Origin of the sequence: Rhodococcus cerastii, assembly GCF_033042195.1 — a bacterium.
In the GTDB taxonomy this organism is placed as follows: Bacteria; Actinomycetota; Actinomycetes; order Mycobacteriales; family Mycobacteriaceae; genus Rhodococcoides.
The window spans coordinates 1-230686 of record NZ_JAWLKF010000002.1 but is presented as its reverse complement, the minus strand read 5'-3'; the positions used below and the strand labels follow the sequence as shown (position 1 = coordinate 230686).

The window sequence follows — 230686 nt, the reverse complement described above, 5'->3', positions numbered from 1 at the left end:
GTCCTGACGGTGCACGTCACTCCCACCACCCACCTGAGCCCGGAAGGCAACGAACTCGCCGAGCGACTGCTGACCGACTTCCTGCTGATCCTGCTGCACCGATTCGCGGCGTGGCTCATCGGCAACCGGGTCAAGCTTCTGTCGGTGCAACTGCCCTACCCGCTACCGGGCCCCGAGGCGGGAAAGATGTACGACGCCATCTTCGGAACCCACGTGGAGTTCGGAACCGAGCTCGCCACACTGGAATTCGACAGCGCGGTGATGCGGGCACCGATCGTGCAGACCGAGGCGACTCTGGCGGAGTATCTCGCGGAGTCGCCCAATCTGCTGTTCTCGTCCCGAGATTACGACAGCACTGCGTCGAGCCAGGTTCGCCGTGCCCTGGAAACCGGATTCAAAGGTGGCGCACCGGGAACCGACGAAATCGCGGCGATGCTGAACATCAGCCCGCCACACCTGCGCCGAATTCTCCGACAGGAGGGCACCTCCATCAACCAACTGCGAGAAGAAGTGCTGCGCGATGCAGCGATTTCCGGTTTGAGCCGCGGAGACAGCGTCGACGACATCTCGACCAGGTTGGGGTTCTCCGAGCCCAGCGCCTTCCGTCGAGCCTTCAAGCGATGGACCGGCCAGACCCCCGGCTCGTACCGTCTCAGCTGACGCAGAACTCGTTGCCCTCGGGATCGGTCATGGTGATCCAGACACTGGGGCCCTGATGTCCTCGATGCAGTACCGACGCGCCCCGTGCTTCCAGTTGTGTGACCATCGATTCACGCTCGTCGCCGACGCGGATGTCGAGGTGCAGCCGATTCTTCACCGACTTCGGCTCGGCCACCGATTGGAACAGCACCCGCGGGCTGTCGGGCGACTCGGGATCGGTGATTCCCGCGCCCGCCTGCCACACGAGAACACCCTCGAAAGTGGTCGTGTCCTCCTCGCGCGCATGCCCCGCGGCGACCATCTCGCGAATGAAGTCCTCGTTGCTGGGTTCGGACTGCCAACCCAGCGTCTGCGCCCACCACTTCGCCAGTGCATGCGGGTTCGCACTGTCGACGACCACCTGAAATCGATATCCCATGACGGCACGGTACCGCCGCACACTGGAAATGGGAACACACGTTCGATACAGTGACGGTCATGTCGCTCGCCATGCAGGGCTCGTTGTTCGGTGACGCCGACGGTGGCGTCGGGTCGCTCGAGTCCGTCACCCGTCGCGAACTCACACGCGGGGCGTGGGTGGACGTTCGGCCGGGTTGGTTGTCCGATACCCACCTGTTCGATTCACTGGTGGACTCCGTCGAGTGGCGGGCCGAGCGCAGGCAGATGTACGACCGCGTGGTCGATGTCCCGCGCCTGGTTCGGTTCTACGCCGAGCGCGAGCGGTGGCCCGACGCCGCACTGTACGACGCGCGCGATGCCCTCGACGAGCACTACCGCGCCGAACTCGGAGAATCGTTCGCCACCGCCGGACTGTGCTACTACCGCGACGGATCCGACAGCGTCGCCTGGCACGGTGACAACATCGGTCGCAGCGCCACCGAGGACACCATGGTTGCGATCGTATCCCTCGGTGCCTCACGGCAACTCATGCTCCGACCGCGCGGCGGTGGAACGTCGTTGAAGTTCACGCTCGGTCACGGCGACCTGGTGGTGATGGGTGGCTCGTGTCAACGAACCTGGGAACATGCCGTACCCAAGTCCACCCGCGCGACCGGCCCACGCATCAGCGTGCAGTTCCGACCGCGCGGGGTCCGCTAGCGCGAGGCCCGGCGCTTCTCCACCGCGGACGCAAGTGTGTCCAATTGCGTTGCCGTGGTGGTCCAGTCGAGGCAGGCGTCGGTGATCGACTGCCCGTACACCAGATCGTCACGGTGGCCCAGCTCGAGATCCTGACGCCCCGCGACCAGGAAGCTCTCGAGCATCAGACCTACGATGCCGTGTTCGCCTGCCGCGACCCGTGCTGCCACGTCGGTGACCACGTCGACCTGCTTGTTGTGGTCCTTGCGGCTGTTGCCGTGGCTGGCGTCGATGACGACTCGCTCCGGTAGGCCCGACTTACGCAGGCGTGCAACGGTATCGGCGACCGATTCGGCATCGTAGTTCGGCCCGTCGACGCCGCCGCGCAGAATGACGTGACAGTCCGGGTTTCCTACGGTGCGGATCAGAGCCGCCTGGCCGTCGAGGTCGGTGCCGGGGAAGACGTGGCTCGCGGCGGCAGCGCGGGTACCGTCGACCGCGACCTGGATGTCGCCCTCGGTGGAGTTCTTGATCCCTACCGGCATCGACAACGCACTGCACAGCTGGCGATGCACCTGACTGGCCGCAGTCCGCGCACCGATTGCGCCGTAGCTGACCAGGTCTGCGATGTACTGCGGGGTGATCGGGTCGAGGAACTCGCACCCGACCGGCAGGCCGAGCGCGGAAATATCCAGCAGCAGTTGACGTCCCACGCGCAGGCCGGCATTGATGTCGAAGCTGCCGTCGAGGTGCGGATCGTTGATCAATCCTTTCCACCCGAGCGTCGTCCTCGGCTTCTCGAAGTAGACCCGCATGACGATGTGCAGGCGATCGCCCAGTTCGGACGCCTTGGCCGCGAGGCGTCGGGCGTAGTCGAGGGCAGCATCGGTGTCGTGCACCGAGCACGGGCCGACGACGACGATCAGTCGATCGTCACGGCCGTCCAGCACGTCGACCACGCCGGCGCGGCCGCTTCTGACGGTGGCAGAGATGGCGTCGTCCACTGCATGGTCGCGGCGCAGCACCGACGGAGCAACCAGCGGACTGATGCTGATGGTCCGCTGATCATCGAGAGGTGGGGTGTCGAGAGAGAGTGTCATGACGGGTCGTTCCTGTTCCCAGGCCGGCTCCTCATGCTCCACACGCACTTCGAGCCGGTCTGTATCCGGCTCGTGGGGTGGAGGGTCAGCGCATGGCGTCGCTGGCTGACCCACCCGGGGCCGGCCTGCTAAACCAGAAATACGTGCGCTGCATGAAAAGCACCGTAGCAGATGAACGAATCGCGGACCTCAGCCCGATCAGGATTAGGCTAGCGTTACCTGCTTACGCCCGCCCTGTGAAAGAGAACGAAGTGAAACGTCTACTCGTGGCCACCACGATCGCCGCGGTCACCGCACTGACCACCGTCGCCTGCGGGGGCACCGCCGAGCAGACGGCCGGTCCCTCCACCAGTACGGCCTCGGCCACCGCCGACGACAGTGCCACGGACGCACCCGGCCCCACCGGCATCCCCGACGGGATGGGTTCGGGTGCCGCGGACGGAGTGTTCCCCCGCACGGTCGGCCACTTCGGCGGCTCCACCGAAATCCCCGCCGAACCGAAGAAGATCGTCGTCATCGCCACCGGCCAACTCGACGCAGCCCTCACTCTGGGCGTCGTACCCACCGGAGTCGCCTACGGAGACGGTGCCGCTCTGGTCCCGGACTACATCAGCTTCTCGTTCCCGCAGTACGCGGACCGGATGGACCGGTTCGTCGACGTCGGCAACCGGCAAGAGGTCGACATCGAGGCCATCGCCGCCATCGAACCCGACCTCATCCTGGCGAACGAGGCCGGTTCCGAGGACATCTACTCGACGCTGTCGACCATCGCGCCGACCGTACTCACCGAGGGCACCGGAGTGAACTGGAAACAGGACTTCCTGCTTCTCGCCGACGCGTTGGGCCGTACCGAGCAGGCACAGAGCTTCGTCGACACCTTCACCTCCGATGCTGCGGCACTGGGTGATTCGTTCGCGAGCGGTGGCGCACCCACGGTCTCGTTCGTCCGCTTCACCGCCGACCGGGCACGCGTGTTCGGCGTCCCGTCGTTCGCCGGATACATCGCCTGGGACGCCGGACTGGCCCGACCGGAAAGCCAGCAGTTCGACAAGACCTCGCAGGACTTCAGCGAGGAAGAAATTCAACTGGCGAACGCGGACTGGGTGTTCGTCTCCAGCCAGGACGCCGAAGCCGATTCGAGCGCCGCGTCGTACACCACCAACCCGCTGTGGACCGGAATGAGCGCGGCCACCGAGAACCACATCGTCCGAGTAGACGACGATCCGTGGTACCTCAACGCAGGCCCGACGGCGGCAACCATCGTGCTCGACGGACTGAAGAACGCTCTGCAGAACTGACCCTCATGTGCACGGCATCTCGTAGCAGGCTACGAGATTCCGCTCACATCGGACAAGTAGGTTGCGCACAACTAAACCGTGCACTACTGTTCTTGACGTGACCAACGAACTCGCACTCGACCGTCAGGTGTGCTTCGCGTTGTATTCCGCTTCGCGGGCTACCACCGCGGTGTATCGCCCGATGCTCGACGAGCTCGGCGTCACCTACCCGCAGTACCTCGTGCTGCTGGTGCTGTGGGAACAGGACGGGCGCGGCGTCAAGGACATCTGCGCCGAGCTCGATCTCGACACCGGCACTCTGTCGCCGATGCTCAAGCGGCTCGAAGGCCTCGGATTCATCGAGCGCCGACGCCTGAGCACCGACGAACGTCGCGTCGAGATCCACCTGACCGAGGCCGGAAGTGCCATGCGCACGAAGGCACTCGACATTCCACGCAAGCTCGCCGAGAAGACCGGCATGAACGTCGACGATCTCGTCAAGCTCAAGGAGTCGCTCGACGCATTGACGAGCGCTCTGCATCACACCGATTCCGGCAAGACAGAAGGAGCATCATGAAGACGATCTACACCGCCGAGGCACTGGCCACCGGTGAAGGCCGAAACGGCCACGCCCGCACTTCCGACGGACGCCTCGATCTCGATCTCGCCATCCCCGAGGCCATGGGCGGCAGCGGCAACGGCACCAACCCCGAGCAGCTCTTCGCCGCCGGCTACGCCGCATGCTTCCACTCCGCACTGCAGATGGTGGCACGTCAGGACAAGGCCGACGTCACCGATTCGGCCGTCGGCGCTCGTGTCGACATCGGCCCCAACGACGCTGGCGGCTTCCAGCTCGCCGTCACCCTCGAGGTGACGCTGCCGAACCTGAGCCGCGAGAACGCACAGGCATTGGCCGACAAGGCCCACCAGGTGTGCCCGTACTCCAACGCCACCCGCGGCAACATCGACGTCACCGTCACCGTCACCGAAGACGAGTAAGGACTCATCACCATGAAGGCACACGAAATTCACCTCGCGTCCCGCCCACAAGGCTGGCCGACGGAGGACAACTTTCGCGCGGAGGTCGTCGATCTCCCCGAGCTCGCCGACGGGCAGATCCTCGTCCGCAACATCGTGATGTCGGTCGATCCGTACATGCGCGGCCGGATGAACGACGTCAAGTCGTACGTCCCACCGTTCCAGCTCGACGCTCCGCTCGACGGCGGCGCAGTCGGCGAGGTCGTGGAGTCCAAGGCCGAGGGCTTCGCTGTCGGCGACGCCGTTCTGCACGGCAAGGGGTGGCGCGATCTCGCCGTCGTCCCGGCGAAGGGCGCAAGCAAGGTCGACCTCGACGCCGCGAAGGCCTCGGCATACCTCAGCGCACTCGGAATGACCGGCACGACGGCGTATGCGGGCCTGACCGACGTCGCGTCGTTCAAGGAAGGCGACGTCGTGTTCGTGTCCGGCGCAGCCGGTGCCGTCGGATCGCTCGTCGGCCAGATCGCCAAGGCGCTCGGCGCATCTCGGGTCATCGGCAGTGCGGGCTCCCCCGCCAAGGTGGCTCGCTTGCTCGAGCTCGGTTTCGACGCGGCATTCGATTACCACGACGGCCCGGTCGCCGAGCAGCTCCGCAAGGCGGCACCCGACGGCATCGATGTGTACTTCGACAACGTCGGCGGCGAGCATCTCGAAGCTGCCATCGGTTCGATGAACAAGTACGGCCGAATTGCCATGTGCGGAGCCATCGCTCAGTACAACTCCACCGAGCCCACTCCCGCACCACGCAATCTCGCTCTGGCCATCGGCAAGGAGCTGACGCTCAAGGGATTCATCGTCGGTTCTTACGCGCACCTCACCGAGGAATTCCGCACGAAGATGACCCAGTGGTTGGACAGTGGCGCAATCGAATTCGACGAGACAGTCGTCGACGGTCTGGAGAATGCTCCGTCGGCGTTCATCGGACTGATGAAGGGTGAGAACACCGGCAAGATGGTCGTCACCATCTGAGTCGGACCCGAAAGGTTCTACCGCAGTCCACACTCCGGTCGGAATTTCCGACCGGGGTGTTTCCATGCTCGAGCGGTTAGAGTCGATACATGCCCGCCGCTCCCCTGCCGTTGCGCGACGGTCTCGACCCCACCCGGGTGCGAATGCCGGACAGTGCAACCGGGGTGACCGTGCTCGAGCATCTGCGCGCCCGGTTCCCCCAGGACGCAGCCAGGCTGACCGAGAAGGTCGCCGGCGGCGAGATCGTCGACGCGGCAGGCGTACCCATCGACTCGACGACGGTCGCGAGACCGCGATCGGACATCTATCTCTACCGCGATCCACCCGTGGAGCCGACGGTGCCGTTCTCCCTCGACGTTGTCCATCAGGACGAGAACCTGCTCGTCGTCGACAAGCCGCACTTCCTGGCCACCACCCCACGCGGCGCCTACGTCGCGCGATCTGCCCTCGTCCTGCTCCGACGCCGGTTCGACCTGCCCGAACTGAGTCCGGCGCATCGCCTGGACCGACTCACCGCCGGTGTTCTGGTGTTCACCGTCAGGCAGCAGGCTCGGCGGCCGTACCAGGAGTTGTTCGCTCAACGCGCGATCACCAAGCAGTACGACGCCATCGCCCCACTCGCCCAGGACCTGGACTTTCCGCTGACCGTACGCAGCCGAATCATCAAGGAACGCGGCGTCCTTCAGGCTCGTGAGGTACCCGGCGAGCCCAACGCGGACACTTTCGTGGAACTCGTCGACACGCTCGGAACCCACGGCCTGTACCGATTGCATCCGCGAACCGGAAAGACCCACCAACTTCGAGTTCACATGTGCTCGTTGGGAATTCCGATCGTCGGCGACAATTTCTACCCGGCGTTCCGCGATGTCGCCGACGACGATTACTCCGACCCCCTCCGCCTGTTGGCCCGTTCGATCGAGTTCGTCGATCCGCTCAGCGGCCTGGTTCGACGGTTCGAGAGCGATCGGAGTCTCGAACCACCTGCGATGCAGCAGATTCGGCCGTGACGTCGGCGATCTCGGCGGTACGGACCGTGATGCGATGCGAAATGACTGCGAGCGCGAACAATCCGATCGCAACGTTGAACAGCGCGGCAAATCCTTCCTGAGCGAAGTCCACGAGGGCGTTGAGCAGAGTGAATATCAACGCGGACACGCGGAGGATGCGCAGAGGCCAGAGCGGGCCTTCCGGGCGTAACCGCAGCATCGCCGGCAGCGCCGTGGCGAAGGTGAGACAGGCACTGACGAACAGGATCCCGCTGGCAATTCCCATGCCGTCGATGTCGATCGTCAGGTCGCGCCGATCGATGTCCAGGTCCCCGATCACGAGTTCGACGATTCCGAACACCACTCCGGCCCCGGAGAGCAGAACCAGTCCCCAGCCGACGAAGGGAATCCACCGGGGGCTGGTGAAGAAGGCGGGGATCAGCCGGGGAACGAAGTTCCACAGCGAGTGGGTCCGCGACGTCGACGAACGACAGCGACCGAGCAACAGTCCGATCCCGGCCACGGTGTCCGCGTCGGCCCCCTCGGCCTCGGCGCGCGCGAGCATTCGTAGCGCCCAGTCGCGCCGATGCTCGGGCAGTCCGTGCGCGACGCCATCGGCGGCGATCGCAGCCGCATTGGCCAGCGATTCGTCGACCGAGGGCCGGCGGAACTCCCGGACGATCCTGCTGAACACCAACAGCAGGACCACCAGGACGTACATGATCTCCGACGAGGGTCCGTAGAAATAGTCGTTGTCCTTGGTGACGAATTTGCCGACTTCGTCGAGGAACAACCCGAATCCGATCCCACCGAGCAGCACGGTGAACACCCGAACGCCGAACCCGATGAACATCCACCCGATCAGCAGCGCGAGCATCATCGCCGCTCCGCCGTACAGGGCATGAGCGATGTGCAGCGACTTTCCGCCTACCTGGGGATAGTGAGTCAACTCCAGGTATGCCCTGGTGATCAGAATGGTCGCGATGGCCACGACCATGAATGCCTCGGATGCGGGGCTGCCGTAGGCATCGCGAATCATGCCACTGCGGTATGTGGTCCCCGAACGACCCGTCATCGATCGATTATGTGCCGCCCGCTGCGCCCACGGGCGGTTTTCGGTCGCCTCTGTTTCCCAGGTTGACAAATTCGATTGCCGAAACTGCAATGGTGTCATGGACGACACGAACAAGGGTCTGGACGAGGTCATCGCAGGCCTCGGTCCCCGCCTCAAGCGCATCAGGATGGAGAAGAACACCACCCTGGCGTCGCTGTCGGACACCACGGGAATTTCGATCAGCACACTGTCACGGCTCGAGTCCGGTGACCGCAAGCCCAGCCTCGAGTTGCTGTGGCCCATCGCTCGGGCCCATCAGATGAAACTCGACGATCTGGTGACTGCGCCTCCCGTGGCGGACCCTCGGGTGCGCACCACGGCCACCGTTCGCGAGCATGTGACGATCCTTCCCTTGACGCTGCGTCCCGGCGGCCTGCAGGCGTACAAGCTTCTGATCCGCCCGGAGAGCTCGGAGCCGCGTCCCCGAACCCACGAGGGGTACGAGTGGTTCTACGTCCTCGACGGCACCCTGCGGCTGATTCTCGGCGAGCACGATCTGACGATGAAGGCCGGTGAGGCAGCCGAATTCGACACTCGTGTGCCGCACTGGTTCGGAGCCGTCGGAGACCGGCCGGTCGAGCTTCTGAGCTTGTTCGGACCCCAGGGCGAGCGGATGCACGTGCGGGCGAAACCGACGGTATGAAATGTCATGTCCGTGTGAGACAGTGAAGCCCGCTCGACCCCAGGAACCGCTTCGGTCATCCGCACCGACCACACCATCTCGAGGAAAATGATGACCGACAGACTGCCCGAATCGCCTGCATCCCGCACCCACGTGGACATCGCAACCGGCGTGCTCATCGGGATCCACGGCGGCTCCGTCGCCGACGCCATCGACGAGCTGTTCACGACCGCGAGAAATCACCGGGTCAGTCTGTTCGAGCTCTCTCGCACACTCATCACCGTCGCGGAGGGCCGCGACATCGAGCGATCCTCCGCAACCGATGCGGTGTACGAGGTGTGGGGCTCGGCACTCGGCCGTCGAGGCGCGGAGACGACCTTCGGTATGGTCACCGATTCCGCAGCTGTCTGATCGAACCCGGGAGTCAGCCGCGAACGGATGGATCGCTGCGTAGCTCGGGAAAGCGCGCCGTCATCGCATCGATGTGTCGGTACATTTCGTACAGCTCGGTGCGGAGCGCCGACGCCTCGGACTCGAATGCTCGGGCCTTGGATTCGGCGCGATCCGCGCGAGCTCGAAATGCCTTGGACTGCGCCAGTTCGATGGAGGCCGAACACGTCTCGATGTGTTCGGCCAGTCCTCTCGCGAACACCTTCGCCTGCTCGAGGTTGACGGCATAGTTGTCGTCTCGCGGAGCCGGTGACGCCGCGCCGTTCGCTGTGCCCATGGAACTCGTCACCCTCGATCGTCGGCCGGAAATTCTTTCGCGACTCTACGCTCGGCGTCGAACGCTTCGTTCGTGAACCGGGTCAGCCGAAGACGAGCGCCAGGACCACGGACGCCGAGGTGGCGGCGATAGCGATCACGATGGTCGCCGCTATGGCTCGCTGTCGCACCGTGCGGTAGCTCGCCCCCGCACGAGCGCCGGCGAAGTCGTCATCGTCGGCATCGAGATCGGAGTCGTAGAAGTCGTCCGAGTTCAGCCCGTCCTCGTCGAAATAGACGACGTCTCGCGGCGGCACCCACTGTTGTCCGTTGGCTTCGATCGCGGCCCCGAGCCGTTCGAGCCGAATCCGCGCACGGGTGGGGTACCAATCGGACGGCGCGTGGATGGGAAGGGCCCGCGCCATCATCAGAGGCGATCTGTACTGCTTCTCCAGTGCGGCGAACGCAGCGGACGCCGTCGGATCGTCGTCGGACTTGTCGGTGAGAAACCATGCCGCTCCGGCCGCCGCACGATCGCCGAGTACCAGATACGTGTACGCGAGCAATTCGAGAATGCCGGGCGATGTCGGGTTTCGGACCAATGCGCCGACCAGTCGATCCCTGGCAGCGATGCTGTCTCCGCGCGCCAGATCCTCCTGCGCTCGATCGATCACGTCCACGCGTCGACAATAACTCGTGGACGCGAAAAAGCCCCTGCCGGAGTACCGGAAGGGGCTTTCATCGTGCTTGTCGATACATGTGCTCGTCGATCCACACCGTGGTGGCCAGGGCCGGGATCGAACCGGCGACCTTCCGCTTTTCAGGCGGACGCTCGTACCAACTGAGCTACCTGGCCGGGCGGCACCGGTACTACAATGCCATCGCAATGCCGATACTCTCGTATCGATGTTGCGACCCTGACGGGACTCGAACCCGCGACCTCCGCCGTGACAGGGCGGCGCGCTAACCAACTGCGCCACAGGGCCTTGCTGTTGTTGCCGCGCTATTTCTAGCGTAGAAACTCTCCGAACTGCAAATCCGCACCTCGCGGAGAGCGAGACGAAGAATGCTGTACTGCCGACCGGGTTGTCAAACCGATCTCTTCCTACGTACCCCCTACGGGATTCGAACCCGCGCTACCGCCTTGAAAGGGCGGCGTCCTAGGCCGCTAGACGAAGGGGGCCCGCCGAACTGCTTCGACGTTACCCTCAACGGCGTTCCGTTGGGAGCTGGGATAGCTTAGGACACTTTCGCTGTAAATCTCAAACCGGCAGGTCAGAGGCGGTTTTTGCGCAGTTTTCACTGTAGTGATCCCACCCGTGCAGTTTGAACTCGGCGAGCCAACGCTCCGACGCCATCGCTAGCAGCACGACCTCGACGGATTCTTCGAACCGCTCGCGCAGATCTGCGTTGTCGGCCACCAGATCCGACATGTAGCGCTGACCCGCCATCGACGCTGCGAGCACTCGCACGAACTTGGTCGCGTCGAACTCCGGCTTCAGGTCACCCATCGCCAGAGCACGCTCGGCCTGCGCGAGCCCCTGAGCGCCCCAGACTCGACCGCCGCCCGAATGGACCTCCGCGTAGAACTCCGGCTCGACTATCAGCCGGAACTCCGCGCGCACGATCACGTCGTTCTGGAAGTTCTGTGCGATGTCGTCCACGATCCCGCGGATGACGTAGAACGGATGCGCAGTGGTGTCGGCCCACTTCTCCGTGATGGCGACGTACCGATCCAGTCCGGCAGCGAGCACAGCCCGGGCCAGATCTTCCTTGGACTGGAAATGGAAATACATCGCGCCCTTGGTGGCATTGGAGCCCTCCAAGATGGTGTTGACGGATGCAGCTGCGTATCCGCGTTTGGCGAATTCCGCCGCCGCCGCCTCCACGATGGCCGCCCGGGTCCGCCGTGCGCGCTCTTGTTGTGCCATGTATTCCGTGCCTCCGAGCCCCAAGCGCCCTGCGTATCCGCAGGTAGTACAGATAGAGAGTACTTCACCCGAACGACATACGAGTCGACTCACCTACGGTTCGCTTCGACACATACACCCGACAGAAAAATCGGTTAGGCAACCGAAACAAGCCGAATGGTATGATCTGCGCGGCTCGAGTGCGCTGCAGGGGGTGCGCACTCGAGCCGCACTTCTGCGCCCCTCCCCGCGCCGAACCACACGCCGACCCAGTCGCTTTCGGCGGTGCCCGCGACACCGCCCGTTCCCCACGAACCGAACGGTCGACGCGTCGCCCACGCCGCTCCGGGAGCACGGACAACTTTCGGTTGAAAACCGAATTACATTTCACGGTAACGGATCTCGAGCACGAACTGCTTCGCCTTGCTCGTTAGCATTTCAAATCTACTGCCCAACAAACGAATACGTCGTCGTAGCCGAACGCATTCGGTCAAATCAATTGCACGGTAATCGATATGAGAAAGACTGCTCGGTAACGTTTCCGACACGTTCACGGTCTTCGACCGAGCTGGCGCCTGCGCTGACTTACTGTGAAATACACCACAGGGGGAGATCGGCCGATTCGAGACGAGTGAATGCCATGAAGGTATCGATCTGCGCATTTCGTTCCATCACGACAGTGATGGCGGTGGCCGTACTCACGCTCTCGACGACCGGAACGACGACCGCAGACCCGCTGGGCAACTTCGTGGCACCCGTCGCCGATCCAGCTCTCTACCTACCCACCCCACTCGGCGAGCCCTGGTTCGATCCGCCCTCAGGCTACGAACAACGACCTCCCGGGTCGGTGCTGGCAACCCGACAGGTGACCGTCGGGCCGCTGTTCACGCCGGTCACGTCGACGCAGATCCTGTTTCGTACCAATGACTCCAAGGACCGGCCCGTTGCTGCGGCCACCACCGTGATCGTGCCGACCGCACCGTGGACCGGACCCGGAAGCCGGCCCGTCGTGGCGTACAACATGGCCATCAACTCACTCGGCAACACGTGCGCACCGTCCTGGCTGCTCCCGCGCGGGTTGGCCCGGGAGATCCCGGCAGTGCAGGCCTTCCTGGCCAAGAACTACGCCGTCGTCGTCACCGATCACGAGGGGCCACGGCAGGCGTACGCCGCCGGACGCATGGCCGCGCACGCGGTACTCGATGCCCTCCGAGCGATGGTCCGGCTACCCGAGCTCGGTTTGCCCGCGTCGTCTCCCATCGCTGTCACGGGGTATTCGGGTGGGGCGATCGCCACAGGATGGGCGGCGCAATTGGCCCCCTCGTACGCGCCCGACGTCAATCTGGTCGGCGCGGCGTTCGGTGGTCCGCCGACCGATTACCGGATTCTGCTGACGTCGATGAACGGAACTGCGGCGTCGACGCTCTTCCTGTCCGCAGCACTCGGAGTGGCCCGCGAGTACCCCGAACTGTTCTCGCTGATGAACGCCAACGGACTGCGCCTGGCCACCGTCGCCAAGGATATGTGCGTCAGCTTGCTCGCCCCCGGTGGACTGGTGGCCCCGATCCCCGCGCAGGCGCTCTCGGACATCCCCGACGTCGACCGCACCGAGATCGCCGAGAGCGTCATCGCCGCGACCCGCCTCGGCGGCGACCTCGCCCCCACCATCCCCACGATGATCTACCAGGGACAACAGGAGTTCTGGATTCCACGACAGGGAGCCGAGACCCTCTACGACGAATGGTGCGCGCAGGGTGCGAGCGTCAGACTCGAGGAGTATCTCGGCGAGCACCTGATCGTCGCTTTCAGCGGCATCCCGGGCGCGTACGCCTGGATCGACGACCGACTGGCCGGCATTCCGGTGCCGAGCGGATGCAGCAGCTTCGGACGCTGACCCCGGTCGACACCACTGCCGGGGGTACTGCCCGTCGGCACCGCGCGGCCCATTACACTTTCGAGCCGCGCCCCTATAGCTCAGTTGGTAGAGCTACGGACTTTTAATCCGCAGGTCGTAGGTTCGAGTCCTACTGGGGGCACCACACACCGTCCGGGTAACAGTGATCACACCTGTCCGGAACGTACACTCGGACGTAACGATCGGCCGAGGCCGAGCGACGTGCAGGGGGAACTGCAGCGGTCGTGAACTCGCGGAAGCCGGTCGGAGGATCGACGCTCCGGGGGCACATCGCGTCGATCGACACCGAACATCACGACCGCCGGAACAGCAAGTGAACAGGCTCGACACGGTTCACACCGAACCTACGGTGCCGTAAGCTGGACCGGTCGTACGCAATCTATGGAGGCGATCTAATGGCGAGGGATCTGACACAGCTCGAGCTTCTGCAAGAGCTGGTGCCCACTGCCGAGGACAATGTGAACCGTCACATCTCGATGGCGCGGGAGTGGCACCCTCACGACTACGTTCCGTGGGACGAAGGTCGCAACTTCGCCGCACTCGGCGGCCAGGACTACGACCCGGAGCAGTCCAAGCTCTCCGACGTCGCACAGGCCGCGATGATCACCAACCTGCTCACCGAGGACAACCTGCCGTCCTACCACCGTGAGATCGCCGAGAACTTCTCCCAGGACGGTGCCTGGGGAACCTGGGTCGGCCGCTGGACCGCCGAGGAGAACCGCCACGGCATCGTCATGCGCGACTACCTCGTCGTCACCCGCGGCGTCGATCCCGTCGCCCTCGAAGAAGCCCGCATGATCCACATGACCAACGGCTTCGCCTCACCGGCAGGATCGCAGACGGGTCTGCTGCACTCGGTCGCCTACGTGACCTTCCAGGAACTCGCCACCCGCGTCTCACACCGCAACACCGGCAAGGTCTGCGACGATCCGATCGCCGACCGGATGCTCCAGCGCATCGCCGCCGACGAGAACCTGCACATGATCTTCTACCGCAACATCACCGGCGCAGCGATGGACATCTCGCCCGATCAGACGTTGCAGGCTGTCTCGGACATCGTCATGAACTTCGTCATGCCCGGTGCCGGGATGCCGAACTTCCGCCGCAACGGTGTGCTGATGGCCAAGCACGGCATCTACGACCTGCGTCAGCACCTCGAGGACGTCGTCTGGCCGGTCCTGCGCAAGTGGAGCGTGTTCGAGCGCAACGACTTCACCGCACGCGGGGAGAACAAGCGCGAAGAACTCGCCGCATTCCTCGAAGACCTCGAGCGGCAGGCCACCAAGTTCGAGGAGATGCGCGATCGGTCCCTCGCCCGCGAACGCGCGAAGGCCGAAGCACGCGCGTCGTAAGCTCAGATCGGCTGGTGTGCCCGGTACCGACTTCGGTGCCGGGCACCACTGTTTTCCGGCATCTGTCGTCCGACCGCTGCCCCCGGCCCACCGATGTCACCATGATCACGTTCCCTCCGTTCCAAAGGCTTCCCTCATGACACTGCAGATCGGCTCGCTGGAGTTGCGCAGCCCCGTCGTCCTCGCACCGATGGCCGGCGTCACCAACGTGGCGTTCCGCACCCTGTGCCGGGAGCAGGAGTTGGAGCGGGCCGGTAGCACCTCGGGTCTGTACGTCTGCGAGATGGTCACAGCGCGAGCGCTCGTCGAACGGCAGCCGGCCACGATGCACATGACGACGTTCGGCCCCACCGAAACTCCACGGTCGCTGCAGCTCTACACCGTCGATCCGGACACCACGTACGCCGCCGCGAAGATGATCGTCGACGACGACCTGGCCGACCACATAGACATGAACTTCGGCTGCCCGGTTCCGAAGGTCACCCGAAAAGGCGGCGGTGCCGCACTGCCCTACAAGCGAAACCTGTTCGGCCGCATAGTCGCTGCTGCCGTCAAGGCGACCGAGGGCACCGACATTCCCGTCACCGTCAAGTTCCGCGTCGGCATCGACGAGAACCACCACACTCATCTCGATGCAGGACGAATCGCCGCAGGCGAGGGCGCAGCGGCGGTGGCTCTGCACGCCCGAACCGCCTCGCAGCGTTACTCCGGAACCGCCGACTGGAACGAGATCGCTCGACTCAAGGAACATGTCTCCGGCATCCCGGTCCTGGGCAACGGCGACATCTTCTCCGCGTCCGACGCGGTCCGCATGATGGCGGAGACCGGGTGCGACGGCGTCGTCGTCGGGCGGGGTTGCCTCGGTCGGCCCTGGCTGTTCGCCGAACTCAGCGCCCGCCTCAACGGTCGGCCCGAACCCACTCCACCCACCCTCGGCGAGGTGGCCACCATCATCGCTCGGCATGCCGAGTTGCTCGCCGAGCATCACGGCGAGAAGAAGGGCCTGCGAGAACTACGCAAGCACGTCTCCTGGTACCTGCGCGGATTCCCGGCCGGATCCGACCTCCGGGTCTCGATGGCATTGGTCTCGACCCTGACCGAGCTGGACGACCTACTGGCGCAACTCGATCCGACCGTTCCGTTTCCCAAGGACGCCGAAGGCCCCCGTGGTCGACAGGGCTCACCGGGCGCGGTGTCGCTGCCCGACGGTTGGCTCGACGATCCCGAGGACGTCTGCGTCCCCACCGGTGCCGACCTGATGCATTCCGGCGGCTGATTCGCACCTGACCAGCCGCCCACCTCGCTCGAGTGGACCATGCCGCTCGAGTCAGTACTATGGCTGGGATTGCCGAGCAGGCGGCGCGTGCGTGTGATGGAAGGCCAGGTTCGAATTCGTGGGAGACGATCGAGAGTCGGGCCCGTCGGTGCCCGAGGGTCGCGCCCCATGGGAGCGCCCGCTGTCCTCAATCAGACAAACCGGCGCAAGCGGACGGTCGGGGCAGCGTCCACCTCACTCCGAAGGCCCCGCAACACCGGACGAGGAGCAACCGCCTCAGCCCGAGGACAGCGGCAGGCTCGGCAAACGATCGCCGCGTAACGCCGACACCGTCTCGGTCGCCGAGTTGGTGGACAAGATGTCGCGCTCGGGATCGACTCGGCGGGCGCCGGACGACCGTCCCGAGGTCGAAGAGCCGACCGAGGTCATCGCCCCCATCACCGATTCCACTCCCCCACCTGCCCGAGCAGTGCCGCCGACTCCGCCGCCGCACGCGGCACCGGAACCGGTGGGTGCGCCCGCAACGGATCGCCCGGCCCTGACACGGTTGGCCATGAGCCGGGTGCGCCGACGCCGTCGAGTCCGGATGATCGGCCGAAGCCTGGTCTCCCTCGTCGCGATTCTGGCGGTGGCCTTGACCGGAGTGGTGTGGGGATACCTCCGCAACACCGATCAGGGATTTCTCCAGGTCGCCGCCCTCGATCCCGATTCGACCGACGTCGTCGACGCCGAAGGCCAATACGGCGACGAGACGTATCTGATCGTGGGCACCGACACCCGCACCGGGGCCAGCGGCGAGGTGGGTGCCGGCACCGTCGCCGACGCCGAGGGAGCCCGTTCGGACACGGTCATGCTCGTCAACATCCCGGCCGACCGCAGCCGCGTCGTCGCCGTCTCGTTTCCCCGTGATCTCGATGTGACGCGGCCGGAATGCGAGGCGTTCGACAACGACACCAATACCTACACCGGAGAGATGTTCCCCGAGGCATACGGCGACAAGCTCAACGCCACCTATGCTCTCGGCGGCCCCAAATGTCTGGTCAAGACCATCCAGAAGATCTCGGGCCTGCGTATCGGACACTTCGTCGGGATGGACTTCGCCGGATTCGAGTCCATGGTCGACGAGGTCGGTGGTGTCGAGGTCTGCACCGCGCAGCCGCTGATCGATTACGAATTGGGTGACGTCCTCCCCAACGTCGGAACACAGCGCATCGACGGCCGCACCGCACTGAACTACGTTCGAGCGCGCAACGTCGAGTCCGAGGGCAACGGCGACTACGGCCGCATCAAGCGACAGCAGCGTTTCCTGTCGTCGCTTCTGAGGTCCGCGCTCTCGAACAACGTGCTGCTCGATCCCGGCAAGCTCAACGGATTCGTCAACGCGTTCACCTCGGACACCTTCGTGGAGAACGTCAAGACTCAGGACCTGGTGACGCTGGGGCGCTCGCTGCAGAACGTGGACGCCGGTGCGGTGACCTTCCTGACCATTCCCACCACCGGCACCAACGACTACGGCAACGAGATCCCCAACGACGACGCGATCGGTGCGATCTTCCAGGCCATCATCGACGACGCTCCGTTGCCCGGTGAGGAACGCGCGGAGCCGGTGACACCCGAAGAGCCCGCACCTGCCGCCGTACCCGACGCGCCGCTGTTGGCCGTCGATCCAGCAACTGTCTCCCTGCAGGTGTCCAACGCATCCGACATCGCCGGGATGGCTCAGACGGCATCCGACGAACTCGCGGTCTACGGCTTCCAGATCCTGACGGTCGGCAACTTCTCGGGCACCGCGGCCCAGACCGTGGTGCGCTACTCCCAGGATCAGGAGGCTGCTGCGGCGACCGTCGCGTCGGCGATACCAGGCGCGGCCATCGAGCTGGCACCGAGCCTGAACAACGTCGTCGAGGTGGTGCTCGGCTCGAACTATCCCGGATACACCCAGTTTCCGACGGCATTCGGCACCCAAATCGATCCCACTCAGGTCGAGGGCACCACCCAGAGTGCGCCCCTTCCGGAGGATCTCTCGTACACCAACGCCGCCGACGACACGTGCGCCTGAGTTCATTCATGCTCCGTTAACCCTCGGGACAGGGAACTGGTCGGTGTGACCCACTAAACTTCGCTCATGCGCGTCGCCTACAACGAACAGATGAACGAGCTTGCCGATCTCCTCGGAGAGATGGCGAGCCTGGCTGGTGCGGCCATGGAAAAGGCCACGCAGTCCCTCCTTCAAGCAGACCTGGTGCTCGCCGAGCAGGTCATTTCCGAACACGACAGGATCACCGAGCTCAGTGCGGTGTGCGAGGAGAAGGCCTTCACCCTTCTCGCCCTGCAGGCTCCGGTCGCAGGCGACCTCCGTTCGGTGGTGGCCGGCATTCAGATCGTCGCCGACATCGATCGCATGGGCGCACTCGCACTGCACGTCGCCAAGATCACTCGTCGCAGGCACCCGAACCATGCTCTCCCCGAGGTCGTCAACGGGTACTTCGCCGAGATGGGTCGCCTCGCCGTTCAGATCGGCGCTTCGGCCCGTGAGGTCCTCGAGACCCGCGATCCCGAGCGCGCTGCGAAGCTGCAGGAGGAGGACGAGGCGATGGACGATCTGCACCGTCACCTCTTCACGGTGCTGATGGACCGCGAGTGGAGCCACGGCGTCGCTGCTGCGGTGGACGTGACTCTGCTGGGCCGCTTCTACGAGCGCTTCGCCGATCACGCTGTCGAGGTCGGCCGTCGAGTGATCTTCCTGGTGACCGGTGAGCTGCCGCTCGACCTGAGCCACAACAACATCCCCACTTCGTAGTACCCACCCTCGCCGAGACCGAGTGGCGCTGCGCTGCAGCGCTACTCGGCTTTCGTTGAGGAGTCACCAGCCGCATCGAATCACCGAGCGCAGACACGAACGAAAGAACCCCCGCCGAGCTTTCGCTCGACGGGGGTTCTCGCGATCGTGTGTGGTTATCCGAAGCGGCCGGAGATGTAGTCCTCGGTGGCCTTCTGCGTCGGATTGGAGAAGATCTTCTCGGTGTCGTCGATCTCGATGAGCTTGCCGGGCTTGCCGGTCGCCTCGAGGTTGAAGAAGCCGGTCTGATCGCTCACCCGTGCGGCCTGCTGCATGTTGTGCGTGACGATCACGATCGTGAAGTCCTGCTTGAGTTCCTGGATCAGGTCCTCGATGGCGAGAGTGGAGATGGGGTCGAGAGCCGAGCACGGCTCGTCCATCAGCAGAACGTCGGGCGAGACGGCGATAGCACGAGCGATGCACAGACGCTGCTGCTGTCCGCCGGAGAGGCCGCCACCGGGCTTGTCGAGGCGATCCTTGACCTCGTTCCAGAGGTTGGCACCCTTGAGCGAGCGCTCGGCGATCTCGTCGAGTTCCTTCTTGCCGCGGCCGCCCTGCAACTTCAGGCCGGCGACGACGTTGTCGCGGATCGACATCGTCGGGAAGGGGTTGGGGCGCTGGAAGACCATGCCGATGGTGCGGCGCACACCCACCGGGTCGACGCCACTGCCGTAGATGTCCTCGCCGTCGAGCAGCACCGAACCTTCGACGCGGGCACCGGGGGTCACCTCGTGCATGCGGTTGAGCGAACGCAGGACGGTCGACTTACCGCAGCCGGACGGTCCGATGAACGCGGTGACGCTGCGCGGCGGTACGGCCAGAGTGACGTCGGAGACGGCATGGAACTTGCCGTAGTAGATGTTGACGTCCTTGAGATCGAGACGCTTTGCCATGTTCTTCGTTCCTTAGGATTCGCTGGAGTCGGGTGGGTCAGAAGTTCTTGGGCGAGAAGAACTTCGAGACCAACTTCGCGCCGATGTTGAGTATTGCGACGATCAGGATCAGCGTCAGGGCTGCTCCCCACATGCGCTCAGCGGTGAGCACGCCGGTTCCTGCTTTCTGCAGGTCGACCATCATGAGCGGCAGAGACGTCTGCGGCCCCTCGAAAATGTTGAAGTTGATGGCGGTGGCAGATCCCACCAGGATCAGCACGGGTGCCGTCTCACCCATCACGCGGGCCAGGGCGAGCATGATGCCGGTGACGATGCCGGACAGCGCCGTGGGGATGACGATCTTGGCGATGGTCTTCCACTTCGGCACGCCGAGCGCGTAGGACGCCTCGCGCAGATCCTGAGGGACGATGCGCAGCATTTCCTCGGCCGAGCGCACGATCACAGGGATCATCAGCAACACGAGGGCGAAGGCAACGGCCAGGCCCGAGCGCTGGAACCCGAAGGTGGCGATCCACAGCGCGTAGATGAACAGGGCAGCGACGATGGACGGCACACCGGTGAGGATGTCGACCATGAAGGTGGTGACTCGGGCCAGTCGCGTGCCCACGCCGTACTCGACGAGGTAGATGGCTACGAAGATGCCGATCGGGATGGAGATGGCGGCGCAGAACAGTCCTTGCAGGAGCGTTCCGACGATGGCGTGGTACGCACCGCCGCCTGCGATGAACTGGGTGACGCCGGCCTGCGAGTTCTGCCACCACGTGGGTGAGACCACCGCGGACAGTCCACGAGAGATCACCGTGTAGAGCACCCAGATCAGTGGGACGAGTGCCACCAGCACCGAGAGGCTGACGAGGATCGTCGCCGAGAGGTTGGACGCCTTCCGGCGAGCGCTGACGCCCTGGAACGTGGGTTCCTTGACGGGCTTGTCCATGGTTGCGGTCATGGGTCAGTCCTTCTTTCCGGCGATGGCGGCGCGAGCACCGGCGTTGACGACGAACGTCAGGATGAAGAGCACCAGACCTGCGGCGATGTAGGCACCGGCTTGGAGCGGGTTGTTGAACTCGCCCGCGGCCAGCGCGATCTTGGTCGCGAATGTGGAACCGCCGTCGAACAAGGTTCCGCCGAACGTCGACTGGGTGCTGCGAATGATGATGTAGAGCGCGATGGTCTCACCGAGTGCGCGGCCGAGGCCGAGCATGGAGCCGCTGACGTAACCGGACTTTCCGAACGGAATGACCGTGGTGCGCACGACCTCCCAGCGGGTGGCCCCGAGTGCGAGAGCGGCTTCGATCTGACCCTTCGGCGTCTGCATGAACACCTCGCGGGTCACGGCAGCGATGATCGGCAGGATCATGACGGCGAGCACGATGCCGCCGGTGAAGATGGTGCCGCCGCCGGCGATGGAGACCGACCCGGTACCGAAGAGCGGGAACCAACCCAGGTTGGTGTTGAGCCACTCGGCGAAGGGGCTGATCACCGGCGCGAGGACGTACAGGCCCCACAGTCCGAAGACGATCGACGGGACTGCGGCCAGCAGATCGATGACGTAACCGAGCGGTCCCGCCACTCGCTTGGGCGCGTAGTTCGTCAGATAGATGGCGATGCCGAGTGCGACAGGCATCGCGAGGACCAGCGCGAACAGGGACACCGTGACGGTGACCAGGAACAGATCGAGAACACCGAACACCATGGCCGAGGTGTTGGACGTGTCCCAGGCACCGTTGTAGGTCAGAAAGTTGACCGTGTTGTTCGACAGTGAGGGGATCGCACGCCAGACCAGGAAGATACCCACGGCGGCGATCAGCGCGATGATGAAGATGCCCGAGCCCGTGGCGAGGCCGGAGAAGATCCTGTCACCGGGACGTGTGACGGTCCCCGATTTTTTCTTGTCTGACAATTGTGGTTCTTCCGGTTTGTGCGCGGCACCCGCGGAGGGCACAGAAGCCGCGGAGGGGACGCCGGTCATCGAGTGGGTGTCGCTCATACCGCTCACTGTCTCGTGTGGAGGTCGAGGACGGTCCTGCTTCGGCTCGCGATGCCGCGAGCCGAAGCAGGACTACGTCTCATTTAATCAGGCGATTGCTTCGATAGCGGTGATCAGACGCTCCTTGAAGCGGTCCGGCAGCGGCACGTAGCCGGCTTCCTCGAGGCCCTGCTGGCCCTCGTTCGCGGCGCTGAGCAGGAACGACTTGACTGCTGCCGAGGTGTCGGCGTCGTAGCCCGCCGAGCAGACGATCTCGTAGGTGGCGAGCACCAACGGGTAGGTGTCGGCCTCGTTGCTGGCGTACAGCGTGTCGAGGTCGAGCACCAGGTCGTTGCCCTCACCGGAGAAGGTCACGGCGTCGATGGCAGCCGCAGCACTCTCGGTGCTCAGCTCGACCGGGCCACTGCCGAAGTCGATGTTCGCGGCGCTGAGGCCTTCCTGCTCGACGAAGCCGAACTCGACGTACGTGATCGAGCCGGGAGTCCCGGACACGGCCTGGGCGACGCCCGAGGAGCCGTTGGCACCTTCGCCGACGCCGCCGGCCCAGTCGGAGCTGTGATCGAGGGTCCAGGCCTCCGGAGCAGCGTCGGACAGGAAGCGCTGGAAGTTGTCGCTGGTGCCCGAGGAATCGGAGCGGTAGACCGGGGTGACCGGGGTGGACGGCAGGTCGACGCCTTCGTTGAGGGCGGCGATCGCGGGATCGTTCCAGGTGGTGATCTGGCCGGTGAACATCCGTGCGGTGACATCGGGCGTGAGCACCAGGCTGTCGACGCCGTCGAGGTTGTAGGCCACTGCGACGGGCCCGAAGACCAGCGGCAGGTTCCATGCCGGGTTGCTGTCGCAGCGGGTGGCCGCCTCGGCTGCCTGCTCGTCCTTGATCGCGGAGTCGGAGCCGGCGAAGTCGACCAGACCGGCGACGAACTGCGTACGACCGTTGCCCGAGCCGCTGGTGGTGTACTCGACGGACTTGCCGGAGCAGACGCTCGAGTAGACCGAGGTGAAGTTGGACATCGCGTTCTGCTGAGCAGACGATCCTTCGCCCGTGAGCGGAGACTTGCCCTCGCACGAGGCGGAAGAATCGCCCGCGCCGACGGTCTCGACGTTCGCGTCGCTACCGCATGCGGTCAGCAACATGGCACTGATGGCCACTGCGCTCATGAGAGCACCGTTGCGCTTGAGGTTCACCTGTTTCCTCCGAGGAATCTTGGGCCGTGTCCACGGCTCGGACCTGATCGGCCGCGCTGTGACTGTGTGGGTGCCGGCTCCAGAAGAGAACCTCGCACCAGGCGGCGTAGGTTGCCACCCATGGAGAAAGGTAAGGGCAGGTGGTAGACGTTTACCCCCGCGTGGGTGAACGGAAGATGAACACCGCAGCCTGAAATGTCCGTTCAGACGCTGCGAGCGTATGCGGCATCCACGTGGTAGTTCTCGAAGCCCAGCTTGCTGTAGGTGTGCACGGCAGCGGTGTTGTCGGCCTCGACGTACAGCATGATCTGGCCGAGTTCTCTGCTACGCAGATAGTGCAGGCCGGCCAGCGTGAGCACTCGGCCGAGGCCGCGCCCCTGCGACTGGGGGTCGATTCCGACGACGTACACCTCACCGATGGCGGGTTCCGAGCCTTCGGCCGGATGAACCTTCGTCCAGTGGAAGCCGAGGAGGCGGTCGCTGCCCTCCTCGAAAGCCAGGAACAGTCCTGCCGGGTCGAACCACGATTCGTCTCGTCGTGCGGCGATGTCGCGATCGGTCCAGCCACCCTGTTCGGGGTGCCAGGAGAAGGCCGCATTGTTGACCCGCAGCAGCTCGGCATCGTCCTGATGCCCACGATACGTTCGAAGCGAAATACCTTCCGGCACAACCACATCCGGAAGATCGGGATGTGCGGACGCGCGACGCATCTGCAGCAGCTCGCGAACCACCTGCAACCCGAGCCGCGCCGCGACCGACTGCGCCGCCGGCAGGTTGCCGTGCGCCCAGATACGGGTACCGGAGCCGATTTCGAGTGCGCGAGAAACCAATTCGCGTCCCACTCCGTGACCGCGGAACGGAGGATCGACGACGGCCTCGGCCATCCCGTCGGCGATTCCGACGTAGCCGACGACACGATCACCCTCGGTGGAGACCAGACGAACGACGTCGTCACCTCGGTCGACAGCCTTCACGGCCTGCTCCGACAAGGGCGCGGTGCCGTCGACTTCCGTTGCACGGGAGAGGATCTGATGAATCTCGTAGGAAACGCGCGAAGACGGTGCGTCGCCGTCGATGGGGTGGACGTCGAACGCAGGATCCGAATTCATCTACGAGAGAGTACTCTCTTGCTCGAACTCGAAATCCGCATCGTCGGAATCTCCGCCGGCAGCGTCCGAGACCACCGGTCCGCCCTTGGCATTGCGTGCGGGTCGAACGGCCTTGTATCCCACGTTGCGTACCGTTCCGATGAGCGACTCGTACTCGGTGCCCAGCTTGGCGCGCAGGCGTCGAACATGGACGTCGACGGTGCGCGTGCCACCGAAGAAGTCGTAGCCCCACACCTCCTGCAGGAGCTGGGCGCGAGTGAAGACCCGCCCCGCGTGCTGAGCCAGGTACTTCAGCAGCTCGAATTCCTTGTACGTGAGGTCGAGCGGACGACCTCGCAGCCGAGCGGTGTAGGTACCTTCGTCGATGACCAGTTCGCCGAGCGTGATCTTGCCGGAGGTCTCCGGGCTGGCAACTCCTCCACTACGGCCGACCAGCAACCGCAGCCGGGCGTCGAGCTCTGCGGGGCCGGTACCGGGGAGCAGGATGTCGTCGAGACCCCAGTCGGAATTCACCGCGACGAGCCCACCCTCGGTGAGCACCGCGACGACGGGGATGGCCGATCCGGTACTTCCCAACAGGCGACACAGACCACGAGCGGCGGCCAGGTCCGTACGAGCGTCGACCAGCGCGATGTCCGCCGAGCCGGCTTCGAGAAGCGAGGACACCTCGGTGGGTACCGGGCGTACGTGATGCGCCAGGAGAGCGAGGGACGGCAGAACGCCCTCCGGATTGGGATCGGAGGTCAGTAGTAGGAGCTCCACTGCGTCTCCATTCTTACTGCTGGCCGGTCCAGTCCAGGCTGGACTTGAGTGATCGTCAAGGACACAGACTAGCTTGTCCGTACAACCGGCCGAAGAGGGCAGTGCGCGATTCGTCGGTCACAATGGACCCGTGCGCACACTTCTCATCGGACTCGCCAGCCTGCTGGCCCTCACCCTCGTGGTGGATTTCGGCGCTGCGGCCTACTCGGAGTATCGAGTCTCCCGCGCGATCCGCGCCGGCGGTGAGCTCACCTCGGACCCTCAGGTGATCGTGCACGGTTTCCCGTTCCTCACCCAGGCCGCGGACGGGCGCTACCAGAACATCGAGATCCGCGCGCAGGACGTGCCGACCGAGTACGTCGGCTCGACGACGATCGAGGCCAATCTCCGCGGCGTGCACATCGAGTTGTCCGACTTGATCGACAACAACGTGCGGGCGATTCCCGTGGACGAGCTCGACGGCCGCGCACGGATCGAGGCCACGGACCTCGGCCGGTTCCTCGGCATCGTCGACCTGCAGGTTTCCGCGCCGCCGGCCGACAAGTCGGACGGCACCGGCGGCTCCGGCGGATCGGGCATGACCACTACCGGGGGCGTCGTGCTGACCGGAACGGTTCCGGTCGGCCCGCTCGAGACGACGGTGAGCGTGCAGGCCGACCTGTTGCTCGAAGGTGACGGCGTCGCCATCGTGGCGTCGGACTTCTATTTCGGCCCGGAGGGTCAGGCTGATTTCTCGATCCCCGATTTCGCCAAGCCCACGGTTCTCGGACTGTTCACCAAGACCATCGAGCGTCAGAGCCTGCCCTTCGGGCTCGTCCCGACCGACGTCTATGCGGAGGGCTCGCAGATCGTCGTCGAAGGATCGGGCGAGAACGTGACCATCGACCTCAACGAAATCGAAAAGCCGTGACAGGGATCACAGTTCTCGTCGTCGTGGCGATCCTTGCCGTCGCTACCGGATTGTTCCTGCGCAGCCGATCGGGTGCCGTGCGGGCGGTGCGTGAGCCCGACACCGAGACCGACGACCTGTACCCGCTCCTGCTCGACGCGGGTGCCACGACCGACTCTGCGACCGTCCTGCACTTCTCGGCCGACTGGTGCGGACCGTGCGCAGCCGTACGACGTGTCGTCCAACAGGTGCTGGACGACCGGAGCGATGCCCGCGAACTCGAACTCGACATCGACGCCCATCCGATCCTCGCTCGCGAACTGGGCGTGCTGTCACTGCCCACCACTTTCGTACTCGACACCCGATTGCAACGGCGCTCCAGAATCGCGGGTGTGCCGTCCGCTGCGGCGCTGCGGTCGGCACTCGACGCTCTCTGACCTCGCTTCTTCGGACCGGCGGTAGGACGCGCCGCTGGTAGCGGGTACGATGCTCTTCGTGTTCTCCTGCCGCGAGCTGATGCTCACCAGTCGTCGCACAGTCGATCTGTGCCGACTGGGCGGTTGTTGCTGTCGCTGCTGCTGATTTCCTTCTGCCGCCACGCCCATGCGTGATGACGGCCCGATGATCGAAATCCATGTCCGAGCACTGCCGATCCGGCGTGCCCCGACCTCGCACAGGAGTACCTCTCGATGTCGACACCCGACACCCGGACCACCACCCCCACTGCCACGATCGACCAGGTGGACGTTCGTGGTCCACGCTTCGCGGCGTGGATCACCACCGCCGTTCTGGTCGTCGTTCTCCTCCTGACCACGTTCTCGGTCCCCGCGGCGGCAATCCTGCTCGGGCTACAGGCGATCGTGTTCGGAATCGGAGCCGTCCGCGGACCCAAGCGCAGTCCGTACGGCACGATCTACGCGACATTCGTCGCACCGCGGCTCTCCCCCACCAGCGAACGAGAGCCGGTGGCACCGTTGAAGTTCGCTCAACTGGTGGGCTTCGTGTTCGCCGCCGTCGGAGTCCTCGGCTTCGCGATCGGCGCTCCCGTCGTCGGAACCGTGGCGGCAGGCTTCGCGTTGTTCGCGGCCTTCCTCAACGCCGCGTTCGCGGTCTGCCTCGGCTGCATGATCTACCCCCTCGCCTCGCGGCTGCGCACCACCTCGCACACCGCATCCTGAACAGGGTCGCTTGAGCAGGCTGCAGTCCTGTCTCGACCTTCACCGATCCATAGAGAAAGACCGAAAGGAACACCATGGCTCGCTCCGACGTCCTGGTCTCTGCCGACTGGGCCGAGCAGAACCTGAACGCACCGAAGACCGTCTTCGTCGAGGTCGACGAAGACGCAAGCGCCTACGACGGCGGACACATCGAAGGTGCGGTCAAGCTCGACTGGCGCAAGGACCTGCAGGACCCGGTTCGCCGCGACTTCCTCAATCAGGAACAGTTCTCGGACCTGCTGTCGGCCAAGGGCATCAGCAACGACGACACCATCGTGCTGTACGGCGGAAACAACAACTGGTTCGCCGCCTACGCCTACTGGTACTTCAAGCTGTACGGCCACAAGGACGTCAAGCTCATCGACGGTGGACGCAAGAAGTGGGAACTCGACGGCCGCGCGCTGTCCAAGGACGTCGTCAGCCGTGAGACCACGCAGTACCGCGCCGAGGCACCCGACCTGTCGATCCGCGCGTTCCGCGACGAGGTCATCGATGCCATCGGCAACAAGAACCTGATCGACGTGCGTTCGCCCGACGAGTTCTCGGGCAAGATCCTCGCCCCGGCTCACCTTCCGCAGGAGCAGGCACAGCAGCGTGGCCACGTCCCGTCCGCGATCAACATCCCGTGGAGCACCACCGCCAACGAGGACGGCACGTTCAAGTCCGACGAAGCGCTCGAAGAGCTGTACAAGACCAAGGGCTACGACGACAGCAAGGCCACCATCGCCTACTGCCGCATCGGTGAGCGTTCGAGCCACACCTGGTTCGTCCTCAAGGAGCTCCTCGGCAAGGAAGACGTCAAGAACTACGACGGCAGCTGGGTCGAGTACGGCTCTCTCGTCGGAGCACCCATCGAGCTGGAGGTTCACTGATATGTGTGGAGCACCCGTACAGGGCCAGACCATCCCCGCAGGTGTCGACGTCGAGAAGGAAACGGTCATCACCGGCCGCGTCCTCGCCGGCGACGGTGAGCCCGTAGCAGGCGCATTCGTGCGGCTGCTCGACGGCAGCGGCGAATTCACCGCAGAGGTCGTCGCGTCGGGCACCGGAGACTTCCGGTTCTTCGCCGCTCCCGGACAGTGGACGCTGCGCGCCCTGTCGGCATCGGGCAACGGCGACACCGTGATCGCTCCCGAGGGCGCAGGCGTGCACTCGGCGAACGTCACCGTCGGAGTCTGATCCGACCCGCTCGCTTCGAACGAAAAAGAACCCCGCACCTGCTCGCAGGTGCGGGGTTCTTTCGGCTCGGTGGAGGCTTCTAGTTCGGGACGGGCACCGAAGCGGCGGGATCGGGAACCGTCGAATACTGCGGCGGGAACATCCCTTCCGGTACCGGAATGCCCTGCGATTCGAGGAACGCTCCGAGATCGCTCACCTGCGTGACCGTGCCGGGCTCCGGCAGCAGGCGGGGTTCGGGTGCGGTCTCCGGGGCGGGGGCTTCCGGTGTCGCCGTCTGCGGTGCGTTCTTCTTCTCGCGTTCGGTGCGCGCAAGGTCGGTTATCCAAGCGACCATCTTCTCGCTCTCCCACTCGTACCCGTCGTTGGGATCATTGTACCAGTACGACAGGTGCTGCAGGAAGCCGAGCGCCAGGTAGGGCCCGAGCACGACATCGGCGATGCCCTTGTTGTTCTCCTCGAATCCGGTGGCCTCGGCGCGGAGCTTGGCTTCCACGGTCTCGGCACCGGGCCCCATCGCCCAGTTGAGATCGGCGAGGAGCTGCTCCGGTGTCAGTGCGTCCACCGCCTGCTGATCGGCGACGGTGTAATCCACATCCGCCACCCTCACCAAGACCTGCAGCAGAGTCTCGTCGGAGGTGAACCATGATTTGTCGGTGGCGATATCGACGATCGCGCGCGAAGCAATGGTCGTCACTGCGCGCGCGAAGTCGGACACGGTCTGTACCGGGTTGAGGACGGTCAGCCGCATCTGCGAGATGACCTCGAGGGCGAGCTGCAGAAGTTCGATGTCGTCCGGAGCGTCGCACGCCAGATCCCACGGTCGGCACGACCAGGTGACCTTGTCGGTCAGCGTTCCGTAATCCCGCGGCGACTGGTCCATGAAGCCACCGAGCGATTCACCCGGCTCGTCACCGAAATTCGGCACACCGGCCGGGCGGTAAGGCGAACCGACCATGATCACGCCTGCGATGTCGTCGCCGTTGACCAGGGCACTCGAGTCACGCGCGCCGATCTCGGTGGACAAACGATCGAGTACCTCGCCGCCGACGCTGTATCCGAGGAGTACGAACTTGGTTCGGTCTCCACACTTGACCTTGTACTCGTCCATCAAGCGATCGGTCGTTGCGACACCTTCCACGATCGACTCGTGGTAGGTCGGCACGTCGTCCAGAACGTCGAAGCCGTACGTCGAGGCGTACGGGACGTAGAGCCAGCCGACGGTACCCGGGCTGTCGGCATTCGCCTCACCGACCGGGACCGTCACATTCCCGACCCAGTTCGACGCGACCGTGGACGCCTGCTCGGCCAGAGGATTGCGGTCCGACGCCGAGTCGGTGGCACCGGACACCGCCAGCACCAGCACATCGGGGCAGTCCTGCGCGTAGTTGTCGGGGTCGATGTTCGGGCCCTGCGACGACCCGAAGTCGGAGGAACCCGCGTCGGAGGAACCGGAGTCGGATGATCCCGACTCTGCCGAGCCCGACTCTGCCGATCCCGAGTCCGGAGCGGCGAATGCGGCTGCGGGAGCGGCAAGCGCCAACGCCAGGGTCACCACCGCCGACCTGATCAACAACGGACCGAACGACGATGTCAGAGCCCGTTTACGACGCAGCATTGTTGCGGAGACCTCCCCAGCCTTCGTGACAGAACACAGTGAACAACATCGGAAACTCACCCTCGAGCGCCCGACGCCCCCCGAAGAAGGTACCTGCTCGACAGGATTTCTCCACAGCTATGAGTGATCCAGCGCACTCGAGACCCCGAATTCGGTTAGATGTCACCAAGGACACAGGCGGTATTCGGGCCGCTGTCCTCGACGACGATCGCTGCGGGTTAAACTCGCACTCGTGGTCATCTTCTTCGAGCTACTTCTCGTTCTTGCGGCAGTAGCCATCATCGCGTTCTCGCTCTACGTCGTCTACCGACTGGTCAACGACGAGTCGTGACAGAACCGGTTGCGGGGCAACCCGGCAGTGCTGACGAGGGGCTCGGCACCCCCGTCACCAGTGCTGACGAAGCAATAGCGGCTGCCGAACAGAAGTTCGCCGACGCGTCGACGCGGAACGTTCCGGTCCTGCCGGACATCCCGCACCCCGACGACACGGCCAATCTTCGCCTCGGCCCCGATCTGCACCCGTCGATGCTCGCTCTGCTGCCGCTCGTCGGCGTGTGGCGTGGCGAGGGCGAGGGCCACGACCCCGAGTCGGGTACCGACTATCCCTTCGGTCAGCAGATCGTCGTCACTCACGACGGCGGTAGCTACCTGAGCTGGGAATCGCGTTCGTGGCGACTCGACTCCGACGGCAACTTCGCACATCCCGACCTCCGCGAAACCGGATTCTGGCGGATGAGCGGGGGCCAAGGGCTCAAGGGTTCCGACGACGAAGAGCTCGTCGAACTGCTGCTGACCCACAGCACCGGGGTCGTCGAACTGTATTACGGCCACGCCCTGACCAAGTCGTCCTGGGAACTGGCCACCGACGTCGTCATCCGTAGCACCTCGGGTGCGTTGGTCGGCGGGGCCAAGCGGCTCTACGGCATCGTCGAAGGCGGCGACCTCGCATACGTCGAGGAACGCGTCGTCGCCGACGGCCCACTGGCACCGCGGTTGTCCGCGCGCCTGTCTCGCTACATCGGCTGAGACACAACCACTTCGGTACCCACAGCGAACGGCCCCCGAGCCATACCTGATTTCAGGTCCCGACCGGACAGGTCGGGGGCTCGGGGGCCGGGTAGCTGCCAGGGATTCGCTTGCCGCTCGCGCGGTCTTCGCAGTGAATCCGTCAGCGATTGCGGCTAGCTGACAGCCACCTCACGCGTCCTAGAGTTCATCAACTTCAGACCACCTCCTCTCTCGTGTACTTCACAACGTACGCCCGAGTTTCCGAGTCGGCAAAGAGTTTTTTCCCACGATTCGAGCCGAGGTCGATCACCTGGTCGGCGTCTGTGTTCTCCGGCAGTTGATGAGTGACGACGACCACGATTCGATCGGCTCCGAACAAGCCGTCGTCGGTGGTGAGCAACTCTCGAAGTAGCTGTTCGCCGGAGATTCGGTCGAGATGTTCGGTCGGCTCGTCCAGCAGCACGATCGGGGCCGTACTGAGCACCGCGCGCGCCAACAGCAGTCTGCGCCGTTCTCCGCCCGACACGGCCTGCGCACCGCCGACCAGGGTGGTGTGGACCCCGAGGGGCTGCGCGTCCAACCATGGGCCAAGGCCCACGCGTCGCAGCGCATCCGATGCCTGTGCTTCGTCGACATCGCCGCGCACCACACGTAGGTTCTCCAGAACCGAGGTGTCGAACAGATGCGCGTCCTCGGCGAACAGCGCTGCGTCCGAACCACATTCCTCGGCGAACTCCCGCAGCATCGTGGACTTGCCCGATCCGCTGGGCCCGATGAGTGCGCTCCGCGCAGTGGTGCGGTTGAGTACCCCAGAGGGCACATAACCACGCCACTGCGGCGGAGCCGCATCCAGCATCGCCATGACTCGAGTGGCCGCGATTCGTCCACGCATCAGGGCGATTGCCGCCCCGGGGAGTGCCGCGGTCGCCTCGAAGGCAGCGAGCGGAACCAGCACGATGATCGCCAGAGCCATCGGAGTCATGCCGCCTGCGGTGCCTCCGGTCGGTCCGTACAGCCCGATGCCGACGAGAAAGGACCCGATCACCGATGCACCGATCGACAACGGAACGGCGGCATCGGCCAGCGCCGACGGTCGCGCCGCCCGGTCGCGGGCAGTGACCGAATCCTGCGCTGCGCCGCGGGCTTCGGCGAGCGTCGCGTCGAGCCGCCCGGCGACCCGCAGTTCCGCGGCGTGGTCGAGTGCTCGGACGGCGGTCTCGGCGAACCGCGCGTCGGCGTCGGCTCCGGCCTCCTCGGCGATCCGTGCCGACCGCGCCGCCAGAATCGGTGCACCCACCCCGGCGATCAGCAACGACACCGCCAGGATCGACGCGGCAGCAGGTGCGATACCGGCGAGCAGTCCAACGGCTGCGAGCATCATCACGACGCTGACACAGATGGGGACGATCGCGCGTATGACAACGTCGCCGAGTACGTCGACGTCTGCCCCGGTGCGAGCCAGTACGTCACCGCGCCGCAGAGCGAGCGCGCCGTGTCCGTTCGCCAATTGCTCGTAGATCCTCGTGCGCGCTGCCGTCGTACCGCGTAGGGCCGCGTCGTGCGTGGTCAATCGTTCGAGGTAGCGGAACACACCGCGCGAGATGCCCAGCGCCCGAACGGCTACCACTGCGACGGTCAGATCCATCACCGGAGGCATCTGCCAGGCTCGGGTGATCAACCATGCCGACAGTGCGGCGAGAGCCAGTGCGCTGCCGAGTGTTGCCACGCCGGCCGCCACCGCCAGTGCCACCCTGCGCGGGGAGAGCTCGAACAGGGCCAGTGCGCGTCGTAGGTCAGACATGATCGAACTCCCGTACCACCGGCGAACTGCTTCGCACCTCGACGACGCGATCGGCGGCGTGCAGCACCGCGCGCCGGTGACCGACCATCACCACGGTGACGCCTCGGTCGGCTGCATCTCGAATGGCTTGCAGCACAGTCTGTTCACTCGCCGCGTCCAGGTGCGCCGTCGGCTCGTCCAGTACCATCACCGTCGCGTCGGAGACGAAGGTTCGGGTCAGGGCCAGGCGTTGCAGTTCGCCGAGGGACAGACCCACTCCGCCCTGCCCGACGCGAGTGTTCCAGCCGTTCGGGTGCTCTCGCAGTACGGCGTCGAATCCCGAAGCGCGGCAGGCTGCGTCCAGTGCATCGGTGTCGGGCACACCGTGGAGGGTGACGTTCTCGTACAGCGTGCCGGGAAGCAGCACCGGCCGCTGCGGGAGCCAGGCGATCTGAGCCCACCACCGGTCGAGGTCGAGATCGACCACGGGCACCCCACCGACGAGTACCGCACCGCTCGTGGGTGACGTGAGCCCCAGAACGGCCTGCAGCGCAGTCGATTTACCCGAGCCGTTGGGGCCGGTCAGTACCGTGATGGTGCCCGTTCGGCACAGCGCACTCAGTCCGGCCGGAGCGTTACCGTCCCGGCTCGCGACGGTGAGTCCGACGAGTTCGATGTCCGCAGTCGTCGCGTTCACGGTCCGGCCACCGCTCGGCTGTGTCGTACGCCGGTCCAGGACCCGGAAGGCTCGCTCCGCGGCCTCGACGCCGTCTTCCGCTGCGTGGAACTGGGTCCCCACGGCGCGCAGCGGGAAGTACACCTCGGGGGCGAGGATCAACGCGATGATGCCCGCTTCGAGCGTCATTTCCCCGAAGACCAAGCGCAAGCCGATGCCGACGGCCACCAGCGCGACACACAGGGTCGCGAGCAACTCGAGCACCATCGACGAGAGGAAGGCAACCTTCAACGCGCGCATCGTGGTTCGTCGATGGGCGTCGCCCAGTGCGCGGATGCGAGCGGCCGGGCCGTGTTCGCGGCGCAGCGCGCGCAAGGTCGGCAGACCGGCCAGTAGATCGAGCAACTGCGCAGACAACCGGGTCATCGTGGTCAGCGTCGCCGCGGCTCGGCCCTTGGTCAGCAACCCGATCAGAATCATGAAGATCGGGATGAGCGGCAGGGTCACCGCGATGACCACAGCCGAGGTCACGTCCTGAGTGACGATGACGACCAGAACGAGCGGAGTGACGATGACCGCAGACACCAGCGCCGGCAGGTATCCGGTCAGGTACGCGCGCAGACCCCCGATGGCTCGGGTGACGACGACGGTCAGCTCTTCCCGTTCGCGGTCGAGCTCTCGGGGCTCGAAACGGGTTGCTGCCGTGAGTACCTCGACTTCGAGCTCGGCCACCACACGTGACGCCGACCGGTGCGCGTAGCGGGACTGGGCTCCGGTGGCGAGCACACGGACGGCCATTGCGCCCGCCAGCACGGCGAGTTCCGTCGTCCAGGCGGACAACGACCGTGCCGTCGGGTCGGTGATGACGCCGGCCAGTACGCGGCCGATCGCAAGCGCGCCGACGATGATGCACAGGGTGACGACGGTCGACAGAGCGACAGTGACGACCAGGTAGCCTCGCGCCGATCGAGAGTATTTCCACAGTCGCGGATCTACGGGCCCCTTCGCCCGTCCCCGCGGCGCAGCGGGCGCGGTCACGATTTCACCGTCAGTCCGATCGAATCCGGAATCTGGGCACTCGAAATGCGCTGGCGGAAGACCCAGTACGTCCAGGCCTGATATCCGAGAACGACAGGGGCGGCGAAGGCTGCAGCCCACGTCATGACCTTCAACGTGTACGGGCTCGACGACGCGTTCGTGATGGTGAGATCGAACGCGGCATCCGTACTGGACGGCATGACGTTGGGGAACAGGGAGGCGAACAACAGCACCACGACAGCAACGATGGCAACGCTGGTGAAGACGAATGCCCAGCCTTCGCGCACTTTCGCCGTCAGCGCGACGACGAGAAGCAGTGCGACAGCGGCCACCGCGACGAGTAGCCACGTCCAGGTCTTGCCGTGCGCGAGTTGGGTCCACAGGGCGAAGGTGCCGCCGACGAGAACTGCCGGAACCGACAGGCGCGCCGCAATTTTCACGGAATCCTCGTGCACGTCCCCGGAAGTCTTGAGCGCGATGAACACCGCGCCGTGCAGGGCGAACACCAACGCCATGGTGGCACCGCCGAGCAGAGCGTACGGGTTGAGCAGATCGAAGAAGCCTGCGGTGACCTTCTTGTTCTCGTCGATCGCGACGCCGCGCACGATGTTGGCGAACGCGACGCCCCACAGCACCGCCGGAACCCACGAGCCGATGCCGATGCCGATGTCGCAGCGCCGACGCCACACCGGGTCGTCGATCTTGCCGCGCCATTCGATGGCGCAGATACGCAGGATCAGGGCCACCAGGATGAGCAGCAGCGGCAGGTAGAAACCCGAGAACAATGTGGCGTACCACTCCGGGAAGGCCGCGAACAGTGCGCCACCTGCGGTGATGAGCCACACCTCGTTGCCGTCCCAGACCGGGCCGATCGTGTTCAGTACCGCACGCCTGCGCTTCTCCCCCGTGGCGGCGTCGGGATGCCTGCCCAGGATCGGCATGAGCATGCCGACGCCGAAGTCGAAACCTTCGAGCACGAAGTAGCCGACGAAGAAGAAGGCGATGACGAAGAACCAGAATTCGGGCAGTGACATGGTGTTCCCCTAGTACGCGAACGAGAGCTGTTTGGGCTCTTCGTCTTCCGATTCCGGTGGATCGACGTGCGGATGCGCGTCGTGGTCGAGAGGTCCTTCGATGACATAGCGACGAAGGAGGAAGAACCAGACACCACCGAGGGCGGCGTACAGCAGTGTGAACGTCACCAGCGAGGCGAGAACGAGGCCGACGGGATGGTCGGACACGCCCTGGTCCACGGTCAGCCGTATCTGATCGACTCCCGAGAGGTTCGGCGCGACAACCCATGGCTGACGGCCCATTTCGGTGAAGATCCAGCCCGCACTGTTGGCGAGGAACGGCGTCGGAATCGCCAGCAGCGACAACCACGAGAACCACTTCTGGTCGGGAATCCGGCCACCCCGGGTGACCCACAGACCCGCGATGGCGAGCAGGGCCGAGCCGGCGGCCAGTCCGATCATCATTCGGAACGCCCAGTAGGTGACGAACAGGTTCGGCTTGTAGTTTCCGGGGCCGAACTGCTGCTCGTACTGCTCCTGCAGTTGGTTGACGCCCTGCACGGTGGCACTGAAGTCGTTCTCCGCCAGGAACGAGGTGAGTCCGGGAATCGCGATGAGGTGAATCACGGATTCGCAGTTGTTGTGGGTGCCCACGGTCAGGAGCGAGAAGCTGGCCCCGGTCTCGGTGTCGCACAACGATTCTGCGGATGCCATCTTCATGGGCTGCTGCTCGAACATGAGCTTGCCCTGAATGTCTCCGGTGATGGCGAGCGCACCGCCCGCAACGATCATGACGATGAAGGACATTCGTGCTGCGGATCTGAACATCGAACGCGAGTCAGTAGCCGGGAGCGGAGCCTGGAGAGTGACCCCAGCGGCCGGGAGCGGAGCCTGTGGCGTGAGTCCGTTTTCGGACAGCGGAGTGAGCGCAGCCTGCTTCCTGCGAGCCTCACGCACCATCCACCAGCCGGAGATGCCGGCGACGAAGGTCGCGGCGGTGAGGAACGCTCCTGCGACGGCGTGCGGAAAGGCCGCCAGCGCAGTGTTGTTGGTGAGCAGCGCCCAGATGTCCGTGAGTTCGGCGCGGCCGGTCTCTTCGTTGTAGATCGCGCCGACGGGATGCTGCATCCAGGAGTTGGCTGCGATGATGAAGAAGGCGGAGGCGTTGACACCGATGGCAACGAGCCAAATGGTCGCCAGGTGAACGAGTTTCGGGAGCCGGCTCCAGCCGAATATCCACAGGCCGAGGAACGTGGACTCGAGGAAGAACGCGACCAATCCCTCGAGCGCGAGGGGTGCACCGAACACGTCACCGACGAACCGCGAGTATTCGCTCCAGTTCATGCCGAATTGGAATTCCTGGACGATTCCGGTCGCGACGCCGAGGGCGAAGTTGATGAGGAACAGTTTGCCGAAGAACTTGGTCAGCCGATACCAGGAGTCCTTCCCGGTGATCACCCACATGGTCTGCATGGCGGCCACCATCGGCGCGAGGCCGATCGTGAGAGGTACGAGAATGAAGTGGTAAACGGTGGTGATACCGAACTGCCACCGCGAGACATCCAACGCGTCCATCGATACTCCGAACTCTCACACCCGAGCTGTGACGGGCAACACCGCAGGTCAGGGCGTTGGCCCGCGACAAACTCGAATGTACTACTACAGTTAGTAGTAGGGAAGAGTCTTTCGGCAGGGTCGTTGGACTCCTATCGAGTTTCGACCGCCTCCACGGCCGTGTCGACCATCGTCGAAACGTCCCCGGCAAGCCTCCGAGTGCCCAGGGGAACGCCGTTCATCGCCGTGACCCGAGCCGCGAGAGTGACGCTCGAGACAAGCCAAACGCCATCTGCGGCAATGAGATCCGCGGGATACAGGTGCCCGTGTTCGCATGTCCAACCAGCGGACTCGGCCACGGCGAACAACCCGGCGACCGTGGTTCCGGCCAGGATGCCCTGTTCGACGGACGGTGTGACGAGAGTCTTACCGCGCGCGAGCACCACCGTCGAGCGCGGACCTTCGAGCACCCGCCCCTCGCTGCTGAGGTAGATCACGTCGTCGACACCCTGAGCCGCGGCATGCCGCAGCGCGGCCATGTTGGTCGCATACGACAACGTCTTGGCCCCCGCGAGCTGCCACGGCGCTCCCGACGAGAAATCCACCGAGTAGCCGCGATCGAGCGTGATCACCGACACCCCGTCGGTGCGCGCTGCCCGCACTCGCTCGGGCAGCGGCCCCACCGTCACGTACGCGGTGGGGTCACCACCGCCCTCGCGTCCGCGGCTGAGGACCACGCGAAGAACCGCCTCGTCCTCCGACTCCTGCGCCCACAGACCCACGGACTGTTCGACGACGGCGCGCCACTGTTCGAGATCGGGGACGGGTAGGTCCAGCGCCTTCGCCGACGCCACCAGCCGGGCCAGATGCAACTCGACCGCACAGGCCGCGCCGCCGCGCACGAGCAGCGTCTCGAAGACCCCGTCGCCGCGCACCGCGGCCAGGTCGTCGGCGAACAGCAACGGCCGATTCGCGTCGTGCACTCGGCCGTCCAACGTCACCACTACCGACTCCGACATGCCCGCCACCCTAGAGGGGAGCGGACGCGTTCGATCAATCCGCTCGGTCGGCCGTTGCCAGCGCGTCGGCGTACTCGTCGAGGTCGAGATCCTCGGCGACGACGACCTTGGTGCCGTTGTAGACCTCGCGGTCGATCTCGTCGTCGGCGTTGGCGACGAGCATCGCGACGAACGTGTCTCCGTTCACGTTGAGGAAGGTACGGAAGATCCCGGCGAACCAGTCCACGGCGATCAACAGGCCGACGGCCTCGAAGGGAAGGTCGAGCGAGGTCGCGAGGAACATCGCGACGACGGGGAATCCGCCGGGCACGGTGATGGTGCCCATGTTCAGCAGAACCGCCAGGCCCATGCCCAGCACGATCTGCCCGAAGCTCAGGTCGATGTTGCCTGCCTGCGCGAGGAACATCACCACGATCATGTAGTTGAGAACGGCACCGTAGGAGCCCATCGTCAACCCGATCGACAGCGTGAAGTTGGCGACCTTCTGACTGACGCCGACCTTCTCGACGGTGTTGCGCAGCACCGTCGGGAACGTGACGGCCGAACTCGTCGTCGTCACCGCGACGGCCGTCTGTTCGGTGAGCTTGCTGGGCAGCTTCCACGGGTTCAATCGGGTCCGCATCGTCACGACCACGACGAAGAGTGCGAACAGAATCAGCACCCCGAGCAGCGTCGTACCGAGGTAGCTCAGCGCGGTGGACACCACGGAGAATCCGACGTCGCCGGCGAGCGCGGCGAGCAGGCAGAACACACCTACCGGGGCGATGACCATGACGAGCCGGATCATCGTCAGGACGATCTGCTGAATCTGGTCCATGAACGAGAGCACCTGGGTGTTGCCGGTCTTGGTGATGTGGCTGCGCAGCGCGATACCGAAGAGCAGCGAGAAGACGATGATCGGCACCATCGTCGCCGTCGACATGGCGTCGAACACGTTGGTGCTGACGAAGTTCAGAAGGGTGTCCTGCCAGCCGAGCGCCTCGCTCGCCGACTCCTCGAGCGCCGGATCGAGCTGCTGGGTGAACACCATGCCAGCGCCCGGCCGAATGATGGTGCTCAGCACCCAGGCCAGCACAGCAGCGACGACCGAGAACCCGATCATCCACTTGAAGGTGCGAAACGCGATCTTGCCGGTTCCCGCCCCCGCCATCGACCCGGTGGCCACGATGACCGAAGCCATCACCAGCGGGACGATCGACATCTGGATCAGTCGGATGAACAGATCACCGATGAACTTCAGGTTCGCGGCCCACTCGCCGACCACCAACCCGAACACGATGCCGCCGATCGCGGCGAGGCCGATCTGCGCGGCCGGATGCGCCAGTTTCTTCATGGGTCGACACGCTAGGTCCGTGTCGTCGCGGTGCCGTGTCGTCGCCGTTTCGAGGGTGTAAAGGGACCGGTCACCGAGTTGCTGCGCCGACGGGCTCCTACTATGGGGGATGTGTCCGACACAGTCACGATCAGCCCGAGTCCACTCCTGACACTCCCCGGCGCAGTGCCCTCCCCCGACGACAGCGTCGATGCCGGGGTGGCCTGGCACTACGGCAATCCGTTCGGCGAGCAACGCGACGCGGTCAGCGGCGCTGCCGTCATCGACCGTTCCCATCGTTTCGTTCTGGCCATCGGCGGAGACGAACGTCTGAGTTGGTTGAACACGATCTCGAGCCAACTCGTCTCCAACCTGCCCGACGGCAGCTCGGCCGAGAATCTGAGCCTGGATGTCAACGGCCGCATCGAGCATCACTTCGTCCAGACCGACCTGGCCGGCGTCACGTACATCGACACCGAGCGCTCGGCCGGACCGGATCTGCTGTCGTTCCTGAAGAAGATGGTGTTCTGGGCCAAGGCCGAACCCCGTGAGGCCGACGAACTCGCCGTTCTCACCGTCCTCGGATCCGACGCGGCACCGGTGCTCGAGAAGGCCGGCCTGCCGGCTCCGAGCGAGGTCTACGGTGCGTCGCCGATCGACGGCGGCGGTTTCGTGCGGCGGATGCCCTGGCCGGGCGCGAATTCGTACGACGTGGTGATCCCCCGCGCGAGTCTGAGCGAGTGGTTCATCCGACTGCGCGACGCCGGGGCCGCCCCGGCCGGAACCTGGGCGTTCGACGCGTTGCGGGTGGAATCGTTGCGTCCGCGGGTGGGCGTGGACACCGACGAGAAGACCATTCCGCACGAGGTTCGCTGGATCGGCAGCGCAGCCGAGTTCGGCGCGGTGCATCTGGAGAAGGGCTGCTACCGCGGGCAGGAGACGGTCTCGCGCGTGCACAATCTCGGTCGCCCGCCCCGGCACCTGGTGCTGCTGCATCTCGACGGCTCTGCGGACGGTCGGCCCGGCACGGGCGATCCGGTGACCGCAGGCGGACGCTCGGTGGGCCGTCTGGGCACCGTCATCGACCACTTCGAGCTGGGGCCGATCGCATTGGCCCTTCTCAAACGAACGATTCCGGTCGACACTGCCCTCGAGGCGGGGCCGTGTGCCGCGTCGATCGATCCGGACTCGATCCCGTCGTACGACGACGTCCAGGCCGGCCGCGCTGCGGTCGACCGCCTGCGCGGCCGGTGACCGGGAGGGTCCTGGCGGTCTGCGTCGTGCACGCCGATGTTCCGTTCGGACGCCGAGCGGTGGTCGACAGTGGTATCGACAAGCGGCCCGTCGACGGGCAGGTGGACGTGCACGAGCTCGGCATCGGCGGTGATCACTGTCGGGACACGAAATTCCACGGCGGACTCGATCAGGCCGTGTACGCCTACGACGAGGTCGAGGCGCAGCACTGGGCCGACGAGCTGGGGGTGCCGGTTCCACCGGGTCGATTCGGGGAGAACCTCCGCACCGAGGGTGTACCGGTGACCGACGCGGTGATCGGGTCGCGGTGGCGCATCGGCACGGTGGCCTTGGAGGTGACGATCGCCCGCAAGCCCTGCGCGACGTTCGCACGGTGGATGGACCAGCCGAGATGGATCCGTCGCTTCGCGGACCGAGGTGATGTGGGTGCGTACTTCCGAGTTCTCGAACCCGGGGTCTTCGGCGGCGGTGACACGGTGACGGTGGAGTCGGTACCCCAACACGGGGTGACGGTTCGCGACCTGTTCCGAGGAACCGACGCGACCGCGATGTCCACTTTGCTCGATCAGCCCGATTTGGCTCCGAAGGTCTACCGCGATGCGGCTGCGGCACTGAAATCGTTGCGCAACTGACCCCTGAGTGCGTCGCTCCCCATGACGCGCAGCACGTAGTTCTCGTGTCGCGAAACGGAGATAGTTTGCCTGTGCACGGATTTCTGCAGGTACAGGCTGCGTCGACCCATTTTCCGGGCGTGTCGCGCCCGTTCGCCCGGCACCGACACGTGGTGCCGTCTGCGCATCGCGGCGATTCGCGCGCTAGAGTGTGTCCCAGGAAGAAATACCAACTCTAACGGGGCCGCCAAATTTCCCCAGGCCGCCCCGAAAGTCCGCGAGGGGGCACCGCCATGGGCCGAGGCAGGGCTAAGGCAAAGCAGACAAAGGTCGCTCGTGAGCTCAAGTACAGCTCGCCTATTACGGACTTGGAGAGACTGCAGCAAGAGCTCTCCGGTGGTTCGTCGAACTCGCATCGTGGCGGCGTCGACTCGGACGCGCCTTCCCGAGTCGAAGAAGACGAGTACGAGGACTGGCGACGCTAGTACTGAGCACGACAACGACTGAGGGGGAGCCGCGATGCGGCTCCCCCTCACTTGTTTGCCCGTCCTCGGGCGATCAGAACCTCGGGTGGTTACCCAGCAGCAGCGCACGCTCGTCGGCGACGTCCTTACCGGTCGCCTTCTTCACCGTACCCAGCGTCCAGCAGTCGATGTGGCGTGCGGTCAGCACGGCGAGTGCGCGGTCGACGTCCTCGGGTGCCACGATGGCGACCATGCCGACTCCCATGTTGAACGTCTGCTCCATCTCGGCCCGCTCGACGCGTCCGCGCTGAGCGATCAGCGAGAAGATCGGGGCAGGGCTCCACGTGGTGCGGTCGAGTTCGGCGACCAGGCCCTCGGGCATCACCCGTGAGAGGTTGTTCGCCAATCCGCCGCCGGTGACGTGGCAGAACGTGCGCACGTCGGTTTCGGCCGCGAGCGCGAGGCAGTCCTTGGCGTAGATCTTGGTCGGTTCGAGCAGCTCCTCGCCGAGGGTGCGGCCGAACTCCTCGACGTGTCCGCCGAGATCCATGTGGTTGATCTCCAGCAGCACCTTGCGCGCGAGGGAGTAGCCGTTGGAGTGCAGACCCGACGATCCCATGCCGATGACGACGTCACCGGGACGCACCCGCTCGGGTCCGAGGATCGAATCAGCCTCTACGACGCCGATGCCGGTGGCCGAGAGGTCGTAATCGCCGTCGGCCATCAGTCCCGGATGCTCGGCCGTCTCGCCGCCGAGCAGTGCGCAGCCGGCGATGATGCAGCCTTCTGCGATGCCCTTGACCAGTTCCGCGACCTGCTCGGGAACCACTCGGCCCACGGCGATGTAATCCTGCAGGAACAGTGGCTCGGCACCACAGACGACGAGGTCGTCGACGACCATTGCGACCAGGTCGAGGCCCAGGGTGTCGTGCTTGCCGAGCGCCTGCGCCACGGCCACCTTGGTGCCGACGCCGTCGGTCGAGGCGGCCAGGACGGGCTCGCGGTAGTCGCCCTTGAGCGCGAAGAGGCCGGCGAAACCGCCGAGACCGCCCATGACCTCGGGCCTGCTGGCCTTCTTGGCGAGCGGCGCGAACAGTTGCACTGCTCGATCTCCTGCGGCGATGTCGACCCCGGCCGCCGCGTAGGAGGCACCGCCCGAGTGAGTTGCGCTCGTGGGTTGGGATTCCTCGGTCATTCGGCTCCAGCCTGTGTACTCGATCATGTGAGCGCCCGTGACGGCACAGATAGCGCCCTAACGGTACCGGAGTGCCCGGTGGCGAGAAGAATTCACGTGTGCAGGCGCTTGCCCGGGATCGCCGCCAACAGCTTCTTGGTGTAGTCGGCCTCCGGCGATCGCAGGATCTTCCACGGTGTTCCCTCTTCCACGATCGCTCCGTTGCGCAGCACCACCACGCGATGCGCGACGCGGTCGACCACCGCGAGGTCGTGACTGATGAACAGGCAGGCGAAGCCGAATTCCTGCTGCAGTGCCTCGAACAGATCGAGCACGGCTGCCTGCACCGACACGTCCAGAGCGCTGGTCGGCTCGTCCGCGACCACCAGATCAGGTCCCAGCACCAGTGCCCGCGCCAGGCTGACGCGTTGCCGCTGCCCACCGGAGAGCTCGTGGGGGTAGCGCTTGTCGGTGCCCGACGGCAGTTGCACGGCGTCGAGCAACTCGGTCGTCCTCGCCGCGATCGCGTCCTTTGAGCCGTACTTGTGCACGATCATCGGTTCGGCGATGCATTGCCCGACGGTCAGTCGGGGGTTCAGTGATGCGGACGGGTCCTGGAAGACGAAGCCGAATCGCTTACGTAACGGCTTCAGCTTGCGTTCGCTCACGCCTGCGATGTTCTGTCCCATCACCGTCACGCTGCCGCTGGTCGGCTTCTGCAGTGCTGCAACACATCTGCCGATCGTGGACTTGCCCGAGCCGGATTCGCCCACCAGCCCCAGGGTTTCGCCGCGGTGGATGGTGAGCGAGACGTCGTCGACCGCCCGGAACGCAGGTGAGCCGACGCCGCCGGAGAACTGCACCACCAGACGCGAGACGTCGAGTACCGGTTCTCCCGAGGTGTCTACCGTCTTGTCGGACTCCACGGCGGCGAGGGTCGGCACCGCGGCCAGCAGCTTCTTGGTGTAGTCGTCGGCGGGTGCGTCGAAGAGTTGCGCCACCGGAGCTTCCTCGACGACGCGGCCGTTCTGCATGACGACGACGCGGTCGGCCAGGTCGGACACGACGCCCATGCTGTGGGTGATGAGCACGATGGCGCAGCCGAGCCGATCCTTGAGATCACGGAGCAGGTCCAGGATTTCGGCCTGCACCGTGACGTCGAGAGCGGTGGTCGGCTCGTCGGCGATGATGACCTTCGCCTCGCACGAGATGGCGATCGCGATCATGACGCGTTGCTTCTGCCCACCCGAGAGCTCGTGCGGGTAGTACGAGAAGCGCTGCTCGGGATTGGGCAGACCCACCATCGTCAACAGCTCGACGGCCCGAATCTTGGCATCCTTCGCCGACATTCGCTTACCGTCGTCACTTCGGGTCGTTCCGCCGGCTCCACTCCTGGCGCGTGTGTGCGCCCGCAACGCCTCGACGATCTGATAGCCGATGGTGAACAGCGGATCGAGGGCGCTGCCCGGTTCCTGGAACACCATCGAAATCTTGTTGCCGCGCAACTGCGCCCACGCCTTGTTGCTCAGCGTCGTCACGTCCTGGCCACCGAGTACCACGTGTCCTTCGACGCGTGCGGTGTCGGGGAGCAGGCCGATGGCGGATCGGACGCTGACGGACTTGCCCGATCCGGACTCCCCCACCACGGCGAGTACTTCGCCGGGGAACACCTCGAACGAGACCTCGGTGACGGCATCGACTTCGCCGGCGTCGGTGAGGAACGTGACGGACAACGACTTCACCGACAATGCGGACTCGCGTGGAGTTGCAACACTCGATGTCATACCTTCACCGCCTTCTTGAACTTCTTGCGGGTACGCAGCAGCGGATTGAGTGTCTCGCTTGCGCTTTCGCCCACCATGGTCAGGCCGAGCACCACCAACACGATGCCCAGGCCGGGGAACACCGACGTCCACCAGATGCCGTTGGAGATATCGGGCAGCGCCTTGTTGATGTCGTATCCCCACTCCGAGGCGGAGGTGGGCTCGATGCCGAATCCGAGGAATCCGAGTCCGGCGAGGGTCAGGATGGCCTCGGCACCGTTGAGGGTGATGATGACCGGCAGCGTCTGCACCACGTTGGCGAGGATGTGGCGGAACAGGATTCGCGGAGTGCCGGCACCGGTGACCCGGGCGGCGTCGACGTACGGTTCGGTCTTGACCGCCACCGTGGCGTTGCGCACGACGCGGAAGTACTGCGGGACGAAGATGGCCGTGATGGCGATGGCTGCGGATGCGATGCCACCGAAGCTCGACGACTGGCCGCCTGCGACGACGATCGAGATGACCACCGCGAGAAGCAGCGAGGGGAACGCGTACATCGCGTCCATGAACAGCACGAGCACGCGGTCGAACCAACGGCCGATGTAGCCCGAGGCCAGGCCGAGCGGAACACCGATGATGAGCGAGAGAATCAACGACGACGCGATCACCATCAATGCCGTTCGGGCACCGTAGATCACGCGCGAGAACACGTCCTCACCGCGAACCGAGGTGCCGAACCAGTGCTGCGCGGACGGGGCTGCTTGTCGGGCGAAATCCTGCCCGGCGTCGCTGGTCTGCGAGAACCCGTACGGCGCGAGAAGCGGGGCGAACACTGCGGCGATCACGAACGCCACCATCAGCGCCAACCCGACGATCAAGGTGACGCGTTGCAACCCCGACGTGGACTTGACGAATGCGACGCCGGGAAATCCTCGACGGTACGGACGGGTGGGAGGGACGTCGGACAGCACGACTTCGGTGCTCATCAGAACCTCACTCTCGGGTCGATGAGTGCGACGATCGCGTCGGTGACGAAGCTGACGACGGCGACCACGACGGCCAGGAACGTCACGATGCCCTGCACCGCAACGAAATCGCGTTGCTGGAGGTATCGGGCGAGTTCGTAGCCCAGGCCCTGCCACTCGAAGGTCGTCTCGGTCAGTACCGCACCGCCCAGGAGTACGGCGATCTGCAGGCCGATGACGGTGACGATGGGAATCATGGCGTTGCGGAACGCATGTCGTCGCGTCACCGTGCCCTCGCTCAATCCGCGAGCGCGCGCAGCGTCGACGAACGGTGCCTGCAACGTCTGAATCAGGTTGACGCGCACCAGCCTCAGGAACACTCCGGCCGTCAACAGACCCAGGGCGAGTGCGGGTAGCACGGCATGCTCGAGCACGTCCACGATGTAGCTCGGCTCGCCGTACAGGAACGAGTCGACGATCAGAATGTTGGTCTTGGGCGAGACGTTCTGCAGTGCCAGTTCCACATTGGTGCTGGCACGACCGGCGACGGGCAGCCAGCCGAGCTTGACTGCGAACAGCAGCTTGAGCAACATGCCGACGAAGAACACCGGAGCCGCGTACGCCAGGATCGCGAAGATCCGCAGTGAGGCGTCGCCGAATCGGTCCCGATGGGTGGCGGCGAAGAATCCGAGCGGGATGCCGACCGCGAAGGCGACCAACAGTGCCCAGAACGCCAATTCCAGTGTGGCAGCACCGTTGACGAGCAGGACGTCACTGATCGCGCGGTTGTCGGTGGCGGAGCGGCCGAAATCGCCGCGCAACAGTCCGGTCAGGTACTCCCAGTACTGCGTCAGAATGGGTCGGTCGTAGCCGGCCTCGGCCTTGCGCTGGGCGATCTGTTCGGCAGGTAGGCGACCACCGAGGGCCGCGGTGATCGGATCACCGATCACCCGCATCAGAAAGAACACGACGGTGACGAGAATCCAGGCAGTCGGAATGATCAGCAGAAATCTGACCCCGAGATAACGGGCGAGCGCGCCGTACCGTGACGGCGCGCTCACCTGCTGTGCTTGCTTCTCGCCCTCTACCGTCGTGCTGTCGGTAGTGGGCACGCCGGTCAGCCCTTGGCGAGAGTGACGAATCGGAACTTGAACGAGGCGTCGAGAGTCTCGTCCACGCCGCTGACCTCGTCGGTGGCGACGGCGATCTGCTTGCCCTCCAACAACGGAAGCGTCGGCAGGTAGTTCGTCGCGAGCTCGGTCTGAATCTGACCGATGATCTGCATCCGCGCATTCTCGTCGGCGGTCGTGCGCTCGAGATCGAGCAGTGACGTGATGGCCGGGCTCTCGAAGTGCGACTGCAGGAAGTTGTCCGGCCCGAAGAACGGCGTCAGGTAGTTGTCCGCATCGGGGTAGTCCGGGAACCAGCCCAGCTGGTACACCGGGTAGGCGTCGGCGACGCGTTCCTTGGTGTACGTGCTCCACTCGGTGGACTGCAGGTTCACGTTGAACAGGCCCGTCGCGTCGAGCTGGCTCTTGATCGCGGCGTATTCCTCGCTCGAGCTCGAACCGTAGTGGTCCGGGTTGTACTGCAAGTTGAGCTGCACCGGGGTGGCAACGCCTGCGGCAGAAAGGAATCCGGCTGCTTCGTCGCGGTTCGGGGTGGTGCCGTAGACGTCGCCGTACGCGGTGTTCGCACCGGCCAGGCCTGTGGGTACGACGGAGTACAGCGGGGTGTAGGTGCCCTTGTAGACGCCGTCGGACAGCGCCTGGCGATCCACCGAGGCCGCAATTGCCTTGCGCACGGCCAGCTTCTGATCAGGGGTGTCACCGGGCATCGTGTTCATGTTGAAGACCATGTAGCGCGATTCACCGCCGGGTCCCTCGTGCACCGTCAGACCGTCGACGCTGCCGAGCGATTCGACATCCGTCGGGGTCAGCGATCGCCATGCGACGTCGATGGCCTTGTTCTGCACGTCGAGCTTGAGGTTGTCGGAGCTGGTGTAGTACTTCGCGTTGATCGACGAGGTCTTCGGGGTTCCGAGGATGCCCTTGTAGTCGCCGTTCGCGGTGAAGCTGACGAGGGAGTTCTTGGCGTAGCTCGCGATGGAGTACGGGCCGGCGAACGGGGTGCCCGCCACGATGGCGTCGTCGTCGAGAATCGAATCTGCCGGGAACACGGTCTGGTCGACGATCGGGCCCGCCGGTGTCGCCAGAATCTGCGGGAACGTCTGATCGTTCGCGGCCTTGAGCGTGAACTCGACGGTCTTCTCGTCCGGAGTCGCGATGCTGTCGAGGTTCGTCAGCAACGACGCGGGTCCGTTGGGATCGTTGATGGCGACGATGCGATCGAAGGAGAACTTCACGCTCTCGCTCGTCAGCGGGTTGCCGTTCGCGAACGTCAGATCGTCCTTCAGCGTGCACGTGTAGACGGTCGGCTCGGCGAAATCGCAGCTCTCGGCGACATCGGGCTCGAGCTCGGAGCTACCGGGCGCGAAATTCATCAGGAAGGGATACGTCTGGTTCATGACCATGAACGAGCCGTTGTCGTACGAGCCCGCCGGGTCGAGTGACGTCACCTGGTCGGTGGTGCCGACGGTGATGGTGTCGCCACTGCCCTCACCGGAGCCACCGGCTTCGTCGGTGCGGCCCGAGCCGCAGGCTGCCGCAGTCAATGCGAGTACCGACAGTGCTGCCACTGCAGCAAATTTCTTGCCGTGTTTGCGTCCCGCTGTACCGGGTGCAGCGGTCTTCGATGCCGCGCTGTAGCGCTGCATGCGTCCGTCGTCGGGCGACAGGGTCATCTGAAAGCCTCTATCCAATCGGTGTGTCCTATGTAACTGAAAGGACAGTACCGACGGACTGTTTCCAATATGTGGCATTGAGAAAACCCTGCTGTTCCCTCGCAGGAACGCCCTGCTCAGGGACGACTCAGAGCACTCACGTTCGCGTCGTTGTCCACCGGCTGCCCGGCCGCCGAGGCCAGCAGACCCTCGAGAACGTGCTTGCCGAGTGCGTTGTCGGCCGGCAGATCGATCGGATACTTGCCGGTGAAACATGCTGCACACAACCGGGATTCAGGCTGCTCGGAGGCCGCGATCATGCCGTCGATGGAGATGTACCCCAACGAATCGGCACCGATCGCCTGCCGAACACCCTCGAGAATTCCGTCCTCGGAATCGACACCGTTGGCGATCAGCTCTGCGGGAGAAGCGAAGTCGATGCCGTAGAAGCAGGGCCAGCGCACCGGCGGCGACGCGATTCGCACGTGAATCTCCAGCGCACCGGCCTCGCGCAGCATCCTGATCAGGGCGCGCTGGGTATTGCCGCGAACGATCGAATCGTCCACCACCACCAGCCTTTTGCCCCGTATGACCTCTTTGAGAGGATTCAGCTTGAGCCGGATGCCGAGTTGACGAATGGTCTGCGACGGCTGAATGAACGTGCGGCCCACATAGGCGTTCTTCATCAAGCCCTGGCCGTAGGGGATGCCGGAGCCCTGCGCGAAACCGACCGCAGCGGGAGTTCCGCTCTCGGGCACCGGGATGACCAGGTCCCCCTCGGCAGGATGTTCCTTCGCGAGACGACGTCCGATCTCGACGCGCGTCGAGTGCACCGAACGACCACCGATGACGCTGTCGGGACGAGCGAGATACACGTACTCGAACACGCACCCCTTGGGCTCGGGAGCCGCGAAGCGTGAGGACCGAACACCGTCGGCATCGATCGCGAGCAGTTCACCGGGCTCGATGTCGCGGACGAACGCGGCACCGACGATGTCGAGTGCCGCAGTCTCGCTGGCAACCACCCAGCCGCGATCGAGGCGGCCGAGGCACAACGGTCGAACGCCGTGCGGGTCACGCGCGGCGTAGAGAGTGTGCTCGTCCATGAACGTCAGACAGAAGGCACCCTTGAGCAGAGGCAGCAGTTCCATCGCCGCCTGCTCGATGGTGCAGTCGGCTGCCTTGTGCGCCAGCAGCGCGGTCACCACGTCGGAATCCGACGTGCCGTTGCCCTGCAGTCGGTCGCTGATCAGCCCTGCGTCGCGCGCCTTGGTGGCGAGCTCGGCGAAGTTCACCAGGTTTCCGTTGTGGCCGAGTGCAATCCCGGTCCCGGCGGTGGTGGTACGGAAGATGGGCTGCGCATTCTCCCACGTGACCGAACCACTGGTGGAGTAGCGGCAGTGCCCGATTGCGACATGCCCGGGCATCGCACCGAGCGTCTGCTCGTCGAACACCTGGCTGACGAGACCGAGATCCTTGAACACCAGCACCTGGGAACCGTCGGACACTGCGATGCCGGCAGCCTCCTGGCCACGGTGCTGCAGCGCATAGAGGCCGTAGTACGAGAGCTTGGCCACATCCTCGCCCGGTGCCCACACTCCGAACACACCGCACTCCTCGCGCGGCTCGTTCTCCGGTTCGTCGAGGGGTTTGCCTAGCAGAAGATTCGGACTGTCGACCGACAAATCGGCGTTGGTCACGGGCATTGCTCCCTTGGGGGACGGGGCGGGGGGCCGTGCCTGAGTCTACGGGCACACGACCGGAGTCAACGCATCGTGTGGACGGGAGATTCCCAGTAGGTGAACGTGTGTCCGATTTCGAGCGAATCACCTGATGGACAACAGTGGCAGCCAGCGACCCACTTCGGCCGCTCTGCTGCCGGACGCATCGATCGAACCGTCGGCGAGAGCGTCGGCGAAATCCCGGATTCCGGTGACCACCTGCAGCCACGTCAGCGCGTCGGTTTCGACCACGTTCGGCGGTGTCCCCCGGGTGTGACGCGGCCCCACGATGCACTGCACCGCGACGAACGGCGGTACCCGCACCTCCACCGAGGATCCCGGCGCATTCTGGCCGAGAGTTCTGGCAGTGGTGCGTACCGCGGCGGCAATCTGCGCCCGCGCAGGCTTGTCCGCCTCACCCTTGATCCATTGCTCGACGGCCAGAACGGCGTCGCGTACCTCGGCGGGGCCGACTTCCTTGTGCGGTGGCACTGCGTCTAGCTCCTGTCGTCCGCTGCGAGATGCGCCAGCACAGCGCCGCTGGCGTTGAGAAAGTAGTGCAGCAGCGCCGGGGCGAGCACACTGCCGCTGCGGGCTCGAAGCCACGAGAACACCACACCGGCCGCTGGCGTTGCCACCACCGTTCCGACCACGGTGTCACCCGCCGCGCGGGCCGGGTGAATGTGCCAGAGCCCGAAGAAGATCGGCGACAGAGCGGGCGACGCGGCGTCGAGCACACCGCGGAAGAGCAGTTCCTCGGTCAGTACCGTTCCCACCGGGATGCGAAACAGGACCCACTCGGCCAGTTCGTCCTCGGACGGCCGGACGCGGCGTCGCAACGCGGGAATCGCGGCCACGACGGCAGAGCCGAGCACCGGCACCGCCGACGCCGCAGCGCCCCACTTCAGGCCGGCAGCGAAATTGCGCAGGCCCAGCTCTGCTGCGCTCGTTCGAGACAGTGCAGCCACACCGACGGCGAACGACGCGTTGGCCACTGCCCGTCCACGGGCATCGAGACCGAGCGCGGGAACGAGGTAGGTACTCCACGCCGTCGTCGCGATTCCGGCCGTCACTGCGGTTCTCACTTCTCGGGACCGTCTCGGCCGGCGAACTGCTCCATGACTCCGCGGACTCGTTCGGTGTCGCGGTCGGTCCACCCCTCGGGCGCGGCGACGGCCACCCAGCCGTCGAGCACGAGGGTTCCGTAGTTGTGGCCGTGTCCGTCGGGAACGCCCGCGGCGTTGGTCAGATCGGCGGCCACCTGCCAGAAGGTCACGACCGGGAACCATCGCATGCTCGGCAGCCGGTCCGGCCCCGGTGGCTCGGACAGCCAGTCGGGACGCTCGAACAGCAGGTCGGGTGACCACCAGACCACCGGATCCGACGCGTGCTGAACGTAGAGGATCCGCGGCTCGTACCAGGGCTGATCCTCTGGCGGGATACCCGACGAGTTGTCGGCGAATCGGACCGTCAGTCCCTCGGAGTAGACCGGCCGCACCTCCGGGCTTCCCGGGTCGCGTCGGCTGACGAACTGACTCCAGATGCGGTTGTTGTTCGGCGGTCCAACCCACAGGACGCCGTCGGTGGTGGCCCGGATGTCGGCCAGACCGTCGAACGCTCCTTCACCCGCCTGGGTACCGAGGCTCTCGCCGTAGACGTAGAACTTCGGGCGCGTGGCCTCCGGTTCCTGCAGCCAGCGGTCGTGCACCTTGTCGATCAGAGCTCTGCCTGCCTGCGCGGCCTTGTCTCCCTCCGCGATGAAGGAGATCCAACTCGGCAGGTACGAGTACTGGGATGCGACGGTGGCGACATCGCCGTCGAACATGAGCTCTTCGGCTTCGATGGCGGTGGGATTGACCCATCCGGTTCCGGTGGTCGGGACGACGACGAGAGCCGCGCGCTGGAATGCCCCGGTGCGTTCGAGCTCCGCGACCACGATGTTCAGTCGCTCGTCCTGGGTCTCTGCCGTTTCCAGGCCTGCGTATGCCCGGATCGGTTCGAGGCTGGGGCGGCCCGTGGCTCGCTCCATCTCGTCGGCGCGCAGTCCGCTGGAGACGAAGTTGCGACCCTCGAATCCGAGGGTGTCCCATGGCGCCAACGAGTTCGGGCTGCCGGAGCGTTCGTCGGCGACGGGTTGTTCTGCGCCGTCCCGGGTTTCGTCGTTCTGCAGACTGAACACGGAGTTGGTGACCTCGGAGACCGCGCGCAACAGGACACCCTGCACCAGGGCGACGGACAGCACGACGAGGACGACGACCCCGAGCGCATTGGCCACTTCGCGCGGCATCTTCACGACGCGGTTGATCTGACGGGCGAGCAGACGAACGAAGTCACGCAACACCCGCCACACCGAGATCAACAGGGCCGCAATGGCGATACTGAGCGCGCCGGTGCGGAAATACCCCGTCGTGGTGGTTCCCTCCGCGTCCATCAGAGCGGCCAGCTCACGCTGCCATTCCGCCGAGATCGCCAGCATGATCATCGACGCCGCGATCGCGAGGACAGGAACGGCAGCCTTGACGGCCAGCTCGACCTTGCGCGGCAACGGCCACCACGATCGGGACGAGAGCCACCACCGAGTGACGGCCCACCCCACCGCGACGCCGAATGCGTAGCCGATGGCCGCGTTGATACCGCCGATGATGCCCTGGAACAGCCATCCACGAGGGAGCAGAGACGGAGTCAACGACCAGCAGAAGAACAACGCGCTGAACGCAATTCCGGTGAAGTCCAGGCGCAGCAGGCCCCAGGCCCACATGACGAACGGATGCTTGGCGGGTGAGGGGACGACGAACTCGACCGAGGGCAGGTGGTACCGATGATGCTGGTCCTGCTCGAGTGTCGCGTCGACCTCGTCGTGGCGCTGCTCCGATGTGCGTCCCCCCACCTCGGTCAGCCGAAGAGTCTGGGAAGAGTGCTCTCGAACGTCTCGCGCAGCTCCGTCATCGGGACGGAGAACTGCCCTTGCACCTCGATCGAATCCGAACCCTCGTCGACGACGCCGATGCGTGCCCACGGCAGACCGCGGGCGGTGCACATGCCGGTGAAGCGAGTTTCTTCCGTGCGCGGTACCGCGACCAGTACGCGGCCCGAGGACTCGGAGAACAGTGTCACGAACGGATCGGCACCCTCTGGAAGGATGATGCGGCAACCGGTTTCACCGGCCAGAGCGGCTTCGACGACGGCCTGAGCGAGGCCGCCCTCGGACAGATCGTGTGCCGCAGAGACCAATCCGTCGCGCGAGGACGAGAGCAGAATGTCTGCCAGCAGTTGCTCGCGGGCGAGATCGACCTTGGGTGGCACGCCGCCGAGGTGATCGTGCTCGACCTGAGCCCAGATGGACCCGTCGAACTCGTCATAGGTCTCGCCGAGCAGGATCAGCGTCTCGCCGGGCTCGAGTCCGAGGCCGGTGGGGATGCGGCGATGCACGTCGTCGATGACGCCGAGTACACCGACGACGGGTGTCGGCAGGATCGGCTCGGCACCGGTCTGGTTGTAGAAGCTGACGTTGCCGCCGGTCACGGGAATGCCGAGGGTGACGCAGCCGTCCGCCAATCCGCGCACGGCCTGCTGGAACTGCCACATGACGCCCGGGTCCTCGGGTGAGCCGAAGTTCAGGCAGTTGGTGACGGCCTTCGGGGTCGCACCGGTGACGGCGACGTTACGGAACGCCTCGGCCAACGCCAGCTGCGCACCCCGATACGGATCGAGTGCGGTGTAACGACCCGACGCGTCGGTGGCCAAAGCGATTCCGCGACCGGTCTTCTCGTCGATGCGGATGACGCCTGCGTCGGCGTGCTCGGCGAGGACGGTGTTGCCGCGCACATAGCGGTCGTACTGCTCGGTGATGAATCGTCGGCTGCACAACTGCGGCGAGCCGATCATCTTCAGCAACGTCGCCTTCAGCTCGTCCCCGGTTTCCGGACGCTGCAGCGACGCAGTCGTGTTCGCGACCAGATCGTCCTGGGTAGCGGGTCGCTGCACAGGACGGTTGTACACCGGTCCCTCGTGCGCGACGGTCTTCGGCGGAACGTCGACGACCGTCTCGCCGTGCCAGGTGATCTGCAGATGTTCACCGTCGGTGACCTCACCGATGACCGTGGCCAGAACGTCCCACTTCTTGCAGACGGCCATGAACGCGTCGACGTTGTCGGGAGTCACCACCGCGCACATGCGCTCCTGGGATTCGCTCGACAGCACCTCGGCGGGCGTCATGCCGGTGGCGCGCATCGGCACCTTCTCCAGCTCGATGTGCATACCGCCACTGCCCGCTGACGCGAGTTCCGAAGTGGCACAGGACAACCCGGCACCACCGAGGTCCTGGATACCGACGACGAGCTTGTTGGAGTACAGCTCGAGGCAGGCTTCGATGAGCACCTTCTCGGTGAACGGGTCGCCGACCTGCACTGCCGGAAGCTTCTTCCTACCGCCTCCGGTTTCGTCGCCGTCGAAGGTCTCCGACGCCAGCACGGACACGCCGCCGATGCCGTCGAGACCGGTGCGTGCGCCGAACAGAATGATCTTGTTGCCCAGGCCCGACGCGAACGCGAGATGCATGTCCTCGACGCGCATGACACCGGCACACAGAGCGTTCAGCAGCGGGTTACCGGCGTAGGAGGCGTCGAACACCGTCTCGCCGCCGATGTTGGGGAGGCCGAGGGAGTTTCCGTAGCCACCGACGCCTGCGACGATGCCGCTCAGGACGCGGCGCGTATCGGGTGCATCGGCAGCACCGAATCGCAGCTGGTCCATGACGGCGATCGGGCGAGCGCCCATGGCCATGATGTCGCGGACGATGCCGCCGACGCCCGTCGCCGCACCCTGATAGGGCTCGACGTACGACGGGTGATTGTGGCTCTCGACCTTGAACGTGACGGCCCAGCCGTCGCCGACGTCGACGACGCCCGCGTTCTCACCGATACCGGCGAGCATGGGCTTGCGCATCTCGTCGGTGGTGGTCTCACCGAAGTACTTCAGGTGCACCTTCGAGGACTTGTACGAGCAGTGCTCGCTCCACATGACGGAATACATCGCCAACTCGGCGTCGGTGGGCCGACGGCCGAGGATTTCCTTGATGCGGACGTATTCGTCGTCCTTGAGTCCGAGTTCCTTGTACGGCTGCGCTACGTCGGGGGTGGCGACGGCGTTGGAGACAGTGTCTGTGGGTACAGAGCTAGCGGACACGAGGAATAGGTCCCTTCGATGGAGCGAAATGCCAGGGAGAGTCTATCGGGACCGTGCGACATGTACGGCATCGGTCGTGCAAGGCTGCGCTTCGGTCGTGCGAACATCACCTGATGGACATCGCGCTGACCGAGAACGATCTGGACGAAACGGGCGTCATCGACCCGTCGATGGTGGCCGAGGGAGTCGACGTACCACCCAAGGCCGTCGTCTGTTTCTTCTCCGAGGTGATCGAGAGCATCTGTGCGAAAGGCGACGCCCGAGTCGTCTCGGTCATGCGCTCCGAGCACGGCGAACACCCCGTCTACGAGATCGAACGGAACGGGGAGAAACTTGCTGTCTTCCACCCCGGCGTCGGAGCTCCACTGGCCGCGTTGTTCCTCGAAGAGGCCATCGCGATGGGCTGCACCCAGTTCGTGGCCGTCGGCGGCGCGGGCGCACTGTCCGACGACCTGGGCATGGGACACGTGATGGTGGTCGACAGCGCCCTGCGTGACGAGGGCACCTCGTTCCACTACCTACCGCCGGGACGGATCGTCGACGCCGACCCGGACGGAGTGGCCGTACTGCAATCTGTGCTGACCGACGCCGGAGTCGACTTCGTCACCGGCCGCTCCTGGACGACCGATGCGCTCTACCGCGAGACCCGTGCGCGCGTTTCCCGCCGCGTCGAAGAGGGCTGCCGAACCGTCGACATGGAAGCCTCGGCCTTCTGCGCCGTCGCCCGATTCCGCGGAGTGCGATTCGCGCAACTGCTGTACGCGGGTGACTCCCTCGCCGCCGACTGGGACCACCGCGGCTGGACCAAGGCCACGACAGTGCGCGAACAGTTGTTCTGGCTCGCAGCCGATGCATGCCTGCAACTGAGCCCGATCTAGCCGAGACGCGGGTTGCCGGTTCACTGGGTTGCTGATTCCTATTCACTGGGTTGCTGGTTCTGGTTCACCGGGTCGCAGACTCGCCTCCGCCGCCTACCCCCCCACACCCGACCCCCGCAAATGCGCGCGCGTTTGCCACACGCGCGCGAAATCGCCCCAGCACAGGTCACGAATCCGCGAGCACCTGACGAATGCGCGCGCATTTGCGACCGCCGAACGAGAAACGGGGAACGGGGAACGGGGAACGGGAAACGGGGAACGGGAAACGGTGTTGCGCCGCGGTATTCAGCCTCCGTCCACACCCTCCGCCCCGGACCCCCGCAAATGCGCGCGCGTTTGCCATACGCGCGCGAAATCGCCCCAGCTCAGGTCACGAATCCGCGAGCACCTGACGAATGCGCGCGCATTTGCGACCGCCGAACGGTCTCAGACTGGGGCCAGGAATGCCGCCAACGCGTCGGCGTAGGACTTCACGTCACTGGCTCCCATCAACTCTCGCGACGAGTGCATGGCCAGCTGCGCTGCGCCGACGTCCACCGTGGACAGGCCGGTGCGCGACGCAGTGATGGGTCCGATGGTCGAGCCGCAGGGCAGATCGGCTCGATGTACGTAGCGCTGCAGAGGAACTCCGGCCTGATCGCAGGCGAGCGCGAAGGCACCGGCACCCGCGGAATCCGTTGCATAACGCAGGTTCTGGTTGACCTTGAGCACCGGTCCCCCACCGAGTTCGATGCGATGCGCGGGCTCGTGCCGGTCCGGGTAGTTGGGATGCGTCGCGTGCGCCATATCGCCTGAGGCACAGATGGATCCGGCCATCGTGCGCAGGAATTCCTCACGGCCGCCGCCGCGTCCGAGCACGATGCGCTCGAGCACGGTGTTCAGCAGATCCGAGAACGCGCCGCGGTCGGACATACTGCCGACTTCCTCGTGGTCGAACAGGGCCAGCACCGGCGTGACAGCGGTCGGATTGTCCACTGCGGCAAGCAAAGCCTGAGTCCCGGCGTAGCAGGTGCCCTGATTGTCCAGACGTGGCGCGCTGACCAGTTCGGACTCGACACCCACGACGGCACTGGGCGCCAGATCGTGCGTCATCAACTCCCAACCCAGTACCGAATGCGGGTCGACGCCTTCTCGCTCGGCGACGTATGCGATGAACGATTGTGGCGAATTGCCCACGCCCCAAATGGCATTGACGTGTCGCTGCGGATCGAGGGTGACACCCTTGCGATCCTCGGAGAGGTGGATCGCAAGCTGCGGGACTCGCAGAATGGGCTCGTCGACCTTCACCAGAACCTCGCGCACCGCGTTTCCGTCGCGCACACTCAGCCGGCCGGAAATGCCCAGATCGCGATCGAGCCAGGAGTTGAGCCACGCACCGCCGTACGGCTCGAGGCCCACCATCTGCCAGCCCGCGGATTGCAGATCGGGATGTTGCTTCACGCGGAGGTTGGGGCTGTCGGTGTGTCCGCCGACGATACGGAACGGGCCATCAGGAGTGGAGCCTGCGGAACGACCCGAACTACTGCTCTCGGTGCTCCAGGCGACCAGTGATCCGCCGCGGATCAGGTAGTAGCGGCCTGCTTCCGTAGGCCAGGTATCGGTCTCGTCGAGCCGTACGAATCCTGCGTCGTCGAGTTGGACGGAGACTGTCCGGCACACGTGAAACGGTGACGGAGAGACGTCGACGAAGTTGCAGAGACCGGTTGCGGAGGCGTGAGTCGACATGGGAACCATTGTGGCAGCCGCCGCGTCGAACACCTCGAGAGCACACACCGACCGGGGGGACGACTTCATGAAATTTCATTCTCTGCCTGATTACGGCGCAGTTCATGCGACCACATTCGCCATCGTGCGAATGAAGACGATCGAAGCATTTCGCAAGCGTGGGGTGGTGGTTCACCGCGAGGATGCGACGACGTTGGCGGTGGGCTCGGGCGTTCGCATGTCACTGAACAACGTGTTCGCCCGATGCTCCGGGGTGAGTCGATCGGCGTGGGACGGCATCATTGCCGGCTATGTCGACCTGATGATCGAGATGATGCGCGAGGCGGATCCCACGTTCTTCACCGGATTGTCGGACGACGAGTTCTACTCGAGGCTGCGCGAGCGCGTCATCGCTCCGTCCGCCCTGGCGGCCATGGGTGAGTGCGAGTACGAGTATTCCGTCCCGCTACTCGACGTGCCGGGCGCACCGCGACGGGTGCTGAACCTGTCTTCTCCGAATCGCGCTGTGACACTGGCAGATCGGCATCTTGTCGGCCGAGACCTGGACGCCGCCTGGGCCGCAGGCCGAAGGAACACCGCAGCGCTGAAATTCGAGGACGGCCGAGTTCTCAGCAGAAACAGCGTCGACATCGAGGTCCTCAGCGGTGATTCGATCTACCTCGCGTCGAAGGTCGCCGATATGACCACGCTGATCTCCGCGCACCTCGGCGAATGTCTGTACGGCGTATTGTTCGTCGTTCCCAATGCCTACGAGTTCATTTTTCACCGGCCTCGCAACGCCGACGTGGCGCTCGCGGCAGCAGCCGAGCTCGCCGAGCTGGCAGATATGTTCACTCGTGACACGCCTAGCCCACTGTCACGCTCGGTGTTCTTCTGGCGGGACGGCGAGTACTGCGACGTATCGGGCGGGCCCACGGGAGTTTTCGCCGCTACCTTGGCTGAGCTGCCGGCGGCCGCGGCCTGACCGCGGTCACGTGCCGGTAGACCCGCTGTTCGGGCGGCGGGGTGGTGGGCCGTCCCGCAGCAGCATCGCAAAGACGTCCCAGCCGACCACGAGCGTCATCCAAGCTTGGGCGGGCATCCGCCGCTCAGTGCGAACCGGACACGCAGAACGAGTTGCCGTCGGGATCGGTCAGTGTCACCCAGCGAAAGTCGCCCATGGTGTGCTGCGCAATTTCGCTTGCACCCGCCTCGACGAGCCGCGTGACCTCAGCGTCGAGGTCACCGGTGGTCATGTCGAGGTGGACGCGATTCTTGCCTGGCGTCGGGTCGTCGATCTTCTGGAAGGCCATTCGATACGGTGCCGACGCGAGTTCGACGACGTAGAACCAGCCGTCGTTCTCCTCCACGATCGTTCCGTCCGCCTGCGCGGCCCACCAGCGGGCGAGCGGTCCCGGGTCGGTCGTGTCGAACGTGATCATCGCCAAGTTCAGTGTCATGGCGGCACAGTAACCGCGACCACCGACACGTTCGAGTCAGGCGTTGACGATCGTGTCCAGTGCCGAATAGAAGATGCCGAGGCCGTCGTCGCTCGGTCCGGTGAGCGGCTCGGTGGCGTGTTCGGGGTGCGGCATCAAACCGACGACTCGACCGTTGGCCGAGGAGATCCCGGCGATCCCGCGCTGTGATCCGTTCGGGTTGCTGCCGCTGTAACGGAAGACCACCCGGCCCTCACCCTCGAGCTCGTCGAGCACGTTCTGCGGTGCCTGGAATCGACCCTCGGCATTCTTGACCGGAATCAGAATCTCAGCACCGGGCTCGTAACGCGACGACCACGCGGTGTCGGTGTTCTCCACTGCCAGCCACTGATCGCGGCAGACGAAGTGCAGCCCTTCGTTGCGAGTCAGCGCGCCGGGGAGCAGGCCCACTTCGCACAGAACCTGGAATCCGTTGCAGATACCGAGAACCGGCATACCGCCCTCGGCGGCCTTGACGACGGACTCCATCACGGGGGCGAAGCGGGCGATCGCTCCGGCGCGGAGGTAGTCGCCGTAGGAGAATCCGCCGGGGACGACGATGGCGTCGACGTTCTTCAGATCGGCATCGGCATGCCACAGGCTGACGGCTTCTCCTCCGGCGAGGGTGACCGCACGAGAGGCGTCGACGTCGTCGAGAGTCCCGGGGAAGGTGATGACTCCTACGCGGGCGCTCATGCGGCGGGCTCTACCGACACGCGAGTGACTGTCCAGTCCTCGATGACGGTGTTGGCCAGCAGCGATTCCGCGATCTTCTCGAGCTCGGCGTCGTCGACCGTGTCGTCGACCTCGAGTTCGAAACGCTTGCCCTGGCGGACGTCGGACACACCGGAGATGCCAAGACGGCCCAGTGCACCGGCGATCGCCTGACCCTGCGGATCGAGAATCTCGGCCTTGGGCATGACATCGACAACGACTCGGGCCACGAAAGCGCTCCTTGAAATACGTACGGCTGGTTACCGGCAGGTGGGAGTCTACGCAGCCCTGGCGGGAGGCGCGAAACCGCGCTTACTGTGGGGACCATGCGGCTGACACACTTCGGACATTCCTGCGTTCTCGTCGAACTCAACGGCACCACCGTGCTGTTCGATCCCGGCACGTTCTCTCACGGGTTCGAGGGCATCACCGGACTCGACGCGATCCTCGTCACCCATCAGCACCCGGATCACGTCGATCTTCAGCGACTTCCCGCTCTGGTCGAGGCGAATCCGCGTGCGGCACTGCATGCCGATCCGATGACCGCAGGCCAACTCGGCGGCCATTGGACTCCGGCTCCCGCGGGTCAGGCCTTCACGGTCGGCGGCATCACGGTCACCGGCGTCGGCGGCACCCATGCCGTCATCCATCCCGAACTGCCGGAGATCGACAACACCGGTTACCTGCTCGGCACTCCGGAGAATCCGGGCCAGCTGTTCCACCCGGGCGACTCGCTGTTCGTCCCCGAGCAGCAGGTCGAGGTTCTCGCGCTCCCCGCTGCCGCGCCGTGGTCGAAGCTCTCCGAGACCGTCGAATTCCTGCGAGCAGTGAACCCCAGGATGGCATTCCCCATCCACCAGGCCATCGTCGCGGAGCAGGCCAGGGGCGTCTACTACGGCCGCTTCAAGGAGATGTCCGACGCCGAAATCCGCGAGCTTCCCGAGGAATCGTCCGTCTCGATCTAGCCGGTGACCTCGGGCGGGAGGGTGCCGATCATGGTGACCTGTGTCCCGTCCCAGCGGTAGTCGATCGTCACCGGGCCGCCGGTGGGGTTGGCGAACGCGTCGTCACCCACCGGCCAGCGGTAGTCGACCGTGACGGTGTCGGCAGTCTGACCGATCACCGAGGTGAACGAGGTGGGCTCGAGCGTCGCGGTGCCGAGGTAGTCGTAGTTGTGACCTGCGAAGAACAGAATGTGCGTCGGTGATGACGCGGTGCCACCGGCATCGGTACGCACCCAGGTGAAATCGGCGCACTGGTCGCCGATCTGAGTTGCGATCCAGGGCTCGCCTGGGAAGTAGTCCGGCAAGGACGCGACTGCGTCGACCACCCTGGTGGAGTCCAGCCCCAGGCAAATGGGGTACTCCGAACCCGGTGCATGCTGTTCGGCGTCGGGCAGGGAGTTGTTCTCGGGGAGTTCCTCGGTATTCCAGTCGATCGGACCGTCGGGCTCCACTGCCCCGGTGTCGACTGTCGGCCGGCTCGCCTCGGGCTGCGGCTGGGCGGCCTGGGGCTGGGTGCTCGCCGGGGGCGCTGTAGTAGGCGCGGTGGTGGCCGGCGCTGCGCCCGGTTCGTTCGAGTTCCCGCACGCGACGAGAGCGAACGCACTGATGATGACGAGGAGAAGTCGTTTCATGAAGACCACCTGGTTCGATTTGCCCGACGCCAGGTATGTCCGCTCGCAAACGTGTTCCGTTACATCACGTTTCGGTCAAGGTGCCGTTACATCCAGGCGGTCTGCAATTTTCGCACCACTACGCGCACATTTCGCGACATTCCCGCGAATACGGCAGCACAGTGGAGCACCGGTTGCAATCGTCAGACCGTGTCGAGCCGGACCAACTCGCGCAGCGCCGACTCGTCCACCGCGTCCAGGCCGTCGAGGAACGCGACGGCGAAGGACCCCGGCCGCGTAGTCGACCGCGCAGCGATCTCCGACGCCACCGCGACATGCGCGTGCGCCGCGACGGCACCGATCAACGCACTCGGTGACACCGCGCAGTAGGCAGCCGTCAGCGCACCGAGCGCACATCCGGTCGCGGTAACCCGCTGCAGCAGTGCACTTCCGCCGCCGACCTTCACCATGACATCCGGGCCGAGAATGTGATCGGTCTCCCCCGATGCCGCCACCACGTCCGCTCGATCCAACAAAGATCTCGCCGCATCGACCGAATCCGCCACCTGCGCAGACGAATCCACTCCTCGCGATCCGCCGTCCGCACCTGCCAGCCCCATGATCTCCGACGCATTGGCGCGAATGACGCTGGGCCGGTTGGCAAGTAGTTCGACGGCCACCTGGGTGCGCCACGGCAGACCACCTGCTCCCACCGGATCGAGAACCCACGGCTTCCCCGCTGCCCTCGCTGCGGCCGACGCCAGGTGAGCGCTTTCGACCTGCGCGGCCGTCGGAGTCCCGAGATTGACCAGGACCGCGTCGGCGATCTCGGCGAAGCCGGCCGCTTCCTCGGGGTTGTCCACCATCGCCGGAGCGGCACCCGCGGCCAACAGCGCGTTCGCGACGAACTGCACCGACACGGTGTTGGTCAGACACTGGACCAGCGGATTACGTTCGCGTAGAAGTCGATGTGCGTGGGCGACGTCGTCCAGGGTCACGCTAGAAGCACTCATCGATCCGAGTCTACGACCGCGGTCGACGGATACGATGCCCTGGTGGCCACACTCCTCAAGCCCGAGCGGCACTTCCGAATCCTCGAGCTACTGCGCACGACGGGCAAGATTCTGTCTTCCGAACTCGCCGTCACGTTCGACGTCTCCGAGGACACCATTCGCCGGGATCTGGACGAGCTCGGAGCGGAAGGAAAATTGAAGCGTGTGCACGGCGGAGCGCTGGTGGTGTCCACGTTGCGCCAGGACTACCGGGATCGGCGAGGCCAGGAGGCGTCGGCCAAGTCGCTCGTCGCCCGTGCTGCCGCAAGCCTGCTGCAGGACGGCCAGGTGATTCTCATCGACGGTGGTACGACGGCGATCGAGGTGACGAAACAGCTCGACCCCCAACTTCGCGCGACGTTCGTCACGCACAGCCCGTCCACCGCGGTGAACCTCGCGGAACATCCCCACTGCGAGGTCGTCGTGGTCGGGGGTCGCCTCCTGAAGAACGCCATGGTGACAGTGGGCGCGCAGACTCTCAAGACCTACGGGTCGATCAATGCCGATGTCGCGATCCTCGGCATTCTGGGCATCAACGTCGACTCCGGTATCACTCATTTCGAGTACGAGGAAGCGCAGATCAAACGGGCGATGATCGAGGGGGCTCACCGCTCGATCGTCCTGTGCACCAGCGACAAGCTGGGCTATTCCGGTGCATTCCAGGTTGCTCCGCTCGCGGCGATCACCACGCTTGCGGTCGAACCCGGCCTGGATCCCGCACTTCTACGGCAGTATCGCGACAGCGGCGTCGAGTGCATCTCCGTCGACGACATCGAACAGGGCGGTCAGGCATCCGCTGCGACGACGGACCGGGCGCAATAGCGATCGTCGACCGAATACCCTCTGCTCCAGACCGCAGCCAGTGCCGTGGTCGTTGCACGATGGCGCGCGTATCGAACAGCCATCACCGCCACCTGCTGCGGATCGGGTTCGTAGGATCGCAGCGTAGGCGTGAATGCCGATGCAGCGGAGACGAATTCCGGAAACATCCCGATTCCCACCGCAGCTGTGATCGCAGCGCCACGGACCCCGATTTCCCCTCGGTCGGCGACGTCCACGCGCAGTCCGAGAACGTCGGCGAATATCTGCGGCCAGATCGGGCTGAGCGAGGCACCCCCCGACATCCGGACGACGCCCGGCCGAGCTGCGTCCTCGCCCTCGAGGAGCGACTCGATATCCGCTCTGTGCGCGTAGGCGATTCCCTCGTACACAGCCAGCGCCGCCTCGTCGAACCCGTCCTCGGCAACCGCCCCGAGCAGACCGGCCGGCGCGCCCCCGGGTCCACCGAACAGATACGGGAAGAACATCATGTCGCCCAATCGATCTCGGGCATACGCGCGAGTCACGGCCTCGTCGCACATCCGATAGAGGTCTCCCCCTCGGTTCCTGGCGTCGTCTACCGGTCCGCCGAACAGCGAGCGACAACACCATTCGAGGTTGCTCGCCGACGTGATCCCGCCTTCGCTCGCGAGATACACCTCCCCCGTGACGTACCGGCACTGGAGCAACGGGGGCCTGCTGGTTCTGGGGCGTCGATGCAGCGTTTGATCGATTCCGAATGTTCCTGCGACAACGGACATGTGGCTCCTGTCGAGCACCCGTGAGGCGACAGCGCACGCGGCGACGTCGACCACTCCCCGAATTACAGGGGTGCCCACCGCGAATCCGGTCAGTTCGGCGGCCACGGCGGTGACCACGCCGACCTTCTCTGCGCCCGGCCCGATACTCGGCAACACGGCGCGCCACTGCGAGAGTCCGAGCAAGTCGAGTGCGTCCTCCGACCATGAATTTCGCTCGATGTCGCACAAGCCGGTCAGCCCGGCATCGGTGTGATCGGTGGACATGTCCCCGCACAATCGAGACCTGATGTAGTCCTTGCAGGCAAGGACGCGATGCACCCTGGGCAGCATCGACGGCTCGTGCTCGTCGAACCATCTCAACAACGCCGCGGTCTGTCCGCTCCACCCTCGCTGCGACACCATGTGCGCAACCCGTGCTGCCGTGACCTCGTCCAGTGCTGATGCGGGTTCGAGTTCGGTCCTGACATCGGTCGAGAGGATGCCGTTCCCGAGCGCCGCGCCGTGCTCGTCGACCAGCCACAACCCGCTGCCGTAGCCGGTGACCGATATCGCGGCGATGTGGCGCGGACCGATGCCCGACGAGCGGAGCAGGGCCTGCGCCGCGGAGCACACGGCACCGAACAGTGCATCGGGATCTTGTTCACGCCTGCCGCCGCTGGACGTCGAGTGCGGACTTCGTTCCTTCGATGCGGCCAATTCGTGCCCGTTCGCGTCGAACAGCCCTGCTTTGACGAAGGTTCCGCCGGCGTCGATGCCGACAGTGTATTGCTCCATGACCACCATCCCGGCTGCGGATTAATGCAGCTCTTGCGATCCCGTGCGGACGGCTACCGCCTCAGGACTAGATGGCAAGGATCACACAGATTCACCAATTTGCCTAGTGAAATGGGGTTTGAAGTCGCAGATATTACCGCCCGGTAGATGTTGACTGCCACTCCAGCGTGAGTTAACTTCGTCACTAAGCCGCACAAACCGGCATAAACACGAAGACAGTTCCTCTCAACCCGGCGCCGCTCGAACACGAGCTCCCTCGGTCACCGTCCCCGCCTGGTGCGGCCGATGGCTTTCGAAGAGGTTTCGCCCCGCATTCCCACCCGTCACCTCGGGCCAGGAGTGGACGGGCTCCACCACGAGGACCCGTGAACGGGCACCTCACCGTCTCGAACAAAGGACTCTTGCCGTGGATCTTCAACTGGTCGCGTACATCGCTGCATTCGGCGGTGGGTTGGTCGGCGCTGCCCTCGGCGGACTGTTCGTCTTCAGTCTCTGCGGCATCTTCTGCATCGTCGGCGTGGTGGCAGCGCTGGCCGGTTCCGACTACGACTTCCTGGGGCAGCTGGCATTCGGGCCCTTTCTCGGCCCCCAGGTGGCGTTCGTCGGGGCGGTTGCGGCGGCGGCATACGCCAAACGCACCGGCAAGCTGGACGACGGCAAGAACATTCTCTCGCCGCTGGTCGGCCTCGGTAGCAGCAGCGTGCTGCTCGTCGGCGGCGCGTTCGGAGTTCTCGGATTCGCGCTCGAAAAGGCTCTCAAATCCGCCGTGAGCATCGACTCGACGATTACCTCGGCGGTGGTGCTCACCGATACTGTCGCCCTCACGGTCGTGATTCTTGCTGCGGCAACGCGCCTTTCGTTCGGACGCACCGGACTGGTGGCATCGAACCGAGGTGGCCCGGGCGCACAGATCGCCACCCGGTGGCACCCGACCGCGACGCAGGCCTGGCTACCGTTCCAATCGCACCGGCTGCAGGTTGGCACCGTCGCTGTCGGCTTCGGACTGGCTGCGGGCTGGCTGATCGTCAGCCTTCCGGAGTCGGCCCGAGCACTGGGCCCCATCCTGCTCTTCGGATTCAGTGCCACGACACTCCTGCTGCTGCAGATCGGCCTGTCCGGTCCGGTATCGCATCACATCACGTTGCCCGCCGGCTTGGCCGCCGTCGCCGTTCTCTCCGCAGGTGCGCCCAGCACGATCGCACTGCTGGCGGCCGTCGGAGTGGGATTGTTCAGCGCTTTTCTCGCCGAGCTCAGCTCCCGCATCTTCCACACGCTCGGAGACAGCCACTTCGACCCTCCGGCGTGCGCCATCGCCGTCACGACATCGCTGATCGTCGGCACCCAACTGATATTCGGACAAATCTGAACCGGCCCATCGGCCCCACAGCGGTAACTCGATCTCACCCGAAACACCAACCCCATCTCGCCACGACACGACGGAAAGAGCGTCAGCCATGACTCAGTACATTCTCGGAATCGACGAAGGCACCACCAGCGCAAGAACTCTCATCTTCGACGAGAAGTGCGAGGTCCGCGCGGTAGCGCAACGCGAAATCACTCAGATCTATCCGAACTCGGGCTGGATCGAACACGATCCGCTCGAAATCCTCACCGCACAGCTGGAAACGATGCGCGAGGCACTGCGGAGCGCCGATCTCGAACCGACCGACATCACCGCGATCGCACTGACGAACCAACGGGAAACGGCCGTGGTGTGGGACAAGGAGACCGGGCGACCGATCCACAACGCGGTGGTCTGGGCGTCGCGCCAGAGCAACGGCGTGATCGAGCGGTGGCGGGAACGTGGACTGGACCCCGTCATTCGCGAGCGCACCGGCCTGAACTCGGACGCCTACTACTCCGCGTCCAAGATCGCCTGGATTCTCGAGACCGTGCCGGGAGCGTACGAGCGGGCGGAGAAGGGGGAACTGTTGGCCGGCACCATCGACACCTGGCTGATCTGGAACCTCACCGGACGGTGCGCCCATGTCACCGACTACTCCAACGCCTCGCGAACGATGATGTTCAACATCCACACCCGTGAATGGGATCAGGATCTGCTCGACGCCTACGGCATTCCGCGCTGCATGCTCGCGAAGGTCGTCTCCTCGGACACGATCGTCGGCGACGCCGGTGCCACGTTCGGGGCACCGATTCCCATCGCGTCCAACATGGGCGACCAGCAAGCCGGGCTCTTCGGGCAGGTCTGCTTCCGAGCCGGTCAGGCCAAGATGACGTACGGAACAGCAGGGGTCCTGACGATCAACTGCGGCGACACCCCGCAGATGGTCGAGGGCGCAACGACATCCGTCGCCTGGGGTGTCGGTGACGATGTCCGCTACGAGAACGAGGGCGTGCTGTTCAGCATGGGCAAGACCATGCAGTGGCTGCGCGACGACATGAAACTCATTCACGGAGCTGCGGATTGCGAATGGTACGGAGGTCAGGTGGCCAGCACCGACGGTGTGTACCTGGTTCCCGCCTTCACCGGACTCGCCGCACCGACCTGGGATCCCTACGCCCGTGCCTGCATCGTCGGAATGAGCAGCTCCACCAACAGATTGCACATCATCCGCGCAGCCGTCGAATCCATGGTCTTCCAAACCCGCGATGTCGTGGACGCGATCACCGCGAACGGTCAGGTCACGTTGCCCGAGCTGCGGGTCGACGGCGGCGCGGTGAACAACAACATGCTCTGCCAACTCCAGGCCGATATCCTCGGCATCCCCGTGATCCGGCCCGCCATCACCGAAGCCACTGCGCTGGGGGCGACGCTGATGGCCGGATTGAGCACCGGGGTATGGGAATCCCTCGACGAAATCGAGGCACTGTGGTCGGTGGACCGCACCTTCGAGCCCAAGATGGACCGCACCAAAGCCGAGGAGATGTACGCGGGCTGGATCGAGGCAGTCGAACTCTCCAAGGGTTGGGCCCGCAAGGTGACGACCCGATGACGCCGACTTCGACACTCACACAGTCGATTTTGCACAGACCGACACAGCTGTTCGAGTCCTACGTCTTCGACCTCGACGGCACGCTCTATCTCGGCGACGAACTGCTGCCCGGTGCAGCGCACCTGATCGAAGCGCTCCGCGACCATGGTCGTCGAGTCGTGTTCTGCAGCAACAACCCCACCCGTGCGCCACAGCAATACGCCGACAAGCTCATATCGCTCGGCATACCGGCGCAGGTGTCCGACGTGATCACCACGTCGATGACGACGGTGCGGTGGTTGGCCGAGAATGCCTCGAAAGGCAAGATCTTCGTCATCGGTGAACAGCCGCTGAAGGACTCGATCTCGGCGGCCGGTCTCGAACTGAGCGAGGATCCACGGGAGATCGACGTCGTGGTCGCGAGCTACGACCGCGGATTCGACTACCGCAAACTCAAGATCGCCTTCGAGGCACTCTCCGTCTACCGTCGCGCGATTCTCGTCTCCTCCAACCCCGACCGGTTCTGTCCTCTCCCAGGAGGATTCGGCGATCCGGACGCGGCGGCCGTCACGGCGGCCATCGAGGCGAGCACAGGACTCGTCGCCGTTGCGCAGATGGGCAAACCCAGCTCGTTCATGTTCGAGACCATCAGCGCGCTCACCGGGATCGATCCGGCCACCACGCTCGTCGTCGGCGACCGGCTCACCACCGACATCGCCATGGGGGTGAACGCCGGCACCTCGACGGCTCTCGTGCTCACCGGCGAATCGACTCTCGACGATGTCGACCGGGCAGAGCCAGAGGGTCGGCCCACGTACATCGTCGAATCGGTCGATGATCTGCTGCCTGTTCGATCGGCTCGGAGCGCAGGATGAGCCGGCCGCAGACCGTCGGCGCGACGACGGACACAGCGCGTTATCTCGCGCAGATCGGCATCGACCACGCCGCGTCGACGCTCCGCACGCTCGTCAGTGCTCCGGGGGCGTTGGCGGAGTTGAACTCTGTTCTGGCAGAACTCGATGCATCGGGTACGGCGGTGATCCTGCACGACGGCACACCGATCTCGGTGGGTTCACGCGACGTCCTCGCCGAGATCGAGAGCACTGTTTCCCGACACTTCACGGCCGAGGTGTCGGTCCCGAACCACCGGCACGGGACGGTGGTTCTCGACGAAACAACGGTGGACGGTTCCACCGCCGCCAGCGCGGGGTGTGCGGTCATCGTGGCCGTCGGCGGTGGCACCATCGTGGACCTCGGCAAGGTGCTCTCCCATCGGCATGGCGTTCCCCTCGTGGTGATCCAGACATGTGCATCGGTCAACGGTTTCTCCGATCCACTGTCGGTGCTGGTCCGCAGCGGCACCAAGACCACGGTTCCCACCGCCTGGCCCGTCGCGTTGATCATCGACCACGACGTGGTCGCCCACGCACCGGCCGCGCTGACCAGAGCGGGATTCGGAGATGCAGCCGCGATCTGGTGCGCGCCTGCCGACTGGTATCTGGCGTGCACTCTGGGCATGGACACCGAGTTCGACTCCGACGTTCTCGCCGTCATCGGTGCAGCGGCGGAGCGGCTTCGAGATGCACCGTCGCTGACGGAGCTGGATCTCGATGCCCTCCTCGATACCCTCACCTATGGGGGGCTCGGCATCGGCGTCACCGGTACGACGGCCGTGGTGTCGGGCTGCGAGCACCTGATCAGCCACCTGATCGACATGGCGGCAGTGGCCCGAGGTACCGACCACGACCTGCACGGCGCTCAGGTGGGTGTTGCCGCGGTGATATCAGCGGCGTTGTGGGAGAGTGCAATCGAATCCTTCGATGCTCTCGCCATCGACGTCGACGACGCGGTCGCACCGATTCCGGACCTCGAGTCCTCGGTCATCGGGGCATGGGAATCGATCGATCCCTCCGGCAGGGTCGGAGAGGCCTGTGCCCGCAATGTGGCGACCAAGATGGCCAGATGGTCGAGCGCGCGTAGTGAGCTCGACGATTTCGTGGCGAACTGGGCTGATCACCGCCGCGCGTTGGTTGCCCTTCTTCGACCCGCAGCGGACATCGCTGCCGATCTGGCCGCCATCGGCGCACCGACCAGGTTCTCGCAGCTGACACCGCCAGTCGACCGCGAGACTGTTCGGTGGATCATGCGCACACTTCCGCTCATGCGGGATCGGTTCACGCTCTGCGACGCGCTGCTCGTATCCGGCCGCTGGACAGACGAATTCATCGACCGCGTACTCGACCGCGCCGCCGAGTCCGGTGGCGGACTCTGAACCCGAAGACCATTCCCTCTACGCACCAACAACTCTCGACCCGACAACAAGGAGCGTGTCTCATGCCACACGGTGGCGATCTCGTCGCAGAAATTCTGCGTAAGCACGGAGTGACACAGGTGTTCGGACAGCCCGGCGGCCAGACGGCTGCGTTCTACCAGGGTCTGTCGAACAGGAAAGACATGTCCCATCTCGGCTGCCGTGACGAGCGTTCCGCGGCCTATGCCGCCGACGCCTATGCACGAGTGAGCGGTAAGCCGGGAATCGTGGACGTGACCGTCGGCCCCGGCACGACGAAGCTTCCCGACGGACTCATCGAGAGCATGAACGCCTCGGTGCCCATCGTTGCCATCGTCGGCGAACTCCCACGGTCCTGGGTTCCACTGCGCGACGGTGGAGTCGGTTCCCAGGGATTCGATCAGATGCCGTTCCTGCAGACCATGACCAAGCAGTCCTGGCTGGCACCGGACCTGGAGACGGTCCCCGATCTGGTGCGAGCCGCCTTTCGCACTGCCACCACCGGCAAGCCCGGCCCGACGGCCGTGGTGATTCCACACGATGTGCTGGACGAGGAGTGGGAAGAAACAGATCTCCAGGTAGAGGAAAGATTCAACTCCGCACCTGCGTACCGAAGCAGGCCCTCCGACGACGAACTGCGCACCGCCGCAGCTCTGATCGCGAAGGCCGAGCGTCCGTACATCATTGCCGGTGGCGGCGTTCTGGGTTCGGGAGCAACCGCGGAGCTCGCCGAGTTCGCCACTCGTGTCGGCGCCGCAGTGGGCACCAGCTTCACCGGCAAGGGCTCGGTCACCGAAACCGAAAGCTACTCGGTGGGCGTACTGAACCCTCTCGGATCACAGGCCGCGCGTGAGCTCGCCGGCGAGGCCGATCTCATCATCTGGTTGGGATCCAAAGTGGGACAGAACACGTCGCTGAACTGGGCCCTGCCCCGACCCGAACAGATGACCATCCAGGTCGACGTCGACGGCAGTCAGCTCGGCCGAACCTTCGGGCCCTCGTCCGGACTGCTGGGCGATGTCAAGGCCACCCTCGAGGCGCTCGTCCCGCTGGTGGAACCCAAGTCGGTTCCGGAGTGGCAGAGGCGAATTGCGGAGTCGAAGATCGCCGCATGGGCATCGACCGAACCACTGAGACTGAGTGAGGCGAGCCCGGTCATGCCGCCGAGGGCCATGACCGAACTGGCCAAGCATCTGCGGCCCCACGACATCGTCGTCTCCGACGCCAGCTTCAGCGCCGGCTGGATATCGAACTACCTGAAGAACCCGGTGCCGGGACGCAACTTCCTGTTCGCACGCGGACAGGGCGGGCTCGGTTACTCGACCCCGGCGTCGATGGGTGCCGCGAAAGCCCGCCCCGAAGCGCGCATCGTCACCGTCTCGGGCGACGGCGGATTCAGTTACTCGGTAGGCGAATTGGCCACCCAGGCCGCCCACGGCATGAACATCGTGCACGTCGTCCTCAACAACGGAACCTGGGGATGGCTCCGCATGTGGGAGCACCTGCACTACGAAGGCCTGCGCTACTCCGTGGACCTGGAGAGCGAGAAGGCCAGCACCTCGTACGCCGCGGCGGCGGCAGGTCTGGGAATGCAGGGAATTCTGGTCACCTCGGCCGACGAGCTGGCCAATGCATTCGACAAAGCCTTCAGCACCGAAGGACCCACCGTCGTCGAGATCAGAATCGATCCCGACGCGACGCCGATCGACAGCTACACCCGCCGATTGGCGTCGGGCAAATTCTATCCACGCCCGGGAACGGTCTACCAGGCTCGCCCGTGGCAGCAGTCTGCGGGCCGAAAGTAACTGCACAGCAACAGGTCAACAGACCGAGCGGAACGACGAGAAGGACAGACATGAGTAACACCACACGACTGGATCTCGACGAGGTGGCCCCTTACGAGTACGACCTCGTCGTGATCGGTGCGGGCATCAACGGGGCGGCGATCGCCCGCGAGGCCGCACTGCAGGGCACCCGAACCCTCCTGATCGACAAGGGAGATTTCGGGGGCGGCACGTCCAGTTGGTCGAGCAGGTTGATGCACGGCGGACTTCGCTACCTCGAATTCATGGAGTTCGCATTGGTGCACGAGTCACTGCGCGACCGGGAAGCACTGTTCGACATTGCTTCTCATCTGGTCAAGCCGTTGCCGTTCGTCGTTCCGCTCTACGGCCACAACCACAAACCGGGTTGGATGATGCGGGTGGGCATGGCGATGTACGACGCCTTGTCCTGGAACAAGTCGGTGCCCCGACACCGCAGATTGAACAAGAAAGCCATGGCCGTCGAACTCGGCGGTTTGGACACCTCGTCACTCGCGGGCGGTCTGCACTACTACGACGGCCAGGTCGAGTTCGCCGAACGATTGGTCGTCGAGAATGTGCTCGACGCGGCGCGGCACGGCGCGACGGTGCGTAACCACACCCAGGCAATTGCGTTGACCACACAGGGATCCACGGTCACCGGAGTCGAGCTCCTCGACGTCACGACCGGACGATCGGCCACGGTTCGGGCCACGGTCGTCGTCAACGCAGCCGGGCCGTGGGTCGATGACGTGTTGGTCGGCTCCGCACCCTCGATCTCACGATTGATCGGTGGTACCAAGGGAACTCACGCCGTCGTCGGACCGTTCCCCGGCGCTCCGACGTGCGCGGTGTACTACGAGGCCCGCTCGGACAACCGCGCCGTGCTCGTCATTCCGTGGCGCGGGCACTTCCTCATCGGAACCACCGACGACCGCTTCGACGGCGACCTGGACACCGTGGCGGCAACGCAGGACGAGATCGACTACATCCTGGCCGAGACCAACGAGCTGATCCCCGGTGCCGGATTGACGCGCGAGTCGGTGGTGATGACGTACGCGGGTGTTCGGCCCCTCCCCTTCCAAGCCGATGGGGACACTCGGGCCATCTCCCGCAGCCACGACATCGTCGATCACGACGAGCTGGAGGGGCTGATCTCGGTCGTCGGCGGCAAGCTGACGCCGCACCTGTCGCTGGCCGAGGAAACGCTGACGATGGTCTACCGGAAGATGAAGCGCCCGAAGCCGACGTTCTGTGCTCGCACCACGCCACTGCCCGGCGCAGGCCCTGATCCTGCTCGCGGATTACGCTCGGCTGCAGACGATCTGGGTCTCTCCGAACATCTCGTGGACCGATTGGTGGCCGTGTACGGCAGCCGCGTGGACGAACTGCTCGAGTTGACGCGCACCGAACCGGAACTGGCAGAGGTGGTCGGACACGGTCGCGGCGCGTTCCTGGCCGCCGAAGTCATGCTGGCAATCCGAGAGGAATACGCGGTCACCCTGGCCGACATCCTGCATCGGCGCATCATGATCGGCATCGAACCCGGCGCGCAGGACGGTGCCGCCGAGGCCGTGGGGCGAATCCTCGAACAGCACGCGGGATGGTCCACCGACCACGTCGCGCGGGATCTTCGAGAAAATCGGGAATACGTCAAACGCTTGACCTCCTGCACGCGCCACACCGTTGCGTCGGAACTCGAAGCCCAGGCGTCGTACTCGACGACCAGCAGCTGACCAACCCTCCCCCGGGGCCCCTATACCCCCACCCCGTTCGCGTCAATGGACCACTGCATACGTCTGAGCGCTGCAGAGTCACATTCACGCAACTTGTCGGTGTGCGTGAATGGGCACATTGCATACGTCTGAGGCGTGCAAGGGTCCATTGACGCGGGGCGGGGTGGAGCCGGGCGTGGGTCGGGCGGGGTGGAGGGCAGCGAACGGCTTGCTAGGCCACGCGAGAGTTGCTGCGCGGCAGCCATTCGTACACGCCGGCCTCGGCTCCGTGGTGCAGGGAGAGGTCGATGGCGTCGAGGATTGCCTGTCGCGGTCCCGGGCGTCCGAGTTGCTTGGCACTGATGGCCAGGCGTACCACTCCGTCACGTCGGGCGGTGCGGCCTGCGCCGATTACCAGTGCCTTGAACCACCACGGTTCGGCTTTGAAGCCTTCGCCGATTCCCCACACCCGAGCACGCACGATGCCGTCGCGTTCGAGGTCGTGGATACCGTTCAGCGCGGCCAACATTCGGAAGCCCGCGTCGGGGAGGGCTTCGACCGCACCGGGTGAGGCGATCCAGCGCGGAGCGGCGAAGATTCGAGTGCGCAGGCCCGTCTGTTCCATGACGCGGTCGGCGGCCATCAGACGCAGTCGTGCTTCGTGACGCGGCAGCGAGGAGAACTCGGATCGTCGACGCTTCGTCGCGGCCTGGTCGTAGCCGTGCAGAACGATCGCGTCGCCGCCGTCGCGTCGCGCCCGCAACCATTCCTGGGTCGGTACGTCGGCTGCGAGGCGGTATTTGTCCTTCAACCGAGGTGCGACGAGCAGCGACAGCGGAACGCCGCGACCGTCGAGGATCCGCGCGAACTCGGCGGCGTGCTCGTAGGTGTCGTTCTTGATTCCGCTCACCGACACGATCAGGCGTCCAGTCATGACTCGAGCCTCGCACACCAGCGTGAACGAGGCTCGACGTCGATGCAGACAGAAGCTAAACGGCCATCGTGTCCTTCGGCAGGATCTTGTCGATCGCTGCGAGCACCTCGGGTGCGTCCGGCTCGGTGCGCGGACGGAAACGATCGGTCACGACGCCGTCGGGCGAGATCAGGAACTTCTCGAAGTTCCACTGGACGTCTCCGGCCTTGCCGTCGGCGTCTTCGGTCTTGGTCAGTTCGGCGTACAACGGGTGCTGGTTGTCACCGTTGACGTCGACCTTCTCGGTCATCGCGAACGTGATGCCGTACGTGGTGGAGCAAAAGGTCTCGATCTCTTCTGCGGTGCCGGGTTCCTGGCCACCGAACTGATTGCAGGGCACTCCGACGACCGACAGGCCTCGCGCCGAGTATTCGTTGGCGAGCTTCTCGAGCTTTTCGTACTGCGGGGTCAGTCCGCACTTGGAGGCGACATTGACCACGAGGACCGCTCTTCCGGCGTACTCGTCGAGCGAGGTGGGCGCACCACCCAGCGTGTTGATGCCGATGTTCTGAACTTCAGTCATCATCCGAACTTACCTGTGAGTACCGACAGAATGGAACCGACGTACGAAAAACAAGAACGACCCCGCTGGTGGCGGGGTCGTTCTTGGTTCTTCCGAACCGGGCGACGGGGGGATGCGCGGCGCCCGGCAGGTATCACGCCTTGGCGGCGTGCTTTTCGATGATGACCTGCTTGTCGGCAGGTCGCTCGTCCTCGGGGAGGTGGTCGTCGACCATGGTCTCCTCGTCGAACGGCAGGCCGCCGTCGAGCACGGTGTTGACCCGATCCTTGTCGATCGTCTTGGTCCAGGTGCCGACCAGCAGGGTGGCGACGGCGTTACCCGAGAAGTTTGTCAGCGCGCGGGCCTCGGACATGAAGCGGTCGATTCCGACGATGAGGCCGACTCCGTCGAGCAGTTCGGGGCGGTGGCTCGACAGTCCGCCGGCGAGTGTGGCCAGGCCGGCTCCGGAGACTCCGGCCGCACCCTTCGAGGCGATGATCATGAACAGCAGCAGCGAGAACTGCTCGCCGATGGAGAGCGGCATGTTCATGGCGTCGGCGATGAAGATCGAAGCCATCGTCAGGTAGATCGCGGTGCCGTCGAGGTTGAACGAGTATCCGGTGGGGACGACGATGCCGACGGTGGTGCGCTCGACTCAGACGTGCTCCATCTTGGCGATCAGACGCGGCAGTGCCGACTCGGAGGAGCTGGTGGCGACGATGAGCAGGTACTCACGAGCCAGGTACTTGACCAGCTTGAAGATCGAGAAGCCGGAGACGAAGCGCAGGATGAGGCCGAGGAAGAAGAAGACGAAGATGAAGCAGGTGATGTAGAAGGCCAGCATCAAGGTGCCGAGCTGGATGACCGCGTCGAAACCGGTCTTGCCGACGACACCGGCGATGGCACCGAAAGCGCCGATCGGGGCGAGCCACAGGATCATGGTCAGGATGCGGAAGACAAGCTTCTGCGCTGCGCCGATGCCCTTGAGAATACCTTCACCCTGCTTGCCCATGGCCTGCAGCGCGAAGCCGACGAGGATGGCCACGAAGAGCGTCTGCAGTACGGATCCGGCGGTGAGCGACGACAGCAGGCTCTCCGGGATGATGCCGGCGATGAAGTCCATGGTGCCACCGGCACCCTCTGCGGTTTCGGCGTACTCATCGCCGCCGCCGGGAACGATGTTGAGTCCCTCGCCGGGCTGAATGAGGTTTCCGACGACCATGCCGATACCGAGTGCAATGGTCGACATCGTGATGAAGTACGCCAGGGCAAGGCCACCGACGCGGCCGACACTGGCTGCGGCGCGGACCGATCCGATACCGAGGACGATGGTGCAGAAGATGACCGGGCTGATCATCATCTTGATCAGGCTGACGAAGAGCGTGCCGAGGACCGCGAGCTCGACGGCGAAGTCCTTGGCGGTCAGTCCTACGATGACGCCGGCGATCACCGCGATGATCACGGCGATGTAGAGCCAGTGAGTCTTGTCGCGCTTCTTCTTGGGCTCGGCTGGCGGATTGTCGAACCGCTCGGCATCGATGGTTGTCATGAGTCTTCCTTCTGGTTCAAATGAAGCGCGAGTCGAACTGCGGACTTCGTGACTACGGGGAGTGGAGTGAGGTGCATCACCCCTGCTGAGAGATGATGTTGCTGCACGAGGTGACAGGAGTCACCTATACGTTCATTTCGTTCACACCGACTGTTCTTGCGCGAAAGGAATCCGTTGTCCACCAAACGTCCGCTGAGCGTCGCCGGCCAGGTGTTGGTGTTGCAGCTCGTCGTCATCGGGGTCGTCGTGTTCGCCGGCGGGATCCTGACGGTGCTCAACGAACGGTCCAACAGCGACGACGCGACCCGACGCGAAGTCACGGCGATCGCGGTCAGTATCGCCAACGAACCGTCGACGCCCATTGCGATCGAATCCGACGACCCGACGTCACGTCTGCAGCCGGAAACCGAGAAGATCCGCCAGGTCACGGGTGTCGATTTCATCGTCGTCATGGCCCCGGATCGCACGCGGTTCACGCACACCACCGTCGACCTGATCGGTAAACCGTTCAGCGGCAACATCGATCGCGCGCTACAAGGCGAGACGTTCACCGAGACGTACGTGGGATCGCTCGGGCCGTCGATCCGTTCGGTCACCCCGGTCACAGATACAGAAGGTGAGATCGTCGGCCTCGTTTCCGCCGGCGTCACCCGTCAGAAGATCAGTGATCAGTTCTTCCATGGACTCCCGCTGATCATCGGGGTCGTGCTCGCTGCGTTCGTCGTCGCCGCAGCGGGATCGACGCTACTCAGCCGCCGGCTCCGGCGTCAGACACTGGGGATGGCACCGGCGGAACTGCGCACGATGTACGAGCATCACGATGCCGTCCTGCACTCGATCGGTGAAGGCTTGTTGGTGTTCGGCCGCAGCGACGAGGCGGAGTTGGTCAACGACGAGGCCCGACGCCTGCTCGATCTGCCGGAGGGCCCGGTCTCGCTCGCGTCGCTGCCGGAGTCGATGCAGCAGATGGACACCGGCTTCGTGCGCGGTGAGTTGCATCTGACGAAGGATCGGGTGCTCGTCGTCAATCAGGATCCGGTGATGTGGGAGGGCCGACGCCTGGGCAATGTGCTGACCATCCGCGATCAGACCGAATTGCGTTCGTTGATGGGTGAATTGGACTCGGTGCGCAGTTTTGCGGAGTCGCTGCGTTCACAGGCGCACGAGTCGGCGAACAGGCTGCACACCGTCATCACCATGGTCGAGCTCGGCCGGCCGCAGGAGGCCGTCGAGTTCGCCACCGCCGATCTCGAACTCTCGCAGACGCTGATCGACCGCCTGATGAACTCCGTCGGCGAGCCTGCACTCGCGGCGCTGCTGTTGGGCAAGGTCAGTCAAGCTGCCGAGCAGGGTGTGGAGCTCACCATCACCGACGACACGGCGATGGAGGACGAAGGAGTGCTGACGGCCCGCGAATTGGTCACGCTGGTAGGCAATCTGATAGACAATGCCATCGATGCCTCGAAAGAATCCGATCAGCCGTGGGTCGAAGTGACCGTCCGTGACGCCGACGCCGAACTCGTCGTACGCGTTGCCGACAGTGGTCCCGGAATGCCGCCCGAGACGCTGAAAGCTGCTCTGCGGCGCGGCTACTCGACCAAGTCCGGCTCACGCGGTCTGGGGCTGGCGCTGGTGGCCCAGGTCATCAACCGCCATCGGGGCACTCTGACGTCGGAAGTGACGTACGGATCTGTCATGGTTGCCACCATCCCGGGCTCGACATCGTGATCCGGGTACTGATCGTCGACGACGAACCCTTGATCGCCGAGGCCCACAAGACGTACGTCGAGCGCACCCCGGGCTTCGAGGTGGCCGGGGTGGTGCACACCGGCGCTTCGGCCATGCGCTTCGCCAGTACCGAGGCCGTCGATCTGGTGTTGCTCGACATCGGGCTGCCCGATGCGAGCGGCATCGACGTCGCGGCCGCGCTCGGTGGCCTGCGGCCGAGTCCCGACGTCATCGCCATCACCTCCGAGCGGGATCTGTCGGTGGTGCGTTCGGCGGTGGCACACGGCATCGTGCTGTATCTGCTCAAGCCGTTCACGTTCGCCGCGTTCCGCGACAAGCTCGAGCGCTATCGCGAATTCCATGCCGCGTTGCCTGCCGGCGAGAACGCGTCGAGTCAACGCGACATCGACCGCGCCATGGCACATCTACGAACAGCCGACGAACGCGTTTCGACGCCCAAAGGCATTGCTCCACAAACCATGGACGGCATCACCGCCAGCGTCAGAGAAGCCGCTGACGGACTCAACGCATCCGAGGCCGCCAAGGTCGTCGGAGTTTCCCGCGTGACCGCGTGGCGGTACCTCGAGCGCCTCGCCGACGACGGCCTGGTCACCCGGCACACCGAATACGGCAGAGCCGGGCGACCTCAGGTCCGTTACGTGTGGCGTTAGAGCGGCTGGCGCCGCATGTGAGCGGAAACTCGTAGCAGGCTACGAGATTCTATGCACGTGCGCCGGAGGTGCTCACGATCCACGCGTACTCGAAGGCCGCTTCTTTCCATTTCTCGTATCGTCCGCTCACCCCGCCGTGGCCGGCGCTCATTTCGGTCTTGAGCAGCAGGTCGGAGTCACCCGTCTTCGTTGCTCGCAGGGCGGCAACCCATTTCGCGGGCTCGACGTACAGAACTCGGGTGTCGTTGATGGACGTGATCGCGAGGATCGACGGGTAGTCCTTGGCCTCGACGTTCTCGTAGGGGCTGTACGACTTCATGTAGTCGTACACCTCCTTGCTGGCCAACGGGTTTCCCCATTCGTCCCATTCGATGACCGTCAGCGGCAGCGACGGATCGAGGATGGAGGTGAGCGGATCGACGAACGGAACGTTGGCGAGAATGCCGTTGAACAGCTCCGGCGCGAGGTTGGCCACCGCACCCATCAGCAATCCGCCCGCGCTGCCGCCGTCGGCGACGAGATGCTTCGGCGAGGTGCGTCCGGTGTCGATGAGATGCTGTGCGGCAGCGATGAAGTCGGTGAAGGTGTTCTTCTTCTTCAGCGTCTTGCCGTTGTCGTACCAGTGCCTGCCCATCTCACCGCCGCCGCGTACGTGGGCGACGACGAAGACGATGCCGCGGTCGAGCAGCGAGAGCCGCGCCACCGAGAACGACGGGTCCATCGAGGCCTCGTACGATCCGTAGCCGTAGAGCAGCGTCGGTGCGGGGCCGTCGGGCACGTCCTTGCGTGCGATGACCGACAGCGGAATCTGCGTGCCGTCCGGCGCGGTGGCCCATTCGCGGTGCTGAACGTAGTCACCGGCGTCGAACTTGCCCAGAACCGGCTGCGATTTGCGGAGCAGCAGTTCACCACTGGCGATGTCGAGGTCGTAGACCTGGCCGGGGGTGATGAACGAGGTGTAGACCATTCGCAGCAGCGGCTGATCCCACTCCGGGTTGGAGCCGGCTCCGACGGAGTAGAGCTCCTCGTCGAATTCGAGCTCGCGGTACTCGCCGTATCCCTGATCGGTCAGCGGCCAGATCGCCATGCGGGTCAGGGCTTCTCGACGGTACGTGAAGATCAGGTGGCCGGCGAAGGCGTCGATGTCCTCGACGCGGACGTCGTCTCGATGCGGAACCAGAATGCGCTGATCGAGTGGGTCCGAGACCGGAGCTTCGGCGAGCAGGAAGTTCTCGGCCTTCTCCCCCTCGGTGCCCCAACCGTTGACCGAGCCGTTGTGGGTGATGAGGAATCGATCCTCACCGGCCACGACGGCATGTTCGATGCTGTATTCGACGCCGTCCGTGCGGGGCAGTACGACGCGGAACTCGCCCTCGGGATCGGTGGACTCCAGCACGAGGCATTCGGAGGTGATCTTCGAGCCGACCCAGATCATCAGGTACTTCTCGCTGCGGGTGGAACCGAAGCCCACCCAGTAGCTTTCGTCGGGTTCGTGGAAGACCTTGACGTCCCCGGACTTGCCGAGGGTGTGTCGCCAGACGGTGTCGGGACGCCAGGATTCGTCGACCGTCAGGTAGAACACATGCGTGGCGTCGGCAGTCCAGGTGGCCCCGGGCGCGACGTTCTCGATGGTGTCGGCGAGCAACTCGCCGGTCTCCAGGTTCTTGAAGCGCAGCGTGTAGCGCTCGTCGCCCTCGGTATCGGTCGAGTACGCCAGCAGCGTGCCGTCGAGGCTGATCGAGAACGCGCCGAGGGAGAAGAAGTCATGACCCTCCGCTTCGACATTCGCGTCGAGCAGGACCTGCTCACCGGGAACGTCCACGTCGGACGACAGCGTGGGCGGGGTCCAGTCGTCGGGAGAGTCGACGGGGCAACGGCATTGGAGACCGTACGACTTCCCCTCGACAGTGCGTGAGTAGTACCACCACTGCCCCATGCGCGTCGGCACGGACAGGTCGGTCTCCTGGGTTCGCGACTTGATCTCGTCGAAGATCTTGCCCCGCAACGATTCCAGGCCGGCGGTCTGCTGCTCGGTGTAGGCGTTCTCGGCTTCGAGGTAGGCGATCACCTCGGGATCTTCCTTGGCGCGCAACCATTCGTAGTTGTCGATGAAGGTGTCGCCGTGATGGGTGCGCTCGAGCGGCACCTTCTTGGCAATGGGTGGGGTGATCGTCATGGCGTGACCCAATCGTCGAAGTTCAGGCCCGAGATGCGCTCGTAGGCCTCGATGTAGCGGCTGCGGGTTGCGGCGACGATGTCGTCCGGCAACGGTGGCGGTGGAGTGTCGGAGTTGCGATCCCAACCGGACTCGCCGGTCAGCCAGTCTCGGACGAACTGCTTGTCGAAACTGGGCTGAACACGACCTTCCTCGTACGAATCGGCCGGCCAGTAGCGCGAGGAATCGGGCGTGAGTACCTCGTCGGCGAGGACGAGGTTGCCGTCGGCGTCGGTACCGAACTCGAACTTCGTGTCCGCAAGGATGATTCCGCGTTCCAGAGCGAAATTGGCTGCCCGCGTGTAGATCTCGATGGTGTCTTCACGCAACTTGAACGCAAGTTCGGCACCGACCTGCTCGACGGCCTGGTCGAAGGTGATGTTCTCGTCGTGGTCGCCCAGTTCCGCTTTGGACGCGGGGGTGAAGATCGCCTCGCTGAGCTTGCTGGATTCCACGAGCCCCGGCGGAAGTTCGACGCCGCACACCTTTCCCGTCGCGTTGTAATCCGCCAGCCCGGAACCGGTGAGGTACCCGCGCGCGACGCATTCGATCGGAACCATGTTCAGCTTCTTCACCACCAGGGCGCGGCCGACCAATTCGGCGGGGATGCGTTCGTCGAGCGGATCGCCTGCCAGATGGTTGACGCCGCCGAGCTCCTCGAAGAAGAACACGCTCATCGCCGTCAACACGCGTCCCTTGTCCGGGATCGGGGTGTCGAGGATGTGGTCGTAGGCCGAGATTCGGTCGCTCGCGACGAGCAACAGATGCGCGTCGTCGATCGTGTACAGATCGCGGACCTTGCCGCCGGCCAGATGCTCGTAGCTACTCAGTGATGGTCGCACGGTGTTCAACACTATCTGGGCCGGTGGCGGCGGGGGTGTCGGCAGGCATCAGACTGGTAGCCGTGGCAACGAACAACACGACATCGGAAGTCGGATTCCGCTCCGAACGCGGGCCGATACTGATTGCGTTGATGCTCAGCACGTCGCTGGTAGCCCTGGACGCGACCATCATCGCCACGGCGGTGCTGTCCATCGTCGACGACCTGGGCGGCTTCACGCAGTTTCCGTGGCTGTTCTCCATCTATCTTCTGGCACAGGCAGTATCGGTGCCGCTGTACGGAAAACTGGCCGACCTGTTCGGCCGCAAGAAGATCATGCTGTTCGGCATCGCGGTGTTTCTGCTCGGCTCGATACTCTGCGGCCTGGCCTGGAGCATGCCCGCCCTGATCGCCTTCCGAGCAGTTCAGGGTCTCGGCGCGGGCGCCGTGCAGCCCATGGGCATCACCATCGCCGGCGATATCTACACGCTGGCCGAGCGCGCCAAGGTGCAGGGCTACCTGGCCAGCGTATGGGCCATGTCCTCGGTGCTCGGGCCCGCGCTCGGCGGAATTTTCTCCGAATATCTGTCGTGGCGCTGGATCTTCTTCGTCAACATTCCGTTGTGCGCGCTGGCCGCGGGAATGCTGTGGCGCAAGTTCGACGAGGGAGCCGTGGAACGCACCAAGCCCAAGATCGACTACCTCGGTGCCGTGCTGCTGACGGTGGGCGCAGCCCTGGTGCTACTGGGACTGCTCGAGGGCGGCCAGTCCTGGGCGTGGAACTCCCCCGTCAGCATCGCCATCTTCGCCGCCGGAGTCTCCTTGCTCACCGCTTTCGCAGTGGTTCAGACCAGAGTCGAGGAGCCGATCCTGCCGCTGTGGGTGTTCACCCGTCGTGTCCTGGTGGTCAGCAGTTTCATCTCGCTGCTCGTCGGTGCATTGATCCTCGGCCTGACGTCCTACGTTCCGACGTTCGTGCAGGGCGTGCTCGGCACCGGCGCGATCGTCGCAGGCTTCGCGCTGTCGACCCTCACTCTCGGCTGGCCCATCGCGGCATCCCTCTCCGGGCGGGTGTACCTCCGGTTCGGTTTCCGCACCACAGCGCTGATCGGTGCCTCCATCGCGGTCGTCGGAGCGGCATTCGCCACCGGTCTCGGTGCCGGTTCACAGGTGTGGCAGGTGGGTGCGGTGTGCTTCGTCATCGGCCTCGGTATGGGCCTGATCGCCAGCCCCACCCTCATAGCAGCCCAGTCGAGCGTCGAATGGTCCGAGCGCGGCGTCGCCACCTCGACCAACATGTTCGCCCGCTCCATCGGCAGCGCAGTCGGGGTCGCAATCTTCGGTGCCATCGTCAACTCACGCATCTCCGACGACCCGAGCCCCGAACAATTGTCCGACGCCATCCATCCGGTCTTTCTGGGTGTCCTGGCGGCGGCAGCGGTGATGGCCGTCGCGGCACTGTTCATGCCCAAACGTGCGAAGGAACCGACGCGATAGCCCTCAACTCACCTGACGCGGAAACCAGTGCACCGGAGACGTCACGGAAACCTCGACGGCGGTACCGGGAGCGAATCGGTCGGCGGTTCGGGCGATGGCGCGAAGCCGCAGCCCGGTGTCGTAGTGCCGCAGAGTGACCGAGGATTCGGGGCCGGTGAAGAACTCGTGTTCGACGACGAATGCGCCGTCCTTGCGTTCCGAGACCACCAATTGCTCGGGCCTGAGCAACGCCTGCCCGTTTCCCGTTGCTCGGGTGGTGGACTCGAGACGGCCGAGGACGGTGTCGACGTGGCCACTCCGCGCTTCGGCGTCGACGAAGTAGGCGTCGCCGACGAACCGCGCGACGGCGGGTGTGGCGGGCCGCTCGTACACCTCCCGCGGTGTGTCGATCTGGGCGCAGCGACCACCCAGCAGCACGGCCACCCGATCGGCTGTTCCGAGCGCCTCGGCCCGGTCGTGGGTGACGAGGATCGACGCGGTCTTGCTGGACTGCAACAACTCTCGTACGTCCTGTCGAATGGAGGTACGCAGCCCCGCGTCGAGCGCGGCGAACGGCTCGTCCATCAACACCACCGACGGAGCCGGTGCCAGCGCACGCGCCAATGCGATACGCTGCTGCTGACCGCCCGAGAGTTCGCTGGGCTTCACCCCACCTGAATCTGGCAGTCCGACGAGCTCGAGCATCTCGTCGACGCGTCGTGCACGCTCGTCGCGACCGGACAGGTAGGGTCGCAGAAAGCCTGCACGCAAACCGAATTCGATGTTCCTTCGTACCGTCAGGTGTGGAAACAGTCCACCTTCCTGTGGCATCAGGCCTATGCCCCGCTTCTCCGGTGGCACCTGAATCTGCCCCGCCACCGAGATGTCCCGTCCGTCGGAGGTGATCCGGCCCGCGTCGATGCGGTGCAGTCCCGCGATCAATCGCAACAGGGTCGTCTTGCCGCAGCCGGAAGGGCCGAGGACGGCAAGCATTTCGCCGTCGCCGAGGTCGAGATCGATACCGTGCAGCACCTCCGTACTGCCGTACGAGGCGACGAGACCGGAAATCACCATGCTCATGGCAGTGCTACTCGCTTCCGCGTCGTGCGTCCCAACGCTCGTGTCAGAACGACCGTCGGGACCACCGAGATCAGGATCAGGGCCAGGGCGTAGGGAGCCGCCTCGCCGTATCGGAACGCCTCGGTGGTGGACCACAGCGTGGTCGCGAGCGTGTCGACTCCCCGAGGGCGCAGCATCAACGTCGCAGGCAGTTCCTTGGCGACGGTCAGAAAGACCAGAGCGGCCCCGGCGGCGATGCCGGGCAAGGCGATCGGAATCGTCACGCGAAGATCGGTACGCAGCCGGCCCGCGCCGAGGGTTCGTGAAACATCTTCGAGGACAACGGGAGTGGCGTCGACGACTGCTCTTGTGCTACCGACGGCCAACGGCAGGAACAGCACCACGTACGCCAGAACCAGCAGAACGGCCGTCTGGTAGAACGACGGCAGGAACCGGATTCCGAGAAAGACCGTGGCGAGTCCGACGGTGATACCCGGTAGTCCGTGCGCGATGTAGGTCGACAACTCGGCACCGCGAGCGGCCCTCGACGTGGATCGGGCCGCGAACAGTGCGACCGGCAACGCGAGCACGGCCACCACCACGGCGGCGGTCGCGGAGTACTGGACGGTCTTGGCTGTCACGGCCAACACGTCCACCCAGTCGACGGTGAAGCGCAGCGATCGACTCAACCACCGTGCCAAGGCAAGAATCGGTACCAGCACCGAAACACCGAGGGCAGCAACGACTACGGCCAGAGCGGGCACGCGCCACCGGCCCAGAACGACAGGCTCGGCCATCCGGTCGGTTCCCGATCCCACCCTCGCCGTGGCACCGCGTCGGGCACGCCGTTCGAGGAGGGTGAGCACCAACGCGCCCACCACGAGCACCAACCCGAGCACGGCGGCCGCGGTGCGATCGAGTCCCCCGCGGTAGGCACTGTAGATGCCGAGCGTGAAGGCGTCGTATCGCATCAGAGCCACCGCCCCGAAGTCACTGATGGTGTACAGCGCGACCAGCAGTGCGCCCGCCGCCGCGGCCGGAACGACGCGACGGCACTCGACGGTCAACGCCGTGCGCACTGCGCCTCGACCGAGGGTTCGCGAGACCTCGGCCAACGAGGGGTCCGCGGTGGCGAACGCCGCGGACACCGGCAGCATCACCAGCGGGAAGCAGGACAACGTGAGCACGAGAGCTGCACCGGAAAAGCCCGCCAGCGAGGGGAATTCGGCGATCCACAGGTACCCCGAGACGTAGGACGGGATGGCGAGTGGAGCTGCGAGGACCATGGCGAAGAAGCGTCGTCCCGGTAGATCGGTACGGACGGTCAGCCATGCCAGCAGCGTCCCGACCACGACCGACGCGAGGAGCACGGTGATCGTCAGTGTTGCCGTACGGATGGCGAGGTCGAGTGTGCGCTGCCGCAGGAGCAGTCGCAGAACCTTCTCGGTTCCGCCGTCGAACGCTCGAACGAACAGGTACAGCAGGGGTGTCAGCGTCAGCGCTCCCACGCACAACGCGGTCGTCCCGAGAACGGGACGACCGCCGAAGTGGCGCCGCCGAAGCGGCTGAAGTGCAGACGCGAGCACCCGACTAGATGATTCCGACGTCGGTGAGGAGTGTCTGCGTGGCCTCGAGGGACGAGAGCTGACCGAGATCGAGATCGGTCGAGCCCAGCTCGGACAGCGGCGGCAGGTCGTAGTCGGAGGTGACTCCGTCGATGACGGGGTATTCGGCGGTCTCGTTCGCGAAGTACGTCTGCGACTCGGTCGACAGCAACTCGCGCACGAAATCGAATGCCGCTTCCTGGTTGTCCGAGGCGGCCAGCACACCGGCACCGGCGACGTTGATCAGCGCACCGGGGTCACCGGGCTCGAAGTAGTGCAGTTCGACCGGGGCGTCGTCGCCGTTCTCTTCCTTGAAGGGGTACCAGTAGTAGTGGTTGAGCAGGCCGGTGGCCACCTGTCCGTCGTTGACGGCGGTCAGCAGCGGGCCGTTGCCCTCGAAGGCGACGGGCTCGTTGGCGACGAATCCTTCGAGCCAGGTGCGAGCACCGTCCTCGCCGCGCTGCACGCGCAGGGCGGTGACGAAGGCCTGGAACGACGCGTTGGTCGGTGCGTAGCCGATCTGTCCGCGCCAGCGCGGGTCGAGCAGTCCGTCGATACCGGTGGGCAGGTCTGCGGCCTGCACCGAATCGGAGTTGTAGGCCAGCACGCGGGCTCGCGCCGAGGTGGCGACCCACGTGCCGTCGGCACCGCGGTACTGCTCGGGAACGAGGGAGAGGATGTCCTCGGGCAGCGGCGCGAGAGCACCGGCCTCGTCGAGGGCACCGAGTGCGCCTGCGTCCTGACCGTAGAAGACGTCGGCCGGGGTGGCGTCGCCTTCCTCGAGGATCTTGGCGGCCTGGGCGTTGGTGTTACCCGAGTAGTCGACCTCGATACCGCCACCGATGCGCTCGATCAGTGGGTCGACGAGCTCTTCGCCGCGGCCGGAGTACACCACGAGTGAGGACTCTGCGGTGGCGGACTCGGAGGTGGACGTGCCTTCGTCGGAGGAGCCTTCCGAGCTGCATGCGACGAGACCGAGGGCGAGGGTTGCGCTGAACGAGAGCAGCGCCAGACGGCGAACGGTGAACACGGTTCTCCTGACGAAAACGGGTCATTCGGACAATTTGATGAAAGTACACCACAAAGGTGAGGCTCAGCTACTTTCCCTCCGGGATTGAACGGTCACAGGCCCGGGCACTCCCACTCCATGACCTCTCGTGTACTCGTCACCGGCGCCAGCATCGCCGGCCCCACCGTGGCGTTCTGGCTGGACCGAGCCGGCTTCGAGGTCACCGTCCTCGAACGCTCACCGCACCTGCGACTGGGCGGCCAGAACATCGACGTCCGCGGCTCCGGCCGCGAGGTGCTGCGACGCATGGGTCTGGACGCGACCCTCCTCGCGAACGGCACCACCGAGAAGGGCACCCGATTCGTCGACCACGCCGACGCCACCATCGCAGCCTTCCCGGCCGGCGACGGATCCCACGACGGCCCGACGGCGGAGTTGGAAATTCTGCGCGGCGAGTTCGCGCGGATTCTGGTCGAATCCGCCGGCCCTCGGACCGAGTATCGCTACGGCGATCGCGTCGTCGGGGTGACTCAGGATGCCGCCGGCGTCGATGTCACCTTCGCAACGGGCACAGCGGACAGGTTCGACCTCGTTCTCTTCGCCGATGGAATACGTTCCAGCAGCAGAGAACTGGTGTTCGCCGGCGAGGCCGAGACCACCCCGGTCGGCCTGTACACCGCCTACGGCGTACTGCCGAAGGGACCGAGCGACGACGGCTGGTGGCGCTGGTACAACGCCCCCGGATCCCGAGTGGCCAATCTACGACCGGACAACCTCGGCACGACGCGATTCAGCCTGTCCTGGGTGTCCGCAGACAGCGGCTACGAGGGCGCGTCCACCGAACGCGTGATCACCGCTCTACGTTCGACGTTCGCCGACGTCGGTTGGGAAGTGCCCCGAATCCTGGACTCACTGGGACCGGACTCGGAGCTGTACGTCGACTATCTGGCGCAGGTGAAGGCCCCGCGCTGGTCCGACGGCAGAATCGGCATGCTCGGCGATGCCGCCTGGTGCGCAACGCCGTTGAGCGGCATGGGCACCACGTTGTCGGTCACCGGCGCGTACGTTCTCGCCGGCGAGCTAGCGCGGGCGAGTGATCATCGCGCCGGGTTCGAGGCCTTCGAGGCGCGTATGCGTCCGTTCGTCGATCAGGCGCAGAAGCTACCGCCCGGCGTGCCTCGCGTCGCTCATCCGAAGACGTCGGTGGGAGTCGCCGCATTCCGCACCGCACTGCGGCTGGCCGGATCGAAGCCGGTACAGGCCGTGAGCAGCAAGTTCCTCGGTCCCGACGCGGCGACACTCGAGCTGCCGGACTACGAGTTCGACAACGCAGGTTAGAGCCCCACCCGCTCGAGCAGCGCATCGAATGCCTCGCTGGCTTCCTGTTCGGAGCGGCCGGACTCGATGACGCCGTTGTACACCGCGAGCGCCTCCTCCTGGTACTGCTTGTATTTCTCGAGCCACTTCTCGGAGTCGGCGCGCCAGTACCCGATGATGTCGAAATACGCGATGTCGTAGCCCAAGTCCTTGCGGAAGTACTTGCGCACCCGACGCGAGGACGACGCCTCGCCGGCGAACCACACGTAACCGCGTCCCTCGGGCAGCGGGTACGCCAACGCCGCGTCGTCGAGAACGCTTGCGCTGTCGCCGTTTCCGGATCCGATGCGCCAGTCGAACGTGACGTCGGCCTGGGTTTCGAAGGATTGGATGTCGCCGCGTTCGAGAACCTCGACGATCGCGTGCGCACGCATTCCGGCGGGCAACTGCTCGACGAGTCGGCCGAGTGCGGGCAGCCCGGTCATGTCCGCGACCAGCAGCAGCCATTCGACGTCGGCGGGCGGTGAATACCAGGAGCGCGGCCGGGTGAACAGCACCGTCTGCCCCGGGACGGCCTGCTGCGCCCAGGTGGATGCGACACCGCCCTCGTGGGCGAAGAAGTCGATGGTCAGCTCACCGCGCTCCTGATCGAGACGGCGGATGGTGTAGTTGCGCCCTTCGGGAGCGTCGTCGAGACCGTGGAACCACCAGAACCCGTCGACCTCGGTCATCGGCGGCGGGATCGCCTCGCCTGCCCTGGGGAAATAGACTCCGACGCATTCGTCGGGCACATCGAGCGTGCGGTAACCGGCGACGTGCTCGCCGCCGAACGTCACGCGCACCATGTGCACCGTGAGTCGTTCCACTGCAACGACGTCGGCGTAGTAGTAACCACGCGGTTGTTCGTTCATCTTCGCCCTCGATACATATCTCGACGTGGCTCTCGAGAGAACCCGCAGGCCGACTCGGCAGCCATTCCTCCTCGATTCTAAACTAAGCCTTGCCTAGCCTGCGACCGCCCGCCTTGGGAATCACCAACGGTGTGTGCGATTCCGGGTCGTCGATGATGCGGCACGGCAGCCCGAAGACCGCCTCCACCAGCTCGGCGGTGACGACGTCGGCGGGCGCACCCTCGGTGACCACTGCGCCGTCCTTCATCGCGATGATGTGGTCGGCGTACCGGCAGGCGTGATTGAGGTCGTGCAGCACTGCGACCAGAGTGCGACCGTTCTCGCGGTTCAGAGTGGCCAACAGGTCGAGAAGCTCGATCTGGTGGGCGATGTCGAGGAAGGTCGTCGGCTCGTCCAACAACAGCAGCGGCGTCTGCTGCGCGAGAACCATTGCCACCCAGACGCGTTGCTGCTGACCGCCGGACAGTTCGTCCACCGGACGAGCGGACAGTGACGTCACTCCGGTCGAGTTCATGGCCTCGATCACCGCGGCCTCGTCGGTCGTCGACCACTGCCGGATCAGCTTCTGATGCGGATAGCGGCCCCGCGCAACCAGATCGGCCACCGAAATGCCGTCGGGTGCGATGGAGGTCTGCGGAAGCAGGCCGAGGCGTCGGGCAACTTCCTTCGCCGGATACGTCGAAATCGCCTTCCCGTCCAGCAGAACGGTTCCACGAGAGGGCTTCAGCAGCCGCGAGAGTGCCCGCAGCAGAGTCGATTTACCGCAGGCGTTCGGTCCGACGATGACGGTGAACTTGCCGTCGGGAATCTCGACGGTCAGGTTCTCGCTGACCACGCTCTTGTCGTATCCGACCGTGATGTCGTCGGCGTGCAACCGAGGCTTCGTCACTGCTTCCTGCCTTCCCGCGCCAGCAACCACACGAAGTATGCGCCGCCGACCGATACGGTCACCACACCCACCGGGAGCTGCGTGGGAGCGAAGACGCGCTGTGCGACAACGTCGCTGACGACCAGCAGCAGCGCTCCCATGCACGCGGCGGGCACCATCGCCACTGACGAGGTGCCGGTGAGGCGGCGCGCCAACTGCGGAGCGGCGAGCGCGATGAACGAGATGGGCCCCGCGGCCGCGGTGACCATCGCGATCAGCGCAACTCCGAGGAACACCAGCATCAGACGGGTCGGCTCGGCGCGCACACCGAGCGCCCTCGCCGCATCGTCCCCCATCTCCAACATCGGCAGCCGACGCGAGAGCACCGCCAGGCACGACGCGATGACGATCGACACTGCCAGTACCGGTCCCACCTGCGACCACCCCAGCCCGTTGAGGGTGCCCGCACCCCAGACTGCGGCCGCGATCGCGTCGTCCAGGTCGGCCCTGATCACGAGCCAGGTGTTGACCGAGGCCAGGACGGCGCTGACGGCGATCCCGACGATGATCAGCCGAAAGCCCTGCACCCCGCGCCGGTACGCGAGCAGGTAGACCACCGCAGCCGTCGCGAGTCCGCCGACGAGCGCGCCCGCTCCGGTCCGGTAGTAGCCACCACCGAGAGCAAGGATGACGACAAGTGCGCCGGTGTAGGAACCGGTGGCGAATCCGATGATGTCCGGGCTGCCCAACGGATTTCGCGTCAAGGATTGAAAGACCGCACCCGATACGCCGAGGGCGGACCCGAACAGGAAAGCCAGCGCCACTCGGGGAAACCGCCACTCCATCACCACGATCTCGGTGAGGCGTGGCGCGTCGCCGAACACCGCGGCGAGCACCTCGTTCGGCGGAATGTAGAAGTCGCCGGTACCGACCGCGACGACGGAGACCACCACCGTCACGAGCAGCAAGGCCGCGCAGACGCCGACCGTTCGAACGTCGATGCGGCCGTCCACTCGATCCCGCACTCGCACGACCCGCAGCGTTCGGCCGAAATCGATGCCGCCGCCGCGTTGTTCACGGGTCACAGTCCGCTCGCCTTCTTCCGGCGAACCAGCAGGATCAGCACCGGTGCGCCGACGAACGCGGTCACGATGCCGACCTGCAATTCCCCCGGCCTGAGCACGACGCGTCCGACCACATCCGAGAGCAACAGCAAACCCGGTGCCGCGACCACCGTGTAGACCAGAATCCATCGTTGGTCCGGTCCGACGAACCACCGCACCATGTGCGGAATCATCAGTCCGACGAATCCGATGGGCCCGGCCGCGGCCGTCGCGGCACCGGCGAGCAGGGTGACTGCGACGACGCCGATGATTCGCGTACGAATCACGTTCGCCCCCAACGACTGTGCCAGATCGTCGCCGAGCGCGATCGCATTGAGAGGACGAGCGATCAGGGCGGACAGGAACACTCCGAGCGCGATGAACGGGGCGACTTCGGACGCGATGTCCATACCTCGACCGGCCAACGACCCGGCTCCCCAGAACCTCATCCTGTCGAACGCATCGGGATCGAGCAGCAGCATGCCCGAGGTGATGCCGCCCAGTACAGCTCCGAGCGCAATTCCGGACAGCGTCAACCGAATCGGAGTGGCTCCCGCTCGCCCCAGCGCCCCCAGCGCGTACACCGCGATCGTGGCGACCACCGCGCCGGCGAACGCGAACCAGATGTAGGACCCGATGCCGGTGACACCGAGCACGCCGACGGCGATCGCAACGAAGAACGCCGCCCCGGCGTTGACACCGAGAATTCCCGGGTCGGCCAGCGGATTTCGCGTCATAGCCTGAATCAGCGCACCAGCCACCCCGAGAGCGACTCCCACGAGCAACCCCAGAACGGTACGCGGAAGCCGCAGTTCACGAACGATCACCGATTCGGTGGATCCATCGGCGAAGAACAGACCGTGCCACACCTCGCCGATCGGGATGTACTCGGTTCCCACCGAGATGCTCACCAGGCACAGCGCCGCCAGCACACCGGTGACGAAGAACAACCCCGCGGCCCGACGGGCATCGGTGCGAGCGAGACCACCGACTTCGGCCGGAACGCCTCGCTGTTCCGGCTCGTCGCCCACGCTCGTCCTCACCCGATTCACACCACCGATCGCACCCTCGCGCCCACAGCGGACTTCACGATCTCACCGCTGCGAACAGCGATGTTGGACAGCAACGACGAGGTCAGACCATGCGTGTGCTCGGTGCCGCCCTGCAGATAGATCGAACCCGCACTCGGTTCACGCGTCACGAGTCGGTAGTCACGCGTCACGCGAGGCCCACGGGAGTCGTATTCGACGTCGTCGAACAGCGGACCGAGGATTTCGGGTAGGTCGAGGGACGTGAAGCCTGTGGCATAGACGACAGCGTCGCACAGTATGTCCTCGGTCAGCCCCGTCGGGCCGTGCTCGACGGACACACGAACGCCCGACGGCTCCTCGGTGGCTCGGATCAACCGGGATGCTCCGTGCACGAACAACCGGCGCTTCCCGCTGACTCGCTCGGAGTACTCGCGTGCGTACAACTCCTCGATCAACGGCAGGTCGACGGCGGAGTAGTTGGTGCCGCGGTGATAGTGCAGTAGTTGCTCGCGCAGTGTGTGCGACGACGAATAGAAGTCGTCGACGGCCGTCGGATCGAAGATGCGATTGGCGTAGGGGCTGTCGTCGGCCGGGCTGTATCCGTACTTGCGCAACACCGCGTGCACCGACGCGTCGCTGTACGTCGAGTGCAGGTAGTCCACCACCTCGGCGGCACTCTGCCCGGCACCGACGACGGCGAAGGTGCGATGCGTCCGCGACGGCAACCGATCGAGCTCGCCGAGAAGATCGTGGTTGTGGAACTGTCGCGCCGACGCCGTGACCCCGTCGGGCAGGGTGGCGGTCAGTCCTCCGGCGAGCACGATGTTGCGTCCTCGCACGGTCCCGGTTCGCCGCCCCTCGGTGCGGACGCCGTAGCCGTCGCCGGTGTCGACGACGTCCAACGCTCGGGTGCCGTAGTGCACGGTCGCGTCGACTTTGCCTGCGGCCCAAGCCAGGTAGTCGTGGAACTCGAGCCGGCTCGGGAAGAACGTCTGCAGGTTGATGAAGTGATTGAGCCGACCCCGTTCCGACAGATACGCCAGAAAGCTGTACTCACTGCTGGCATTGCGTTGGGTCGCCAGGTCTTTGAGGAACGAGATCTGCATGGACGTCCCTGGCAACAGCATGCCGGGGTGCCAAGCGAATTCATCCTTGGATTCGACGAAGCAGGCCGTCAATCGCTCTGCCGGCGAGCACATTCGATTGTGCTCTTCGATCGCGATGGCCAGGCCCAGATTCGAGGGCCCGAAGCCGACCCCGACGATGTCGTAGGTGCCGTCGGAAAAATCGTTGTGCGAGGTCATCGACGGCTCGCCCCCGCGGTTCGATCGGCGGGGCCGGCGAGGTGCGGATCGGCATGAACGAGGCCTACACGGTGGATCGCTCCACCGAGCTCGGTGCGGTGCATAGAGCGTCTCCTTCTACTTGCGGACGAGATTCGGGGTGACGCCGGCGAGGGTCCGTCGATGGCCGTCTCGGCAGTGCCCAGCGTCCTGGCTCGATGTCATGAGCAGCGCTACTTGCCTACCGTAGGCTAACCTAACATTTCCTGGTCTACAACGGCTCCGTCGTGCGCCGAGTGCGCCCGGACACGTGTGTGGCCCTCGATCTCGTCGGTTCACCGTCCATCATCGAACGCGAAAGTGAGCGCATGTCTTCGACAAGAATCCGCACCATGGGGCGATACACAACCGGCCCTCGCGCCCTCACTGGAGGTATCGCGGTGCTCGTGCTTCTCGTCGCTGCAGCGTGCAGCGGCGGCACCACCGACACCGAGGTCGTCGACCTGAACGCGAACCCCGCCGCGTGCGGCGAGAACGACCTCGTCGATGCAGTCGACCGAGCATCGGGACCGTTCACGTACACCGACGGTCGCGGACGCACGATTTCGCTCGATGCTCAGCCGACGAGAATCATCGCCGACGAGGAATCGGCAGCAGCGCTGATGTCTTACGGCATCAGACCCATCGCCATCTGGTCGACCACTCCGATGTCCACCAGCCCGATTCTGAGCTGCTCCGATCTCACGGGCATCGAATCGGTCGGCGAGAGCTGGGGGACATTCGATGTCGAGAAAGCCGCCAGCCTCGAACCGGATCTCGTCATCGGCGAGTACAACCCTCGATTCGGCCAGTTCGGCAAACTGACCACCACAGCCGACTCGTCCAAGGCCGACACGATCGATCAGCTCGCCCCCACTCTGGGGGTCACCTTGGATACGACCTCGACGGCACAGACCATCGAGAACTACGCCGGACTCGCATCCTCGCTCGGCGTCGACCTCGACACGCCACAACTGGCCGACATCAAGGCCGAATTCGACGCCGCTGTCGCGAACTTCGAGAAGGTTGCCTCCGAGAGTCAGGACCTCACCAGCGTCGGCGTCTGGCCACTCGACGTCGCTTACGTCCTCGATCCGTCGGCAGACCCGGACTTCAGCGACTACCAACGGTGGGGCCTGAAGATGTACACCCCCGACGGCACCGATGACGGGTACTGGAAGAAGGTGTCGTGGGAGAACGTGTCGACCGTCGACGCCGACGTCGCGTTCGTTTATCACGACGTCGCCAACGCCGCCGACGTGAAGCTCGCCGATATTCCGAGCCGCTACCCGGCCTTCGACACCATCGCTGCCGTCGACAAGCAGCAGATGGTGTTGTGGGACTACGGTGCCAACAAGAGCTACAGCCGCTACACGAACACAATCGACATCTATGCCGACGCGCTGTCCAAGGCGAAGAAGGTCACGCCCGAGTAATTCGGCGGACCATGAGCCACGGGGTCACCGGAAGGCATCTGCCGGTGGCCCCGAACTTCGTCGAGGCGGCCATCACAGCGCGGCTGCGATCTCTCCGGCCTGCCGGTCCAGTTCCGATCGTTGCGGCGACGACGGCCGAGCCCGCAGGCCGAAGCCGTCCCCGATCATGCGTGGGATGACGTGCAGATGCACGTGGAAGATTTCCTGACCGGCGACCGTGCCGTCGGCGAGAAAGAAGTTGACGCCGGCGACACGCGAATTGCTGGCACGCACAGCGGCGGCCACCTTCTGCCCCACCACGAACAGGTGCGCGCCGATCTCCGGCGGCAATTCCGCCAGCGTCCGATACTGCTCCTTGGGCACCACCAACACATGTCCGCTGGTGAGCGGCCTGATGTCCATGAACGCAATCGCTGTCTCGTCCTCGTGGACGCGAGAAGCCTCGGCCGTCCCGGCAATGATCTCGGCGAAAATCGTGTAGGGGTTCACACCTTCCGAGCGTAGGCGCTCGGGGCTCTGAAGCTGCGCGGCCCCGGCCCGGAGACTACTGTTTGCCGATGAGCATCGGCGGGGTTCTCTTCGACATCGACGGCGTTCTCGTCACGTCGTGGCAGGCGGTGCCAGGGGCAGCAGAGACTCTGAAGTACCTGGACAGCAAGGACATTGCTCGCGCCTTCCTGACGAATACGACGTCCAAAACCCGTGGACAGATCGCTACGGCGCTGCGCGAGGTGGGACTCGACGTGCATTCGGACGAGATCGTCACGGCCGCGTCGCTCACCGCGGATCATCTGCGTGAGAACTATCCGGACGCGCGGGTGGTGCTGATCAACAACGGTGAGATCGCAGGCGACATGCCTGGAATCGAATTCGTCGACGAGACGTCCGAGGATCCCGATGTCGTCGTCGTCGGCGGGGCAGGCCCGGAGTTCACCCACGAGCGGCTCAGCCGCGTCTACGACTGGCTGTGCCGGGGCATTCCCGTCGTCGCGATGCACCGTTCGTTGATGTGGAGCACCGGAGCCGGACTGCGCATCGACACCGGCATGTACCTCGGCGGTATGGAACAGGCGTCGGGACACACCGCGAAGGCCATCGGCAAGCCCGCTCCGCTGGGATTCCGGACGGCGTCCGAGCGGATGGGGGTCGACCCCGACGACGTCGTCATGGTCGGCGACGACCTCGACAACGACGTCCTCGCCGCCCAGGTCGTCGGGATGACCGGCGTGCTCGTTCGCACCGGAAAGTTCCGTCAGGACGTGCTCGACCGACGCATCACCGACGAATTCGCGATGGAACCCGACCACGTGATCGACTCCGTGGCCGACCTCCCCGGTGTCCTCTCCTGACTACAGAATCGGCGACGGGCTGTACGACGCCCCGGCGGGGAACTTCGCGATCAGACGCTCCACTGCCGAGACGACCGCACTGACCTGCGCGTCGGCGGCACCGACGAATGCCGTCTTGTCGGCCAGTGCAGCGTCGAGGGCAGCGCGGTCGAGTGGCAGCCGATCGTCGGCGGCCAGACGGTCGAGCAGGTCCGGTTCCAGTCCCTGCTCACGCATCGCCAGCGCAACCGCGACGGCGTGCTCCTTGATCGCCTCGTGCGCCGTCTCGCGTCCGACGCCTGCGCGCACGGCGGCCATGAGCACCTTGGTCGTCGCGAGGAACGGCAGGTAGCGGTCGAGTTCCTTCGCGATGACGGCCGGGTACGCACCGAATTCGTCGAGCACCGTCAGGAAGGTCTCGATGAGACCGTCGATGGCGAAGAAGGCGTCGGGCAGCGCGACGCGGCGCACCACGGAACAGAAGACGTCGCCCTCGTTCCACTGTGCACCGGCGAGCTCGGCGGCCATCGAGCCGTAGCCGCGCAGCACCACCTGCAGGCCGTTGACGCGCTCGCACGAGCGAGTGTTCATCTTGTGCGGCATTGCCGACGAGCCCACCTGGCCCGCCTGGAAGCCCTCGGTGACGAGTTCGTGGCCTGCCATCAGGCGCACGGTGTGCGCGAACGAGGACGGACCGGCACCCACCTGGACCAGTGCGGAGACGACCTCGTGGTCGAGTGAACGGGGATAGACCTGGCCGACGCTCGTCATCGTGTGCCGGAAACCGAGGTGATCGGCGACGATGCGCTCGAGCGCGACGAGCTTGGCGGAGTCGCCGCCGAACAGGTCGAGCATGTCCTGCGAGGTACCCATCGGACCCTTGATGCCGCGCAGCGGGTAGCGCGCGATCAGCTCCTGCACCCGGGACAGGGCCAACAGCAGCTCGTCGGCGGCCGACGCGAAACGCTTGCCCAGAGTGGTCGCCTGAGCTGCGACATTGTGACTGCGACCGGCCATGACCAGCGAGGAGTACTCGGCAGCACGCTCGGCCAGCCTCTTCGCGACGGCGACGCCGTGCGCGTGGACGTGCTCGAGTGAGCGCAGAATCTGCAGCTGCTCGACGTTCTCGGTGAGGTCGCGACTGGTGAGCCCCTTGTGGATGTGCTCGTGGCCGGCGAGGGCGTTGAACTCCTCGATGCGGGCCTTGACGTCGTGCCGGGTGACGCGCTCACGCTCGGCGATCGACGCGAGATCCACCTGATCGACGACGGCTTCGTAGTCCGCGATGGCCGCGTTGGGGACGTCGACTCCGAGCGAGGACTGCGCGCGCAACACGGCGATCCACAGTTGGCGTTCGAGGGCGATCTTGTGCTCCGGCGACCACAGCTCCACCAGTTCGGGACTCGCGTAACGGGTGGCCAGGACATTCGGGATGCTCACGAGCATCCAGCTTACGTGGCGCAGTTGTCGGTCTCGGAAGACGACTGCACTGTTTCGGAAAAGGACTCCAGTACCGGCCTCCCGCGATCCCTCTTCCTGGTGCCGGCGGCTTCGCCGCCGTGTGGAATAACCGACGCGCGCTCCGATGTTGGAGCCGTCGTGAGCCGAACAGTGAAGGTCGACATCTGGTCCGATATCGCGTGCCCGTGGTGCTTCGTCGGCAAGCGCCGTTTCGAGGCAGGCGCTGCGGAGTTCACCGCCGGGGGCGGGGCGCTCGAGGTGGAGTTCCACTCGTTCGAGCTGGCACCCGACACACCGGTCGACTTCGACGGCAGCGAGGTCGACTTTCTCGTCTCTCACAAAGGTATGCCGGCCGCCCAGGTCACGCAGATGTTGGCGCAGATGACCGAGCTGGCCGCAGGCGAGGGGCTCACCTACGACTTCGACGCCGTGCAGCACACCAACACCGTCAAGGCGCACGAGCTCCTGCACTTCGCCAAGTCGAAGGGCAAGCAGGTCGAGATGAAGGAACGGCTCCTGGCGGCCTACTTCGAGGAGGGCCGCCACGTCGGCCGCACCGATGACCTCGCCGACCTGGCCGCGGAGATCGGCCTCGACCGTGACGAGGCGGCCCGGGCGCTCAAGTCCGAGGAGTTCCTGCCGGCAGTGCACGCGGACAAGGAGCAGGCCATCGCCTACGGGATCAGCGGTGTGCCGTTCTTCGTGATCGACGGACGGCTCGGTGTGTCCGGCGCACAAGAACCGTCGGTGTTCGTCGACGTGCTGCAGAAAGCCGCTGCCGGGTCATGAGCGGTCCTTTGGAGATTTTCGGCGACGACGGCCCCGTCTGCGAGGACGGCGTGTGCGAGGTGCCGCCGATCCACGACGCAGACTCCGGCGAGACCGACCAGTAGTCAATCGGCCGACACCGGTTCCGCCGGTGCCACGATGTCGATGACGGCCAGCAGCATGCTCCGGGCCATGTGACGGGGGTCGGGGTCCACTTCGCTGAGCGCTCCGACGACGGCTCCGTCGACCACTGCCACGAGTCGTCGTAGCTGCTCTTCCTGCACGGTTCGGCCCGATCTGCGCAGTACGTCGGTGAGCAGGTCGTCGATCTGGGCGCGCAGCCGCAGCTGCACTTCTCGTAGTTCGGGATGCCGGGCCGAGGCGATGAAGCGCTCGTATCGCGCGATCAGCTGCTCGTGGCCGTCCTGTGGCCCGATCAGCAGGTCGACGATGAGGTCGACCGTCGATTCCATTTCGTTCGAGCACTTGCCCTCGTCCTCGATGCGGCCGCGCATGACGTCGATCTCACGGGTTCCGACGACGTCGACCGCCGCGGCCACCAGGTCCCCGAGGGACTCGAAATAGTAGGTGGTCGACGCAAGAGGAAGCCCGGCTCGCGCGGCCACCGATCGGTGCCGCACCGCGTCGAAGCCGCCCTCGACGAGAAGGTCCGCGGCCGCAGACGCCAGTGCCTGCCGGCGGCGCACCCCCTTCGGAGTCGCACCCGACACCTTGTGCTGCGACTCGGTCGGACCTGCGGACATTCAAGTCATCGTGCCAGCTCGAGGCCGTTCGTCGGACTGCTTTCGCGCTATGGAATTGTCGATGCTCGTGGCACATCGAACGATCGACCTTCGCTCCGACACCATCACCCGACCCGATTCGGTCATGCGAAAAGCCATGGCCGACGCCGAAGTGGGCGACGACGTCCTCGATCACGATCCGACGATGGCAGCGCTGGAAGAAGCGGTGGCAGGTCTGCTCGGGTTCGAGTCGGCACTGTGGGTTCCGTCGGGGTCGATGGGCAACATCATCGCGCTGATGCTGCATCTGCAGCGCGGCGATCGCTTCCTGGCACCGGAGCACGCGCACGTGCTGGGGTCCGAGCTCGGTACTGCCGCATGGTTGGCAGGCGGGATGCCCGACGCCCTCCCCCACGACGCTGGCCCCGGCCGCCCTCTCGCGTCGACGGTGCGTGCGAAAGCGGGCGGTGCCGGACCGTACTTCTCGCTACGGACGACGCTGCTGTCGCTCGAGAACACCCACAACTTCGCTGGCGGGACCGTGATCGGCCCTGACGAATGGGCGGAACTCGTTGCCGCCGGCCGTGATTGCGGGCTGAAGGTCCACCTGGACGGCGCGCGCCTGTGGAATGCCGCTGTCGCCCTCGATGTTCCGATCGTGTCGCTCGCTGCCGGTGCCGACACGGTGCAGGTGTGCCTGAGCAAGGGCCTCGGCGCACCGGTCGGCTCGATGCTCGTCTCGGATTCCGAACGTATCCACGAGGCACGACGCGTCCGAAAGATGTTGGGCGGCGGCGTCCGTCAGGGTGGCGTGCTGGCCGCTGCCGGTCTCGTCGCGTTGGATCGAATCGGTGATTTGGCCCAGGATCACGCCAACGCGGCGACACTCGCCCGCGGGCTTCGGGATCGGAACTGGGACGTCGCCGAGCCCGAGACCAACATCGTGCTCGCCACTGTTCCCGATCCCGTACAGACGGTCGCAGAGCTGGCCGAGCTGGGGATCGCCGCGGTGACCGTCGCGGGCAAGGTTCGCTTCGTGACCCATCGAGACGTCGACGCCGCCGATATCTCCGAGGTACTGGAGCGGCTGCGCCGCACGTGAGCAGAACCTCGTAGTGGGGGTCGAAGTTTCGCTCACATGCGACGTAGTCGCTCCAACGCTTCCTGAACATCGGCGGTCGTGCCCGCGAACGAGAATCGCACCGTGTGGTTCCCGCGGACGGTGTCGAAGTCGACACCCGGTGCCAGTGCGACGCCGGTCTCGGACAGCACTCGCGCGCACCAACTCCGTGCATCGTCGGTGAGGTGCGCGATGTCGGCGTAGACGTAGAAGGCACCGTCGGCCGGTGCGAGATCGGTGATGCCCAGGGCCGGCAAACCGTCGAGCAGTATTCGGCGATTGACGGCGTAGCGCTCGACGTGTGAATCCAGCTCGACGCGCGACTCCTCGGTGAACGCCGCGATGGCCGCCACCTGAGAGATCGCCGGTGGGCACACCGTCATGTTCGACGCCAATCGTTCGACGGCCCTGCGCAATCGGGTCGGCAGCAGCATCCAACCGAGTCGCCACCCGGTCATCGAGAAGTACTTCGACACCGATCCGATGGCGACCGATTCTTTCGATGTCTCCCATGCGCTCGACGTATGCGCATTGCCGTAGGAAATGCCGTGGTAGATCTCGTCCGAGATCAGCAGGGTTCCGTGCTCGTCGCACCAGCGCGCGATGGCGGCGAGTTCGTCCGCGTCGATGATCGTGCCGGTGGGATTGGCGGGGCTCGCGATGATCAGACCCGCGGGCGGCTCGGGCAGCTCCTCGAGCATCGCGACGGTCGGTTGGAATCGCGTGCTTTCGAGGCAGTCGAGCTCGACGACGCGGCAGCCCAACGCCGCCAACGTGTTTCGATACGCCGGATAGCCGGGCCTGGCCATCACGACGGTATCCCCCGCGTCGAACGCTGCGAGGAACAGCAACGTGAACGCGCCCGACGAGCCGGTGGTGATCACCACGTCCGCGGCGTCGACGGTGATGCCGTACCGCGCGCTGTGGTGCTCGGCGATAGCGCGACGCAGCGGCAGAATCCCCAGCGTCTCGGTGTACCCCAGCAGATGCGAATCCAGAGCCTCGCGGGTAGCGCGCAACACCGGCTCGGGCGCTCGGGTGGCGGGCTGACCTGCAGCAAGAGAGAGCACGTCGCCGTGAGTGCGCGCCCGCTCGGCCGCCGCGGCGAACACATCCATCACATGGAACGGCTCGACCTTCGATCGCTGCGATTCACTGTGCATTCGACCGACACTACTGATCCCGGTTCGCTCGGCGCAGGTGCGGTGAGTGTCCACTATTCGACCTCGCAGACGGGATCCCGCTCTCGGATGCTCATTGTGGACACTCAGCTCAGTGCTTTCCGACGACGTCGCACGGTGTCGATGATCTGCCGCACCACGTCGTCCAGGTTTGCCATCACCATCGCGGCCGAGTAACGCAAGACCAGCCACCCGTCGAGCTGCAGCGCGTTCTGCCGTACCCGGTCGTGAGTGAATACGTCCGGCGCACTGTGGAATTCACGCCCGTCTATTTCGACGATCACCCGTGCCCGGCGATCCATCAGATCCGCGTAGTACGGACCCACCTCGGCGTTGATCTCCAGAAAGTAGCCCGCCGCGGTCAGTGCCCGGGCCACCATGCGTTCCGGTTCGGACAGAGTCCGCGGGCAACACAGTCGCAGTTGCCTTCTCACTTCGGTGATGCCGGCCATCCCCGCCGACTTCTCGCATTGCACTGCAACTCCGCGCCAGCTCACCGATCGGCTCAGTGCAGAGTCGAAGAACTTCTCCAGAGCAGGTCGGGTCAGCGAGACAGCGACGTCGACCATGGTCTGCTCGATGGTCACCACCGGCAGACCGTCTGCGAAGCTCGACTCGGTGAGACTTCGCCGATACGCGCGCAGCCACTTCGGGCCGCGTGCTCGGGTGTCACGAGGCACGGTGATCTCCACCTGCTCGGGCTCGCGGTCGAGCAGGTTCCACCACCACGCTGCCGTGAGGTGACTGAGCACTGCGTGCGGTTGCCACAGCGTCGCGGCAACACAACGGTCGCGATACGTCGGTTCGCCGGTGCAGTAGATGCTCGGGAGCAGCCGGGTCAGTGTGCCGACCTTCGTTCGGTAGATGATTGCGCCCTCGCTGACGCCCGTGTCCAGCAGCTGTTGCCTCGTGTAAACCCCCATGAGTGACAGCCTGGCGTCGAATAGCTGCCCGTGGGCACGCGATTCGAGAAATGTGGATAACGCTGCTACCTGTGGACAACTGACCTGAGTGTCCACTTTTCGCGGCGTCGCGCGGGATCGCGTGTGCTATGCGAAATAGTGGACACTCACCGCACACAGCCGACCCAGCACACGCAGCCGGAGCAGCACCGACCTGACTGTCCACAATTGGCCATCAGAATCGCAATCCCGAACGCCGGCCGAAATAGTGGACGATCACCGCACCTACAGCGTGATGCGACCCTCCACCGCAGCCAGGCCGATGTCCGTCCGGAAGTGGCTGCCCGGCAATCGGATTCCCGCAATGCGTGAGTAGGCGTCGTCTCGGGCGGCGGTGAGGTCGAATCCGGTTCCGACCACGCTGAGCACGCGTCCGCCCGCGGAGACGACCGCGCCGTCCTTCACCGCGGTGCCGGCATGCAGCACGCCTTCGCCCTCGGAGCCAAGGATTTCGTCACCGGTGCGTGGTCGACCGGGGTAGTTCTCGGCGGCGATGACGACGGTGACGGCCGCGCCGTCCTTCCAGCGCAGCGGAGGAAGCGACGCAAGTGTGCCGGTTGCCGTCGCGTTCAACACTTCACCGAGAGGTGAGTCGAGCAGCGCGAGCACCGCCTGGGTCTCGGGATCGCCGAAGCGGCAGTTGAATTCGACGACCGCCGGACCGTCGGCACCCATGGCAAGACCCGCGTACAGCAGACCGGAGAACGGCACACCGCGCTCGACCATCTCGGCGGCAACGGGTTTCACCACATCACGGACGATCTCCTCGACCGCGCCCTCGGGCAACCACGGCAACGGGGTGTACGCACCCATGCCGCCGGTGTTGGGTCCTGTGTCTCCGTCGCCGACGCGTTTGTGGTCCTGAGCGGGCAGCAGCGGCACCACGGACTCGCCGTCGACGAGACAGAAGAGGGAGACCTCGGGTCCGTCGAGGAAGGATTCGAGCAGAACCGGGTGACCGTTCTCGAGGAGCTCGGCCGCGTGATCGCGAGCGATGAGGCGATCGGTGGTGACGACGACACCCTTGCCTGCGGCCAAGCCGTCGTCCTTGACCACCCAGTGGGGTCCGAAACGGTCGAGGGCTGCGTCGAGCAGGGCGGGTGAGTCGACGATTTCGCTGTGCGCGGTCCGCACACCGGCCGCTGCCATCACGTCCTTGGCGAAGGCCTTGGACCCTTCGATGCGTGCAGCCTCGGCGGAGGGACCGAACGCTGCGATGCCGGCCTGACGGAGGGCGTCGGCCACGCCGAGGACCAGCGGAACCTCCGGTCCGATGACGACGAGATCGGCTTCGACCTTCTTCGCCAGCGCGGTCACCGCCTCACCGGAGGCGACGTCGACCGCGTGTTGCTCGGCGAGCTTCGCGGTTCCTGCGTTGCCGGGAGCCACGAAGAGCTTCTCGACCGACGGATCGGCCTTCAACGCGAGGAGGAGGGCGTGCTCACGAGCACCGGAACCTATGACTAGTACGCGCACAGTGCATCAGACTATCTGCTCGACGCGAAAGCGCCCCGCACCTGTCACGGCGCGGGGCTCTTTCGTGGTGGTTCGGTGTTACTGCGTGAGGTCGTAGAACGTCACGTTGTCGACCGTGGTCGCGGTGAAGTTCTCGGTGACCCAGGCGGAGATTTCTGCCGAGGTCCCCGATTCCATGCCCGGCATGCCGCCGCCTCCGATGAAGTAGTGGATCTCTCCGTCGGCGACGTACTGCTGGAATTGCGCGAGGGTCGGCGAGGGGTCGGTGCCGTTGAATCCACCGACCGGCATGACGGGATCCTCGGTGGCCAGTTGGTAACCCGCAGCGGTGTTGGCCCCGATGGCCGCTGCCACCCAGGTGTACGAGTCGGCGTCCTGTTCGAGCATCTCGGTGATGGCCGCAGTCGGTGCACTGCCTTCGAGCAGACCACCCATACCGCCGCCCATACCCCGACCCGTCCCGCCCATGTCGGCCCCGCCGGCAGCCCCGGCCTGACCCGGGAAACCCGCAGGCGGTTGCATTCCAGCAGGTATCTGAACCCCGGCCGGCAACTGCATCCCGCGCTGTCCGCCCCGGCCTTCGCCCATACCGCCGAATCCGCGCATGCCGGTGTTCGGACCGGCCGAGACGATGGCTCCGGTATGCGGTGTGCCGATCGTGTCGACCGCGTAGGCAGTCGGTCCGGCGAGTCCGGCGAACATCACCGCCAGGATCGACGCCGCAGCCAGCCTGCCGCGAGTCAGTGCCGGGATCAGCAGCGCGACGGCCGCCCCGATTCCGACGACGAGAATCGCCCACTTCAGCCACGGCACGAAACTCTCACTGCGACCGAGCAACACCCACGCCATCGCGACGGTCGACGCCACTGCGACGGCCATCGCGATGCGCACCCAGTAGGTGTCGCGTCGACGCCACAGCACCACACTGCCGATGCCGACGAGAGCAGCGACGGCGGGCGAGAGCGCAACGGTGTAGTACGCGTGGAAGATTCCGGCCATGAAGCTGAACGTCAGACCGGTGACCAGCAACCACGATCCCCAGACGATCAGCGACGCGCGTTGCACGTCTGTCCGAGGGGCTCTGCCGCGCAACACGAGTCCGACGACGAGCAGGATCAACGCAGCCGGGATCAACCAGGCAATCTGGCCGCCCTGGGAGGCGTCGAACATGCGGAGGATGCCGGTCTCGCCCCAGATGCCACCGGGCATCCCACCCGCCATGCCCCCGGCCGTGTCGCCGCCCATACCGCCGCGGCCGGGGGTGACACTTCCGGTCTCGTCGCCACTGAGGCGACCGAATCCGTTGTATCCGAGCGTGAGTTCGAGGATCGAGTTGTTCTGCGAGCCACCGACCCACGGCCGTGAGGACGCCGGCCAGAATTCCACGATCAGAATCCACCATCCGGCCGAGACGATCATCGCGCCCAGCGCGCCGAACAGCTGCCACAGCCGGGTGAGGAACTTCGGCGGCCCGGCGATCAGATAGGTCAGAGCCAGCGGCGGTACGACGAGCATGACCTGGAGTTGCTTGGTGAGGAAGCCGAATCCGACGAACATACCGGTGATCAACAGCCACTTGGTCTTTCCGGTCTCGACGCCTCGCAGCAACGCCCACACCGCGGCGATCATCAGCAGCACCAACAACGCGTCGGGATTGTTGAACCGGAACATCAGTGCGGCAACCGGAGTTACGGCAAGTACCAGGCCCGCGAGCAGACCGGCCGCGCCACCGAAGCGTCGTTTGACGGTGGCGCGCAGCAGTGCCACGGAGGCGACGCCGAGAAGAGCCTGGGGCACGAGCATCGCCCAGGTGTTGAGCCCGAAGATGCGTACCGACAACGACATCAACCACAGCGACATCGGGGGCTTGTCCACGGTGATCGAATTGGCCGCGTCGGAGGATCCGAAGAAGAAGGCCTTCCACGACACCGAACCCGCCTGTATCGCAGCGGAATAGAAGGAGTTGGCCCAGCCCGACGCGCCGAGTCCCCAGATGTAGGCAATGCCGGTTCCGAAGAGCAGGGCCACCAGACCGATCAATTCCCAGCGCGGGGAGGTCACCGGTGCAGAATCGGCAGCCGCGGAGGGCCGCTCCATCGTCGTCGTCACAGGCTCTTCTCCGAACTCGCGGACTCCGAGCCTGCGTCCAGTGAACTACGGAAGACCCACCGCAGGGCGACGAATCGACACACGGTGGCAACGAGATTGGCGACGATGAGGACGGCGAGTTCGACGTGCCGGGACACATCGGGAACCCAGGCGTGCAGCACGGCGAGCGATCCACTGGTGACGAGAAGAGCGAAGCCGAAGATCGCCAGCCCCTGCAGTTGGTGTTTGCCCGCACCGTCGGGCCCCCGGACGCCGAAGGTGAAGGCACGGTTCGCCGCGGTGTTGAGCACAGCGGTGATCAGCAGCCCGAAGAAGTTCGCGGCCTGCGCGCCGATCAGGGAATGGAGCATCAGGTACAGCAGTGCGTAGGCGAGGGTGCTGGCGATGCCGATGATGCCGAATCGCACCATCTGGCTGATCATTCCGTGCGGTACTCCGGGCACGAGCGGCTCCCGTCCCAGGCTTCGGCGAAGTTCGGCGACCGGCAGTACACCGGTGGCGAGGGCACGCCCGACGCGCCAGCAGCCCTGCAGGTCCTTGACGGCGGTGTCGACGATGTTGACGCTGCTGTTCGGGTCGTCGACCCAGTCCACGGGCACCTCGTGGATGCGCAGGCCGACTTTCTCTGCGATGACGAGCAATTCGGTGTCGAAGAACCACCCGGTGTCTTCGACGAGCGGCAACAGCTGTCGGGCGACGTCGGTGCGCATGGCCTTGAAACCACACTGCGCATCGGAGAAGCGGGCGCGCAGCGAAGTACGCAGAATGAGATTGTAACTGCGCGAGATGAATTCACGTTTCGCACCGCGAACCACTCGGGACGATCGGTTGAGCCGCGAGCCGATGGCGAGGTCCGAATGACCGGACATCAACGGTGCGATCAGCGGCATCAGCGCATTGAGATCGGTGGACAGATCGACGTCCATGTAAGCCACCACATCGGCGTCCGACGCCAGCCACACTGCTTTGAGTGCCCGGCCCCGCCCTTTCTCGTCCAGATGATGAACCTGGACTCCATCGATCTCGTCGGCGAGTCGACGTGCGACAGCGAGTGTTCCGTCGGTACTGGCATTGTCGGCGATCGTGATCGAGGACCGGAACGGGATTCGGTCCTCCAGATGCTCGTGGAGACGACGAATGCACTGTTCGAGATCGGCCTCTTCGTTGTATACCGGAATGACCACCTCGAGAGTGGCCGTGGCGTTCGAGCCGGGCCGCTGGCCTGCTGCTCGTGCGAGGGAATTCGTTGTCATGACGACAACGATCGGGCCCGGACCTTGAATCGCCCTGCGACCGACCTGGCAATTACCTGGGAGCCGCGCCCACTGGTACGGCCCCGGTCGAGTCGGGTAGGGCATCCTGTTCCCATGGCTTCCATTTTCAGCAAGATCATCGCCGGTGAGATTCCGGGGCGTTTCGTGTGGCAGGACGACGACGTGGTTGCGTTTCTGACGATCGCGCCGCTCACTCCGGGCCACACGTTGGTGGTTCCGCGTGAGGAGATCGACCAGTGGCAGGACGTCGACGGTGCCGCGTTCGCCAAGATCACTGCCGTCGCGCAGATAATCGGTCAGGCCGTCAAGACCGCGTTCGATGCTCCCCGCGCCGGTCTGCTGATCGCCGGGCTCGAGGTCCCGCACCTGCACCTGCACGTGTTTCCGGCGTACGACATGGGCAACTTCGACATCTCCGGTGCCGATCCGAATCCGTCGGCGGAGTCGCAGGACGAGGCCGCAGCCAAGCTCCGAGCAGCGCTACGCCGGCTCGGCCACGAGGCTCACGTCCCGAACTGACGCATCTCGCTCAACGCAGCGGCGTCAACAGCCGCCGACGCGTCCGAAGCTGCATCGAGACCTCGTCGGATCGAGTGTCGGGGTCGTAGCCGGGGCCGATGTCGGTGTCGATGTCGTGCGGCCCCGGCGCGACGCCGCATTCGGGGCACAACCCCAGTGGCCCGAGGTCGGTTCCGCAGTCCGCGTGCAGGAATCGTCGACGCTTCCCCGCGGGTTTCGCGGTCTGTTCCTCACCCCAATAGCTCAGGGCGAACACCGCGGGCCACAGCCCTTCGAGGGCGGCGGTCGGGATGTAGTTCTCGCGCCCGCCCGCCGATGAGCGAGCGTGTCGTTCGAGTAGCCCGGCGTCGACCAGCGCGCCGAGTCGTTGCGCGAGGACGGCTTTGGAGATGTCGAGGTGGGCCTGGAAATCACCGAAGCGTCGGACGCCGAAGAAGCAGTCGCGCACGATGAGCAAGGTCCATCGCTCACCGACAAGTTCGAGGGCACGGGCCAGGGAGCAGTCCTGGCGGGCGTAGTCGATTCCAAGTGCCATGGGGCGATAGTACAGTCTGTTGACCGAACCAAGTTGGGCGTTTACAGTTCGATCACCAGACCACAAGGACGACGATGACCGATACTGCACCCTCGCCCACCGGCACCTCCAACAGCGCCCGTGCGCTCGCAATCGCAGCGCTCGGCACCCTGCTGACCCTGATGGCGTTCACCGCACCGCTCGCGACCATCAACAGCACCGCAGCCGATCTGATGTCCGACGCCGCAGGACGCACCTGGATTCTCAGCTCCATGAGCATCGGCCTCGCCGCGGCGTTGCTCACCACCGGTACGGTCGCCGACGACTTCGGACGTCGCCGCACGTTCGCACTCGGCGCTGTGGTCCTGGCCGTCGGCGCAATCGTCTGCGCGCTCGCCCCCAACACGCTGATCTTCGTTCTCGCCCGCATTCTGCAGGGCCTCGGCGGCGCAGCCGTCGTCGCGTCGAGCCTGGGCATCATCGCCCACACCCACGCGGCCGGTCCGGTGCGCGCGAAGGCCAGCGGGGTCTGGGGTGCGAGCGTGGGTGCAGGCATCGCTCTCGGCCCTCTGCTCGCCGCCGTACTGGATCGCTCGGCGAGTTGGCGTACGGCCTACGTGGTGCTCGCGATCGCCACGCTCGCACTCGCCGTCGCCGCGCATGTGCTCGTCGAAGAATCCAGGTCCGACGCCCCCCGCGGCCTCGATCCGGTCGGCGCGTTGCTGTTGGCGACGGGCATCGCCGCGTTGCTGGCCGCCTTGGTCGAGGGCAGGCAGGGCTGGACAGCCATGGCCCCGATCATCTTGTTCGTGCTGGCCGCCCTGTTGCTGGGCGCGTTCATGGTCCTCGAATTGCGCAGTGCCGCTGCGATGCTCGATCTCACCCTCTTCCGACACCCACCGTTTCTGGCCGCCACCGTCGCCGCGCTGGCCACCGGCGGCGGCATCATCGCCCTGATGTCGTACATGCCCGGATTCCTCGGAACCGTACTGGGAATCGACGCGCTCGGTGCCGCCCTGCTGCTGTTCGGTTGGTCGGCCACGTCCGTGGTCACCGCCTTACTGGCCCGCAGGCTGCCTGCGTCGCTGAGCGGTCGAACGCAACTCGCCGTCGGGCTGGTGGGCGTCGCGATCGGCATGCTGATGCTGACGGGGTTGTCCGAGAACGCATCCTGGCCACGGTTGCTTCCCGGCCTGCTCGTGGCCGGAGTCGCCAGCGGCGTACTCAACGCTGCGCTCGGCCGCGAGGCGGTGGCCAGCGTTCCCGCCGGACGAGGCGGCATGGGCAGCGGTGCCAACAACACTGCGCGCTACGTCGGGTCCGCTATCGGGGTCACCGTCGTTGCGGTGGTTGCCGTTCCGGCCGGGAGTGGAGCCGGCGGAATGACCCAAGCGATCAGCCAGAACGACGCCGGCGGACTGGTGCAGGGCTGGAACACCGCAGCTTTGGTCACCGCTGCGATATCGGTTCTCGGGGCCGTGGTGGTGTCGTTCTCACGCACCCGGCGGTAGCGAGTATTCCTGCTCCGGCCTCCCTGTCGATCCGTATCGCAGCTGCATGCGCAACCGGCCCTTGGACACCAAGGTTGCCAGATAACGCTGCGCTGTCGCGCGTGAAATGCCGATGGCTGCAGCAACTTCGCCCGCCGACATCGGGTCGGCCGTCGTGCGCACCGCATCGAGCACCAGGTCACGGGTCACGGACTGCGAGGACGGCAGCGGCGCGGCCGCGCGCGGGCGCAGCGCGTCGAGTCCGCCGTCGATGTCGGCCTGGGTCAGCTCCTCCGAACGGTCCAGAGCAGTCCGGTACGTCAGATACCCGGTGAGGCGGTCGATCAACGCCGATCGCGGAAACGGCTTGATCAGATATGTCCAGGCACCCGCGGTCATGGCCGCGCGCACCGTCTGTTGATCGGCTGCTGCCGAGAGCACCACTGCGTCGCAGGCGAGTTCGCGCACCAGGTCGATTCCCGATCCGTCGGGCAGATAGACGTCGACCAGCGCCAGATCGAACGACTGCGACGACGCCAACTCCCGAGCCTGAGCGACACTCGTCGCGACTGCGGCGACCTCGTAGTTGTCGAGTGAATTCACCAGTGCCGCATGCAGATCCGCAACCCGGAAATCGTCGTCCACGACCAGCACTCTCATTGCGAGACCTCATCTGCCTGTAGCGCATCCGGTATCGACGCGATGAACACCGCGCCTCCTCGTTCGTTCTCCTCGGTGATCTGCCCACCGGCATCGGCCAGCGTCACGTCGCCACCGCGGGTGCGCGCGATCTGCCGACTCAGCGCCAGGCCCACTCCCCGACCGCCCGGCGATTCTTCGGTCGACTTGGTCGAGACCCCCTCGACGAACACCTGCTCGGGTGCAAGGTCCACCCCGTCACCGGAATCGAGAACCACGATGTGCAACGTCGAACCGTCCTGTACCAGTTCCACTTCCACCTCGGCCGGCCGCCTCACTCCCAGCCTGGCAGCATCGATCGCATTGTCGACGAGATTGCCCAGCACCGTGGTCACGTCGACGGGGACGGCCACTTCGCCGCCGACCCAGGTGTTCTCCCCCAACACCAACCGCACTCCGCTCTCCCGCGCATGCGCGGCCTTCGCCGTCAGAAACGACCGCAGATAGGCGTCGGACACGGCGTCGATACCCTCGATGGATTCCGATCTCGGTCCGACACCGAGGATCTCGTCGATGTACTGCGACGCCCGATCCGGATGACCCTCGTGCAGCAGTCCACTGACCAGATGCATCCGATTCGCGAACTCGTGACGCTGCGCGCGCAGCACAGCGGACATCGACTGCACCGCGTCGAGCTGACGCGTCAGCGTCTCCACGTCGGTTCGGTCGCGCACGGTCAGCACCGTACCCAGATCACGATTGTCGCGCAGCACTTTTCGGGCGGCCGCAATGACCACGACCTCGTTCACGGCCGCGAGAACCGGCTCGGACGTCGGCGATTCGATGACCTCGAGCAGCCTCGGGGTCAGACCGATGTCCTCGATGCGCATCCCCGGTCTACCGTCGATCGAGAGCAGGGTGCGCGCCTCGTCGTTGACGACCGTGACGACTCCGTCGGGGTCGATGGCGACGACACCCTCACCGATTCCGTGCAACACCGCTTCTTGTTCCCGCACCAGCTCGGCGAGCTCCTCCGGCTCGAGCCCCAGAGTCAGCCGTTTCCATCTGCGCGCCAACAGAGTCGAGCCGATCAGCCCGAGCAGCAGTACGGCACCGGTCACCAACGCGCCGTTGATCAGATCTTTCACCAACTCGGTGCGCACGGCCGTCGTGGAGATGCCCACGCTCACTTCACCGATCACCACGTCGGTCGAACCGAGCGCCAGTACAGGCACTTTCGCGCGTACGGAGTCGCCGAGGGTGCCGCGCTCCTGCTCGACCACCTCGTTGCCCGCCAGCGCCCCCGAGGGATCGGTACTCACCCGCTGACCCAGAACTGTCGGATCGGGATGCGCCAACCGCAGACCCCGATCGTCGGTGATGACGACGAACAGTGCGTCGGTGCGCATTCGGGCACCCTCGGCCGCACGCTGCAGCGCTCCGCCTGCCAACACTCCCGCAGGCGCGGCGTCGGTGCCTGCGGTGTCCACGGCAGAGAACTGCTCGACGAGCGAACGCACCTCCGGGTCCGACGCCACCGTCCGCGCAACGGCCAGCGCACGTTCGCCGTATTCCTCGCTCGCCTGGCTGCCACTGCTGATGGCGAAGACCCCGAACGCCACCGCCAGAGCTACCGCCACCAGCGCTGCCTGCAACAACAGCACCTGAGTCCTCAATCGCACCCACCCAGGCTATGCGCCGAGCGGGCTCGAGCACAATGCGCAAAAGGCTCTTTTCGTTGCTTGCGCGGGTAGTGCGCACAACAGCGAACATGTGATGCCGGTTACGTAACTTCAGTCACACAACCGGTCCGACCGGACCCACCTCACACATTCGAGAAGGAGTGCACGATGTTGGTGATACTCGGCTTCCTCATGGTAGCCGCCTTCATGTTCTTGATCCTGACCAAGAGAGCCACGCCCGTCGTCGCACTCACCCTCGTACCCGTCATCTTCGGTCTGCTGGCCGGCGCCGGACTCGGCATCGGTGACATGATCACCGACGGCATCAAGTCCCTGGCCCCCACTGCAGCCCTGCTGTTCTTCGCCATCATCTTCTTCGGAATCATGATCGACGTCGGACTGTTCGACCCGCTGGTGCGCGGCATCCTGCGCCTCGTGCGAAACGACCCGATGAAACTCGTTGTCGGAACAGCCATTCTGGCCATGGTCGTCTCGCTCGACGGTGACGGCTCCACCACGTTCATCATCGTCACGTCCGCGCTGCTGCCGCTGTACCTCAAACTCGGTGTCAGCCCGGTCATTCTGACCGTCGTCGCCGGTCTCGCCAACGGCACGATGAACATCATCCCGTGGGGCGGCCCGACGGTGCGCGCCGCATCCGCTCTCGGCATCTCCCCGTCCGACGTCTTCGTTCCGATGGTCCCTTCGATGATCGTCGGCCTGATCATCGTGCTGCTCTTCGCCGTGCATCTGGGCATCATGGAGCGTCGCCGCATCGGCAAGTTGATCTACGAACCCGAACTGGTGGCCTCCGGTGGCGGCGGCAGTATCCGTAAGGGCGGCAAGGGAACCGGCGGATCAGGCACCGGCGGATCGGACGACTCCGGCGAATCGGGTCAGTTCTTCGACGGCCTGGACCCCAATCGCGACACGCTGCGCCCGAAGTTGCTGTGGTTCAACGCTGCTCTGACGGTCATCCTGCTTGTCATCCTCGTCATGGACATCCTGCCCATCCCGGTGCTGTTCATGATCGCTGCCTCGATCGCTCTGACGGTCAACTTCCCCAAGGTCAAGGAACAGGGCGACGCGATCGCACGGCACTCGTCCTCCATCGTCTCCGTGGTCGCCATGGTGCTCGCCGCAGCAATTCTCACCGGCGTCTTCCAGGGCACCGGCATGGTCGAGGCCATGGCCGAGTGGCTGCTCAACGTCATCCCGGCGGGCATGGGCCCGTACCTGGCCGTCATCACCGGCATCCTGAGCATCCCGCTGACGTTCTTCATGACCAACGACGCCTTCTACTTCGGCATCCTCCCGGTGTTGACCGAGACTGCGAGCAAGTACGGCATCGACCCCGTCGAGATGGCCCGTGCGTCGATCACCGGTCAGCCCGTCCACCTGCAGAGCCCGCTGGTTCCGGCCATCCTGCTGCTGGTCACCCTCGCCGGAGTGTCGCTGGCCGATCACCACAAGAAGGTGCTGTGGCGAGCTGTGGTCGTCTCCCTCGCGATGCTGGCCGTCGGCATCCTCCTCGGCCAGATCCCGTTCGGCTGATCCCCCACCCCACTCGTCGTAGGAGAAACTGTCATGACCGTTGGCGTACTGCACAACAATTCACCCGAGGGCCGCGCAGCACTGGCGGCCGCAGTGCGAGAAGCCCGCATTCGAGAGACGGACCTCGTCGTCCTGCACGCACTCTCCGGATCGGCCGAGCCCTCCGCCGAGGCGGCCGAGACGCAGGCAGTGTCCGCGTCGGTGGAGACCGCTCTGGCCGATATCGATCACGCCGACGCCGTCTCCTGGACCGTGGCGGTGGGCCGGCCCGATCCCGATGCCGTCAACACCCTGCTGACCTTGGCCGAAGAGCAGAAGTCCGAGATCCTGGTGGTCGGCTCCCGACACCGCTCGGCGGTCGGAAAGTTTCTGATGGGACAGACCATTCAGCGTCTGCTCCTCGAGATTCCGGTCCCGGTTCTTCTGGTCAAGTCCGGAGCGTGAGTGCTCCGAAACGGATGAGACGAATACTGGGGAACAGCCTCCGATGGATCGGCCTCGCGGCCGTATCCGTCGGGGGCTGGGCCCTTTTCGCGGCCCTGGGCCTGACGGCACCGTCGTTGTTCGCGGCCCTCGTCGTCGCCGTGGTGTTCGCTCTGACCGGCCTCGGCCCGGCTGCGGTACCGCGCCCGGCGTCGATGGCAGCGCAGGGCACGCTGGCCGTCACCATCGGCCTCATGCTCGACACCGACACTCTCGGCGCGTTGGGCGAGAACTGGATTCCCGCCGTTCTCGTCGGTGCCGGGACGCTGGTCGTCAGCGCCGGTTGCGGCGCACTGCTCGCCCTGCATCGCGATGTCGACCCCGTCACCGGAGCACTGTCCCTGATCGCCGGTGGCGCAACGGGTCTGGTGTCCATCGCCCGAGAACTCGGCGGGGACGAGCGAATCGTGGCCGTGGTGCAATACCTGCGCGTCGCGCTCGTGGTGGTCACCATGCCGCTGATCGTCACCTTCGCCTTCCACACCGACACCGGCGGCGGAGCAGGCGCGGACGATACGGCGACGACGCCCTGGTACATCGGCACGGCCTTTCTGATCGCCGCCGTCATCGCCGGAATCGTTCTGGCGCGGCTCATCCGACTGCCCGCGCCGGCGACACTCGGACCGCTGATCGTCGCCGGTGCCTGCGAACTGCTCGGATGGCCCGTCGACATCTCGGTGCCCACGGTGCTGCTGCCGGTGGCGTTCATCGTCATCGGATGGCAAGCGGGGCTCGCCTTCACCGTGTCGAGCCTGCGGGCCATCGGTCGTATCTTCCCGTGGGCCGCGCTGCTGGTGCTCTCGATCGGGTTGGTGTGCGCGCTGTTCGGCTGGGCGCTGTCTGCGATCACCGGGGTCAGCATGCTCACCGGGTACCTCGCGACCACACCCGGCGGCCTGGCCGCCGTGCTCGCCGTGTCTGCGACCACGGGGTCGGATGTCACCTTCGTCGCGTGTGTTCAGGTGATCCGACTGGTGTCGATGCTCGTGGCCGCGCCACTCGCCGCAGCCGCGTACACGAAACTGGCCGAGCGCAAGAAAGCCAGGACGGCGAGCGAATCAACCGTCGGCGTGGGGTAATTCGACCCGGAAGGTCGCACCCTGACCGGGGGCACTCTGCACCCGAACGGTGCCGTTGTGCGCCGCCACCAAGGCCGCGACGATCGAGAGCCCGAGCCCGCTGCCGCCGCTCTCGCGCGTCCGGGAGGAGTCGGCTCGATAGAAGCGCTCGAACACGTGCGCCGCCTCTTCCTCGCCCAGCCCGGGGCCGGTGTCCTGGACTTCGAGCAGTACCGAGGACTGGGTGGTCCCGACGCAGACGGTGATCGACGCCGATTCGGGTGTGTGCCGCACCGCGTTTCCGACGAGGTTCGCCAGTACCTGGCGCAGCCGAGCGTCGTCGCCGCTGACCTCGGGTATTCCCGGCCCTGCCAACACTTTCAGCGAGATGTCCCGCGCGGGTGAGACCGCCTTGGCGTCGTGCACGGCATCGGCGGCGATGGTCAGTAGGTCGACGCGACGCATGTCGAGCGGGCGTTGCGCGTCGAGTCGCGCGAGCATCAGCAGGTCTTCGACGAGCAGGCCCATCCGCGCCGATTCGCCCTCGATACGCGTCATCAGCAACGAGATGTCGCTCATCGCGCCCTGCCGATACAACTCGGCGAATCCGCGGATCGTCGTCAGCGGGGTACGCAGTTCGTGGCTGGCGTCGGCGACGAAGCGGCGCATCCGATCCTCGGACGCACGAGCCGCCTCCTCCGAGGCCGCAGTTGCCGCGAATGCCCGCTGAATCTGCGAAAGCATTCCGTTGAGGGCCAACGACAATCGGCCCACCTCGGTCTTCTCACTCCACTCGGGAACCCGTCGATGCAGATCTCCGGCAGCGATGGCCGCGGCCGTCGTCTCCACTTCACGCAACGGTCGCAGACTGCGTCGCACCACGAAGTAGGCGATCACGGCCAGGGCCAGCAACACGGCGGCGCCGATGTAGAACTGCAGCACCACGAGCCGGCTGACGGTCTGTTGGTTGGCGCTGAGCGACATGCCCACGGTGGTGGAACCCTCGCTGTTGGTCACCGTGATCACCCGCCACTCCTTCGACGGGTCGCCCTCGGAACCGACGGTCTTCGGAGTTGCCGACGGCGCACCGGACAGGTCCGGAACACTCTCGGCCACATCGTTGATCGGGCCCCGGACGGTACCGTCGTTGGCCACGGACCGAACGAAGAAGTTCGTCGGCGGGCGGTTCGGGTTGGGTTCGTCGATCGGAAAGGGCGGGCGTTCGCCACCCGGTTTCGCCCATCCCTGGGACGCTTCGACCAGTTGACTGTCCAGGCGACGCATCAGGGACGACTCGAGCGAGGACGTCACCGCCACCCCGGACGCCAGCAGGCCCAGCCCGACCAGGAGCAGCAACGCCGCGACCAAGGTGAAACGCAGCGGCAGGCTCCGAATCCGACCTCGAACGGCCGTCACCGTGGCTGGCGCATGACGTAGCCGACGCCTCGCAGTGTGTGAATCAAGCGAGTGTCTCCGGTATCGACCTTGCGACGTAGATACGACACATACGACTCCACCACTCCCACTTCACCACCGAAGTCGTAGTGCCACACGTGATCGAGGATTCGCGGCTTGCTCAGCACGGTTCCCGCGTTCACCATGAAGTACCGCAGCAGCGTGAACTCGGTGGGCGAGAGCGAGATCGGCTCACCTGCCTTCCACACCTCGTGGGTGTCGTCGTCGAGTTCGATGTCCGCGAACGCAACTCGCGACGGCTGCGCGTCCTCGCTCTTGCCGGACCGGCGCAGGATCACTCGGAGTCGGGCCACCACTTCCTCGAGCGAGAACGGCTTGGTGACGTAGTCGTCCGCACCGAGGGTCAGCCCGGTCACCTTGTCTTCCACCGAGTCACGCGCGGTCAGGAACAGGGCAGGCGCATCGATTCCGTCGGCCCGCAGTCGACGCAGCAGACCGAACCCGTCCATGCCGGGCATCATCACGTCGAGAATGAGAGCCTCGGGCCTGAAGTTGCGCACCTTGTCGAGAGCCTCGGGACCGGACGACGCAGTCGCCACCTCGAATCCCTGGTACCTCAGGCTGACCGACAGCAGTTCGACGATGGTCGGTTCGTCGTCGACGATCAGGACTCTGGCCTCGGGTGTCTCGCTCACGGTGTCCATCTTCGCGCGAGATGCTGCTCGTTCGCTGGACTCTCGCTGTGAGGTTGCTGTGAGCCACCCACAACGAAGTCGCCGCGAGCCACCCACAACGAAGTTGCCGCGAGCCACCGACAACGAGGTTGCCGCGAGCCACCGACGACACAGCCCAGCCACAGGGGGCATGATGGCAGCGATGCTCGACGCGAAGACCGACGGCCGAATCATGACTCGGTCTCCCGTGTCATCCATGCACGTATTCGCAACTCTGCTCGTATTGGGCATCGTCTTCGGTGCCGATATCGCGCGATGGGTCGACTCGTCCCCTGCGCTGAAGACCGGCGCGACGGTGTTCACCGGGATCTTCGTGCAGGCGACGCCGTTCCTGGTGCTCGGAGTACTCGTCAGTGGAAGTATCGCCGCGTTCGTCTCGCCGTCGGTGCTGCGACGAGTGGTCCCGAAGAACGAAACGGCTGCCGTCGGAGTGACGGGACTGGCCGGAATGGCGCTGCCCGGTTGTGAGTGCGGTGCCGTTCCCGTCTCGCGTCGGCTGATGGATCAGGGTGTTCCGGCATCGGCCGCCCTCGCGTTCCTGCTGTCGGCGCCGGCGATCAACCCGGTCGTCCTGGTCTCGACCGCGGTGGCTTTTCCCGGCGAACCCGGCATGGTTCTCGCGCGGTTCCTCGGCTCGCTCGCCACTGCACTGGTGATGGGTTGGCTGTGGACTCGATTCGGCAAGGCGGAGTGGATCACCGCGCGGCTGGCCGCTCGCGGACACGATCACGACCGCTCGAAGTGGGAGACGTTCCGCGAGTCGGCGCGTGCTGATCTGCTTCAGGCCGGGGCATTTCTCGTGTTCGGTGCCGCGGCCGCCGCCCTGCTGCATCTGGTGATTCCGGACTGGGTGTTCGCCCATCTCGCCGGGCAGTTGCTGCTGTCGATCCTGGTGATGGCCGTACTCGCGGTGATTCTGGCGCTGTGTTCGGAGGCCGATGCGTTCGTTGCCGCCAGCATGTCGATGCTGCCGCTGCTTCCGCGGTTGGTCTTCCTGGTGGTCGGACCTGCCGTCGACGTCAAGCTGATGGCGATGCAGGCGGGCAGTTTCGGACGCGGGTTCGTCGCACGTTTCGCCCCGCTGACGTTCGTCGTCGCGATCGCGTGTGCCTCGGTGTGCGGCTACCTCGTTCTGGGAGCGCGATGAAGCGCGAGGTGCAGAACCTTCTGCTGTTTCTCCTCGGCGGAGCCATGGTCAAGATTTCGTTGGACGGCAGCTTTGTGCGATACGTCAAACCGTCGCTGCATCCGTATCTGCTGACTGCCGGCGTGTTGATCGTGCTCCTGGCGGCCGCGTCGATCGTGGCCGACATCCGCCGCGGTGGGCCGGCCGACGACGGGCACGATCATGATTCGCGTCCGTACTGGCTGCTGTTGGTCCCGCTCGCGGTCATCCTGTTCGTCGCACCGCCCGCGCTGGGTGTCTCCGCGGTCGGCGATCGATCCGTCACCTCGGCTGCCGATCGTCAGCGGACAGCGTTTCCACCTCTCCCGGACGAGCGCGCGCCCGAGGTTCCGTTGCTCGATGTCGTACAACGCGCGGTCAGAGACACCGAAGGCAGCCTCGACGGACGGGAGATTCGCGTCACCGGATTCGCCGTCGCCACCGCGAACGGAGGCTCGCCGCGCGCCGACGGCACGACGGACGGCATCGATCTCGCTCGCATTCTCATCATCTGCTGCGCGGCCGACGCCAGGTCCGTTCGCATCCACCTCGACGCAGGTAGCGCGTCTCTCGACGACATTTCGGACGGCACCTGGCTGCGGATATCGGGGACCGTCGACGCGGCCACAGCGACGGAGAACACTGCGTTCACACCCACGATGACCGTCTCGACGGTCGAGCGAATCGACGCGCCCGCGAACACGTACGCGTACTGACAGCCCGAAACCCATGGCCACTACCGCCCCGAATTGGTACGATCGTACAAGTCACTTCCGACAATCGGACGAGCGCACCGTACCCGAACAGCGACAAGACGGTGCAAGGAGTGATTTTCGTGGCTTGGCTCATTCTCGTCGTCTCCGGCGTTCTCGAAGCGATCTGGGCGACCGCGCTCGGTAAGTCCGAGGGCTTCACCAAACTCGGACCGTCCGTCGTCTTCGGAGTCGCAGTGGTTCTCAGCATGATCGGTCTCGCGGTCGCGATGCGGTCGTTGCCCACCGGTACCGCCTACGCCGTCTGGGTGGGAATCGGTGCCACCCTCACCGTCGCGTACGCCATGATCACCGGCGAAGAAGCTGCGTCACTGCTCAAGGTGGCGCTTCTGGTCGGCATCGTCGGATGCGTCGTGGGACTGAAGGTTCTTCACTGATTTTCCGAGCTACGAGCAGTTACAGTAAAACGATGAATTGGGTGTCAGCGATCACACTGCCCGCGCGCGCCGGAATTGCCATCGCCGAGCAGGCGATCGGCGTCGCGGAGGTCGCGTTGGCCACCACCAGGATGGCCTTGGCCACCGGTGCATCCGGCACAGCAGGTGTCGCCTCGCTCGCCAATCCACGCGGCGGCACCATGCAACTGCTCGCCCAGCTCGGCCAACTCACCTCCGACGACCGCGCCCTGGGCAACGCACTCAAGGAAGGCGGACCCTTGGACCGCCTTCTCGCCCAGGGCGGCGTCGTCGACCGCCTCACTTCCGAGGACGGCACCCTCGAGCGGTTGCTCTCCCCGGGTGGCCCGGTAGAGCGAATTCTCGCTCCGGGCGGACCCTTGGACCGGCTGCTCGCCGAGGACGGACCGCTCGAACGACTGCTCGCCGAAGGCGGTCTGCTCGACCGCATCACCGCCACCAACGGACCGCTCGAACGACTGACGGCCAAGGACGGCCCGCTCGAGGTGCTCACGCGTCAGGACGGCCTGATCGAGCGTGCCATCGCCGAGGAGGGCATCCTCGAAACTCTGCTCGCCGAGGACGGTGCCATCGAGCGACTGACAGCCAAGGGCGGACCGCTCGATCAGCTGGTCAAGCTGTCGGAGACACTGACGTCGGTGGCCCCGAACATCGAGCGGATGAGCATCTCGATCGACATCCTGCAGGATTCCGTGGAGATCCTCTCGGCTGCGGTTCACCCACTGGGCGAGCTGGTCGGCCGACTCCCGAGTCGCTGGCTCAAGAGCGGGAAACAGTCGGTTCACGAGTTGCACTGACGCCCCGGCCCCTCCGGCGAAGATTCTCGACTCTCGGGGCTGCGGCGTCGACTCGTTGTTAGCGCTCACACTGGTGAGCGGGGGTACGGAAAATAAACTTTGACAATGCCGATGTTATCGCTCACACTTTCGTCTTGATGTGATGTGCGGCACAGACGAGGCCACTCTCCACCAACTTCGAGATCTGATTTCACCGAGCAGGGAGAAACGATGAAGTTTCGACATCTACCCATGGCCGCGGCCGCGGTGGCACTGGCCATCACGGTCACCGCATGCGGATCGAGCACCAAGACGGCGGACGTCCAGCCGGCCGACGGCGGAAGCACGGCGGGCGCGCTGATCGGCGTGACGATGCCGACCAAGTCCTCGGCTCGATGGATCGCCGACGGCGACAATCTCAAGAGCGCGCTCGAAGGACAGGGCTACAAGGTCGATCTGCAGTACGCGGAGAACGATATTCCCACCCAGGTGAATCAGATCGAGAACCAGATCACCCAGGGCGCAAAGCTTCTCATCGTGGCTTCGGTGGACGGCACCGCGATCACCACCCAGTTGCAGGAAGCCAAGGACAACGGCATCGGCGTCATCGCGTACGACCGCCTCATCCGCAACTCCCCCAACGTCGACTACTACGCGACGTTCGACAACTACAAGGTCGGCGTCGACCAGGCCACGTCTCTGCTCGTCGGCCTCGGATTGAAGAACGAGGACGGCACCGACAAGGCCGACGCCCCAGCGGGTCCGTTGAACATCGAGGTCTTCGCCGGTTCTCCCGACGACAACAACGCCACGTTCTTCTTCGACGGCGCGATGGAGACTCTGCAGCCGTACCTGGACGACGGAACACTGAAGATCGGCAGCGGCGAATCCGACTTCGAGACGGCCGCAACACTGCGCTGGGATCCGGCGACCGCGCAGAAGCGCATGGAGGATCTGCTCACCAAGACGTACTCCTCGGGCCAGAAGGTTCAAGGCGTGCTCTCGCCGTACGACGGACTGTCGATCGGAATCCTCTCCGCGCTCAAGAGCAACGGCTACGGCACAGCAGGGCAGCCCTACCCGATCGTCACCGGTCAGGATGCCGAGGTGCCGTCGGTGAAGTCGATCATCGCCGACGAGCAGTACTCCACGATCTACAAGGACACCCGGCAACTGGCCGAGGTCACGATCGCGATGGCTCAATCCATGCTCGACGGTCAGACGCCCGAGACGAACAACACGACGGACTACGACAACGGCGAGAAGGTCGTTCCGGCGTACCTGCTGCAGCCCGAGATCGTCAACAAGGGCAACTACGAGCAGCTGCTGGTCGAAGGCGGCTACTACACCGAGGATCAGTTGAAGTGAGTTCGGAGATGACGAGCCCGATCTTGGAGATGCGCGGCATCACCAAGACGTTTCCCGGCGTGAAGGCGCTGCAGGATGTCACTCTCTCGGTCAATCGCGGCGAGATCCACGCGATCTGCGGTGAGAACGGCGCCGGAAAGTCGACGCTCATGAAGGTGCTGTCGGGTGTGTATCCACACGACACATTCGACGGCGAGATCGTGTTCGACGGTCGCGCCTGCGAGTTCTCCGACATCCGGAGCAGCGAGGCCGAGGGCATCGTCATCATCCATCAGGAACTCGCGCTGAGTCCGTACCTGTCCATCGCCGAGAACATCTTTCTCGGCAACGAGCGGTCCAGGCGCGGGTTCATCGACTGGAACCGAACCAATTCCGAGGCCGCAGCCCTACTGAATCGGGTAGGGCTGCGGGAGAACCCGGTCACCGTGGTCAACGATCTCGGGGTCGGCAAGCAGCAACTCGTCGAGATCGCCAAGGCGTTGTCCAAGGACGTCACGCTGCTGATTCTCGACGAACCGACTGCAGCACTGAACGATTCGGACTCGGCTCACCTGCTCGACCTGCTTCGCGGTCTGCGAGACGAGGGAATCACGTGCGTGATCATCTCGCACAAGCTCAACGAGATCGCGGCCGTCGCCGACCGCACCACGATCATTCGTGACGGCCGAACCATCGAGACGTTGGACATGCGCAGCCCCGAGGTCACCGAGGATCGCATCATCTCGCTGATGGTCGGCCGCGATCTCGAGCACCGGTTCCCACCACACGAATCCACTGTGGGAGAGGAAGTTCTGCGTATCGAGGACTGGACCGTGCACAGCCCGACCCAGCACGGCCGAACCGTCGTCGACGGAGCGAATCTGACGCTGCGCCGGGGTGAGATCGTCGGCCTGGCCGGGCTGATGGGTGCCGGACGCACCGAATTGGCCATGAGTGTCTTCGGACGCAGTTACGGCATCGACATCTCGGGGCGACTGTACAAGTACGGCAAGGAAATACACGTCAAATCCGTCAGCGACGCCATCCATCACGGAATCGCGTACGCCACCGAGGACCGAAAGCGCTACGGCCTCAACCTGATCGACGACATCAAACGCAACATCTCCACTGCGGCACTCGACAAACTGGTGACCGGTGGCTTCGTCGACGACAACCAGGAATACAAGGTGGCCGAGGGCTTCCGGAAGAGCATGAACATCAAGGCACCGAACGTCTCTGCCGTCGTCGGCAAGCTCTCCGGCGGCAATCAGCAGAAAGTCGTGCTGAGCAAGTGGATCTTCAGCGATCCCGACGTGCTCATCCTCGACGAACCGACGCGAGGAATCGACGTCGGCGCGAAGTTCGAAATCTATTCGATCATCAACGATCTCGCCGACGCAGGCAAGGCAATTCTGGTGATCTCCTCCGAGCTACCGGAACTGCTCGGACTGTGCGACCGGATCTACGCGCTGTCCGCAGGCCGGATCACCGGTGAGGTGACTCGCGAGGACGCGACACAGGAATCCCTCATGCACCTCATGACCCGTGGAACAGGAGTACTTCGATGAACCAGCTGTCGACCGTACGGGGGCTGCTCACGCGAAACCTCCGCCAGAGCGGGATCTTCATCGCGTTCGCGTTGATCATCCTGCTGTTCACCGTTCTCACCGGCGGCCAACTGCTGGTCCCGCAGAACATCAGCAACATGGTGGTCCAGAACTCGTACATCCTCATCCTGGCCATCGGCATGGTCGTGATCATCATCGCGGGCCACATCGACCTGTCCGTCGGATCGGTTGTCGCGGCGACCGGAGCGATCTCGGGTGTGCTGATGGTTCAGCAGAACGTGCCGTGGCCTCTTGCGGTGCTCATCACGCTGATCATCGGCGGTCTGATCGGAGCCTGGCAGGGCTATTGGGTTGCGTACTTCGGCATTCCGGCATTCATCGTGACCCTGGCCGGCATGCTCATCTTCCGCGCGGTCACCCTCATCGTTCTCGGTAACCAGGGCATCGGACCGTTCCCCGGACCCGTACGTACTCTCTCCAACGGCTTCCTCCCCGGCTTCCTGGGCAACGTGGGACTCGGGCCGCTCGGGGGTGCGGACATCTTCACCCTGCTCGTCGCGATCCTCGCTGTTGCCGGAATCGTGTTCACGCAGTGGCGTTCTCGGACTGGTCGGCAGAAGTACGGGCAGGCCGTCGACGCGATGCCCCTGTTCCTGCTCAAGATGGTTCTGGCCGGCGGTCTGGTTCTCGCCGTCGCCGTCCAGCTGGCGCGCTTCAAGAACCTGCCGTACGTGCTGATCCTTCTCGCCGTACTGGTGATGGGTTATTCCACGCTGGCAGGCAGGACGGTGTTCGGTCGGCACGTGTACGCCATCGGCGGAAACATCCACGCCGCATCGCTGTCCGGTATCAAGGTCAAGCCGGTGACCTTCTGGATCTTCGTCAACATGGGAGTCCTGTCCGCCCTCGCCGGAATCATCTTCGCCGGCCGCCTCAACCAGGCCGGTCCCACTGCAGGCAACGGCTTCGAGCTCGACGCTATCGCCGCGGCCTTCATCGGTGGCGCAGCGGTGCAGGGCGGTGTCGGCCGCATCGTCGGTGCGCTCACCGGCGGACTCATCATCGCCGTGATCAACAGCGGAATGTCGCTCATCGGTTCGCCCAGCGAACGCGTTCAGCTGGTCAAGGGCCTGGTACTCCTCGCCGCAGTGGCATTCGACATCTGGACCAAGCGCCGAGCAGCGAGCGGTAAGGGCAACAAGGGCGACAAAGCTGCGCCTCCGAGCAGCTATCTGGGAGTGCCTGTGCCGGCCGAGATGTTCTCCGGTGCCGAGCCAGGCAAGCCTGCGCCCGCCACGACCGGTTCCGCGGTGACAACACCCACGTAATCCACACAGTCGCGGGCACCACCGGCCCGGGCATGCTGTGATTGTCTTCGATCACGAAGGGAGGCTCGGAAGATGACACCCACTCGAGGACCCGCCATGACCGATGTCGCCCGTCTCGCCGGCGTGTCCCATCAGACCGTCTCCCGCGTCATCAACGGTCATCCCAACGTGACCGAAGCGACGAGAACCAAAGTGCATCAGGCGATCTCGGAACTCGGCTATCGACCGAACACTGCTGCCCGCGCTCTGGTCACCGGCCGCAGCAAGACCATCGGAATCGTCGGGACCGGAAACGCTCTCTACGGTCCGGTGTCGACGCTGTACAGCGTCGAGTACGCAGCCCGTCACGCCGGCTACTCCGTGGTGGTCGGCGTCCCCACCTCGTTCGACGAGGCAGCCATCATCACCTGTGTGCGCCGGTTGCAGAAGCAGGGTGTCGACGGCGTCGTCGTCATCGCGCCTCTGCGAACCGACGGCGGCGACATCGCCGATCTGGCCGGGGAACTCCCACTCGTCGCCGTGGAGGGTTCGCCTGCCGGTGATCTGGCCGTCGTCTCGGTGGACCAGATCGCCGGAGCCAGGGCCGCAACCAGTCACCTGCTCTCGCTCGGACACAGCGCCGTGTGGCACGTTGCCGGACCGCTGGGCTGGTACGAGGCCGGCGACCGCGTCACCGGATGGCGGCTGGCCCACGAGGAAGCAGGCATCGAACCGCCGCCCACCCTCAGCGGCGATTGGACTGCCAAATCAGGGTTCCGGGCCGGCAGCGAACTGGCCGTCGACGCCGACGTCACCGCAGTGTTCGCAGGCAACGACTCCATGGCACTCGGAGTGCTCCGCGCGCTGAACGTCCACGGAAAGCGAGTACCGCAGGACGTCAGCGTCGTCGGCTTCGACGATGTCCCCGACGCCGAATTCTTCTCACCGCCCCTGACCACCATTCGCCAGGAATTCACCGACGTCGGTGTACGAAGCGTCGAAATTCTGCTCGATCAGATCGACACCGGAAACCGAAGCACCAGGCGTTCGAGCATCGAACCGACCCTGGTGATCCGATCCAGCACCGGCACCCCACGTGCATAGAACCTCGTAGCCTGCTACGAGTTTTCGCTCACTTGGGTCGTTCCGCGGGCTCCACTCCTGCTCACGTGCGGCGAAGCCGCTCACAGACGCAGTTGGATCTCGACGAGTAGTCGTGCGTCGGAATCGGTGAGATCGAGGTCCAGGATCTGCTCGACGCGGCGAATGCGGTAGCGCAGGGTGTTCGGGTGAATGTGCAATCGCTCGGCGGCAGCCCGAACGTCGCCGAAGCACGCCAGGTACGTCTCTAGACTCTCGCGCATTCTGGAGTCGTTGGTGGCGTCGTATCCGTCGAGGGCGGCGATGCGCGGGTCTCGTAGCTGTTCGTGATTGGTGATCAGTTCCAGGATTTCGCCCAGCAACACCGAGGTTCTCGACTCCTCCAGCGTCGTGACCCGCACCTCGCCGGTGGTGCCGTCGAGAACTCGGTCGACCTCGAACCTGGCCACGGCCACGCCCTCGAGATCGGCGATCGGGGCTGCGACCGCAGCGCGCAACGCCATCGAGGTACGCGTCTCGATCCGTCCGACGGCGTCGGCGGTCCACGCCGCAATCCCCGTGCCCGACGCCACCCCGGGAAACAGCGCGTAGATTCTCTCACCGATGGTGGTGACCAACGAGTCTCGTCGAAAAGCGCTGGCGTGCAGTCGAACAGACGGTGCCAGGGCGCTGATCTCGAAGTCTCCGCAGGCCGCGAATCCGACGACCGCCGCGGAACCCGAGGTGGGTATCGACAGCGCAGACGCCAGCGACGGGATATCGACACCGCCGCCCCTTGCCCCGAGCAGGCGCTGAATCTGCAGGGCCTCGTTGGTCGGGGCGTTAGCGATGCGGGTGATCAGTCGGGCCGCGACAGCGGAGGCACCGCGCAGTACCGCGTCGGCGTCCGAGGCGAGCGGGAGGGAACCCTGCTGCACCCAGATCGTCCCGAGAGTCGTCGGGCTGCCGGTCATGCGACGAATCCCGACTGCGAGGCGTCGACGAATCTCCAGTTCGGTATCGGCCGGCACGTCGATCACGTCGTCGGTACGGCGGAGTCGATCGAACACGCCACGCTCGTGCAGCCTGCGCAGATAGTCGGCCGGTCCTTCGCGTCCGAGAATCGACAGGGTTCGCAGTTCGTCGGCCGCGTCGTCGGATGCCGAGTAGGCCAACACGTGTGAGCGCTCGTCCTCGATGCTCACCATGCCCTTCGTCAGCGACGCCACCGTCTGCGCGAGTTCGTAGAGGTCGGTGTCGGCTCCGAACAGTCCGTCGTCGGGGCTCTGGGCCCGGGCCTGATCGAGAACTCCGCGCATCATCGACAGCAACAGCTCCCACCGTGTCTGCTGGTGCACTGCGACCAATGCGATACCGGTCTCCCTGGCACCGTGGGACAGCGCGGTCGAGGCGGCGACTTTGGTCAGCACCGCGAGTGGTCGGTCTGCGACCGGACGCAACGCGAGATCGTCGAACCACCGGATCACATCGGCCTCGGTCACGCCCACCAGCAGCGTCAGATCGGAGGATGCTCCCGGAGGTAGCCGCAGGTCGTCGGCATCGAGCAGCGCGACGGACTCGACGGCCATGTCCGTTCCGGCGGGCGCGAGGACGAGTTCGACGACGGCGCTGTGCAGCGAGGTCAGCATCGAACGCAGCGACACCGTATTGGCCATGCGGACAAGTAGAACATGAATTCTTTGGCCGATGAGCTGATTGAACGCGGTGCGGATCGGACTTCAATGAGCAGCACACACCGAAGCCGAGGAGCAGCCATGGACGCCGTCACATCCGTCCCCACCCCCACCAACGAGCCGGTCAACACCTACGCCCCGGGTAGCCCGGAACGCACCCGCTTGCGCAGCCGCCTGACCGAACTGCGTTCCTCCCCCGTCGAGATCCATCAGGTCATCGGCGGAGTTCACCGACAGGCCGACGGCCCACGCGAGAACGTCGTCGAACCGCACAAGCACTCGTCGATCATCGGCAGTTTCGCCGGTGCCGGCCACCAGGATGTGCGCGACGCCATCGACGCCGCCACGGCAGCCGCGCCGATGTGGCGCGATCTTCCCTTCGACGAGCGCGCCGCGGTGTTCCTGCGGGCCGCCGATCTGCTGTCCGGCCCGTGGCGCGAAAGAATCGCTGCTGCAACGATGCTCGGTCAGTCCAAGTCGGCCTACCAGGCGGAGATCGACGCACCCTGCGAGCTCATCGACTTCTGGCGGTTCAACGTCACGTTCGCCCGGCAGATTCTCGCCGAGCAGCCGATATCGGCACCGGGAGTGTGGAATCGCGTCGAATACCGTCCGCTCGAGGGCTTCGTCTACGCCATCACTCCGTTCAACTTCACCGCCATCGCAGGCAACCTGCCCACCGCGCCCGCGTTGATGGGCAACACCGTGCTGTGGAAGCCCTCGCCCACCCAGGCCGTGGCCGCATATCTCACGCTGCAGCTCTTAGAAGCCGCCGGTCTGCCGCCGGGGGTGATCAACCTCGTTCTCGGCGACGGTCCGATGGTGTCCGAAGTCGCCCTTGCCGATCCGCGGCTGGCCGGCATCCACTTCACCGGATCCACCGCGACGTTCCAGACGCTGTGGCGTCAGGTGGGCAACAACATCTCGAACTACCACTCGTATCCACGGCTCGTCGGCGAGACCGGCGGCAAGGACTTCATCGTCGCGCACAGCTCGGCCGATCCGGATGTGTTGACCACGGCCATGATTCGCGGTGCGTTCGACTTCCAGGGGCAGAAGTGCTCCGCAGCATCCCGGGCCTTCGTACCGAAATCGCTGTGGGCGTCGATGGGCGATTCGTTCGTCGAGCAGGTCTCGGCGCTGAAGTACGGTGACGTGACCGACCTCTCCAACTACGGCGGTGCCGTCATCGACCGAAAGGCGTTCGACCGCAACGCAGCTGCCCTCGACCGAGCGAAGTCCGTCCCCGGCCTGACCATTGCTGCAGGCGGAACCTGTGACGACTCGGAGGGCTACTTCGTCTCGCCCACGGTGCTTCTCGGCGACGATCCCACCGACGAGGCCTTCACCACCGAGTACTTCGGCCCCATCCTCGCCGTGCACGTCTACGACGACAGCAAGCCCGACGCCTACGCCGAGACCCTGCGCGCCGTGGACAGTGGCTCGAAGTACGCATTGACCGGAGCGGTCATCGCCACCGATCGCACCGCCGTCGAACACGCCCATGCGGCACTGCGATTCGCCGCAGGCAACTTCTACGTCAACGACAAACCGACCGGCGCAGTGGTGGGACAGCAACCGTTCGGCGGAGCCCGTGCATCGGGCACCAACGACAAGGCCGGCTCACCGCAGAACCTGCTGCGGTGGACCTCGGCCCGCACCGTGAAGGAAACGTTCGTTCCGCCCACCACCCACGGCTATCCACACCAGGAAGGCGAGGGAACGCGATGACCACTCTGCTGAGCAATCCGCTGCGGCCGGCGCTGCTGGCGGCGGCGCGTTCACCGAAACTGCAGGCGACGGTGACGCGGCTGCGCGCCACCCGATCACTCGTCGACCGATTCGTCGCTGGTGAATCCGAGCCCGCGGCCGTCGGCGCGGTCGATACCCTGCTGGCGTCGGGCCGGTTCGTCTCGGTGGACTACCTCGGTGAGGACACCACCGACCGAGTCCAGGCGAAAGCAACCGTGGACGCGTATCTGTCACTGATACAACGTTTTTCGACGCGAAGAGCCGATGCGACAGCGCTGGAGATCTCACTCAAGCTGTCCGCGCTCGGCCAGGGAATCGACCGAACCCTGGCGCTGGAGAACGCACGGACGATCTGCACTGCTGCCACGGCGGCCGGGGTGTGGGTGACGGTGGATGCCGAGGACCACACGACCACCGATTCGACCCTGTCGATCGTCCGCGAACTGCGCGTGGACTTTCCGGATCTGGGTACGGTGCTGCAGGCGTATCTGCGACGCACCGAAGCCGACTGCCGGGACCTGTCCGGACCGAGATCTCGGATCCGCCTGTGCAAGGGTGCGTACAACGAACCGTCGTCGGTGGCGTTTCAGAGTGCACGGGAGGTCTCCGACTCGTACCTGAGGTGCCTGCAGGTTTTGATGAACGGTCGCGGCTACCCGATGGTGGCCTCACACGATCCGGAGATGATCGACGCGGCGGAGCAGTTCGCGGCGTCCGCGGGCAGGTCGTCCGAGGAGTTCGAGTTCCAGATGCTGTACGGCATCCGCGATCCCGAGCAGCGCCGACTCGTCGATGCCGGGCGGCATGTTCGCGTGTATGTGCCCTACGGGTCGCAGTGGTACGGCTACTTCATGCGCAGACTGGCCGAGCGTCCGGCGAACCTGATGTTCTTCGCGCGATCGGTGCTCTCGCGTACATAGCGGGTGCACTCGACAACTCGCTCACCGCACAAGCGCGCGCGTTTGCCGGCTGCGCGCAGAATTGCGAGGTTTCCGAGGCGATTTCGCGCGCATTCGACGAATGCGCGCGCATTTGTCCACCACCGAAGTCGGCCGCCCTCTCCTCGGCGTTCCAGCGTGGATTAGGTCGTGCGACATCGGGGCATCCCGACGTCATGGCAAATTACAGAGTTATCGATCCGCACGGAACCGTCGTCGAGACCAAGGACATCTCCAGTTCGGAGGACGCGCACGCCTGGTTCAAGGACAGCAAGTCGGACAACGAGGAATTGGGATGGCGACTCGAGGTCGAGCACGACGGCGAGTGGGCCTTCTTCAGCGCCTCGGAGGGAACCGAGGACTAGTTCTCCTGGCCTGCAACAACTTCGGACGACCCTGTACACCGGCTACGCCGTACTGCAGGGTCGTTCGTTCGTTCGGGGACAGACAACTCGGGGGACCGACGACTCGAGAACGACGAACAGTGGGCAGCCCCGTACTGGAGCTGCCCACCTCTTGTCGCGGCGATGATCGCCGGAGTATTACCGGTCGTTCGAGGGACGAGCCGTCGGAATCGTGGACTCGAGGTCGGCGACCTGGATCAGACGTGAGACCGAGCGTCCTGCGACGATCGACCATGATGCGCCGATGCCGGCCGTGTAGTCACGGACTGCATCGAAAACTGTGAGACCTGCGATGCCGAAGAATTCGACATTGGACAGATCGAGGGTGACATGCCTTTTGCTGGACACGCGGCTGCAGACGAAATCGGAGAACATCGGCGCGCTGCGCATGTCGATGTCGCCGTGGACGGCGACGACGAGTGAGCCGTCGGGGCCGTCGTGCGCGGTGAAGATTGCTCCGGTTGCTGCGACGGACACGGACTTCTCCGCGACAGTCACCGGGGTGGTTCGAACTTTGTTGCCTGAAGATTCAACACTCATGGCAGATCCCATCGATCGGTCGAACTGAGGGGGAAACCGATTGACGCAGCGGGAGCAGAATTTTAGCCTGACCCGGACGCCGACTTCGCTGCGTTTCCCCGTGACCGGCTGTTAGCTCAACCGTGGCCAACCCTACGGCACTGGCACGCTCGGAGTCCAGCATCGGCCCGAACAGGCCACCCACCAGCGGTTCGAACATCGCGCCGGGCGCGGCCCCTACGCGCGACGGCTGTTTCCCAGGTCCGCGTGATGTTCTCGCATAGCGCCGATCAGCGCTTCGAACACCCGATGCGCGGCGGCGAGATCGCCATCGGGGAAATCCGCCAATGCGGCGCTCGTCCGCTTACCGAGGGGGCCGAAGAACCCGCGAGCGACCTCCATCCCGTGCTCGTCGTACCGCAGAATGACCTTGCGTCGATCGGACGCGTCGGATTCGCGGCGGATGTGCCCGGAGGTGATCATGCGCTCGACGAGGTAGGTCATCGCCGCCGAGGACAGACCGAGCATCGTGCCCAGTTCCCCCGCCGTCAGCGGCGCACCCTCGACATCGGCGACCATGACGTGCAACAGAGCCCGAAAGTCGTTGGGCCGCAGGCTGTGTAGAGCGCCGAACACTTGACCGATCTGTTCGGAGACCGACGACAGCGCTCGTAGATCCGCGGAAATCGCGGATTCGAGGTGGTTTCGGTCGGCCATGTCGGTGGCAACTCCTTCGCTGCGGTCACCGTCAGACTACTGCCCGCAAGAGATTCAGTTGCTTAATATCTAAGTAAATGAGATTGTTTCTTCGTGGACAGCACTCGAACCGAGAACAAGACCGTCTGGGACCGCGTCGCGGTCGCGGCCACCGGGCGTAGATCCGGGGCGCTGGCGGCAGCGATCTTCATCCTCGCCGTGGCCGTGATGGGGTTGGTCGGCAGCAACGATTCCGCCGACCAGTCGCCGAACTCTTTGCCGACGTCGGCCGAGTCCTACCAGGTCGACGAGCTTCTCGCCGAATTCCCGGATTCCGACTCCGCACCGGTGATCCTGGTTCTGAGCCGGGCCGACGGCGGCGACCTGACAGCCGTCGACATCGAGGGCGCAGCTGCCGCACAGAGCAGGCTGCTCGCCGTCGATCGCTCGGTGCCGGACGAGCCCGGCCCGCCCCCGATCGTCGCACCCGACGGCAAAGCTGCGATCGCGCTGGTCCAGGTCGACTCCGAGTTGTCGGGCTTCACGCTCAACGAACTGATCACCGAGCTGCGATCCGCGGCCGGCGACGGCCTCTCTCCCGATCTGATCGCCCAGGTCACCGGCGGACCCGCTTTCGGTGCCGACATAGCGAACTCGTTCTCCGGAGCCAACTTCACGCTTCTGGCCGTCACCGCGCTCGTGGTGGCCGTCCTCCTCATCGTCACCTACCGATCACCCATCCTGTGGTTGGTGCCGTTGGCCGTCATCGGTTTCGCCGACCGATTCGCCACCACCGTCGGTACCGCGCTGGCCCAGGCCACCGGGCTCTCCTTCGACGGTTCGACCTCGGGAATCACCAGTGTGCTGGTGTTCGGCGCAGGCACGAACTACGCACTGCTGCTCATCTCTCGATACCGCGAGGAACTGCGTCGCGAGTCCGATCATCGCCTCGCCCTGCACCGCGCCGTTCGCCAGGCCGGGCCCGCCATCCTCGCCAGCAACGCAACCGTCGTACTGGCCCTGCTGACCTTGCTCCTCGCGATGCTGCCGAGCACCCGCAGCCTCGGGGCGCTGGCCGCGGCCGGTCTCGTCGTCGCAGCAGTGTTCGTCCTGTTCGTACTGCCGCCTCTACTGAAACTGTGCGGCCCGAAGCTGTTCTGGCCCTTCGTTCCCAAGGAATCGGACCGAGACACCACCACGGAAGGCGTCTGGCATTCGATCGCCGCAGGTGTTGCCCGACGCCCCGTGGCCACCGCTTCGATCACGATCGTCGCACTGCTGGCCTGCTGCGCCGCACTGTTCGGGACTCAGATCGGACTCTCGCAAACCGAGCAGTTCCGTGTCACCGCCGAGTCCGTCGAAGGCTTCGACACTCTCTCCCAGCACTTCCCGGCCGGATCGGCCGATCCGATGACGGTCCTCGCTCCCACCGCCGACATCGATGCAGTCATCAGCACCGCCGAGGGCATCGACGGAGTCGTCTCGGTCGATCGCGTCGCAGATTCCGACACCGGACTCACCCGCCTGTCGGTCGTCACCGACGCGGCCCCCGCATCCGACGAGTCGTTCGCCGTCGTCGAGGACCTCCGCGCCGCACTCACCGGCGTGGACCGCGCACTGGTAGGCGGCAGCGATGCCAAGGCACTCGACACCACCGACGCAGCGGCCCGCGATCGCCTCGTGGTCATTCCCGCTATTCTCGCGGTCGTGCTCGCCGTGCTCCTTGTTCTGTTGCGCGCCCTGGTTGCGCCCCTGATCCTGGTCGCGACAACGGTATTGAGCGCAGTGGCCGCGATCGGGATCGGCAGCTGGGTGAGCCTGCACGTCTTCGGATTCCCCGCCCTCGACGACAACACTCCGCTGTTCGCGTTCCTGTTCCTGGTCGCGCTCGGCGTGGACTACACCATCTTCCTCGTCACTCGTACCCGGGAGGAGACGCCCCAGCACGGCACCAGATCTGCCATCGTGCGGGCGGTTTCGGCCACCGGAGGTGTCATCACGAGCGCGGGAATCGTTCTGGCAGCCGTGTTCTGCGTGCTCGGCGTCCTACCGCTGATCACCCTGACCCAACTCGGAATCATCGTCGGACTCGGTATTCTGCTCGATACCTTCGTGGTACGCACCGTCGTGATTCCCGCCCTGTTCACCCTCATCGGCCCGGGGATCTGGTGGCCGAACAGGATCGACTCGAACAAGAACACATCCGCAACCCAAGGAGCGAACACATGAAGATCCGCAACGCATTCGGCCGCACCGCACTCGTCGGTGCCATGGCCGCAGGCGCACTGCTGACCGCGGCTCCGGCGCAGGCGCAGCCGGTCGGCCCGCTGGGATCGGTCGGACTCGAGCCGCTGGCTCCGATCCCGTCACTCGATGTCGAGCGCTACCTGGGCACCTGGAACCAGGTCGCCGCGGTGCCGCAGCCCTTCAACCTGATCTGCGCCCGCGACACCCAGGCGAACTACCAGATGATCGACGACGCCAACATCCGCGTCGAGAACACCTGCACCACCTGGACGGGCCAGGAAAACCGCATCGTCGGCAACGCACGAGTCAACGACACCGTCACCAATGCCCAACTGCACGTGAGCTTCCCGGGCGTTCCCACGCAGGAGAGCCAGGAAGGACCGACCAACTACATCGTCGCCTACATCGCCGACGACTACTCGTGGGCGTTCGTCGGAAGCCCCACCCGCACGTCCGGATTCGTGCTCAAGCGCACGCCCGACGTCAGCGTCGAGCAGTTCCGCGAGATCCGCGGCGTCGTCGAATCGCTGGGTTACGACTCGAACTTCATCACCACGACGCCCACCCCGGGCGGCGCGACGACGATTCAGCAGCTCTCGACGGTGTAATGCCTGCGGCAGTGGCGTGGTTGAGCGCCCCCAGGGGCACTCGACCACGCCACTGCGGCTACGCCGCGCTGAGGATCGAGATCGCGAAGATCAAGCTGTCGCCCGGCTCGATTCCGGCCGCCGGATTGCCGCTCGCGTATCCGTCGGCCGAGGTGACCGCAACGGCGACGGTCGAGCCGACGGTCTGTCCGGCGATGGCCTTCTGGAAGCCTGCGACAACTCCGTCGAGCGGGAATTCGACCGGCGCGCCCCGCTCGAAGCTGCTGTCGAACGTTTCCCCGGTGCGTCCGTTGACGCCCATGTAGCAGACGGACACCTCGGCGTCGGCTGCAACGACCGGTCCGTCCCCCGCCATCAGCGTTTCGACCTGTGTCTCGCCGACGGCGAACGGTGTGTCGACGGTGACCGCGGGCGCGGCCGTGTCGGTGGATCCGACGACGGCCATGCTGCCGGAGTCCCCGTCCAGCGTCCATTCCGGAATGGCTGCCGCGTCGGGTGCCGCCGTGGGGCAGGTGCTCGAGGTGGCCGGGGCACCGGCGTCCGACGACGCGGAGGACGTGGAGGGTGCCGGGGACGAGGTGTCCTCGTCCGAGCTGCATGCGCCCGTCAGCAGGACGAGCGAGACGGAGGCGGCCAGGAACATGGTGCGGGTGTAGGAGTTTTTCACCGCGCCCACGCTACAAGTACCGCCCCCGATGTCCGTCACACTGCGGCGCGGAGTACTTCTGCGACCGGGGTGGACGCTCGACCGATCAGGGCCTGCAGGTCTCCGGAATCGGTGTCGAGCTCGCCGCGGGCAATCCCGGCATCCGCGCTGGCCAGCATGGTTGCCACGAAGTCGGGCAGTCCTGCGCCCTGGAGAATCGCGGCGTACTCGGACTCGGAGACGTCCTTGTAGGCGATCGGCTTGCCGGAGAGTTCGCCGATGACGGCCGCGAGCTCGGCGTAGGTGAGGCGTTCGTCGCCGCCGAGCTCGTAGATCTTTCCGCCTTGATCGTCGAGTGTCAGCACGGCAGCGGCCGCGGCGGCGAAGTCGACGCGAGACGCGGCGGCGAGCTTGCCGTTGCCTGCCGCGCCGAGGAGCACTCCGCTCTCGACGGTCTGGGCGAGCGAACCGAGGTAGTTCTCCCAGTACCAGCCGTTGCGCAGGAATACCGCGGGGATCCTGGACGCGGCGAGGCGTTCCTCGGTCGCCTTGTGCTCGGGCGCGAGGCTCACTCCCGAAGTGTCTGCGGCCAGCAGGCTGGTGTAGGCGATCAGGCCCACTCCGGCAGCCTCCGCTGCCTCGATCACGTTGGTGTGCTGCGCAATTCGCTGACCCACCTCCGAGCCCGAGACGAGCAGAAGCTTGTCGACGCCGGCGAGAGCCGCCGTCATCGCGGCGGAATCGGAGTAGTCGGCGACCCGAACCACGACGCCGCGTTCGGCCAGCGGAGCGGCCTTGTCCGCGTTTCGGACGACCGCCACGATGTCGGCAGGTGCGACACCACGCTCGATGAGTGCGTCGACGACGAGTCCGCCGAGATTGCCCGTTGCTCCTGTTACCGCTGTGGTCATGATCGAACTCCTGAAGTCGAGGTGTCGAGTACCCCCTCACAATGCACTTACTTTTCGTCTAGTGCAACCCCTCCGGTCATTACTGACTCTTTGATATGCGCTAGCATGGCGATATGTCCGAGCCCGCAGAATCTCTCGAAGCGTCCGTCTTCGCGCGTGACTGTGCGTCGAGGCAGACATTGCAGAACGCCACCAGCAGGTGGGGCGTGCTCGCCCTCGCCGCCCTCACCGAGGGCGACTATCGATTCAACGCGTTGCGTCGACGCGTCGACGGTGTCAGCGAACGCATGCTCTCGCAGACCCTCCAGACCCTCGAGCGGGACGGCCTCGTGGTCCGCACCGTCCTCGAGACCATTCCGCCGAAGGTGGAGTACAGCCTCACCCCGCTGGGACGCGACGTCGGTACCCGATTGAGCGATCTCATCGAACTGATCGAAGGCAACATGCCTGCCGTCCTCGAGTCACGCGCCGAACACGACGCCCGCTGATCGGCTGGGTTCAGGCGGGCGGCGTCACCAGGCACCACTCGTTGCCCTCGGGATCGAGCAGCACCTGGAAGGTTCCCGCCGCGTCGGAGTGTCGGTCGCCGAGCACCCTCGCACCCAGGGCGACGGCCGACCCGACGGCACGGTCGATATCCGGTACGGCGACGTCGAGGTGCAGCCGGTTCTTACCCGCTTTGCCCTCCGGGACTCGCTGAAACGCCAGCCGAGTGAACCCGGGAACGTCGACGAAGTGCCATGCGGCGTCACGCACCATCGGCTCTCCGCCGAGTATCGCGGCCCAGAATTGCGCCAGCGATGCCGGGTCCGTGCAGTCGAAAACGACCTCGTCGATGCGTCCGATCACGGTCCGATCCTAGAGGCCACGCACACCCACCAGCGCGTTATTTCAGCGTGATACTACCGAGACGTTTCCGTGATGATGCCGAACCCGTGCCGCGTTCGGACCCGTCGAGACTCGACTCCAGGGCGTGCGGGCCCTGCGCACCATCGGCCCGACGACCGACACGCTCGGCACACCGGTGCCGACGCACTGATCTGGGGAGGCATTCACCATGTTCCACACCAAGAGGATTGTCGGCGGGGCGGCAGCATTCGGATTCGCGTGTGCATTCGCGGCACTGGTACCCGGGACTGCATCCGCAGCACCGGTCGCCTGCACCACCGCACCCGGAGGGGCCGATGTCGCTGCGCTCGTCGGAGGATCGCAGTGCGACAGCTCCGCAGACGTCGCGAGTGCGGCGGCCGGTCTCGGCCTCGAAGGCTGGGGTTCGGCCGAGGCGATGAACAACGCAGCCGCCCTTGCACTCGGACTGAACGGTGGAACTGCAGTGAGCAACGGCAGTTTCGGTGGCGCGCCTGCAGCGATCGCCTTCGGCCCCGGTGCTGTCGCACAGAACACGGCAGCCGGTCTCGGGCTCTCCATCGCGGTGGCAGCACCGGGCTCCACTATCACCCTCACCCCGAACGGCGCGGTGTGCAACGGTGCCGGAATCGCGGGCAGCTTCACCACCCTGCAGGGCTGCATCGGCTGACGTGCGCCACGGGGGGTGCGAGTGGGCGATATGGATGTCACCGAAGGCTGTGTGATCTACAGTCTCAGTGACCGGCAGTCTCGGTCACCCACAATCTCGGAACGCGAGTCGGAAACGGCACGCTGAACAAGGAGTTCGACGGCAATGATGTCCTACCTGCTCTACGACGTTCTGCTCCCCCAACTCGGCCACGACGTCGCGTCGTACTGGGCACACCTTCTGGTTGTCGCCCCGATCTGAGTTCTTTCGACCTGCCACGACGAAGACATCCCCGCTCGGCCGTCTCGGCCGGGCGGGGATGTCTCGTTCGAAACCGGAATCGAATCAGACCGGCTGGGGCAACAGTCGGGTCAACACATCCGACAGGGTCACGACGCCGACGCTGCGAGCCGGATCGTCCGCCGCCGCCGAACCGTCGACCACCAGTGTAAGGTGATGCCGGGTCTCGCGCATCGACTGCAGGGCAACGTACACCGGCGTCGTCGCCTCGAGCGTGTATGCCGGACGCGTGATCTCGGCGAGGGTCTGCGGAGCGGTCAACGTGTCGCGCACGTGCACCACGCCCTTGACCACGTCCGCGTCGCTGACCAGGATCCGCAGATGTCCCGAGCGACGTGAGGCCTCGCGCACGTCGTCGATCGTCGCTGTGGACGGTACCGACGTGGGCTTGCCGAACTGACGCACCAGGTCACCGACGGTCAATTCCTGCAGTTCCAGCGCACTCGAGATCTGCGCCTGATAGCTGGCATCGAGGGCACCGACGTTCACCGAATGCTCCACCAGCTGCCGAAGGTCGTCCGCGTTCTGGCCCGTACCCACGGTGTCGGCCGGTTCGACGCCGACCCGCCGCAGGCACCAGTTCGCCATGTTGTTCAGTGCCGTCAGCACCGGACGGGTGAGAAACATGAACGCGCGCATAGGGATTGCGAGCATCGTCGCGGACTTCTCCGGATGGGCGATGGCCCAGGACTTCGGAGCCATCTCACCGACCACCAGATGCAGGAAGGTGACGATGATCAGCGCGAGCACGAAACCGAGGACGTCGGCGAACCAGTACGGCAGGCCGCCGCTCTCGAACAGGGGCGTGAGCCAGTAGTGCACGGCCGGCTTCGTCGTCGCACCGAGACCGAGCGTGCAGACGGTGATGCCGAGCTGGGAGCCGGCGAGCAGAACCGTCAGCTCGGACGAGCTGCGCAGCGCCGCACGAGCGGAGCGTGAATTGGGTGCCGCGTCTTCGAGCCGATGCCGCTTGGCGGCCAACAGCGCGAACTCGACGGCCACGAAGAAGGCACTGGCAGCGATGAGGCCGATCGTGACGGCCAGGAAAATCCAGATGTTGCTCATCGGTGCACACTTTCCTTCGACTCGGCCGACTCGTCGTCGTGTTCGGGGTCACGCTCGCCGAGCGTCAGAGTCAGCAGGGACGGGACGTGGCTGTCGATCTCCTCGATCTCGAGGATGACGAAACGAACGGGACTCTCCTCGTCGTTCGCCAGATCGGCGTTGTCCGGTGGTAGGTCCACTTCGATCCGTTCCCCGACATCGGGGAGAGATCCGTTGTGCGCGATGGCGAAACCGGCAATGGTCTCGTAGTCACCCTCGGGCAGATCGATGCCGATGGCACGTTCGACCTCGTCGACGTGCACCTCGCCGGCCATGGTCCAGCTGCCGTCGTCGGCACTGACCGGGCTCGGATCGGACAGGTCGTCGTCGTGCTCGTCGGTGATCTCGCCGACCAGCTCCTCGGCCAGGTCCTCGATCGTGATGACGCCGGTCAGACCGCCGTATTCGTCGATCACACAAGCCAATTGGTTCTTGGTCGAGCGCAACTCGCGCATCGCGTCGGGCAGGGTCTGGATCTCCGGGAGGATCAGCGCGTCACGCGTGAGCTCGGAGATCGGTGTGGAACCCGGCACCGTCGCGGACAGGACGTCCGCGAGATGGACGACGCCGACGATACCGTCGTCCTCGTCGAGCACCGGATACCTCGAGTGCTCCTGCCCCATCAGGGCAGCGACCTCGCTGAGAGTGTCGGTGTCTCGGACCGTCGCCGATCGCGAACGCGGGATCATCGCGTGTTCGACTGTGCGAGTGGGGAAATCGAGGATTCGATCGAGCAGCGTCGACAACTCGTCGGGCAGATCGCCGGTCTCGCGGGAATCCGAGACGATGTGCTCGAGGTCGCGCAGGCTCGCCGAGTGCTCCACGTCGTGGACCGGCTCGATCTTGAGAGCCTTGAGCAACAGGTTCGACGACTGGTCGAAGATGGTGATCAACCACCCGAAGAGCTTGAGGTAGATGGTCGTCGACAGCGAGAGCCATCGAGCCACCGGCTCGGGGCGGGCGATCGCGAAGTTCTTCGGGAACAGTTCACCGAAGAGCATCTGCACGAACGTCGCGAACGTGATCGCCAGAACGGCACCGAGGCCGACACCGACGGCCGTCGGAACTCCGACGCCGCCCAGTATCGCGCCGAAGGACTGACCGATCAGCGGTTCGGCGACGTAGCCGACCAGCAGGCCGGTGACCGTGATGCCCAGCTGCGCACCGGACAGCATGAACGACGTGCGCTTGGTGACGGTCAGGGTACGAGCGGCGACGGCGTCACCGGCCTCGGCACGCGCCTTGAGCCGGGACCGGTCGACGGTCATGTACGCGAATTCCTGGGCTACGAAGTAACCGGTCGCGACGGTGATGAGGAAAACGACGAGCAGGCCGAGCAGAAGAGTGAGCAGAACGCTCATTCGCCGGACACCGCCTCGCACGTAGTAGCTGTGGTGCGGGGAGCCGTGTCCGGCCCGGGTTTATCGCTGTCCATGATTCCTCAGGGTCGTAATGGGTGAAGTTTATCCGATACTACCGGGTCGAAGTCAGTGTCGGGTCACGGCGCCTTCACGACCAGGACGGGAACCGGGCAGTCCAGCAGCACTCGCTGCACGGTGCTGCCCATCAGGAACTTGCCCACCGCGGAGCGACGCTTGGAGCCGATGACGACCATGCCCGCACCGACGTCTGCGACGAGATCGACCAGCGCGCCGGCCGGGTCGCCCCCGTCGGGCTCGACGCGCACGGTGGTGGCAGTTCCGGGAAGGGTTTTCTCCACCTCGGCCTGCGCTGCCGCGCGGTCCTCTGCCGATACGGAATCGCGGTCCACCACGGACAACACGATCAGCTCGGCCTGACGCAGCTCGGCCTCGGCGGCACCGCGGCGCAACGCTTCCTGCCCCTCCAGTGTGTTGCTCATCGCTACTGCCACTGCGCTCGCTACCGACACGTTCTCTCCCGTTGCTCGTTGCTCGTCTTCACCGAGGATCACCCTCGGGGATTTGTGAACTGGACTAATCAGACAAACTGTATCTAACCTGACGCTGTGACACCCCACACGAAAGGTCTCTGATGGCGATATCGCCCACACTGCTACGAACGGCCGGAGCCTTGGTGGTGGTGGGAGCAGTCACCGTTGCCGGAATCGACGCCGCTCGCAGTGCCAGCGGCTCCGACGCCCGAGCCAAATTGACACTGATCGCACCGGCCGCCGCGGGCGGAGGCTGGGATCTGGTCGCCCGCGAATCGCAACAGGCGCTACGTAGCGACGGCATCGTCAACAACGCTCAGGTCGTCAATGTCCCCGGTGCCGGCGGCACAATCGGCCTGAGCCAACTCGACAACCTCAGCGGTCAGCCCACCACCGTCATGATCACCGGAACCGTCATGCTCGGCGGCATCGCGATCAACAACTCCGAGACCACCCTGGCCGACACCGTCCCGATCGCCAAGCTCGCCGAGGACTTCGAGGTCTTCGTGGTGCCCAAGGATTCACCCATCCAGAATCTCGAGGACATGATCGAGGCATGGCGGGCCAATCCCGGTGGACTACCGATCGGCGGCGGCTCCCTCGGCGGAATCGACCACATCGTCGCGGGTCAGTTGGCGCAGGAAGCCGACATCGACCCGGCCGCAATCAATTACATCGCCTACTCCGGAGGTGGCGAGGTCCTGACGTCGCTGCTGTCGAACACCGTCGGCGTCGCGGTCAGTGGCTTCAACGACTTCCGCGACCAGATCGAGGCAGGCAACGTACGCGCACTCGCCGTCGCCTCGCCCGAGCCGCTCGAGGGATTCGACGTGGACACGTTCATCGAACAGGGCTACAACGTCGACCTCGTGAACTGGCGTGGAATCGTTGCGCCCCCGGGGATCTCGGACGAGGACCGGCAAACTCTCGTCGACATCGTCACCGAGATGGTCGAAACCGAGCAGTGGGCCACAGCCGTCGAACGCAACCGCTGGAAGGAATCCGTCCTGACCGGAGACGAATTCGGCGAATTCCTCGAGGTCGAGCAGACACGGATCACCGGAATTCTCGAGGAATTGGGGCTGGTATGACAACGACGACCACAGACACCGACACGGGTACGTCCCGGTCGTTCTGGACCGGCCGCAGCGGCCTGATCGTCCCGGCACTTCTCGTTGCACTGGGAGTGTTCCTGGTCTACGGAACCGTCACGATGGATGTTCCGTCCACCGCCACCTCGCCTGGCCCACAGGTCTTTCCGGCCATCGTCGCCGGCGGCTGCTTCGTCGTCGCCCTGTTGGTCACCATTCAGTTGATGGTCAAGCCCGACGTGATCGACCGCGGGGTCGACGCCGACGGAAAGCCGCACACCGGCACCGTCAGCAACTGGCGAACCCTGTCGATCACCGTCGGATCGGTGGCATTGTTCATCGCCCTGCTCGACCCGCTCGGCTGGGTCCTGGCCGGCGCGCTGCTGTTCTGGGGCGTGTCGGTCGGATTGGGCGGTCGCCGTTACGTGTTCGACGCGGCAGTAGCACTGCTGGTCTCGAGCACGATTCAGATCGCATTCTCCGCCGGCCTCGGGCTGACCCTGCCCGGCGGCGTCCTCGCCCACATCTTCTGACGGAGCTGAACTTCTGATGGATTCATTGAGCAATCTCATCGACGGATTCGGCACCGCGCTGACTCCGATGAACCTCGTCTGGGTGTTCGTCGGCGCGCTGCTCGGAACCGCCGTGGGCGTCCTGCCCGGTCTCGGCTCCGCCATGGCCGTGGCCCTGCTGCTGCCCGTCACCTTCACCCTCGACCCGACCGCCGCGCTGATCATGTTCGCCGGAGTGTATTTCGGCGGCCTGTTCGGCGATTCCATCTCGGGCATTCTGATGAACACCCCAGGCAACAGCACTGCTATCGCAGGCACGTTCGAGGGCCATCGAATGGCCAAGAACGGCCGCGCCCCACAGGCTTTGGCCACCTCGGCGATCGGCGCGTTCATCGGCGGTATCGTCGCGACGACCCTGGTGGTGTTCTTCGCCCCGACGCTCGCCGCCTTGGCGACCAACTTCGGTCCCGCCGAGTACCTCGCCCTCGCGGTGTTCGCGTTCATCGCCACCTCGGCGGTGGTCTCGGACTCCGCGCTCAAGGGCCTGACCGCACTGCTGATCGGCCTCACCCTCGCCGTCATCGGTATCGACGGCCCCTCGGGCGCATCACGATTCACGTTCGAGGTCCCTGCCCTGTTCGACGGCATCCACATCGTCGTCATCACCGTCGCGATGCTCGCCCTCGGTGAGGTCATCCACATCGCGTCGAAGATCGGTAGACCCGAGGACCGTTCGCTGATCAAGTCGCAGGGACGACCGTGGCTGAGCAAGGCAGAGTTCCGCGATGCGTTGCCGGCATGGATGCGCGGTACGGCATTCGGCGTACCGTTCGGTGTGATCCCCGCAGGTGGTGCCGAAGTGCCGAGCTTCCTGGCCTACGGCACCGAGCGCAGGCTCGATCGCAAGCGCGAGAAGCCGATGTTCGGCAAGGGGGCCATTCGCGGCGTCGCGGGTCCCGAGGCGGCCGGAAACTCCACGGCCGGAACGGCAATGGGCGCGCTGTTGGCTCTGGGTCTGCCCACGTCGGCGACGGCCGCAATCATGTTGGCGGCCTTCCAGCAGTACGGCATGCAACCCGGGCCCCTGCTCTTCGAGCGCAGCGGCGACATCGTCTGGGCCCTGCTGGCCAGCCTGTTCGTGGCCATGATCGTGCTGTTGATCCTCAACCTGCCGTTCGCACCGCTGTGGGCGCAGCTGCTGAAGATCCCGAAGAACTATCTCTACGCCGGTATTTCGGTGTTCGCAGCTCTCGGCGTCTACGCGTCGAGTGCGTCGATCGTGGACCTGATCTTCATGCTCGGGCTCGGCATCGTCGGATTCATGATGCGGCGCTACGAAATTCCACTCGCACCGGTGCTCATCGCGGTGATCCTCGGCCCGCTCGCCGAGGAATCACTGCGACGCGCACTGGCCGTCAGCGAAGGAGATCCGTCGATTCTGATCAGCAGCGGCATCACCATCGTGCTCTACGCACTGATGGTCATCGCTGTGGTGTTCTCGATCGTCAGCAAGATCCGCGCCCGTAAGACCGCGGACTTCTAGAGCTCTGTGTGCCCACAGATTGTTCAGATGCCCACCTGTGACGGTGGGCATCTGAATATCTGGTCGGCAAACGCCGGGCACTGCTAGTGCTGCAAGGCCGGGTAATCCGTGTAGCCCTCGGCACCATCGGTGTAGAAGGTGCTCGGGTCGGGCTCGTTCAACGGCAGATCCTCGCGCCAGCGGTAGGCGAGGTCGGGGTTGGCGATTGCCGGACGGCCGACGACAACTGCGTCGCCGATGCCGTTGTCGAGAAGTGAGAGCGCCTCGTCGCGGGTGGTGATCTCACCGAAGCCACTGTTGACGAGCACCGGGCCGCCGAAGGCCTGTCGCAGATCCTGGACGAGCTCACCCGACGGGTCCTTGTGCAGCACACTGAGGTACGCCAGTCCCAGGGGGGCGATTCGATCGACCAATGCGCGGTAGGTGGCGCGCACGTCGTCGGCGTCCGTCTCGAGCGCGTCCTGGATGTTGTGCTCGGGTGAAATGCGAATTCCGACCTTGCCCGCTCCGAGAGCGGCGACCACTGCCTCGACGACCTCGGCCACGAATCGCGCCCGATTCTCCGGCGAGCCGCCGTACGAGTCGTCGCGCTGGTTCGAGGCGGGCGAAAGGAATTCGTGCAACAGATATCCGTTGGCACCGTGGATCTCGACGCCGTCCATTCCGGCGGCGATCGCGTTCTTCGACGCCTGCACGAAGTCGGCGATCACCGAGGGCAGCTCGTCCTCACGCAGCGCACGCGGGGTGGGGTACGCCTTCTTGCCCTCGTAGGTGTGGGTCTCGCCCTCGATGGCAATGGCACTGGGCCCGACGACCTCGCGGCCACCCGTCGTCGCCTCGTGGGTCACGCGACCGGCGTGCATCACCTGCGCGAAGATCCGTCCGCCGTCGGCGTGCACTGCATCGGCGACGTTGCGCCAGCCCTCGATCTGCTCGTCGGTCACCAGACCGGGCTGACCGGGGAAGCCCTGGCCTGCATGGCTGGGGTACGTGCCTTCACTGACGATCAGACCCAGGGATGCGCGCTGCTTGTAGTGCTCGACCACCAGCGGGCCCGGTACACCGTCCTGGCCGGAGCGCGTCCGCGTGAGCGGGGCCATCACCAGCCGGTTGTCGAGCTTCAGGTCGCCGAGCGCCAACGGGGAAAACAACTTCATGGATCTCTCTCCTCACGAGTGCGTGCACAGTACTTGCCACTGCTCACTCCGAACTCGAAAGATCCACCGAGCTATTCCGCCTCGAGACATTGCTCACGCCGAACGCAGCAGTGGTGCGGACAAGTGCCCTCCGAGGCACTTATCCACACCACTGTTCCATCTGGTCGTTCCGCAGGCTCCACTCCTGCGCGCAGCGCACTACAGGATGTAGAGCATCTCCTGATACGTCGGCAGCGGCCACAGATCGTCGGCCACCATGGCTTCCAGAGTGTCCGCCGCAGATCGAACGGCGGCCATCGCGGGCAGCAGTTCGTCCTTGGCGTGCGTCGCCTCGGCGAGGGCCTCGCCGCCGGGGTCGGCTTCGAGCGCGGCCTTCAACGTCGCCAACGCTGCCCGCAGCTCGGCGAGCGGTGCCGACACCGCCTGCAGCGCAGTCATGTCGACGTCGTCGACGCCCGCACCCTTGAGTGCACTGACGTTCTGCGCCAGCTCGGTCTGATAGCGCACGGCTGCGGGCAGAATGGACGTCTGGCCCATCTCCAGTGTCAGACGCGCCTCGACGAACACCGTCAATGCGTACTGTTCGAGCCCGATCTCGTAGCGCGAGTGCATCTCTCGGTGGTTGAACACCTTGTACTTCTCGAACAGTTCCATCGCCGAGTCCGAGATGAGTTCGGGCAACGCGTCGAGCGTCGTACGCAGGTTCGGCAGGCCGCGTGACTCGGCCTCGATCTGCCAGTTGTCGGAGTAGCCGTCGCCGTTGAACACCACCGCGCCGTGCTCGGTGATGATCTCGGTCAACAGGTTCTGCACGGCGGTGTCGAAATCGGTGCCCTCGGCGACGGCCGCTTCGAGGTTGGTCGCCATGTAGTCGAGAGCCTCGGCCATGATCGTGTTGATCGTGACCATCGGACCGTTGACGGTCTGCATCGAACCGGGTGCGCGGAACTCGAACCTGTTGCCGGTGAACGCGAACGGACTGGTTCGGTTACGGTCGCCGGGATCGGTCGGCAGCACGGGCAGAGTGTCGGCACCGATCATCATGGTGCCCTTGCCCTTCGACGACGTGGCCGCGCCCTTGGCGATCTGGTCGAACACGTCGGCGAGCTGATCGCCGAGGAAGATCGAGATGATCGCGGGCGGAGCCTCGTTCGCGCCGAGGCGATGATCGTTGGTCGCCGACGCCACCGAGGCGCGCAGCAGACCGCCGTACTTGTGCACAGCACGGATGACGGCAGCACAGAAGACGAGGAACTGTGCGTTGTCGTGGGGATTGTCGCCGGGAACCAGCAGCGATCCCAGATCGGAGTTACCGAGCGAGAAGTTGACGTGCTTGCCGGAGCCGTTGACGCCTTCGAAGGGCTTCTCGTGGAACAGGCATTCCATGCCGTGCTTCTTGGCGATGGTCTTGAACGTGGTCATCAACAGTTGCTGGTGATCGGCTGCGATGTTGCCGCGCTCGAACATGGGCGCGATCTCGAACTGCCCGGGTGCGACCTCGTTGTGCCGGGTCTTGGCCGGAATGCCGAGCTTGAACAGCTCGCGCTCGGTGTCCATCATGAAGCCGAGCACACGCTCGGGAATGGCCCCGAAGTAGTGATCGTCGAACTCCTGGCCCTTGGGCGGCTTCGAGCCGAACAGGGTGCGGCCGGCATTGAGCAGGTCGGGCCGGGCCAGGAAGAAGTGTCGGTCGACCAGGAAGTACTCCTGCTCCGGACCACAGAACGAGACGATGTTCTCGATGTTCTCGTGCCCGAACAGCTTCAGGATCCGCTCGGCATGCCCACCCATGGCCTGCTGCGAACGCAGCAACGGCGTCTTGTGGTCGAGGGCCTCACCGGTCATCGAGACGAACACCGTCGGGATGCACAGGGTGTTGCCGTTCGGATTCTCCAGTACGTACGCCGGGCTGGTGACGTCCCAACCGGTGTACCCACGAGCCTCGAACGTGTTGCGCAGGCCGCCGTTGGGGAAGCTCGACGCGTCGGGCTCGCCCTGGATCAGCGTCTTGCCCGCGAATTCCGCGAGCGCGCTGCCGTCACCGACCGGGTCGAAGAAGCTGTCGTGCTTCTCGGCCGTCAAGCCGGTGAGGGGATAGAAGACGTGCGCATAATGCGTCGCGCCCTTCTCCAGTGCCCAGTCCTTCATCGCCGACGCCACCGCGTCGGCGACCAGGGGGTCGAGCTTCTTGCCTTTGTCGATGGTCGCCATCACCGACTTGAACACGGATTTGGGCAGTCGCTTCTGCATGACGACCTTGCTGAAGACGTTCTCTCCGAAGATCTCGCCCGGCTTCTCGTCTCCGACGAAGCTGACCGCAGGCGGCACATACGCCTCGACGTCTTTGATCGCCTGCAGGCGTACGGTATTTCCACTCATGGCTACCCCTTGACAAGGTGCTGCTCCACAGCTGGATTTTGTGGAGTCCGACCCGGCGACTGTACGAATGCGACGTGGCGGTCGTGTTTCGTCGCTGTGTCCACTGCGATGCAAAACAAACCGGGAGGCAAAAACGGCGACCGGAGTTTCCTTCCACGCAGACGGGGGTAACTCCGTAGCCAGCGTAAACAACCGAAAGCGAGCCCCATGAGCGACCAGCTGACCGTCCGCAGAGTGATCGACGCTCCCCCGGCGTCGGTGTTCACCGCACTGGCCAACCCCGAGGTTCAGGCCGCGGTCGACGGCTCGGAGATGTTGCGTGGTGCGATCGACCCCACGCCGCTCGGCACCGTGGGCGACACCTTCGCGATGGACATGTATCAGCCGGAAATCGGCGAGTACGTCATGGAGAACACCGTGTTCGTGTTCGAGCAGGACCGACGTATCGGTTGGATTCCCAATCGCCAGGGCATGGAACCTCGTGGCACGCGGTGGTCCTGGGAACTCGAGGAGGTCGCCGACGACCGGACGGCCCTGACACAGGTGTACGACTGGTCTCGAGTCACCGACCCGGAATTCCGGAAGATGGCCGGCTTCCCACGGGTGACCGAGGAACAGATCGTCGGCACCATGCGCCGGCTCGCCGAGCACCTCGGCGTCCCGCTCGAAGACTGATCCCCGACGACAGGAAGAACTCTCATGGTCGACGTCACCCGCACCTTCACCGCCGCTGTTCCGATCGAGAAGGCGGCCGCCTTTCTACGCGACTTCTCCCATGCGCCGTCGTGGGATCCTGGAACCCAGAGTTGCACACAGATTTCCGACGGTCCGGTCGCCGTCGGAACGCAGTGGCACAACGTGTCCAAGCTGTTCGGTATCACCACGGAGTTGACCTACACCTTGGTCACCGACGAGCCTGATCACATCGTGCTCGAGGGCGAGAACAAGACGGCCACCAGCGTCGACGACATCACGTTGACTGCCGAAGGATCGCACTCCACCCGAATCGCTTACCACGCGAAGGTCGAATTCAACGGTGCAGCGAAGGTAGCCGGCCCGTTCCTGAAGGCGGGATTCGAGGCGAAAGTCGCGCCGGACACCGTGGAGAAGATGACCGAGGCGCTCGAGCGACTGGGCTGACGCCCTACTTGCGTGCGAAAACGGTGAAGTTGTCCGCTGAGCTCGTCAGAACGTCGGGTGCCACGATCGAACCGTCGTCGGCGAAGATCTCGGAGATGGTGAACCCGGCATCGGTTACCAGTCGGCGCACGTCAGCCACGGTGGTGAAGTGCATGAACGGAGCGAAATCGTGCGCAGCGAGCGGCGCTACGGCCCACGTTCCGCGATCGACGACTCGAGAGCGCGCAGACCACCAATTGGCAACGCTACGAACGACTCCGGCGGGATCGAGCAGTCGCCTACCGATGGCCGTCACGACACGCTCGAGTGAGAACGTGAACCGCTGGGTCGGTCTGCTCAACTGAAACGGCTTCTCCCCGAACGACGGTCCGTTGCGGTTGAGAGTGGAGAACACCAGAATTCCGGACTCGCCGAGAACTCGGTGAAATTCTGCGAGTACCCGGACTCGTTCGTCGTGGGTCACGGTGTCGATTCCGTTGTTGCTGAACACGATCAGGCCGAATTCGCCGTCCGAGAAGTCCACCAGGTTGCGCGCGTCGGCCACGTGCGCCTGCAGGTCGGGAAAGTTTCGCCGAAAGGCGTCGACCATGGTGGGTGCGTAGTCGATCGCAACGTAGCGGTCGCTGATCAGCCGAAGCAGCGCCGTGGTTCGGCCGCTGCCGACTCCCACGTCCAGTATCGGCGTTCCGCGCGCAACCGAGGCCGCAGCCACCAGCGCCGCCGCCTCCCCGCGGTCGAGAAAGCCGTCGGTGGGTCCCGCGTGCTCCACGTACGCCGCAGCCACCCGCTCACTGTCGAACACGTCTCGATTGTGGTCTGTGGACACCAGATCACCTTCGCTTCCCACCCTGCGGACACAAGCGTCGCTCCCCTGCGGTCAGACGGTACCGGCGAACCCTGAGGTGCGCCTGAGGTCTCGTGCGTCCACCACACCCCCATCCGGGGGTATTCATCGAGTGACTCGGATCACTACCGTTCGTCGCACTCGGTATCGCGCATTCACCCGATACCCGACAAAACGGAGGAACCATGACCACTGTCTCACCCGACGACCCGGGTGTGTCCGCATCGACGCCACCTACGGTGCAGACCAAGACCAGTGTCCGCCGGGTCGCTGTCGCCAGTGGCATCGGCACGACGATCGAGTTCTACGACTTCTTCATCTACGGCACCGCGGCCGCCCTGGTCTTCCCGACGATCTTCTTCCCGGCCCTCGGCTCCACCGCAGGCACCGTGGCCTCGTTCGCGACGTTCGCGGTCGCGTTCATCGCCAGGCCCGTCGGCGCAGTGCTGTTCGGGCACTTCGGTGACCGCATCGGTCGCAAGAAAACCCTGATCTCGACGCTGTTGCTGATGGGGGTGTCCACGTTCGCCATCGGCCTGCTCCCCGGCGCGGAGACGATCGGCGTGGCTGCTCCGATCATCCTGGTGCTGCTCAGGTTCGGCCAGGGGTTCGCAGTCGGTGGTGAATGGGCAGGCGCGACACTGCTGACGGCCGAGTACGCGCCTCCTGGCAAACGCGGCTTCTACGCGATGTTCCCTCAGCTGGGACCGTCCGCCGCGTTCATCTTCTCCAGCGCGACATTCCTCGCGACCGGACTGCTGCTCGGCGACACCAACGAGACGTTCCTCAACTACGGTTGGCGAATCCCGTTCCTGCTCAGCGCCGTTCTGGTACTCATCGGCCTGTACATGCGCCTCGCCATCGAGGAGACCCCCGTCTTTCGCGCCAACAAGCTCGCCGAGGAGCAGGCACCGGCGAACGCAGCACCGACGAAACTGCCGATCTTCGACGCCTGGCGCATCCAGAAGCGCGAGATCATCACTGCTGCAGGCGCATTGGCATCTCTGTTCGCCTTCTTCTACATGGGTACCGCGTACCTGACCAGCTACGGCACCAAGACACTCGGGTTCGACCGGCCGTTCGTGTTGATCACCGGAATCGGTGCCGCGGTGATCTTCGGAGTTGCCATCGCGGTCTCGGCGACCTACTCCGATCGCGTCGGCCGACGGCGTGTGATCATGGGAGCGTGCATCATTGCGATTCCCTGGTCGATCGCACTGTTCCCCGTTCTCGACACCGGGTCACCCGCAGCATTCGTGATCGGCATGTGCGTCACGCTCGCCATCTTCGGAGTTGCCTACGGACCGACCGGAGCCCTGCTCCCCGAGCTGTTCCAGACCCGTTTCCGTTACACCGGAGCAGGTTTGGGCTACAACCTCGCCGGAGTTCTCGGTGGCGCGATTCCGCCGATGCTGGCCGCACCGCTCACCGCCGCGTTCGGCAGCATCTCGATCGGAGTCATGCTGGCCCTGCTGTCGGTACTCAGTCTGGTGTGCACCAAGCGGTTGATCGAGACCAAGGATGTCGACATGACCTGACACCCGCAACGCAGAACCGCGGCCACCCGGCAATCGGGTGGCCGCGGTTTCGTCAGCTCTTCACGGGACGAACTCAGTCGTCGCCACGGGGCGGCGGCTGAACATCGACGCCGCCGGAGTTGTGCTCCGGTCCGGCCGCCGGATGCCCTGCCGGCACGCGGCCGCGCGTCTTCGCGGCCTCGCTGTCCTTGGTGGCACCTTCGGCGAACTTACGACGCCAGCTCTCCTCGGGACGGTAGGGGCCCGGCTTCGGCCGAGTCTTGCCGCCCGGGAACGCCAGCCGTGCGATGGTGCGCTGGACCATGCCCCACTGCTGAAAGAACGGTCCGGTGTTGTAGGGCAGTTCGTAGCGCTCGCAGATGTCCTTGATCTTCGGCGCAACGTCCGCGTACCGGGTGCTGGGCATGTCCGGGTACAGGTGGTGCTCCACCTGGTAGCTCAGGTTGCCGCTCATCAAGTGGAACAACGGGCCACCGTCGATGTTGGCGGCTCCGACGAGCTGACGGACGTACCACCCACCGCGGGTCTCGTTCTCCACCTCTTCCTGGCTGAAGGTGTAGGCCTGGTCCGGGAAGTGTCCGCAGAAGATGATCGCGTTCGACCAGACGTTTCGAATGATGTTCGCGGTGAAGTTCGCGGCCACCGTCGACAGGAACGTGCTCTCGATGCCACTGAACCGGCTGTCCAGCAGAGCCGCGGTCCGACGGTTCTTACCGAATCGGGCAGACCCACGCAGCTTGGACGCGAGCCTGGAGCGCTTGCTCTCGGGCAGACGTCCACCCGATGCGACCTGCGCCAGCGCGAACGCACCGGCGGAGATCAGCGGCCAACCCACGTAGTCCTTGACGAACTGCTTGCGTGCCTTGACGCCGATGCCCTTGAGGTCCTCGACGAGATCCTTGACCGGCTTCTCACCGCGACGAATGGCCTCGATGTCGAGATCGTGCAGCGCGACACCCCACTCGAAGAACGCCATCAGCAGCACGTTGTAGAACGGCTGCGCCAGGTAGGCCGGGTGCCACTTCTGCCGCGGGTCGATACGCATGATCTCGTAGCCGAGATCCTTGTCCTTGCCGCGGATGTTGGTGTACGTGTGGTGCACGTAGTTGTGCGAGTGCTTCCACGAGCTCGCGGTCGACGCGGTGTCCCAATCCCACACGGAGGAATGGATTTCCGGGTCGTTCATCCAGTCCCACTGGCCGTGCATGACGTTGTGGCCGATCTCCATGTTCTCGAGAATCTTTGCGATTCCGAGGCACGCTGTACCTGCCAGCCATGCCGGCTTGCTGGTCGATCCGAGCAGCAACACTCGACCCGCGACCAGCAGCTGTCGCTGGGCTGCGATCACCGAGGTGATGTACTTCCGGTCCTTGTCACCGAGGCTGGCGTACACCTCGTCGTGGATGGCGTCGAACTCCTTGGCGAGTTCGGCGATCGTGTCGTCACTCAGATGCGCCAGCGGGTTCACCGGCTCGTCGGAGCCCGTGACACGCCTGGTGGTTTCGTCGATAGACATTCATTCCCCTGTTCGATTTGAAGATCAGAGTTCGATTTCGATGTCGCCCTCAGCAGTGTTGACACAGATCCGAACCGCTTGCCCCGTAGGTTCGGAGATATCCCCGTTACGTAGATCACGTAAACGCCCCTTCTTCAGGGTACCTACGCAGGTGTGGCAGATGCCGATCCGGCAGCCGTACGTCAAATCCAGGCCGGCTTCCTCACCGGCGGCGAGAATCGTTGTGCCGCCGTCGCATTCGACGTCCTTCTTGCTGTTGAGAAACTTGACGGTGCCGCCCTCGCCTACATCGTCGCCACCACCGATGACCGGCTGAAAACTCTCGTGATGGAACCGGTCGTAGTCACCCTGGTCTTTCCAGTACGAGCGCAGATCGTCCAGATGTTCACCCGGACCGGAGCAGAATGCTTCGCGCTCACGCCAATCCGGGACCAGCTCGTCCAATTCGGACGCCTTCATCCGACCCTCGTCGCTGGTGATCCGCAGCTTCACCGTCAGCCCGTCGTGCTTGGCTTCGAGTTCGTCGAGGGTATCGGCGAACATCAACTGGTCGCGATTGTGCACCGAATGCACCACCACGACGTCGCGTACCTGATCGTGGTGATCGAGGGCGCGCAACATGCTGATGATCGGCGTGATGCCACTGCCTGCACTGATGAACACCATCTTGTCCGGAATCGGATTCGGCAGAGTGAACTCGCCCTCGACCTCACTGAGCCGGACGATGTCGCCGGTCCTGATGGTTCCCACCAAGTACGGCGAGACCGTCCCCGACGGCACCAGCTTGGGACTGACGCTGACCAATCCGTCCACCGGGTCCGGATCGGAGGTGAGCGAATACGCCCGCCAGTGGTACCGACCGTCGATCAGTACTCCGAGTCGGACGTACTGCCCGGGTGTGTGGCCCTGCCACTCGAAACCCGGCCGGATGTACACCGAGACGGCCTCCGATCCCTCCGGTGTCACCCGCTCGACCTTCCCTCGAAGCTCGCGGGTGGTCCACAGCGGATTGATCATCGACAGGTAGTCGTCGGGCCGGAGCGGATTGAACAACGATCGGACTGCGCGCAGCATCGTCCGTCTTACAAAAGAAACCTGGGGCTTGGCCCCCCGTTCAGCCATACTCAACGGTAACCCTGTGCGCCGTGCTACACATCCGAATCGCTCAGACTCGAATGAGACTGCTACACAAGGTGAACAGAACCGGGCTGTTCCGACCGGTCAGCGCGCTCTGGAAACGCGGTCGCCCAGGGCGGCACTCACTTTTCCGTACCAACCGACCGGACGGGCAAGCCCACGCGTGGGCACATCGGCCAGCAACGCCTCGGCCGTTTCCTCCGCATCGATCTTGTTGTCGCCGATGCCACCCGTGGCACCTCGCTTGGCCCACCCGACGACGTAGCAACCCGGAACCGGAGTGCCGTCGGCAGCGGTGATGCGACCGCCGACATTACGGATGGTGCCGCTGATGTCGTCGAACGGGATTCCCGGTGACGGGGTTCCGCGATAGCCGATCGCGAGCAGAACCAACTCGGTCGGCAGCTCGACGGCGTGCTCACCGACGCCGACTTCGATGGACTGCACCGAGTCGCTGCCGTGGAGAGCAGCCGGAGCTCGGCCGAACGCGAAGACGATGCGGCGGGCGTGCGCCTGCGAGCCCAGTTCGACTTGCGTCGCCCCAGCCAGAGCCGACGCAGGAGCGGACAACGGCAGGCGATCGATGGCGTCGACGATTCCGTCCGGTCCTGCCACGACGACGTCGACGCCGGCGCGATCGACGAGCGCCTTGCATTCGGACCGGGTGAACGCCGCGAATTCAGGACCACGACGGGCGAGGACGACGACCTCGCGGACGCGATGGCGACGCAGCTCGGCCAGCGCATGAGGAGCGATCTCGGTTCCGTCGAGCCGGTCCGGATCGGCCGTGAGGATACGAGCAGCGTCGAGTGCGACGTTGCCGTTTCCGATGATGGTGACGCGATCGACGCCGGTGAGATCGATCGCGTCGGCAGCAACGTCGGGGTGGCCGGTGTACCAGCCGACCAGGGTGCGTGCGCTGACCGATCCGTCGAGGTCGATACCGGGAATCTCGAGGGCTCGGTCCTTGTCGGCACCGACGGCATAGACCACCGAGTCGAACTTCCGAGCCAGTTCGACGTGGTCGACATCCTTGCCGACCTCGACACCGAGCTTCATCGTCACCCGTGGATGGACGAAGATCCCACGGAAGTGCTCACTGATGCGTCGGGTACCGAGGTGATCGGGAGCGACGCCGTAGCGGGCGAGACCGCCCGCGGTGGGCAGCCGGTCGTAGAAGGTGACGTTGGTGCCGGGCACGCGCAACAGCGCCTGGGCGGTGTAGCAGGCTGCCGGTCCGGTCCCGACGATGGCGATGTCGATCGGCGGCAGTTCGTTGACCGTCGCCACCGGGAATCGAGGCGCGCCCCACTCCGCCACGGCGGGCTTGTCCTTGTAGTAGTCGGCGTTGATGTCGGCGTAGATCTGCTGGTCCGGTGTCAGACGCGAGACGCGCGTGATCGCGTCCACCGGGCACGCGTCCGCGCAGGCACCGCAGTCGATGCACGAGCGCGGATCGATGTAGAGCAGCTCGGTCTTACCGAAATCCGGCTCGTCGGGCGTCGGATGAATGCAGTTGACCGGGCACACCGACAGGCAGGATGCGTCGTTGCAACAGTTCTGCGTGATCGCGAACGGCATGGTTTATCTGATGTCCTTCACGGCCTCGAAAAGAGTGGTCAGAGCATGTGCAAACGACGGTAGATCATCTCGGCCGGCTTGGTGATCAAACCGCAATCGAGAAGAAATGCCATCAGGTGCTCGCTCGAGGTGCGCATCATCGTGTGGTGATGGGCGTTGTTCTTCGCTTCCTTCACCGCGCGGTCGACGTCGAGGCCAGCTGCTGCGTAGACCTCCTTGTTGACCATGTTGGACACGATCAGGCGGGCGGCGATCGCGACGACGAGCGCGCTGGCCTTGCGGCGAGCCGGGCTCTTACCTGCGATGTCTTCACGCATCTGTGCGCGCGCGAAGGTCATGTGCCGCGACTCTTCCACGACGTGGATCTTGCTGGTGGTGCGCACGAGTGGCAGCACGTTCTCGCCGCGCATCCAGTCGCGCTGCATGACGTCGAGTACCTCTTCGGCGACGAGGATGCCACCGTAGGCGACCTCGGCGGACGCGAGAGCCTTGAAGCCACGGCCGAGTTCGATGCTCGATCGACGCGGCAGGTAGGCCTTGATGCCCATCTTCTGGCAGGCGCGGGCGAACATGATCGAGTGACGGCACTCGTCGGCGATCTCGGTGAGAGCGAACTGGAAGTCCGAGTTCGACGAGTCCTTGCAGTACTGATCGCGCAGGACCATCTGCTGCAGGATCATCTCGAACCAGATGCCGGTGCTCATGATCGAGCAGACCTCGTGGCGGGTGAGCGTGATGCGCTGCTCTTCGCTCATCTCGTCCCACAGCTTCGTGCCGTAGAGGGTGCTCCACTCCGGGTTGAGTCCGTAGAGGGAGGGATCGAGATCGGCTTCCCAGTCGACCTCCTCGGAGGGGTCGTACGACAGCTGGGCGGCGGAATCGAGCAAACGAGCGGAGACATCCTCGGGCTCGAGAACGTCGTTCCTGGAGAGTGTGCTGGTCATCGCCGTGGTTCCTTCCATCGTCGAAACGCTTTATGTAACTGTTACGGAGATTACCAGGTACTCGGGGACACAGGTAGTCACTCGAGAAGAAATCTCGTCGAATCTTTTTCCGGACCCCTACAGTTCGAGCGAACAGAGAACGGAGATTCATCGGTGATCGCAGCTCTACGGTCCGCCCTCACCCGCACCCCGATGCGCCTCTACGCGGCGGGCATGGTCTCGGCCAACGCCATCGGAGCAGTCATCGTCTTCGTGTTGGCCCGCTTCATCCTGCCGTTGCCGGTCGGCTCGGAGGAGATCCTGTCGGACCGAAATTACGTCGCCTTCTTCGTGTATCTACCGGTCGCGATCGCCATCGGGATCGCGCTCGGCCTCCGCGTTGCGAAGCCCCTCGTGCTGTGGCTGCACACCGGCGGCACGCCCTCGGACGCCACCGCGATCGCCATCGTGCGGCTGCCCCTTCGTCAGCTCGGCGTCCACGTGCTGCTGTGGGCACTCGGCGTCGCGGTGTTCGTCGGGGTCAATGCGTCGGCAGGCGCGGCGCTGTCGATCATCGTCGCGATTGCCGTCAGCTTCGGCGGCCTGGCGACCTGCTCGCTGGGCTATCTGGTTGCCGAGAGAACGCTTCGGCCGATCACCGCAGCGGTGATGGAAGTCAGTGCGGTCACCGATTCCGCCGCACTCGGCGTGAAGCTGCGCGTCGTTCTCATCTGGGTCCTGAGCACGGCCATTCCCATCCTGGGGCTCGGCCTCATCGGACTCGGTAGACTGATCGACACCGTCATCCCACCCGACGTCGACCTGTCCCCCGCGATGGTGTCGCTGTCCGCGATCGCCCTGGTCGTCGGATTCGGCGGCATGTTCCTGGTCGGACGGTCCGTATCGGATCCGCTGCAGCAGGTCAGCACGGCCATGCAACGCGTCGAAGCCGGAGCGACCGACACCCGCGTCGACGTCTACGACGCCTCCGAGATCGGCCGGTTGCAGAACGGGTTCAACAAGATGGTCGTCGGTCTCGACGAGCGCGAACGACTGCGGTCGCTCTTCGGCCGCCACGTGGGCCACGACGTGGCGCAGCGCGCGCTGGCAAGCGCGCCTCGTCTGGGCGGCGAGAACCGAACGGTCGCCGTGCTGTTCATCGACCTCGTCGGTTCGACGGCGATGGCCGAGCGAGAATCCGCGGAAGCGGTGGTCGATCTGCTCAACCGCTTCTTCGCAGTGGTGGTCGAGCACGGCGAACGACACGGCGGCTTCGTCAACAAGTTCGAGGGTGATGCCGCACTGCTGATCTTCGGCGCTCCGGTCGACCACCCAGATCCCGCGACGGCGGCACTGCGCACCGCACGCACCCTGGCCGTCGCCCTCGCCTCCGACGGCGGCTTCGAGATCGGCATCGGCGTCACGTACGGCCCGGTCATCGCCGGAAACATCGGAGCCGAATCCCGATTCGAGTACACCGTCATCGGCGACACCGTCAATCAGGCGGCTCGGCTCACCGATCTCGCGAAGGACGACCCGAACACCGACGTGCTCACGTCGTCGATCGTGCTCGATCACGCCTCCGTCGACGAACGCGCGCAGTGGACGACGGGCGAGGCGGTCACCCTGCGCGGCCGGTCGACACCGACGACTCTGGCCGCGCCCGTCCGGCACCGCTGACGTCCGACCGTTCTGCCGAAAAATTCGAAGGTTTCCCGTTCGGTGCCGATGGGGCATACCCCCCCGAACCAACTCACCCATCGCGCATGCGCGAGACATTGACCAGTACAACGTCTCTCGCTCCGAAAGGCATCCATGTCCGCAATTCTGTTCGGCTCGATCAGCACTCTCGTCGACACGTCCGAACTGCAACGTCGCTCGTTCAACGAGGCGTTCGCAGCACACGATCTGAACTGGAACTGGTCTCGCGAGGATTACCGGGCCATGCTCGGATCCAACGGTGGTGCCGACCGAATCAGCGAATACGCGTCCGACACGGATACCGAGGTGGACGCCGCTGCCGTGCACGCGACGAAGTCCGAGATCTTCCAGCGTCTGATCGGCGAATCCGACGTGAAGACACGACCGGGTGTGGCCGACACGATCGACTCGGCCAAGGCGAACGGCATGAAGGTGGGCTTCGTGACCACGACGTCGCGAGAGAACATCGACGCATTGTTGGCGGCCCTGAGCCCCGAGCTGACAGCCGACTCGTTCGACGTCATCGTCGACGCGTCCTCGGTCGATGCCGGCAAGCCCGACCCCGCGTCGTACGAATTCGCATTGAAGTCGTTGGGCGAGAACGCATCGGACAGCGTCGCCATCGAGGACAATGCCGGCGGTGTCCAGGCGGCGGTTGCCGCGGGCATCACCTGCGTCGCATTCCCCAACGAGAACACTGCGGGCACCGAGTTCGGCTCGGCCACCGACACCGTCGATGCACTCGATCCCGAGAGTGTCCGCGCTCTGATCTCCGCCTGAGCGAAGCCAGCGCAGCGAGCGTTCAGTCAGACCCTTCATCCAATCCTCCAGGAGTAACCAGTGAGCAATCTTCAGGCCCAGGTCGTTGCAGGGGACAGGTCGTTTCGCGTCGAAGGTTACGAACGCATCGAGTACGACCTGATCTACGTCGACGGTGTGTTCGCAATCGAGAACACCGAATTGGCCGATAGTTACCGGCCGTACGGTCGCGCGCTGATGGTCGTCGACGAATCGGTGCACGAGATCTACGGCGACCGGATCAGCGCGTACTTCGATCACTACGGCATCGCCCTGACGGTGGTTCCGGTGCACATCGCCGAGACTGCGAAGTCGCTGGAGACGTTCGAGCGCATCGTGGGCGAGTTCGATGCGTTCGGTCTGGTTCGCACCGAGCCGGTGCTGGTGGTCGGCGGCGGATTGACCACGGACGTAGCAGGTTTCGCGTGCGCCAGCTACCGACGGAACACCCCGTACATTCGCATTCCCACCACATTGATCGGCCTGATCGACGCGAGCGTATCCATCAAGGTGGCCGTCAACTACGGAAAGCACAAGAACCGCCTCGGTGCGTACCACGCGTCGCAGAAGGTGCTGCTGGACTTCTCGTTCCTCGGCACGTTGCCCGAGGATCAGGTGCGCAACGGCATGGCCGAGCTGATCAAGATCTCCGTCGTCGGCAATCTGGAGATCTTCGAGATGCTCGAACAGTACGGTCCGGAACTGCTGCGAACGCGGTTCGGCCATCTCGACGGAACGGCGGAATTGCGTTCGGTCGCAGACCGACTGACCTACTCGGCGATCGCGACGATGCTCGAACTCGAGGCACCGAATCTGCACGAGATCGATCTCGATCGCGTCATCGCCTTCGGTCACACCTGGAGCCCGACGCTCGAGCTGACCCCGCCTGCCCCGTTCTTCCACGGCCACGCCATCAACATCGACATGGCGCTGTCGACGACCGTCGCCGAACAGCGCGGACACCTGTCGACGGCAGACCGCGATCGGGTGCTCGGTGTCATGTCCAGCATCGGGCTGGCATTGGACAGCCCGTACCTGACCCCCGAGTTGCTCTCGGAGGCAACGGCGTCGATCCTCAAGACTCGCGACGGCATACTGCGCGCAGCGGTGCCGGACCCGATCGGCACGTGCCGCTTCCTCAACGATCTCGACGCAGCCGAGTTGGCCGATGTGCTGACTCTGCACAAGAAGATCTGCCTCGACTTCCCGCGCGCAGGCGAGGGTCTCGACATGTTCACTGCACCGACGCCGTGACCCAGACCCCCCGACCGGTCACCCCGACCACCATTCTGGCGCGCGAGCTCAGCGAGATAGCCGATCTGCTCGACGCCGGTGCCGGGGCGACCGACGAGCTGATCACCCGTGTTCATCGAGCCCGCGATCTCGCGGCGGGACTCGACCCGTATCTCGACACCTGCACCACCTCCCAATCCGCAGCGCTGGCGACACTGGCATCGCGGACCCGCACCGAGGACTGGAGATCACGTGACGTCGTCTCCGGCTCGGGGCCCCTGGAGATGGAAATGCTCTCCGGCCACGTGGAGGGACGCTTTCTTGCGTTTCTCGTGCACATGACCGGGGCGAAGCGGGTGCTCGAGATCGGTATGTTCACCGGCTACTCGGCACTGGCGATGGCCGAGGCTCTGCCCGCGGGCGGCGAGGTGGTCGCCTGCGAGGTGGATCCGTACGTGGCCGAGTTCGCGCGGTCCTGTTTTGCGGATTCGCCTGCGGGCTCGTCCATCACGGTGGAAGAGGGGCCTGCACTGGACACCCTCCGCCGGTTGGAGGGCACGTTCGATCTGGTCTTCGTCGACGCCGACAAGACCGGATACCGCGCGTACGTGGAGCACCTGCTCGGTAGCGAGCTGCTGGCCGACAACGCCGTGATCGCCGTCGACAACACCCTCCTGCAGGGGCAGCCGTACAGCGAACGCCCCACCGAGAACGGCCGGGCCGTCGCAGAATTCAACGAGTACGTGGCGAACGACCCCCGCGTGGAGCAGGTGCTGGTGCCGTTGCGCGACGGCGTCACCTTGATCCGGCGCACATGATCCGCACTGTCGCAGCACTTGTCGGACTCACTGCCACCCTCCCCGCCGACCTCGTGGCGGCGGGGGTGGCTGCCGTCCGCGGCGGCCGGCCCGCCACGCGCCGAACCGACTCCCCCAAGACGGTCATGATCAGCGGCGGGAAGATGACCAAGGCCCTGCAGCTCGCGCGGTCCTTCCATCTCGCCGGGCACCGAGTCGTCCTGGTGGAATCGGCCAAGTACCGTTTCACCGGCCATCGGTTCTCACGTGCGGTCGACCGATTTCACTGTGTACCCGACCCGACCGAATCCGGCTACGCCCGAGCACTTCTGGATGTGGTGCTCCGCGAAGGCGTCGACGTCTTCGTCCCCGTCGCGAGTCCGGCTGCGAGCATCCACGATGCCGACGCACGGGCACTGCTCGATTCGCACTGCGAGGTCCTGCACACCGACGGCGCGACGGTGCGCATGCTCGACGACAAGTCCAGGTTCTCCGAACACGCTGCGGCGCTCGGCTTGCGCGTTCCCGATTGGCGACGCATCACCGACGTCGAGCAGATCGCGCAGTTCGACTTCCCACCGGGCCGTGAGTACATCCTCAAACGCATCTCGTACAACCCGGTCGGCCGCATGGATCTGACGCGATTGACCCGCGACACGCCTGCCGAGAACCTGCGATTCGCACGCAGTCTCGGGATCTCCGAGGACGATCCGTGGATCCTGCAGCAATTCGTCGCTGGGCAGGAGTACTGCACCCACGGCACCGTCCGCGGCGGCCGGTTGCAGGTGTACGGCTGCTGTGAATCATCGGCGTTCCAGGTCAACTACGAGATGGTCGACAAGCCCGACATCCTGCGCTGGGTGGAAACGTTCGTCTCTTCGCTGGACGTCACCGGCCAGCTGTCGTTCGACTTCATCGAGTCCGCCGCCGACGGCCACATCTACGCCATCGAGTGCAACCCCCGCACCCATTCGGCCATCACGATGTTCTACGACCATCCCGACCTGGCTGCCGCGTACCTCGACGACGGCCATCCGGTGATCGTGCCGCGTACGACGGCTCGCCCGACCTACTGGATCTACCACGAGGTGTGGCGTCTGCTCACCGAGGGCAACCGAAAGGCCCGCTTGCGCAGCATCTTCGAGGGAAAGGACGCCATCCTCACCGGCTGGGATCCACTCCCCTATCTGCTGGTGCACCACCTCCAGATTCCGTCCCTGCTGGTGCGAAATCTGCTGGCCCGGCGCGGATGGTCACGCATCGACTTCAACATCGGCAAGCTCGTGGAGAACGGAGGCGACTGATGACCCTGTCGGTCCTGGTACTGGTCGGATCGTCGGTGGACGAGTTCCACTGCGATCTGTCTCGGGTGTACGCGGGCGGATTTCTCGACGCACTCGGTGGAAATCCCGACTATCGGTTCGAGGTGGCGTTCGTCTCCCCCGGCGGGCTCTGGAGCTTTCCCGGCGGCATCGACGCCGCCAGTGTGGCGTCGGCACACCAGATGTCGTTGGCGCAGGCAGTGGACGTCATCTCGTCGTGGCACTTCGACGTGATGGTTCCACAGATGTTCTGCCTGCCCGGAATGACGACATACCGCAGCCTGTTCGATCTGTTGGGCGTGCCGTACGTGGGCAACGGTCCGGACGTGATGGCGATGACGGCCGACAAGGCTCGCGCCCGAGCCGTGGTCGCGGCGGCCGGGGTCGCCGTCCCGACCGGTGTCGTGGTGCGGTGCGGTGACAACATCGACGTCGAACTGCCGGTGGTCGTCAAGCCCGTCGACTCGGACAATTCGATGGGCGTCACACTGGTTCGCCAATCCGACCGGTTGGCAACCGCTGTGAGCGAGGCTCTGACGTATTCGTCTGCGGCACTGGTGGAGTCGTACATCCCCCTCGGCCGCGAGGTCCGTTGCGGCATCATCGCACGGGGCGACGAGCTGATCTGCCTTCCACTCGAGGAGTATGCCGTCGAGTCGATTCGTACCAGCGCCGACAAGTTGAATCGCACCTCGGACGGGGATCTGTACCTGGTCGCGAAGGAGCAGACCAGGGCCTGGATGGTGGACGTCTCCGATCCGATCACCGAGAAGGTCTGGGCGGCAGCACGATCGTGCTATCGATCTCTCGGCTGCCGGCACTACGGTCTGTTCGACTTCCGGATCGACCCCGACGGACAACCGTGGTTCCTCGAAGCCGGTCTGTACTGCTCGTACTCGCCGTCGAGCGTGCTCGCCGTGATGGCCTCGGCGGCAGGTATCGCCGTCGACGAACTGTTCGCACGAACGCTCGCCGAACTGTCGGTGAAGGAGTTGTCCTCGTGACGTTGGGAATCGAGATCGACGAGCTGGACCTGAGCTCCACCGAGACCGAAGAACTGCGAACGCTGTTGGCCGAACACGGCGTGCTGATTCTACGCAGACAACCCTTGGACGACGCGGGCTTCCTGGCATTTCTCCGGCGGTTCGGCGAGATGATGTTCACCGAGGGCGAGACGCCTGTGCCGGGCTTTCCCGATCTGAACGTCATCAGCAACGTCGGCCGCACCACACCGCCGAAATCGACGTTCCACGTGGACACCACGTATGTACCGAATCCGCCTGCCTACACCGCATTACGCGCGGTCGAGGTACCGGAGGCCGGGGGCAGCACGCTGTTCAGCGACCAGTACGCGGCCTACGACACCTTGCCGGCCGACCGCAAAGCGGACCTGGCCGGAAGAACGGTGACGCACCGAGTGACCGGGGTGGCGTCGGACACCGATTCCTGTGCCGAACATCCTTTGTTCGCAGTGCATCCCGTGACCGGGCGTACCGCTCTGGCATTGTCGGCACCCGCACGGTGCGTCGCGATCAGCGGCATGTCCACCGAGGAGGCACAGGAGACCGTGCGATACCTGTTCGAACATTCGACTCGCGAGACCAATGTGCTGCGACACGCGTGGGCACCGGAGGACGTCGTCATGTGGGACAACCGATGTGTGATGCACAAAGCCGATCACAGCGGGGTCGTGGGAAACAGGGTCATGCACCGGGGAATGATTGCCAATGGTGAATCGCCGTCGGTTATGTGACCGACAACTCAAAGATTTGCCGGTTCGCCCGTAGTCCGGACAATCGAGTCATGACTTCCCCATTGACGATCAGCCGCGAAACAGCCGTCGGTGCCGAAGCTCGTCTGTCCTGGATATTGTCGGGACTGGCAGGGATGGTGGGTGCAGTTGCCTTCCTCCATTCCGCCGGCTACTTCGTGACCTTCATGACCGGCAACACCGAGCGAGCAGTCGTCGGACACTTCGGGCATCCTGAGGGCAAGGAGGTCACCCCGGGGGCCTCACCGATCGCGGCACTGGCGCTCATGGGCTCTTTCCTGGCAGGCGTCGTGATCTCGTCGATCTGCCGTCGTCGCTACTGGTCGAATCACCCGCACGGAGCAACGGTGCTCACCACGATCGCACTCGCCGGAGCAGGCGCGATCGACATCGCCATCTCCGGATGGTCGTCGGCCAACGTGAACTTCTACCCGATTCTGTTGGTGGCCTTCGCACTCGGTGCTCTCAACACCGCGTTCACGAAGAAGGAAGAGACCTACATTCCCCTGAGCTACGTCACCGGGACCATGGTCAAACTCGGCCAGGGAATCGAGCGGCACATGTTCGGCGGCGGGACGCGCTACGACTGGCTCTGCTACACAGCCCTTCTCGGATCGTTCGCCTTGGGAGGCGCGATCGGAGCCTTCATCGGCGTCGTCATCACCGGCCCGCAGGTACTGCTTCTGACCGCACTGATCAGCTTCGGCGCGACGATCTTCACGTTCACCCACACCGAGCGTCGTTCGCTGCTGGGGTGAGGCCGCCGGCCCGGGTCAGTTCTCGACCAGCGGCGAGGCCACCACGATCTTGCGCAACATCTGCTCGATGAAACCCGGGGACAGGCGTGACCCGATCAGCACTTGCCGCTGCACCAGCCCCTCGATCATCACCACGAGGGTCTCGGCGTCGGACGGCGGATCCTCGGAGTCCAACGAGGCGACGATCCACTGGGTGTAGGTGACGAATGCTGCTCGTTGACTGTCGAACAACTCGCGAATTTCGTCGTCGTGCTGCGCCTCGCCGAGCATGATGTGGCGAGCGATGACCCGTTGGACGGCATCCCCGGTCGTCATGGCGTCGATGAAATCGATGATGCGCGACACCACGATATCGGCGGTGAGCGGCTTGACGTCGACGAGACTGCCGAAGGTCGCTCCGGCCACCTCGAAGTCGCGGACGAACAGCTGACCGAGAGCCAGGTGAAGCAGCCGACTCCGGGTGGGCGCGTGGTAGTTCACCGACCCGGGTCCCAGTCCCGCTGCGGCGTCCACCGCCCGGTGCGTCAAGCCGCGAAGACCTCGGGTGGCGAGCACCTCGATCGCGGCCGTGGCGATCTCGTCGCGCCGACGCACTCTCGACTCGTCGTCCCTGGGGTGTGCCGGACTCATACCGCGCAGTGTAGTGCCCGGCTGTTGACATACATCGATTCCACGACCTAGCCTCAACGAATGTTGAGAGGGGTGGTCGCATGACCCGGGGGCCGACACGACGCCAGATCATGATCGGAGCGGCCGCTGCGGCCACCGTCGCCGTCGTCGGCCCGGTAGCCAAGGCGGTGGCGGCCCCGGCAACCGGTTCGGCGGACGAGTGCGGTGAGCGCTACCAGGGCTACCGCGACGCCGATCGAGATCTGCCGTACGCCCGATACATGGCACAGCGAACGACGCCCGCACCGACCGCCGTCGCGGACGCCTGTGCGGGCCCGGCCCTCGCGCCGGATTCGATTCCTGGATTCGATTCCATCACAACCGATCTCGCGCCCACCGGCTACTCCACGATCGAGACCGGATACGGTCGACGCGCCGATGGAGTGACGTTCGTGGCGGTCCGCACGGTGATGCCGCGCGTGACGGCAGCGATGTGGGACTGGTGGTTCGGCTGGCATTCCACCGAGGCCGCACGCTACAAGCTGTGGCATCCCGACGCCCACCTCTACGCAGCCCTCGCCGAGGATCGAACGGCACTCGACATCCCCGACAAGGCCAAGTACGTCGGCAACACGACTTTCGTGGACGAGTACGTCGGGCCGAAGCTGCAACAGCTGGGCATCGCCTTTCGCGATCCGATTGCGCACGGCTTCGACGTTCCCGCGGATCAGACGATCGTCTTCGGCCGAGTGGGCAGCTCCATCGCGCCGGTGGACCTGGGCTGGCTGGCCCACCAGGTGCGTCCCGTCGAGGGCGGTGCCGAGATGCGTAGCCGTTTCTTCCTGAACCTGCGCGGGCTGCACGTACCGGACATCGAGCAGGCCGTGTGCGCCGTCCGCCGCGGGGCGTCGGTCGATCCGACGGACCTCGATCTCGGGGTCGATCTCGCCCGAGATCTGTTGTTGCACTGCGGACAGGAGATGAATCACCTGGCCGGCTTCCTGCCGGAGTTGTACGCCGAGTTCGGGAGCTAGTGCCCCAGAAACACCTTGGCCAAGACGATGAGTGCTGCGACCGCAGCGGTGGCCAGACCACCCAGAACTGCGCGGAAGGTCAACGGGTTGCCGCGAATTCGTTCCGTGACCATCTGAATCGTCGCGATGCGTATCACGATGACTCCGCCGGCCAGCAGTTCCGACCACTGCCCCGGGAGCACCGACAACCAGCCGAGGGCCAGCATCACCGCAGGGACCGTGCCGGAGCTCAGGATCGGCACGGCGTCACGGAATTCCTCGACGGCTTCGAACGTGCGTTGCTCGTCGGTTGCATCGCCGTGCGCTTCGGGAATCTGACTGCTGGCGACGAAATCGGCGAACACATGCGCCAGAAACGTCGTCACCGCCGTGGCCAGAACCAGAACAGCAGCAGTTCCGTTCTCGATCGAGCTCGGCGTCGATGCTGCGACCGCCGCCAGAACCAGGATGTTTCCGTAGACGTAGGCCGACAGTCTCTTGGCCGCCCGCGCGGGCTCGAGCGGGCCGTCCGCGCGGGTGACCAGACGGCGATACAGCCGTGTTCTGCGAATACGGGGCTCGGCGTCGCTCATGCAGGAGATCGTTGCACGGCCGAGACGATCATTCGACGGGAACGCCGAGCCGACCGGCCTGGTAGTCCTCGAACGCCTGCAGCACTTCGGACTTGGTGTTCATGACGAACGGGCCTGCCATCGCGACGGGTTCCCTGATCGGCTTGCCGCCGAGAACGAACACCTCCAGCGACTCCCCCGCCGTAGACGCGGACATCTCGATGGTGTCGCCGCGGCCGAACAGCGCCGTCTGCCCCATCCTGATCGGACGCTTCTCCGCGCCCACGGTGCCCTCGCCCGCGAGAACGTAGATCAGTGCGTTGAACTCTCTGTTCCACGGCAGCGTCAGCGCCGCACCCGGTGCGATGGTGCTGTGCGAGAGCGCAATCGGAGTGTAGGTCGATCCCGGGCCCTGCATGCCTGCGATCTCACCGGCAATGACGCGGACCAACGCACCACCGTCGAGACTCGACGCCAGTGCGACTCTGCTGCCGGTGATGTCCTGGTAGCGCGGGTGCGCCATCTTGTTCTCGCGCGGCAGATTGACCCACAGCTGAACACCGTGGAACAGCCCACCCGAGAGCACCAGATGCTCCGGCGGAGCCTCGATGTGCAGGATGCCCCCGCCCGCCGTCATCCATTGCGTGTCGCCACCGCCGATGACTCCGCCGCCGCCGTGAGAGTCTTTGTGCTCCATGATGCCGTCGATCATGTAGGTGACCGTCTCGAACCCGCGATGCGGATGCCACGGCGTCCCCTTCGGCTCGCCGGGCGCGTAGTTCACCTCGCCCATCTGATCCATGTGGATGAACGGGTCGAGCGACGCCATGTCCAGTCCCGCGAATGCGCGACGGACCGGAAAGCCCTCGCCCTCGTATCCCGTCGGTGCCGTCGTGACGGACCGGACCGGCCGGGGGACGGCGGTGGCGTCGGGCATGGGGATTCGGGGCAAGGCGAGGATGTTGTCGACCGTCACTGCAGGCATGGCGTCCCTTTCGGCAATGTAGTTGACTCTGCAACTACTATATCGACCTCAACCCGATGGCGTCCGACGGTATTCCCGCCCTCAGGCCTGCCGGTCGGCCAGCCATTGCCGGATCTCGTCGGTCGGCTGCTCCACGACGTCGTCGAACTCCGAATGCTTGCCGACGAAGGCCGCGACCAACTCGCAGATCGGCACGATGCGCTTGGCGTCGGCGCGAGTGGCGTCGAGCGCCTGGTGCACGAGAATCGTTGCCAGACCACGTCCGCCGTAGGCCGCGTCGACCTCGGTATGGAAGAAGATGCGTCGTGCATCCTCGTCGTCGACGAACTCGGTGAAGCCGACCTGCGAGCCGTCGACCGAGACCGTGAAACGATCTGCTTGCTGGGTGATTTCGACCTGCGCACCCGTTTTGTCGACCGTCATGTCGCACTCCTCGTTCCAGGAAGGCGCGCACCGCACCTCGTCGATCGTGAACGCTACCGAACACCTGGATCCGGCGCGTTTCCGATCCACAGTCGCATACAGGGGTGCCCGGTGACCGATACTGCCTCTGTACGGTGGAGCGAAGGACCTCGACCGATGAATCATCTAGGGGAAGGAACTTCATGGCTCAGCCAGACAGGCTGGAGAAAGACCCGAACAAGGGTTTCGTGGCCCTGCTGGGGTGGAGTTTGGCCGCGGTGGAAGCACTGGACAAGTTCGATCGGCGATACGTCGTCGTCGCCCCCGAGTGGGCCGAGGCGTACTGCACCGAGCACGACATTCCGTACCTCCCGTGGAACTTCGAGCGACTCAACGATCGCTCACTGGAAATTGCCGAGACCCTGCAGGACAAGGGTGTCGACGTCGCGATCCCGCTCTACGAGGAGACGGTCGAGTGGGCCGGTGCCATCAACTCGGTGCTGCTGGGCAACCCGCGACTGTTCGGTCAGGCGATGCTGCTGCGCGACAAGTCCTTGATGAAGCGTCGCGCCCAACTCGGTGGAATCCGCGTCGGCATCTTCGAAGAGGCCCACGACCGCGAGGACGTCATCCGATTCCTGAAGCGAGTCAACCAGACCTTGCTCAAGCTCGACGGCGATCCGAACGATCCCATCCATGTCAAGGCATTCGACAAGGCAGGCTGCCTCGGCCACCGTGTCATTCGCACCCCCGACGAGGTCGACTCCATTCCCGACGAGGAATTTCCGGCGCTGATGGAATCGCATCTCGACGGTTGGGAGTTCGCCGTCGAAGCATGGATTCACAACGGCAAGATCAAGTTCCTCAACATCTCCGAATACGTCACGCTCGGCTATTCGGTGTTCGTTCCGGCCACACCGGAACTGGAGAAGTACCGCGAGCAGATCACGGTGCAGATCGAGAAGTTGATCAAGACGTTCGACATCGAGTTCGGCTTCATTCATCCCGAGTACTTCGTCACCAGTGACGGCGAGATGTACTTCGGCGAAGTTGCTTACCGCCCACCGGGTTTCAAGGTGTTCGAGCTGCTCGAGCGGGCCTACGGCTTCAACGCCTACCAGGGCCTGGCGTTGGCGTTCGACCCGAAGACCACCGAAGAGGAGATCGACGCCTTCTTCCCGAAGGAGGTCGTCGACGCCACCGGTGTCGCCGGATGTTTCGGGGTGTACCCGCGACGCCGCGTCGTCAGCCAACTGCAGATTCCCGAGGAGACCAGCGGGCACGACTACTACGAGACCAACGATCTGTCGGCACCGGTGGAGGAAACCGTCACCAAGAGAACGGCATTCGGCACCCACTGGGGCCTGCTGTACTTCTTCGGTGAGGACACCTACGTCATGCGTGACTTGCTGAAGCATCAGGAAGAACTGGACTTCTACGTGTGAAGCAGCAACTCGGAGACGACCGCAACCCATCGTCACAGACCATGGACGAGCCGGCACCGACGAACGCGACCACCACCGTGGACAAAGCATTGGCATCACGGTTGGCGCAACTGGACCATGCCGTGCATGCCTTGGCCGATGCACCCGAGTTCAGCAAGAACACCAAGGTGCGAAGAGTTCTGGACGGTGTGCATCGAGTCCTGTTGCAGCCCGGCGGTTGCGGTGCAATTCGCGAACGCGCCGAGGTGCTCGAGAATGCGGGGCTGTTCGCGGGCACCGATTGGGCACAGCCGGACATTCTCGTTCCGGGGTTCGTGGGGCCCAGCTTGCGCAGCGGCAACGACGACACCTTCGTACTCGAGGCGACCAGCGAACTGCGGATGGTCGCGATCGTTGCGGGCGAGTACGAGCATGCTGCGGTGACCGCCGAAGATGCCCGCCGGTTCCTCTCTCAGGTTCTCGCGGTGAATCTCGACGTCCTGTTCACACCACCGTCCGAGTCGGAGCGAGTTCGCCTGGGGCGCACCGCGCATCTGATCCGTGATCTGTTCGGGTACGTGGCCGGGCAGATCGGCTACGACAGTGTGCTCGACGAGTTGGTCGAGGAAATCTGGCGGATTCTGCGGCAGCGTCCGATTCAGGTGGACACCATCAAGGACATGGTCACCCGCATCGCGATCTATCGTGACGATCCCACCGTCGATCTCGGCACGTCCGGTCAAGGTCTGGATCGGTTGATCACGGCATTGTTCGGCACAACCGATGCCTGCCGCGAGGATCCGGGCGTCGAGGTGTACCGATCGCGACTCGAGGCGATGGACGTCGAGGCGTTGCAGTTCGAGGCCCGCGGATTCGCGCGAGCCATGCACGACACCGGGCTCGTCTCCCCGTATCACGCGACGCTGACGCAGTATCTCGTCGACCATTACTCGTACGTTCTGCCCGAGGCCCTCGGCCTTTCCGATACCGGCCGGACCTGCCTGACGCGGTATCCGGAACTGGTGCATCGCCTCATCGAGGAGACGGTGTATCCCGAGACCGCGCAGTGCCTCTACGGATTGGCACTGCTTCTCGATCGCGGGATTCTGCATCAGCCGCCGATCGTGCCGTCCCTGTGGCGGCAGATCTCGCTGAAACTTGCTCCCGCGGTGCGGGAACGACTGATCACCACGTTCGGGCCGGTCCCCGCGCCGGAGTCACGCTTGCTCGGGGGCCTGCTCTCGATGCTGGGGCAGCCCCTCGGCGTGGGCCAGGGCGACAACCCGACGTGTCAGTCGGCGCGGGCATTGTCGATGTGGGCCTACAACGATCCCGACTACCTGCTGCAGATGGTGGTGTGGGCGGCGCGTGACGAGGAGATCGTCATGCACTTCGAGGGGCAGTCGATCTCGTCGACCGAGAGTGTCAGCGGCGTCGCCACGACCGATCCGGTGGACCTCGATCCCGCGTCGCTGTTGCTGGTTCCACACCTCGATCGCATCTATGCCGAGATGGTCCGGCGTTGCGCCGATCGTCCCGGCGACCCGCACCGCTGGGTCAATCCCGAGTTCCACGGGTGGTGGTCGGCACGCGAATTCCACATCGACGTCGATGTCGCGACCGGCAATCTCGTCGACCTGGACGCCTTTCTGCGGCAGTTCTACGCGGCGTACCACCCGGAGTACAACGGGCACCAACCCTTGATCCATCCGCAGCCGGCAGGTGTGGCCGTAACCGACAGCGCCGCAAGGTATGTGGGGTGGCACGCCATCACGATCCTGCGCGTGAACACCGATCCCGACGGCGCCATGCGGGTGTACTTCTTCAACCCGAACAACGACAGCGGTCAGGACTGGGGCGACGGCGTCGTGGTCGGCACGGCGGGCAACGGCGAACGCGCAGGCGAGGGTTCGCTGCCGTTCGACCAGTTCGCCTCACGGCTGTACATCTTCCACACCGATCCCCTCGAGCACGGCGAGCCGGAGAGAATCCCAGCCGAGGACATCGAGCGCATCCGCGGCTACATCGAACGGAGTTGGGGCGCAGAACGATCGGTGCCCGAGGCCTGAGATCCACTTGTGCGCCCCGAGTCGACAACTCGGGGCCGCACAGGTGATCTTGTGGCGTCAGTCCTTCTTGTCCAACGCTTCCGGCTTGTGCACCGCGTCCTTACCGGATTTGTCGCTCTCGACCCGGTACTGCGGCTCGTCTTTCGATGCCTTCACGGTGCGGCCTGCGGCTTCGGTCTCGGAGGTGATCTTCTCCACCACCGTTCCCTCGGTCGTGTTTCCGTGGGTCTGCCATTCGACCTTGTCGCCCTTGTGCAGTTCGTCCTTCGACATGTTCGCGTTGTCCTTTCGCCGGTGTGAACCCCGCTTACCCGCCGAAGTCTCGATGCAATCAGCTGGTTCCCAGAGCCGGTGCCAGCGTGGTGAACCAGGCCTCACGCAGCTGATCCTCGAACAGCGGCCAGGTGTGCGCGCCCTCCTCGCGCATGGACACCGTTGCCGGCACGTCGGCTCGGCGCAGGGCGTCGACGAAGATCGATGTGCAGTGGTTGACCATGGCCTCCACCGCCATTCCGCCGAACGGTGGGATCGCGCCCTCGGGAATGCGATCCACCGGCCCTGGTAGTCCGCGGGAGGAGCTGACGTAGACCGCGGTTCCGCGCAGCCGCTCGACGTTCAGTGACGGGTCGTGGTCGCGCCATCCCTGACTTCCCGGCAGCCCCCACATGTTGAAGGGGTTGTTGAGTCCGCCGGCGATCATCGCCGAAATACCGGCAGTGGCAAGCGGGTCGGAGGGTGCCGGGCATCCACTGAACGACGCGGCCGCGTCGAACACATCCGGAGCCTGGATCGCGAGATCGAGTGCGGGACCACCACTCATCGACAGCCCTGCCACGCCGCGTCTGCCGGTCGAGCCGTAGGCCGCGTCGACAGCGGCAGGCAATTCGCGGCTCAGGTAGGTCTGCCACTTGTTGCTGCCTAGCACGGGATCGGTTGTCTGCCAATCGGTGTAGAAACTGAAACGACCGCCGATGGGTGCGACGACCGTGACGTTCTTGTCGAGAAAGAACTGCTCGACGCCCGAGTTGTTGAGCCACCCGACTCCGTCCTCGTTGCCGAGTGCGCCGTTGAGCAGCACGAGAGTGGGCGCAGGGCCGCCTTCCGGCGAATGCAACACCTCGTTGGAAATGACCCGATTCATGGACGGGGAGAAGACGTTCAGCACCGCGCGGGTCGCCGACACCTGATGGATGCCGACAGCTCCCGCGGCCGCGTCGGCCGATCCGGAGTTACCCGGCAACGCCTGCGCCGGTGTTCCGGTCATCAGTATCGACGCCGCTGCCGCGGCCGTCGCGACCGCAGCGGATCGAGTTCGTTTCTTTCTCTTCTGCCCCATTGGCAACTTCAGCACCATACGAGGGTCGCACGGATTCCGCTTTCTACCGCTAACGATCGGATTACGAAACCGATCGGTCCGTTCGCTTGCCGCCTGCGGGGCTCAACCGGCTCTGATCCGCGCGGTCTGCAGCGTCAGATGGTGCCGCTCGGGAATCGACGACGCCTTCTCCGCCGCCTCCGCGTACAACTCGGCAGCACGCTGCAGATCACCGGCCTTCTCACACAGGTACGCGGTCGCCGCTGTGTGCCGCGGGACGGCCGGATCGACCTCGCCCAGCGCCTCGAGCCCCGCCTCCGGACCGTCGGCCTCCCCGATCGCCACCGCTCGATTGAGTCGGACCACGGAACTGTCCGTGAGAGCGAGCAACTCGTCGTACCACTCGACGATCTGCGGCCAATCGGTCTCCTCCATACACCGGGCGTCGGCGTGCAAGGCGGCGATGGCCGCCTGCGCCTGGAACTCACCCAACCGATCGCGGGCGAGCGCCGCCTGCAGGATGTGCACTCCCTCCGCCATCAGCGTTGTGTCCCAACGAGATCGATCCTGCCCAGCGAGATCGATGACGTGACCGTCGGGCCCGGTCCTGGCCGAACGCCGGGCGTGGTGCAACAGCATCAGCGCCAACAGTCCGGCCGTTTCCTCGTCGTCGGACAACCCGGCCAACTGCCGGGTCAACCGAATCGCCTCGGCCGCCAGATCGACGTCCCCGGTGTACCCCTCGTTGAAGACGAGATACAGCACCCGCCGCACCGTCCCCACATCACCGGGCGCATCGAAACGCACATCGCGCACCGTGCGTTTGGCGCGGCTGATGCGTTGCGCCATGGTCTTCTCCGGCACCAGGTACGCCCGCGCGATCTGCCGCGTCGTCAATCCCCCGACGGCACGCAGCGTCAGTGCCACCGCTGCCGCCGGACCGAGCGAGGGATGCGCGCACAGAAAGAACAACTGCAGCGTGTCGTCGACGCCGCTCACGGTGCCAGGATCCGGTTGTGCCGCGGCTCGATCCTCTCGTGCTCGTCGCGCCTTCTCGGATCGTTCTGCGTCGAGAAACTTGCGCCACGCGACGGTCACCAGCCAACCCTTCGGATCGGCAGGCGCGTCGGCGACCCACGTGGAGGTCGCCTCGAGCATCGCCTCCGCCGCGGCATCCTCGGCCGACGCGAAGTCGGCTCCGCGGTGGACGAGGACGCCGATCACCGCGGGTGTCAGTGCCCGCAGCACCTGGGGGTCCATGGCGGTCGTCAGTCGGCGATGGTGGGGGGAGCCTCCATGAACGGACGCAGTTCGAGCCATTCGTGAATCGGTTCGCCGCCTGCTCCCGGCGCGGCCGACAACTGCCCGGCGAGTTCGAGCGCCCGCTCGTAGCTCTCCACGTCGATGATCATCCAGCCTGCGATGAGATCCTTGGTCTCGGCGAACGGACCGTCGGTGACCGGCGGCTTGCCCTCACCGCCGGAGCTGACCCAGGTCCCCTCGGGAGCCAGGGCCTGGGCGTCGACGAACTCGCCGGTGGCTTCGAGTTCGGCGGCGAAATCCTGCATGAACTGGATGTGTGCGTGCACCTCCGCAGGCGTCCACCGGTCCATCGGGACGCTGTTGATCGGCTCCGGAGCGCCGCGGTAGTGCTTGAGCATGAGGTACTTGGCCATGGTGTCTCCTGACGTTCGATGCGGCCATTCTTGCCGCATTTGCCCCTGGGACGGAACCGGTCCGCAGATTTCGACACACTCGACGGAAAAGATTCTCAGCGCATCGTGCGCCCTGCCGAGCCCAGCATCTGTGTCGCCTCGACCACGCGAGCCGCCATCGCCGTCTCGGCCGGCTTGCCCCAGGATCGGGGGTCGTAGGCCTTCTTGTTTCCGTACTCGCCGTCGACCTTGAGAACCTGGTCGTACTTGCTCAGCATGTGACCGGCGATGGATCTGGTGAACGCGTACTGGGTATCGGTGTCGATGTTCATCTTGATCACCCCGCTGGCCACGGCCGAGGCGATGTCCTCTGCGCTGGAACCCGATCCGCCGTGGAACACCAGATCGAAGGGCTTGTCCTTGCCCGTCTCGGCTCCGACGACGGACTGGATCTCGTCGAGGATCTCGGGTCGTAGATGTACCGAGTCGGGGTTGTAGACGCCGTGGACGTTGCCGAAGGTCAGAGCCGTCATATAACGACCGCGCTCCCCCGCACCGAGCGCAGCGATCGTGGCGCGCGCATCGTCGACCGTCGAGTACAGCTGTTCGTTGATCTCGTGTGACACCCCGTCCTCCTCTCCGCCGATCACTCCCACTTCGATCTCCAGAATGGTGTCGGCCTCCACCGACAGGTCGAGCAACTCGCGCGCGATCCGCAAATTCTCCTCCAACGGCACGGCCGATCCGTCCCACATGTGCGACTGGTACAGCGGCGGTAGTCCGCGGCCGCGTCGTTCGATCGCGTCGGCCAGCAGGGGGCGGACCCAGTCGTCCAGATTCTCGGCGGGGCAGTGATCGGTGTGCAGCGCCACCGAGATCGAATAGTGCTGCGCCACTTCGTGGGCGTACTGCGCGAGAGCCTTGGAACCGGCGAAGCGGTTCTGCACGGCGTTGCCGGACAGATAGAGCGCGGTGCCGACCGACACCTGAATGATGCCGTCACTCTCGGCTTCGGCGAATCCCTGCAGAGCTGCGTTGAGAGTCTGCGAACCGGTGACGTTGATCGACGGGTAGGCGAACCCACCCTCCTTGGCGCGATCCAGCATGGCGGCGTACTGCTCCGGACTGGCAATCGGCATGGCGGGTCCTATCTTTCGGGTGCGGCTGCGGTCTACGTGCATCCGCAGGAATTGCGATGGGTGAAGGTGGTGGGCACTCGAATGGACCGAGGTGTCTCTTCGCTGCCCTCGATTCGATTCAGCAACAGGTCGGCTGCGGTTCGGCCGATCGTCTGCACGTCCTGCGCCGCCGCGGTGAGCCGGGGCTCGAACAGATCCGACCACTCGAAGTCGTCGTAGCACACGAAGGCGAGGTCGGCCGGGATCGACAAGCCCAGGCCACGAACCGCTTTCAGCGATCCGATGGTCATCGAGTTGTTCATCGACACCAGGGCAGACGGCCGATCCGGACCCGACATCAACTCACGCACCCGGGACTCGGCCACCTCCACACTGGACCGGCCGTCGAGAACGAGTCGAGGATCGAGTTCGATTCCTCGATCCGCCAGTGCGCGGGAGTAGCCGTCGAATCGCTCTGTCGTGGAGGAGATTCCTTCGATGCCGCGGACGATCGCGATGCGTCGATGTCCGGCGTCGAGAAGGTGGGTCGTCAGCTCGTACGCCGACGCGTCGTTCTCCGGGCCCACCTGGTCACAGGAGACATCGAGCATCCGGTCGATCAGCACCAGAGGTGTTCCGCTACGGACGATCTCGGGAATCGTGGAGAATTCCGAGCCGGCTGCGGGCGCGAGAATCATGCCGTCGACCTGACGGTCGAGCAACGAGTCCGTCACCCTGCGCTCGGAGCGAGGCTCGTCGTGCGAGTCACCGAGGATCAACACGTAACCGGCCTCGGACAACCGCTCCTCGACGGCATGGACCAGGCTGCCGAAGTACGGGTTGGTCAATGCGGCGATGGACAGTCCCACGGTGTGCGTCCGACCCGCCGCGAGCGATCGAGCGACGACGTTGCGCCGATAGCCGATCTCGACGATCGCTGCATCGACGCGCTCCCGAGTAGCGGGATTGACGTTGCGGGTTCCGTTGAGCACGTGGGAGACAGTCGATACCGATACCCCGGCCAGGCGAGCAACGTCGTCCATCGTGGGCATGTCAGTACGCCCGAGGCTGTCGGGCCTCGCGGCTCGGCGGAACTGTCATGTCAGCCGCAGGATTCGATCGGCGCGGCATGCGGTCGACCCGATCAGTTCCGCGTTGCGCTCGTCCGAGCCCAGTGCCCAGAACTTCGCGTCCTCGTGCGACTTTCCGTAGGCCTCGTGCCTGGCCACCAGCCGCTCGTGCCGAACCGTCGTGTGCGGGGCCAGAAACCAAACTTCGTCGATCATTGCGCGCGCCGCAGGCCACGCGTCGGACTCCATCAGCAGGTAATTCCCCTCGGTGACGACGAGCGGGACAGTCGACGGGACCGGAATCGAGGACCCGATCGACTCCTCGATCTCGCGCCGAAATCTCGGCGCGTACACGGTGGGGTCGCCGGGCTGCTGGTCGTGAATCGCCGCGATCAGCCGCGCATAGCCGCCGTCGTCGAACGTGTCGTGGGCACCCTTGCGATCGAGCCGGCCCAGCTCGATCAACACCTCGTTGGCGAGGTGGAATCCGTCCATCGGAACCAGTACCGCGAGTTCCGGCCCGAGCGCATCGACGAGTTGCTGAGCCACAGTGGACTTTCCGGCACCCGGCGCACCGGTCAGGCCGAGTATGCGTCGCTGACCGGATACAGCCGACTTTCGCGCCAGCTCCACGAGTTGTTCGAGGGTGGCTTCCTGTACGTCCTGGTCAGTGCTCACCGTTGTCGCTTTCGAGTCCGTGGGTAGTGAAGTGTGTCGGCGGATAGTTCGTGTAACCACGCTCTGGGGCCGATCACCGAGCAGCGCAATGCGGCAACGTGAGCCGACCTGTCGATGCGCTCGGAAAGGGAGCCTGGCTGCGTGGAGTAGTAGGCATACGCGCCGTGGAACGCATCCCCGGCACCCAGAGTATCGACCACTGCGACCGGCTCCACATCGACCGATCCCGATGATCCCTCGGACCACCATTCGACGGGATCGCCGCCGTGGGTCGTGACGACGGTGTGCACGCCGGATCCGACGAGCGCCGCGGCGGTGGAAGCGGTGTCCGAGGTGCCGGGGGCGCGAAAGTCCGCCGAGCACACCATGTCCGTGGCGTGCGGAATCAGCTCGCTCATCACCGGTTTCCAGCGACCGGCGTCCACGACCAACGTGGTAACCCGCGCCGCCGCATGTTCCGCGGCGGCGCAGGCGATCAGGGGGTGGTGCCCGTCGACGAGTACGACGTCGGCACCGGCCACGACGGCCTCGAGATCCTCCGGCGGCGAGGCGTCGGAGTTCACGGCGTCGGCCGAGACGACCGACCGATCACCGGTCGATTCGATCACCGTCACCGCAGAGACGGGCACAGCCCTGGTGGAGCCCTCGGCGGCGTCGAGCACCCGCACTCCGAATGCCGCCAGGTCGGCCTTGATCAGGGCTGCCACCGGGTCGTCTCCGAGCGCGGTGACGAGCACCGCCGTCCCGCCCAGCGCGGCGAAGGTCACCGCCGCGTTGGCGGCAGGACCTCCCGCCGCGACGAACTGTGCGCTCGAGGTGATCTTCTGGTTGGGTGCCGGCGCTGCCGCCACTCGATGAACGACGTCGAGTGTCGCCAGCCCGACGAAAACACCGACCGGACTTGTCGATTCAGAGGCCTGCGCGTTCATCGTCGGTCGGCTCCTCCGCGCCGGTCATGAGCGCGACGACCTCGGACATGGTGCGGTTCTTCGGATTCACGACGCCTGCACGCTTGCCGAGGCGGTGGATGTGAATTCGATCGGCGACCTCGAACACGTGCGGCATGTCGTGGCTGATGAGCACCACCGGTATGCCTCGGTCGCGGATCGTACGAATCAGGTCGATCACCATGCCCGACTCCCGCACGCCGAGTGCGGCCGTCGGCTCGTCCATGATGATCACTCCGCGTCCGAACGCTGCCGCCCGGGCAACTGCCACGCCCTGACGCTGACCGCCGGAGAGCGTCTCGACCGCCTGATTGACCGACTTGATGCCGATCTTGAGGTCCTGCAGGTGCTTCGACGATTCCTCGCGCATTCGTGGCATGTCGAGGCGACGAAACAGACTGCCGCTGATGCCTTTACGCTTGATCTCGCGTCCCAGGTAGACGTTCGACGCGATGTCGAGCGCGGGAATGACAGCCAGGTCCTGATAGACCGTCTCGATGCCCGCTGCTCGTGCGTCGCGCGTGTTCTTGAACGACACCGGCGAGCCGTTCATCAGGATCTCGCCCGAGTCGGGAATGACAGCGCCCGCCAAAGCTTTGATGAGACTGGACTTTCCGGCACCGTTGTCGCCGATCACCGCCAGCACCTCACCGGGCCGCAACTCGAAATCGGCACCGTTGATGGCCGTCACACTGCCGTAGGTCTTGACCAGGCCGCGCGCTTCCAGAGCGAGGGGGGCATTCACTGTGACCTCCTACGTGCGAATTGATCGACGGCCACCGCGACGATGACGAGAATGCCGGTCGCGACGTTCTGGTACAGGCTGTCGACGCCTGCTTGGGTGAGACCGTTGCGCAGCACACCGACGATCAGGGTTCCGATGAGAGTCCCGATGACGGTGCCGCGGCCACCGAAGAGGCTGGTTCCACCGATGACGACCGCGGTGATCGTTTCCAGGTTGGCGTTCTGATAGGCGTTCGGGTCGGCGTTGGGGATTCTTCCGAGCGCTGCCCACGCCGCGATCGCCGCGATGACTCCCGTGACGATGTACACCGAGAACAGCACGCGACCGGACTTGATGCCCGAGCGATCCGACGCCTGCGGGCTGCCACCGACCGCGTAAATGTGCCTGCCCCAGGATGTTTGGGACAACGCGTACCACATCACGGCGTAGACCAGCAGCATCACCACCACGCCGTACGTCGTGGAGAAACTGCCGATCTTGAACGAGGTACCGAGCAGCGTCAGCGGTCCGCTCGGCACCTGGTAGGTCTCGGAGCCGGCCAGCAACCTGGTGGCTGCCTGAATCGCAGTGAACGTGCCGAGCGTGACGATGAACGGTGGCAGTCGCAGCATCGTCACCAATCCGCCGTTGATCGCACCGAACGCCAGGCAGACGGCAAGCGTGGAACCCAGTGCGACCACCGGACCGTTCGCGCCTGCCGACTGCGCCATCACGATGGTGCCCATCACCGCCACCGCACCGATCGACAGATCGATACCGGAGGTCAGGATGATCAGCGTCTGGCCGACGGCGAGAATGCCGACGACCACCGACTGCTGCAGGATCAGAGAAACGTTCTGCGGGTTGAGAAACGAGCTCGAGATCGAGCTGAAGACGATGACGGCGATGAGGAGTGCGGCCATCGGCCCGAGCAGCGGTTCACGCAGAATGGTCCCTACGTTGAACCGGCTCGGAGCCTTGGGCTCGGCGGCGGTGTCAGTACTCACGGATCAGTCCTCGTGTTGGGGCGATGGTCCGGGAATCCGCGATCAGCCCCAGCAATTCTCTTCGCCCCACGCGGTGTCCTGCGACTCGATTCCGTCGACGGGCTGATCGGTGACCAACTGCGAGCCGGTGTCGTTGAAGCCGCTGGGCTTGGTGCCGTCCTCGGCGAACTTCACCACAGCGTCGACACCCTGCTCGGCCATCTTCGCCGGGAACTGCAACACCGTCGCGCCGATGATGCCGGCCTTGACGTTCTCGATGCCGGTGCAACTGCCGTCGATCGAGCCGATGGTGATCTGATCGGCGCGGCCGGCAGACTGAATCGCCTGGTACGCACCCGCTGCTGCGGGCTCGTTGATCGTGTACAGCGCATTGACGCCCGGTGCGCGCTGCAGCAGGTTCTCCATGGCGGTCTGCGCCTTGGTCTGATCGCCGTTGGTGTTCTCCTGGCCGACGATCTCCGGCGAACTGTCGGTCAGGCCCATGCCCTCGAGGAAGCCGTCGTGACGGAACGTGTCGACCGTGCCGCCCGCGGTGCCGTCGAGCATGATGACCTGGGGCGCAGTGGTTCCGAGAGTGCCCTTGACCCATTCGCCCTGGCTGACGCCTGCGGCCTTGTTGTCGGTGGCGAACGTGGCGTCGACCGCGTCCTCGGGGTCGGTTGCGGTGTCGAGGGCGATGACGACGACGCCGGCGTCACGTGCCTTCTTGATCGCGTCCAGGACTCCGGTGGACGAGTTCGGGGTGATCAGAATCCCCTTCACGCCCTGCCCGACCAGGTTCTCGATGGCCGCGACCTGTCCCTCGTTGTCACCGTCGAAAGCGCCGGCCAGAGCCACCAGCTCGGCTCCGCTGGAATCCGCCTGCGCCTGCGCTGCCTCGCGCAGCTTCACGAAGTACGGATTGGAGTCCGTCTTGGTGATGAGTCCGACCTTGACGCTGTCCGAATCCGAACTGCTGCAAGCGGTCAGACCGAACACGAGCGAACCGGCCATGAGCGCGGTGCCGATCGTCAGCGCGGACTTCCGACGGTGATTGAACATGTGGACTCCCTTGTCCCCTAGCCACGCGGTCGCGTCGCTCGATTGCAGGAGCCTAGAACGCATACAAGCGCTTGCGCATGCGCTTTCGCCGAAACAAACCTGGATTCTTTTTCACCGACCGGGCAGACGGTTCGTGACGGGGGTCACGTGGCTTGGGTCGACCCAGTTCGCGCCGCCCCAGTTCCCGCAAATGCGCGCGCGTTTGCCATCCGCGCGCGAACTCGTGCCCGATCACCTGGCTATTCCGTGAGCACCTGGCGAATGCGCGCGCATTTGCGATCGCCGATGCCACGCAACACCACCCATCACTTGTTCGGCGGCGGACCCTCCCCCGTCCGCCGAAACCGAGTCCCCAGCCGCCTCCCCGCCGCCCCAGTTCCCGCAAATGCGCGCGCGTTTGCCATCCGCGCGCGAACTCGCGCCCGATCACCTGGCTAATCCGTGAGCACCTGGCGAATGCGCGCGCATTTGCGATCGCCGCCGATCAGCCCCCTCCGGCGATCAGCCTCCGACGCCCGAGTACCCGCCTCCCCCAGTTCTCCCCGCCGCCCCTGTTCCCGCAAATGCGCGCGCGTTTGCCATCCGCGCGCGATTTCGCGCCCGATCACCTGGCTATTCCGCGCGCACCCAACGAATGCGCGCGCATTTGCCCCCCGCCGATGCCACGCCGATGCCACGCACCACCACCCATCACTTGTTCGGCGGCGCATCCTTCTCCATCACTGCTTCCGGCTCGTCGTAGGTGACTGTGATGTCCTGAAATCCCTTGTTACGCTGTGCTTCTGCTTGGCCGGTGTAGGAGTTCTTGTCACCCTCGGTGAGCTCGACGTTGTCGGTGAACGGCGTCAACAACGCTCGGGGATGCAGGTGGTCGACGCGTACGGCGTTGATTTCGATGCACAGCACGATCAGCACCGACGAGACGTAGAGGAAGCCGAGCAGGCCGAGGACGATCGCGAAGATCCCGTTGCTGGCGCTGGCGTTGCCGACGACATAGCGAATGTAGATGCCGCCGAACGATTGCAGTGCCTGCCAGATCACCGCGGCGATCGCGGCGCCGGGCAGAACTTCGCGCACATTCAGGGCGCGGGCGGTCCCGATGCGGAACGCGGCAATGAAGACCACGGCGTTGACCACGACCGCTCCGACGAGTGCCAGTGCGCCGCCGGCGAATCCGAACACGCCCGAGGACGCGACGCCGTTGAGAACGGTCAGTCCGATGATGGCGGTGCCGACGGTACTGAGCAGCACCAGCCCGCGCAGCCGACCCTTGATCGGATCCGGTTGTTCGTTTCGCGGGACCGACCACGCGGTGTTCATCGCGTACTGAGCGGCCAGTGACACTCCCAGTCCGCCGTACAGCGACCCCACCACGCCGATGACGATGGCGGTCGTTCCGCCGCTGAGCCGATCCGGCTGTCCGAGTTGATCACCGATGACCGGGATCTGACTCATTGCCGAATCGATGATACGGGTCTGCAGTTCGGGGTCCCCGGCCAGCACGATTCCCAGCACGGTGGTGAAGAGCAGCAGCAACGGGAACAACGACAGGAACGAGTAGTACGCGATGAGGGCCGCGAGGTAGCCGCCACGGTCGTCGAGAAATTTGTACAGCACTGCCAGCGGGAAACCCGCCGACGGATGCCTGCGCTGATAACTGTCCACCTTGGCGACCATCATCGGACGAATGTAACCACCGCAGGCACCACGGAAACGTCGACGGTACGTGTGACCCAGATCTCAACATGCGAACGTGCGCTTTCGTCGACGGGCTCCGACTAAGTCTTCAGTACCAACCCGGCACGAGGAAAGGAACTCACATGAGCTTCATCGACAAGGCCAAGAACGCAGCAGAGGACGCCATCGGCAAGGCGAAGGAAGTTGTCGGCGACGCCACGAACAACAAGGACCTCGAGGCCGAGGGCAAGAAGGATCAGGGTTCGGCAGGCGTGAAGAAGGTCGGCGAGAACATCAAGGACACCTTCAAGTAAGTCGTATCTCTGTGAGGGCCGTCGATCAGGTGATCGGCGGCCCTCGCGCTGTGCGACGTACAACCGTTTCGGCGGAAGCGTATAAAGTGCACAGCGCTGGCTCTCGAGCCGGCACGGGCGTCCAGCAGAAGGCGCAAGATCGTGGATCTCTCCGGCGAAGAGCGGCAGGGGTCCTACGCGAGAGGACCGTGTGAATGTCGCAATCATCGCCCGATGTGCACCTTCCCGGATCGTCCCCTGCATCGTCACTCGCCGAATTCGCGCGGTCGTTGCGTGATACCCGCCGTTCGATGCCCGAGACGATGGCAGAGATCTTGCGCACCTCCATTCGGCTCATACCGGGTGCAACCGTCGGCTGCGTCACCACGGTCAGCAAAGGCGTCCGCACCGTGGTGGCATCCACCGACCCCCTGGCCGAAAAGCTGTGTCGACTGCAGTACGAGCTCGACGAGGGCCCGATTCCCACCGAGGTTCGCCACTTCGATGTCGTCGTCTCGGACGACCTCACGTCCGAGCCACGATGGCCGGAGTTCGCGGTTCTGGCCGTGAACGAGGGATTCAAATCCTTGGCGGCGTTTCAGCTCTACAGCAACGCCGACGACCTCGGTGCGTTGATCTTCTACAGTGACGAGCCGCGTGCCTTCGACGTCGACGCGGTCGAGATCGGGGAAGCCCTCGCAGCGCATGCCGCCATTGCCTTGCTCAGCGCCCGCGACAACGAGCAGTTCCGGACGGGCCTGGCCAGTCGCGACATCATCGGCCAAGCCAAGGGAATGATCATGGAACGCTACGATCTCGACGCGGTGCAGGCGTTCGAGCTGCTGGCGAAGCTGTCACAGCAGCAGAATCAGCCTTTGCACAAGGTGGCTCACGACTTGGTCGATACCGACCACCCGACCAATTCGACCTTCTGACGACCCCCAGGTTTCGATCTTTCGGTCACGAGGAAAGCAATCGTTGGTATCGGCAGGCAACACGCGATACCCGCGGGCGGTTATGTCGTTGAGCCAACAGCGATCGACCGCTCGTCGCTAGCGCTCCGGTTGGCAGGTCGGACACCACCATGTTCGACGCTTGTCCGGGTCTCCTGGTATCTCCGCGACCACCCGAATCGCCGTTCCACACCGCAGACACGGCTTTGCGGCCCGCCCTGCAACCCAGTGTGATCGGCCCCGGCGAGTGTCCCCGGTGGTCACCTGCATCGCACCCGGAACTGTCGCCGAATGACGCATCGCCCGCTCGAGCAACGCGACCAATCTCTGCGCGTCGACATCACCCGACGGCGTCCACGGCCACAGGCCGCGCAGAAAACACAGCTCGTTGGCCCACAGATTTCCGGGACCGGCGATGACCCGCTGATCCAACAACGTCGCAACGATCGGACGACTTCCCTGGGCCCCGATGTTGGCAACTCCGCGCTCGGCGTCGAACGTCGAGTGCAGCGGGTCCGGCCCGAGATGCGCGATCAGCGCGTTCATGTCCCTCGTGTATCCGTAGTCGACGACCGGCAGCAGAACTCCGTAGGCGGTCGGCCCGTCGACCACGGCAAGCCGGACGCGCACGTCGGGTCGGATGCGCTGCGGAATCGAACGACCGGCCCGCACCACCGTCCACGAACCGCTCATCCGCAGATGCGTGTGCAGCGTCGTGTCGTTCTCGAAATCGGTCAGCAGATGCTTGCCGTGTGTTCGATGCCCGACGACGGTTCGCCCGGCCAGATTCTCGACTGCGTGCGCCGGCACCTGCAGCCGTCCGGCCCGCAGCGTCGCGCCGTCCAATGCTCGACGCAACCTTGCGGCCAGTGCAAATACGGTGTCGCCTTCGGGCATGCTTCTGGGGTATCCCGCTCGGCACAACCGTAATCGCACGCTCGGCCCGCTCGTACGATGAGCGCCTCCGCCGACGCCGACGCCGACATCACCGTGAAGCGACACCGGCCGGACGCGCCGGACAGTCGTTGGACCTCGTCGACAGACCGTGAGCCCAGGGCGCGACCGACGACCGGAGAATCCCCGACGGCGTCGGCCGCAATACGGATTCGAGTTCGGCCAATGGAACCGGTGCCTCGACGAGGGATTCCCACGGATACTTCTCGCCGGTATCACGGAGGAAGGCAACGGCCTGGTGGAGGTGCCGCGGCTCGTAGTTGTGGATTCCTGTGATGGTCAGCCAGTTTCGGACCACCGCTTCGGGGTCGACGGTGATCGGGGCACCGGGCGCGACGGAGCCGGCGAGGACGAGCCGCCCACCGACGTCGAGTCGCCCCGAGGCCGCCTGCACAGCCGAGGACGATCCGGAGAAGTCGATGGCCACATCGGTGCGTGCACCGTCGTCCTCCACGGCCCCGAATGCACGGGATTGTCTCTGCCGCTGCAGGTCTCGGTCGAGGACCGACACCGCTGCACCTCGTTCCCTGGCCGCCGCAGCGGCGGTCACCCCCAGCATCCCTGCCCCGACGATCAGTACTCGTCGACCGTCGAGCGCACCGGCGGCGTCGAGGGCGGCCATCACCGTCGCTGTCGCACACGCTGCGGGTGCGGCGACGGCGTCGGGCATGGTGTCGGGAATTCGGACCACTGCGGTTCCGCGTGGGAGCACGATGTGTCGAGCATAGGAGCCGCTGAGAGCCCATGCGCTCTCGGCAGACTCGTGACCCACCTTGCGCACGGCCGAACATTTGGCCGTGAACCCGCGGACACATCGGGCGCACCGACCACAGCACACCGTGACCGACCAGACGATCCGATCTCCCACCTCGACAGCCGATACCGCATCGCCGATGGCAATCACGTGACCGACGGCCTCGTGCCCGAGCACCGACGGGCACGCACCGTGCCGTCGACCGGACACGGTGTGCAGGTCGCTTCCGCACACCGTGGCGAGATCGACGCGCACCAACACCTCACCCGATTCGAGAGTGGGAATCTCCATGTCGCGTCGTTCGATTCCGCTCCCCGTCCAGACGGCGGCCTGTGTCAGACCAACAATGATCTGATCCATCCGGAGATCCTTTCCACGATGTACACGACGACGAAGATGACGAGAACGATCGCACCGGCGACGTCGAAGTTGAGAGTACGAATCGACTCGAAGAGCAGGAAGCCGATACCGCCTGCACCGACGATCCCCAGGATGGTCGAGGTGCGGATGTTCACGTCGAGCAGATACAGGCTCGAACCGACCATCGACGGAATGGCCTGAGGGACAACGGCACTCAGTGTCCGATTCCACCAACCGCCACCGACCGACGCCACCGCTTCGAGGGGACCGGGATCGATCTCCTCGATCGCGTCGGCGACGAGTTTGCCGAGGAATCCTACGGACCCGATGGCCAGTGCACAGGTTCCCGCCACCGGGCCCAGTCCGAGCGCCGCGACGAATACGACAGCGAGGATGAGTTCGGGTACCGCGCGGACCAGCAGGATCCAGGATCTCGCGACCCAGTACACCGCGGGATGCGGAGTTGCGTTGCGCGCGGCCAGAACTCCGACGGGTATCGACAGAACGATACCGATGGCGGTGGCCACGACTCCGATGGCAACGGTCTGTACGGCGGCGTCGAACAGGTCCGCTCCCAGCGCGGAGAAGTCCGGTGGGACCATACGCCCGAACACCTCGATCGACGGCCCGATCCACGTCAGAAGCGAGCGCGGATCCAATTCGAGCACCACGAACGACGCCACGACCGCGACGACGAGCACGGCCGACGCTCCGATGCGCATCAGTCGATCGCGCTGCGGGCCGGCCGCGGACGGCACCAGCAACATGCGGCGAAGAGCCATCGCCGCCAATTCCATCGCGGCGATGATCACCAGGATCACCAGTACGATGCCGAGAGCACGCGGGTAGATCAGGCCCCGCAGAGCGTCCTGCAGGGCGAACCCGATACCGCCTGCCCCGACGAAGCCGAGGACCACCGACATGCGCAGATTGATGTCGATTCGATAGACGAAGGCTCCGATCCACGCCGGAACGACCTGCGGAACAACGGCGTTGATCATCTCCCGGTAGTAGCCGGCACCGGCGGCACGGATCGCCTCTCGCGGTCCCACGTCGGTCTCTTCGATGGCATCGGCGAACAGCTTGCCGAGCATGCCGATGGAATGCAGTGCGAGGGCGAGGATGCCGGGCAACACTCCGATCCCCAGCGCCCTGACGAACAGCACCGCGAACAGCAGATCCGGCATCGCCCGGCAGAACGTGATGACGGCGCGAGCAACGCTGTAGAGGACCGGATGCGGCGAGGTGTTGCGCGCCGCGAGAAACGCCAACGGCACCGAGACGATCGCTGCGAGCACGGTGCCCAGTACTGCCATGAGCAATGTGTCGAGTGCGAGGGAGACGATCCTGCCGGTGTCGTCCACGCGGGGCGGCAGCATCCGCTCGAGCAGGTTGCCGACGTCTTCGAGACCGTCGATCAGGGTCGTCGGCGCGAAGTCGATGTACCCCGCCGAGAGCACGGTCAGGACGAGCGCGGCGACGCCCAGCGCCGGGAACAGCCATCGACGTCGCCGCGGATCGTTCTGTGCAGCAGTGTTCGTGGGCTTCGGTTCGACCGTGACGGTCATATCGGTGCCACCGTGGTCATGTTTCCGGGGTCGGGCGCGATCCGCTGATAGATCGGCATGATGTCCTCGCGTCGGAGACCGGCGGCCGGGCGATCGAGCACCACCCGACCGTCCCGCAGACCCACGAGCCGATGCGCCCAGCCGAGCGCGAGATCGACCTGATGCAGGGTGCACACCACGGTCAGCTTCTCCTCGCTGCACACCCGCTGCAGCAGATCCATCACCACGCCCGCGTTCTCGGGGTCGAGCGAGGCGACGGGCCGGGGACCCGAAGGCAGCTCAGGTCGACGGGCTCGCGCACTCCGGCCGGGTCATCTTCGCCGCCGCCGCGGTGATGGTCGCCGTGTTCTTCACCTTCGCACTGTCCGATCCGCTCCCACCGAAAGAGATGGGCATCATTCTCGGTGTCGCGGTACTGCTCGATGCCTTCCTGATCAGGCTGATCCTGCTGCCGGTCTTGCTGCGTCTGACCGGTCACGCCGCATGGTGGTCACCGGCTTGGCTGCGCAAGGTGCTGCCGTCGATCAGCTTCTCTCACTGACACCCTCACCACACCGAACGGAGCACTGATGATCGATCCGAACACAACCCACTCGGCGGCATTCACAGGATGGCCGATCGAACGTATCGTCCCCGCCCTTGCTGCCGGTGTCACCGCCACCGGTCTGGCACTCGGCGAATTACACGCACCGCAGTGGCGACTACTGAGCGCGTTCGCTGCCGCGAACCTCGCCCTCTACGCAGCGGTCGGCTGGTGTCCGGCGAGCGCACTCCTCAGCCGGGTCGGCGTGCCGAGTATTCGTCGGCCCCTGAACGGGTAGACCTACATCACCGCAGTTTGATAATCGAAAGGAATTTCCCTCATGAACATCGCACTCTCGACCACCCTGACCGACACCGACTTCGCCACCGCAGTCGACTCCGTCAAAGCAGCCCTGTCCGATCAGGGATTCGGTGTTCTCACCGAAATCGACATGCAGGCCACGTTGAAGGCCAAACTCGACGAGGACATGGAGCAGTATCTGATCCTCGGTGCCTGCAATCCCACCCTCGCGCACCGCGCCGTCGGAGTCATGCGCCAGATCGGGTTGCTGCTGCCGTGCAATGTCGTCGTCCGCGCCGACACGAGCGCACCCGGATCGATCATCGTCGAAGCCATGAACCCCGACATCATGGTACAAGCGACAGGCGAACCAGCACTCTCCGACGTCGCCGCCGAGGCCACCACCAAGCTCCAGGCCGCTATCGACGCACTCGGTGGCCAGGACACAGCACACAGCTGATGACCCTGACGCTGGCCCTGGTTCTCGGCGTCGCCGTCGGCATCCTGCTCGGTCTCCTCGGCGGCGGTGGGTCGATCGTCGCCGTCCCGGTTCTGGTCTACGCCCTCGACCTGCCCCTGGCGGAGGCGATACCGACCTCGTTGCTGGTGATCGGTGTCGCCTCGGCGACCGGGGCCATCCCCAAGGTGCGGGCGAAGCTCGTCGAGTGGCGACTGGCGGCGATCTTCGCGGCCACCGGTATCGTCGGCACCCTGGTCGGCAGCGCCCTGGGAAGACATCTGCCCGAGGCCGCCGTGATGATCGGCTTCGCGATCGTCATGATCATCGCCGGGGCGCGGATGCTGGGAAGCACCGACGATGTCGGAACTGCCTGCAAAACAGGGAATTCCGGGATCGACTGGCGGCGGTGCGCACCACGGTCCATCCCGACCGGGTTCGGCGTCGGAGTCCTCACCGGACTGTTCGGCGTCGGCGGAGGATTCCTGATCATCCCCGCACTCGTGCTGCTGTTGGGAATCGAGATGAGTGTCGCCGTCGGAACATCGCTGGTGGTCATCGTCGCCAACTCCGCCGCCGGACTGATCGCTCAGGCCGACGGGCTCGGCGGGAACTGGCCGCTGACAGCCGCGTTCGCCGGTGCGGCGATCGCAGGCTCGCTGGTCGCCGGGCGACTGAGCACACGCATCGACACCGACAAGCTGCGCACGTGGTTCGCCTACCTGGTGTTCGCCGTCGCAGGCTACGTACTTGTCGACACACTCTTTCTTTCATGACCGGACGCACACACCGACCCGATGCCCCCAGGGGTAATCTGGAACGACTACCACCCTCACACCATCAGGAGATCGCAATGGTCGGCGACGAAGACAGCATCGCATTGGTACTCAACCGTCTGCGCCGCGCACACGGCCAGCTCGCCGGAGTGATCGGCATGATCGAGAACGGACGCGACTGCAAAGACGTCGTCACCTAACTCGCCGCAGTGTCCCGCGCCCTCGACAAAGCCGGCTTCAAGATCGTCGCCACCGGCCTCCGCGAATGCATGACCGGCGAGACCGCCGACAACAAAGAACCCATGACCGAAGCGGAACTGGAAAAACTCTTCCTCGCACTGGCCTGAACGACACATTTCACGTCAGAAACGAGGCCGACCCGACAACACCGTAGGAGTACCCCATGAGCACGACCGATCCAGATATCGCCATCATCGAAACCTCGAGCCTGGGCGACCGCAGTTACCTGGTCAGCCACGACGGCATCGCCGTTGTGATCGATCCCCAACGTGACATCGACCGCGTCCTGGCATTGGCAGCGGAGAAGAACGCCACCATCACCCACGTACTCGAAACCCACATCCACAACGACTACGTCACCGGCGGCCTCGAACTCGCACGCGCCACCGGAGCCGAATACGTTGTGCCCGAGGGTGACCCGGTCGAATTCGAGCGACGGGCAGTGGGGGACGGCGATGTCGTCGACGCGGGATCGGCGACGTTTCAGGTCATGCACACCCCGGGCCATACACATCATCACGTCAGCTACGTACTGCAACTCGGAGACGAACCGATCGCGATCTTCACCGGCGGCTCGATGCTCTACGGATCCACCGGCCGCACCGACCTACTCGGCTCCGAACACACCGACGAGCTCACCCATGCCCAGTTCCACTCGGTCCGTCGAATCGCCGCCGAACTCCCCGCCGACGTCGAGGTCTACCCCACCCACGGATTCGGTAGCTTCTGCTCCGCGACCCCCACCAGCGGCGACTCGTCGACCATCGGTGAACAGCAACAGTCCAATCCCGCGCTGACCCAGGACGAACAAACCTACGTCGACGAGTTGATCGCAGGACTGTCGGCCTACCCCGCGTACTACGCCCACATGGGCGTCATCAACACCGAAGGCCCCGCACCGATCGACCTGTCCACCCCAGAACCCGTCGACCCCGACGAACTACGCCGCCGCATCGACGACGGACAATGGGTCGTCGACCTCCGCGCACGCACCGCCTTCGCTGCCGGACATCTCGACGGTTCCCTCGGCTTCGAGCTGTCGACGACATTCGTCACCTACCTCGGCTGGCTCTACCAGTGGGGTGCGCCGCTGACCTTGATCGGCGACACATCCGATCAAATCGACGAGGCCACAAGGGAGTTGGCACGTATCGGCATCGACCACCCCTCCGGCTCCGCTGTCGGAGAGATTCATTCGCTCGCCAGCGACGGGCGCGTACGGTCCTACGAAGTGTCCGACTTCGCCGGACTCGCCGCAGAGGACTCGGACATTGCAGTGCTCGACACCCGTCAACAGTCCGAATACGCGGACGGCCACATCCCCGGTGCGATCAACATTCCCCTCCACGAACTGCCGCACCGACTCGCAGAAGTTCCCGACGGCAAAGTGTGGGTGCACTGCGCCTCCGGCTATCGCGCCTCGATCGCGGCCTCACTACTCGACCGGGAACATCGCAGCGTGGTGCTCATCGACGACGACTACAACCGCGCAACAGATCTCGGACTCGACACCTCGAAGACATGACGAAATGCTTCGACGACCGAACGCGACGAGACAGGCGTACCCCCAGGGGGTATATGTTGGTATCATCGGCCGCATGCACTCAGTGAATCGGCACGGTCGACGGGGCACAGCTCCGACGGCAGCTTTACTGATTGCACTGACGGTGTTCGGTGTCCTGTTGATGCATTCGGTGACACCGATGTCGATGCCCGTGACCGGCTCGATGTCCACATCGATGAGCGGCGGCCATGCCTCGTTCGCAGCACCGTCCCACACGGACGCCACGGTTCCGGTGATGACCGGGGAACATGACTGCCCGTCGGGGCACCAGATGATGCATCCCTGCGTCGGCACGACGGTGTCGTGGCCCGCGCTGACGGTCCCGGCGATGAGCGCAGCCCTCGACCTGGCGCCGACATCGGTGAACCGGATCATTGGACGGGCCGACTCCACGCTTGAGCGTGCGCCGCCGTGGACGTTATGGGAGTTGGACAGATCGGTGACCTTGCGAGTGTGACAGGGAGCCCGGCAGACGCGTGTCTGTCGGCGGATCGAACGACATCCAATTCTCTGCACTACCCACTCTTGCAAGGAGTTTCCTCATGCGTACCAAAGTCATTGCCTCGATCGCTGCTGCCGCCGCGAGCGCGTTCCTCGTCGTCGGCTGTAGCGACAACGCGGCCGATTCGTCGATGGACGGCCATGCGATGGGATCGATGTCCTCGGCACCGATGTCCTCGGCCCAAGCAAGCGCGTCCGCAGAGTTCAACGATGCCGACGTGATGTTCGCGCAGATGATGTACCCGCATCACGCCCAAGCAGTCGAGATGGCCGACATGGCGAACGGCCGCACCGACAACCCGGAGGTGCTGTCGCTGGCATCGGCGATCGCCGCCGCGCAACAGCCCGAGATGGACCAGATGACCACCTGGCTCACCGAGTGGGGCCAGCCCATGCCCGACATGGACAGGGGTGACATGGGTGACATGGGTGACATGGGCGGGATGGACCACAGCTCCGGCAGCGGCATGATGACCGCTCAGGACATGGACGCGTTGATGGCAGCGTCGGGACCGGAATTCGACCGCCAGTGGTTGACGATGATGATCGCCCACCACACCGGCGCCATCGAGATGGCCAACACCGAAATCGCAGACGGTTCCAATCCTGACGCCCTGGAGATGGCCCGCACCATCGTCGCCACCCAGCAGCAGGAAATCGACACCATGCAGCGGCTGCTCGGCTGACCCGGCCCGCTATAGACAACGATGGCCGCATCCTCTCCGGCGGAGAAGGTGCGGCCATCAACGTTCCACAATTGTCAGGGCTGCGTTCCCGGTACGAGATCAGCTCTCACAGTGACGGTGTGCGCTGCGACGGAGGGTTGGAACTCCCCTCGTTCACCGCTCCGGTGATGGTGTCGGGTGTGAGGTCGAGTCGACGCAGTAATTGTGCGTTCGCAGCGACGATGATCGTCGACAGCGACATCAGGATCGCGCCGATCGACATCGGCAGCACGAACCCGACCGGCGCGAGCACTCCTGCCGCGAGCGGAACCGAGATGAGGTTGTATCCCGCTGCCCACCAGAGGTTTTGCTTCATCTTTCGGTACGAGGCGCGCGAGAGTTCGATCACCGACAACACCGACCTCGGGTCGTCGCTGGCGAGGATCACTCCGGCCGATGCGATTGCGACGTCGGTGCCGGCCCCGATCGCGATACCGACATCGGCCTGCGCCAGAGCCGGGGCGTCGTTGACTCCGTCGCCGACCATCGCCACCGTACGGCCTTCGCTCTGGAGTTCAGCGACGTTGTGCGACTTGTCTTCCGGTTTCACCCCGGCGAAGTAGCGGTCCACACCGAGCTCGGTGGCGACGGACTTCGCGACGGCGTCGGCATCACCGGTGATCATCACGACCGCGATTCCTCGCGCGTGCAGCGCGTCTACCGCAGTGCGTGACTCGGACCGGATCTCATCGGCGAGCGCGAGGGCACCGATCACGGCCCCGTCGGCGAGGACGTGCAGGATGATCGCCCCGTCCCCGCGCCACCGGTCGGCGACAGCGAGTTCGGATCCGTGTTCCTGCTCGAGCAGTGCCGGCCCGCCGACCTGGATCCGGACGCCGTCGACGTCGGCTGCGACCCCGACGGCGGGGGACGACTGAAAGCCGGCTGCAGCCGGGACCGTCAGGTTCCGCGCGCGTGCGGCCTCGACGATGGCACGGGCGAGTGGATGTTCGGAATCTGCTTCTGCGGCAGCGGCCAGCGCGAGAACGTTGTCGGCGGTGCGCCCGCCGGTCACCTCGACTGCGGTGACGGTGGGTTCACCCTTGGTGAGGGTCCCGGTCTTGTCGAACAGCACGGTGTCCACCGTGCGCATGGTTTCGAGTGCGAGCCGGTCCTTGACCAGAACACCGCCGCGGGCGGCGCGTTCGGTGGCGATGGAGACCACCAGCGGAATCGCCAGTCCGAGTGCGTGCGGGCAGGCGATGACCAGCACGGTGATGGTGCGGATGACGGCGTCGTCGGGCATCCCGACCAGAGTCCACACCGCAGCGGTGATGATCGCGGCACCGAGAGCGAACCAGAACAGCCAGCCAGCGGCGGTGTCCGCGATGCGCTGAGCGCGCGAGGTCGAGTTCTGGGCGTCGGCGACCAAGCGGCCGATGCCGGCGAGGGCGGTGTCCTCCCCTACTGCAGTGACCTGGACGCGCAGACCTGAGTCGGTGGCGACAGTGCCGGCGACGACTTGATCGCCGTCGCTGCGGCGGACGGTGCGTGATTCCCCGGTGATCATCGATTCGTCCATGCTCGCCGATCCGGAGACGATGGTGCCGTCCGCCGGTACGCGGCCGCCGGGGCGGACGACAACGACATCACCGAGCTGCAGCTCGGACGGGGGCACCGGCACCACATCGTCGCCCTCGACGCGTTCGGCGACATCCGGGAGCAACGCCGCCAACGAGTCCAGAGCGGAGGTGGTCTGGGCGAGTGATCTCATCTCGATCCAGTGCCCGAGCAGCATGATCACGATCAGCAGGGCCAGTTCCCACCAGAAGTCGAGCTGATGATCGAGCAGGCCGAGGCTCGCTCCCATCGACGCAATGAATGCGACGGTAATCGCCAGGGCGATGAGCAGCATCATTCCCGGTGCACGGGAACGGATTTCGCTGACTGCTCCGGAGAGGAACGGAGACCCGCCCCAGGCGTACATCACCGTTCCGAACACCGGAGAGACCCAGGCAATCCACGCTGCGTCGGGCAATGAGTAGCCGAGGAGCATCGCGAACATGTTCGAGGCAACGATCACCGGAACGGCAAGGACCAGCATGACCCAGAACAGGCGACGAAACATACCGACGTGATCACCGTGACCGGTGTGCCCGCCGTGCTCTGCGTTGTGCCCGCCGGTGTCGTGGTCCGACTGCGGAGTCGCCTTCTCTGCCCCGTCCGTGTGCATTTCGGGTCCTTCTTCATGCCCGCTGTGCTGCAGTCTGTTCGGCGGATCCGTCCGCGCGGAGTCGACGTCGGAGTGTGTGTGATCGTTCATCGTGCAGTCCTCTCATCCATCGAGTTCGATATCCATTCATCCCATGAACTCGTGGGTTCTGGTTCGGCTGTGTATTCGGCGTCGAGGGCGACAATGATCTGCGCCTGGACGAGCGCGGCTGCACTGGTGACCGTGAATGTCCCTGCCGCCGCCGATAACGCGACAGTGTCCATTCCGATCACGGCGTTGACGTCGTTGCGGACCGACGGCTCACAGTGGCCGTACATCAATACCGGCGTAACTGACAGTGCGTGATGATCATGCGTAGCTTTCGACATCTCGGACAACATATACCCCATAGGGGTATATGTTGATCAAGTCGAACCATACCCCTTCCTGATCCCATTGGGAAGAACCGTCAGGGTGTTGTCAACGCGTGAGCGCCAGTCGGCTGGCCACCAGGTGCACCCGCGGTCGCTGTCATGCTCACGGACGGGCATGGATGTCGATACCGATTCGGTCAAGGGGCGCATGCATCCGCGGCACAGCTGAGCCTTACAGCGACGGGCGTACCTGCACACGCGCGTGGATCATCGGCGTTCGCTGCGATTTCCGTTACGAGTCTTCTCACCGACTGGAGGCAGGGCAGGGCGAATTACGCCGTGTCACGGCGCGCATGGCGAGCCCGCGTGTCGACTCTCGAAGATCGCGGAACTGCTCGTTCGGTCGATCGCTGACGCCGCAGATCGGACGGTGGAGCGATACTGTCTCGTTCACCATGGGGCTGCGGCGCCGCCGATGTAGCGTTGAGTAAGTCGTAGATGGGTGTATCACTCACGTTCGGTTCCACTTTCGATCTGATCGTTTCGGTGCGCCTTCGAACGCGCCGACAGTTGCCGCTCACCGGCCCCGGGCGAGCCCTGCCCTACCGGCCAGCCGGCGCGCACCGACATATCCAGTCCGCAAACTCGGTCACATGCGGTGAAAATGCCTGCCCGTCACACCGCAGTTGCTCTTTACCGAGTGTCGGCACGCTTGCGCAGCGCAGCGGTCGCCAATTCTGCGACCGCTGCGCGATAGAAATCTCGATCTATCTCCCCGGCCGCGAATCTACGATCGAGGATTTCCTGCGCGTCCTCCCCCGATTGCGGGCGAGCGGACATCAGCCGAACCGCACCCCAGATCAACAGAGCGATCACGACCAGCCAGAACGCGGCCATTCCTGCCATCATCGTCCATCCGCCACTCATGGTGCCCATATTCATCATTGCTGCTCCTCACTCTCGCACCAGCCACCTGCTGACCTGCGGAGTGTGGTCATCCCGCAGCTCCTACTATAACGCTTAGTAGTTCAGCTACTATCGAGCATAGTAGTTGACTGCTGTCGAGACGCCGTCGCCCGGACAGGCGATGATGGAGGCAACCTGTGGGAAAGAAATCCAGCAAGTCGCGATCGAAAGCGCACAAACGACGAACCACGGCGACACGATCCGGGGGCGGCCCACCGGCTCCCCACCCCGGTGCCATACGTACTGAGCCCCAGCCAAGGCATCCCCTCTCAGCGGTGGCCCCACATTCTGCGGTCAGCGTCGCCGCCGCCGATTATCTTCGAAGCAGGGGCCACTCGCCCGGCAGCGGTGCACTCCATCCCACTGTCGCCCGGGCTTTCGCGCCGGACTCCACTACCCCACCGCGAGCGTCGGCCCAGGCCGCAGAACCGACGATCGATACTGCAGCGCCGCCGGAGCGCCCACGTGCCCGCACGCCTGAAGCTGTTGCGCCCGCACCGCAGAGTTACGCACCCAAGCGCTCACCAGCCACCAGTTGTACCGATGAGATTTCCCAGGTCGAGCCGCTGGGGCTTGCGGTGACGTACTGGGGTGTCGGCGGGGCCGATGCCGAGCCCAGCCACGACGTGGCGATTCGCTTCACTGGATCGCGGGTGGAAGTCGAGGGCCATGCATCGACCGAGAAGGTCGGTTTCGATCGGACTCTGGTCGTGAAATCACGTCCTGCCGCTGGAGGCCGGTTCGCCGCGACCACCCGTATTCAGGGCATTGCCAGCGGGGAGTGGGAGGTGAGTGCGCGACGCATCGACGGGGGCGCAGACAGTAGCGAACGGCAGCAGAACTCTGTGCTCACCGCGCGCACTGCGCTACTGACATACGGTCCCGCTGTGCGGGTGTGGAGTTGGCCGGCGTTGGTAGCCGCGGGAGCGGTGGTTGCATTGATTGTTCAGGGATTCCTGCTCTCACGCATGGATGCCAATGTTGCTGCTGCTGTTGCAATTTCAGCTCTGAGTTGCGTTTTGGGATATATCGGTGCCAAGGTTTGGTACTTGATCTTGCACCGTCGACCGATATCTACTTTCATCCGCGCAGGAGCGTGCATACAAGGCTTCCTCCTCGTTTCGCTCGGCACCTTGGTCATCGGCGGAGCACTCGGGGGTATGGACGTCGGCGCAGTCCTGGATGCAACCACCCCGGGATTGTTTCTCGGCATGGCGATCGGTCGTCCGGGATGCTTCTTGGCGGGCTGCTGTTCGGGGCGTCCGACTCGATCTCGGTGGGGCCTGTTTTCGTCCGATCGCACCCTGGCGACGAGGAGGATTCCGGTTCAGCTCTACGAGGCCGCTGCAGCCCTGTTGATCGCGGGAGTTGCGCTCGCCGCGGTACTTCAGGTCGACCTTCCCGTCGGAGGGCTGGTCTTCCTGGGGAGTATTGCCGCATACACATTGGTCCGGCAAGGCCTGTTTCTGTTTCGAGTGGACGCGCACACTCGTCGAGGCCGACTCACTGTCTCGCTCATCTGCTGCGCGGTCCTCATCGGCGTCCTCGCAGCGTCGCAGGTGCTCTCGTGATCACCGAACGTATTTTTATGCGTGTGCCTTTCGGTGATCACCTCGATGCGATGGCACCGCATTCGGTGTCCCGATCGACGCTCCGTAGTCCGGCATCGATACTGACTGTCCTCGTCCTTGCACTCGCTGGATGTACCGGCGGCGAGGTCTCTGAGCCCACCGCGTCGATGCCCGTTGCTACACGGGCGGAACTGCTCGATCCCGCTGACTTCGCCGCCGCAATCGCCGATCCCGCCCGAGTCACGATCAACGTCCATACCCCCGACGAGGGCCAGCTCCCGGGAACCGACTCGAGCCTTCCCTTCGACCAGATCCGACAACAGGCCGCGACGTTGCCGCCCGACCGGACCACGCCGCTGGCGATCTACTGCCGTACCGGGACAATGAGCGCCACCGCTGCGAAAGAACTGGCCTCTCTCGGCTACACCGATGTCGTCGAACTACAAGGCGGCATGCTCGCGTGGCGAAACACCGGACGAACCATCGGAGAATGATCACGCACGTTCCGCACCACCGCCCCCGAAGGTCGAGCACCAGAACCGATCCGGTGAAATCGAATGCCGAGATCGTCTTGGTCAGGGTTTACCAGGTCGGGACCGGACACTTCGCCGATGGTCCCGCTACTGCCGGGAAGTGAACCTATCGGTTTGCCAGCGGGCGCAAACGACGTCGAACGGGCCCCGGCCTGTACCGGCGAATCAGAACCTCGCCCGCTGTCACCCTCAGTGCTACCAGCGCAGGCGTGCCCTCGCCCCAGGTTGCCTTCTCCTCGGCGGTGGTTCGGCTCCGTCGGCCGACTCGCTCACGATCGACAACGTATGGACGTGCTGGCAGCGCGCGATGTCAGGCGAAGAACGAGACGGCCGGTCGTCGGAAGACGCGGGCGGCCCCTACACCGAGGCGTACAAGCGTGAGCGCCGCCGTCAAGGTCGGGGTTGGGTGGTCCTGATGGCGGGTGTCGTGATCGGTGCGACCCACGTCGTAATTCATCTCGGGCAGCTTCGGTTTCTTCCGAGCGCCGGATGGCAGGATCTCGCGGTCGGCTATCCGATGGCGATGGTCCTCGCGCTCGTCGGTCTCATGATGATCGCTTCCCGCAGCCGAAAGCCGAGGGGCGAGTATTGCGGACTCGCTCCCGTGATCTGTAGTGCCGCGCGGGGCATTTCATCCCACCGCGCAGGATGCCAACGTCATGGCCCCCAGCAGGGCCACTACTGGTAACGCAGGCAGGGCAACGGCGGTGCACGCTACGAACGCCCGCGCCCACCGGAGGGGAGCATGCGGGATCACTCGGTCCACGGCGAGACGATCGAGCCGCACAACGGTGGCATCGGAAACCATACCGAGGGCGGGCAGAGGAACAGGGTGCGGGCGCAGCGAAGTCAGAGCGCGCCGCACGGGGTCTCGTCCGTGCGAGCGGGCTGCGCGGGCGTCCGCGTCGAGTTCGACCAGAGCGCGCACGAGCGAAGGTGACGCTCGCATGATCGGTAGCCACGGAAACGCATAGGCCACCGACTCGGCAATGCCTACGAGCAGATGATGCCGGCCATCGATGTGTGCACGTTCGTGTGCGAGGACCGCCTCGACTTCAGCAGGCGTCAACTGCGTACGCAGCCCCTCGCTGGCCACGACCATCGCCGGTCGTCCCGCGACGCTGTACGCGAGAGGACTGTCCAACGGAAGCCACAAGGTCGACGCGGGTTGATTCGAACCGGAAAACCCGACGCCTCCAGCGATGATGCGCAGCAGATCGATGTGCCGCTCGTACACTCGCCGTCGCTCACACACTGCGCGCCTCAGGTGGACGATCCAGCGGACTGCGCCGCAGCCCAACATCGCAATCCCGACAACCCCGACGATGGCCTCGACGCGGGCAGGTATGTCGCCCTGAAGGGCGAGCCAGCATTGGTGTGCGATGTCGACCAGGGTCGTCACGCCCCCATGACTGGGGATCGCACTGAGCACGACCGGTACCGCAATGCTGACCAAGGTGCCCACAACGAGCGCCGACCACGTCAAGAGCGTGACGTGCGCATCGATACCTCTGTCGATCATCGACCTCATCAGCAATGGCGCGGCAGCCGCAACCAACAGCCCACCGAGGGCCCACAGGAGTACGGCAGTCACCTCTGACGCTCTTTCAGACCGCGGGTGAGCACCTTCGATTCGTCATCGGAAGCGCCGCGGGCGAAGTGCAGCAGCACGCTCGTCGGGTCGCCGGTCGATTCGAGAAGTATTCGCAAGGCGTCGGAGGCGGCTTCTTCCCTGCTTCGGGTGGCTTCGTACCAATATGCCCGTCCGTTGCGTTGTCGGTGTACCCAGCCTTTACGGTGCAAATTGTCGAGCACCGTCTGAATCGTGGTGTACGCCGGTTCTCGACCGTCCTCGAGTTGATCGATGACATCACGAACCCGGACTGCGGCGCTGGTATTCCACACCACGTCCATCACCAGAGCTTCGAGCTCTCCCAAACCCTGCATGAGTGCCTCCTAGGCGCGTGTTCACTCTATCCCGTCGAACGAGCCAGCTACGTGATCCTTCGGTAGCGAGCACCCTGGTCCGAGAGGTTTGCATGCCTCGAATACGAATGCGGCCGTAGGCTCACGCCAGGTAGGACACCGATGTCATCATTCCCGCTTCCCCGTGATAGAGGTTGTGGCAGTGCAGAAGCCACTGGCCGGGATTGTCGGTGTCGAAGTCGACTTCGACAGTTTGGTTCGGCAAGACCAGCGAGGTGTCCTTCCGGGGGCCTGATCCGGCACCGTTGACAACCTCGAAGGTGTGTCCGTGCAGATGCATGGGATGAAACATCGTGGTGGCGTTGACGAAGCGAAGTCGTACTCTTTCGCCTTCGCGAACGTCGAGGGGGGTGTGCTGCTCGTACGTCTCACCGTTGAGCGTCCAGGTGTACCCGCCCATCTCCATCCCGAGAGCGATGTCGTACGTGCGATCCGGCTCGCGTGCGGACAAGCGGACCGTATCGAGCGACATCAGTTGATCAGCCATCACCGGGGCTGCAGAGAGTTCGGCAGGCCGGACTGAGGACTGCGGCGCGGCGCCTGGCCCGGTACGCAACACAGCGAACCCGCTCCCGTCCTTACCTTCCGCGGCGGCGACAATCGGAAACGCCCCGTCCTGCAAGGTGATGATTGCGTCGTAACGCTCTCCCATCCCTATCAACAAGCATTGCGCCTGCTCGGGCTGAACCGGAAATCCGTCGCTGTGAGTAACAGTGAGAGGATGCCCCCCCACTGCGAAACGGAAGGCCGTGTCGGCAGCTGCGTTGATGATGCGCAGGCGCAGCCGCTGGCCCGGCCGTCCGCCGAGCACGATGGGGTCGGCGGCGATCTTGCCGTTGATCAGGTAGTACGGGTAGCTCACGTCGCCGGTGTCGCCACCGAGAGGCGACTGGGCGGTGGGCGCGCTCATCGACATGCCGCCCATCGACATGCCCTCGCTGCGCAGCCGTTCGAGTTCTCGATCGGGGTCGCCGGCTACCCCGTCGAGCCAGTCGTCCAGGACCAGGACGGCTTCGAGGTCGTAGTCCGAGCCGTCGGCGGGGTCCTCGACGATCAGCGGTGCATACAGTCCTCTGTCGAGTTGGGTACCGACGTGAGGGTGAAAGAAGTACGTGCCCGCGTCGGGCACGGTGAAGTCGTAGCCGAACGAGTCACCGGAAGCCACAGCCGGCTGAGTCAGGCCCGGCACTCCGTCCATGTCGTTGCGCAAGGCGATTCCGTGCCAATGGATCGTCGTCTCCTGCTCGAGGCGGTTGTCGAGCTGTGCGCGCAACACATCACCTCGGCTCAGGCGAATCTCGGCACCGGGGAGTCTGTCGCCGAAAGTCCAGGTCTGTACCTGCACTCCGCCGAGGTCGATCGTGCTGGGCTGAGCACTCAAGGAAATATCGACTTGTCTGCCGGTAGCCGAGCGGCGCGCGTCCTCGGCCTGTCCCACCACATCGGAGTCCGGTCCGACGACTGCTGTTGCGGACGAGCCATTGCCGCATGCCCCCAACACGACGGCACTCGTTCCGGCCGCGCTCAGCGCGAGAAAGTTGCGGCGCGTGAGCGAGAACGCACCTGCCCGCTGCCCGGTCATACACATCTCCCAATTCTGTAGAAGTCCGTCCGCCGGCGGGCGTTCGATCCTCGCCGCGTTGCTGGTGCTGGTGCTCGTGCTCGTGCTCGTGCTGAGATCAGCGCACAAGCGCTGTTACCGCCTCCCGCACCTGACTCGGGTCGTAGAACACCGGCGTCGAGGTGATGCGCTCGATCGTTCCATCGCTCTGGACCAAGAAACTCAGGGGCAGGACAGGGGGCGCGTCAAGTGTCTGCAACGCCGCGTCGGCCTGATCGAACGAGGGATAGTGCACTCCCAGCTCGGTGAGCAGGCTCAATGCCGCATCGGCATCGTCTTGGACGTTGAGACCGACGACCCGAACCGCATCCGGTTCTGCGGCGTACTGGGCCAGAACCGGAATCTCCTGTCTACACGGACCGCACCACGACGCCCAGACATTGAGCAATGTGGGTTGCCCAGCCAGGGAGGTCCCCAGATCGGATAAGTCCGACGTTCCCAAGCATCGTGCGGACGTACCGACGAGCTCGCCAGTTACGGGGGACGGAACCGGCGACGAGGTCGGGCACGGCTCGAGGGCAGCACGGGTAGCGATCACTGCCGACGGGAGATCCTCGTCCTCGACGTGAGGTGCCGATCCTGCGGACCCCACCGACTGGGTCGAGGGATCTCGAGACCACAATGCCAGCGCTCCAACAACTGTCACGATGACGATGATCGCAAGTAGGGACCAGCGTGTCGTCACCCGCTGCACCCTGCACCTCTGTCTCGTTCACCTCGACGATGTCTTCCGGTCTGTCAGCGTCATACTACACGATCTACTATCTTCGATAGTAGCAACGTGGATCCTGCACGCCGTCAACGCTTTCGCGGCCCCCTTCACCCTCGGGCCTCACAGTGCCAGCACACAGCTCTCCGGCCGTTCGCCGAAGACGACCGCCCCCATCGAGGCGCACGATGAAGGCCGTCCAGCGACGCCGAGTCCTTCTGGCGCAGAAGATATTACGTACATGAACCCCGGCTCCCGAGAAACAACCCGACGATCGAAATGGGTCGCAGGGTGCGAATGTTACCGATGTAATTCACTGTGACTGATGGTGCTTGTGCGGAAAGAGTGTAATAGTGATGCGGCGTGTCGCCTTGACTCGAAGGCGACCTGAATTACTGCCAGGTATGCAGTTGCCGTCCAGGAGGACCACCGACATGAGACCTCTACCCTCGTCCTCGTACATGGCGCACCGAACTCGGTGGGGTACTCGCATCCTCGTCGGTACCGCGTTCGTGGGAGGCATCCTCGCGCTGGCACCCACGGCGTCTGCAGCCCCGGACGCCGATCCGGCTGCGCCGCCGCCTGCCTTCCCCGCGCAGGCCCAATCGGACCCGCACGTCCAACAGGAGGTCCTCGATCTCGTCGTCGGCGCACTACGCGAGATTCGCGCCAACGGTGCTCTCGACGACCTGGCCGGCCCACAGAGCCGCATCGTCTCCTGCCTCGTGGGCACGATCGGAGCCAACCGATACAGCTGACGGACCAACGGGAGCCCTTTCGCGACTGATCCCCTGTCTCGCGCCGATCGACGACATCGACCCCACAGTTCTCCCCCGACTGGTGTCGTCGATGGACGTCGCCACACTTGCATCCACACTCGCGGCCGCCGAGACTCCCCACGATCCGGCCACCCCGCACACCTCGTCGCGCGCACATGCGGCGGTCCCACCCGGCAGGTCGAACGCCGAGCCCTCGACCGAACAACCGACCGCCCAAGGCACCCAGGACACTCAGGACCCCGAGTCGGCCGCCGAGTCGGCCGACTCGGCGACGCCCGAACTGCCCGCGCTCGAACCCGACGCCACTGTGCCTGAAACGTCGGCACCCGGCACGTCATCTGAAACAACGACACCCGAAACCACGACACCCGAGGCGGGCGATCATTCGTCGGCCGCCCCGCAATCCCCTACCGGCACAACAGGGTCGAGCAACGGAAAGTATCGTGCGCCGACAACAGGAACGTTGACCTCGACCTTCGGCGACGGCCGCGCCCATCAAGGAATCGACATCGCCAACTCCACCGGTACACCGATCGTCGCCGTTGCGGACGGCGAGGTGATCAGCGCGGGACCGGCCCAGGGCTTCGGACTCTGGGTGCGTATACGCCACGATGACGGCACCGTAACGACCTACGGGCACAACAACGACAACCTCGTGACCGTAGGTCAACGCGTCACTGCTGGTGAAGAAATTGCGACGGTAGGAAACCGGGGTATCTCCACCGGTCCACATCTGCACTTCGAGGTCGACACACCCGCCGGCAACAAGGTCGACCCCAGACCCTGGCTCGCGGAACGCGGAGCCACCATCACCGGTTCGGATCGTGACTCGTAGCCGAGCCTCGACCGCACGGCCCGCCGATGGGAACGAATTCCGCACTGTTGCACTGACTTCGGATGCGTCTCTGCGGTCTCGTTTTCACCATCAGACCTGAACCCTCGGTGCCTCGACATGTTCAGCGGGAGCGCAGTACGATCGCCCGCATTCCGGTAAGTTCGCCGTACCTACTGCGAGCCCGAGAGGTGAAACGGGGGCCTACGACCGAACAGCCGCGTCGGACAGCGCGACACCCCGAGAGGCGAGCCACTCCTGAGGATCGACCTTGCTCCCCGCCGCGTCGACGACCTCGAAATGCAGGTGAGGCCCGGTCGATTGGCCACGATTGCCGACGGTGGCGATCTGCTCACCGGCTTGTACTCGTTGCCCCACTGTCACCAAGGTTTGATCGATGTGCCCGTAGACCGTTGTCGTTCCATCGTCATGTTGAAGACGTACCCAGAGGCCGAATCCGTCTGCAGGACCGGAGTCGAGCACGGTAGCGTCGGCTGCCGCGTAGACGGGAGTTCCGATAGCGTTGGCGATGTCGAGCCCGGTGTGCGTAGTCCCCCATCGTGGACCGAAATCCGAGGTCAGGGTCCCGGCGACCGGACGAACGACGAGTGGTCGCAGCGCCGCTGCATCACGCGCAGCGCTCTCCTCTGCCCTTCGTTGTCCCTTCGCCAACTGCTCGATCGCATCGTTGATATTGGAGATCTCCGGTATGGCGAGGATCTGAGGCAAGTATTCGGCCACCGGGTCCTGCATCGGTGTCGCTTCGTGCACGGGGACTGCCTGCGCCTGTGCGGGACTCGCATATTGGGCACCCGCCGTGACCAGAGCGCCCGCTGCCACCGCAATACCGACAGCGACACTGCCGCGGCGCTCGGTGGCGCGCGCCCGAGCGCGATGCCGCCCTCTCGGCGTCACCGCCACTCCCTGCACGTCACAGTCCATCAACTGTCGACGTCGGTCGGTCATGCGGGTCATACGGTGTTGTGCCACAGCAGAGTCCTCGGAAATCGAATGGAGCGAGGCGTAATCATCGACGTGCGCACCTCACTGATGTATCGAACGGATCACGACGCGATAACGAAAAGATACACGACGAGTGGGGTAATTACTATCATGGTTAGTAGTTCGATGTCCCCCGCAGTGGTTTCGTGCCTCACAGCGCGGTAGCACCGGACGTCGACGGTCGGAGACCATCGGCCGGCGAACGCTGCCTTCTCCATGCGAGAGCACACCCCACGACAGCAAGAACGACCGCGGCGTACTCCGGAAGCGGTCCCAGCTTTGTCGCCCACGTCGATCTCGTTTCCAGGGCAACATCAGCGACCAACGTCTGCGCAGTGAACAAGCCCGAACGATCTGCGACCTTCCCCTGTGGGTCGATGACGGCACTGACCCCACTGGTCGCCGCAACGAGAACAGTCCTGTTGTGCTCGACCGCCCGCAGCCGCGACATCGCCAACTGCTGGTAGGTCATGTCGGTGCGCCCGAACGTCGCATTGTTGGTGGGGACCGTGATCAGCTGCGCCCCCGCACGCACGGACTCAGTGACCAGGTCATCGAACGCGACCTCGTAACACGTGGCGACGGCCGTCGGAATTCCGGCGATATCGACGACACCGTCGCCCGACCCGGGAACGAAGTTACCGGCCTGCGAGGCGTACGAGGACAACGCCGTCATCACAGATCGCATCGGGAGATACTCTCCGAAAGGAACAAGTTTGCGTTTGTCGTGTCGCTCCCCCGGTCCGAGTACCGGATCCCACACGATCGAGGTATTCGTCGAGGTGCCGTCGTCGTTGCCAAGGACCGCACCGACCAGAATCGGCACCCCGACCGACCGCGCTGCAGCGTCGATCCCGGCAGTGGCGTCGGCATTGCGCAGCGGATCGATATCGGATGCATTCTCCGGCCAGATCACCAGGTCGGGAGCGGGCACACTGCCGACGGTGATGTCGTCCCCGAGTTGCCTTGTTCGCTCGATGTGATTGTCGAGAACTGCTCGACGTTGCGAGTTGAAGTCCAGACCCAACCGCGGAACGTTGCCTTGCACAACGGCGACCGTCGCACGCGCTGCGCCTGCGTCGCCAGCGGGAGTGAGCGCGAAAGCCAGAGCTGGCACGATCACTACAGTGGCCACCGATCCGACTGCGAATCGCGACGTCGGCGAGCGTACCTGGCGGACCACACTTGCCAGTGCCGCGCCGATCACTGCGACTGCGAAAGATACACCGGGCGCACCGGCGAACGCGGCAAGCGAGAGCAGAGGGCCGTCTGCTTGGGCGAAAGCTAATCTCCCCCACGGAAATCCCCCGAACGGAATCCGTGCGCGCAGACCTTCGGTGGCGGTCCAGATCGCGGCGATCCACAGCGCTTCGAAGCGCAACCCGGACACTGCGGCCGCTGCAGCGCAGAACAGTGCCACTGCTATCGCTTGGATCGCCGCGAGCGCCAGCCACGGCGGGGCGCCGACGTAGACGCCCACCCAGGGCAGAAGGGGCAGAAAGAACGCAAGCCCCGACAGATACCCATAGAAGAATGCCGCCCGGATAGAACGGCCGCGGATGACGAGAACAAGAACCCCGATACCCAGCGGCGCGAGGAACCACAGCGACCGAGGTGGAAAGCCCGCGTACAACAGCACACCAGCAGATACCGCGGACGATGACCTGCCTGCTATCGCGGTGAACGCACGACGTCGGGTTCGTCGGTGACGGTTCATTGTTGTTGCGCTGGACTCGATATCGAGCATGCCTGCATGGCTCTTTTCTCATGTACGGCATAGCGCCACCTGACCACCCTCGGTTGCTACTATGCACGATAGTAGTAACAGCGGTGAGCCCGGACCGGCTCCCCCGCCGACACCGCGCCTCTGCGACGTCGATGCATACCCCGGGATATCGACCGCGCACCTTCGCTGTGCCCTTTCTTCTTCGCGGTGCCCTTCGTGGCCGGGCATCGACCGGTGCACGGACCACCCTCGGCTCGCACAAGATGCGTGCTGGACCCCGGGATGGAGACTGGCTTCTACCGCGCCGCAGCACGCCGACATATGCGGGTGCATCTGCTCTGGCGGCCATCATGATCACCGCCCCGATCGTCCTGGCCGTGTTCGACGTGACCAGAAACATGTGGTGCCTGCGGGCGGGCGGTGTGACCGCCCGATTCGGCGGCGGCACATCAGGGGCACCCTGAATGGGTTTGGGCCAACCCAGTTTCCGGCTGCTACCGTCGAGGCGTTGTGAGAATCTCTGTGCTGGGCCCGCCGCGCCTGCGGACGGTTATCGCAGTCGCCGCTGTCCTGTATTTGTTGGCTCACACCATCGCTCAATGCGGCATCGCCTGGGAACAGGACCATCACAGCGACGGCGTACACATCGTTTCGTCCTCGTCTCAGGCCGCCGCGGAACTCTCCCCGAACCACGCGCACATCGACGTCGGATCGCCCCACATGGCGCACGATACGAACACCGTCATCGCAATGCCCCGATCCGACAACCCGCCCCGCCCATCGACCATCGCCGCGGTCGCCGCGATGGCCTTCGATGTGGTGTTGGTGGCGATGTCTGCCCCGCGCATTTCGCGAGCCCCACCGGATCTACCCATTCCGATCCGGCACGGCCGAACCGTCTTGAACGAACTCTGTATCAACAGGTGCTGATCAGCAGCCCGCGGGCCATCCGAGGACTCCTCTTCTCATGGCCCAGTTCGTGCTGCCCATCACTCACTTACTGCGCCCTCGCAGGTCACATACAGGGATTACTCATGAACTGTGCTGTTCGCTCCACACTCGTGCCACCGTCCTCCGCCGGCCACATGTTGGCGACCGCCAAGAACTGCCCGGAACCGAGCACGATGGTCGGCAACACTCCTGTTCTGTGGATCGGTGAACCGTTCGCGGACTCCGGCCGCGGTTTCTGGGCGAAACTCGAAGGCAGCAATCCCGGTGGGATGAAAGACCGCCCCGCGCTGCACATGGTCGAGAAAGCAAAGGCCCGCGGCGACCTCGCTCCCGGTTCGATGATCATCGAATCCACCAGCGGCACCCTCGGCCTGGGTTTGGCCCTGGCCGGGATCACCCATCACCACCCCGTCACCCTCGTCACCGACCCGGGACTGGAACCGATCGTGCACCGGATGCTCGCCGCGTACGGTGCCCGCGTCGAACTGGTCACCACACCGCACCCCGACGGCGGCTGGCAGCAGGCCCGGCGTGAGAAGGTCCGTGAGCTCCTCGATACACATCCAGGGTCGTGGTGCCCGGATCAGTACACCAACCCGGACAATGTCGAGGCGTACGAGTCGCTCGCTCACGAACTCATCGCCCAGCTCGGACGCGTCGACACCTTGGTTTGCTCGGTGGGCACCGGAGGGCACTCCGCCGGGGTGGCCCGGGTGCTCCGGCAGTTCTGCCCCGACCTGAAACTGGTCGGTGTCGACACCATCGGATCGACGATCTTCGGGCAACCCGCCAGCACTCGGCTCATGCGCGGGTTGGGTTCGAGCATCTATCCCGACAACATCGACTATCCCGCCTTCGACGAGGTGCACTGGGTGGCCCCGCACGAAGCGGTGTGGTCGTGCCGCACCCTGGCGGCGACGCACCACGCCAGCGGCGGCTGGAGCGTCGGGGCCGTCGCCCTCGCGGCCGGCTGGATCGCTCGCACCAGCCCGCCGGAGACCCGGGTCGCGGCCGTCTTCCCCGACGGACCGCAGCGCTACTTCGACACCATCTACAACGACGACTACTGCACCGAGCACGGCCTGCTCGACGTTGACCCGCCGACCGAGCCGACGACCATCGCCCACCCCACCGATGAGACTGTGACGTCGTGGACGCGGTGCGCCACCGTCGTCGATCCCACCGTCGTCGATCCCACCGAGAGCGTTCGATGAAAACTTTTCTGACCAAGTTCCGTAGCTTCGACCGGCCCAGCCAGGTGTTGATGGTCAACCAGTTCTCCATCAACGTCGGTTTCTACATGCTGATGCCGTACCTGGCCGGGTATCTGGCCGGTTCCCTGGGCCTGGCGGCGTGGGCGGTCGGGCTGGTGCTGGGGATGCGGAACTTCTCCCAGCAAGGGATGTTCCTGCTCGGCGGCACCCTCGCCGACCGCCTCGGATACAAACCCCTGATCGTCGCCGGCTGCCTGCTGCGAGTTGCCGGTTTCGTACTGCTCGCGGCCGTGGAATCGCTGCCGGCGATCCTGCTCGCCTCGGCCGCGACCGGGTTCGCCGGTGCGCTGTTCAACCCGGCCGTGCGGGCGTATCTGGCCGCCGACGCAGGGCCACGGCGGGTCGAGGCGTTCGCGGTGTTCAACGTGTTCTATCAGGCCGGGATTCTGCTGGGCCCGTTGATCGGTCTCGCTCTGACCACCCTCGACTTCCGAGTCACCTCACTGGCAGCGGCCGCGATTTTTGCTGTTCTGACGATCGTGCAGATTTGGACGCTCCCCGCGCACCGGGCCGAGACGACCGGGGCCACGACATCGGTACTCGAGGACTGGCGGGTGGTGATGGCCAACCGACCCTTCGTGCTGTTCGCGCTGGCGATGATCGGATCCTACGTGCTTTCGTTCCAGATCTATCTTGCGCTGCCGCTGCAGGCTGCGGTGGTAGTCGGTAACGGCAGGTCCGACACCGCTCTGGTGACCTCGTTGTTCGTGGTCTCCGGCGTGGTCGCGATCGCCGGGCAGTTCCGGATCACGTCCTGGTTGTCCCGCAGGTGGGGTTCGGGGCGAAGCGTGGTGGTCGGTATGGCAATCATGGCGCTGGCGTTCCTCCCGCTGATCGTGCTGCCGAGCCCGGCCGCGCTGGGCGGGTGGGCCGCCGCCGGTGCCCTGGTGTTCACCGCTGCACTGTTGGCGGTCGGCACCGCCGCGGTGTTTCCGTTCGAGATGGACACGGTGGTGACCCTGTCGGGCGGGAAGCTGGTGGCCACCCATTACGGGTTCTACAACACCATCGTCGGGGTCGGCATCCTGCTCGGCAACCTGGGTACAGGAGCCGTCTTCGGGCTTCTCAGCGACGCGCATCTGGGTGCACTGATCTGGGCGATACTGACCCTGGTCGGGGCGGCATCTGTGGCCGCTCTCTATGCGCTCGATCGATCCGACCGGCTCACCCCACCCCCCACCGAGACCACGGTGACCGAAAGCGGCGAGGTACCGGCCACCGGCTAGCGGCAGTGCACGCCGAGAAGTGGCCTGCATTGCCCACACCCTAGACCTCGACGATGGTTGCCGAACAGAGGGTGTGACGCGGCACCGTTCACGACTATCCACCGACCGGTGGCCCGCATTCACACGAATGCGGGCCACCCACGCCTCAGGCGGGGGTGTTGCGGTGACGTTGGAGGCGACGGACGACGGGGTAACCCGTGACCACCCCGAGGACGATACCGATTTGCATGAGCATCCAGAACGCAGCGTCGGTGGCCGGTGGCATGGTCTCGGTGTAGTACAGCAGCAGCATCCAGCCACCCATCCCGAGGTCGAACGCCAGTACGGTCAGTGCAGCGACGCCGAGCGCAGCCACGACAGAACGCCGAATGGATTGCCTGCGTACCGACTACCGGTGTGATGGCCGAACGCTCGTATACGAAGAGCATGATCGTGGCCAGTATGGCGATGACGATGATCATCACCCAAAGAACACTCTGTCCGCACGAGATTCGACGTCGGCAAGGACGGAAGCGACATCATCGAGAAGATTGTGGGCATCTCTGCGCGCGCGTAATCCGCGTTCGTAGTAGCCGGAGTCGAGGACGCCCGCCGATGCAGGCTCTGGTGCGACGTTCGATTCTGGGTGCCGCTCCCGCATCCGAGGGCGGTGTTCCGGTCAGTGCCCAGGGTCATGCCGTAGCACCGGTGCGGCACATCTCGTTGCATACCGTAGGGGGGTATGGTAAATCTGTAAGTGGGTCGCGACGACCTCGATCACATTCCGAATCGAAGAAAGAAGGGCATCGATGAACACCACCGTCACCGTCACCGGAATGACCTGCGGGCACTGCGTCTCCTCGGTCCGAGAGGAGATCAGCGGCATCCCCGGTGTGACCGCCGTGAATGTCGACCTCGCGAGCGGCCGAGTCGATATCGACTCGGACACCCCGATCGAGCAGACGGCCATCGCCCACGCAGTCGACGAGGCCGGCTACCAGCTCGCCTCCTGATCGACACCAGACCCGGACAGGAGATTCGCACGATGAACGCATCATCGAAGTTCGTCGGATTCACCATCGCCCTAGCCGCGGTCTTCGGGCTCGCCTTCGGAGCCGGGGACGCCTTCGGCCCCGAAGGTGCCGCACCACCCGACACACACGACACCTCGACTCACGACGCCGCCGCGGTGTCCACTGCGGGCGGGCCCGTCGCCAATCAGAGACCTGGAGGATTGATGGTCACCGACAGCAGATACGCCGCGGTGCCCGCCGCCTCGGAGCCGATGCCCGCCGGGCACGGACACTGACACACCACCACACCCCGAGAGGAGCGACGATGAATCCCGTCACGCACCACCCCACCGCCGACGGCCGGGTCGAACTCGACATCAGTGGTATGACCTGCGCCTCCTGCGCGAACCGGATCGAGAAAAAGCTCAACAAGCTCGACGGTGTCACCGCGACGGTGAACTACGCCACCGAAAAAGCACGCGTCGACTACGTCGGTGATGTCTCGACCGAGGATCTCGTGGGCACCGTCGAGCAGGCCGGCTACACCGCCACGGTCCCCGCGCCCGCCGCCTCCTCCACCGACCCCGACGCGGCCGGGCCAGCCGAGATCGACCCCACCGCCTCGCTGCGCCAACGCCTGCTCATATCGCTGGTGCTCAGCGTGCCGGTGATCGCGATGGCCATGGTTCCGGTACTGCAGTTCACCAACTGGCAGTGGCTTTCCCTGACCCTCGCCGCACCCGTGGTGGTGTGGGGGGCATGGCCGTTCCACAAGGCCGCCTTCACCAATCTGCGGCACGCCACCTCAACGATGGACACCCTGATCTCGATGGGCACCATCGCAGCACTGGGGTGGTCGTTGTATGCCCTGTTCTGGGGCACCGCCGGAACGGCCGGCATGACACACCCGTTCGAGCTGACCATCTCCCGCTCCGACGGGGCCGGCAACATCTACCTCGAGGCCGCAGCCGGAGTCACCACCTTCATCCTCGCCGGCCGCTACTTCGAAGCACGCTCCAAGCGACGCGCCGGTGCCGCCCTGCGTGCCCTGCTCGAGCTCGGTGCCAAGGAAGTCTCCGTCCTGCGCGAGGGTGTCGAACAGCGCATCCCCACCGATCAACTCATCGTCGGTGACGAGTTCGTCGTCCGCCCCGGGGAGAAGATCGCCACCGACGGCGTGGTCGCCGACGGCTCTTCCGCGGTCGACAATTCGATGTTGACCGGCGAATCCGTGCCCGTCGAGGTAGGACCCGATGATCTGGTCGTCGGCGCGACGGTCAATGTCGGTGGCCGAATCGTGGTCCGGGCGACCCGCATCGGCTCGGACACCCAGCTCGCACAGATGGCGAAACTCGTCGAAGACGCTCAGACCGGTAAAGCCCAAGCTCAGCGTCTGGCCGACAAGATCTCCGGAGTCTTCGTCCCGATCGTGATCGCCCTTGCCGCGGCGACACTCGGCTTCTGGATCGGCACCGGCGGTGGGATCGCGGCCGCGTTCACCGCAGCCGTCGCCGTCCTGATCATCGCCTGCCCGTGTGCCCTCGGCCTGGCCACCCCGACCGCGCTGATGGTCGGCACCGGCCGCGGCGCTCAGCTCGGCATCCTGATCAAGGGTCCCGAAGTGCTCGAATCGACCCGCCGTGTCGACACCGTGGTACTCGACAAGACCGGCACCGTCACCACCGGCAAGATGACTCTGCTCGACGTGATCACCGCCGACGGCGAGGACACCGCGCAGGTGCTGCGCCTGGCCGGTGCACTCGAAGATTCGTCCGAGCACCCCATCGCCCAGGCCATCGCCAAAGGTGCCCGCGAGAAGGTCGGAGCCCTGCCACCGGTGGAGCAGTTTATAAATATCGAAGGCCTCGGGGTGCAGGGCATAGTCGACGACCACGCAATGATCGTCGGACGGGCCCGCCTCCTCGCCGACCGGGCGCAGCAGCTGCCGGACGAACTCGAAAGTGCGATGCGTGCAGCCGAATCCGAGGGCAAGACCGCCGTCGCAGTCGGTTGGGACGGTCGGGCTCGCGGAGTACTGGTCGTCGCCGACGCGGTCAAACCCACCTCCGCCGAGGCGATCGAGCAGCTGCGGGGCCTGGGTTTGACGCCGATCATGCTCACCGGCGACAACGCAGCCGCCGCGCGTGCCATCGCCGACCAGGTCGGCATCCACGAAGTGATCGCGGAGGTGCTGCCCGCAGACAAGGTGGACGTCGTCAAAAGGCTGCAGGAGCAGGGCAAGGTAGTGGCGATGGTCGGCGACGGCGTGAACGACGCCGCCGCGTTGGCGCAGGCCGACCTCGGTCTGGCGATGGGCACCGGTACCGACGTTGCGATCGAAGCCAGCGATCTGACGTTGGTGCGCGGTGATCTGCGCGCAGCAGCGGATGCTATCCGCCTGTCCCGCCGAACGTTGGGCACCATCAAGGGCAACTTGTTCTGGGCGTTCGCCTACAACGTGGCCGCCCTCCCCTTGGCTGCGGCCGGGCTGCTCAATCCGATGCTGGCCGGTGCAGCGATGGCGTTCTCGTCGGTGTTCGTGGTCAGCAACAGCTTGCGGTTGCGCCGGTTCAAGTCCCTCACCGGATAACCGCGCGGGTAGAACAAGCACCCAAAAGGCTGGGGTGGGCGTGGCATGCAGGCGCGCCACCCCACCCCACCGCTACAACCCCGATGCAGCCTACGAAAGGAGAGGGCCATGTCCTTCGTGACAACGACCTTGGTGCAGATCACCCGGCACCCGGCGACCCGAGCGGTGGCCCGCTGCGCGGTGATGTGCGCTGCGGCGGCGGCCCAGCGACGACTCGACGGACCGACCCTCTCGCGCCATACCCCGGGCGGGCATAATCGAGGATGCTCGGCATGACACTCGGATTCCAGGAGGACACCATGGCCACTCCCGCGGCCGCGCAGGCACCCGCCGAGACCGACGGCCATGATCACGCCGCGCACGGCTACATCACCGAAAAGGACGCCTACCTCAAACGCCTCAAGCGCATCGAAGGCCAGGCCCGAGGACTGCAGCGCATGGTCGAGGAAGACAAGTACTGCATCGACATCCTCACCCAGGTCTCGGCGATGACCAAAGCCTTGCAGGCGGTGGCCATGGGCCTGCTCGAAGCTCACATCAGCCACTGCGTGGTCGACGCCGCCATCGCCGGCGGTCCCCAAGCCGACGCGAAGATCAAAGAGGCCACCGACGCGATCTCACGGCTCGTCCGCTCCTGAGCACCGGCAGTGCGAAGCCATTCCTCGCCGTCCACTCCCGCGTGCTTGTCGGAAACCTCGGCGAGGCGGCGCAGGCAGAGACCGTCATGACCGAAACCGTATCGGCGATTCTGCGCGATCGCCGAGTCCTCGCCACCGTGGCAGCGCTGGCAATACTGGCAGTGGCTGCCGCCCTCGTACCCCGCCCGTCGATCATTGTGGTGCGCGAGTGGGCGGAGTCGATGGGCCCGTCGTTCGTGGTGGTGTTCTTTCTGACCCAGGCGGTGTTGACGATTGCCCCGGTACCGCGCACGGTGTTCACCCTCAGCGCCGGACTGTTGTTCGGTCCCGCCACCGGGGTCGCCGTCACGATCGCCGCCACAACTGTCAGCGCTGTGCTGGCGTTGCTGCTGGTGCGCGCGCTCGGGCGCACCGCGGTGCAGGAGCGGCTGACGAATCCTGCGGTCAAGTCCATCGATGCCCGGTTGGCTCGGCGGGGGTGGCTGGCCGTCGGGTCCTTGCGGCTCATTGCCCCGGCACCGTTCGCCCTGGTCAACTACTGCTCCGGACTCTCCGCGGTGCGCCTGCTGCCCTACACGACGGCCACTGTCGTGGGGATTCTGCCCGGTACGATCGCCGCGGTGCTGTTCGGGGACGCTTTGACCGGGCGAACGAATCCGGCATTGATAGTGGTGACGTCGGCCTGCGTGGCCGCCGGGGTGGCAGGATTGCTGGCCGACGCCCGCCTGCCGATGTCGCAGGCACAGCCCAACACCGCAGATGGCGCATCGAGAAGCGGTCGCCTTCGTCGTCTGTTGCTGCCGGACCGCGGATAGGACGTGGCGAGAAATCCTACAATTTTGCTGCGCCTGCACCGCCAAAGCCAGCGGAGTTGCCGAACTCCTGACCTACGCGAGAAGTAGGGCACGCGCGTTCCCCGCGGATTCGCAGTCGAAGAGCCCACACCATCACCCCCACCGACATCACTCCGATTACGGGCTGCACGGGTGCCCATAGATCCAGAGCACCGCTCACCCCGACCGCCACCACTACCAGTTTGTTGCATATCGGACATCCGACTGCCAACAACGACAACGCATTCGCACTGACCCCTACACGGGAAGAAACCGACGACGCCAGCCCAGTGCTCACGTATGTCGCAAGAATGAGGCCACTGAGAACTGCGGTGGCAATCCACACCGGATAGTTCCACCACAACACCGGGGTCATTCGAACGTAGAACGCAGTGTGGATGATCCCGGTGGGGATCGCCACGACCAGCGCGGCCACCGTCGCGCCCAGTAACGCGGCCACCCAACGCCGCGCCGGCCAGTCACGCATCGTCACAGTCGTCATCCCTCTCCCGGTCAGCGGATACCACCCCACCATCTACTATGAATGATAGTAGTTTGCAGGTGCGGTGAGTCGGCGTCAATCGACGCCGACTCGCCGCCCATACGGCACAGGCGTCGAGCGTCGACGCGAGCCTCAGCCGACCGTGAGGAACCGTCTACGACTGCCGATACCCGACAATGGTGACCGGCGAGGCCGGACACAGTCCCATGCGGCTCTCGCCGCGCTCCGTTTCCTTCGCTGGTGACGCAGGGAACCCACACCGACCCCAGAGGATTTCTTCTGTGCATTCTTTTTCAGGCCCGACGCGGCGTGTCCGCGCTACCCTGATCGCCTCGATCATCGTTGTTGCCGCGGCATTTTCGGTAAATGCTCCAGCTTCGGCGGACCCTGCTGCACCCCCGGTGAACGCATCCGAAGCCGTACGACAACTCGCTGAACTCAATGCGACCGCCTTCACTCTCACCGAGAGCATGTACGCCGCGCAGGACACCCTCGATCGTCGCCGCGGCGAACTGAGTACCGCAGTTCAATTCGCCCACGAGACCTCGGCGGCGGCTCGGGAAGCCGAAGTGGCCGCATCTGCCAACCGTCGAGCACTGGCCACAGCTGTCGACGCCGCGTACAAAGGTGTACCGCAATCCCCTCTCGGGGCCGTTCTGGTCGCGGACAGCCCACAGCAACTACTCGATCAGATGGTGTTGTTGGACCGGATCCTCGCCGATCGAGCCGCTGCACTCGCCGACTCGACACAGATCGACGACGAAGCGCGAGACCAGCTCGAACAAGCCCGGCAAGCACAGGCGTCCGCTGCGGTAGCCGAGGCGGACGCCGCACGTACACAACGCGACCTCGAGCAACGCCAGACCGACCTGGCCGATCAGATCGCCAAAATCACCGACCAATTCGCCGCCCTCACCGATGCGGATCGAGCTGCCATCGTCAGCCCCGGCACCACGAATCCTTCCGAGCTACCCGCCGCCGTCTCGGCTGCGAGTGGAACATCAGCGGAGGCGATGCGCATCGCCCTCGACCAACTCGGCAAACCCTATTCCTGGGGAGCTACCGGGCCGGGGTCCTTCGATTGCTCCGGACTGATCTACTTCGCCTACAAACAACTGGGACTGACCGTTCCACGCGTGGCCGCAGACCAAGCACGAGCGGGCACACCTGTCTCCCGCGAATCAGTGCAACCGGGTGACTTCATCTCTCTCTACTCACCGATCGGACACATCGGGATCTACATCGGCGACGGGAAATACGTCAACGCCCCCACCGGCGGCGACGTCGTCAAAGTCGCGCCCGTTCCCTGGGATGAAGTGACCGCAATCAACCGGCCCATCGCCACCTGATTCGATGTCCACGGTCCGGACGCCGCGACTGCGAGGAGACCGGATGCCCGTGTGGCAGACCGGTAAGATCGAACCGGTGAGGACTTCAGCCACGGAACCCATGAACCAGAAGTGGCTCCTAGGTGCTGTTTGCGCTTCGATAGTGCTGTTCGGAGTCCTTCTCATGCATTCTGCGCCGATGTCGTTCGCAACGGCGACGAGTATCGGCGAACACTCGATGACCTCGACGGTGAGCGCTCCACCTGCCGTCGACGAGCATTCGGGAGCATCATCTGCGACAGCATCGGAGAGTGGTTCCGCAGCACACTGCGGGAACGGCTGTGGCGATCACAGCTCGGTCATGCATCTGTGTCTGGCTATCATCGGTGCTGTCGCGGCGTTGGCCGTCTTACGGGCAATCGTTGTGGGCTTCGCCGGTTCTCTCGTCCACGCTGCGCGGCTGTCGGCAGTTCGTCGTCGAACCGGGCACCCGCCGCCCTGGACCATTTTCACTCTCTCCGAATTGTCTGTGCTTCGGATCTGACAGGTGACTCACCGTTGTGTGAGACACAGATGTCGACGGGTCAGTGTGCCTGTCGATCCGAACCACCCCACCATAATTTCAGGAGTTTGTTATGCGTTCGAATCGATCTACCCGTTTCACGATCGCGATAACGGCGGCTTCCGCTGTCGCCGCCGCAGTTCTCGCTGGCTGCAGCAGTAACGACGGCGAAATGAACATGCCCGGCATGTCGAGCAGCGATACACCGGCCTCGTCGTCCTCCGAGAATTCCGCCGAAGCATCGGCCGAATTCAACGATGCCGATGTCACGTTCGTCGAAGGGATGTACCCCCACCATGCACAAGCGGTGGAGATGGCTTCACTTGTCGACGGCCGAACCGAGAATGCTCAGGTCATCGAGCTGGCCCAGGCCATCGAAGCAGCTCAAGCACCGGAGATGGAGCAGATGAATGCCCTGCTCACCGCATGGGGACAGCCCGCAGCGTCCGCCGACATGGGCGGAATGGACATGGGCGGAATGGACATGGGCGGTATGGACATGGGGAGCGGTGGCATGACCGGCATGATGAGCCAGGAAGACATGGACATGTTGTCGGCCGCTAACGGAGCGGAGTTCGACTCCATGTGGCTCACCATGATGATCGAGCACCACAAGGGGGCAATCGAGATGGCTCAGATCGAGTTGGCCGACGGCTCCAATGCTGATGCCAAGGAGCTTGCCTCCACAATCATCGATGCGCAGCAGAGCGAAATCTCCACAATGGAAAGTTTGCTCGCCCAGTAACTCTCAATTCTGGGAACTATCAACCGTAGGGCGGGGCTCGGCTAATACCGAGCCCCGCCCTTCGGTTTCGAAGGACCTGGCCCTTTTAGCTGCCACACCGATCAACACGGCCCCGGAAACATGCCCTCCCCTGCTGATGCACCCGCCTGCGGGGTCCTTGGGACACGCAGATCCGCGGTAGGGACAGGGGGCGGCTCTCGGATCGGGTCATCGCGGCCCGGCGGGGGCGCGCCGTCGACAGAGAGTGGGTTCGATACCACCGGCACTGGCAGTTGGGGAGGCGTGGTCTTGCACGTGCGGCTGCTCGGTTTCCTTCTCAGATGGGTAATACAACCGAACTGACGAATTCATTGCGTATCCAGGCAATGAACAGACCCCACACCCCCGTCAGCAGGGCGACACCGACGGCGATCATGATCACTCCGCCTGCCACTTTGATTCTCTGCGAGTTCCGCCGTAGCCAGCCGACACCGCGCATCGCCGAACTCGAGCCGAACGCGAGGACCACGAACGGTAGACCGAGTCCCAGACAGTAGGCGACGATGAGAGTGACGCCGCGCGCTGCGGTTGCGCCTTCAGTGCCAGCGGCAACGGACAACACCCCGGCGAGCGTGGGGCCAAGGCACGGCGTCCAGCCGAGCGCGAACACGCCACCGAGCAGCGGCGCTCCAGCAAGAGACGAGATGGTTTGCGGCGCGAATCGAGTGTCGCGTTGGAATGCGGGAATGAACCCGATGAACGTCAAGCCCATGATGATCGTGATGGCACCGCCGACCTGCTGAAGCACCTGTTCGTTGATGCGCAGGGTGCCGATGACCCCGAAAATCGAGGCGGTGGCGAGGACGAAGACGATGGTGAAGCCGGCGACGAACAACCCCGCTGCACCTGCCACGCGCCAGCGGCTTGCCAGCTTCGGCGGTGCTTCACCAGTCGAGGCGGCGGCGAGCGACGGCACGTCGGCACCTGCGATGCCCGCCAGGTACGACAGGTAGCCCGGCACCAGGGGCACCACGCACGGTGACGCGAACGAGACCAGCCCGGCGAGCATACATGCGGCGATCGCCAGTACCAGAGGTCCGCTCGATGCCAGATTTTGGAACGTCGAGCCAACGCCGCCTTGGGCAAGAAGAACAGTCATTCGTCTGCTATCCGTTCGACGACAGGGAGCAGGTCTTCGGCGAGGAGGGCACGCATGAACACTGCCGCCACCCGGTGCTCTCGATCGAGTACCAGCGTCGAGGGAATCACGCTGGTCGGGTAGTTCCCGCCGAGGGCGATCAGCGTCCGCATCGAGGGGTCGTAGATCGAGGCGTAGGAGACATTGTTGTCGACAACGAAGTCCTGCGCTTTGTCCTTCTGCGGATCTCGAACATTGATACCGAGGAACTGCACACCGCGCTCGCGGGTTGCTTCGTAGACCTCTTCGAGGTCGTCGGCTTCGCCGCGGCAGGGGCCGCACCACTGACCCCAGAGATTGATCACGACCACCTCGCCGTCATAGTCCGACAGAGCGGTGTTCTTACCTTCCTCCATCAGATCGGGTCCGGCGAGTTCACCGATGGTTCCGCGCGTTTCGGGGGGATCGTAGACGATGTCGGTTTGACCACCGGGTGCAACGAAATCGAAGCTACCTCCGGAGGGCACGGCGTCGGCGCCTGCGGAACATCCGGAGACCAGGAGTACAACGGCAAGGATGGATGCCGTTGCCGTGGCGGGCAGACTGCTCTGTTCGCGTGTGCGAGCCCCCGTAGGGCGGCCGAGTCTCATGAAGTCGACGCCTTTGCTGCAGTACGGATCTGCGCCGATGTCTCGAACATCGTGGGATCGGTGACGCGGTCGATGCCCCAGTCTTGGCCGGTGACGAAGCTCGGGGCACTGTGACTTCCCTCTCCGGAATGCACTACGGACACGAGGCAGTCAGTTGATTCGGATCGTGGTCGTGGCTCCTGGATCCTGGTCCGGTCGATACCCGGTCGGCAACACCGGCCGGGTCGACGCGGGATTGACGCGACCGGTGCCGCATGACCTCGCCGAAGCACAGGGCGGCGGCTAGCAGGCGACATCAGTTCAAACCCGCGTACGAATGCAGTCCGGAGACCACCATGTTGATGATGAACAGGTTGAACAGCATGGCCACGAATCCGGCGATGTTGATCCACGCGGCCCGGGTGTCACGCCACCCGCTGGTGGCCCGGGCGTGCAGGTACGCGGCGTAGATGATCCACGCGATGAATGAGACCGTCTCTTTCGGGTCCCAGCCCCAGAACCGACCCCACGCGGCCTCGGCCCAGATCGCGCCGAGGATGACACCGATTCCGAACAGGGGAAACGCGAAGATGGTGGTCTTGTACGCCAGCACGTCGAGCGAGTGCGCCGAGGGGAGACGAGCGACGATCCGGCCCACTCTGCTGTCGGGGACGGCGTTGTTGTTGGGATATCGGATCCGGATCAGGAACAATGTGCTGGCTGCACCGGAGATCAGGAACACCCCGCTGCCGAGCGAGACGACGGAGACGTGCACGGGGAGCCAATACGACTGCAAGGCTGGTACGACGGGCGCCGCGTTGGCATAGAGCACAGTTCCGGCAATGAAGAGCAGGATCAAGGTCGGCACGAGGACGAACAACCATAGTGTGCGCAGTTGCTCCGAGCGCAGCACGATCAGTCCGGCAAGTATGCCGGCCGCGCATGTGACGGAGACGAATTCGTACATGTTTCCCCACGGCGGGCGGCCAGTGGCGATCCCGCGCAGGACGATCGACCCGATATGCAAAGTGAGTGCGAGCATTACCAGGGCGAGTCCCGTGCGGCCCAGGCGTTCGGACGGGGCTCTTCGCTCGGGGACCGGCACGTATCCCGGTGTCGATGATGTCGCTGCGATCAGTTGCGGATGCAGACTCGAGGCCCGGCTCAGAGTCGCTGTTCGTGTCGTTGCGAGTTGTGCGATGAACAGGATCGCGGCGAGAAGGTAGACCACGAAGGCGGTCTCGAAACTGATGTCGCTCCAGCGGGCGAGGTTGTCGTCGATCGGCATGGCGCTACACCGTTTCTGTATCGAGGGTCTCGGAGTGGTTCTTTGTCCGCGGCGTCCAGATTTCGGTGCGGAGGGTCTCGAATTCGGGTCCCCATCCGGCGTGATCGGTACGGGCGAGCCCGCCCATCTCCACGCTCGATCGGCCTGTTTCGGCCGGGAGTACACGGAACCAGACTCGACGTCGCTTGATCACCAGCGAGACCAACAGTCCGGTCATCATCGTGATCGCGAACACGAGCACCCACAACTGTGCGGGGTCGTATCCGACCTGCAGGTTGGCGAACTCCTTGGCGCCGTTGAATCGAATGTTGGTGCCGTCGGTGAGGGTCGTCGATTCACCGGGACGCAGGTTCACCCGATCCTGCTTGACAAGTCGGCCCTGGTTGATCATCTCCTGGTCCAGGGAGAAGATCGACTGGGGTATGCCGGTGTCGAGGCCGGTATCTCCTTTGTAGATATCCACTGCCACAGCAGGATCGACCAAGTCCGGGAAGCGGGAGGAGAGCAGGGTTCCGTTGAATTGCGCAGTGGGAGCGAAGAGGCCTTCGATGGCGATCTGGCCGCGGCGTCGCTCATCGGCGGTGGCATAGGTCCCGCCGGGTGGATCGAAACGCAACGCCCCGCTACTCAGGAACGTGGTGGCGTCGTCGGGCCGGAACTGCAGGGCCTCGGTTCGACTCTGACCGTCGGGGAAGGTCACGGTGAATTCCGGGGCGTATCCGTGGCCGGTGAGGTAGATGCGTTCATCTCCGAGCCGGAGGGGTTCGTTGACTTTGAGTTGATAGTCGCGCCAGGTGTCTGCGGCGATGTCGTCGGCGGACTGGTAGGAGATGTTCGAGGTGAACATCTCTGCCTGGCCGTTCTCAAGGTAGTCGGCGTTGAAGTCCTTGACTCTGATGCAGAACGGCTCCAGCCCGGTTCCGTCGGTGCTGTTGCCGGCCCGGAAGGAGTCGTAGATGGCGGGCGAGGTGTTGCAGAAACCGGGCCCGTTGTCGGCGATGACGATGACCGATCCTTCGTAACCGAAGAGCTTGCCGATGGCGATGGCCGCGAGCAGACCGATCAGCGAGAAATGAAAAAGTAGGTTTCCCGCTTCGCGGGTATAGCCCTTCTCGGCGGAGAGGGTGAGCGCCCCATCGGGCTCGGGCCTAACGGCAGTACGCCACCCTCTCAAGTGGGGCGCGATGTCGTCGATGACGGTTTTCGGGCTACCGGCGAGAGCGCCCGAATGATGAAGCGGTAGTCGCGAAAGGTTTCGGGGTACGCGAACTGGCTGTGCGCGAAGGGCTTTACCGTGTTCGATCATTCGGGGAGTCAGGCAGCCGATCAACGACACAAACAGTAGGACGTAGATGGCGGTGAACCAGAAGCTTCCGAATACGTCGAACAATTCCAGCGTGTCCATGACGGCCCCGAGAGCCGGGCGCGCTGCGATGTAGGAATCAACCGCCTGGGTGTTGAGATTGCGCTGTGGCAGCAGGGCGCCTGGGATTGCTGCGATAGCGAGCAAAAACAGCAGCACCAGTGCCGTTCGCATCGAGGTCAGTTGCCGCCACCTGTTGCGCACCGCAGCGATTGCTCTGCGTAACCGTCCCTGCGATGTGAGCGCCGGGGTTTGATCAGCTGTCACACCGCCACACCCTTTCGACGATTGCATCTCAATTACTATGCAACATAGTAGTTGATGGGCCGTGTGCAGTTGTGCGCGGTAGTCGCCTGGGCGAGAGGGTAAGTGCTGCAACCACAAACGTGGTATTTGGTCCATCCGGAACGCTGCCGGGCTGCGGTTCGGTTTAGGCCGCTTTCGGCCCCACGGTAGGCGCGGATCGGTTCTTCTACTCATGCCGTCCAAACGCGTTTCATCCCGCGGAGTAATACCTGTGCGGTGAGATCAGGCACACTTGCACTAGCTGTTTTGCGTGCCGAGTACGAAGCGGCGCGGTTCCCTCTGCAGTTGATCGAGGATGTCGCGATGTCCCAACTCGATGAGCGAGCGCCACTACGACTGGCCTACGAGGATGTACTGGTCACCGTGGATCGCGCCGCCGCGCACCTGCTCGATGACGGGCCCGCCGCCCTCTGGGTCACCACGGCCCTGCGCCAACGTCGAACCCAACAATGCCTGGCAGTTGAGGGTGCGGCCCGCATGGAACGCTGGAGGCGTCACCGCACACGGTATTCGTCGCTAGCGCGGGTAGACGGCGACATGGATCTGCTATTTTCGTCGTGTGTGTCCGATTCGGTTGAGCGAGTGTATTCGCCGAATTCTGCTCTGGTCCATCATGGCGGCCACGGCAGTGGCGGTGCTGATGATGTCGCAGGTCGCACACACCACCGCAGAGCCCGGCCACGCTCCGCTGGCTGCGGTCATCGAGAGCGTCCCGGAAATCGAGCACACGTCGGCGCCGGAGCAGGACGAGGGGATCGGCGGTAGCGCGTCCAGTCATCACGACAATCACGGATCCCTGATCGGGTCCGTCCACATAGCGGTGGCGATCCTTGCGCTAGGGCTGGCAATGTTGCTGCGCCGGACCGGATGGACAGTGCTACTGCACCAGCTTCGAGGTCTACAGGCATCGAGATCGTCGCCAACTGAGAGGTCGGTCTCTCCCCCTGCGCCGATGTCCGTGCTCGACGCGGCATGCCTTCTGAGGGTGTGAGAGGTCTGCGTTTGCGCAGATCGGTCCACCTTTCTTCTCGCGCGCCGCCTCCGCGGTGAGGGCGCGAGCCTGCCTCGTCGAGGACAACGCCATGCATATCTTCTTCAACGTTTCATCGTCTACGCCGCACCTTTGTTTCCCTCATCCCAACCCCGCCGCGCCTCCTCCCGGAGTCGCGATCGTCCTTCGCGAGGCCGGGCCGCACGATCTACCGCAGAGCGCGCAGTTGCACCTCGACGAGCTACCGATTGGCCTGTTCCCCGAGCTGGGAGCACGGTTCCTGCGCCGGTGGCACCGCAGCTTCGTCAACCGACGACACGCCATCGCTCTTGTCGCAACCGATAGCGAAGGCGCCGTCGTCGGATTCCTCCTCGGCACCCTCGATCACCATGCCCATATCGGTGATCTACTGCGCGAGAAGATGACCGTGCTGCCGTTGGCTGCACACGCCGGTGCGGCGATGGCAGTCCGCCCGCGCACCGCCATGCGGTTCGTTCGTACGCGTCTTCGCCCCTGGTGCAGAGCGGTGGCGCGCGCTCGGCCCATCCCACTGCCGAACGGCGAACCCGAGACTCCCCCGGCCGACAGTGTCGCCGTCGTCGTTGCGATAGCGGTGAGCCCACGGGTGCGAGGGATCGGAGTGGGTGCACAGTTGCTCGACTGGTTCGAATCCGACTCTGCGCGGGCAGGTGCACGTTGCGCCGAGCTGTCCACCGATCTCGGGGTGGCCGACAATGCAGGCGGCTTCTACGAGCGCCTCGGATGGCAGAAAAGCGGAAACCGTCTCGATCGAGATGGCCGGACCATGCAGACCTACCGGCGAGAGCTAGACGGCCGCTGCGGCCGTGCTCCGCTCCCCTTGTCGGTCCCACCAACCCGGACGACCGCGAGCACTGCCCCGTCGACAGAAACGAGACGATGATGTCAAGCACCCGACGAACGGTGTTCGAACTCGTGGGATGCACTGCGCTCGCAGGCGTGCTGCTTGCAGGAGTGTTGTTCCCCATCGTCGGTGGCCTGGGATACGTCTCGAACCGCGCCGCTGACACCGACGACAACGTTTCCGGCGAACTCGCCGAGGGCGTAGTTCCTGCCATCTCGACGATGACGGACGTGGCAGGCAACCCGATCGCGTGGCTATACGAGCAACGCCGTTCCGAAGTGCCGAGCGCGAAGATCTCCAACGAGATGAAGCTTGCGATCGTCTCCGTCGAGGACCGGCGCTTCGCAGAACACCAGGGCGTGGACTGGCAGGGAACGTTGCGAGCGTTCTTGACCAACACCACCAGCGGGCAGGTCGAGCAGGGCGCATCGACACTCGATCAGCAGTACGTGAAGAACTATCAATTACTGGTCGTCGCTGACACCGACGCCGAGCGGCGTGCCGCGATCGAGACCACGCCGGCTCGCAAGATCCGCGAGATCCGAATGGCGTTGTCCTTGGACAGAGAATTGACCAAAGACGAGACATTGACCCGCTATCTGAACCTGGTTCCGTTCGGCAATGCCTCGTTCGGCATCCAAGACGCCGCGCAAACCTACTTCGGTGTCGATGCCAGCGAGTTAACGGCGACGCAATCAGCGATGCTGGCAGGGATGGTTCAGTCCAGTTCGGCACTGAACCCGTACACCAACGTCGAGGGAGTCACAAGCCGCCGAAACCTTGTCTTGGACAACATGATCGAAACCATCCCGAACCGAGCCGCAGAATTCGAGGCCGCCAAATCCGAGCCATTGGGGGTGCTGGCCGAGCCCAACACCCTCCCACGTGGATGCATCGCCGCCGGTGATCGAGGGTTCTTCTGCGACTACGCACTCCAATATCTTGAGGACGCCGGTATCAGCCGCGAGCAGATCGACGAGGGCGGTTATCTGATCAAAACGACTCTCGACCCGGCGGTGCAGAACTCGACCCAGGCCGCACTGACCGCGAACACAGATCCCGACCTCGACGGTGTCGCCACCGTGATGAATGTCGTCGCACCCGGACAGGACGAACACCGCATCCTCGCCATGGGCAGTAGTCGCACCTACGGACTCGATGCCGACGCCGACGAAACGGTTCAGCCGCAACCGTATTCACTCGTAGGCAACGGCGCCGGGTCGATCTTCAAGATATTCACCACTGCCGCCGCGATGGAACGCGGACTCGGCACCAACGCCACACTGCAGGTTCCCCGGCGCGTCGAGGTCAGGGGGTTGGGCGACGGCGGCGCGCGTAACTGCCCGGCGGGCGCTTACTGCGTGGAGAACGTCGGAAACTACCCACCGGCGCTGACGGTCACCGACGCACTGGCGCAATCACCGAACACGGCGTTCGTGAAGTTGCTCGAGTCCGTCGGTGTCACACCGACAGTCGACATGGCAGTGCGGCTAGGGCTTCGCTCCTACACCCTCCCCGGCTCGTCTGGATTCGACGAGCAGAGCATGGCCGACCTCCAGAAAGAGCAAAGCCTCGGCTCGTTCACACTCGGACCTACCTGGGTCAACCCGCTCGAGCTGTCCAACGTCGCAGCTACCCTCGCCTCGGGAGGTACTTGGTGCCCGCCGAACCCGATCGACTCCATCTCCGACCGCGAGGGTGTAGCTGTACCGGTCACACAACAAGCGTGCGAGCAGGTCGTCGAACCCGGCCTGGCCAACACACTCGCCAACGCGATGAGCAAGGACGACCAACCCGGAGGAACCTCGGCATCGGCGGCCGGGTCCGTGGGCTGGACGCTGCCGATGTCCGGGAAAACCGGCACTACCGAATCCAACCGATCCTCGGGCTTCCTCGGCTTCACCAACCGCTACGCCGCCGCCGTCTACACCTACGGTGACTCACCGACACCGGGCCAGATCTGCTCCTTCCCACTGCGGCCCTGCAGCTCCGGGAACCTCTACGGCGGTAACGAACCCGCACGAACCTGGTACGACGCGATGGACCCAATCGCCACGAACTTCGGCCCCATCGAGCTGCCACCGGTCGACGACAAATACGTCCGCGGCTCCGCCAACGGCCAAGTACCTGAGGTCAGCGGCATGAGCCAGTCGTCGGCCACATCGAGATTGGAAGCAGCAGGATTCTAGGTGACCGTCGTCACCACCACCGGTCAGGGCGCTCGCGGTACCGCTACCGGCACATCCCCATCCGGCGCGGCGATCCCGGGATCGCTGATCACGCTGTACATCAGTGACGGCTCCCCCGCCCCCGACCGCACGCCCACGCCAGCGCCGCCCAGTATCGACATTCCCGGCCTGCCGCTACCGCCGCCGCGGTGATCACCCACGACACTCACCCTTGAGACCCCCGCGCACGAAAGGAAACGCCATCACAGTCAGCCGTCGACAACTGCTCACAGCCGCAGCGGTTTTGCCGCTCACAGTCAGCTGCACCATCAACACCGCCGACAGACAATCCCCCAGCCTCGCACCGAGCAGTAACGCATCTCCCGCACGGTCCCCGGCCGTGAGCGCACCGAGCAGTCGATCATCGGCCCCGGTGAATCCGGGGCGGTGGATGCCGACAGCTGGCGAAGTGATGCCCGAGATCAAACGCGCAGCGACGAGCTTCCTCGAAGCAGGTGGCAGCTGGAGCGAGGGAGGAGGAGTACTCGACAGCTTGCGCACCGCAGGGGTATCGCTCGAAGTCGCGGCGACGGCAGCACTGCTTCAACCCGACGAGGCCCTCGCCAGCACCCTGCGAGTGGTGTATCCGCAGTACGCCGGAATCGGTCCAGAGAGTGCTGCAGTGATCGTGCTGTTCGACCAACTCCTACAACGCCCCACGCTCGCGCAGCCGGCTGAGACGACCCGGCAGATGGCACTCGATATCCGGCTCAAGCGCGACATCGCCGCTGGCGCGGCCTGGACGGTGGAAAAGATCAACCCTTTGACCTCTCTTGGGTCCCCAGTACCACTGACCGCCGCTGCGTCGTCGGTGCTGAGCAACCCTCGCATCACGCTCTCCGAGCCTGCACGACTCGACATCGGAACCGGACGCATCAACAACAATGTGCTCCAGATCATGCTCGGACTTGCCGATCGATTCACCTACGCAGTGCAGGTGATGCACACCGGTCACATCCAGACCGTCTTCCCGCACCCGCGCTTGTCCAACCACGCAGTGGGACGAGCGGTGGACATCCGAGAAATCAACGGTCGGCGCGTTGTCGACGATCCCTTCAACAACCCAACGATCTCCGAATTCGTCACTGCGGCAGCCCTACTGGGCGCAACCGAGGTCGGAGGTCCGACCGACCTCAACGGTGACCGTCCAGGATTCTTCACCGACGACGTGCACAGCGACCACGTCCACGTCGGCATCACCCCGGGCGACGCACCGGCGCATCTGCGATGACACCGAACCGGATGGGCACTTCGGCCTGACCTGCCCGAAATACTATGCTGGTTAGTAGTTGAGTGCTCGCCACGGCGAGGCGGGTGAAGGTGTCGGAATTGTTCGCACTCAGCCGATACCGATCGTCGGTGCGATGTCGCTGCCACGGCTGTTCGCCGCCGAACGATCCGCGCTCGTACATCGCCTCAGTGATTGGAGATTAAGTGAATGGAGATGAAGGTCGATGCGTCTACGTCGTCCCGCACATACCGCCCGAGCAGTCACGTCCACCTCAGCCGCCGTATCCGGTCATGTTCACCGCGCCTGACCGGGAGATCACTTGGCGTTGACGCTCAAGCGATTACATCACCGAGCCCTCATCGACAGAACGAGAACCGCACTTTATGTCCATCTCGCTTTCCCGCATCCTGCTGCCGTCTCTGATCGCAGCTCTGTCCCTCGTTGGATGTTCCGCTCCGGCAGCGACTGACGGCGCGGCCGATCCGGCAGTGGTCGACTTCACCTCCTCACTGGCTCATGTGCACGGATTGCACGTCAACGCCGATGGCACCGTCCTCGCTGGTAGCCACACAGGACTCTTCGCCATCGGTTCGTCCGGAAACCTGACCAGGGTCGGCTCTTCCGACGATGACTTCATGGGTTTGTCGGGTGTACCGGCCACCGATACCCTCTTCACCTCCGGTCATCCCGGCGAATCCAGCACGGCGGCGAACCCACTGGGACTGCGTAGCAGCAATGACGGCGGAATGTCGTGGTCGGATCGGTCACTGGAGGGACAAGTCGACTTCCACGCGCTGGCTGCCGATGGACGCATCCTCGTCGGATTCGATGGCAGTACCGGTCTACTCGTCTCCGCCGACAGCGGCTCCACCTGGACTCCCGGCGCCGCTGCGCCCGCGGCGTCGTTGGCGATTACGAGCTCCGGAGTATGGGCGGTGACACCTGAGGGACTTCAGCACAGCACCGACACGGCCCGAACATTCTCTCCTGTCCTCGACGCACCGAACTTGGTATTGCTCGCCGGTGCCGGCGATGCACTGTGGGGGATCGACACCGACGGATACGCCTGGCGTAGTCGCAACGGCGCCGATTGGCAGAAGCGTTCCGCAACCGGGTCCGTCGAGGCATTGACCGCGGTCGACTACGACACCGCCTACGCAGCCAGCCCCCAGGCGTTGTACACACTGACGTAACTCGGCCCGGTCGAGACCAGCCCGACAACAGATAGCGACATTTCGACGCGACCGCAGGCGGTCACCCGCGCGGCTGATGCGGGCGCTTGCCGCTGTTGAGCGGCTTACTCCCTCTTCCTCCCCTGGGGTTCGGCCCGCCACGAGATCCCGCGATGACACCTGTCGTCTGCCATGAGCATGGGACCAGCGTGACCTGATTTCTGCCAGGGTGATGGGACCACCTGGATTGCCAGTTAT

General features: G+C 64.9%; 219 protein-coding genes, 4 tRNA genes, 5 pseudogenes and 1 riboswitch (1 of these 229 cut by a window edge). Of the genes and pseudogenes, 111 read left to right on the top strand and 117 right to left on the bottom strand.

Translation table 11 applies throughout. The features are described from left to right. Positions 1–660, top strand: partial view of an AraC family transcriptional regulator gene (locus tag R3P93_RS05370; RefSeq protein ID WP_317532566.1) — the 3' portion only. Its footprint begins 366 nt before the window's first position; 660 of the gene's 1026 nt are visible here — the last part of the coding sequence; its start codon lies beyond the left edge, outside the window; the stop codon is at positions 658–660. Here the strand turns inward: R3P93_RS05370 and R3P93_RS05365 are convergent. Continuing rightward, positions 653–1078, bottom strand: a complete 426-nt coding sequence (locus R3P93_RS05365; RefSeq protein ID WP_317532565.1) for a VOC family protein — start codon at positions 1076–1078, stop codon at positions 653–655. The two genes, R3P93_RS05370 and R3P93_RS05365, sit on opposite strands and share 8 nt — an antisense overlap. Before the next feature lie 59 nt (positions 1079–1137). Between R3P93_RS05365 and R3P93_RS05360 the strand changes: the two genes are divergently transcribed. Further along, positions 1138–1758, top strand: a complete 621-nt coding sequence (locus tag R3P93_RS05360; RefSeq protein ID WP_317532564.1) for an alpha-ketoglutarate-dependent dioxygenase AlkB — start codon at positions 1138–1140, stop codon at positions 1756–1758. Here the strand turns inward: R3P93_RS05360 and R3P93_RS05355 are convergent. Continuing rightward, positions 1755–2837 (bottom strand): 3-deoxy-7-phosphoheptulonate synthase, encoded by a 1083-nt coding sequence (locus tag R3P93_RS05355; protein ID WP_317532563.1) that lies wholly within the window; start codon positions 2835–2837, stop codon positions 1755–1757. The two genes, R3P93_RS05360 and R3P93_RS05355, sit on opposite strands and share 4 nt — an antisense overlap. A gap of 251 nt (positions 2838–3088) precedes the next feature. On the opposite strand from R3P93_RS05355, the gene R3P93_RS05350 reads away from it, so the two are divergent. The 5 genes from R3P93_RS05350 (at position 3089) to R3P93_RS05330 (ending at position 7128) form a co-directional block, all read left to right on the top strand. Beyond that, positions 3089–4135, top strand: a complete 1047-nt coding sequence (locus R3P93_RS05350; RefSeq protein ID WP_317532562.1) for an iron-siderophore ABC transporter substrate-binding protein — start codon at positions 3089–3091, stop codon at positions 4133–4135. 97 nt (positions 4136–4232) lie between these two features. Then, complete coding sequence (locus R3P93_RS05345; RefSeq protein WP_317532561.1) at positions 4233–4691, top strand: MarR family winged helix-turn-helix transcriptional regulator; 459 nt, start codon at positions 4233–4235, stop codon at positions 4689–4691. Then, positions 4688–5113, top strand: coding sequence for an organic hydroperoxide resistance protein (locus tag R3P93_RS05340; protein ID WP_027495882.1), 426 nt, complete (start codon positions 4688–4690; stop codon positions 5111–5113). Before R3P93_RS05345 ends, R3P93_RS05340 begins: the two co-directional genes overlap by 4 nt. Positions 5114–5125: 12 nt before the next feature. Then, positions 5126–6121, top strand: coding sequence for an NADP-dependent oxidoreductase (locus tag R3P93_RS05335; protein WP_149405021.1), 996 nt, complete (start codon positions 5126–5128; stop codon positions 6119–6121). 89 nt (positions 6122–6210) lie between these two features. Further along, the gene (locus tag R3P93_RS05330) at positions 6211–7128 is read left to right on the top strand and encodes a pseudouridine synthase (RefSeq protein ID WP_317532560.1); all 918 of its coding nucleotides are present in this window, start codon (positions 6211–6213) and stop codon (positions 7126–7128) included. Here R3P93_RS05330 and R3P93_RS05325 read toward each other — a convergent pair. Continuing rightward, positions 7055–8182 carry a hypothetical protein gene (locus tag R3P93_RS05325; RefSeq protein WP_317532559.1) on the bottom strand — a complete coding sequence of 376 codons (1128 nt, stop codon included), beginning with the start codon at positions 8180–8182 and terminating at the stop codon, positions 7055–7057. The two genes, R3P93_RS05330 and R3P93_RS05325, sit on opposite strands and share 74 nt — an antisense overlap. Positions 8183–8279: 97 nt before the next feature. Here R3P93_RS05325 and R3P93_RS05320 point away from each other — a divergent pair, with 97 nt between their 5' ends. After that, a complete protein-coding gene (locus tag R3P93_RS05320) occupies positions 8280–8864 on the top strand; it encodes a helix-turn-helix domain-containing protein (protein WP_149405019.1) in 585 nt (194 codons plus the stop codon). Between the two features lie 90 nt (positions 8865–8954). Continuing rightward, complete coding sequence (locus R3P93_RS05315; protein ID WP_143536687.1) at positions 8955–9254, top strand: ANTAR domain-containing protein; 300 nt, start codon at positions 8955–8957, stop codon at positions 9252–9254. A gap of 13 nt (positions 9255–9267) precedes the next feature. On the opposite strand, the gene R3P93_RS05310 is transcribed toward R3P93_RS05315, so the two are convergent. The 6 genes from R3P93_RS05310 to R3P93_RS05285 form a co-directional block, all read right to left on the bottom strand. Continuing rightward, positions 9268–9570 (bottom strand): hypothetical protein, encoded by a 303-nt coding sequence (locus R3P93_RS05310; RefSeq protein WP_149405017.1) that lies wholly within the window; start codon positions 9568–9570, stop codon positions 9268–9270. Between the two features lie 82 nt (positions 9571–9652). After that, a complete protein-coding gene (locus R3P93_RS05305) occupies positions 9653–10228 on the bottom strand; it encodes a DUF6584 family protein (RefSeq protein ID WP_094671531.1) in 576 nt (191 codons plus the stop codon). Positions 10229–10327: 99 nt separating this feature from the next. Further along, a tRNA-Phe gene (locus R3P93_RS05300) sits at positions 10328–10404 on the bottom strand. Between the two features lie 56 nt (positions 10405–10460). Beyond that, positions 10461–10534, bottom strand: a tRNA-Asp gene (locus tag R3P93_RS05295). 124 nt (positions 10535–10658) lie between these two features. Beyond that, positions 10659–10731 (bottom strand) — tRNA-Glu (locus R3P93_RS05290). A 79-nt stretch (positions 10732–10810) separates the two neighbouring features. Next, positions 10811–11479 carry a TetR/AcrR family transcriptional regulator gene (locus R3P93_RS05285; RefSeq protein WP_068047934.1) on the bottom strand — a complete coding sequence of 223 codons (669 nt, stop codon included), beginning with the start codon at positions 11477–11479 and terminating at the stop codon, positions 10811–10813. 619 nt (positions 11480–12098) lie between these two features. Between R3P93_RS05285 and R3P93_RS05280 the strand changes: the two genes are divergently transcribed. From R3P93_RS05280 to phoU, 6 genes are all read left to right on the top strand, one after another. Then, the gene (locus R3P93_RS05280) at positions 12099–13352 is read left to right on the top strand and encodes a lipase family protein (protein WP_317532558.1); all 1254 of its coding nucleotides are present in this window, start codon (positions 12099–12101) and stop codon (positions 13350–13352) included. A gap of 69 nt (positions 13353–13421) precedes the next feature. Then, positions 13422–13497, top strand: a tRNA-Lys gene (locus R3P93_RS05275). Positions 13498–13768: 271 nt separating this feature from the next. Further along, positions 13769–14725, top strand: coding sequence for an acyl-ACP desaturase (locus R3P93_RS05270; protein ID WP_317532557.1), 957 nt, complete (start codon positions 13769–13771; stop codon positions 14723–14725). Positions 14726–14861: 136 nt separating this feature from the next. Further along, positions 14862–16001 carry a tRNA dihydrouridine synthase DusB gene (gene dusB / locus R3P93_RS05265; RefSeq protein ID WP_317532556.1) on the top strand — a complete coding sequence of 380 codons (1140 nt, stop codon included), beginning with the start codon at positions 14862–14864 and terminating at the stop codon, positions 15999–16001. 118 nt (positions 16002–16119) lie between these two features. Continuing rightward, positions 16120–18060: an LCP family protein gene (locus R3P93_RS05260; RefSeq protein ID WP_317532555.1), complete on the top strand. Its 1941-nt coding sequence runs from the start codon at positions 16120–16122 to the stop codon at positions 18058–18060. Positions 18061–18126: 66 nt separating this feature from the next. Next, the gene (gene phoU, locus R3P93_RS05255; RefSeq protein WP_317532554.1) at positions 18127–18801 is read left to right on the top strand and encodes a phosphate signaling complex protein PhoU; all 675 of its coding nucleotides are present in this window, start codon (positions 18127–18129) and stop codon (positions 18799–18801) included. 155 nt (positions 18802–18956) lie between these two features. Here phoU and pstB read toward each other — a convergent pair whose 3' ends face one another. The 6 genes from pstB to R3P93_RS05225 all read right to left on the bottom strand — a co-directional run bounded on the left by pstB (position 18957) and on the right by R3P93_RS05225 (position 24776). Beyond that, complete coding sequence (gene pstB, locus R3P93_RS05250) at positions 18957–19733, bottom strand: phosphate ABC transporter ATP-binding protein PstB (protein WP_032395896.1); 777 nt, start codon at positions 19731–19733, stop codon at positions 18957–18959. Positions 19734–19770: 37 nt separating this feature from the next. Then, positions 19771–20679, bottom strand: coding sequence for a phosphate ABC transporter permease PstA (pstA, locus tag R3P93_RS05245; RefSeq protein WP_149405014.1), 909 nt, complete (start codon positions 20677–20679; stop codon positions 19771–19773). Positions 20680–20682: 3 nt separating this feature from the next. Beyond that, positions 20683–21720 (bottom strand): phosphate ABC transporter permease subunit PstC, encoded by a 1038-nt coding sequence (gene pstC / locus R3P93_RS05240; protein WP_149405013.1) that lies wholly within the window; start codon positions 21718–21720, stop codon positions 20683–20685. An 87-nt stretch (positions 21721–21807) separates the two neighbouring features. Continuing rightward, a complete protein-coding gene (gene pstS / locus R3P93_RS05235) occupies positions 21808–22905 on the bottom strand; it encodes a phosphate ABC transporter substrate-binding protein PstS (protein ID WP_149405012.1) in 1098 nt (365 codons plus the stop codon). A 203-nt stretch (positions 22906–23108) separates the two neighbouring features. Beyond that, a complete protein-coding gene (mshD, locus tag R3P93_RS05230; RefSeq protein ID WP_317532553.1) occupies positions 23109–24014 on the bottom strand; it encodes a mycothiol synthase in 906 nt (301 codons plus the stop codon). After that, complete coding sequence (locus R3P93_RS05225; RefSeq protein ID WP_068049874.1) at positions 24015–24776, bottom strand: winged helix-turn-helix transcriptional regulator; 762 nt, start codon at positions 24774–24776, stop codon at positions 24015–24017. It abuts the gene before it with no gap. Between the two features lie 130 nt (positions 24777–24906). Between R3P93_RS05225 and R3P93_RS05220 the strand changes: the two genes are divergently transcribed. The 5 genes from R3P93_RS05220 to R3P93_RS05200 all read left to right on the top strand — a co-directional run bounded on the left by R3P93_RS05220 (position 24907) and on the right by R3P93_RS05200 (position 28061). Next, on the top strand, positions 24907–25686 hold the full coding sequence (locus R3P93_RS05220; RefSeq protein WP_317532552.1) for an LmeA family phospholipid-binding protein: 780 nt from the start codon (positions 24907–24909) through the stop codon (positions 25684–25686). After that, positions 25683–26102: a thioredoxin family protein gene (locus tag R3P93_RS05215; RefSeq protein ID WP_149405010.1), complete on the top strand. Its 420-nt coding sequence runs from the start codon at positions 25683–25685 to the stop codon at positions 26100–26102. Before R3P93_RS05220 ends, R3P93_RS05215 begins: the two co-directional genes overlap by 4 nt. Positions 26103–26354: 252 nt before the next feature. Continuing rightward, positions 26355–26843 (top strand): DUF4395 domain-containing protein, encoded by a 489-nt coding sequence (locus tag R3P93_RS05210; RefSeq protein WP_068049878.1) that lies wholly within the window; start codon positions 26355–26357, stop codon positions 26841–26843. A 74-nt stretch (positions 26844–26917) separates the two neighbouring features. Continuing rightward, a complete protein-coding gene (locus tag R3P93_RS05205) occupies positions 26918–27754 on the top strand; it encodes a sulfurtransferase (protein ID WP_068049880.1) in 837 nt (278 codons plus the stop codon). A gap of 1 nt (position 27755) precedes the next feature. Then, positions 27756–28061, top strand: a complete 306-nt coding sequence (locus R3P93_RS05200) for a DUF1416 domain-containing protein (RefSeq protein ID WP_037194601.1) — start codon at positions 27756–27758, stop codon at positions 28059–28061. 79 nt (positions 28062–28140) lie between these two features. Here the strand turns inward: R3P93_RS05200 and R3P93_RS05195 are convergent, their stop codons facing one another. Continuing rightward, a complete protein-coding gene (locus tag R3P93_RS05195; RefSeq protein ID WP_317532551.1) occupies positions 28141–29676 on the bottom strand; it encodes a cutinase family protein in 1536 nt (511 codons plus the stop codon). Between the two features lie 405 nt (positions 29677–30081). Here R3P93_RS05195 and R3P93_RS05190 point away from each other — a divergent pair, with 405 nt between their 5' ends. Continuing rightward, on the top strand, positions 30082–30702 hold the full coding sequence (locus R3P93_RS05190) for an FABP family protein (protein WP_317532683.1): 621 nt from the start codon (positions 30082–30084) through the stop codon (positions 30700–30702). A gap of 196 nt (positions 30703–30898) precedes the next feature. Here R3P93_RS05190 and R3P93_RS05185 read toward each other — a convergent pair whose 3' ends face one another. The 6 genes from R3P93_RS05185 to R3P93_RS05160 all read right to left on the bottom strand — a co-directional run bounded on the left by R3P93_RS05185 (position 30899) and on the right by R3P93_RS05160 (position 39097). Beyond that, positions 30899–32485 carry an amino acid ABC transporter ATP-binding/permease protein gene (locus R3P93_RS05185; RefSeq protein ID WP_317532550.1) on the bottom strand — a complete coding sequence of 529 codons (1587 nt, stop codon included), beginning with the start codon at positions 32483–32485 and terminating at the stop codon, positions 30899–30901. Further along, positions 32478–34178, bottom strand: a complete 1701-nt coding sequence (gene cydD, locus R3P93_RS05180; protein WP_317532549.1) for a thiol reductant ABC exporter subunit CydD — start codon at positions 34176–34178, stop codon at positions 32478–32480. Before cydD ends, R3P93_RS05185 begins: the two co-directional genes overlap by 8 nt. Beyond that, positions 34175–35212, bottom strand: a complete 1038-nt coding sequence (cydB, locus tag R3P93_RS05175) for a cytochrome d ubiquinol oxidase subunit II (protein WP_317532548.1) — start codon at positions 35210–35212, stop codon at positions 34175–34177. The genes cydD and cydB overlap by 4 nt, the downstream gene beginning before the upstream one ends. Before the next feature lie 9 nt (positions 35213–35221). Beyond that, on the bottom strand, positions 35222–36766 hold the full coding sequence (locus R3P93_RS05170; RefSeq protein WP_317532547.1) for a cytochrome ubiquinol oxidase subunit I: 1545 nt from the start codon (positions 36764–36766) through the stop codon (positions 35222–35224). Between the two features lie 131 nt (positions 36767–36897). Next, entirely contained in the window at positions 36898–37764 is an 867-nt protein-coding gene (locus R3P93_RS05165; protein ID WP_317532546.1) for an aminodeoxychorismate lyase, read from the bottom strand. Positions 37765–37798: 34 nt separating this feature from the next. Beyond that, a complete protein-coding gene (locus R3P93_RS05160) occupies positions 37799–39097 on the bottom strand; it encodes a dicarboxylate/amino acid:cation symporter (RefSeq protein WP_317532545.1) in 1299 nt (432 codons plus the stop codon). A gap of 102 nt (positions 39098–39199) precedes the next feature. On the opposite strand from R3P93_RS05160, the gene ygfZ reads away from it, so the two are divergent. The 3 genes from ygfZ to R3P93_RS05145 all read left to right on the top strand — a co-directional run bounded on the left by ygfZ (position 39200) and on the right by R3P93_RS05145 (position 41426). Further along, on the top strand, positions 39200–40330 hold the full coding sequence (ygfZ, locus tag R3P93_RS05155; RefSeq protein WP_394855256.1) for a CAF17-like 4Fe-4S cluster assembly/insertion protein YgfZ: 1131 nt from the start codon (positions 39200–39202) through the stop codon (positions 40328–40330). Beyond that, positions 40327–40962 (top strand): MOSC domain-containing protein, encoded by a 636-nt coding sequence (locus tag R3P93_RS05150; protein ID WP_317532543.1) that lies wholly within the window; start codon positions 40327–40329, stop codon positions 40960–40962. Before ygfZ ends, R3P93_RS05150 begins: the two co-directional genes overlap by 4 nt. A 272-nt stretch (positions 40963–41234) precedes the next feature. Next, positions 41235–41426 (top strand): DUF3073 domain-containing protein, encoded by a 192-nt coding sequence (locus R3P93_RS05145; protein WP_082898823.1) that lies wholly within the window; start codon positions 41235–41237, stop codon positions 41424–41426. 73 nt (positions 41427–41499) lie between these two features. Here R3P93_RS05145 and purM read toward each other — a convergent pair whose 3' ends face one another. The 10 genes from purM to purL all read right to left on the bottom strand — a co-directional run bounded on the left by purM (position 41500) and on the right by purL (position 54994). Further along, positions 41500–42600, bottom strand: a complete 1101-nt coding sequence (gene purM, locus R3P93_RS05140) for a phosphoribosylformylglycinamidine cyclo-ligase (protein ID WP_032376541.1) — start codon at positions 42598–42600, stop codon at positions 41500–41502. Positions 42601–42692: 92 nt separating this feature from the next. Continuing rightward, a complete protein-coding gene (locus R3P93_RS05135; RefSeq protein WP_094639296.1) occupies positions 42693–44363 on the bottom strand; it encodes an ABC transporter ATP-binding protein in 1671 nt (556 codons plus the stop codon). Beyond that, positions 44360–45328 carry an ABC transporter permease gene (locus tag R3P93_RS05130; protein ID WP_317532542.1) on the bottom strand — a complete coding sequence of 323 codons (969 nt, stop codon included), beginning with the start codon at positions 45326–45328 and terminating at the stop codon, positions 44360–44362. The genes R3P93_RS05135 and R3P93_RS05130 overlap by 4 nt, the downstream gene beginning before the upstream one ends. After that, positions 45328–46368 (bottom strand): ABC transporter permease, encoded by a 1041-nt coding sequence (locus tag R3P93_RS05125; protein ID WP_176460326.1) that lies wholly within the window; start codon positions 46366–46368, stop codon positions 45328–45330. The genes R3P93_RS05130 and R3P93_RS05125 overlap by 1 nt, the downstream gene beginning before the upstream one ends. 56 nt (positions 46369–46424) lie before the next feature. Next, positions 46425–48110, bottom strand: a complete 1686-nt coding sequence (locus tag R3P93_RS05120) for an ABC transporter substrate-binding protein (RefSeq protein ID WP_317532541.1) — start codon at positions 48108–48110, stop codon at positions 46425–46427. Between the two features lie 116 nt (positions 48111–48226). Then, entirely contained in the window at positions 48227–49789 is a 1563-nt protein-coding gene (gene purF / locus R3P93_RS05115; RefSeq protein ID WP_068283319.1) for an amidophosphoribosyltransferase, read from the bottom strand. Between the two features lie 126 nt (positions 49790–49915). Beyond that, on the bottom strand, positions 49916–50302 hold the full coding sequence (locus R3P93_RS05110) for a sterol carrier family protein (RefSeq protein WP_317532540.1): 387 nt from the start codon (positions 50300–50302) through the stop codon (positions 49916–49918). 5 nt (positions 50303–50307) lie between these two features. Next, entirely contained in the window at positions 50308–50895 is a 588-nt protein-coding gene (locus R3P93_RS05105; protein ID WP_317532539.1) for a CPBP family intramembrane glutamic endopeptidase, read from the bottom strand. Continuing rightward, positions 50892–52619 carry an alpha/beta hydrolase gene (locus R3P93_RS05100; RefSeq protein WP_317532682.1) on the bottom strand — a complete coding sequence of 576 codons (1728 nt, stop codon included), beginning with the start codon at positions 52617–52619 and terminating at the stop codon, positions 50892–50894. The genes R3P93_RS05105 and R3P93_RS05100 overlap by 4 nt, the downstream gene beginning before the upstream one ends. Before the next feature lie 83 nt (positions 52620–52702). Then, positions 52703–54994, bottom strand: a complete 2292-nt coding sequence (purL, locus tag R3P93_RS05095) for a phosphoribosylformylglycinamidine synthase subunit PurL (RefSeq protein ID WP_068049919.1) — start codon at positions 54992–54994, stop codon at positions 52703–52705. Between the two features lie 113 nt (positions 54995–55107). Here purL and R3P93_RS05090 point away from each other — a divergent pair, with 113 nt between their 5' ends. Then, a complete protein-coding gene (locus R3P93_RS05090) occupies positions 55108–55872 on the top strand; it encodes a nucleoside phosphorylase (RefSeq protein ID WP_317532538.1) in 765 nt (254 codons plus the stop codon). Positions 55873–56298: 426 nt separating this feature from the next. Here the strand turns inward: R3P93_RS05090 and R3P93_RS05085 are convergent, their stop codons facing one another. Further along, positions 56299–57606 carry a M18 family aminopeptidase gene (locus R3P93_RS05085; RefSeq protein ID WP_094668888.1) on the bottom strand — a complete coding sequence of 436 codons (1308 nt, stop codon included), beginning with the start codon at positions 57604–57606 and terminating at the stop codon, positions 56299–56301. 58 nt (positions 57607–57664) lie between these two features. Between R3P93_RS05085 and R3P93_RS05080 the strand changes: the two genes are divergently transcribed. Continuing rightward, positions 57665–58561, top strand: coding sequence for a hypothetical protein (locus tag R3P93_RS05080; protein WP_068049926.1), 897 nt, complete (start codon positions 57665–57667; stop codon positions 58559–58561). Positions 58562–58685: 124 nt separating this feature from the next. Here R3P93_RS05080 and R3P93_RS05075 read toward each other — a convergent pair whose 3' ends face one another. The 3 genes from R3P93_RS05075 to purS are packed head-to-tail and all read right to left on the bottom strand — an operon-like array spanning position 58686 to position 59998. Further along, complete coding sequence (locus R3P93_RS05075; RefSeq protein WP_094639288.1) at positions 58686–59036, bottom strand: VOC family protein; 351 nt, start codon at positions 59034–59036, stop codon at positions 58686–58688. 36 nt (positions 59037–59072) lie between these two features. Further along, the gene (purQ, locus tag R3P93_RS05070) at positions 59073–59750 is read right to left on the bottom strand and encodes a phosphoribosylformylglycinamidine synthase subunit PurQ (protein ID WP_094639287.1); all 678 of its coding nucleotides are present in this window, start codon (positions 59748–59750) and stop codon (positions 59073–59075) included. Next, on the bottom strand, positions 59747–59998 hold the full coding sequence (purS, locus tag R3P93_RS05065) for a phosphoribosylformylglycinamidine synthase subunit PurS (protein ID WP_032395924.1): 252 nt from the start codon (positions 59996–59998) through the stop codon (positions 59747–59749). The genes purQ and purS overlap by 4 nt, the downstream gene beginning before the upstream one ends. Positions 59999–60094: 96 nt before the next feature. Here purS and R3P93_RS05060 point away from each other — a divergent pair, with 96 nt between their 5' ends. Beyond that, a complete protein-coding gene (locus R3P93_RS05060; protein ID WP_317532537.1) occupies positions 60095–60733 on the top strand; it encodes an MBL fold metallo-hydrolase in 639 nt (212 codons plus the stop codon). Here R3P93_RS05060 and R3P93_RS05055 read toward each other — a convergent pair. Beyond that, a complete protein-coding gene (locus R3P93_RS05055) occupies positions 60730–61404 on the bottom strand; it encodes an LppP/LprE family lipoprotein (RefSeq protein ID WP_317532536.1) in 675 nt (224 codons plus the stop codon). The two genes, R3P93_RS05060 and R3P93_RS05055, sit on opposite strands and share 4 nt — an antisense overlap. 182 nt (positions 61405–61586) lie before the next feature. Further along, on the bottom strand, positions 61587–62396 hold the full coding sequence (gene thiM / locus R3P93_RS05050; protein ID WP_317532535.1) for a hydroxyethylthiazole kinase: 810 nt from the start codon (positions 62394–62396) through the stop codon (positions 61587–61589). A 42-nt stretch (positions 62397–62438) separates the two neighbouring features. Between thiM and R3P93_RS05045 the strand changes: the two genes are divergently transcribed. Continuing rightward, a complete protein-coding gene (locus R3P93_RS05045; protein WP_317532534.1) occupies positions 62439–63257 on the top strand; it encodes a DeoR/GlpR family DNA-binding transcription regulator in 819 nt (272 codons plus the stop codon). Here R3P93_RS05045 and R3P93_RS05040 read toward each other — a convergent pair. After that, positions 63221–64789, bottom strand: coding sequence for an FGGY-family carbohydrate kinase (locus R3P93_RS05040; RefSeq protein ID WP_317532533.1), 1569 nt, complete (start codon positions 64787–64789; stop codon positions 63221–63223). The two genes, R3P93_RS05045 and R3P93_RS05040, sit on opposite strands and share 37 nt — an antisense overlap. Positions 64790–65195: 406 nt before the next feature. Here R3P93_RS05040 and R3P93_RS05035 point away from each other — a divergent pair, with 406 nt between their 5' ends. From R3P93_RS05035 to R3P93_RS05010, 6 genes are all read left to right on the top strand, one after another. After that, complete coding sequence (locus R3P93_RS05035; RefSeq protein ID WP_068049935.1) at positions 65196–66155, top strand: hypothetical protein; 960 nt, start codon at positions 65196–65198, stop codon at positions 66153–66155. A gap of 88 nt (positions 66156–66243) precedes the next feature. Beyond that, a complete protein-coding gene (glpK, locus tag R3P93_RS05030; RefSeq protein WP_317532532.1) occupies positions 66244–67743 on the top strand; it encodes a glycerol kinase GlpK in 1500 nt (499 codons plus the stop codon). Positions 67744–67772: 29 nt separating this feature from the next. Then, entirely contained in the window at positions 67773–68597 is an 825-nt protein-coding gene (locus tag R3P93_RS05025) for an HAD-IIA family hydrolase (protein ID WP_317532531.1), read from the top strand. Then, entirely contained in the window at positions 68594–69994 is a 1401-nt protein-coding gene (locus tag R3P93_RS05020; RefSeq protein WP_317532530.1) for an iron-containing alcohol dehydrogenase, read from the top strand. The genes R3P93_RS05025 and R3P93_RS05020 overlap by 4 nt, the downstream gene beginning before the upstream one ends. A 62-nt stretch (positions 69995–70056) precedes the next feature. Further along, the gene (locus tag R3P93_RS05015; protein ID WP_094645728.1) at positions 70057–71817 is read left to right on the top strand and encodes a thiamine pyrophosphate-binding protein; all 1761 of its coding nucleotides are present in this window, start codon (positions 70057–70059) and stop codon (positions 71815–71817) included. A gap of 50 nt (positions 71818–71867) precedes the next feature. Next, entirely contained in the window at positions 71868–73550 is a 1683-nt protein-coding gene (locus R3P93_RS05010; RefSeq protein ID WP_317532529.1) for a glycerol-3-phosphate dehydrogenase/oxidase, read from the top strand. A gap of 211 nt (positions 73551–73761) precedes the next feature. Here the strand turns inward: R3P93_RS05010 and R3P93_RS05005 are convergent, their stop codons facing one another. The 3 genes and pseudogenes from R3P93_RS05005 to R3P93_RS04995 all read right to left on the bottom strand — a co-directional run bounded on the left by R3P93_RS05005 (position 73762) and on the right by R3P93_RS04995 (position 76553). Further along, the gene (locus tag R3P93_RS05005) at positions 73762–74463 is read right to left on the bottom strand and encodes a DUF2334 domain-containing protein (protein ID WP_317532528.1); all 702 of its coding nucleotides are present in this window, start codon (positions 74461–74463) and stop codon (positions 73762–73764) included. A gap of 55 nt (positions 74464–74518) precedes the next feature. After that, entirely contained in the window at positions 74519–75028 is a 510-nt protein-coding gene (locus R3P93_RS05000) for a glutathione peroxidase (RefSeq protein ID WP_068283301.1), read from the bottom strand. Between the two features lie 130 nt (positions 75029–75158). Further along, positions 75159–76553, bottom strand: a pseudogene (locus R3P93_RS04995) (cation:dicarboxylate symporter family transporter). 174 nt (positions 76554–76727) lie between these two features. Between R3P93_RS04995 and R3P93_RS04990 the strand changes: the two are divergent. Continuing rightward, positions 76728–78281, top strand: coding sequence for a sensor histidine kinase (locus tag R3P93_RS04990; RefSeq protein ID WP_317532527.1), 1554 nt, complete (start codon positions 76728–76730; stop codon positions 78279–78281). Beyond that, a complete protein-coding gene (locus R3P93_RS04985) occupies positions 78278–78952 on the top strand; it encodes a response regulator (protein ID WP_068049855.1) in 675 nt (224 codons plus the stop codon). Before R3P93_RS04990 ends, R3P93_RS04985 begins: the two co-directional genes overlap by 4 nt. Positions 78953–79001: 49 nt before the next feature. On the opposite strand, the gene R3P93_RS04980 is transcribed toward R3P93_RS04985, so the two are convergent. Both R3P93_RS04980 and R3P93_RS04975 read right to left on the bottom strand, forming a co-directional pair. Continuing rightward, on the bottom strand, positions 79002–81128 hold the full coding sequence (locus R3P93_RS04980) for a S9 family peptidase (RefSeq protein ID WP_094669410.1): 2127 nt from the start codon (positions 81126–81128) through the stop codon (positions 79002–79004). Next, positions 81125–82009, bottom strand: coding sequence for a phosphoribosylaminoimidazolesuccinocarboxamide synthase (locus R3P93_RS04975; RefSeq protein ID WP_317532526.1), 885 nt, complete (start codon positions 82007–82009; stop codon positions 81125–81127). Before R3P93_RS04975 ends, R3P93_RS04980 begins: the two co-directional genes overlap by 4 nt. A gap of 62 nt (positions 82010–82071) precedes the next feature. Between R3P93_RS04975 and R3P93_RS04970 the strand changes: the two genes are divergently transcribed. Beyond that, positions 82072–83484, top strand: coding sequence for an MDR family MFS transporter (locus tag R3P93_RS04970; RefSeq protein WP_317532525.1), 1413 nt, complete (start codon positions 82072–82074; stop codon positions 83482–83484). Between the two features lie 3 nt (positions 83485–83487). Here the strand turns inward: R3P93_RS04970 and R3P93_RS04965 are convergent, their stop codons facing one another. From R3P93_RS04965 to R3P93_RS04955, 3 genes are read right to left on the bottom strand one after another with little or no spacing between them, the layout of a single operon-like run. Further along, positions 83488–84543, bottom strand: coding sequence for an ABC transporter ATP-binding protein (locus R3P93_RS04965; protein WP_317532524.1), 1056 nt, complete (start codon positions 84541–84543; stop codon positions 83488–83490). Further along, positions 84540–86108, bottom strand: coding sequence for an ABC transporter permease (locus tag R3P93_RS04960; protein ID WP_317532523.1), 1569 nt, complete (start codon positions 86106–86108; stop codon positions 84540–84542). Before R3P93_RS04960 ends, R3P93_RS04965 begins: the two co-directional genes overlap by 4 nt. A 4-nt stretch (positions 86109–86112) precedes the next feature. Continuing rightward, positions 86113–87156, bottom strand: coding sequence for an iron ABC transporter substrate-binding protein (locus R3P93_RS04955; RefSeq protein ID WP_094686803.1), 1044 nt, complete (start codon positions 87154–87156; stop codon positions 86113–86115). Positions 87157–87273: 117 nt separating this feature from the next. Here R3P93_RS04955 and R3P93_RS04950 point away from each other — a divergent pair, with 117 nt between their 5' ends. Further along, positions 87274–88473, top strand: coding sequence for an FAD-dependent monooxygenase (locus tag R3P93_RS04950; RefSeq protein WP_317532522.1), 1200 nt, complete (start codon positions 87274–87276; stop codon positions 88471–88473). On the opposite strand, the gene R3P93_RS04945 is transcribed toward R3P93_RS04950, so the two are convergent. The 5 genes from R3P93_RS04945 to R3P93_RS04925 form a co-directional block, all read right to left on the bottom strand. Further along, entirely contained in the window at positions 88470–89363 is an 894-nt protein-coding gene (locus R3P93_RS04945; protein WP_317532521.1) for a siderophore-interacting protein, read from the bottom strand. The genes R3P93_RS04950 and R3P93_RS04945 overlap by 4 nt on opposite strands. An 82-nt stretch (positions 89364–89445) precedes the next feature. After that, positions 89446–90252: an ABC transporter ATP-binding protein gene (locus R3P93_RS04940; RefSeq protein WP_317532520.1), complete on the bottom strand. Its 807-nt coding sequence runs from the start codon at positions 90250–90252 to the stop codon at positions 89446–89448. Next, entirely contained in the window at positions 90249–91316 is a 1068-nt protein-coding gene (locus R3P93_RS04935; protein ID WP_317532519.1) for a FecCD family ABC transporter permease, read from the bottom strand. The genes R3P93_RS04940 and R3P93_RS04935 overlap by 4 nt, the downstream gene beginning before the upstream one ends. Further along, positions 91313–92365 carry a FecCD family ABC transporter permease gene (locus R3P93_RS04930; protein WP_256989535.1) on the bottom strand — a complete coding sequence of 351 codons (1053 nt, stop codon included), beginning with the start codon at positions 92363–92365 and terminating at the stop codon, positions 91313–91315. Before R3P93_RS04930 ends, R3P93_RS04935 begins: the two co-directional genes overlap by 4 nt. A 17-nt stretch (positions 92366–92382) precedes the next feature. Beyond that, positions 92383–93669 carry a lysine N(6)-hydroxylase/L-ornithine N(5)-oxygenase family protein gene (locus R3P93_RS04925; protein WP_317532518.1) on the bottom strand — a complete coding sequence of 429 codons (1287 nt, stop codon included), beginning with the start codon at positions 93667–93669 and terminating at the stop codon, positions 92383–92385. Positions 93670–94016: 347 nt separating this feature from the next. On the opposite strand from R3P93_RS04925, the gene R3P93_RS04920 reads away from it, so the two are divergent. Then, positions 94017–95123: an ABC transporter substrate-binding protein gene (locus R3P93_RS04920; RefSeq protein WP_143536496.1), complete on the top strand. Its 1107-nt coding sequence runs from the start codon at positions 94017–94019 to the stop codon at positions 95121–95123. Positions 95124–95195: 72 nt separating this feature from the next. Here the strand turns inward: R3P93_RS04920 and R3P93_RS04915 are convergent, their stop codons facing one another. Continuing rightward, complete coding sequence (locus tag R3P93_RS04915) at positions 95196–95612, bottom strand: HIT family protein (protein WP_094668663.1); 417 nt, start codon at positions 95610–95612, stop codon at positions 95196–95198. 68 nt (positions 95613–95680) lie between these two features. Here R3P93_RS04915 and R3P93_RS04910 point away from each other — a divergent pair, with 68 nt between their 5' ends. Next, on the top strand, positions 95681–96472 hold the full coding sequence (locus R3P93_RS04910; protein WP_094668664.1) for an HAD-IIA family hydrolase: 792 nt from the start codon (positions 95681–95683) through the stop codon (positions 96470–96472). Here the strand turns inward: R3P93_RS04910 and purB are convergent, their stop codons facing one another. Then, positions 96473–97897, bottom strand: coding sequence for an adenylosuccinate lyase (purB, locus tag R3P93_RS04905; protein ID WP_317532517.1), 1425 nt, complete (start codon positions 97895–97897; stop codon positions 96473–96475). A gap of 153 nt (positions 97898–98050) precedes the next feature. Between purB and R3P93_RS04900 the strand changes: the two genes are divergently transcribed. Next, positions 98051–98701 carry a DsbA family oxidoreductase gene (locus tag R3P93_RS04900; RefSeq protein ID WP_317532516.1) on the top strand — a complete coding sequence of 217 codons (651 nt, stop codon included), beginning with the start codon at positions 98051–98053 and terminating at the stop codon, positions 98699–98701. A 104-nt stretch (positions 98702–98805) separates the two neighbouring features. On the opposite strand, the gene R3P93_RS04895 is transcribed toward R3P93_RS04900, so the two are convergent. Continuing rightward, complete coding sequence (locus R3P93_RS04895) at positions 98806–99444, bottom strand: TetR/AcrR family transcriptional regulator (RefSeq protein ID WP_300520757.1); 639 nt, start codon at positions 99442–99444, stop codon at positions 98806–98808. A gap of 61 nt (positions 99445–99505) precedes the next feature. Between R3P93_RS04895 and R3P93_RS04890 the strand changes: the two genes are divergently transcribed. Further along, positions 99506–100525 carry a threonine aldolase family protein gene (locus R3P93_RS04890; RefSeq protein WP_317532515.1) on the top strand — a complete coding sequence of 340 codons (1020 nt, stop codon included), beginning with the start codon at positions 99506–99508 and terminating at the stop codon, positions 100523–100525. A gap of 32 nt (positions 100526–100557) precedes the next feature. Here the strand turns inward: R3P93_RS04890 and R3P93_RS04885 are convergent, their stop codons facing one another. The 5 genes from R3P93_RS04885 to R3P93_RS04865 all read right to left on the bottom strand — a co-directional run bounded on the left by R3P93_RS04885 (position 100558) and on the right by R3P93_RS04865 (position 107524). Beyond that, positions 100558–101706, bottom strand: coding sequence for a pyridoxal phosphate-dependent aminotransferase (locus R3P93_RS04885; protein ID WP_317532514.1), 1149 nt, complete (start codon positions 101704–101706; stop codon positions 100558–100560). Positions 101707–101810: 104 nt separating this feature from the next. Then, the gene (locus R3P93_RS04880) at positions 101811–102647 is read right to left on the bottom strand and encodes a DUF559 domain-containing protein (RefSeq protein ID WP_317532513.1); all 837 of its coding nucleotides are present in this window, start codon (positions 102645–102647) and stop codon (positions 101811–101813) included. Positions 102648–102911: 264 nt separating this feature from the next. Further along, positions 102912–104162 carry a phosphoribosylamine--glycine ligase gene (purD, locus tag R3P93_RS04875; RefSeq protein ID WP_317532512.1) on the bottom strand — a complete coding sequence of 417 codons (1251 nt, stop codon included), beginning with the start codon at positions 104160–104162 and terminating at the stop codon, positions 102912–102914. A 78-nt stretch (positions 104163–104240) separates the two neighbouring features. Beyond that, positions 104241–106271 carry an ArnT family glycosyltransferase gene (locus R3P93_RS04870; protein ID WP_317532511.1) on the bottom strand — a complete coding sequence of 677 codons (2031 nt, stop codon included), beginning with the start codon at positions 106269–106271 and terminating at the stop codon, positions 104241–104243. Then, positions 106268–107524: a bifunctional glycosyltransferase family 2/GtrA family protein gene (locus R3P93_RS04865; protein WP_317532510.1), complete on the bottom strand. Its 1257-nt coding sequence runs from the start codon at positions 107522–107524 to the stop codon at positions 106268–106270. Before R3P93_RS04865 ends, R3P93_RS04870 begins: the two co-directional genes overlap by 4 nt. 114 nt (positions 107525–107638) lie before the next feature. Here R3P93_RS04865 and R3P93_RS04860 point away from each other — a divergent pair, with 114 nt between their 5' ends. Then, positions 107639–108064: an HIT family protein gene (locus R3P93_RS04860; protein ID WP_149404970.1), complete on the top strand. Its 426-nt coding sequence runs from the start codon at positions 107639–107641 to the stop codon at positions 108062–108064. A 10-nt stretch (positions 108065–108074) separates the two neighbouring features. On the opposite strand, the gene R3P93_RS04855 is transcribed toward R3P93_RS04860, so the two are convergent. After that, positions 108075–108599 carry a winged helix-turn-helix transcriptional regulator gene (locus R3P93_RS04855; RefSeq protein ID WP_317532509.1) on the bottom strand — a complete coding sequence of 175 codons (525 nt, stop codon included), beginning with the start codon at positions 108597–108599 and terminating at the stop codon, positions 108075–108077. Between the two features lie 74 nt (positions 108600–108673). Between R3P93_RS04855 and R3P93_RS04850 the strand changes: the two genes are divergently transcribed. Then, on the top strand, positions 108674–110089 hold the full coding sequence (locus R3P93_RS04850; RefSeq protein WP_094686815.1) for an MFS transporter: 1416 nt from the start codon (positions 108674–108676) through the stop codon (positions 110087–110089). Here the strand turns inward: R3P93_RS04850 and R3P93_RS04845 are convergent. Together R3P93_RS04845 and R3P93_RS04840 are read right to left on the bottom strand one after the other, a co-directional pair. Next, positions 110072–110728: a response regulator gene (locus tag R3P93_RS04845; protein ID WP_068055835.1), complete on the bottom strand. Its 657-nt coding sequence runs from the start codon at positions 110726–110728 to the stop codon at positions 110072–110074. The two genes, R3P93_RS04850 and R3P93_RS04845, sit on opposite strands and share 18 nt — an antisense overlap. Continuing rightward, positions 110725–112389, bottom strand: coding sequence for a sensor histidine kinase (locus R3P93_RS04840; RefSeq protein ID WP_068055832.1), 1665 nt, complete (start codon positions 112387–112389; stop codon positions 110725–110727). The genes R3P93_RS04845 and R3P93_RS04840 overlap by 4 nt, the downstream gene beginning before the upstream one ends. 168 nt (positions 112390–112557) lie before the next feature. On the opposite strand from R3P93_RS04840, the gene R3P93_RS04835 reads away from it, so the two are divergent. Genes R3P93_RS04835 through R3P93_RS04825 form a run of 3 tightly spaced genes read left to right on the top strand, consistent with a single transcriptional unit; the run spans position 112558 to position 115505 of the window. Continuing rightward, the gene (locus tag R3P93_RS04835) at positions 112558–113943 is read left to right on the top strand and encodes a CitMHS family transporter (protein ID WP_068055829.1); all 1386 of its coding nucleotides are present in this window, start codon (positions 112558–112560) and stop codon (positions 113941–113943) included. A 33-nt stretch (positions 113944–113976) separates the two neighbouring features. Continuing rightward, on the top strand, positions 113977–114387 hold the full coding sequence (locus tag R3P93_RS04830; RefSeq protein ID WP_317532508.1) for a universal stress protein: 411 nt from the start codon (positions 113977–113979) through the stop codon (positions 114385–114387). A gap of 14 nt (positions 114388–114401) precedes the next feature. After that, positions 114402–115505, top strand: coding sequence for an AbrB family transcriptional regulator (locus tag R3P93_RS04825; RefSeq protein ID WP_317532681.1), 1104 nt, complete (start codon positions 114402–114404; stop codon positions 115503–115505). Here R3P93_RS04825 and R3P93_RS04820 read toward each other — a convergent pair. Both R3P93_RS04820 and R3P93_RS04815 read right to left on the bottom strand, forming a co-directional pair. After that, positions 115485–116900 carry a sensor histidine kinase gene (locus R3P93_RS04820; protein WP_394855255.1) on the bottom strand — a complete coding sequence of 472 codons (1416 nt, stop codon included), beginning with the start codon at positions 116898–116900 and terminating at the stop codon, positions 115485–115487. The genes R3P93_RS04825 and R3P93_RS04820 overlap by 21 nt on opposite strands. Next, positions 116897–117604, bottom strand: a complete 708-nt coding sequence (locus tag R3P93_RS04815; RefSeq protein WP_317532507.1) for a response regulator transcription factor — start codon at positions 117602–117604, stop codon at positions 116897–116899. Before R3P93_RS04815 ends, R3P93_RS04820 begins: the two co-directional genes overlap by 4 nt. A gap of 172 nt (positions 117605–117776) precedes the next feature. Here R3P93_RS04815 and R3P93_RS04810 point away from each other — a divergent pair, with 172 nt between their 5' ends. The 8 genes from R3P93_RS04810 to R3P93_RS04775 all read left to right on the top strand — a co-directional run bounded on the left by R3P93_RS04810 (position 117777) and on the right by R3P93_RS04775 (position 126090). Beyond that, positions 117777–118781, top strand: coding sequence for a permease (locus tag R3P93_RS04810; protein ID WP_068055823.1), 1005 nt, complete (start codon positions 117777–117779; stop codon positions 118779–118781). Next, the gene (locus tag R3P93_RS04805) at positions 118778–119515 is read left to right on the top strand and encodes a TIGR03943 family putative permease subunit (protein ID WP_068055812.1); all 738 of its coding nucleotides are present in this window, start codon (positions 118778–118780) and stop codon (positions 119513–119515) included. The genes R3P93_RS04810 and R3P93_RS04805 overlap by 4 nt, the downstream gene beginning before the upstream one ends. 45 nt (positions 119516–119560) lie before the next feature. Then, positions 119561–119623, top strand: a riboswitch (guanidine-III (ykkC-III) riboswitch). A gap of 11 nt (positions 119624–119634) precedes the next feature. Next, positions 119635–119949, top strand: coding sequence for a DMT family transporter (locus tag R3P93_RS04800; protein ID WP_068055819.1), 315 nt, complete (start codon positions 119635–119637; stop codon positions 119947–119949). Between the two features lie 32 nt (positions 119950–119981). After that, positions 119982–120785, top strand: coding sequence for a hypothetical protein (locus R3P93_RS04795; RefSeq protein WP_037194493.1), 804 nt, complete (start codon positions 119982–119984; stop codon positions 120783–120785). A 210-nt stretch (positions 120786–120995) separates the two neighbouring features. After that, the gene (gene chvE / locus R3P93_RS04790) at positions 120996–122132 is read left to right on the top strand and encodes a multiple monosaccharide ABC transporter substrate-binding protein (RefSeq protein ID WP_068055809.1); all 1137 of its coding nucleotides are present in this window, start codon (positions 120996–120998) and stop codon (positions 122130–122132) included. 8 nt (positions 122133–122140) lie between these two features. Next, entirely contained in the window at positions 122141–123679 is a 1539-nt protein-coding gene (mmsA, locus tag R3P93_RS04785; RefSeq protein WP_094686874.1) for a multiple monosaccharide ABC transporter ATP-binding protein, read from the top strand. Beyond that, the gene (gene mmsB / locus R3P93_RS04780; protein WP_317532506.1) at positions 123676–125007 is read left to right on the top strand and encodes a multiple monosaccharide ABC transporter permease; all 1332 of its coding nucleotides are present in this window, start codon (positions 123676–123678) and stop codon (positions 125005–125007) included. The genes mmsA and mmsB overlap by 4 nt, the downstream gene beginning before the upstream one ends. A 96-nt stretch (positions 125008–125103) precedes the next feature. After that, a complete protein-coding gene (locus R3P93_RS04775; RefSeq protein ID WP_317532505.1) occupies positions 125104–126090 on the top strand; it encodes a LacI family DNA-binding transcriptional regulator in 987 nt (328 codons plus the stop codon). An 80-nt stretch (positions 126091–126170) separates the two neighbouring features. Here R3P93_RS04775 and R3P93_RS04770 read toward each other — a convergent pair whose 3' ends face one another. Further along, a complete protein-coding gene (locus tag R3P93_RS04770; protein ID WP_317532504.1) occupies positions 126171–127742 on the bottom strand; it encodes a PucR family transcriptional regulator in 1572 nt (523 codons plus the stop codon). A gap of 99 nt (positions 127743–127841) precedes the next feature. Between R3P93_RS04770 and pruA the strand changes: the two genes are divergently transcribed. From pruA to R3P93_RS04755, 3 genes are all read left to right on the top strand, one after another. Beyond that, positions 127842–129491 carry an L-glutamate gamma-semialdehyde dehydrogenase gene (gene pruA / locus R3P93_RS04765; RefSeq protein ID WP_094639261.1) on the top strand — a complete coding sequence of 550 codons (1650 nt, stop codon included), beginning with the start codon at positions 127842–127844 and terminating at the stop codon, positions 129489–129491. Continuing rightward, entirely contained in the window at positions 129488–130432 is a 945-nt protein-coding gene (locus R3P93_RS04760; protein WP_094670385.1) for a proline dehydrogenase family protein, read from the top strand. The genes pruA and R3P93_RS04760 overlap by 4 nt, the downstream gene beginning before the upstream one ends. Positions 130433–130626: 194 nt before the next feature. Further along, positions 130627–130815 (top strand): hypothetical protein, encoded by a 189-nt coding sequence (locus R3P93_RS04755; RefSeq protein ID WP_094639319.1) that lies wholly within the window; start codon positions 130627–130629, stop codon positions 130813–130815. Between the two features lie 177 nt (positions 130816–130992). On the opposite strand, the gene R3P93_RS04750 is transcribed toward R3P93_RS04755, so the two are convergent. Both R3P93_RS04750 and R3P93_RS04745 read right to left on the bottom strand, forming a co-directional pair. Then, positions 130993–131331 (bottom strand): STAS domain-containing protein, encoded by a 339-nt coding sequence (locus R3P93_RS04750; RefSeq protein ID WP_231893846.1) that lies wholly within the window; start codon positions 131329–131331, stop codon positions 130993–130995. A gap of 279 nt (positions 131332–131610) precedes the next feature. Next, positions 131611–132090, bottom strand: coding sequence for a MarR family winged helix-turn-helix transcriptional regulator (locus tag R3P93_RS04745; RefSeq protein WP_317532503.1), 480 nt, complete (start codon positions 132088–132090; stop codon positions 131611–131613). A 207-nt stretch (positions 132091–132297) separates the two neighbouring features. Between R3P93_RS04745 and R3P93_RS04740 the strand changes: the two genes are divergently transcribed. Then, positions 132298–134298, top strand: a complete 2001-nt coding sequence (locus tag R3P93_RS04740; RefSeq protein ID WP_317532679.1) for an MMPL family transporter — start codon at positions 132298–132300, stop codon at positions 134296–134298. After that, positions 134295–134924 (top strand): lipocalin family protein, encoded by a 630-nt coding sequence (locus R3P93_RS04735; protein WP_094639259.1) that lies wholly within the window; start codon positions 134295–134297, stop codon positions 134922–134924. Before R3P93_RS04740 ends, R3P93_RS04735 begins: the two co-directional genes overlap by 4 nt. Positions 134925–134982: 58 nt before the next feature. On the opposite strand, the gene R3P93_RS04730 is transcribed toward R3P93_RS04735, so the two are convergent. Together R3P93_RS04730 and R3P93_RS04725 are read right to left on the bottom strand one after the other, a co-directional pair. Further along, complete coding sequence (locus tag R3P93_RS04730) at positions 134983–135567, bottom strand: FKBP-type peptidyl-prolyl cis-trans isomerase (protein WP_094686877.1); 585 nt, start codon at positions 135565–135567, stop codon at positions 134983–134985. A gap of 59 nt (positions 135568–135626) precedes the next feature. Then, positions 135627–136481 (bottom strand): SDR family oxidoreductase, encoded by an 855-nt coding sequence (locus tag R3P93_RS04725; protein ID WP_068055776.1) that lies wholly within the window; start codon positions 136479–136481, stop codon positions 135627–135629. Positions 136482–136594: 113 nt separating this feature from the next. On the opposite strand from R3P93_RS04725, the gene R3P93_RS04720 reads away from it, so the two are divergent. Beyond that, positions 136595–136969, top strand: coding sequence for a winged helix-turn-helix transcriptional regulator (locus R3P93_RS04720; protein ID WP_068055773.1), 375 nt, complete (start codon positions 136595–136597; stop codon positions 136967–136969). Between the two features lie 10 nt (positions 136970–136979). On the opposite strand, the gene R3P93_RS04715 is transcribed toward R3P93_RS04720, so the two are convergent. Further along, the gene (locus R3P93_RS04715) at positions 136980–137330 is read right to left on the bottom strand and encodes a VOC family protein (protein ID WP_068055771.1); all 351 of its coding nucleotides are present in this window, start codon (positions 137328–137330) and stop codon (positions 136980–136982) included. 208 nt (positions 137331–137538) lie between these two features. Between R3P93_RS04715 and R3P93_RS04710 the strand changes: the two genes are divergently transcribed. Next, a complete protein-coding gene (locus R3P93_RS04710; protein WP_068055767.1) occupies positions 137539–138018 on the top strand; it encodes a DUF6764 family protein in 480 nt (159 codons plus the stop codon). Between the two features lie 324 nt (positions 138019–138342). Here the strand turns inward: R3P93_RS04710 and R3P93_RS04705 are convergent, their stop codons facing one another. The 3 genes from R3P93_RS04705 to R3P93_RS04695 all read right to left on the bottom strand — a co-directional run bounded on the left by R3P93_RS04705 (position 138343) and on the right by R3P93_RS04695 (position 141262). Then, on the bottom strand, positions 138343–139362 hold the full coding sequence (locus R3P93_RS04705; RefSeq protein WP_317532502.1) for a hemolysin family protein: 1020 nt from the start codon (positions 139360–139362) through the stop codon (positions 138343–138345). Next, positions 139359–140762 (bottom strand): hemolysin family protein, encoded by a 1404-nt coding sequence (locus tag R3P93_RS04700; protein WP_094639256.1) that lies wholly within the window; start codon positions 140760–140762, stop codon positions 139359–139361. The genes R3P93_RS04705 and R3P93_RS04700 overlap by 4 nt, the downstream gene beginning before the upstream one ends. 137 nt (positions 140763–140899) lie before the next feature. After that, the gene (locus R3P93_RS04695) at positions 140900–141262 is read right to left on the bottom strand and encodes a universal stress protein (RefSeq protein ID WP_317532501.1); all 363 of its coding nucleotides are present in this window, start codon (positions 141260–141262) and stop codon (positions 140900–140902) included. 152 nt (positions 141263–141414) lie between these two features. Between R3P93_RS04695 and R3P93_RS04690 the strand changes: the two genes are divergently transcribed. From R3P93_RS04690 to R3P93_RS04680, 3 genes are read left to right on the top strand one after another with little or no spacing between them, the layout of a single operon-like run. After that, positions 141415–142404 (top strand): Bug family tripartite tricarboxylate transporter substrate binding protein, encoded by a 990-nt coding sequence (locus tag R3P93_RS04690; RefSeq protein ID WP_068055755.1) that lies wholly within the window; start codon positions 141415–141417, stop codon positions 142402–142404. Next, entirely contained in the window at positions 142401–142937 is a 537-nt protein-coding gene (locus R3P93_RS04685; protein ID WP_068055752.1) for a tripartite tricarboxylate transporter TctB family protein, read from the top strand. The genes R3P93_RS04690 and R3P93_RS04685 overlap by 4 nt, the downstream gene beginning before the upstream one ends. Positions 142938–142953: 16 nt before the next feature. Further along, complete coding sequence (locus R3P93_RS04680; protein ID WP_068055749.1) at positions 142954–144459, top strand: tripartite tricarboxylate transporter permease; 1506 nt, start codon at positions 142954–142956, stop codon at positions 144457–144459. 83 nt (positions 144460–144542) lie between these two features. On the opposite strand, the gene R3P93_RS04675 is transcribed toward R3P93_RS04680, so the two are convergent. Next, positions 144543–145616, bottom strand: a complete 1074-nt coding sequence (locus R3P93_RS04675) for an alkene reductase (RefSeq protein WP_317532500.1) — start codon at positions 145614–145616, stop codon at positions 144543–144545. 198 nt (positions 145617–145814) lie between these two features. Beyond that, positions 145815–147995, bottom strand: coding sequence for a glutamine synthetase III family protein (locus R3P93_RS04670; RefSeq protein WP_094639253.1), 2181 nt, complete (start codon positions 147993–147995; stop codon positions 145815–145817). A gap of 207 nt (positions 147996–148202) precedes the next feature. Here R3P93_RS04670 and R3P93_RS04665 point away from each other — a divergent pair, with 207 nt between their 5' ends. Both R3P93_RS04665 and R3P93_RS04660 read left to right on the top strand, forming a co-directional pair. Further along, on the top strand, positions 148203–148670 hold the full coding sequence (locus R3P93_RS04665; protein ID WP_094639252.1) for an SRPBCC domain-containing protein: 468 nt from the start codon (positions 148203–148205) through the stop codon (positions 148668–148670). Between the two features lie 24 nt (positions 148671–148694). Then, the gene (locus tag R3P93_RS04660) at positions 148695–149135 is read left to right on the top strand and encodes an SRPBCC family protein (protein WP_317532499.1); all 441 of its coding nucleotides are present in this window, start codon (positions 148695–148697) and stop codon (positions 149133–149135) included. A gap of 4 nt (positions 149136–149139) precedes the next feature. Here the strand turns inward: R3P93_RS04660 and R3P93_RS04655 are convergent, their stop codons facing one another. Next, entirely contained in the window at positions 149140–149961 is an 822-nt protein-coding gene (locus tag R3P93_RS04655) for a class I SAM-dependent methyltransferase (RefSeq protein ID WP_068055746.1), read from the bottom strand. A 203-nt stretch (positions 149962–150164) separates the two neighbouring features. On the opposite strand from R3P93_RS04655, the gene R3P93_RS04650 reads away from it, so the two are divergent. Continuing rightward, positions 150165–151517, top strand: coding sequence for an MFS transporter (locus tag R3P93_RS04650; protein WP_094639250.1), 1353 nt, complete (start codon positions 150165–150167; stop codon positions 151515–151517). A gap of 73 nt (positions 151518–151590) precedes the next feature. On the opposite strand, the gene R3P93_RS04645 is transcribed toward R3P93_RS04650, so the two are convergent. The 4 genes from R3P93_RS04645 to R3P93_RS04630 form a co-directional block, all read right to left on the bottom strand. Further along, on the bottom strand, positions 151591–153033 hold the full coding sequence (locus tag R3P93_RS04645) for a fatty acid desaturase family protein (protein WP_068055731.1): 1443 nt from the start codon (positions 153031–153033) through the stop codon (positions 151591–151593). 24 nt (positions 153034–153057) lie between these two features. Next, positions 153058–154155: a ferredoxin reductase gene (locus tag R3P93_RS04640; RefSeq protein ID WP_176460324.1), complete on the bottom strand. Its 1098-nt coding sequence runs from the start codon at positions 154153–154155 to the stop codon at positions 153058–153060. A gap of 99 nt (positions 154156–154254) precedes the next feature. Then, a complete protein-coding gene (locus tag R3P93_RS04635) occupies positions 154255–155751 on the bottom strand; it encodes an FAD-dependent oxidoreductase (RefSeq protein ID WP_269595708.1) in 1497 nt (498 codons plus the stop codon). Between the two features lie 38 nt (positions 155752–155789). Beyond that, on the bottom strand, positions 155790–156695 hold the full coding sequence (locus tag R3P93_RS04630; RefSeq protein WP_082898813.1) for an AurF N-oxygenase family protein: 906 nt from the start codon (positions 156693–156695) through the stop codon (positions 155790–155792). Positions 156696–156848: 153 nt separating this feature from the next. Between R3P93_RS04630 and R3P93_RS04625 the strand changes: the two genes are divergently transcribed. From R3P93_RS04625 to R3P93_RS04590, 8 genes are all read left to right on the top strand, one after another. Beyond that, a complete protein-coding gene (locus tag R3P93_RS04625) occupies positions 156849–158354 on the top strand; it encodes an adenylate/guanylate cyclase domain-containing protein (RefSeq protein WP_094639247.1) in 1506 nt (501 codons plus the stop codon). 135 nt (positions 158355–158489) lie between these two features. Further along, on the top strand, positions 158490–159155 hold the full coding sequence (locus tag R3P93_RS04620; protein WP_094670373.1) for an HAD-IA family hydrolase: 666 nt from the start codon (positions 158490–158492) through the stop codon (positions 159153–159155). A 60-nt stretch (positions 159156–159215) separates the two neighbouring features. Next, positions 159216–160427 carry a sedoheptulose 7-phosphate cyclase gene (locus R3P93_RS04615; RefSeq protein WP_269595710.1) on the top strand — a complete coding sequence of 404 codons (1212 nt, stop codon included), beginning with the start codon at positions 159216–159218 and terminating at the stop codon, positions 160425–160427. Continuing rightward, positions 160424–161224, top strand: a complete 801-nt coding sequence (locus R3P93_RS04610) for an O-methyltransferase (RefSeq protein WP_317532498.1) — start codon at positions 160424–160426, stop codon at positions 161222–161224. The genes R3P93_RS04615 and R3P93_RS04610 overlap by 4 nt, the downstream gene beginning before the upstream one ends. After that, positions 161221–162507 (top strand): ATP-grasp domain-containing protein, encoded by a 1287-nt coding sequence (locus R3P93_RS04605; RefSeq protein WP_317532497.1) that lies wholly within the window; start codon positions 161221–161223, stop codon positions 162505–162507. The genes R3P93_RS04610 and R3P93_RS04605 overlap by 4 nt, the downstream gene beginning before the upstream one ends. Continuing rightward, positions 162507–163529 (top strand): D-alanine--D-alanine ligase family protein, encoded by a 1023-nt coding sequence (locus tag R3P93_RS04600; protein WP_317532496.1) that lies wholly within the window; start codon positions 162507–162509, stop codon positions 163527–163529. The genes R3P93_RS04605 and R3P93_RS04600 overlap by 1 nt, the downstream gene beginning before the upstream one ends. After that, the gene (locus R3P93_RS04595) at positions 163526–164278 is read left to right on the top strand and encodes a TauD/TfdA dioxygenase family protein (protein WP_094639242.1); all 753 of its coding nucleotides are present in this window, start codon (positions 163526–163528) and stop codon (positions 164276–164278) included. The genes R3P93_RS04600 and R3P93_RS04595 overlap by 4 nt, the downstream gene beginning before the upstream one ends. Positions 164279–164328: 50 nt before the next feature. Continuing rightward, positions 164329–165054: a YoaK family protein gene (locus tag R3P93_RS04590; RefSeq protein ID WP_068055698.1), complete on the top strand. Its 726-nt coding sequence runs from the start codon at positions 164329–164331 to the stop codon at positions 165052–165054. 15 nt (positions 165055–165069) lie between these two features. On the opposite strand, the gene R3P93_RS04585 is transcribed toward R3P93_RS04590, so the two are convergent. Continuing rightward, on the bottom strand, positions 165070–165684 hold the full coding sequence (locus R3P93_RS04585) for a TetR/AcrR family transcriptional regulator (RefSeq protein WP_068055695.1): 615 nt from the start codon (positions 165682–165684) through the stop codon (positions 165070–165072). A gap of 80 nt (positions 165685–165764) precedes the next feature. Here R3P93_RS04585 and R3P93_RS04580 point away from each other — a divergent pair, with 80 nt between their 5' ends. After that, on the top strand, positions 165765–166697 hold the full coding sequence (locus R3P93_RS04580) for a DAPG hydrolase family protein (RefSeq protein ID WP_231893844.1): 933 nt from the start codon (positions 165765–165767) through the stop codon (positions 166695–166697). Here the strand turns inward: R3P93_RS04580 and R3P93_RS04575 are convergent. The 3 genes from R3P93_RS04575 to R3P93_RS04565 all read right to left on the bottom strand — a co-directional run bounded on the left by R3P93_RS04575 (position 166694) and on the right by R3P93_RS04565 (position 168656). Continuing rightward, the gene (locus R3P93_RS04575; protein WP_317532495.1) at positions 166694–167269 is read right to left on the bottom strand and encodes a hypothetical protein; all 576 of its coding nucleotides are present in this window, start codon (positions 167267–167269) and stop codon (positions 166694–166696) included. The two genes, R3P93_RS04580 and R3P93_RS04575, sit on opposite strands and share 4 nt — an antisense overlap. 28 nt (positions 167270–167297) lie before the next feature. Next, positions 167298–168233, bottom strand: coding sequence for a pirin family protein (locus R3P93_RS04570; RefSeq protein ID WP_317532494.1), 936 nt, complete (start codon positions 168231–168233; stop codon positions 167298–167300). An 81-nt stretch (positions 168234–168314) separates the two neighbouring features. Next, on the bottom strand, positions 168315–168656 hold the full coding sequence (locus R3P93_RS04565) for a GNAT family N-acetyltransferase (RefSeq protein ID WP_317532493.1): 342 nt from the start codon (positions 168654–168656) through the stop codon (positions 168315–168317). Between the two features lie 182 nt (positions 168657–168838). On the opposite strand from R3P93_RS04565, the gene R3P93_RS04560 reads away from it, so the two are divergent. Both R3P93_RS04560 and R3P93_RS04555 read left to right on the top strand, forming a co-directional pair. After that, positions 168839–170080 (top strand): ATP-grasp domain-containing protein, encoded by a 1242-nt coding sequence (locus R3P93_RS04560; protein WP_094639239.1) that lies wholly within the window; start codon positions 168839–168841, stop codon positions 170078–170080. A 41-nt stretch (positions 170081–170121) separates the two neighbouring features. Beyond that, positions 170122–172128: a hypothetical protein gene (locus R3P93_RS04555; RefSeq protein ID WP_317532678.1), complete on the top strand. Its 2007-nt coding sequence runs from the start codon at positions 170122–170124 to the stop codon at positions 172126–172128. Positions 172129–172185: 57 nt separating this feature from the next. Here the strand turns inward: R3P93_RS04555 and R3P93_RS04550 are convergent, their stop codons facing one another. The 12 genes from R3P93_RS04550 to R3P93_RS04495 form a co-directional block, all read right to left on the bottom strand. After that, complete coding sequence (locus tag R3P93_RS04550) at positions 172186–172401, bottom strand: hypervirulence associated TUDOR domain-containing protein (protein ID WP_068055681.1); 216 nt, start codon at positions 172399–172401, stop codon at positions 172186–172188. Between the two features lie 58 nt (positions 172402–172459). Then, entirely contained in the window at positions 172460–173464 is a 1005-nt protein-coding gene (locus R3P93_RS04545) for an alpha/beta hydrolase (protein ID WP_256980732.1), read from the bottom strand. A gap of 102 nt (positions 173465–173566) precedes the next feature. Further along, positions 173567–174703, bottom strand: a complete 1137-nt coding sequence (locus R3P93_RS04540; protein WP_317532492.1) for an RNA polymerase sigma factor — start codon at positions 174701–174703, stop codon at positions 173567–173569. Positions 174704–174711: 8 nt separating this feature from the next. Beyond that, positions 174712–175119: a YciI family protein gene (locus tag R3P93_RS04535; RefSeq protein WP_094686836.1), complete on the bottom strand. Its 408-nt coding sequence runs from the start codon at positions 175117–175119 to the stop codon at positions 174712–174714. Positions 175120–175214: 95 nt separating this feature from the next. Beyond that, positions 175215–176237, bottom strand: coding sequence for a class II fructose-bisphosphate aldolase (gene fbaA, locus R3P93_RS04530; protein ID WP_094670365.1), 1023 nt, complete (start codon positions 176235–176237; stop codon positions 175215–175217). Between the two features lie 32 nt (positions 176238–176269). Next, positions 176270–177268, bottom strand: coding sequence for a LacI family DNA-binding transcriptional regulator (locus R3P93_RS04525; RefSeq protein ID WP_094686838.1), 999 nt, complete (start codon positions 177266–177268; stop codon positions 176270–176272). Between the two features lie 45 nt (positions 177269–177313). Then, the gene (locus R3P93_RS04520) at positions 177314–177964 is read right to left on the bottom strand and encodes a nucleoside/nucleotide kinase family protein (protein WP_068055671.1); all 651 of its coding nucleotides are present in this window, start codon (positions 177962–177964) and stop codon (positions 177314–177316) included. Further along, entirely contained in the window at positions 177961–178893 is a 933-nt protein-coding gene (locus R3P93_RS04515) for a PfkB family carbohydrate kinase (RefSeq protein ID WP_094686840.1), read from the bottom strand. The genes R3P93_RS04520 and R3P93_RS04515 overlap by 4 nt, the downstream gene beginning before the upstream one ends. Then, on the bottom strand, positions 178874–179656 hold the full coding sequence (locus R3P93_RS04510) for an ATP-binding cassette domain-containing protein (protein ID WP_068055667.1): 783 nt from the start codon (positions 179654–179656) through the stop codon (positions 178874–178876). Before R3P93_RS04510 ends, R3P93_RS04515 begins: the two co-directional genes overlap by 20 nt. Further along, complete coding sequence (locus tag R3P93_RS04505) at positions 179653–180642, bottom strand: ABC transporter permease (RefSeq protein WP_094670362.1); 990 nt, start codon at positions 180640–180642, stop codon at positions 179653–179655. Before R3P93_RS04505 ends, R3P93_RS04510 begins: the two co-directional genes overlap by 4 nt. 42 nt (positions 180643–180684) lie before the next feature. Beyond that, positions 180685–181683, bottom strand: a complete 999-nt coding sequence (locus R3P93_RS04500; protein WP_094639232.1) for a substrate-binding domain-containing protein — start codon at positions 181681–181683, stop codon at positions 180685–180687. A 690-nt stretch (positions 181684–182373) separates the two neighbouring features. Beyond that, a complete protein-coding gene (locus R3P93_RS04495) occupies positions 182374–183363 on the bottom strand; it encodes a YihY/virulence factor BrkB family protein (RefSeq protein WP_394855254.1) in 990 nt (329 codons plus the stop codon). A 140-nt stretch (positions 183364–183503) separates the two neighbouring features. Here R3P93_RS04495 and R3P93_RS04490 point away from each other — a divergent pair, with 140 nt between their 5' ends. After that, entirely contained in the window at positions 183504–183674 is a 171-nt protein-coding gene (locus R3P93_RS04490; RefSeq protein WP_027495724.1) for a CsbD family protein, read from the top strand. Positions 183675–183868: 194 nt separating this feature from the next. Beyond that, entirely contained in the window at positions 183869–184588 is a 720-nt protein-coding gene (locus R3P93_RS04485) for a GAF and ANTAR domain-containing protein (RefSeq protein ID WP_068056101.1), read from the top strand. A gap of 117 nt (positions 184589–184705) precedes the next feature. Here the strand turns inward: R3P93_RS04485 and R3P93_RS04480 are convergent, their stop codons facing one another. The 4 genes and pseudogenes from R3P93_RS04480 to R3P93_RS04465 form a co-directional block, all read right to left on the bottom strand. Next, positions 184706–185503, bottom strand: coding sequence for a DNA-formamidopyrimidine glycosylase family protein (locus R3P93_RS04480; protein WP_317532491.1), 798 nt, complete (start codon positions 185501–185503; stop codon positions 184706–184708). A gap of 88 nt (positions 185504–185591) precedes the next feature. Then, on the bottom strand, positions 185592–186674 hold the full coding sequence (locus R3P93_RS04475) for a zinc-binding dehydrogenase (protein ID WP_317532490.1): 1083 nt from the start codon (positions 186672–186674) through the stop codon (positions 185592–185594). Continuing rightward, the gene (gene phnE / locus R3P93_RS04470; RefSeq protein WP_094670474.1) at positions 186650–188242 is read right to left on the bottom strand and encodes a phosphonate ABC transporter, permease protein PhnE; all 1593 of its coding nucleotides are present in this window, start codon (positions 188240–188242) and stop codon (positions 186650–186652) included. The genes R3P93_RS04475 and phnE overlap by 25 nt, the downstream gene beginning before the upstream one ends. Beyond that, positions 188239–188505 (bottom strand): annotated as a pseudogene (locus R3P93_RS04465) (phosphonate ABC transporter ATP-binding protein); the annotation flags it as partial. The pseudogene R3P93_RS04465 and the gene phnE, both read right to left, overlap by 4 nt. Between R3P93_RS04465 and R3P93_RS04460 the strand changes: the two are divergent. The 8 genes and pseudogenes from R3P93_RS04460 to R3P93_RS04425 all read left to right on the top strand — a co-directional run. Further along, positions 188499–188783: pseudogene (locus R3P93_RS04460) on the top strand (MMPL family transporter); the annotation flags it as partial. The pseudogenes R3P93_RS04465 and R3P93_RS04460 overlap by 7 nt on opposite strands. A gap of 28 nt (positions 188784–188811) precedes the next feature. Continuing rightward, positions 188812–189063, top strand: coding sequence for a YgaP-like transmembrane domain (locus R3P93_RS04455; RefSeq protein ID WP_094639406.1), 252 nt, complete (start codon positions 188812–188814; stop codon positions 189061–189063). 42 nt (positions 189064–189105) lie between these two features. Continuing rightward, positions 189106–189525, top strand: a complete 420-nt coding sequence (locus tag R3P93_RS04450) for a DUF302 domain-containing protein (RefSeq protein WP_094639405.1) — start codon at positions 189106–189108, stop codon at positions 189523–189525. After that, on the top strand, positions 189525–190298 hold the full coding sequence (locus R3P93_RS04445) for a sulfite exporter TauE/SafE family protein (protein WP_094639404.1): 774 nt from the start codon (positions 189525–189527) through the stop codon (positions 190296–190298). The genes R3P93_RS04450 and R3P93_RS04445 overlap by 1 nt, the downstream gene beginning before the upstream one ends. 77 nt (positions 190299–190375) lie before the next feature. After that, positions 190376–190645: pseudogene (locus R3P93_RS04440) on the top strand (metal-sensitive transcriptional regulator). 56 nt (positions 190646–190701) lie between these two features. Then, complete coding sequence (locus R3P93_RS04435; protein WP_094639403.1) at positions 190702–192063, top strand: MBL fold metallo-hydrolase; 1362 nt, start codon at positions 190702–190704, stop codon at positions 192061–192063. Positions 192064–192136: 73 nt separating this feature from the next. Continuing rightward, positions 192137–192559, top strand: a complete 423-nt coding sequence (locus tag R3P93_RS04430) for a DUF6153 family protein (protein WP_027494146.1) — start codon at positions 192137–192139, stop codon at positions 192557–192559. Positions 192560–192644: 85 nt separating this feature from the next. Continuing rightward, a complete protein-coding gene (locus R3P93_RS04425; protein ID WP_008720034.1) occupies positions 192645–193289 on the top strand; it encodes a DUF305 domain-containing protein in 645 nt (214 codons plus the stop codon). A gap of 106 nt (positions 193290–193395) precedes the next feature. Here R3P93_RS04425 and R3P93_RS04420 read toward each other — a convergent pair whose 3' ends face one another. The 3 genes from R3P93_RS04420 to R3P93_RS04410 all read right to left on the bottom strand — a co-directional run bounded on the left by R3P93_RS04420 (position 193396) and on the right by R3P93_RS04410 (position 196799). Then, positions 193396–195591 carry a heavy metal translocating P-type ATPase gene (locus tag R3P93_RS04420; protein WP_032401336.1) on the bottom strand — a complete coding sequence of 732 codons (2196 nt, stop codon included), beginning with the start codon at positions 195589–195591 and terminating at the stop codon, positions 193396–193398. After that, a complete protein-coding gene (locus R3P93_RS04415; protein ID WP_045841178.1) occupies positions 195588–195869 on the bottom strand; it encodes a hypothetical protein in 282 nt (93 codons plus the stop codon). Before R3P93_RS04415 ends, R3P93_RS04420 begins: the two co-directional genes overlap by 4 nt. Before the next feature lie 678 nt (positions 195870–196547). Continuing rightward, entirely contained in the window at positions 196548–196799 is a 252-nt protein-coding gene (locus R3P93_RS04410) for an SHOCT domain-containing protein (protein ID WP_032401334.1), read from the bottom strand. Positions 196800–197095: 296 nt separating this feature from the next. On the opposite strand from R3P93_RS04410, the gene R3P93_RS04405 reads away from it, so the two are divergent. Continuing rightward, positions 197096–198391 carry a prolipoprotein diacylglyceryl transferase family protein gene (locus R3P93_RS04405; protein WP_230595438.1) on the top strand — a complete coding sequence of 432 codons (1296 nt, stop codon included), beginning with the start codon at positions 197096–197098 and terminating at the stop codon, positions 198389–198391. Between the two features lie 17 nt (positions 198392–198408). Next, entirely contained in the window at positions 198409–198885 is a 477-nt protein-coding gene (locus R3P93_RS04400) for a rhodanese-like domain-containing protein (protein ID WP_231578189.1), read from the top strand. 670 nt (positions 198886–199555) lie between these two features. On the opposite strand, the gene R3P93_RS04395 is transcribed toward R3P93_RS04400, so the two are convergent. The 4 genes from R3P93_RS04395 to R3P93_RS04380 form a co-directional block, all read right to left on the bottom strand. Further along, positions 199556–200518 carry a M56 family metallopeptidase gene (locus R3P93_RS04395; RefSeq protein WP_032375712.1) on the bottom strand — a complete coding sequence of 321 codons (963 nt, stop codon included), beginning with the start codon at positions 200516–200518 and terminating at the stop codon, positions 199556–199558. After that, positions 200515–200871, bottom strand: coding sequence for a BlaI/MecI/CopY family transcriptional regulator (locus tag R3P93_RS04390; RefSeq protein WP_032375711.1), 357 nt, complete (start codon positions 200869–200871; stop codon positions 200515–200517). The genes R3P93_RS04395 and R3P93_RS04390 overlap by 4 nt, the downstream gene beginning before the upstream one ends. A gap of 121 nt (positions 200872–200992) precedes the next feature. Next, positions 200993–202492, bottom strand: a complete 1500-nt coding sequence (locus R3P93_RS04385) for a multicopper oxidase family protein (protein ID WP_317532489.1) — start codon at positions 202490–202492, stop codon at positions 200993–200995. Between the two features lie 97 nt (positions 202493–202589). Next, complete coding sequence (locus R3P93_RS04380) at positions 202590–203216, bottom strand: TlpA family protein disulfide reductase (protein ID WP_032375710.1); 627 nt, start codon at positions 203214–203216, stop codon at positions 202590–202592. Between the two features lie 458 nt (positions 203217–203674). Between R3P93_RS04380 and R3P93_RS04375 the strand changes: the two genes are divergently transcribed. After that, complete coding sequence (locus R3P93_RS04375; RefSeq protein WP_149408140.1) at positions 203675–203998, top strand: hypothetical protein; 324 nt, start codon at positions 203675–203677, stop codon at positions 203996–203998. A gap of 91 nt (positions 203999–204089) precedes the next feature. Beyond that, complete coding sequence (locus tag R3P93_RS04370; protein WP_094648452.1) at positions 204090–204854, top strand: M23 family metallopeptidase; 765 nt, start codon at positions 204090–204092, stop codon at positions 204852–204854. Positions 204855–205055: 201 nt separating this feature from the next. Here the strand turns inward: R3P93_RS04370 and R3P93_RS04365 are convergent, their stop codons facing one another. Both R3P93_RS04365 and lnt read right to left on the bottom strand, forming a co-directional pair. Continuing rightward, the gene (locus tag R3P93_RS04365; RefSeq protein WP_243597146.1) at positions 205056–205841 is read right to left on the bottom strand and encodes a M23 family metallopeptidase; all 786 of its coding nucleotides are present in this window, start codon (positions 205839–205841) and stop codon (positions 205056–205058) included. Positions 205842–206004: 163 nt separating this feature from the next. Then, complete coding sequence (gene lnt / locus R3P93_RS04360; RefSeq protein WP_094642697.1) at positions 206005–207570, bottom strand: apolipoprotein N-acyltransferase; 1566 nt, start codon at positions 207568–207570, stop codon at positions 206005–206007. Positions 207571–208089: 519 nt separating this feature from the next. Here lnt and lpqS point away from each other — a divergent pair. The 3 genes from lpqS (at position 208090) to R3P93_RS04345 (ending at position 211030) form a co-directional block, all read left to right on the top strand. Then, complete coding sequence (lpqS, locus tag R3P93_RS04355) at positions 208090–208509, top strand: putative copper homeostasis (lipo)protein LpqS (RefSeq protein ID WP_255182256.1); 420 nt, start codon at positions 208090–208092, stop codon at positions 208507–208509. A 104-nt stretch (positions 208510–208613) separates the two neighbouring features. After that, positions 208614–209744, top strand: a complete 1131-nt coding sequence (locus R3P93_RS04350) for a PLP-dependent cysteine synthase family protein (RefSeq protein WP_394855253.1) — start codon at positions 208614–208616, stop codon at positions 209742–209744. Further along, entirely contained in the window at positions 209741–211030 is a 1290-nt protein-coding gene (locus tag R3P93_RS04345) for an MFS transporter (RefSeq protein ID WP_032375707.1), read from the top strand. The genes R3P93_RS04350 and R3P93_RS04345 overlap by 4 nt, the downstream gene beginning before the upstream one ends. A gap of 145 nt (positions 211031–211175) precedes the next feature. On the opposite strand, the gene R3P93_RS04340 is transcribed toward R3P93_RS04345, so the two are convergent. After that, positions 211176–211400 carry a DUF4396 domain-containing protein gene (locus R3P93_RS04340; RefSeq protein ID WP_094648397.1) on the bottom strand — a complete coding sequence of 75 codons (225 nt, stop codon included), beginning with the start codon at positions 211398–211400 and terminating at the stop codon, positions 211176–211178. 418 nt (positions 211401–211818) lie between these two features. Between R3P93_RS04340 and R3P93_RS04335 the strand changes: the two genes are divergently transcribed. The 6 genes from R3P93_RS04335 (at position 211819) to R3P93_RS04310 (ending at position 216065) form a co-directional block, all read left to right on the top strand. Continuing rightward, a complete protein-coding gene (locus tag R3P93_RS04335; RefSeq protein ID WP_032375705.1) occupies positions 211819–212022 on the top strand; it encodes a heavy-metal-associated domain-containing protein in 204 nt (67 codons plus the stop codon). 32 nt (positions 212023–212054) lie between these two features. After that, positions 212055–212318: a hypothetical protein gene (locus R3P93_RS04330; RefSeq protein WP_032375704.1), complete on the top strand. Its 264-nt coding sequence runs from the start codon at positions 212055–212057 to the stop codon at positions 212316–212318. Between the two features lie 29 nt (positions 212319–212347). Continuing rightward, entirely contained in the window at positions 212348–214612 is a 2265-nt protein-coding gene (locus R3P93_RS04325) for a heavy metal translocating P-type ATPase (protein ID WP_032375703.1), read from the top strand. A gap of 108 nt (positions 214613–214720) precedes the next feature. Beyond that, positions 214721–214888, top strand: coding sequence for a hypothetical protein (locus R3P93_RS04320; protein WP_155288777.1), 168 nt, complete (start codon positions 214721–214723; stop codon positions 214886–214888). A gap of 23 nt (positions 214889–214911) precedes the next feature. Next, positions 214912–215250 (top strand): metal-sensitive transcriptional regulator, encoded by a 339-nt coding sequence (locus R3P93_RS04315; protein ID WP_032375786.1) that lies wholly within the window; start codon positions 214912–214914, stop codon positions 215248–215250. An 86-nt stretch (positions 215251–215336) separates the two neighbouring features. Continuing rightward, the gene (locus R3P93_RS04310) at positions 215337–216065 is read left to right on the top strand and encodes a TVP38/TMEM64 family protein (protein ID WP_149408139.1); all 729 of its coding nucleotides are present in this window, start codon (positions 215337–215339) and stop codon (positions 216063–216065) included. Positions 216066–216081: 16 nt separating this feature from the next. Here R3P93_RS04310 and R3P93_RS04305 read toward each other — a convergent pair whose 3' ends face one another. Further along, complete coding sequence (locus R3P93_RS04305) at positions 216082–216585, bottom strand: hypothetical protein (RefSeq protein ID WP_176457804.1); 504 nt, start codon at positions 216583–216585, stop codon at positions 216082–216084. 401 nt (positions 216586–216986) lie between these two features. Here R3P93_RS04305 and R3P93_RS04300 point away from each other — a divergent pair, with 401 nt between their 5' ends. The 3 genes from R3P93_RS04300 (at position 216987) to R3P93_RS04295 (ending at position 219220) form a co-directional block, all read left to right on the top strand. After that, positions 216987–217934 carry an NlpC/P60 family protein gene (locus R3P93_RS04300; RefSeq protein ID WP_032375702.1) on the top strand — a complete coding sequence of 316 codons (948 nt, stop codon included), beginning with the start codon at positions 216987–216989 and terminating at the stop codon, positions 217932–217934. Between the two features lie 4 nt (positions 217935–217938). Continuing rightward, positions 217939–218457: a DUF6153 family protein gene (locus R3P93_RS24590; protein WP_353852273.1), complete on the top strand. Its 519-nt coding sequence runs from the start codon at positions 217939–217941 to the stop codon at positions 218455–218457. A 196-nt stretch (positions 218458–218653) separates the two neighbouring features. Then, positions 218654–219220, top strand: a complete 567-nt coding sequence (locus R3P93_RS04295) for a DUF305 domain-containing protein (protein WP_310886822.1) — start codon at positions 218654–218656, stop codon at positions 219218–219220. A gap of 316 nt (positions 219221–219536) precedes the next feature. On the opposite strand, the gene R3P93_RS04290 is transcribed toward R3P93_RS04295, so the two are convergent. After that, positions 219537–220358 (bottom strand): cytochrome c biogenesis CcdA family protein, encoded by an 822-nt coding sequence (locus R3P93_RS04290; RefSeq protein WP_032375700.1) that lies wholly within the window; start codon positions 220356–220358, stop codon positions 219537–219539. Further along, positions 220355–220987: a TlpA disulfide reductase family protein gene (locus tag R3P93_RS04285; RefSeq protein ID WP_080736598.1), complete on the bottom strand. Its 633-nt coding sequence runs from the start codon at positions 220985–220987 to the stop codon at positions 220355–220357. The genes R3P93_RS04290 and R3P93_RS04285 overlap by 4 nt, the downstream gene beginning before the upstream one ends. Positions 220988–221141: 154 nt before the next feature. On the opposite strand from R3P93_RS04285, the gene R3P93_RS04280 reads away from it, so the two are divergent. After that, complete coding sequence (locus tag R3P93_RS04280; protein ID WP_080733457.1) at positions 221142–221273, top strand: DUF3703 domain-containing protein; 132 nt, start codon at positions 221142–221144, stop codon at positions 221271–221273. A gap of 9 nt (positions 221274–221282) precedes the next feature. Here the strand turns inward: R3P93_RS04280 and ccsB are convergent, their stop codons facing one another. The 3 genes from ccsB to R3P93_RS04260 form a co-directional block, all read right to left on the bottom strand. Continuing rightward, complete coding sequence (ccsB, locus tag R3P93_RS04275; RefSeq protein ID WP_032375699.1) at positions 221283–222254, bottom strand: c-type cytochrome biogenesis protein CcsB; 972 nt, start codon at positions 222252–222254, stop codon at positions 221283–221285. A gap of 4 nt (positions 222255–222258) precedes the next feature. Continuing rightward, positions 222259–223911 (bottom strand): cytochrome c biogenesis protein ResB, encoded by a 1653-nt coding sequence (gene resB / locus R3P93_RS04270; protein ID WP_052061714.1) that lies wholly within the window; start codon positions 223909–223911, stop codon positions 222259–222261. A 342-nt stretch (positions 223912–224253) separates the two neighbouring features. Then, the gene (locus tag R3P93_RS04260) at positions 224254–224421 is read right to left on the bottom strand and encodes a hypothetical protein (protein WP_155288775.1); all 168 of its coding nucleotides are present in this window, start codon (positions 224419–224421) and stop codon (positions 224254–224256) included. Between the two features lie 115 nt (positions 224422–224536). On the opposite strand from R3P93_RS04260, the gene R3P93_RS04255 reads away from it, so the two are divergent. The 5 genes and pseudogenes from R3P93_RS04255 to R3P93_RS04235 all read left to right on the top strand — a co-directional run bounded on the left by R3P93_RS04255 (position 224537) and on the right by R3P93_RS04235 (position 230449). After that, positions 224537–224914 (top strand): hypothetical protein, encoded by a 378-nt coding sequence (locus R3P93_RS04255; protein WP_155288774.1) that lies wholly within the window; start codon positions 224537–224539, stop codon positions 224912–224914. A gap of 91 nt (positions 224915–225005) precedes the next feature. Next, on the top strand, positions 225006–225836 hold the full coding sequence (locus R3P93_RS04250) for a GNAT family N-acetyltransferase (protein WP_128645572.1): 831 nt from the start codon (positions 225006–225008) through the stop codon (positions 225834–225836). Beyond that, positions 225836–228178, top strand: a pseudogene (locus tag R3P93_RS04245) (transglycosylase domain-containing protein). Before R3P93_RS04250 ends, R3P93_RS04245 begins: the two are co-directional and overlap by 1 nt. Positions 228179–228416: 238 nt before the next feature. Beyond that, complete coding sequence (locus tag R3P93_RS04240; RefSeq protein WP_032401331.1) at positions 228417–229256, top strand: hypothetical protein; 840 nt, start codon at positions 228417–228419, stop codon at positions 229254–229256. Positions 229257–229639: 383 nt separating this feature from the next. After that, positions 229640–230449, top strand: coding sequence for a F510_1955 family glycosylhydrolase (locus tag R3P93_RS04235; protein ID WP_128645573.1), 810 nt, complete (start codon positions 229640–229642; stop codon positions 230447–230449). Positions 230450–230686: the final 237 nt, after the last annotated feature.

Bases quoted from the DNA above. Each gene is read 5' to 3' on its own strand.
- R3P93_RS05310 (WP_149405017.1), bottom strand. From the start codon at position 9,570: ATGGGCACAGCGAACGGCGCGGCGTCACCGGCTCCGCGAGACGACAAC.
- R3P93_RS04370 (WP_094648452.1), top strand. From the start codon at position 204,090: ATGGACGTCGCCACACTTGCATCCACACTCGCGGCCGCCGAGACTCCC.
- R3P93_RS04680 (WP_068055749.1), top strand. From the start codon at position 142,954: ATGGATTCATTGAGCAATCTCATCGACGGATTCGGCACCGCGCTGACT.
- R3P93_RS04285 (WP_080736598.1), bottom strand. From the start codon at position 220,987: ATGAGACTCGGCCGCCCTACGGGGGCTCGCACACGCGAACAGAGCAGT.
- R3P93_RS05090 (WP_317532538.1), top strand. From the start codon at position 55,108: ATGGACATCGCGCTGACCGAGAACGATCTGGACGAAACGGGCGTCATC.
- R3P93_RS05355 (WP_317532563.1), bottom strand. From the start codon at position 2,837: ATGACACTCTCTCTCGACACCCCACCTCTCGATGATCAGCGGACCATC.
- phoU (WP_317532554.1), top strand. From the start codon at position 18,127: ATGCGCGTCGCCTACAACGAACAGATGAACGAGCTTGCCGATCTCCTC.
- pstC (WP_149405013.1), bottom strand. From the start codon at position 21,720: ATGAGCGACACCCACTCGATGACCGGCGTCCCCTCCGCGGCTTCTGTG.
- R3P93_RS04545 (WP_256980732.1), bottom strand. From the start codon at position 173,464: ATGGGGCAGAAGAGAAAGAAACGAACTCGATCCGCTGCGGTCGCGACG.
- R3P93_RS04860 (WP_149404970.1), top strand. From the start codon at position 107,639: ATGGCTTCCATTTTCAGCAAGATCATCGCCGGTGAGATTCCGGGGCGT.
- R3P93_RS04635 (WP_269595708.1), bottom strand. From the start codon at position 155,751: ATGCCGTTCGCGATCACGCAGAACTGTTGCAACGACGCATCCTGCCTG.
- R3P93_RS05330 (WP_317532560.1), top strand. From the start codon at position 6,211: ATGCCCGCCGCTCCCCTGCCGTTGCGCGACGGTCTCGACCCCACCCGG.
- R3P93_RS05040 (WP_317532533.1), bottom strand. From the start codon at position 64,789: ATGGAGCAATACACTGTCGGCATCGACGCCGGCGGAACCTTCGTCAAA.
- thiM (WP_317532535.1), bottom strand. From the start codon at position 62,396: ATGAGTGCTTCTAGCGTGACCCTGGACGACGTCGCCCACGCACATCGA.
- cydB (WP_317532548.1), bottom strand. From the start codon at position 35,212: ATGTCACTGCCCGAATTCTGGTTCTTCGTCATCGCCTTCTTCTTCGTC.
- pstA (WP_149405014.1), bottom strand. From the start codon at position 20,679: ATGACCGCAACCATGGACAAGCCCGTCAAGGAACCCACGTTCCAGGGC.
- R3P93_RS05270 (WP_317532557.1), top strand. From the start codon at position 13,769: ATGGCGAGGGATCTGACACAGCTCGAGCTTCTGCAAGAGCTGGTGCCC.
- R3P93_RS05335 (WP_149405021.1), top strand. From the start codon at position 5,126: ATGAAGGCACACGAAATTCACCTCGCGTCCCGCCCACAAGGCTGGCCG.
- R3P93_RS04560 (WP_094639239.1), top strand. From the start codon at position 168,839: ATGGCTCAGCCAGACAGGCTGGAGAAAGACCCGAACAAGGGTTTCGTG.
- R3P93_RS04495 (WP_394855254.1), bottom strand. From the start codon at position 183,363: ATGATGGTCGCCAAGGTGGACAGTTATCAGCGCAGGCATCCGTCGGCG.
- purB (WP_317532517.1), bottom strand. From the start codon at position 97,897: ATGCTCGTGAGCATCCCGAATGTCCTGGCCACCCGTTACGCGAGTCCC.
- R3P93_RS04540 (WP_317532492.1), bottom strand. From the start codon at position 174,703: ATGGACCCCCAGGTGCTGCGGGCACTGACACCCGCGGTGATCGGCGTC.
- R3P93_RS04755 (WP_094639319.1), top strand. From the start codon at position 130,627: ATGGCAAATTACAGAGTTATCGATCCGCACGGAACCGTCGTCGAGACC.
- R3P93_RS04620 (WP_094670373.1), top strand. From the start codon at position 158,490: ATGTCCGCAATTCTGTTCGGCTCGATCAGCACTCTCGTCGACACGTCC.
- R3P93_RS04855 (WP_317532509.1), bottom strand. From the start codon at position 108,599: ATGGCACTTGGAATCGACTACGCCCGCCAGGACTGCTCCCTGGCCCGT.
- pstB (WP_032395896.1), bottom strand. From the start codon at position 19,733: ATGGCAAAGCGTCTCGATCTCAAGGACGTCAACATCTACTACGGCAAG.
- fbaA (WP_094670365.1), bottom strand. From the start codon at position 176,237: ATGCCGATTGCCAGTCCGGAGCAGTACGCCGCCATGCTGGATCGCGCC.
- R3P93_RS05130 (WP_317532542.1), bottom strand. From the start codon at position 45,328: ATGAGCACCGAAGTCGTGCTGTCCGACGTCCCTCCCACCCGTCCGTAC.
- R3P93_RS04385 (WP_317532489.1), bottom strand. From the start codon at position 202,492: ATGACCGGGCAGCGGGCAGGTGCGTTCTCGCTCACGCGCCGCAACTTT.
- R3P93_RS04710 (WP_068055767.1), top strand. From the start codon at position 137,539: ATGTTCCACACCAAGAGGATTGTCGGCGGGGCGGCAGCATTCGGATTC.
- R3P93_RS04435 (WP_094639403.1), top strand. From the start codon at position 190,702: ATGAGCACGACCGATCCAGATATCGCCATCATCGAAACCTCGAGCCTG.
- R3P93_RS04345 (WP_032375707.1), top strand. From the start codon at position 209,741: ATGAAAACTTTTCTGACCAAGTTCCGTAGCTTCGACCGGCCCAGCCAG.
- R3P93_RS05340 (WP_027495882.1), top strand. From the start codon at position 4,688: ATGAAGACGATCTACACCGCCGAGGCACTGGCCACCGGTGAAGGCCGA.
- R3P93_RS04455 (WP_094639406.1), top strand. From the start codon at position 188,812: ATGATCGATCCGAACACAACCCACTCGGCGGCATTCACAGGATGGCCG.
- R3P93_RS05075 (WP_094639288.1), bottom strand. From the start codon at position 59,036: ATGACACTGAACTTGGCGATGATCACGTTCGACACGACCGACCCGGGA.
- R3P93_RS04640 (WP_176460324.1), bottom strand. From the start codon at position 154,155: ATGGCTGAACGGGGGGCCAAGCCCCAGGTTTCTTTTGTAAGACGGACG.
- R3P93_RS04670 (WP_094639253.1), bottom strand. From the start codon at position 147,995: ATGAGTGGAAATACCGTACGCCTGCAGGCGATCAAAGACGTCGAGGCG.
- R3P93_RS04390 (WP_032375711.1), bottom strand. From the start codon at position 200,871: ATGCAGGGTTTGGGAGAGCTCGAAGCTCTGGTGATGGACGTGGTGTGG.
- R3P93_RS04600 (WP_317532496.1), top strand. From the start codon at position 162,507: ATGACCCTGTCGGTCCTGGTACTGGTCGGATCGTCGGTGGACGAGTTC.
- R3P93_RS04575 (WP_317532495.1), bottom strand. From the start codon at position 167,269: ATGAGCGACGCCGAGCCCCGTATTCGCAGAACACGGCTGTATCGCCGT.
- R3P93_RS05010 (WP_317532529.1), top strand. From the start codon at position 71,868: ATGAGTAACACCACACGACTGGATCTCGACGAGGTGGCCCCTTACGAG.
- R3P93_RS04945 (WP_317532521.1), bottom strand. From the start codon at position 89,363: ATGAACGAACAACCGCGTGGTTACTACTACGCCGACGTCGTTGCAGTG.
- R3P93_RS04665 (WP_094639252.1), top strand. From the start codon at position 148,203: ATGAGCGACCAGCTGACCGTCCGCAGAGTGATCGACGCTCCCCCGGCG.
- R3P93_RS04410 (WP_032401334.1), bottom strand. From the start codon at position 196,799: ATGATGAATATGGGCACCATGAGTGGCGGATGGACGATGATGGCAGGA.
- R3P93_RS05210 (WP_068049878.1), top strand. From the start codon at position 26,355: ATGTCGACACCCGACACCCGGACCACCACCCCCACTGCCACGATCGAC.
- R3P93_RS04420 (WP_032401336.1), bottom strand. From the start codon at position 195,591: ATGAACGATCACACACACTCCGACGTCGACTCCGCGCGGACGGATCCG.
- R3P93_RS04255 (WP_155288774.1), top strand. From the start codon at position 224,537: ATGGCGGCCACGGCAGTGGCGGTGCTGATGATGTCGCAGGTCGCACAC.
- R3P93_RS24590 (WP_353852273.1), top strand. From the start codon at position 217,939: ATGTCCACGGTCCGGACGCCGCGACTGCGAGGAGACCGGATGCCCGTG.
- R3P93_RS04325 (WP_032375703.1), top strand. From the start codon at position 212,348: ATGAATCCCGTCACGCACCACCCCACCGCCGACGGCCGGGTCGAACTC.
- R3P93_RS04295 (WP_310886822.1), top strand. From the start codon at position 218,654: ATGCCCGGCATGTCGAGCAGCGATACACCGGCCTCGTCGTCCTCCGAG.
- R3P93_RS05320 (WP_149405019.1), top strand. From the start codon at position 8,280: ATGGACGACACGAACAAGGGTCTGGACGAGGTCATCGCAGGCCTCGGT.
- R3P93_RS04850 (WP_094686815.1), top strand. From the start codon at position 108,674: ATGACCGATACTGCACCCTCGCCCACCGGCACCTCCAACAGCGCCCGT.
- R3P93_RS04685 (WP_068055752.1), top strand. From the start codon at position 142,401: ATGACAACGACGACCACAGACACCGACACGGGTACGTCCCGGTCGTTC.
- phnE (WP_094670474.1), bottom strand. From the start codon at position 188,242: ATGACCGTCACGGTCGAACCGAAGCCCACGAACACTGCTGCACAGAAC.
- R3P93_RS04795 (WP_037194493.1), top strand. From the start codon at position 119,982: ATGAATTGGGTGTCAGCGATCACACTGCCCGCGCGCGCCGGAATTGCC.
- R3P93_RS05165 (WP_317532546.1), bottom strand. From the start codon at position 37,764: ATGTCGGAGTCGGTAGTGGTGACGTTGGACGGCCGAGTGCACGACGCG.
- R3P93_RS04980 (WP_094669410.1), bottom strand. From the start codon at position 81,128: ATGACGATCACCCCACCCATTGCCAAGAAGGTGCCGCTCGAGCGCACC.
- R3P93_RS04965 (WP_317532524.1), bottom strand. From the start codon at position 84,543: ATGAGCATGGTGATTTCCGGTCTCGTCGCCTCGTACGGCAGTACGGAG.
- R3P93_RS04400 (WP_231578189.1), top strand. From the start codon at position 198,409: ATGCGTGTGCCTTTCGGTGATCACCTCGATGCGATGGCACCGCATTCG.
- R3P93_RS04330 (WP_032375704.1), top strand. From the start codon at position 212,055: ATGAACGCATCATCGAAGTTCGTCGGATTCACCATCGCCCTAGCCGCG.
- R3P93_RS04445 (WP_094639404.1), top strand. From the start codon at position 189,525: ATGACCCTGACGCTGGCCCTGGTTCTCGGCGTCGCCGTCGGCATCCTG.
- R3P93_RS04290 (WP_032375700.1), bottom strand. From the start codon at position 220,358: ATGACTGTTCTTCTTGCCCAAGGCGGCGTTGGCTCGACGTTCCAAAAT.
- R3P93_RS05360 (WP_317532564.1), top strand. From the start codon at position 1,138: ATGTCGCTCGCCATGCAGGGCTCGTTGTTCGGTGACGCCGACGGTGGC.
- R3P93_RS05205 (WP_068049880.1), top strand. From the start codon at position 26,918: ATGGCTCGCTCCGACGTCCTGGTCTCTGCCGACTGGGCCGAGCAGAAC.
- ygfZ (WP_394855256.1), top strand. From the start codon at position 39,200: ATGGGGGATGTGTCCGACACAGTCACGATCAGCCCGAGTCCACTCCTG.
- R3P93_RS04320 (WP_155288777.1), top strand. From the start codon at position 214,721: ATGTCCTTCGTGACAACGACCTTGGTGCAGATCACCCGGCACCCGGCG.
- R3P93_RS04690 (WP_068055755.1), top strand. From the start codon at position 141,415: ATGGCGATATCGCCCACACTGCTACGAACGGCCGGAGCCTTGGTGGTG.
- R3P93_RS04825 (WP_317532681.1), top strand. From the start codon at position 114,402: ATGAGACGAATACTGGGGAACAGCCTCCGATGGATCGGCCTCGCGGCC.
- R3P93_RS04375 (WP_149408140.1), top strand. From the start codon at position 203,675: ATGAGACCTCTACCCTCGTCCTCGTACATGGCGCACCGAACTCGGTGG.
- R3P93_RS04730 (WP_094686877.1), bottom strand. From the start codon at position 135,567: ATGTTCCTGGCCGCCTCCGTCTCGCTCGTCCTGCTGACGGGCGCATGC.
- R3P93_RS04535 (WP_094686836.1), bottom strand. From the start codon at position 175,119: ATGGCCAAGTACCTCATGCTCAAGCACTACCGCGGCGCTCCGGAGCCG.
- R3P93_RS04555 (WP_317532678.1), top strand. From the start codon at position 170,122: ATGGACGAGCCGGCACCGACGAACGCGACCACCACCGTGGACAAAGCA.
- R3P93_RS04645 (WP_068055731.1), bottom strand. From the start codon at position 153,033: ATGTCTATCGACGAAACCACCAGGCGTGTCACGGGCTCCGACGAGCCG.
- R3P93_RS04585 (WP_068055695.1), bottom strand. From the start codon at position 165,684: ATGAGTCCGGCACACCCCAGGGACGACGAGTCGAGAGTGCGTCGGCGC.
- R3P93_RS04830 (WP_317532508.1), top strand. From the start codon at position 113,977: ATGACCGTTGGCGTACTGCACAACAATTCACCCGAGGGCCGCGCAGCA.
- R3P93_RS04885 (WP_317532514.1), bottom strand. From the start codon at position 101,706: ATGCACAGTGAATCGCAGCGATCGAAGGTCGAGCCGTTCCATGTGATG.
- R3P93_RS04720 (WP_068055773.1), top strand. From the start codon at position 136,595: ATGTCCGAGCCCGCAGAATCTCTCGAAGCGTCCGTCTTCGCGCGTGAC.
- R3P93_RS04335 (WP_032375705.1), top strand. From the start codon at position 211,819: ATGAACACCACCGTCACCGTCACCGGAATGACCTGCGGGCACTGCGTC.
- R3P93_RS04695 (WP_317532501.1), bottom strand. From the start codon at position 141,262: ATGAGCAACACACTGGAGGGGCAGGAAGCGTTGCGCCGCGGTGCCGCC.
- R3P93_RS04565 (WP_317532493.1), bottom strand. From the start codon at position 168,656: ATGACGGTCGACAAAACGGGTGCGCAGGTCGAAATCACCCAGCAAGCA.
- purM (WP_032376541.1), bottom strand. From the start codon at position 42,600: ATGACCGAGGAATCCCAACCCACGAGCGCAACTCACTCGGGCGGTGCC.
- R3P93_RS04250 (WP_128645572.1), top strand. From the start codon at position 225,006: ATGCATATCTTCTTCAACGTTTCATCGTCTACGCCGCACCTTTGTTTC.
- R3P93_RS04430 (WP_027494146.1), top strand. From the start codon at position 192,137: ATGCACTCAGTGAATCGGCACGGTCGACGGGGCACAGCTCCGACGGCA.
- R3P93_RS04725 (WP_068055776.1), bottom strand. From the start codon at position 136,481: ATGACCACAGCGGTAACAGGAGCAACGGGCAATCTCGGCGGACTCGTC.
- R3P93_RS04515 (WP_094686840.1), bottom strand. From the start codon at position 178,893: ATGAACGCGCAGGCCTCTGAATCGACAAGTCCGGTCGGTGTTTTCGTC.
- R3P93_RS04890 (WP_317532515.1), top strand. From the start codon at position 99,506: ATGCTCGTGGCACATCGAACGATCGACCTTCGCTCCGACACCATCACC.
- mshD (WP_317532553.1), bottom strand. From the start codon at position 24,014: ATGAATTCGGATCCTGCGTTCGACGTCCACCCCATCGACGGCGACGCA.
- R3P93_RS04235 (WP_128645573.1), top strand. From the start codon at position 229,640: ATGTCCATCTCGCTTTCCCGCATCCTGCTGCCGTCTCTGATCGCAGCT.
- R3P93_RS04775 (WP_317532505.1), top strand. From the start codon at position 125,104: ATGACCGATGTCGCCCGTCTCGCCGGCGTGTCCCATCAGACCGTCTCC.
- R3P93_RS04815 (WP_317532507.1), bottom strand. From the start codon at position 117,604: ATGGACACCGTGAGCGAGACACCCGAGGCCAGAGTCCTGATCGTCGAC.
- R3P93_RS04480 (WP_317532491.1), bottom strand. From the start codon at position 185,503: ATGCCCGAAGGCGACACCGTATTTGCACTGGCCGCAAGGTTGCGTCGA.
- R3P93_RS04675 (WP_317532500.1), bottom strand. From the start codon at position 145,616: ATGAAGTTGTTTTCCCCGTTGGCGCTCGGCGACCTGAAGCTCGACAAC.
- R3P93_RS04490 (WP_027495724.1), top strand. From the start codon at position 183,504: ATGAGCTTCATCGACAAGGCCAAGAACGCAGCAGAGGACGCCATCGGC.
- R3P93_RS05195 (WP_317532551.1), bottom strand. From the start codon at position 29,676: ATGCTGCGTCGTAAACGGGCTCTGACATCGTCGTTCGGTCCGTTGTTG.
- R3P93_RS04865 (WP_317532510.1), bottom strand. From the start codon at position 107,524: ATGACAACGAATTCCCTCGCACGAGCAGCAGGCCAGCGGCCCGGCTCG.
- R3P93_RS04485 (WP_068056101.1), top strand. From the start codon at position 183,869: ATGTCGCAATCATCGCCCGATGTGCACCTTCCCGGATCGTCCCCTGCA.
- R3P93_RS04415 (WP_045841178.1), bottom strand. From the start codon at position 195,869: ATGTCGAAAGCTACGCATGATCATCACGCACTGTCAGTTACGCCGGTA.
- R3P93_RS04475 (WP_317532490.1), bottom strand. From the start codon at position 186,674: ATGGATCAGATCATTGTTGGTCTGACACAGGCCGCCGTCTGGACGGGG.
- glpK (WP_317532532.1), top strand. From the start codon at position 66,244: ATGACTCAGTACATTCTCGGAATCGACGAAGGCACCACCAGCGCAAGA.
- R3P93_RS05145 (WP_082898823.1), top strand. From the start codon at position 41,235: ATGGGCCGAGGCAGGGCTAAGGCAAAGCAGACAAAGGTCGCTCGTGAG.
- mmsB (WP_317532506.1), top strand. From the start codon at position 123,676: ATGAACCAGCTGTCGACCGTACGGGGGCTGCTCACGCGAAACCTCCGC.
- ccsB (WP_032375699.1), bottom strand. From the start codon at position 222,254: ATGCCGATCGACGACAACCTCGCCCGCTGGAGCGACATCAGTTTCGAG.
- R3P93_RS05085 (WP_094668888.1), bottom strand. From the start codon at position 57,606: ATGGTTCCCATGTCGACTCACGCCTCCGCAACCGGTCTCTGCAACTTC.
- R3P93_RS05185 (WP_317532550.1), bottom strand. From the start codon at position 32,485: ATGTCTGACCTACGACGCGCACTGGCCCTGTTCGAGCTCTCCCCGCGC.
- R3P93_RS04240 (WP_032401331.1), top strand. From the start codon at position 228,417: ATGCCGACAGCTGGCGAAGTGATGCCCGAGATCAAACGCGCAGCGACG.
- R3P93_RS04770 (WP_317532504.1), bottom strand. From the start codon at position 127,742: ATGGCCAATACGGTGTCGCTGCGTTCGATGCTGACCTCGCTGCACAGC.
- R3P93_RS04550 (WP_068055681.1), bottom strand. From the start codon at position 172,401: ATGTCGAAGGACGAACTGCACAAGGGCGACAAGGTCGAATGGCAGACC.
- R3P93_RS04305 (WP_176457804.1), bottom strand. From the start codon at position 216,585: ATGACGACTGTGACGATGCGTGACTGGCCGGCGCGGCGTTGGGTGGCC.
- purQ (WP_094639287.1), bottom strand. From the start codon at position 59,750: ATGAGCGCCCGCGTAGGAGTCATCACCTTCCCCGGGACTCTCGACGAC.
- R3P93_RS04570 (WP_317532494.1), bottom strand. From the start codon at position 168,233: ATGCCTGCAGTGACGGTCGACAACATCCTCGCCTTGCCCCGAATCCCC.
- R3P93_RS04925 (WP_317532518.1), bottom strand. From the start codon at position 93,669: ATGACCTCGCACAACGATTTTTCCGACGGCACCTACGACATCGTCGGG.
- lnt (WP_094642697.1), bottom strand. From the start codon at position 207,570: ATGAACCGTCACCGACGAACCCGACGTCGTGCGTTCACCGCGATAGCA.
- R3P93_RS05315 (WP_143536687.1), top strand. From the start codon at position 8,955: ATGACCGACAGACTGCCCGAATCGCCTGCATCCCGCACCCACGTGGAC.
- dusB (WP_317532556.1), top strand. From the start codon at position 14,862: ATGACACTGCAGATCGGCTCGCTGGAGTTGCGCAGCCCCGTCGTCCTC.
- R3P93_RS04760 (WP_094670385.1), top strand. From the start codon at position 129,488: ATGACCACTCTGCTGAGCAATCCGCTGCGGCCGGCGCTGCTGGCGGCG.
- R3P93_RS05020 (WP_317532530.1), top strand. From the start codon at position 68,594: ATGAGCCGGCCGCAGACCGTCGGCGCGACGACGGACACAGCGCGTTAT.
- R3P93_RS04880 (WP_317532513.1), bottom strand. From the start codon at position 102,647: ATGGGGGTTTACACGAGGCAACAGCTGCTGGACACGGGCGTCAGCGAG.
- R3P93_RS04310 (WP_149408139.1), top strand. From the start codon at position 215,337: ATGACCGAAACCGTATCGGCGATTCTGCGCGATCGCCGAGTCCTCGCC.
- R3P93_RS04735 (WP_094639259.1), top strand. From the start codon at position 134,295: ATGAAGATCCGCAACGCATTCGGCCGCACCGCACTCGTCGGTGCCATG.
- R3P93_RS05160 (WP_317532545.1), bottom strand. From the start codon at position 39,097: ATGAAGAAACTGGCGCATCCGGCCGCGCAGATCGGCCTCGCCGCGATC.
- R3P93_RS05325 (WP_317532559.1), bottom strand. From the start codon at position 8,182: ATGACGGGTCGTTCGGGGACCACATACCGCAGTGGCATGATTCGCGAT.
- R3P93_RS05005 (WP_317532528.1), bottom strand. From the start codon at position 74,463: ATGACTGGACGCCTGATCGTGTCGGTGAGCGGAATCAAGAACGACACC.
- R3P93_RS04740 (WP_317532679.1), top strand. From the start codon at position 132,298: ATGGGGTTGGTCGGCAGCAACGATTCCGCCGACCAGTCGCCGAACTCT.
- R3P93_RS05060 (WP_317532537.1), top strand. From the start codon at position 60,095: ATGCGGCTGACACACTTCGGACATTCCTGCGTTCTCGTCGAACTCAAC.
- R3P93_RS05120 (WP_317532541.1), bottom strand. From the start codon at position 48,110: ATGACCCTGTCGCCCGACGACGGACGCATGCAGCGCTACAGCGCGGCA.
- R3P93_RS05055 (WP_317532536.1), bottom strand. From the start codon at position 61,404: ATGAAACGACTTCTCCTCGTCATCATCAGTGCGTTCGCTCTCGTCGCG.
- R3P93_RS04895 (WP_300520757.1), bottom strand. From the start codon at position 99,444: ATGTCCGCAGGTCCGACCGAGTCGCAGCACAAGGTGTCGGGTGCGACT.
- R3P93_RS05170 (WP_317532547.1), bottom strand. From the start codon at position 36,766: ATGGACGCGTTGGATGTCTCGCGGTGGCAGTTCGGTATCACCACCGTT.
- R3P93_RS05365 (WP_317532565.1), bottom strand. From the start codon at position 1,078: ATGGGATATCGATTTCAGGTGGTCGTCGACAGTGCGAACCCGCATGCA.
- mmsA (WP_094686874.1), top strand. From the start codon at position 122,141: ATGACGAGCCCGATCTTGGAGATGCGCGGCATCACCAAGACGTTTCCC.
- R3P93_RS04705 (WP_317532502.1), bottom strand. From the start codon at position 139,362: ATGAGCAACATCTGGATTTTCCTGGCCGTCACGATCGGCCTCATCGCT.
- R3P93_RS04810 (WP_068055823.1), top strand. From the start codon at position 117,777: ATGCTCGACGCGAAGACCGACGGCCGAATCATGACTCGGTCTCCCGTG.
- R3P93_RS04350 (WP_394855253.1), top strand. From the start codon at position 208,614: ATGAACTGTGCTGTTCGCTCCACACTCGTGCCACCGTCCTCCGCCGGC.
- R3P93_RS04950 (WP_317532522.1), top strand. From the start codon at position 87,274: ATGACCTCTCGTGTACTCGTCACCGGCGCCAGCATCGCCGGCCCCACC.
- R3P93_RS04845 (WP_068055835.1), bottom strand. From the start codon at position 110,728: ATGAGAGTGCTGGTCGTGGACGACGATTTCCGGGTTGCGGATCTGCAT.
- R3P93_RS05015 (WP_094645728.1), top strand. From the start codon at position 70,057: ATGCCACACGGTGGCGATCTCGTCGCAGAAATTCTGCGTAAGCACGGA.
- R3P93_RS04700 (WP_094639256.1), bottom strand. From the start codon at position 140,762: ATGAGCGTTCTGCTCACTCTTCTGCTCGGCCTGCTCGTCGTTTTCCTC.
- R3P93_RS04630 (WP_082898813.1), bottom strand. From the start codon at position 156,695: ATGACCAGCACACTCTCCAGGAACGACGTTCTCGAGCCCGAGGATGTC.
- R3P93_RS04660 (WP_317532499.1), top strand. From the start codon at position 148,695: ATGGTCGACGTCACCCGCACCTTCACCGCCGCTGTTCCGATCGAGAAG.
- R3P93_RS04500 (WP_094639232.1), bottom strand. From the start codon at position 181,683: ATGTTCAATCACCGTCGGAAGTCCGCGCTGACGATCGGCACCGCGCTC.
- R3P93_RS05000 (WP_068283301.1), bottom strand. From the start codon at position 75,028: ATGATGACTGAAGTTCAGAACATCGGCATCAACACGCTGGGTGGTGCG.
- R3P93_RS04450 (WP_094639405.1), top strand. From the start codon at position 189,106: ATGAACATCGCACTCTCGACCACCCTGACCGACACCGACTTCGCCACC.
- R3P93_RS04835 (WP_068055829.1), top strand. From the start codon at position 112,558: ATGTTGGTGATACTCGGCTTCCTCATGGTAGCCGCCTTCATGTTCTTG.
- R3P93_RS04910 (WP_094668664.1), top strand. From the start codon at position 95,681: ATGAGCATCGGCGGGGTTCTCTTCGACATCGACGGCGTTCTCGTCACG.
- chvE (WP_068055809.1), top strand. From the start codon at position 120,996: ATGAAGTTTCGACATCTACCCATGGCCGCGGCCGCGGTGGCACTGGCC.
- R3P93_RS04920 (WP_143536496.1), top strand. From the start codon at position 94,017: ATGTCTTCGACAAGAATCCGCACCATGGGGCGATACACAACCGGCCCT.
- R3P93_RS05135 (WP_094639296.1), bottom strand. From the start codon at position 44,363: ATGACATCGAGTGTTGCAACTCCACGCGAGTCCGCATTGTCGGTGAAG.
- R3P93_RS04650 (WP_094639250.1), top strand. From the start codon at position 150,165: ATGACCACTGTCTCACCCGACGACCCGGGTGTGTCCGCATCGACGCCA.
- R3P93_RS04580 (WP_231893844.1), top strand. From the start codon at position 165,765: ATGACCCGGGGGCCGACACGACGCCAGATCATGATCGGAGCGGCCGCT.
- R3P93_RS05285 (WP_068047934.1), bottom strand. From the start codon at position 11,479: ATGGCACAACAAGAGCGCGCACGGCGGACCCGGGCGGCCATCGTGGAG.
- R3P93_RS04590 (WP_068055698.1), top strand. From the start codon at position 164,329: ATGACTTCCCCATTGACGATCAGCCGCGAAACAGCCGTCGGTGCCGAA.
- R3P93_RS04805 (WP_068055812.1), top strand. From the start codon at position 118,778: ATGAAGCGCGAGGTGCAGAACCTTCTGCTGTTTCTCCTCGGCGGAGCC.
- R3P93_RS05280 (WP_317532558.1), top strand. From the start codon at position 12,099: ATGAAGGTATCGATCTGCGCATTTCGTTCCATCACGACAGTGATGGCG.
- R3P93_RS04745 (WP_317532503.1), bottom strand. From the start codon at position 132,090: ATGGCCGACCGAAACCACCTCGAATCCGCGATTTCCGCGGATCTACGA.
- pruA (WP_094639261.1), top strand. From the start codon at position 127,842: ATGGACGCCGTCACATCCGTCCCCACCCCCACCAACGAGCCGGTCAAC.
- R3P93_RS04425 (WP_008720034.1), top strand. From the start codon at position 192,645: ATGCGTACCAAAGTCATTGCCTCGATCGCTGCTGCCGCCGCGAGCGCG.
- resB (WP_052061714.1), bottom strand. From the start codon at position 223,911: ATGCAATCGTCGAAAGGGTGTGGCGGTGTGACAGCTGATCAAACCCCG.
- R3P93_RS04605 (WP_317532497.1), top strand. From the start codon at position 161,221: ATGATCCGCACTGTCGCAGCACTTGTCGGACTCACTGCCACCCTCCCC.
- R3P93_RS05200 (WP_037194601.1), top strand. From the start codon at position 27,756: ATGTGTGGAGCACCCGTACAGGGCCAGACCATCCCCGCAGGTGTCGAC.
- R3P93_RS04525 (WP_094686838.1), bottom strand. From the start codon at position 177,268: ATGCCCACGATGGACGACGTTGCTCGCCTGGCCGGGGTATCGGTATCG.
- R3P93_RS04315 (WP_032375786.1), top strand. From the start codon at position 214,912: ATGGCCACTCCCGCGGCCGCGCAGGCACCCGCCGAGACCGACGGCCAT.
- R3P93_RS05080 (WP_068049926.1), top strand. From the start codon at position 57,665: ATGAAATTTCATTCTCTGCCTGATTACGGCGCAGTTCATGCGACCACA.